This window comes from Natronospira proteinivora, from assembly GCF_024170465.1.
Classification (GTDB): domain Bacteria; phylum Pseudomonadota; class Gammaproteobacteria; order Natronospirales; family Natronospiraceae; genus Natronospira; species Natronospira proteinivora.
Map to the genome: position 1 here is coordinate 1,315,676 of NZ_JALJYF010000001.1, position 230,686 is coordinate 1,546,361.

Genomic DNA, 230,686 nt, shown 5'->3' on the forward strand with positions numbered 1-230,686 from the left:
GTTGACGGGATCGGCTTCCAGCGCTGAACGGTAGCCCACCACATAGCCCGGGTACTTGTGGGCCAGCACCCGCCAAAGCCTGGGAGAACGCAGGATATCGGCCGGTGGTTGATCGAGGATGGGCGTATAGATCCCGGGCGCGATACGTTGCAGTTCTCCAGCCTGAGCGGCCCGGCGCAGCCGCTTGTCCTGCGTCGCATCGCCGGTCGCGAAGAGCAGATCACCGTCTGATGTGTCCATCTTCGTCATTCTTGTGCCCTAAGTGATTGCCAATCTGTCCGGTATTATCCTTTTTCTAGCTAATTAAGTCCACAAACCTCTAATTAGAAGCCTACCCGCTCAAGCAACACGCTAGAACGGCAGCCGATCTCTGAATTTTCGGTGCCAGACCGGATGCGCTATGCTCGGTACCTTTCGTGAATTGCTGGAGGGCGCCTCAATGAGCGCATTGCGTTGGATGTTTGCTGTGACCTGGCTGGTCGCGATGATCTTCTCGGCCCCGGTATTGGCGGGCGATGCGGACGATGCCATGCTGCCGGTGCATTACCAGCCCGACAGCGGCCAAGTGCTGCTGGAAGTACGGGACCTGGATGAGCCGCTGATCTATTCGGTCAATCTCGCCGCCGGCCTGGGGACCTCCGCCCCCCTGCTCGACCGGGGCCAGATGGGCAACGAGACCCTGGTGCGCTTCAAGCGTCGGGGGGATCGGGTGCTGCTGGTGGACGAGAATACCGGCCACCGGGCCCTGGGCGACAACGAACACCTACAGCGCTCTGTTGAGCAATCCTTCCCGCGCTCGGTACTGGCCGCCTTCCCGATCGAAGAGGAACGCGACGGCGCCCTGCTCGTCGATGCCACGGAATTCTTCCTCTCGGATATGTTCGGGATTGCCCAGCGCATCAAGGGCGCCGAGCTCGGCCAACCGAGCCTGGATTCGGACCGCAGCTACATCGAGCCCGACCACACCGACGCCTTCCCGAAAAACAGCGAGATCCGCTCGGTGCTGACCTTCGCCGTGGATGAGCCGTCTTCCGAACTGGCTCAGCACGCCCCCGACCCGCGCTCGCTCACCTTCGAGCAGCAGCACAGCTTCCTGCGCCTGCCGGATGACGACTACCAGCCCCGGGAGTTTCACCCGCGGGCCGGCATCTTCCCGCACGTCTTCTTCGACTTCGCCCAGGGCCATGACAGCGACTACCGCCAGCGCTGGCTGTGGCGCTGGCGCCTGGTGCCCTCCGACAAGGACGCCTATCTGGCCGGCGAGCTGGTAGAACCGGAAGAGCCCATCGTCTTCTACATGGACCCGGCCATCCCCGAGCCCTACCGCAGCACCTTCATCGAGGGCAGCCTCTGGTTCAATGAAATGTTCGAGGCGGCCGGCTTCAAGAATGCCCTCCAGATCAAGGACCTGCCCGAGGGCGCCGACCCCATGGACATCCGCTACAACATGATCCACTGGGTGCACCGGCGCGAGCGCGGGCCTTCCGTCGGCCCCTCCCACAAGGACCCGCGCACCGGCGAAATCATCCACGCCATCGTGCGCATGGACTCCTTCCGCTCGCTGGTCAATCACGACATATGGATGGGCTTCCGTCCGGCCGCCGGCCCCGATGGCCTGGCACAGTCCAGTGAGGAAATGGCCATGGCCCGGCGCCTGCAGCACACCGCCCACGAACTGGGCCACGCCCTGGGTCTCGCCCACAACTTCATCGCCGCCACCCACGACCGGGCCTCGGTGATGGACTACCCCGTGCCCCTGGTGCATCTGGACGAGGACGGCCACCTGGACATCGCCGAGGCCTACGCCCCCGGCCCGGGCCCCCACGACAAGCTGGCCATCCGCTACGCCTATACCTGGTTCCCGGACGAAGAAGCCGAGCGCGAGGGCCTGGCCGAAATCATGCGCGAAGCCCAGGAGGACGGGCTGCGCTTCATCACCGGCGGCGCCGCCCAACCCCACGGTAGTTTCCCCGACGCCAGCGTCTGGGTTGAGGGCAATGACATGCTCACCGCCCTGGACCGCACCCTGGGCGTGCGCCAGGCCCTGATCAACGCCTTCGACGAGCGCGCCCTGGACGATGGCGAGCCCTACGCCTTGCTGGACAAGCGCTTTGCCCACGTCTATCTCCATCACCGCACCGCACTACAGGGCGCGATCAAGTATCTGGGCGGGATGGAGTTTGCCTATGCACTGAAAGGCGAGGAAGTGGAACCCACCCGGCGCATTCCGCCGGAGGAACAAAGCCAGGCCCTCAGTCGCGTCCTCGACACCCTGCAAACCGAGCACCTGCGGGTCCCGGACAACATCGCCGAGCAGATCGCCCCCACCCCCTTCGGCTGGGACTGGAACGGTGAAGACCGCCTGTTCACACCCAACACCGGCCCGGCCTTCGACCCGCTCTACGCGGCCCACAGCCTGGCCCAGGAAACCGTGGACGGCCTCCTGCACCCAGAGCGCTTCAATCGCGTGGTCTCCTTCCACGCCCGCAACAACGACTTCCCGGAACCCGGCGCGGTACTGGACCGCCTGGTGGACACCGCTTTCACGCACAATCCAAATGCCGCCGACAACGATCCCCAAGACCCCCAGGACCCCTACCTGGTCCGCATCGTCCAGCGCGCCGTGGTGGACGGCCTCCTGGACCTGGCCGGCCACGAGCAGACCGGCAGCGAAGCCCGGGCCCTGACCGAAGCGCGCCTGAAACAACTCAAAGGGGAACTCAAGGACGGCTGGCTAAGCCTCGGCCGCGACCGCGACCCGGCAACCACCGCCCACCGGGCCACCCTGCGCCGCGACATTCAGCGCTATTTCGAGGGCGACGACGACCCGCAGAAGCGACCGCGCCCCGAGCCGATTCCCCTGCCCTGGCCGTAACGCAGCGCACCGCGCCGGCGGGCATCAGCCCGTCGGCGCGGCTTTACTTTCAGAAGGCCCCAAACCAGCCGGCCCAAGCCATCTCATACCCGAAAAGGACCGATTTGGAGCCAGGTAGGGAGGTGGGTGTCCTTGAGGCTCGTGTTCCTGGGTTCCGTGATTGGTGTCCTGGTGATTGGTGGTGGGATTAATTAAATTGGACCTCTAAAGCCCTTAGCATGGTGAAAACATTCTCGTATGGCACCCCGAACTGAATACAGACATCAGGCAGCTTAATCTGATTTCGCGACTCGGGCCGCGATTCTTCCAGTGTGACAACAACGCAACCGTACACATATGCGTAGGCCACAAGCCAGCCATCAGCACCGGTGGCAAATTTAGCCTTGGCAGCATCAAAATACTGCGCATTCCGTTGGGCCCACATCATCACATCTGTATAGGCTGTCGCCACATCGCCTTGGCGGGTGCTCAAGAAAAAACTGTCGGGCACTAGATTATTAATCCAGCTGACCAAATCATCATCCTCTCGTCCTTGAAGCAACTCCATTCGATTCCGATCCAGGCTATAAACCCGTTCCGCCTGATGTCTCTCCAACAAGCTCGCCCAGAACCCCGGGCAAAGATCAAATGCGTAGTAACTGTTTTTAGCGGTGATCAAAACATCGGAATCAATAATATACATATTCAGGGGAGCTCCATCCCTAGACGGCGTGCATACTCTTGAAATGCACCGCCATTTAATCCCGTCAGATCATAAGCCTGCTTGAATCCGATCCGCCCCTCTTTAGCGGCACGAACCACCTGAGTAGCAAACATCTTGCCAACACGCGTGTTCTGATTATTATAGAAATCGCCTCCACCACCAGTCGCCTGTTTTTGTCTGCGCTCCTGCCGGATATACTCTTCATAAAAAGTGAAGAAATACTTGCGATCGACCAAACGCAAATCCATGGCCCGCCGACCAACCACGATGGGACTAACCTTGAACTGGCGTGCCAACAGCTCAAATGGGGTTTCATCACGGCGTACATCAGGCCAAGTAGCGCGAAGCTCTGCTTCGGGTACTAGGAACTCGGCAGCCGCGCGATCACAAAAGGTTTCAACTGCGCCACCGTCGGGGAAAATCCCTGGAAAACCAGACAATCCGGACCCCTCTGAACCCAGCCAGAGGTGGGCTAACTCATGCACTAGAGTAAACATCTGTGCGGACTTGGCATCCGCACCGTTGACAAAGATCAACGGCGCATAATCATCGCTAAGGGCAAAACCTCGAAATTCCTCCACATTTAGTACACGACGAGTATTATTGCCCACCACACCATTGACCACGGCCATCACACCCACCGCCTCAATTGCATTGCGCAAGGCGCTAACAGCGTCCTGCCAGGTGCGTACGGTCGCCGCCCAACCATCTTCCAAATTGAGGAACCGGCGAATTTCACGGCCAATGGCTGCTGGATCGTCACCCAGGTTGGCACTACCGATGAACTGAAGCGGATCTGTCTCACACTCTAAACGGCTTTCCCGCAACCAAGCCTGACGCCGCTGCATCGCATAAATTGTATCAACCAGATCTGGGCTGGCAGCGTGCAACTGCTGATTCTGCAGCGTGCGGAAATCCGGGATAGGCATGGGAATCTGTGGCGGCTTGGGGAGAAACAAGTAGCCGAAAGGTACGCGGGTCGCGTTGGCAAACGCTTCTAGTTGCTTAAATGTGGGGTACACCTCGCCCCGCTCCCATTCGGGGAGCTTGGGAAATCGGTCCGCAAGCGCAGCCACATCCAGATGGGCGCGCTCGCGCGCCCATTGGACCACTTCTGGGCTCACAGCGATGCGGGTCATGGTTTTACCTCTGTCGGCATTATAGCTGCTGAAGCGCCTAGAAATCTCCTCCTATCATAGGATTCTGACACACCGATCCGGGTCATTCCTACACCGGTCGGAATCACCGCTGTCATTCAGGTCACCTGAAGTCATTTCAAGTGCCAGGTATCCCCGTCGCGCCAGGCCTGGCCGAGGACTTCCAGGGCGCCGAGGACCTGGTTGATGGATTTGCTGGGTTTGCGTTTGAACTGGCCGGCCAGCGTGTCGGCGGTCTGGGGGCCGATGGCCAGGAGGCGGCGCACTGCTTCGACCTGGTCGGCCATGGCTTTGGGCCAGGTGGGCTTTTTCGCGGGTTCGGCGGGCGCTTTGCTCGGAGCACCGACGCCGGGCTCTAGGGCCGTGGTGGTCTGGGTGGCTTCGGGGGCCTGGTACTCGGGCCGTAACCAGCGGACATGGCCTTGAGCTTCTTCGGCGGCTCGTTCGGCGTTTAGATCGACGAGGCGGCTGAGCAGCTCTTCCTCGGCTTCGGCCTGGTCGGCGGGCTTACCCGGCAACGGAGTAGTGGCGCCAGGGTGGCCGACGAGAGCATCAGCAAGGTCGCTCCAACCATAAGCCTCGAAGACCGCTCGGTCGAGGTCGTCGTGCAGTTCGCGCAGCAGGGAGATGAGGCCCTGCTCGTGGATGGTGCGTTCCTTGTCGGTCAGTGGTTCTTCGGCGCGCAGCTTTTCCAGTACATTGTACATGCCGGTAAGGGTGAGATCCGGGTGTTCGGCCTGGCGCCCCTTGCGGTGGGCGTCGATGCGTTCGGCGAGGTCGCCGATGATGGCGGCCTGCTGGTCGTCGAGCTCGGGGAAAGGGAAAGTGTCGAAGCTGCGCCCTTTTGCATAAACAGGGTCATTACCGACGCCAAGACTGCCTCCTGTCGCTAATGCCCACCGTGTATGTAGGCGTGAGGAGAGAACAGCCAGGATGTCAGCCTGTGAAGTGCCGACCGTAACGAGTTTCTGGTCAGGAATAACACCGCTTTCAACAAAAACAAAGACGCGGTGTTTTGCGGTCATTGTGGTAGCGATGTATCTAGTTAGCCCATCGATAGAGCGCCGTGTTGCTGGCACTGGCTCGCCGAAGACCCACCAGTTCTTCCGGTAGGTGGCACGCTTGTTTTGGTCGCGTTCGGGTTTTACTCGATCCTTTACCCACTGGTAGAGCTGTGGGAACTGCTCTCGGACTTCACTCAGACTGAGTCCAAACAGATCGATGATGAATACATCTCGAGGCTTGTGCATGATATCGCGGCCATTCAGGTAAGGTTGAATGGGAACATCATTGCCTGCCACATGATTAAGGCCCAAGGAGACCGCTTCAGCCCTACTAACAACAAACCCCATGCCGATTGGTTGCACCCCACGGAAACAAAGTTCTGAGTTGGAGAGTAATGGTTTAGCGCCAGCGATGTTGGCACCGACGCCCAGATCCGAAAATAACTTGCCCGCCTTGCGGCTTAGTTCCACAGTGCGGGCATCGTCGCCAGTATCGCGTTCGGCAAGGACATGCTGCAGGGTGCCGGGCTGGTCTCCGGCCACGCCGACGGTCATTGCGATGCGCACGGCGGCGCCGTCGGCGCTGTCTACCCAGGGGTGGTCGGGAATCGCGAAGACCAGCGACAGAGGTTTCTTGCTGTCGTTCAGGTGTGGTTCGAGTACGCGGCGGTTGAAGGTCTGGCGCAGGCTATTGGTGGTGATAAAGCCGAAGCGCTGGGCCTCTCCCTTGCGGACTTTTCCGGCAGCGATGTGCCACCAGTACATGACGAAGTCGGCAGAGTCCGGAACGATACCTTTGAATACCTTGCGCACGGCGTCCACATAGCCGTCGCCCAGTGCGCGGCGCATTGTCGCGGCGCCAATGAACGGCGGGTTACCGACGATGAAATCGGCTTCAGGCCATTCGGTGCGGCGCGGGTTGCTGTAGTGGTGGACGAGGGTGCGGGCGCTCTCGTCGGGGATGAGTTCGCCAGTAGCGGGGCTCTTCTTGTAGCTGATGCCGTCCCAGATGGTCACGGGCTCGCCGTGGTCGTCGGTCATGGGTTCGCGGCTGCCGTACTCGATCAACGCGTCACGGCATTCGATGTTGTGAAAGTCGCGGAGGATCGGTTCGGGCAGGTTGAGATTGCCATGCAGACGGTAGTGCCATTGGAGGTAGCCAATCCACAGGACGATTTCGGCGATGGCGGCGGCGCGTGGGTTGATCTCCAGGCCCAGGAACTGGTGGGGGTCCACGGTAAGACCTTCGGTGTCGAACGTGGACTGGCCGGCGCTCAAATCTCGGATCAGGTTAAGGACTTCGCCTTCCAGACGCTTTAGGTGCTCCAGCGCCACATACAGAAAGTTCCCGGAGCCGCAGGCTGGGTCGAGCACGCGGATCTCCCGCAGCCGCTCGTGGAAGCCCCGCAGTTCTTTCAAAGCCTTGTCACGCTTACCCTGTTGCAACCAGGCTTCGGCGGCCACCTGTGCGGTGCTCCATTCGGCGCGTAGGGGCTCGATGATCGTGGGCATGACCAGGCGCTCGACATAGGCGCGCGGGGTGTAGTGGGCGCCGAGCTTGTGCCGTTCGCGGGGATCCAGCGCACGCTCAAGCAGAGTGCCGAAAATGGCTGGCTCGACAAAGCGCCAGTCCGCCTTGCCGGCACGGACCAGCAGGCCGATCTGTTCGGCGTTGAGCGGTATCGGATCGATATTCTCGAACAAGCCACCGTTGAAGCACTGCACCTTGTGCATCAGCTGGCCTTCGTAGCCACCCGTCTTCATGGTCTCCCAGAGCGAACGCATCGCGTCCGGGAAATGCTCCGGGTTCTCCTGCAACCGCTCCAGCAGGCCGGTGAAGCTGCCACGCGGCAGAAGCTCCACATCCTCGGAGAACATGGTGAACAGACAACGCTTGAGGAAGTGGGCGACGCGCTCGACTTCGTAGCCGCCCTGCTCCAGGGATTTCGCCAACTCAGCGAGCTGCGCGCTGACTTCGCGGGTAACCCGGGCGGCGTGCTTGCTGGCGTCAAGCTGGTCAGGCTGGGTCCAGAGCAGGTACAGACGCTGCTGGATCTCGGGCTCGCGGAGGTCTTCCAGCCGGATGCGGTGTCGGCTCGGGTCCGGATACGGGACATAAGTCCCACCTGATCGGGAAAACTCGGAGTAGAGCTCCAGACTGCGGCCGACATCGGTGACGACGATGAACGGCGGGCGCCCTTCATCGCGGGGCAGCGCGCGCACGTAATGGTCGGCCTGATTCTGGGCGGCCAGCATGGCCTTGTCCCAGCCCTGGGTATCCAGGCCCTTGCCAGTCTGCTTGGCCTCCAGCACAAAACAACCACGCCGATAGAGATCGATATAACCCCGGTTCTCGCTACCATCCGGATTACGGATCGTGACGCGCCGCTCGAAAACATAGGCGTTCTCGCGGGTCTGATCACTGGCCGGCTCAGGCTGCGGCAGCCCCAGCAGGGCGCAAAGCTCGGTGAGGAAAAGCTGATAGTTCGCCCGCTCGGTGCCGCCGGTGTCACGCCAGCGCTCGATAAACGCCTCTACCGCCTCGGCGGTGGCAATGGCGACTGGCTCAGATTCCGGGGAGACAGGCAAACTGACGGGGTTCATATCCATGATTATCGGGACGCTTCCGTTTTTCTAGCTACTGTACAGGGAGTGGAAAGAATTGTCTTTTCCGGCCGAACTCAGGGACATACATCCAGAGCCCGGCTAGCCAAACAAGACCACCCACACTCAATCGGCCCAAGCTGCCGCCAAAGGCGGTTCTCCCCTGCCTGGAGCAGGCGAAATACTGCCCTCGCCTCCCCGAAATGCGGCAAGAACCGGCCATATTGCTTCCGGAGCTCCCCGAACCAGGCTTCTCAAGTCACATCACCAGCGAAAACGACCGATTTGGCGCCATCAGGGAGGTGGGTGTCCTCGTGTGTTGCGTCTCAAGTCACATCACCAGCGAAACGACCGATATGGAGCCTGCCGGGAGGTGGGTGTCCTCGTCGGTTTTCGTCCTTGTGTTTCTCACCTACATTTTGCATGCTAAGCGTTTTGGCCTATTCTGACATGTATCCGTTGGCATCCCTCTTCACGTTCTGAATACACGATCATACCCTTCAGTTTGGCCAAGCCCTCAAGGAGCTGAGCAATGGACGAAGCCAATCCCAACAACAGCCATTTCTACCGAAAAACCATCCGAATCGCTGACTTGGAGCTTGACCCGGAAAATCCGCGAATAAGCTTACGCCCAGGAGAGGACGAACGCCGCTGTATAGAACGATTAGCACACACTGAAGGTCCTGCGCTATTAGCACTTTGTCGAGATATCGCTGAAAATGGCCTAGGGATTGACCCTATAGTAGTAAGTCGCGACAACGATCAGTGGCTCGTACGAGATGGGAACCGGCGCGTAACTGCATTGAAGTTACTTAACAACCCAGATCAATCACCACCTGAGCTAGCGACACAAGTTCGCCGGGCCAGAGATTCAATCACGGAGATACCAAAAGAGATTCAGTGCGATATAAGCGAAAATGAAGATGCCATTATTGAACATATAAGCAGACAACATCGTGGTGCTGGGAGCGGTGAAGGACTCCGCCAATGGGAAGCCGTCGAACGCGCACTCTTCGAGCTCAGATATGACTTACGAAGCCAAGACGCCCTTTCAGCAAAAGTCCTGCGCTATGCGAGCGAGCACGAACTTACCGCAATCCCCTCTAATTTCCCCATCACAACATTAACGCGATTCCTGACGAGAGAACGATTGGCGAAAATCGGTTTCAAGAATATCGACAGCCACCCTCCCGTACTTAATCAGTCACGCGATACCGTTCATCAACGCATTAGAAAGATTATTTCTGATCTTTCAACTGGGCGAGTAAACGTTACAAGAAACACAGATAGTGATAGCGACTCATTTTCAATGATGCACACGCAAGACCAGACTAAGTATCTCGAAGAATTACTTAGCATTGGATCTCCGGAACTCTCTGGCCAGACTGAAGACCCTGAAACATTAGACAACCCCCAACAACGCACAGATAAAACCGGTGCTGAAGACTCGTCAAACTCCCATTCCAATACTGATACCGGATCCAACAAGCCGCCCACCGGAACAAGAAAGTCAAGCTGGGAGCGCAATCACATCACCAAACCGATAAGACACTACGGACTCCCCGAGATACCTAGAGAGCACCAGAAAGCACGAGACGTGCAAGCTGAACTAACCAAGATTAATTTAAAACACACGCCTATGGCGGCCGCAGTGTTAGTTCGATTGCTAATTGAACTTACTGTTGAGCACTATGTACAAACTAACAACCTTGGTGGTGCCGCAAAAAAGGAAGCTGGGAATGGAAAAGTTGGCCTGGGGCATCGACTAATCGCATCGGCTAAGCATATGAATAAAAACAACATTCTCGACCGGGAAAAAACGGATCTCACCATCCAGCAAGCCAACAAAGAACAAATGTCGCTGCATACCCTGAACAAAGTTGTTCATAGCGAATATTTCTTTGAGGGTAAGGAGTCTCTCAATAAGTTCTGGGATAACCTTAGGCCTTTCTTGCGGGAATGCTGGAAGGCTAGCGCTTAGAATAAGGTGGTGGATCAAGGTCTAGGCCTTTTGTATAAATTAATTCTGTTGCATGACGTCTAGAACTATTATTAGCGGTGTAATATATACTAAAACGACCGCCCTTGGCCCAATGATACAGATCTTCAATCTCTGGAGTGTCATCATATGTCACTACCCACGGATACTCTATATGCTTAACAAATTCCGCTATTGATTCGTGATCACCGTGCTGATAGGCATTACGATACAGACCCCCACCTTTCGAAAAATACGGCGGGTCTAGGTATACGAGTCCAGGGTCGCTATTCGCGGCCGGCAACTGAGTAAGGAAATCAAGAGCATCTAAATTAAAGAGGCATATCCTATTGCTATATCGGCTCACAAGTTCAATTCGCTCAGAAATCGTCTTTTTGTTGAAACGTGCATCTATCTTCCACATCCCCGCTTGAGATCGGCCACCAACGACCCCTCCCGACAGTATCCCGGATCTACTTGTTCGGTTTACATACAAAGCGGCAAATCCGACATCAACCGTGGAATGCCTTTCTATCGAGTTAAGCACACCAACTTGCTTGTCGCGCTCCTCAACAGTTATAGGCGCCTGCCACAATAGACTAATCAACTCATCAGGAAAATTAAGAACCGATTCCCAGAATGCGTATACTGCCGGATCGATATCATTTATGTACACCTTCCTCACATATCCACCAAGCAAAAGATGCAAGGCTACTCCAGCACCACCAACATAAGGCTCTGCGTACCATCCACCGGAAAGGTCATTTGCACGCATGATTTCTGCCATCCATGCGCCAAGGCGACCCTTCCCCCCTGGATATCGGAGCGGACTATAGAATGGCATAAACTCTCATCATCCTATGATTTTAGGGACACCGAACGGCGTTAGGCCGCCGTACAATTTCTAAGACAATATTACCAGAAGCGATCAATACATATCAGGTGCCGTAACGTCGAGAACAAATAGGACGAAGCAGAAAGTTTAGCGGGTTATAACAACTCGGAGCGGCAGGTGTACTTGTACGTTAATCGCTAGCAATTGATGTTCTAATGCAACATTTTCGATTTTTCTTCTTTCATTTCTTCCCAAGGGATATTATGTAACTCTTCAGAATCATCAGCCACGATGTCCTCCACACACAGAGCCGCAAACCAATGAGGCAAAACTCTGCCTTTCGCGTAATCCCGTCTTAACTTCTTCGTTACTCGGAAATGCTCAATTGTATGCAATTTCTGCTTCCCACCCCACTTGGCGACATGCCCAAGCTCATTTAACATTACTGGGTCAGATATCGATTCAAGATAATCGGCTAGAATCTCCCCATAGCTGCCTCCACCATGTAGACGCGGTTGGATCAGCGCAGTAAGCACATCGCCCTTAACTACTCCAGCCCTATCTCGAATAGGATTTGGTATCTGGTCAACTCTCGTATGCAACTCATCCAGCATAGCACTCTGTTGTTCGAGCAAGGCCATCAAACTATCGACCTGCTTTTGACGGTTGTCACGAACGAGCCACCAAAGGATCATTATCCCTGGCGCCAATATCAGAATCACAAGTGTTGCCACAGTGGTGTACATAGTCACTACTACTCAATTTTGTCCAATATCTTCTTCAAAAGATCCGTATTGCTTTTGTTAACCTCTACAAGCTGATTTTTTACAAGCAACAACTCCGGGGAGCCACCTCGAAAGTCTCTAATAAGATCCCTTAATAGGCCTACAAAAGTGTTAACAACCACCGTAAGAGAGACAGTAACCCCACCAAGTTGTATCAAGCTCGCCGTTTCCACAGAAAACACCTCTCTCGGTTACTTAGATGGTGAACCTAGATGCAAGAGTTGCGTTTCGGCACGGGCGATCTTATCCTTCAGCTGCTTGAGCTCTTTCCTCGTCAACGCGAACGTGACCGATGATTTCTCGCGCTCTGACGTGATGTACTCTAGACTCATCAAAAAACCCGCAACCATACGATTATCGTTTTCTGAAACCGGAACAAACATTGGTCGTAAATCAGAAGAGAGATATGCGGCGCCAAAATCGAGCGCGCGCACATCGAGAGCATCTTGTTTTTCTTCTTCCGAAAGACAGAAGAATTTCCGGAGCTCGTCATGATCCTCGATATCTTCTTCGAGCAAAGCCCCTATTTCACTCACGACCTCACTTGGATCATGCTCTTCCTTCGTCAGGCGAGATAAAATCAAATTCGCGATCATATAAATGCTGAACACTTCAGCATCATCCATTTGATACTTGCTAGCTAACTCTTCCAACCGCGTCCCAGAAGGCTTACGCGGCTGCGCAATATCATTGCCCCGTAGCTCCCAAAGAAGCTCAACTGGTGCTTCCTTGAAGCGCTGGAGATCTTTCAGAAACGACTCATCCGACCTTAATGGCTCAGGAATCAAATGATCTTCTCGCGTTGTCAACAGCTTCGCTCCTTCTAACCTCTATTGCGTAATCTACGCGGATATCGACAGAACTTTTCCGTGCACAGCCCAAGGTGGCCCACCTGACTCCGGAGATTACCCAAATTCAGGTCGGCGACCTAGTCAGGTTCTTGCAGTAGGCAAATAATACTCCAAGACTATCGCCAAGCACTGCAAGCTTACAATACTTATACATTCTATATTAGACACCCCAAATAACCAACCTCTATAGAAAGCGCTTTTTCCTGTTAGAACAGATAGTTATACGAGCTTAGTCGCTTCCAATATGTATTCTCTGCTTTATCAGTCATTGCCCCACTCCCTCGGAATTCGACCGCCCAGCCGCAGTAATATCGAACTAAGCAAAACCGCCTCACAGACCATTGCCATAGTCTAGTGCCCAACTTCCATTGCAACTCCCAACCCGGACCTGCACGAGAGCTGGATCTCTTCCTCTAGACCGCAAGTTCCTCCGCGGCTATCTGGCTATCAAGGTGCATGTCCTCATTCGTTTAGTGTGGTGACTCTCCGTACCCACAGTCACTCTAAGGACCAAACTCATTGGCGGAGTGAGCCGTCCCCCTTATCCCACGCGCAAAAGCTTCCGCTGCTCCCACTGTTGGCTGCAAAGCCTCGCTAGGCAATAGCAATACGGCTATCAAGGAAGCCTCTTGAGATCGTAAAGCAGAGCCACCTCTGGGTGCACCTGCCGTGTTGTCTCTCCTAACTCGATTCGCCGCTCAACAGCATACGCGGTAACACTTGCGGTAACAGCCAACCCACCCGCTAGGACGGATCCGACTGGCCCAGCAACTAACGCACCCACCGTAGCTGCCGATGAAACTGCCGCCAACTGTTTCGGTTGAATGAATAACTTCGCTGTACCGACCATCGTCTGTAGCCCGTGCTTCTCAATAGCCCATTCATAATCCGCCAACATCCTCGCAATCGAATCGCTAGCTTCTAGCTTCGATGTTGCAGCCAATCCGCTATGCAGCCATTGCCTGAAAGCTGCATACTTCCAACGTGCTTGTTCATCGCTGCGAAACTCCATAACCTGCTCCCACTCCAGTCCTTCTTCTACAACCACTGGAAGCCCCTCCAACGCAGCCTGGAGTACGTAGTGTTTACCTCTGTCAAGGTGAGGCTCGATCCGCTCGCTCGAGTCGAGAACAGGAACGCAGGTAACACCCTTTTCCCTCCATACAGCCTCCACCGCCCTCAAATAATGAGCAAAATTTTCGAGCTCCGCATTGAGCACGACCGGACAGATAGTCCGAATGCTAGCCGGCGTCTCGTACTGTCTAATATTAGGTACGCAAAGCATCACTTCATCGAAAAGAAGCGCAGCCCGCTTCGCGGTATCAAGATGCGTTATCCCGCAGGTCTTGTTATAAGTTTTCCGCATACGTTTCGGCTCTCAAATGCCACCAGTCGCCATAAGTCGCCGCGTGAATTGAGGGTCCACGTGCCAAGCGCGCAAACTTGGTGGCCTTTCTAGGCCCATCACCACCCTTCTTCGACGTAATGGCGTGGCCATGTTGGACCGCTCACACTGCCTCGTCGAGGATCACGCCCGCAGCGATTTTTTTGGCGATGTCCTCGACCGAATCCTGCACCGTTGTAAAGCCTGCAAGGTCTGGCAAGATCCCACTGTACTTTTTCACATCGTCGAACGTAACATTATGTAGGACAGGGATCAGAATACTCTTGCCCAGCAATGTACCGAGCTCCCTTTCTATCCAAAACCGCCCCGTGAGGTAGGCTGGCGTGAGCAGGAAAACTCCTGATCGGGCCTTCTGTAGGCCCGCGCCCATCTGCATACTGGCATCATATGTCCAATGTGATACCGAGCGTTGCTGATTGCTGGCATGGCTCGTTAAATCACCGACACCCCCCCTGAAAAGCCTCCAAAACCCCAACCGGATCCCCAACCCCATCCACCCCAGTTAAACTCCTAGCAGGCAACTTCCTGCCACCCTCCTCATGCTCCTCCGAATTCACATACAACAACCCAGTAACAATCTCTTGCGCCTCCCGATGCCGCTCCAGATACCCAATAGCCGCCGCCCGATTGGTCGGCTCATGATCCACATCAATCTTCCTCAGCACGATGGTCGAGCCATCATGCAATTCAATCGGCATGGCCCTGCCCTTCTCGTATTCCACCTTGATCTCCTCCCGGGGCGGGATGAAATCGGTATGAATGGCCGGATGGAAGAACTCCCGGGTATGGGCGTAGCTCTTGGAGCTGCCCTGGTGGTCATTAAAGGCCACACAGGGGCTGATCACATCGATTAGGGCGAAGCCGTTGTGTTTTAGGCCGGCCTGGATGAGGGGGATGAGTTGTTCTTTGTCGCCGGAGAAGCCTCGGGCGACGAAGCCGCAGCCGAGTGTTATGGCGGTTAGGACCGGGTCGATGGGTGGGTTTTCGTTGACCTGGCCGTATTTGGCTTTACTGCCCACATCGGCGCTGGCGGAGAACTGGCCTTTGGTGAGGCCGTACACGCCGTTGTTTTCGATGATGTAGAGCATGTTTACATCACGGCGGATGGCGTGGGCGAATTGGCCGAAGCCGATGTTGAGGGAGTCGCCGTCGCCGGAGACGCCGATGAAGTGGAGTTCGGGGTTGGCGGCCTGGGCGCCGGTGGCGATGGAGGGCATGCGGCCGTGGACGGCGTTGATGCCATGGGCTTCGCGCAGGAAGTAGGCCGGGGTCTTGGAGGAGCAGCCGATGCCGCTCATCTTGGCGACCCGGAAAGGCTCGATGTCCAGGGCCCAGACGGCCTCGATCAGGCCGGCGGTGATGGAATCATGGCCGCAGCCGGCGCAGAGGGTGGACATGCCGCCTTCGTAGTCTCGGGTGGTTAGGCCGAGTTTGTTTTTGGGGAGGTTGGGGTGGTGGATTTTTGGTTTGGTCATGAAGCTCATGGGGTGGCTCCTGGAAATTCTGGCTCACGCGAAGGCGCTAAGACGCTAAGGGTTAAGGAAATCCCCCTCTGTCTCCCCCTTCCGAGCAGAGCTCGCAAGGGGGAGGACCCTGTAGCTGTGTTTGGGTCGCGGATGAATCCGCTCCTACGGGGGGTGTGTTGGGCTTTTATTCTTGGCGCCTTTGCGTCTTGGCGTGAGGAATCATTGGCTTTTAGCATGCCTCGGCCTCCTGGCAATAATCCGTGATGGTGGATTCTATGTGCATGGAGGCGATGGGGAGGCCGTTGTAGTGGAGGATGGAGACGAGTTTTTTGGCGTCGGCGTCGAGTTCGGCTTGGAGCATGCACTTTAGTTGGGCATCGCGGTTTTGTTCGATGACGAAGATGGTGTCGTGTTCGTCGATGAAGCGGCGGATGTGGTCGGTGAAGGGGAAGGCGCGGATGCGGCAGTAGTCGAATTCGGTGCCCTTCCCTTTCAGATTGTGCCGGGCTTCTTTGACGGCCAGATCGCAGGAGCCGAGGCTGATGATGCCGGCCTTGACGGGTTTGGATCGGGCGTAGTCGATGTAGGGGGCCGGGATGTGGTCCTTGGCGGTATCGAACTTGCGGCGCAGGCGGTCCAGGACGCGCTGGTATTCGGCGGCGTCTTCGGTGTAGGTGGCGTGTTCGGAGTGGCCGGAGCCGCGGGTGAAGTAGGCCCCCTTGGGGTGGACGCCGGGGAGTGTGCGCTGGGGGATGCCGTCGCGGTCCGGGTCCTGGTAGCGGCCGTAGCGGCCTTCCAGTTTGTCCAGGTCTTCGGCGGAGAGCACCTTGCCCCGGTCGGGTTGGTAGCTCTCATCCCATTTCAGTTCCGGGACCATCCATTCGTTCATGCCGATGTCGAGATCGGAGACCATGAAGACCGGGGTCTGGAAGCGCTCGGCCAAGTCGAAGCTCTTGATGGAGAAGTCGAAGGCTTCCCGGGGGTCTGCCGGGTAGAGACAGATGTGGCGGGTGTCGCCGTGGCCGGCGTAGGCGCATTCATTGATGTCCGACTGCTGGGTGCGGGTGGGCATGCCGGTGGAGGGCCCCACCCGCTGGATGTCGAAGATCACCGCCGGGATTTCGGTGTAGTAGCCGAAGCTGACGAATTCATTCATTAGGCTGATGCCGGGCCCGGAGGTGGCGGTGAAGGCGCGGGCGCCCATCCAGCCGGCGCCGAGCACCATGCCGCAGGCGGCCAGTTCGTCTTCGGCCTGGATGATCTTGTATTGAGGGGTGCCGTCTTCATCGTGGCGGTGCTTGGCGCAGAAGCTGGTGAAGGCATCCATCACGCTGGTAGAGGGGGTGATGGGGTACCAGGCGGCCACATTGGCGCCGGCGAGCATGGCGCCCAGGGCGGCGGTGGTGTTGCCGTCGACAATGACATGGCCTTTGGTCATGTCGGCTTTTTTGACGTGCAGGGGTAGCGGGCAGTCGTAGTGTTTTTTGGCGTAGTCGTAGCCGATGTGGACGGCTTCCATATTGGGTTCGACCAGCTTGGCTTTCTTCTCGCCGAAGGTTTCCTTGAGCAGTTGTTCGATGATGTCGAGATCCAGGTCCAGCAGGGCGGCCAGGGCACCCACATAGGCGACGTTTTTCATCAGGATGCGGGTGCGGGGCTCGACGAAATGATGGTTGATCATCTCGGCCAGGGGCACGCCGATGACGGTGATGTCGTCGCGGGTGATCTCGCGGTGGCGGGGCCAGGTGCTGTCGTAGAAGAGATAGCCGCCGGGGGCCAGTTCGGCCTGGTCCTTGGCGAAGGTTTCGGCGTTCATGGCCACCATGAAGTGGACCTGGCCGGCGCGGGTGAGGTGGCCGGGGTCGGTGACGCGGATTTCATACCAGGTGGGCAGGCCCTGGATGTTGGAGGGGAAGTAGTTTTTGCCCATCACCGGGACGCCCATGCGGAAGATGGATTTCATGAGCAGGGCGTTGGCGCTGGCGGAGCCGGTGCCGTTGACGGTGGCGATTTTTAGGGTGAAGTCGTTGACCTTAGGCATTAAGAACCCTCAATTACAATCGGGGCACGTAGGAGCGAATTTATTCGCGATTGGGTCAGAAACCGCCATCGTGCCCTCCGAGAGCCGGTCGCGGATGAATCCGCTCCTACGGGGGTTCGTTTGCATTTGGCTTCTATGGTCATCAGGCGCGTTTTTTGTCGGGGGTGCGGGCGGCGACTTCGTCGCTGACTTTGGGGATGAAGACTTCGCCGTGTTTCATGTCCCAGGCGGCGGTGGGGCAGCGTTCGGCGCAGAGGCCGCAGTGCACGCATTGGTCTTCGTCTTTGATCATGTGGCGTTTGGTCTGGGGTAGCTTGGCGGAGACGTAGATGTCCTGGTCCGGGTTGTTGGCCGGGACCTTGAGGCGGCTGCGGACGGATTCTTCTGATTCTTCTTCATCGATGTGCAGCATGGTGAGGCATTGGGTGGGGCAGATGTCGATGCAGGCGTCGCACTCGATGCACTTTTCGTTGAAGAAGATGGTCTGGATGTCGCAGTTGAGGCAGCGCTCCACTTCCACTGCCCACTCTTCCTGGCCGAAGCCCAGTTCCACTTCGATGTTCACATTCTTGAAACGTTTTTTCATGTCCACGTGAGGAACCAGGCGGCGTTCCTCGGGGGCGTACTGGTTGGAGTAGGCCCATTCGTGCTGGCCCATTTTGACGGTGTGCACATCCACGGCATTGGGCAGGCGTTGGGTGATGTCTTCGCCGTTGACGTATTTGTGGATGGAGATGGCCGCCTCGTGGCCGTGGCGCACAGCCCAGATGATGTTCTCCGGGCCGAAGGCGGCATCGCCGCCGAAGAAGACGCCCGGGCGGGTGGACTGGTAGGTGATCTTGTCCACCAGGGGCACGTCCCATTCATTGAATTCAATGCCGATGTCCCGCTCGATCCAGGGGAAGGCGTTTTCCTGGCCGATGGCGAGGATGACGTCATCGCAGGGCAGGAAGATTTCATTGATGACCTTGCTCTTCTGGCGGCCGTCTTTTTCGAAGTACTCCAGCACCTCGAAGGTCATGCCCTTGAGTTGGCCGTCTTCCATGACGAAGGCCTTGGGGGAATGACAGGTCATCAATTCCACGCCTTCGTCCAGGGCGTCTTCCAGTTCCCATTCCGAGGCCTTGAGCTGGTCGCTGGGTTTGCGGGCCATGACACGGACATCATGGGCGCCCAGGCGCAGGGAGGTGCGGCAGCAGTCCATGGCGGTGTTGCCGGCGCCGATGATCAGCACCTTCTTGCCGATGGATTCGATGTGCTCAAAGGCCACCGATTCCAGCCAGTTGATGCCGATATGCACCCGGCCCGTGTCTTGGGCCTCGTCGCGGCCTTCCAGCTTGAGGTCCTTGCCGCGGGGGGCGCCGGCGCCGACGAAGACGGCGTCATAGCCCTCTTCCAATAAGGCCTTCATGGATTGGATGGGGCTGTTCAAGCGCAGGTCCACATCCATGTCCAGGATGTTGTCGATCTCTTCATCCAGGACATTGGGGGGCAGACGGAAACGCGGGATGTTGGAGCGCATCAGGCCGCCGGTGACATCCAGCTTTTCGAAGATGGTGACTTCATAGCCCAGCGGCGCCAGGTCATTGGCAACAGTCAGCGAGGCACAGCCGGCGCCGATGCAGGCGATCTTTTTGCCGTTTTTCTTTTTCGGGGCCTGGGGCAGGCGCTCGGCAATGTCGTCTTTGAGGTCGTAGGTGACCCGTTTGAGGCGGCAGATAGCCACTGGCTTTTCATCGTCCACCCGGCCCCGGCGGCAGGCCGGCTCGCAGGGGCGGTCACAGACCCGGCCCAGAATGCCCGGGAAGACATTGGAGTCCCGGTTGAGCATATAGGCGTCGGTGTAACGGCCCTGGGCGATGAGGCGGATATAGCCGGGGACATCGGTGTGTGCGGGACAGGCCCACTGACAATCCACGACCTTGTGGAAATAGTCAGGGTGGTAGGTATCAGTCGGTTTCATGCCGCGCTCCGGCAGTGGCGGGCAAACGTCAATGTGCCCCTTCTCTCTAAAGCTAGCCCCGCCGGGGGCGGCGGTCAAGCACGCCCCGCCGTGACGGGGCATCCATTTAGCGGGGCATTACGGCCGATGCGTGATGATCAAACCTCCCTGGCGCGGTACTCAGCCCTGCCTGGATATAGCCGGTTCCGCCTGCGCCAGCATCCACAGGTCATCCCGGTCCACGGCACGATCAAGGAGTTGCTTGTATTGAATCAATTCCCGGCGGGGCATCACTTTCATGCGCAGGTCGAAGGGCTCTCGCAATTCATATTGGGCGAGATCTACTTCCAGGGGGTGCCATTGGCCTGTGTCAGCACGCTGGATGTATGTATCACTGGCGCTGCCAATCTCAATCACTATTCCCTCTATTACGAACTGGGCATAGACCACATCCCACTGCCCGCCCACATGACGATCAAGGGGCTTGCTTTGATACGCCTGCCATTCCCGGGCGATCTCATGTAAATCGCTTTCCGGCACCAGCAGGTCGATGTCATTCAAGGGGCGCCAGGCGCCGTGGGCGATGGCCGCCAGGCCGCCCACGATCAGATAGTCTACCTCCCGGTCCCAAAGCATGGATAGCAGCTGGACAAGCGCCTCCCGGATGCCGGCTTCCCGCTGTTTCGACGTACTCAAATCGTCCATATCACTCTCCGTCTTCCTGGCCCTCCTCGGCCAGCAAAATCACTGATGCCCGGAACCAACACAGGCAACAAGAAACAGCAACCAGCCCGGCGACAGCTGATGGTGACTCCCCGTTTCAGCATTCGCCTTTCGCCCGATATAGCGTAATAGCTCGGTAGAACAGCGATGTTATCTCATGGCCAGCGCTTGTCAAGCGCCGATCTTCCCAATAAGCGAAGGACACATGGCCAAACCGCTCCCGAATACCTAGGATGGTGGCTCACCGACATTGGAGACTGCCCATGGGATTGCCAAAGCGCTTGCTCACCCCCGTCCTTCTGACCACCCTGCTCATGACGGGCCCGTCGCTGGCCGGCCCGGAGACACTACCCGAGGAGCAGCAGGCCTTCTGGGAACGATTCCAGGATTTATGCGGCAAGGCCTTTGCGGGCGAGATTTCGGATGTGACGCCCTATTACGAGGACGGCGTGGTGGACCGGGAGCTGCGCATGCAGGTGATGGAGTGCGAGGAAGATCGCATCCACGCCCCCTTCCATGTGGATGACAACCATTCCCGTAACTGGATCCTGACCATCGTGGACGGGACCATCCGCCTCAAGCACGATCACCGCTATGAGGACGGCACGGAAGAGGACATCAGCCAATACGGTGGCGATGCTCCCACCCCGGGCCTACCCACCCGCCAGATCTTCCCGGCCGATGAACACACCGCCGAGATTCTGCCCAAGCGGGCGGACAACTTCTGGTTCTTCGATTTCGTGGACGAGGACACCCTGCAATACGGGGTCCACTGGCCCAAGTACGGCCATTCCATCCGGGTGGAGTTTGACCTGTCGGAAACCATCCCCGCCCCGCCCCGGCCGTGGGGGTATGAAAATGACTCGCCAGACCGCTAGCAGACGACAAGCCCTCTGCTTGATTGGCCCGCCCTGGCAGACCGTCAGGCGGGCCGGAATTCCTCAAGCAACTGGGCCAGCGGCTCAAGCTGCTCCGGTTTGAGTTCGGCTGCCTGCTGAAATGCCGTCAGGAAGGCCTGGCGCATTGCCGGGTTGTCCTCGCCCAGGAGATGTGCGGGCAGCTTTTTCATGCTGTGCTCGATATGGCGGCGCAGGCGGTTGAGCAAGGCCGATCGGGGAATAATAGGCACGGGATAGAGCCCTTCCAGATCGATCAAGGCGGCTTCGGGCGTATCGCTATCCGACCATTGCAGGATGAAGTTGTGGCTCGCCGGGTCCTGGTGGTGGACCCGATGCTTGTACAGTTGCCCGAACAATCGGCCCATGGCGCCGGCGACCCGGGCGATTTCTTCATGGCTGCGTTTTGGATCGGCCAGCCAGAGATCCAGGCGATCTCCCTGCACTTCCCGGGTGGCGACGAAACTGGCCGAGGGCTGGGAATCGGTGGATGACAAGCGCCCCCAGGCCACCGGCTCGGAATGGGGAATACTCGCTTCACTGAGAATGCGAGAGACCCGCTCCACGTGGCGGGCGGGCCGCAGGCGGTTGCGAACGCGGGTACGCAGGGTGTGGCCGGGCATGACCTTGATGAAATAGTGGGCACCGGAGGGGCAGCGAACCCGCTCCACCAGGCCTCGGCCCTTCGCCTTCTGGCGCAGACGCAAGGCCTTTTGGCGGAATCCGCCGGGGTCACAACGATCAAGCACACCCTGGGAAAAGCGTTTCAGACAGCCGGCATTCTCCAACATGGTAGTCTCCTCGGTGCCGAGCCCGGCGATTCGGTCCGGCGCCGGGCTCGAAGCGCCTGTTGACAGGCTTTCGGGGAGAAGCAATTATACGGACTGACGAGTCCGTCCGCAAATATTGACAGGATGAACGGTTTCGCCATGCATGAAAAAAAGCCACGGGTGAGAAAAAGCAGCGAGGAAAGAAAGCGGGAGATCCTGGCCGCCGCCCAGTCAGAATTTGCCAGGGTCGGTTACCGCTGTACCGATGTTCAGAACATCGCCGATGCCGTGGGTGTTGGCAAGGGCACCATTTACCGCCATTTTCCCTCCAAGGAGGGGCTGTTCCAGGCCGCTGTTACCCAGGCCCTGGATGAGCTCAAGTCTGCGGTGGAAAGCTCGGTTGCCGATCTGAGCGATCCGCTGGAGATTCTCCGAACGGCCTTGTGCCACTACCTGACCTACTTCGCCGCCAACCCGGATCTGGTGGAGCTGTTCATCCACGAGCGGGCGGAATGCGGGCAGGCGGTCAAACCGCTCTACTTTGTCCGAACGGACCGGGAGCAAGCGGACTGGTCGGCCCTGTTACAGCAGCTACAGGCACAAGGGCGGGTGCGCCAGGATCACGATTGTGAACAGCTGAGCCGGATTCTGGGGGAAATGCTCTATGGCGCCGTACTCAGCCACCGCCTTTCCGGCTCGCAAACCTCACTGACGGAGAAAGGCCCGGTCATTCTGGACATCTTCCTCAACGGCATCATGGAACCCGACTGCCAATAGATTTCTTCCCGACTAAATACGGATTAAACAAAAGGGAGCAAACATGAAAGGGAGTGCTCGTTATTCCCCGGCCGGCCGGGGTCTTCTGCTGGGGTTCATTTTTGCAATCTTGGTGTCCCATGGCACGGCTGCGTCCGCCCAAGGCATGCTCGGCCCCATGCCGGGTCAGGAAACAGATGGCATGAAACCCACCCGGGTCAGTGTGGGGGCTGGCGCCATGATCTTCCCCGAATACCAAGGCAGTAGTGATTATCGTGCCCTGCCCCTACCGATGGTACAGGCCAACTGGGGAAATCGAGCCAGCCTCGGGATGGCCCAGGGCTTTCAGTACAACTTTTTCAACCATGAACGCTGGCAGGCCAGTACCTTTCTCCGCTACATGGGAGGGCGCAATAACAGCGGCGCTCTGTCAGACATAGAACGCAAGGATGGTGGTCTGGCGAGCGGCGGGCGGCTTCGCTTGCGTCTTGGCCCGGTCAGCGTCAGCAGTACGGTTCAAACACCGCTGAGCGGCGACATATCCGGGAGCCAGGCCAATCTGGCGGCCACGTTCATGGGTATGTCCCCCGGCTCCCGGTGGATATACACCGTCGGCCCTTCCATTACCTGGACCAGCGATAATCGCAGCAATGGACTCTACGGCCTGAATGAGAGTGATGCACAAACCCTGGGTGTCTCACCCTATGAGGCCGAATCGGGCATCAGCGCTAGCCGCTTGACCATGACACTGACCCGGGTTATTTCCAAGCAGCAAACGGCCACTGCCATTATCAGCATGAATTATCTGCAGGGGGATGCGGCCAACAGCCCGCTCATTCAAGACCTGGGAGAACGCCGACAAGCCATGGGCGGTGTCATTCTCAGTTGGCACTTCTAGGGCTCCCGGACCATGATCCAAGCGTCATCCCGGCGGGTTTTATTTTTTTCACTCCCGCTTTTACTCGCAATCTTGTAACAGCTCCCCGGCCAGGTCCATGGCCCGGGATTCCTGGGCAGGCGTCAACGGGTGATCGGGGTTGCGGGACTGTCGGGCCGGGTCACTTTCTCCCTGGAGCCGGCCAGCGGTGTAACGGTGAGCAAAGCCTTCCAGCTGCCAGGCGATGGCCTCATCCGCATCGGTATGGTCCCCCACATGCAGGCCTTCGGTCACCGGTGACTGACGAGAAAAGTGGGCCCCCATGGAATACAGGGCCCGATGGTCGCAGGCCTCGCGTAGTTGTCGGGCGTAATCCTGCCGGTAGGCCAGGCGCTCATCGGTACTCTCAATGTCCATGTCTTCTGGCGGGGGGACCGGTGTAGAGCGGCCGAAGACCACGTCATACATCGCCTCCGCATGCCCGGCTTCGGCCGAACGCCAAAGCCAGCGAGACTGGGCTTGCATGGCAACATTGGCGTTCCAGAGTTCACTTTCCCGGCAAGGACCCTCAATGGCCTGATACTTATCCCTGGTCTCCTGCAATCCCTGGATAGTTTCCGGGTCATTGGCCTCTGCCAACTGATTCTCCAAGTCCTCCATCACCATGGGGCTGTGCATGCAGTGCTCGGCTAACTCAAACAGTTGATACCCCGCATGCACATCGCCCGCCTCGAAACGATCCACCAGCTCGACGTAGAGGGCATCCACATCACTGATGGCATGCCAGTCCAGGGCATCGCCCCCCCTGGTGAGACCCGTATCCGATATTGCATCCTCTTCAAAGGTCTCGCGCGGAGAAGAACTTTGGTCTGTTCCCCTTGCTTCCTCGTGCACCTGACCCTGCTGATCGTCCTCGGATTGCGCCAACGGCTCGGCCATCTCGATCCCCGAATCCGGGGCAGACAGATCGCCCCCATTACGCAAAAAAACAATCACGGTCACCAGCACGGCCACAATGACGATAATGGCAGACAAACGAAAGAACATGCCCCCCCTTTCAGATAATTCAGTGACAGGCCGGTCGGCCTAATCACATTCCTGGACAATTTGCTCAGCCAGCAGCTGGGCATCCATTTCTTCAGCCGATGTCAGCGCATGATCCGCACGCCTTGCGGCGTGGGCGGGCCGGGGCTCATTCTGGACCAGGGCCGCTGCATAGCGGTGGGCGAAGCCTTCCATCTGCTGGGCCGTATCCCCGTCCACGTCCGTGAACTGCCCCATCTCCAGCCCCTCGGTGACTCCGGAATCACGGGACAGATGAACCCCCATGGAATAGAGGCCGTCCGCGTGGCAGGCATCCCGAAGCTGCTGGGCGTATTCCTGCCGCCGGGCTTGACGCGTCTCTTCATCGCCGTGGTCCAGATCATCCATCGACGGACCTGAGCCCCATGTCCCGAAAACCACGTCATACATGGCATCGGGATGCCCACGCTCCGCCGAATGCCAGACCCAGTTCACTGCTTCCTGCGTGGCGGTATGGGGCGTTTCAAAACGGCTGTTGCGACAGGGCTCCTGCATGGCGGATAACTTCTCCAACCGCTCCTGGATGTTCTGACGCTCTCCGGGAGAATCGGCCTCTTCCAAATCGCTTTCAAGCCGATCAAGATGGTAGACAGCATGCTGGCAATCCATGGCCAATTCATGCAGGTAATAGGCGGCGTTTGGGTTGCCGTCTTCATGAGCCGCTTCCAAGCGCCCGGCCAATGTATCCACGTCACCCAGGTTATGCCAATCCGGCTCCTCAATCAGCACCTCTTCCCGATCATTCCCAGGCGTTTGTTCATCGTCCGGCTCGGGCGTCGGCGTATCCTCATCGGAAGCCAGGGCCTGTTCCTGCCCTTGATCATCCGTTTCAGGCACCTGGTCTGGTGCTTCTTCCGCCTCGGTGATCACGGAATCATCCGGGGCCTCTTCTTCATTCTCGTTCAGCAACCAGACCAGACCGAGCAGAATTGCGAGAGAGATAATCATCAAAATCAGCATCTGACGAGACATAAGCAAGCCTCAACACACTTCAATTTCAACTGACTGAACATCATTATCGATTGCTAACGCGTGCCAGATAGCGATCCAGATGATTGGCAAAAGTCTGGCGATCGGCCTTGGACAGCGGGGGTGGCCCACCGGATTGAATGCCGCTGCTGCGCATTGTCTCCATGAAATCCCGCATGTTCAAACGCCCCCGGATGTTTTCCGGGGTAAAGCATTCACCGCGCGGGCTGATGGCCTCGCCGCCCTTCTCGATCACCTCCGCCGCCAAGGGGATATCACTGGTGATGACCAGATCGCCCACCGAAACCAACCGCACAATCTCATCGTCCGCCACATCAAAACCACTGCCCACCTGCTGTTGCCGAATATAGGGCGAACGTGGAACCTGGATGGCTCGATTGGCCACCAGCGTCAGCAGTATGCGGGTGCGCTCCGCCGCCTTGAACAGGATTTCCCGGATCACCACCGGGCAGGCATCGGCATCCACCCAGATACGGGGTCCGTCTTTGTCGTCTCTGTCTATAGCCATGGTGGCAGCGGCAATCCCTTCTCGGTCAAAAAGCTTGGGTTGAACAATTTCTTCTCATAGCGGCTGGCCGAATCACACAAGATGGTGACGATGGTATGGCCCGGGCCCAACTGCCTGGCCAGGCGGATGGCGCCGGCCACGTTGATACCACTTGAGGCGCCGAGATAAAGCCCTTCCTTGCCGATCAGATCCCACAGCACGGGAAGCAGCTCGGTATCCGGAATATTGAAGGCCTCGTCGATGGGCGCGCCTTCCAGGTTGCCGGTTACCCGGTTCTGGCCGATGCCCTCGGTAATGGAGCTGCCGCTGGACTTGATCTCGCCGTGTTTGATCCAGTGGTAGATGCCTGCCCCGTCCGGATCCGCCGCCGCAGTAACGACCGGGCGATCCTGTTCCTTGAGCCAGGCAGAGACCCCGGCCAAGGTGCCCCCGGTACCCACCGCACAGATAAAGCCATCCAGCTTGCCATCCAATTGCGCCCAGATTTCAGGGGCGGTGGACTGGTAATGGCCGTCCCGGTTGGCGGTGTTATCCCATTGGTTGGCGTAATAGACCCCGTGGGGATTGTCCAGAGACTCAGCCAGGCGGCGGGCTTGGTGAACATAGTTGTCCGGGTTCTTGTAGGGCACCGCCGGGACCGTGCGAAGATCGGCCCCCATGCCGCGCAGGGCGGATTGCTTCTCCTCGGACTGGGTCTCGGGCATCACGATAATGGTCTTGAGCCCTTGGCTATTGCCCACCAGGGTCAGGCCGATACCGGTATTGCCGGCCGTGCCTTCCACCACCGTGCCGCCGGGCTCGATCAAGCGGCGCTCCAGGGCATCCTGGATCAGGTATTTAGCCGCCCGGTCTTTCACCGAACCGCCGGGGTTCATGAACTCGGCTTTGCCGTAGATCTCGCAGCCGGTCAGCTCGGAAGCCAGGCGCAAACGGATGAGTGGCGTGTTGCCCACCGCCTCGGCAAACTGTCGGGGGTTGTTCATCGACAAATTTCCTCGTAACAATGGAACAGGACTACCCTATCACCACGACCTCGCCGGAGCAGCGAAACGAAGCAAACTATTGGCAGGAGCATCGAAACATGCAGGAAGCGTATTTCACCCGTGAAGGAACGCGGCTATTTTATCGTCATTGGGAGGTGGGCGATCATGCTCCGGCCCTGGTGATGTGTCATGGCCTGGCCAGCAACGGCACCCGCTGGCGGGAATTCGCTGAAGCCATGGCGGGCTCCGGCTGGCAGATTCTCTGCCCGGACCTCAGGGGCAGCGGAGGTTCCCTCTATCGCGGCCGCATCAATGCTGACATCTGGGCCGATGACCTGGCGGCCCTGCTGGACCATCAGGGCATCAGTCGAGCGGTGGTGGGTGGTCACTGCCTGGGTGCCAACCTGGCCCTGCGCTTCGCCCAACGCCATCCAGACCGTTGCCGGGGACTGGTACTGGTGGAGCCCATGTTTCCCACCGCCCTATACGGCCGTCTCAAACGGCTGGCCCGGATGCGTTACATCCTGCCGCTGCTGGCCTGGCCAATTCTGGGATTCAACAAGCTGGGCATCTATCGCCGGAATCTGCCCCGGCTGGATCTCACTGAACTGGATCACAACACCCGCCAAGCCATGGAAGCCCTGGGGGGCCACGAGGCCATCCGGAAACGCTATGCCAAACCCAGCCGAGACACCCTCTACCTGCCGGCCGCCGCCTATCTTCAATCGCTCAATCAGGTCTTGCGGCCCATGCCGCCCCTCCACAACATCAGGCAACCTGCCCTGGCCCTGCTCTCCAGCGGCGCCCTGTTCGGCGACCTGGCCCTGACCCGGGAAAAGCTGAACGAGATGCCCCATATCCGGATCAAGGAGCTAAGCGCCATGCACTGGATTCCCACCGAACAACCCGAAGCCATGGTGGAACATATTCGGGCATGGCTGGAAACACTGGCCCGGCAGGATAGAGACTAAGCCCGGACCTCAGGGCCGCTCGGGATCTACAGGATATGCTGAAGGCCATCGACAGCACCGCTTATGTCCGGCGGGGTCATCATCCAGACAATTTGATGTAAATCAAGCCCGATCCGAAATTGACCTGTGTCAATGCTGGCCCTCGGCACCCCCGGCACACTCCTTTTCAGGCTGACAAAAAACAGCCTGACTCCGAGCATTCGTAGCCTGTAGCCAGCAGCTGGTATGGCGCGGATGCCGCCGGCCGACGGGGATCCTCCCGGCGGTAGCGGCCAGGGCAGTGTGGGGAAACCCGACTGCCTCCCGGCTTTGGAAAGGAGTGTGTATGAACACCCGGCACCCAGACCATCCGTCCCGTACGGATGCTGTTCCGCTACGCCACATCAGTCAGCTGGCAGGCAGCAACCCGGCCGATGACCGCACCGATCTGGAAGACCGCTTTGGGCGTCGTTTTGCCTACCTGCGTCTGTCCATCACCGATGTCTGCAACTTCCGCTGCGAGTACTGCCTGCCTAATGGCTATCAAGGCAAGCCCACCGGCTTTCTGCATCAATCGGAGATCGAACGGCTGGTCAGTACCTTTGCCGAACTGGGCATCCGCAAGATCCGGATTACCGGTGGTGAGCCCCTGGTCCGCAAGGACGCCCTGGAGATCATCGCCCATGCCGCCGCCACCCCCGGGATCGAGAAGGTCGCCTTGACCACCAATGCCTTTAACCTGGCGGATCAGGCGGAAAAGCTGAAACAAGCGGGGCTGTCTGCGGTGAATGTCAGCCTGGACAGCCTGGATCCGGCTGGTTTTGAGCGCATCACCGGCGACAAGCGCCACGCCAAGGTCATGGCCGGGATCGATGCGGCCCTGACGGCCGGCATCGACACCGTCAAGATCAACACGGTGCTGCTGGCCGGGCTCAATGACCATGAATTACCCGATTTCATGGAATTCGTACGCAGCCGCCCGATATCGGTGCGCTTCATTGAGCTCATGCAAACCGCCGATAACGGGGATTATTTCCGAAAGCGGCATGTAAGCGGTGGCGAAGTGGCGGAACAGCTGCTGGCCGCCGGCTGGTCACCGATCAAGCGCGGCGAGACCGATGGCCCGGCGGTGGAATACGCCCACCCCGACTATGCCGGTCGCATCGGCCTGATCACCCCCTACGCGGCGGGCTTCTGCGACGGCTGCAATCGGCTGCGGGTGACCGCCCGAGGGGGGCTGCGTTTGTGCTTGTTCGGCAACGGCACCCATGACCTGCGCCCCCTGCTGCAGGATGATGCCGACCGCCCTGCCCTGAAACAAAGCATCTTCGATGCCCTGTTCCAGAAGGATGTGTCGCATTTCCTGCACAAGGGGGATTACGGCGATACTCCCAACCTGGCCAGCACCGGCGGGTAAAAACCCAAGCACCGTAGGAGCGGATTTATCCGCGATCCTGTATCGAGCCATGATCGCGAATGAATTCGCTCCTGCGGGGGCGGCACAAATACAAGATAAAGGCAGACCGACAATGAACGAATCGAATTACCGGATGGTGGATGTAGGCGGAAAACAGGTCACCCGTCGGCGGGCAATTGCCACCGGGCGGATTGTGGTGGGCCCGGAAGTGATGGCCTATCTCAAGCAGGGAGAACTGCCCAAGGGCGATCCTCTGCGTCTGGCCGAAGTGGCCGCCATTCTGGCCGCCAAGAAAACCCCCGACCTGCTTCCTCTCTGCCATCCCCTGATGCTGGATCACGTGGGTCTGTTGTGTCAGTTGAATGAATCGGTTGAGGCCGTGGATGTCTATGCCACGGTGGTCACCAGCGCCCGTACGGGGGTGGAGATGGAGGCCCTGGCTGCGGTCAATGCCGCCCTGCTGACCATCTGGGACCTTTCCAAGCCCATTGAGGCGGCCTTGACCATCACCAACGTCAAGCTGCTGCTCAAGGAAGGTGGCAAGTCCGGGCGCTGGGAGCATCCCGAGGGCCTGGACGGACTGCCCGACAGCCTGGCCCGGGAGCTGGCCGCATAATGTCTGTGCTTGATCGCATAAGCCCCGACTGGCCCCCCCGTTTCCGCCGCAGGCTCGGGGACGTGGGCGGCGCCTTTGCGGATGGCGCGATGCTCTTTCCCCTGCTGTTGGCCCTGGCCTGGCAGACCGGGGGCTCGGTGGTGGTCATGCTGGCCACCACGGGGGTGGCCTATATTGTCACCGGCTGGCTGTTTCGCCTACCCATTCCCGTCCAGCCGTTGAAGTCCCTGTCCATCATGGCCATTGCCGCCGGGGCCAGCGCCCAGGAATTACAGGCGGCGGGACTGCTGCTGGGGGCGATTTATTTCACCATCAGTTTCATGAATGTGAATCGCCTGGCCGGCCGCATCCCGGATGTACTGGTGCACGGTTTTCAGCTGGGGCTGGGCATCATGCTGTTGCTCACCGCCGTCAAGCTCATGGGCGGCAACTGGCATGAAATGGCCCTGGTGGCGTTCGCGGGGGCGCTGGTGATTGGCTTGAGCCGCCTCAGCGGCCTGCCCTTTCTGGGTGTGATCGCCATCTGCGGTCTGCTGTGGGGCATCTGGCATGCCGATGTACCCATCGTCGGGGATCACGCCAGTACCCTGCGACCCAGTGTGGTGGCCTTGATGGTGTTGCCACAGATTGCCTTGACGCTGACCAACTCGGTGCTGGGCACCCAGCGGGCCGCCAACAGCTACTACGGCGAGGCGGCCTGGCGGGTGACCCCCCGCCGCCTGCTGACTTCCCTGGGGCTGGGCAATCTGGTGGTGGGGGCCCTGGGAGGCATGCCCTACTGCCACGGCTCCGGGGGGGTTACCGCCCATTACCGGGGCGGAGCCCGTAGCTGGCTGTCCAATGTGGTCATCGGCAATGCCCTGCTGTTACTGGCCGCCGCCCTGCTGATTGGCGGCGGGGGCCTGCCGGAGTATCCACCGGCACTCCAGGCCCTGCTGTTGGGGGTGATCGGTGTCTTTCATATTCAGCTGACCTACGCCAGCTGGCGCCGTTGGGATACGGCATTGATTCTGGTGGTTATGGGTAGCACCGCCCTGTTGGCCCAGAGCATGCTCTGGGTGCTGGTGGCGGGCGTGGCCGCACTGACCGCCCGCTGGATTGTTCAAACCCTGGCCGGTCGACACTCTATCGAGGGTCCATCGGTGGGCAAACCATCAAGTTGAGGTAAGACCATGACTCGCAAGATCGACGTCAAACTCTATGGCGCCTTTCGCCAGTACAGCCCGAACAAATCGGTGACCGTAAGTCTGCCGGCAGAGGCCACGGTATCGTCCCTGCGCCAGGCATTCGCTGAACAATTCGATGACGACAATGCCCGGGCCCTGCTCAAGGCCTCGGCCTTTGCCACGGATGAGGCGGTGCTCGACGAACAGGAACCGGTGCCGAGTGACAAGCCGCTGTCTATCCTGCCTCCTGTATGTGGGGGGTAGCGGCGAGCGAAGCAAGGCTGAATCATTGGGTGCACTAAATAGTGCATTTTGGAATACAGGAACTGAATGATGACAATTCATGTAGATACGAAAAACGAAGCGCTGTCCACCGAGGCTGCCCTGGCGCATTGCTCGGCGCCGGGCCACGGCGCGGCGGATCTTTTCATCGGCCGCGTCCGGGACCTGAACCAGGGACGCGCGGTGAATGCGGTGAGCTATGACCTGCACCCCCTCTTGTGCTGCAATGTCTTTCGCGAAATCTGCGAGGAAGCCCGGGCCGAGTGGGGCGAGGCCCTGCATTTCTGGCTGGAACACCGCCAGGGCCGCCTGGCCGTGGGTGACGACAGTGTGGTGGTGGCGGTGAGCTCCCCCCACCGGGATGAGTCTTTCAAGGCCTGTCGTTATCTGGTGGAGCAAATGAAGCACCGGGCCCCCATCTGGAAGCAGGAGCATTATGTGGATGGCGACAGTGCATGGGTCCAGGGCCATGCCCTCTGCAGCCACGGTTAATCCCATGCCGGACTTTGCCGGACTGGTACTGGCCGGCGGGGCCTCTTCCCGCATGGGCCGGGACAAGGCAGCGCTGCCCTGGCGAGGCCGCACCCTGCTGGACCATGCGGTGCAAACCCTGGATGCCGCCGGGGCCGCCCCGGTGCTCGTCTCCGGTGAGCGGCCGGCTTATGACTACGTGCCGGATCAGTATCCCGCCTGCGGCCCCCTGGGGGGGCTGGCCTCGGTTCTATCTCAGCGACCCGGACTTCAGGGCCGGATACTGGTGGTGATTCCGGTGGACACCCCGGGGCTGGACCGGGATGCCATCCATGCCTTGGTCGAGACCATCCACGGGGGCGCAGCCGCCGCCTGCTTCACCCATCATCCCCTGCCCCTGGCCGTTCGGGTCGATGACACCCTCCAGCATCATCTGGAGACCATTCTGAACGGCGAAGGAAAAAAGGCAGTCCACGGGCTCCAGGATATGATCCGTTTCCGGGTGCTGCCGGACGGCGGCTGGGACCTGAGCAATGTGAATACCCCGGAAGAATGGCAACGCTTTACCGAGGTGGCCGGTTGAGTGGCAAAGGTCTATGGCCCATTGGACTGGCCATCTATCTCTTGATGCTGCCGGTCACCGGCGTGGTCCCGGTGCTGGAGGAATTGACCGGCGGGCGGCATCCACAGCTGTCGGATTTCGACAAGCATCTGTTCATGGTGGCCAATATGGCTGCCGCCGTGGTTCTGGCCCCCCTGGCGGGCCGCCTGTCCGACCACCTGGGCCGCCGCCAGCCGATTATCGTCGGCGTGATGCTGGCCAATGCCCTGGTGCTGGTATTGCTGGCCAATGACGCCTCCTATTGGACCCATCTCCTGCTGCGTTTTTTTGATGGCGCCCTGCATATCACGGCCCTGACCCTGCTCATGACCATGGCCATGGACCGGGCCCGGCTGGCCAGTACGGGTCGAGCCATGGGTGTTGCCGGTGCCAGTTTGACCCTGGGAGTGGCCACCGGGGCCCCACTGGGCGGTTTGATCGGCCAGGGCGAGGCCATCCATGTCCTTTACGCCGGTGCGGGGCTGTCCCTGGTGCTGGCCCTGTGGGTGTCCGGTCTTGAAGAGGCCCCCCACCGGCCGCTGCGGAGTAATGATGAGCGCGCCCCGGTCAGAAAACTGCCCTGGCGGGCGCTGCTGCTGCCCTATGTCTTCACCTTCGCCGACCGGCTGTCGGTGGGCTTCATCATCTCCACCATGGTGCTGTACATGCGCACGGTTTTGGCGGCCGAACCCAACCAGATCGGAGCCCTGATGGGCAGCTTCATGCTGCCCTTCGCCCTGCTGACCTATGTCTTCGGGCGCCTGGCCAAACGCTTTCGACCCCTGCCCATGATGATGAGCGGCAGCGCTTTGTATGGCCTGGCATTGCTGGCCCTGGCTCTGGCACCCCTGCCCCTGTGGTGGCTGCTCATGCCCCTGGGCGGTGTGGCGGCAGCGCTGATGTTCGCCCCTTCCCTGGTGCTGACCGCCCAGGCCGCGGGCGAAGACAACCGGGCCATGGCCATGGGCGGCTTTCATGCCGCCGGCTCACTGGGCTTTCTGCTGGGGCCCCTGGTGGGTGGCGGCACCCTGGCGCTGGCCGGCTGGCTGGGCTACTCGGGCTGGCTGGCTGCCTTTCTGCTGATGAGTGCCCTGCAATGGCTGTGCGTCTTGCTCTTCCTGCCCCGGCTCCTGAGGGAGCGGGGAATTGACCCACATCAACCGTCATCCGCCTCGCCAATGCCATGATGGATCCCATGAAACATTCTCTGGAACGCTACGCTCGCCAAAGCCGCCTGCCGGAAGTGGGCGATGCCGGCCAACGCCGACTGGCCGCCAGCCGAGTGCTGTGTATCGGGGCCGGCGGCCTGGGCTGCGGGGCCTTGCCCTATCTGGCCGGTGCCGGGATTGGGCGCATCACCATCATTGACGATGACCAGGTGGAAATCAGCAATCTCCAGCGCCAGGTATTGTTCAGCGAGGCCGATGAAGGCCGCCCCAAGGCCGAGGCGGCAGCAGAGCGGCTCCGCGCCCTCAATGGGGATATCGAGATAGAGGCCGTGACCCAACGCCTGGACAGCGGCAATATCCAGGCCCTGTTCGAGGGTCACGATGTGGTCATCGATGGCAGCGATAATTTTGATACCAAGTTCCTGGCCGGTGATGCGGCGGTGAAATTCGGCGTGCCCCTGGTCTATGGCTCGGTGGTTGGATTCGAGGCCCAGGTCACCGTGTTCGACCCGGATCAGGGCCCTTGCCTGCGCTGCCTTTTCCCCTCGCCACCCGACACCTGGGTGCCCAATTGCGCGGAGAACGGAGTCCTCGGCCCTTTGGTGGGGATGGCCGCCTCGCTTCAGGCCACCCAGGCCATCGAAATACTGCTGGGTGAAACCGGCAATCAGGCTTTGTCACCGCTCATTGGTCGGCTCTGGATGCTGGACGCCCGGGACATGGACAGTCGGACCCTGGCCATCCACAAGCAACCAGCCTGCCCCTGTTGCAGTCGTCCACCGGAATCCATTGCATTACCCAGGGCGGAAAGCTCAGCCGGGCTCAATATCCCGGCCACCGAAGCGGCCCAGCTGGAAACCGTCCAGTTTATTGATATTCGCGAACCGGATGAGTGGGCTCGGGAACATATTCCCGGCGCCCGTAACCTGCCGCTGTCGCAGCTGCTGGCCGGGGAAACCCCAACCATCAAGAAGGATGAGGTTTGCGTGGTTTACTGCGCCCAGGGTGTGCGGGGTGAGACCGCCGCCCGCCTGCTGGCCGAACAGGGCCTGGACTCGGTGAAAAACCTCAGTGGCGGCCTAGCCGCCTGGCCCGGGCCCCGCGAACAGGCTTAGGCGAAATCGGCCTGCCATAAGGCGAAGGGATCTGTGATCTGCTAGGCTTCGGGGTTAGTCAGGGAAAGCCCAGCAAGTTCATGAGGAGCAAGCCATGAGTGACATTGGCGGCATTGTTTCAACCAGTTCGGCCATGAGCCAAGCCCAGTTGCGGGCGGAAGTGGATGTGTCCGTTCTGCGCAAGGCCATGGACATTCAATCTTCCACCGCCGCCCAGCTGCTGGATGCCCTGCCGGAGGTAGAGGCTTCCGCCGCCAGCACCCACCGGAGCGACGCCACGTCCAACCTTGGCAGCCTGCTGAACGTACGCGCCTGATCACCCAGGCCGCTACCAGCCGGCGGCCATCGTCCACCACAGCTTGCGGCTATCCACCGGTCCTTGCTCGCCGTCGAACCAGGCCAGTTTCACCTCCGTGGACCAGGGCCCGCGGACATCACGACCCAGGGAGAGATTCAGCTCCTGGCCCAGGTCCCGTCCGCCGCTATCGGCCCTGAAATCATGCAGCTTGCCCACAAGGCGCCACGGTCCTAACGAGGTGGCGGCCCCCAGCCAGGTATCCCGCAGGCCGTCCGGCGGCGTGGTCAGGAACTGGTCGGCCCAGCCATTGTGGGCATGCAGGGTTGCCAGGGGCGTCTGAAAACTGGCGTCACCATCGCCACCCAGGCGTTCATGGCCTACAAACCAACGCCAGCTGCCCCGCTGCTGCTGCAGCTCAGCCCGCCAGTAGTTCTGACTCTGCTCCAACGGCCCGTCCTCAATGCCGGATTGGCGGGCGAATTCCAGGCGATAGCTCAGGTCCGCGGCCAATGGCCCACGGAGACGAAAGCCCCGATTTTCATGGGAGGCGGGCCGATCGTCGAATTTAAAGCGGTGGACATAGAACTCGATTCGGGTCTCACCAAAGTGACGCCCGGCCAGCACCACCCAGCTGTCCAGGTCCGCCTCGGCCTGCAGGGGATCGGGGTGGTTTGGCCCGAAGACCCGGTGGGCCCGGTCCAGGTACTGCACATCCAACTGCCAATCCGGATTGGGTATCAGGCTCAGGCTCGCGGCATCAAAGGTCTGCTCCAGCTGACGAAAGCCCACGTTGCCGATGAAACGGGCATTGTCATCCACCAGGCGCTGCCGGCCGACCCGGGCTTGCAGTTGATCGCCTTGCTGATAGCGCAGCCAGGCCTGGGAGATACCGGTATCCGCTGGGTCCGCCACCACCGGCCGCGCTTGTGGCGTGACCGTGTCATGGTAACGGCGCTCGCCAATGACCCGGTTGCCATGGAACATGAGCCCGGCATCAAAGCCTTGGTACTCAGCCGTGTTCAGGCCTACTCGAAGGCGAGCCGTGGACGCCAGAGCATCATCCTCGATGCCATCCTGATCCACCCACTCCATGCGGTAACGAAGATCCACCTCACCGAGACTGACCGCCGCCTGCACAGGTGCCGTGACCAGGGCGAGTACCAGGCCGGCCAGTCCAGCCCTCATGAGTAGCCCTTGCTGACTTTGCATGCCGAACGTCCTTCGCGATTATCTGGTCTGATTCTCCTTCCCCAGATTGGCTGTCGCCTTGATCTGGGTCATGAATCCGCCCAATGCCCCTGAATTCGGCATATTGAAAGGATAGAATGGGCCCATGAACAAGAAACCCGACTCCAAGAATGTGGATGAACACCCGGTGTTCTCCGCCCTGCCCCAGGCCCAGCGTGAACGCATCCTGTCCCGTTCGGAGGTGATCTCCATTGGCCGGGGCGAAACCCTGTTCCATGAAGGGGATCCGGCGCGGCGCATCTATCGTTGCGAGAGCGGCCAGCTCAAGCTTTACCGCCTGGCACCCAACGGTAATGAAAAGATCATCGCCCTGATCCAGCCCGGGAGTACTTTCGCGGAAGCCACCATGTTCATGGAGGAACGCAACTACCCGGTCAACTGCGAAGCGCTCAAAGCCAGTCGCCTGGTGAGCTACGATGCTGATGACTGTGTGGAAATGCTGCGGCAGGATACCGACAGCTGCTTTCAGCTGATGGCCATGTTCAGCCGCCGCCTGCGCCAACGGCTGTCCGATATCGAGGCCCTTTCCCTGCAGAATGCCACCCTGCGGGTCGCCAACTACCTGCTCCAGCTCCGCCAGCAGCAGGACGGGGCCGACACCCTGGACCTGCCCACCTCCAAGAAACACATAGCCGGGTTGCTGGCCCTGCAGCCGGAAACCCTGTCACGGGTATTTGCCCAGCTACAGGAGTCGGGAGTCATTCAAGTGGAGGCCCGGCGGGTCACCATCCTGGACCCCGACCGCTTCCAGAATATCGCCTACGGCCTGGACTAGCCGCAAGAAACCTCCAAAACACAGGCAATCGAAGAACCATCACCCAATAAGCCTGATATTGACTTAAATCAATGTTCACTCCTTTCCATTCGCGTAAAAAGATGCATGTGGATTGCACATTAATCCACCTCTGACATCAGCGCTCAAGAGAGGAGCCGATACCATGCAAGCCCGACAGCTATTGCTCACCGCTGCCAGCATGACGCTGGCATTAAGCCTCGCACCGTTGACCCTCACTGCTGACGAACGCCTCAAACATGACGGCGAATTCATGGTGGACGGAATGATCTTTGGTATGCCGGAAGCACGGGTGTTCGAGGAAGACTACGATGGCCCGCCGGTGGTAGGCGAAACCATGACTGCCCTCCCCCACCTGGCACCCTTGACCCATGAAGGCAACAAAACCCATGAGGTCCGGCTGGACACCTTCGCCCAGAAAATCGAAGTGGCGAATGGCAAGACATTCAATGCCTGGACGTTCGGCGGCACGGTCCCTGGGCCGACCCTCCATGTGCGCGAAGGAGATCGTGTGGTCTTCACCATGAAGAACCGCTCCGACGAAATGGTCAGCGTCACCGAGCCGGTGCCGGGGGGAAGCCCCTTTTTCAGCCAGCTTAATGAGAACAACTATCTCAAGACGGAGCCGGCGGTGAGCCCCATGCCACACTCCATGGATTTCCACAGCGGAACCGTGGCCGCCGATGACAAATGGCGCACCATCCCGCCCGGCCAAAGTATCGAATTCGAGTGGGTGGCCAACTATCCCGGCGTCTTCATGTACCACTGCGGCACGCCCAGTGTCTTGATGCACACCGCCATGGGCCAGTACGGGGCCGTGGTGGTTTCCCCCAAGGAAGGCTATGACACCGATGATCAGGTGGACCGGGAGTACGTGATTGTTCAGTCGGAGTACTACCTGCGCAAACACGGTGATGAATACCGCTATGACCATACGGCGGCCATGAACCGCAATCCCAGCCAGGTGGTATTCAACGGCCATGTGAACGCCCTGAATAGTGAGCCCCTGCGGGCCAATGCCGGCGAGCGGGTTCGGCTCTATCTCATGAACGCCGGTCCCAATGACACCTCCAGCTTCCATGTCATTGGCGCCATCTTCGACCGGGTCTGGTACGAGGGCAACCGCGAAAACGAATGGCGCGGCATGCAAACCGTCCTGCTGGGTGCAAGCAACAGTGCCGTGGTGGAATTCATCGTGCCCGAGGAAGGCAGTTACAAGCTGGTGGACCACGAGTTTGCCGACGCTGAACGCGGCGCTGCGGGCACTCTCATTGCCGGCCCACGCCGCCAGTAAGACCCAGAAAAGGAGCACCGTCATGCGCACCACCCGACTGGCAAGCCTCAGCACCGCCCTGATTGTTTGCATAAGTAGCCAGGCGGGTATCTCGAGTGATCGAGCGGTGCGCATTGACGGCGGCACCTTCATCCAGCCGGTATTGCTGGATGAGAACCAACGGACGCTGGAAATGGAAAGCTTCTACCTCGACCGTGCCCAGGTCAGCAACAGTGATTTCCTGGACTTCATTCAGCAATACCCAAACTGGCGGCGGGACCAGGCTCCAGGATTATTCCGGGATGCGGACTACCTGAAACACTGGCCCGAACCCGATGCCCTGGGAGACGGGGTAGCGGGTGCTGACCGTCCCCTGACCCGGGTGTCCTGGTACGCGGCAAGGGCCTATTGCCAGGCCCAGGGAGGACGACTCCCCAGCATGGATGAATGGGAATACGCCTCCGCCAGACAGCGAACCCTGACGGGGCAAAGTGATGATGACTACGCCGATGCCCTGTTCGCCTGGTACAGCAATCCGGGCGCCGAGACCCTGGCTGCGGTCGGCCAGGGAGAGGCCGGACCTCTGGGCGTCCATGATCTCCACGGGCTGGTGCTGGAATGGGTGGAGGATTTTGAACTGCTGCTCACCATGGGTGACCAGACCGACCTGCTGAATGGGTCCTGCGGCGACACCGCCCGAATGATGCCGGAGTTTGATGCCGCCCATTACGCCACTTTTCTGCGCTATCAGTCACGCAGCAACTACAGCCCCCGCACCACCACCACAACCCTGGGCTTTCGTTGTGCCTACGACCCGGAGGATATGAAATGAATACTTACAAAGCAGTGCTGCTCTCGATTCTCCTTGCTCTACTGCTGATGAGTAGCGGCAAGGTATTCAGCGAGTGTGACCATGAACATCACCAAGAGCATACACCCCTGGAAGCTACCGAGCTGACCCATGACGACTCTCTGTTCCACCTGTCGGCAGAATGGACCAACCACCGGGGTGAGACACTGACGCTGGCTGATTTCAGCGGCCACCCCATGATCATCACCATGATATACGGTAACTGCGAGACCGCCTGCCCCATTCTGGTCCACGATGCCCACCGCACCGAGCGTGCCCTGCCCGAGCATCTGCAAGCGCAGGTCAAGGTGCTGGTGGTGAGCTTCGATGAGCAGCGCGACACCCCCGACGCACTGGCCAGCTACGCCGACCAGCGAGACCTGGACCAGGATCACTGGCATTTCCTGCATGGCGAGGCCGCGGATATCCGTACCCTGGCCAGCCTGCTGGGCATCCGCTACCGGGCCAACCAGGATGGCAGCTTCGATCACAGCAATGTGGTCGCCGTGCTGGATGGTAACGGACAGATTGCCCACCGTACCGAGGGTTTGGTTCGCCCGGTGGACGCCGCAGTGGCCGCCCTTAGACAGCAGACCCAAAAACCCTGATGACGACCCCTTAAAACTTGATCACCATCAAGGTTCAGGGGCCCTTTGACACCTCAAAATATGCATTCTTTTTACCTGTTAATAAAAACCATTCATCCACATGCCCCCTTCCCGACCACGCCGGCCGCCGGATGGGGCAACACACAGCTCATGTAGGAGAAAGTAATTATGAGCTCCATCAAGAAGCTCTGGTGGTTCCTCGGCATCCTCTTTGTCGCGTCTTTCGGGACGCTGCTCCTGATCGGGGGTGAAATCTATCGAGAAGCCCCGCCCATGCCGGATCAAGTGGTGGCCGAAGATGGCCGCGTGGTATTTGATCGGGATCATATCCAGCAGGGTCGCCAGGTCTGGCAGACCATGGGGGGCCAGCAGCTAGGCTCCATTTGGGGCCACGGTGCCTATTTGGCACCGGACTGGACCGCCGACTGGCTGCACCGGGAAATCACTGTGCTGTTGGACACATGGGCGGAGCGGGATCACCGCCAGGACTTCAGCGCGCTCTCCTCGGAGCAGCAGGCAGCCTTGAAGGCCCGTCTCAAGGACACCCTTAGAACCAATACCTGGGACGAAGCGAGCGGGACCATCACGGTCTCCAATGACCGGGCCGATGCCATCGCCCACGTCTCACAGCATTATGTGGATCTGTTCGGTGATGCCGAAGCCCTCTCGGAACTGCGGGAGAAGCAGGCCATTCCGGAAAACCCAGTGCCGGACCTGGAGCGCCGGGAACTGGTTCCGGGATTTTTCTTCTGGACGGCCTGGGCCGCTGCGGCTGAACGCCCCGGCAAGGACATTACCTATACCAACAACTGGCCCCATGAACCCCGCATCGACAATCGGCCCAGTACCGCCAATGCCATGTGGTCGATTGCCAGTGTGATTCTGCTGCTGGCTGCCATCGGGGCCATGGTCTGGTACTACGCCGCCTCCCGCAAGGAAGAAGAGCTGCCCACGCCGCCTGAAAAGGACCCCTTGCGCAAGATGCAGAAGACGCCTTCCATGAAGGCCACCCACAAGTTCTTCTATACGGTCATTGCTCTGTTCATGGCTCAGATCGGCCTGGGTATTCTCACCGCTCACTATGCCGTGGAAGGCCAGGGTTTGTTCGGCTTCCCGCTGGCTGATTATCTCCCCTATGCGGTGACCCGGACCTGGCACACCCAGATTGCCATCTTCTGGATTGCCACCGCCTGGCTGGCCACGGGACTCTATATTGCACCGGCCATTTCCGGTCATGAACCCCGCTTCCAGAAGCTGGGTGTCAATGTGCTCTACTTCGCCTTGCTCTTCGTGGTGGTGGGTTCATTGATGGGCGAATGGTTCGGTGTCCAACAAAAGCTGGGCCTGGACGCCAACTTCTGGTTCGGTCACCAGGGCTGGGAATACGTGGACCTGGGCCGCTTCTGGCAGATCCTGCTGTTTATTGGACTGGTGTTCTGGCTGGTGCTGGTGGCCCGTGCCCTGTGGCCGGCCCTGAAGGAAAAAAGCCAACGCCAGCCGCTGGTGATGCTGCTGTTCCTGTCCACGGTGGCCATCGGCCTGCTGTATGGTGCCGCCTTCTTCTGGGGCAAGCACACCCACCTGTCCATGATCACCTACTGGCGCTGGTGGATCGTCCATCTGTGGGTGGAAGGCTTCTTCGAGGTCTTTGCCACCGCCGTGATCGCCCTGATCTTCACCAAGCTGGGACTGATCCGAGCCAAGCTGGCGGCGGCCGCTGTCCTGCTGGCCACGGTGGTTTTCCTCTTCGGGGGCATTCTCGGGACCCTGCACCACCTCTACTTCTCGGGAACCCCCACGGCGGTTTTGGCCATCGGGGCCATGTTCTCGGCACTGGAAGTGGTGCCGCTGGTGCTCATCGGCTACGAGGCCTATGAGAACTATCACATGAGCAAACGGACCGACTGGATGGAACGTTACAAGTGGCCGGTCTATTGCTTCGTGGCGGTCGCGTTCTGGAACATGGTGGGCGCTGGTCTGCTGGGCTTTCTCATCAATCCGCCCCTGTCGCTCTACTTCCTGCAGGCACTTAACACCACCGCCGCCCACGCTCACGGTGCCCTGTTCGGTGTCTACGGCATGCTCGGGATCGGTCTGATGCTGTTCTGCCTGCAAAGCGCCAATCAGCGGCTGCGCTGGAACAACCGCATCATGGCGCCGGCTTTCTGGACGCTCAATATCGGCCTGGCCATGATGGTGTTCATGTCGCTACTGCCGGCCGGTGTCTATCAGGCCTACCACAGCATTACCACTGGCTTCTGGTATGCCCGCTCCGAGGAAATCGTGCGCGGGCCCATCATGGAAGCCCTGGTCTGGCTGCGGGTGCCCGGTGATATCGTTTTCGCCATCGGTGCCTTCCTGCTGGCCTGGGCGGTCTACCAGGCCTGGAAGACCAGCCGTGGCCCGGAACCGGTAGGCGTTCCCCTCGAAACCAGTGAAACCGCGGAGGCTGATACACGCTTTTGAGGCATCACTGAACCAGCAACAAAAGGGCCCCTCTCCGGGGCCCTTTTCTTATGCCAGCCATTTCACGGCAGCCCGTCGAGGTAAGCTCAGTAATCGGAAACGGAAGCTGGCCAGCGATCAACTGAGATCCAAGAGGCGGGCCACCTGGGCTCGATTGCCCATGAGATCCGCCAGGGTGTAGCCGTCCAGGACATTGAGAAAGGCCTGTAGGGCCTCGTTAAGCACGCCGGCCAGGCGGCAGCCTGGTGCAATACGACACCGCCCGGTCCCACCGGGAAAGCACTCGGCAATAGCGAAGTCTTCCTCGGTGGCCCTGGCCACGGCCCCGAGATTGATTTCCGATTCCGGGCAAGCCAGTCGAATACCCCCGCCCTTGCCCCGCAGGGAATGAAGAAAACCCGCCCGGGTCAGCCCCTGAACCACCTTCATCAAATGATTTCGGGAAATATCGTAGCGTTCGGCGATCTCGCCGATGGTGGCCAGGCGGTTATCCTGGGCGGCCAGATAGATCAGTACCCGGTAAGCGTAATCCGTATGGCGCGTGAGATGCATGCCCGGCTCCTTAAGCGGTAATCCATAGGCATTTTACCCCTTGAACCAAAGCAAGCCCATTGTTTTCAGCCCCTGGCTGCCTCCCTTTCCAGAGAAGCCTGATCGAGAATGGTGACTTCGCGCCGATGCAGATAGATAATCCGACTCTGGATCATTCCTCGTAACATGCGACTGACCGTCTCGGGCGCCATGCGCAGGTAATTGGCCATGTCCCGACGGGGCATGGGCAGATTGAAATGGTCTTTATCCGCACCCCGCTGGGCCAACCGTTTACTCATGCGAAGCAGAAAAGCCGATATCCTGGCACCCGCCGGACGCTCCAGATCTCGATCCCATTGCAGGGCCAACTCGCGACTCATGATGCGGAGCAGCTGGTGATGAATGTGCGGCACCCGTTCGGCCAGGCGTTCCAATTCCATCAAATCGAAACGACAAACCAGAGAAGTCCCAAGGGACATGACACTGACCCCATGAACCCCCGGATCGATGGCTTCCAGACCAATCAGGTCGCCGGGCAGATGGAAACCGAAAACCTGCTCATGCCCACCCCGGGAGGCCCGGAAACTCTTGAGGCAACCAGCACGGATGGCATAAATACCCGAAAGGACATCGCTCTGGTGGAACAGAGCCTGCCCATCTTTCAGGGAACGACTGCCCCGCATAGCCAGTTCCAGATCATCCAGTCCCTGGCCGGCCTCTGCCCCGGGCAGGCAGTGTTCTCGCTGATGGCAGACCTTGCAGGCGCAGGCACCGGGGTCAAGCGGAAAATGCGTTACCCCCTGGCGCTTCGATCTAGGTTGCGCTTCCATGGCGTCAACTCCTAGTGGGGGAAATGAATTGGCACCTACTCAAGCTAGCTTTTATCTCCCAAATAGCAAGGTGGCGGCTCACGATGGATTCACCTGGCCATCTCCTTGGGGTATGGTTCAGCGCTGAATCAAATAAGAGGTTTCCGCCGCCATGCTGTCCATCCTGTCCAAGCTACTCATCGCCCTCCTGCTGGTCCTGGCCGTAAGTGGCGCCCTGGCCGACGACAAGCCCGACGGCCTTACCCCCGAGGATTATTACGATTTTCAGTTCATCAGTGATCCGCAAATGGCCCCGGATGGCGGAAAAGTGGCCTTTGTGCGAGCCACGGTGAGCGATGACCGCGAGTCCCGGGAATCGGCCATCTGGCTGGTGGGCACGGATGGCGAGACCGAACCCCGCCGTTTTACCCGGGGCGATTCCGACAGCCAGCCCCGCTGGTCGCCGGATGGCCAATCCCTGGCCTTTGTTTCCGGCCGGGATGATTCCACCCAGCTATACGTGATGCCGGTGGATGGCGGCGAGGCCCAGGCGGTCACCGAGATTGAGCAGGGCAGCATTGCCGGCTTCGAATGGCTGCCCGGGGGCGAGGGCTTTCTGCTCACCCTGAACCTGGACCCGGCGGTGGACGACCCCACTCAGGAGAAGGAAGAGGACGAGACCCCGGAAGCGGATGTCACCCTTATTGATCGGGCCGTCTACAAAACCGAATCCGCCGGTCTTTTGGACGACAGCCGCCTTGGGCTTTGGCGCCTGGACCGGGAGAGTGGTGAGCTGGACGCACTGCTGCAGCCCAGCGACTGGCAGGTACACAATGCTCGGGTTTCCCCCGATGGCGAGGTGGTGGCCTTTAATGCCGACCGGGACGGCGGGGAGTTTGACGGCGACTTCAACCAGGACCTCTACCTGCTGACCCTGGAGGACGGGGATGTCCGCCGCCTGGACACCCCTGAGGGGCGTTCCGAGATGGCTGCCTTCTCACCGGATGGTCGCGATCTGATCTTCCACCATCACAATGACCGCTATGAACCCACCCAGATTCATCGCCTGGATATTGCCAGCGGGGATCGGGCGCAATGGCATGACGGGATGGATTTAAGCGTCGGCAATCTGCTCTGGGCCGGGGATCAGCCCCATTTTCAAGCCGACTACCGGGGCAGCCGCCCGATCTTCCATCTGTCTGATGAGGGCAATGACTGGCGCATGCTGCTGGGCGAGGCGGCCAGCATCAGCGGCCTGAGCCTGAGCGAAGACGGCCGACGCATGGCCTACACCCTGGAAGACGAGGTCAGCCTGGCCGAGGTCTATGTGGCCGATGGCGACGGCGATAACCCGCGGCGCCTGACCCGTTTCAACGATGAACTGCTGGCCGAGCGGAGCCTGTTGCCCCTGGAGCGCTTCGAGTTCAGCACCGATGGCGATTTCAAGCTGGATGGCTTCCTGCTCCGGCCGGTGGGTTTTGAAGCAGGTCAGCGCTACCCGGTGATCCTCAACATCAAAGGGGGCCCGGGCGGCATGTGGGGCCACCAGTGGTTCCATGAAAAGCAGATGATGGCCGCGAAGGGGTATGCGGTGATCTTCACCAATTACCGGGGCAGCAGCGGTTACGGCCATGCCTTCTCAGACGCGGTGCGCCTGGACTACGGCGGGGTGGATTTCCGGGACAATATGCAGCTCGTGGACGAAGCCCTGGCCCGCCATGACTGGATGGACGAGGACCGTCTGTATGTCACCGGCGGCAGTCACGGCGGCTTTCTCACCAACTGGATCACCACCCAGACGGATCGCTTCCGGGCGGCGGTGACCCAGCGCAGCGTGGCCAGCTGGCTCTCGGAAGCCGGCACCCAGGCCTTCCCGCCCAAGTTCATGGCCGCCGAATTCGGCGGCAACCTGTGGGAGAACTTCGATTACTACTGGAGCCGCTCTCCGCTCAGATACGCCGATCAGGTCACCACCCCCACCTACATCATTCACAGCGACCAGGACCAGATCACACCCATCGGCCAGGGGCAGGAGTGGTATTACGCCCTGCTGAACAATGAGGTGGAAACCGGCATGGCCATTTTCCACGGCGAGGGCCATGGCCTGTCCCGAGCCGGCAAGCCGGTGAATCTGGTCAAGCGGCTGCAACTGATTCTGGACTGGTTTGAGCGCTACGAATAAACCACAGCCAAGCCTGCCCATCGACCACTGCCTGCCGCGCCTGCAGACCCTGCTGGCGGAAGGGACTGCGGCGGTCCTGCAGGCGGCCCCCGGGGCGGGCAAGACCACCCGGGTGCCGCCGGCCCTGCTGGCAGCCGACTGGCTGGGCGGACGGCGGATTCTGATGCTGGAACCCCGCCGCCTGGCCGCCCGGGCGGCGGCCCGCTTCATGGCCCGGGAGATGGGCGAAGCGGTGGGCGAGACCGTGGGCTATCGCACCCGCCTGGATACCCAGGTCTCGGCGCGCACCCGCATCGAGGTGGTCACCGAAGGCATCCTCACCCGAATGATCCAGGCCGATCCGGAGCTGGCCGACTACGGCCTGGTAATCTTCGATGAGTTCCACGAGCGTTCCTTGCAGGCCGACCTGGGCCTGGCCCTGGTACGCGAGTCCCAGCAGGCCTTGCGGGAAGACCTGCGCGTTCTGGTGATGTCCGCGACCCTGGACTGCGGGCCGGTGGCCGAGCTGTTGAACCAGGCCCCGGTCATCGACAGCCCCGGGCGCAGCTTTCCGGTCAGCAGCCATTATCTGGGCAGCGACCGCCAGACCCCGCTGCCGGTTCAGACTGCCCGGGCCGTTCAGCGGGCCCTGTCTGAGGAAAGCGGTTCCATTCTGGTCTTTCTGCCCGGCACCGGCGAGATCCGTCGTACCGCTTCCCAACTGAAAGACAGCCTGCCTGCGGACGTGGAACTGGCGCCCCTGTACGGGAACCTGCCGCCCGCCGAGCAGGACCGGGCCATCGAGGCGCCACCGCCGGGGCGTCGCAAGGTGGTGCTGGCCACCAATATCGCCCAGACCAGTCTCACCATCGAGGGCATCCGGGTGGTCATCGACAGCGGCCTGGAACGGCGCTCGGCTTTCGATCCCAACAGTGGCATGAGCCGCTTGATCACCACACGGGTCTCCCAGGCGGCGGCCGAGCAGAGACAGGGGCGGGCCGGACGGCTTGAGCCGGGGGTCTGCTTTCGCCTGTGGTCGGAATCGGAGCAATCAACCCTGGCCGCACACAGTCCGCCCGAGATCCTGTCCGCCGATCTGGCCCCCGTGGTATTGGAACTGGCCCAGTGGGGCTGCCGGGACCCGAAGGAACTGGAATGGCTGACACCGCCGCCACTGGCCCACTGGCGCCAGGCGGTGAGCCTGCTGCAATGGCTGGATGCCCTGGATGAGACGGGGCAGATCACCGCCCATGGGCGATCCATGCTCAAGCTGGGCCTGAGTCCCCGGCTGGCCCATCTGGTGGTGCGGGGGCGTGAATTAGGCCTGGGCAATATGGCCGCCGAATTGGCCGCATTGCTGAGCGAACGGGATCCCCTGGGCCGGGAACAGGGCGCTGACCTGGAGCACCGCCTGCGCGCCCTGCGGGAGGGGCAGCTGCCCAAAGCCCGCCTGAAGCCGCTGCAGCAAACGATTCGCAAGCTGGGGCACAAAGCCGACTCGGCCGAGCCGGGCCTGGAGGCCATCGGCCGCCTGCTGGCCCTGGCCTTTCCGGACCGCATCGCCCGGCGTCGACCCGGCCGCCTGCCCCGCTACCAGTTGAGCAATGGACGTGGGGCCTTCCTGGCGGAGAACGACCCCCTGGGCCAGGCTGAATGGCTGGTGGCCGCCGAGCTGGACGGCCAGGCCCGGGAAGCCCGGATCCATCTGGCGGCGCAACTGGATCCGGCGGTAATCGAGGGGGATTTGGCCGCCCATATTCAGGAGGGCGACACAGCGGATTGGGATGAGCAGCGCGGACAGCTGATTGCCCAGCGGGAAAGACGGCTGGGCCAGCTTGTTCTGGCCCAGGAGCGCCTGCCGGATCCGGACCCGGAAATCATCCAGGCCGGCTTGTTGAGTGCCGTGCGACGCAAGGGCCTGGATGCCCTGCCGTGGACTGATGCGGCACGCCAGTACCGGGCACGGCTGGCCTGGATGCATTATCTGGAGCCGGAACATTGGCCGAAGATGGACGAGCCATCCCTACTGGACTCGCTGGAGGAATGGCTGGCGCCCTTCCTTGCCGGCTACCGCCGCTGGTCGGAGCTCAAAACCGTTCCGCTGCTGGAGGCCTTAAAGCAGCAACTGAGCTATCCCCGGCAACAAGCACTGGAAAAGGCTCTGCCGGGACGGCTCACTATTCCCACCGGCGAATCAGTGCGTCTGGGTTATGAACGCGACCCGGCGCAGGACCAGGGCCCGGTGCTGGCCGTGAAGTTGCAGGCCGCGTTCGGTCTGGCCGAGACCCCTCGCTTGGCAGACGGGCGCCTGCCGGTGGTTTTCCACCTGCTCTCCCCGGCGGGTCGCCCCCTGGCCGTCACCGCTGATCTGGCCAGTTTCTGGCGGCAAGCCTACCCGGAGGTGCGCAAGGACATGCGGGGCCGCTACCCCAAGCATCCCTGGCCAGAAGACCCCTTGAGCGCTACTCCGACCCGGCGAACCAAGGGCCGGCCCCGCTAGCAGGGCTCTATACCAGCCCTTAGAAGCTGCCCAGAAGCCGTGAGACGGAACGACGCCCCATGAAACGATCCACCTGAACACCCTCGGCATCAAAAAGCAGCGTGGTGGGAACCCCATAGGCCCGCCAGTCCCGCATCAATTGCTGCTTGGGATCCAGAACCACGGTAACGTTGGACGGCCAATCGTTTTCATGTTCCGCCAGATAGGCATGCACTTCTTCCGGCTGCTCGCCCACGTTCACCAGCAGCCATTGGGATTCCGGCTGCTCCCTGGCGGCATCAATCAGATCCGGCATCATCTGCCGACAGACGCCGCACCAGCTTGCCCACAGAAAAACCCCACTGGCTTGGCCGGCGGATTCCGCCTGCAGCGACGTCGCTTCCCCCTCCAGAGTAAAGACCGTTTCCGCCTCCGCCAGCTCAAGCGGCTCGGGCTGAAGATTGTGGACCACCACCCAGCCCACCAGCGCCACCACCAGCGCGGGCGCCACAGCGGCTGAAAGCCAGCGAAGCGCCAGACCCCGGAACAGTACAAAGCCTGCCGTGATCAGGCCCATGGCCACCACTGCGCCCCAAAGGGTGTAACCGTCCTGCCAGATATAAAGCGCCTGCCAGGGGGCATCGGCGTACAGGGCCGGGTATTGGATGACATGGCCCAGACGTCCGCCCAGAACTGCGGCAATCAATACGCCGGTCACCCAGCCGTTGATGCCCGGTTCCCGACGCTGGAGGAGCTGGGCAGCCAGCAGCAGGGCAGCCGCCGTCAACAGGAGGACCAGGCGGTCCAGGGGCAATACCAGGGGGCCGAGACTGACACTATCCACGGGGAGAACACCAATATGGTTTAAGGTAGAACTCAGATGATAACAAAGGACAATGCCATGAAGGCCACACTGCTCTCCCTGACCATCATGTTCCTTGCCAGTGCTTGCAGCTTGTTTACCCCCCGCCCCGAAACCCCCATGCCGATGGACCGGGCTCAGGCCGAGCCGGAATCCGATACCCTATTGGTCCTGCTGCCCGGACGCCAGTCACGCGGCCCGGACTTTCGCAAGCAGGGCTTTCTGGCACCGGCCAAATCAGCCGGGCTGGATGTGATCGCCGCTGATGCCCACTTTGGCTATTACTTGGAAGAAAGCGTGACCCGCCGCCTGCACGAAGACATCGTCCAGCCGGCCCGTGAACAGGGTTATGAGGAAATCTGGCTGATGGGGATCTCCCTGGGGGGACTGGGTGCGGCCTTGTACCTTTCCGATTATCCCGGTGAGGTGGACGGCCTGATCCTGCTGGCCCCTTACACGGGCGCTGATGCACTGCGCGACGAGATTGCCGATGCCGGCGGTCTCATGGCCTGGAACGGCCAGTCCGATGCCGGTAAGACCCATGAGCGTGAGGCCTGGCGGGCCCTACAACACTGGATCGGACAGAATCAGCCTCCGCGCCTGATTATCGGTTACGGGGAAGAGGACAGTTTTGCCAAGGCCAACCAGCTGATTGCCGACCCGCTGCCAGCAGAACAGGTCTATACCCGGGCAGGCCGCCACAACTGGTCAGTCTGGACCCCCCTCTGGGAGGCTATTCTGGATGATCATCACTTGCCCCGAGAGGCGTCGAATTGAATGGCGATGTAACGTTGCCTGATGTGTCATGTTCCAGAATGTGACGCTCAAAGCGGTGACATCGAATACCGTGTACCACCTCCCTGAATGCTGCTGCTGCCACCTCAATCCGCTCATGACGGCCTCTCCCGCGATTTCTGCCAGCCATTCTCAATACCTGGCACGCCATATGCACCTAGGAATGGCGAGTAAGTAATTTATCTCGAAACTCAGGAGGAAGTATGAAGATTCGTACCGCACTGATCACGTTTGCCACTGCCGGTTTCCTGGCTAGCCCCCTGGCTATCGCTCAGGGTCAGCCCCAGCCTCAGGAACAGCAGCAGCAACAGCAGCAGCAAGAAGCTCAGCCGATGCCGCAGGAGCAGGAAGCCCCGGAAGTGAGCGATTCTCAGGTGGAAGCATTTGTTGATGCCTATGTGGCGGTCAACGATGTGCGCGAAGACTACACCGAGCGCCTGCAGAATGCCGAGGACCAGGAAGAAGCTCAGCAGCTGCAGCAGGAAGCCAACGATGCCATGAGCGATGCCATTGCCGAAAGTGGCATGGACGTTGAGGAATATCAGGAAGTCGCCATGGCGGTGAATGCTGATCCGGAAGTGCGTGAACAGGTCACCGAAATGCTGGAAGAGCGTGGTGCCTTGTAAGCACTGATTGGTGAAGAACGATGAGGAACGGCCGGGTCCCCCTCCCCGGCCTCATCGGGAGGCCCCGCTAGCGCGGGGCCTTTTTTGTGGGTCATCGTGGAATTCCGGGGAGCATATCGAAGCCGAGGCCAGCTCATCCCACCACTGCTTAAATTCGGGAGGATCGAGTGCAGGGTGGGACTGGCCAGGGCTGTGCGCGACAGGGATGTCGCGCCCAGAGCCCCAGGGATGGGTCCATGCGGCCCTGGACAGTTCCACCCTGTACTCGAGCCGTGAAGTTTAAACAGAAACCAATACTCTCCGCTGGCTGTAGCTTGAACGGCCTCGAAAGTCGCTAATGAATATCGCTCCGAGCAGGCGGAGTTCGAACATAGTTCAGCGTTTCAATGGCTCGATGCCAAAGCACAGTCGTGTCAAAATCCTACGAAAAGATTCAAGCTGGGTCAGCCGGAAGTCGTGGTCTACTTTCAGGACTTCACGGCTCGATCACATGGTGGGATGTTCCAGGGACGCTGTGAATCCATCCCTGAGACGCTCGGCAGGGAAGGCGGTCTACAAGCGAACCGCCAGCCGAGTGCCCTCATCGATGGCTCGCTTGGCATCCAGTTCGGCGGCCAGGTTGGCGCCCCCGATGAGATGGGTATTGATATCGTCGGTCTCCAGTGGCTCCTGCAATTCGCGCAGACTCAGCTGACCGGCACAGAGAATCACGTTGTCCACTTCCAAACAACGCGCTTCACCATCCACGGTAATGTGCAGCCCCTGATCATCAATGCGTTCATACTGAACACCGGGGATCATCTTCACGCCGTAATGGCGCAGGGAAAGGCGATGGATCCAACCCGTGGTCTTACCGAGACTTTTTCCGGGCTTGGTGGTCTTGCGCTGTAGCATCCAAATCTGACGGGCCGGCTCGTCAAAATTGGGCCTCAGCCCCTTGACCCCACCACGGCGGGAGACCGTCATATCCACGCCCCATTGGCGGAAGAACTGGTCTCGATCCGTCTCCTGCGCTTCATGGGGGTGGACCAGGAATTCCGATACGTCAAAGCCGATGCCGCCCGCACCGATCACGGCCACCTTCTGGCCCACCGCTTTGCCGTGAAGCAAGACATCGATATAGCTCAACACTTTGGGATGATCCTGGCCGGGAATCCCCGGGTCTCGGGGCTTGACCCCGGTGGCCAGAATCACCTCGTCAAATCCACGGCTAAGCTGATCTGCTGTTACCCGGGTATTGAGACGCAGGTCCACGCCAGTGAGTTCGATCTGTCGCTTGAAGTAGCGCAAGGTCTCGTGGAACTCTTCCTTGCCGGGAATCCGTTTGGCCATATTGAACTGGCCTCCGATTTCAGCCGCTGACTCGTACAACACCACCGAATGGCCCCGTTGGGCGGCGGTGGTGGCTGCGGCCAGACCGGCCGGACCGGCCCCTACCACCGCGATGGACTTGGGCTGAGCAGCCGGCTCGATTTGAACCTCGGTTTCATGACCGGCGCGGGGATTCACCAGACAGGAAGCCACCTTCTGCTCGAAGACGTGGTCCAGGCAGGCCTGATTGCAGGCAATACAGGTATTGATTTCGTCCGAACGGGCCTCGGCCGCCTTATTGACCCATTCCGGATCAGCCAGGAAAGGCCGGGCCATAGAGACCATATCCGCATCGCCATCCGCCAGCACTTTCTCGGCCGTTTCGGGCATGTTGATGCGATTGGTGGTCACCAGGGGCAGGGAAACCGCATCCCGCAATTTTCGGGTCACCCAGGTATAGGCGGCCCGAGGCACCATGGTGGCGATGGTGGGGATACGGGTTTCATGCCAGCCGATGCCGGTATTGATGATGGTGGCGCCAGCATTCTCAATGGCCTTGCCCAGCTGCACCACCTCTTCCCAGCTATTGCCATCGGCGAGCATGTCCAACATGGACAAGCGATAGATAATAATGAAATTCTCACCCACCGCTTCCCGGGTCCGTTTCACGATTTCCACCGGAACCCGCATGCGGTTCTCGAACGAGCCGCCCCACTCGTCTTCCCGGTGATTGGTACGGGGCACCAGGAATTGATTGATGAAGTAGCCTTCCGAACCCATGATCTCCACGCCATCATAGCCACCCGATTTGGCCAGGCGGGCGCAACGCACGAAATCCCGGATCTGCTTTTCCACACCCCGGCTGCTCAGGGCCTTGGGGGTAAACGGGGTGATGGGCGAGCGTATGGCGGATGGTGCCACGGAAAAGGGGTGATAGGCGTAGCGCCCGGCATGCAGGATCTGCATGCAGATCTTGCCCCCGGCTTCATGAACGCCTCGGGTCAGCTTGCGGTGACGGGGGAGCTCGAGCGGATTGGTGAGCTTGGAGGCAAAGGGGCTCAAACACCCCCGCCGATTGGGCGCGATACCGCCGGTGACCATCAGCCCCGCACCGCCGCGGGCCCGTTCAATGAAATAGGCGGTAAGGCGATCCCAATGCCAGACCCGGTCTTCCAGGCCGGTGTGCATGGAACCCATAAGAACGCGATTGGGCAATTGCGTAAACCCCAGGTCCAGGGGTTCCAACAACTTTGGATAGGACACGGACAAGGCTCAACCTCTGATTTTCATAATGGCGGTAAAAGGGGTTAGTCCTGCTCTGAAAGGCTGTCCTTGGCCAATTCACCGAGCGCCTGCTGATCCAGGATGCGCAAGTGCCGACGATCCACGGCGATCCAGCCCTTATTCTGAAATTTTTTCAGCACCCGGCTGACGGTCTCGGTAGCCAGACGCAGATAATTGGCAATATCCCGGCGGGACATGGCCAAATGGATATCGGTGGCGGAATAGCCCCGCTCTCCCAGGCGTTTGGCCAGATCCTGAAGGAAGGTGGCCATCCGTTCCTCGGCGGAATGATCTCCCGCCAGGGGCACCATGGCACTGATTTCCTTGCTCAACAAACGCATGATCTGGCGTTGCAGACCAGGAATATTACTTGCCAGTTCGGATAACTGCTGAAAGGGCAAAACACAGGCACTGGCGGTATCCAGGGCCACCACACTGCACTGGTGATAATCCGGATGAATGGCGTCCAGTCCCACCAGTTCGCCCGGCAAATGGAAACCGATGACCTGTTCTTCACCCTCCCGGTTCACCGCGTAACTCTTGAAGGTACCCGAGCGGACCGCGTAGATGCTGCGCATGGCATCCCCTTTCCGGAACAGGTGATCCCCACCGTGCAGGGTTTTGGACTTCTCCACCACCTTGTCCAACCGTTCCACCTCGGCACGGGCAAGGCCCATGGGGACACAGAGTTCCTTCAGGGAACAATTGCTGCAGACACGCTTGAGTTCACGCAGGTCCAGGGGCTGGGCCTGGCTCGAAGCCATTGACATAACGCTTCCCATATCCGCTCAAATCAGACAACACCGAACGGCGCCCGGCGAAGTCCTACTTTAAGCCATCCGACAGCGCAGGCATAGCCCGCCACTTTGCCGGCACAGGGCGGCCTAAAGGGCTTCGAGCTCCTTGAGTACCAGGGCTTCCAAGTGACGACAATAGCGATCCAGATAGTTGAGCCCTTCGGAGGCACTGAACAACCAGGGGTTCATCAGGGTATGACGCAGCAGGAAGATAAAATTGCTGCTATTTTCACCATCCCCCTCCGACTGGAAGCTATCTGGATCCAACCCCAGCTTCTCGGTAAGTACCTGGCGGGCCTCCGGACTCAAACTGTCATGGAATACGTTGGTCCGGGAACCAAAGAATTCCCGCATCTGGGGTGGCTGATCCGGCACCACCCGCAACTGCTCGTAAATCCGCTTGCCAAAACGGTTCAATGCCGGCGCGCTGTGATTACCCTCCGGGTTCAGGGCAATGCAGATCAGGTTGGTGTCCGGTTCGAAGGGCACCACCAGGCGCACCTTGCTCGCCAGTCGCTCGGCGGTTTCCTGCAATCGGTCATAAAGGTACTCGGTGCTGTGCACGGTGACCTCGGTGAGCTTGCCGAAACGCTTGTAGTCCAGGGGGAAGACCCGGTGGGTCACATAGGTAGCGGCCGCCATGGAGCCGGGCTTGGAGCCTTCCAGAATATAGCGACCCAGATTGCGCAGCAGGGTATCGGTGTCGGCTCCCTCCCCCGCCTCATCAAAGACATAGGCCGCATCCTCGCCCAGCAGTGTGGTGATCTCGCGGTTACGGGCAATGAAGGCCCCCACCCCGAAAGGCAAATACCCCAGCTTGTGGGGGTCCACGGTGACTGTGTCGGCATGCCGGATGGCGGCAAAGGCCTGATGGACCTCCAGGGAAGGGAAGTACTTGAAACCCCGGGCCACATCCTCGCGACGACGCAATCCACCGCCGGGCTCACGGAACAGGGCCGCCATATAACCCCCCCAGGCGGCATCCACATGGATGCCGAAGTCCAGGGCCGGCGCCTTGCGGCGCAAACGTTGGCGAATAGCGACGATGTCATCAATAGGGTCGATGGTGCCGTATTCGGTGGAGCCAAGAATCCCCACCACCGCCAGCACCGGCCGGCCCTCCTCCGCCAGCCGCGCCAGCTCGGCCTCCAGGGCCTTCGGGTCCAGGCGCATATGATCGGTCACCGGTACCGAAATCAGCTGGGCGGAACCAAAGCCCATCATCTTCATGGCCTTTTTCCAGCTGTAGTGAGCGGTGAGCGGGACCAGCACCACCGGCGGCTTGAGATCCGGATGGGCCGCATGAAAATCCGCCTGGCCCAAATGCTCCACCCTTGCCGATTCCAATTTTCGGGTAACACGCTGACGTGTCTGCTTGGGCAGGCCCTGCAAGGCTTCGGCCACCGCCTTTTGCAGGCGGACTACTGTATCCACATCCAGGTTGAACCAGGGCCATGGATCGGGGTCCTCCAGTGACAGCGGCTTGCGGATAATGGCCGCAGGGTCCAGACCCAGCTCCGCCATCACGGTTCGCGCCGCCAGAGGATAGTACTTGGCCGACCGCAGGTTCCAGAGCCCCTCATAGTTGGCCACCGTCCCTCCGGACGTCAGGTGTCCCCAGGCACAGGGACGCTGGGCGGGGTCCGTGTTGAAACCCATCATGTCGGCCAACTGACGTCCCGCTGCCAGCTCCAGGCGAACCGTCACCGGGGCCGCCTCTTCGGTGACGTTATTGGGGTTGTAGAGCGTGGTCACCAGATGAGCAATCAGGCCCGGCAGCAGCAGATCCGAGGCCATATGGCCGATGTAACGGGGGTTAAAGAAGGGGGCTGAATTCTTGAGATCCGCCGTCAAGCGGTGGAGCTCAGTCTTCATCCGGTCCACGAATTCCAGATAGCCTTCCGAGTGCAGCGCCCGGATGGGGATGGGGGGCGTATCCTGGGGATGCAGATTCCGGCGCCAATAGACATGATCCCGAAAGAACTCGAGGATCAGTTTTTCAAATAGTTCGTCATTCTCACCGTAAGCCCCGAGAAAAAAGGGGCTAAACAGGGCATCCACTTCCGGGATCTGGTCCTGGCTCATAGGGTTCACACCACTTTATTCTGCTTGAGACGTTTCAAATGACGCGTGAAAAACGCTGCTGATTCTGCTCGGGACCATTATAGGCATCGAAAAGCATGGCCACATTGCGAAGCAGGTATCGGCCCTTGCGGCTCACCGTAAACCCATCATTATGAAATTCCAGCAAACCATCGTCTGCCATGCGGCGCAGGCCGGGAGCAGCCGCGGCAAAATAGCTCCAGAAATCCAGATGGTGATGGCGGGTCACGGCATCCACATTCACCGTACCATTGCACATGATGGACTGAATGACCTGCTGGCGAATCCGATCGTCTGCCGACAACGCCAGACCTCGGGCAATGGGCAGCTGTCCGGCCGCCACTTCGGCTTGCCAATCCCGAATATTGGCGATGTTCTGGCTGAAGCTGTCACCCACCTTGCCGATGGCGCTGGCGCCGAGGCCAATGAGATCACATTCGGCATGGGTGGAATAGCCCTGGAAGTTCCGCTGCAGCTGCCCCCGGTCCCGGGCTGCGACGAGGGGGTCGCCCGGACGCGCGAAGTGATCCATGCCGATATGCTCGTAACCGGCCCGCTCCAGTTCCTCCACCGCAGTGGACAGCAGCTCCAGCCTCAGGGCACTGTCCGGCAGAGCGTCGGCATTCATCAAGCCCTGAATGGGGAATCGCTCAGGGAGATGGGCATAGGCATAGATGGACAGACGATCTGGTCCCAATTCCACTACCTGCTCCAGGGTTCGGCGAAAACCCGCCACCGTCTGATAAGGCAAACCATAGATCAGATCGAAACTGAGGCTTTCCACCCCGGCACGGCGGGCGGCTTCCACCTGTTCGGCCACCATGGGCACCGGCTGAATGCGATTCACCGCCTCCTGGACCTTTGGGTCGAAATCCTGAATGCCCATGGACATGCGATCAAAGCCGATGTCGGCCAGGCCCGCCACATCCTGTGCACTGACCGAGCGGGGATCGATTTCAACGGAAAATTCGCGTTCGCCCCGCTCGGCAAAACGAAAGCCTGCAGACAGGGCATCCAGCATGCCGGCCAGGGCATCCACATCGTGGAAAGTTGGGGTCCCACCACCGAGATGCAATTGCCTCAGCGTCCGGTCCCGGTCAAACAGGGCCGATTGCAGTTCAATCTCGCGGGCCAGGTGGTCCAGGTAGGCTTCCCCCCGATCCGGTCGCCGGGTGATACTGCGATGACAGGCGCAATACCAGCAAGCCTGCTCACAGAAAGGCAGATGCACATACACGGAAAGATCTCTCGGAATGGGCTCCTCGTTGGAAGCCCGCACCATCTCCCGGTAAGCTGTGGCATCAAAGGTATTACTGAATTGCAGTGCCGTGGGGTAGGAAGTGTAACGTGGGCCACGTCCCTCATAGCGCTGCATCAGGTCCGGATCGAATGACATGGGTTTAACACTCCGCTGTCGTTCCTGGTTTGGATGCGACCAGCTTAAACAGCTGGGTGCTCACGCCCATTGACCTGTGTCAAGCCGGAATCAATATTGCCCCCGAAAAGACCCATAGCCCAAAAAAGGCGCCCGAATCACCATGAATGCACAGCACCCCCCGTCAATCCGGCATATCGCCGTCATGCTCTCAGATGAGCTGGACGCTCCTCGGGCCCTGGAAGAAGCCCTGGGCATTGCCCGGGCCCATGAGGCCAAACTCACCGTACTGGCACCCGCCGGGGATCTATCCGGCGGATTGAACAGTGATGAACTCAGTGAGGATGTCCGCCGGCGCCTGAAAGCGGAGGTGGAAAAGCGTCGGGATCAACACCTGCAAGGGCTGATGGAAAAGGTCCGCAGCCAGCATGCCGATGTGGATTGCCAGTTGCTGGCAGGCCGCCATTGGCATCAGGCGGTTCTGAACTGGCAGGAGCAACACCCGGTGGACCTGATGATCAAGGACCTGTCAGTGGACAGCCATCGCCGCAGTCATCTGTTTACACCGCTGGATTGGCATTTGCTTCGCGGGACCCGGAGTGCATTACTCATTGTCGGGGCCCAGACACAATCAGGGCCGGTGGTCGCGGCCGTGGACCTGGTGGCCGCCAGGGATAAACCCCTTAGCCTGGATGGGCAGGTGCTCCGGTGGAGCCGCTGGCTCAGCGACCTGCGGCAACGCCCTCTGCACGTAGCGCACGCTTTTGAGACGGTGGAAAACCTGCGTCTGCCCTTTGGCTTCGACCGCCTGATGCCGGAATCCGACCTAAAAGCTGTGCGGGCTGAACACCAGGCCCTGCTCGACCGGGTCTCGGAATCCATTGAAGTACCACCGTCGCGACGCCACCTGCTGGAATCCCCGCCCGGGCGGGCCATTCCCGAGCTCTGCCGAGAGCAGGCGGCGGATACACTGGTGCTGGGTACCGTTCGGCGAGGCCGCCTGGAACGCATGGTTCTTGGCAGTACCGCCGAATCGATCATCCATGCCCTGGACGGAGACCTGCTGGCCATTCCACCCAGCGAGACCGACGCCGGCCAGGAACGATAAGAGCTCCATGTTTCGAGATTACCTGAGTCTGCTCAAACAGCAGCCGGCCTTTCTGCTGTTCGGCCTGCTGGCCGCCTGCCTGTCCAGTTTTGGCCAGACCTTCTATATCGGCCTGTTCAGCGGGGAGATCCGTGGAGAATTCCAGCTGAGCCACGGGGAATTCGGGCTCCTTTATTCCCTGGCCACTCTGGGCAGTGGGGTAATTCTGCTCTGGCTGGGCCGCCTGGTGGATCATTTCGACCTGAGATGGATGACGGGCATGACCCTGGCCGGCTTGGCCATGGCCTGCTTGGCCATGGCCATTGTCACCCACCCCTGGCTGCTGGTCCTGGTGTTTTTCCTGCTGCGGCTGCTGGGACAAGGCATGATGGGGCATATTGCCATTACCGCAATGGGGCGCTACTTTTCGGCAGCCCGGGGCCGGGCGGTGAGCATTGCCGCCAGTGGCTTTCCACTGGGGGAAGCGGTTTTCCCAATTCTGGCGGTGGCCCTGATCGCTACCGTGGGCTGGCGGATGAGCTGGGCCATTGCCGGTATCGCATTGCTCATTCTGGGCATTCCCCTGCTGCTTGCCCTACTCCGGGGTCAGGATCGTCGCCATCGCCTTTGGCAGCTCCGTCAAAGACGCCAACACCAGGCCGATCGTTTTCGGACCAATCAGGATTGGGCCCTCTCGGATGTGCTCAAAGATCCACGCTTCTGGCTTCTGATGCCGGCCATACTCAGTCCCGCCTTCCTGGTGACCGGTTTCTTCTTTCACCAGGTAGCACTGGCTGAAAGCAAGGATTGGGCGCTAAGCCTGCTCGCCGGCAGCTTTGTGGCCTTTGCCGCCTGTCAGCTGGGCGGACTTGCCCTGGCCGGATTCCTTAGTGACCGCCATAATGCGGCCAGCCTGCTCCCCTACTATCTGCTTCCCCTGGCACTGGCAATGGGCATCATCTGGCAGGTACAGGCTCCGGTCTGGATACCGGTCTACATGGGCCTGATGGGGCTCGCGGCCGGCGCAAGTGGTACCATCGTGGGGGTATTGTGGGCGGAACTATATGGCACCTTGCACCTTGGAAGCATCCGCTCGGTCTACACTGCATTGATGGTGTTTTCCACAGCAGTGTCTCCCTGGCTTCTGGGCCAGCTAATGGATCTCAATGTCAGCCTGGAAGACATTGCCCTCACAAGTCTTGCCTGGATCATCATAATTTCCATAATGATGGCATTACTCCGCCCCAGTCTGAAAGGCGTCAACCATGAACAGAACTCATGAATGGTATTAATCGCTGGCAAAAACTTCGCCTGATTCTGGAGCTGGTGATCACCCCCTGGCTACCAGGCCCCAGGCCGCAGCTTGAAACAGAGAATCTCCCGGCCAACTGGTCTGGTGGTCACACCCTGTCCCCGTGGCATGCGGGCATTCGCCAGCAGGTGGTCAAGGCATTGCGAGATCAAGCCATCACCGGGCATTTTCCGGTGGAGTCATTGCCCATTGACCGCCTCTTGATACGTCAAGAGCTTGAAGACCAGTGGCCCATTTTTCGTCTCATGGCAAGGGATTGGCCAGGCCTGCGACGGGGACATCCCCAGCTACCCTGGTATCGTAAATGGATAAAGAAACGTACCCGCCTGAACGCCAAACGCAAGCTGGCGAAAAGCCGCCAAATCATGATTTCCCTTCAAAAAGATGGCTTTCAAGCTATAACAAGTGACCCGGTAATGGTTTACCGCTCCCCCAATGGCTGGGTCAGAAATGGGGGCTCCCACCGACTTGCCATCCTAGCGGCCACCGGCCAGACCCATGCCCCGGTGATTGTGCTGGACCGGGATGCCTGCCTGGCTGACCCCAAGGTGCCCGATGCTGTAAAAGATCACATTCTGGAACTAGACCCCCTGGAACAACGCTGAGAGGAAAGCGGCTAAAACCCCCACCAAAAACCATCGAAGAAATCCCCTAAACGAAGCCCCCAAGGAATCGGTGAATTACTTTTAATAAACACCGGACTCACGTTTTCTCCCTTAGCAAATAGATTCGGTGATTCAGAGCTTATAACAGCAACCTATGCTTTCAGTTTATTCCAAAAGGCGATAAGCATTGAACATATCTGCTTAACGACTCAGAAGAGCAACACTACGTTGACTCAACTCTCTCTAAGAGAGAAAACCGCTCAAAAACAAGAACCAGTTCACACTTTCGACATTCATTCGATGCTGAAATTAACATAACAACCATCCCCTCTTGTATTCGATAAAATCCCTGCCATCTTGTTCCGCTGTTGCCAACACACAAAAAACAGGCACATCAAAAAAATGGGCAACTTCCGGGGGCCGGCATAAAATCCGGCAAACATTATCCATTGATGAGAATCTGTTACGGGAGTAATGAGTTATGTACTCGCAACTCGTAAGAACAATTCTGCCTGTCACATTGACAGCAACATTCATCGGGACAGGAGGAACAGCCACACCCATTCATGCCCAAGATGAGGAAGCGCGGGATCTCGGTCGTGTCATGGTTACTGGCTCTCGTCTCACCCGACTCGAGATGGAAGAGATTAGCCCAATTACGGTCATTGATCGTGAGCAAATGGAAAACGAAGGAATCCAGACCACTCAGGATCTTTTTGACCGCATCCCTTCCCTGGGAGCTGGGAGTTTCACTGAGGCCGGAGATTCCAACGATGACACTGGCCCGGATACATCAGCTGCAGCCCTGCGTGGTCTTGAGGCCAATGCGACCCTGATTCTGATCAACGGCCGCAGAACTGCCAACTCACCATTTGCCAAAGGAATCACAACTTCAGCAGTTGACCTAAACACAATCCCTTTTTCTGCGATTGAAAGAATTGAAGTGATGCGTGACGGGGCATCGGCTATCTATGGAACTGATGCCATTGCGGGGGTCATCAACATCATTTTGCGCAACAATTTACAGGGTGGTGAGATACACGCCAGCGCTGGTGTATCCGGCGATGGTGATGCCAATGAAGAGCGAGTCAGTCTGATGTGGGGATCCATGGAAGGCAGCAGCCGACACATCACCACTCTGGATTGGTATAACCGTGATTCGGTCTGGATGAAGGATCGTCAATACTCACAGAGTGCCAACAAGATCGGCTTGCACCCCGATGCAATCCAGACGCAACCCGACGGAAGCAGCCTTCCGATTGATTTCCGGTCCAGCCTGGGCTCCAATCCTGGTGCATATTTCTTATTAGATGACGAAGAGTGGCAGCCGGATCCCGCATGCCCATCGGACCGACTCAACGAAAGCGGAGAATTCTGCCTGTTTGATTTCACGCCTAGCATGCAGCTAAGGCCCGACTCAGAGCGCACCAGCCTAATTCATCTCACTGAATATGACATCAGCAATACTATGCAACTCTACGGTGAGTTCTGGGCGCACCACCGAAACAGCGAGATCCAGGGTGCCGCCACGCCTTCCGTGGATGAACTTTTCATCTCGGAAGATCATTCCGGTAATCCCTTCAATCAGGACGTCCGTGCACGATACCGTTTCACCGATGCCGGCCCCCGTGTCCAGCGGCAAAATCACACTAGCTTGCGGGCGGTAGTTGGCCTCACTGGCCTTTTCTCCAATCCAGACTGGGACTATGACGTCGCAGCTGGTTACACGCGCCATGCCGCACAACAGCATGGCATAGGTGGCTTCATCAACATCAATCAGGCCCAGGACGCGCTAGACGAAGACATCTATAACCCCTTCGGCTCCGAGCCGAACAGCAGTGATGCAATCGACCACATCGACACCAGAACCACCCGTACCGGTGTATCTCGTCAAGCCTTCCTGGATGCCGGCATAAGTGGACACTTGGGTAAACTGCCTGGTGGACCAATTGGCCTTGCCGGGGGTGTCCAGTATCGGGATGAATTTATTCGCGACACGCCCGACTACCAATTCCGCACTGGACAGCTCATCGGAACCGAGGCTACCCAAGCCGAAGGCGGGCGGGATATAACGTCCCTCTATGTGGAAACAGCGCTTCCAGTAAACGATATGCTGGACATCCAGCTAGCGCTGCGTCATGACGATTACTCAGACTTCGGGACGACCACAAACCCTCGTATCGGCTTACATTTTCAACCTATGCAACGACTTGCTTTCCGGGCCAGTTACTCGGAAGGTTTTCGCGCCCCAAGCATACCGGAGATTGGTCTTGGTGCCACGGAAGAATCACCAATTCTGGTTGACACCACCCGGTGCGGGCTGACCCAGGACGACCAGGACTGTGGTCCTACTGAATACATCGTCCAATTCGAGGGCAACCCGAACCTGGATCCTGAAACCAGCGAGAGCTTTAACATCGGCATAATTGCTGAGCCACTGGATTGGATGTCCGTGACAATCGATTACTGGCAGATCAAGCATAAAAATCTAATTGCCAGCGACACCCAATTCATCTTGAACAACGAGGACCAGTTCCCAGATCGTGTTGTTCGTCTGGAGCCAACCTCTGACGAGCAAGCCCAAGGGATACCCGGCCGCATCGATTTTATCAACGACAGCTTCCTCAATTTCGGCCAACAGGAAACCGATGGTATTGATCTAGACGTGCGTATGGAATGGGATCAATTTGGTGGAAGGCTCCGCTTAGATAACTCCGCCACTTACGTCCTGAACTTCGATCGACAATTGCGAGACGAAGGCCCTGTTTCCGAACTTGCCGGCACGTTTCAGCGCCCCCAGCTCCGTATGATGTCGCGGGTCAACTGGGATGCCTCGACCTGGGGCTGGACGATTGGCGTTCGACATGTAGGGTCCTATACCGAGGAAAATAATTCCGTCGGCCTCCCAATTGACCGGCGAGTCAATTCCTGGACGGTCATGGATGCAAGTGTACGGTGGCAAGCCACCGAATCAATGAATGTATATGCTCGTGCTCACAACTTACTGGACAAGGAAGCGCCCTTTGTAGCAGGCGATATATCGGGCTATGACCTGAGAAATCATGACCCCAGGGGTCGCTTCATGAGTGTTGGCGCGAGCTACGCTTTCTAAATCGCACTCTTTTGGAAAGTGGGAATCTGAGTAAACCACAAGAAAGGGCGCATCGGTAGGATGCGCCCTTTCTCCATTCAAAGCTGCAAAGCAATTTAGTTTGCAGGCTCGATACGATAAAGGCTCGCATCACTGCGATCATTGAGGATATAGATATCCCCATTCGGGGCCTGGCGAACCTCACGAATCCGTCCCAAGCGTTCCAGCAATAACTCTTCCGCATGGACCACGGTCTTGTCCTCCAGTACCAGGCGCAAAATGCGCTCGGCACGAAGACCGCCGGCCAGGAGATTGCCTTCCCAGTTCTCGAAGCGGTCACCGTCAATTACAGCCAATCCGGATGGCGCCAGAGTGGGCAAAAATTCAAAGACCGGATCCACCATGTCTTCCCGGTGACGCGCTTCGGCATCCGGGAATGGCTCTTCCGTGCGGTAATCACGCCCCAAGGTCGTAGTGGGCCAACCGTAGTTCTTCCCGGCTTCCACCAAATTCAACTCATCGCCACCCCGGGGACCGTGCTCAGTGGCCCAGATTTCGCCGGTCTGCGGGTGCTGGATGATCCCCTGAATGTTCCGATGGCCGTAGGAATAGATTTCCGGGGCGTAATCATCATTATCCAGGAAAGGATTATCACTGGGTACGGATCCATCATGATTGAGGCGAACCACGGTACCTGAGTGATCCTCTGTGTCTTGGGCCCGTGGTGGCTCCGCTCCCCGGTCACCAATGGTCATAAGCAGCGTCCCGTCATCCAGGAATAGAATGCGGGAACCATAATGCCGGCCCGGGGAGGTATAGGTGTTGGATTCAAACAATTCCTCCATATCCACCAGGCGATCGCCATCCAGACGCGCTCGGGCCAGTGCGGGGACCGTCGCATCGCTGTCCCCCTTGGAGTAGGTCATATAGATCCAGCCATTGTCCTCGTAGTCAGGATGAACCACGATATCCAGCATCCCCCCCTGGTTGGTGGCATAGACGTCGGGCGCCCCTTCCAGTTCGGTTTTTTCATCGCCGTCCACCAGGAAAACACCGCCTGGGCGCTCAGTGACCAGCTTTCGGCCATCGGGCAGAAAACCCACGGCCCAGGGGTGGGAAAATCCATCTGCAACCTCTACCAGGCGCAACTGTTCATATTCAGTGCCCATGCTACTCTCGAGTACCTCCTGGGCAGAGGCCGCGCCAAACGGCAATACGGCCGCGGACATGAGTAGGGGAACTGCCGTAAACCACTGTTTATTCATTCTTTTCCCTCCATATTGCCAGGCAATGGATAATTCTCGGCTATCGTCAACGTCTGACACCAAGCATAGCTGCTAGTTCGCTTTCGTACAGCCTTGCCAACGGACGCCAGCCTTGAGACTCTCCCTCTCCGCCATACATAAAAAAACCGCCCAACCGGGCGGTTTTTTTATGTATGGCGGAGAGGGAGGGATTCGAACCCTCGGATCTCGCGAGAGATCAACGGTTTTCGAGACCGCCCCGTTCGACCACTCCGGCACCTCTCCTGGAGTCTATCGTGTTCGCGCAGCAGTGCTCGCTGCTCTTCCTCGTTCGTGGTCACAATCGACCAGAAACGACGAACATCTGCTACTTGCCCTGGTCTAGATTGAAAAAGGGCCCAAACCCGCCGGATGGGGGGTTGTTCTTGCTACCAGAAGCCGTAGATTCTATCAGAGGCGACGGGCCTCCGCGAACCATGTCGGCGTTTTGGACGTGACGCGGTAGAATAATATGACATATGACACCGCTAGGAGAAGCGCTTGGTGCGGACACTGTTCACCATTGGTCTAGCCCTGCTATTGGGCACCTGCTCGTTGCCTCCATCGCTCTTGGAGCAGGTGCAGACTCGTGGGGAATTGCATGTACTCACCCGGAACAGCCCCACCACCTATTACATCGGGGCGGAAGGACCCACGGGGCTGGAATATGACCTGGCACAGCGCTTCGCGGATCACCTTGGCGTTGAATTGAGAATCGAAACGCCTGAAGGACTTGCTGCGCTGTTTGATGCGCTGGAAGACGACCAGGCCCATCTGGCCGCAGCCGGCCTTTCCCGAACTTCAGACCGGGAAAGCCGGGTCCGCTTCTCCAGGCCCTATCACGAAGTCACCCAGCAATTGGTCTATCGCTTTGGTGAGGAAGAGCCCCGGGACCTGAGCGACCTGGATGGTCGTTTGGCCGTAGTGGCAGGCAGCAGTCATGAGGCCACTCTGAAACATCTCTCAGAAGATTACCCCGGGCTGGACTGGGAATCGGTGGAGGGGGTGGAAAGCGAGGACCTGCTGATCCAGGTTGCCGAGCGGGAGCTTCGTTATACAGTGGCCGATTCCGTGGACTTGAAAATCAACCGCCGCTACCACCCGGAACTAAGATCTGCTTTCGATCTGGCGGAACCCGACGCCATCGCCTGGGCCTTTCCACCAAACCAGGATCGTTCCCTGCTCAATGCCGCCAATGCCTTTCTTGAGCGTCTGGAACAACGGGGCACACTGGCCCAGGTTCGGGACCGGCATTTCGGGCATACGGAACGATTCGACTATGTGGGCACGCGCATCTTCATGCGCCACATCAATAACCGCCTGCCCTCCTACCGCCATTTATTCGAGGAAGCGGCCCAGCGCAACGAGTTGGACTGGCGGCTACTGGCCGCTATCGGCTACCAGGAGTCTCACTGGAACCCTCAGGCCATCTCACCCACAGGGGTTCGGGGCATTATGATGCTGACCCAACGCACCGCCAGCGATCTTGGCGTGGAGAACCGAATTGACCCGGAGCAAAGCATCATGGGTGGTGCCCGCTATTTCCGTCAGGTCCGGGAACGCATCCCCGAACACATCCAGGAGCCGGACCGGACCTGGATGGCCTTGGCAGCCTATAACGTAGGTTTCTATCACGTCATGGATGCGCGCATTCTCACTGAACGCAAGGGCGGAAACCCGGACCGTTGGATGGATGTTCGTGAACATCTGCCCCTGCTCAGTCAACGTCAGTATTACACCCAGACCCGCTATGGCTATGCCCGAGGCCGGGAGCCGGTGATCTATGTGGGAAATATTCGCCGGTACTACGACATCCTGGAATGGATGATGCCGTTGGAGGACGACATGGAAAGCTTGGTGGAGACGAGACAGGGCGAGGAAGCTCAAGCGTCTGACGGGGCCGAGGACTAATCCGGTAAGCCCCCAGGAAAACCGGCTAGCTAAGAACCCCGGCGGCTTCGAAAGAAGGTGCGGAGCCGTTCTCCACACTCTTCGGCCAACACCCCACCGGTGACCTCGACCCGATGGTTGAGGCGGTCGGTTCCAAGGATATCGAACACACTGCCCGCTGCCCCCGTCTTGGGATCGGCAGCGCCGAATACCACGCGACCGATACGGGCATGAATGATGGCCCCGGCACACATGCCGCAAGGCTCCAGGGTTACATACAGAGTGGCGTCGGTCAGGCGATAGTTCTGCGCTCGAGCAGCTGCGGCCCTGAGAGCGGCAATCTCGGCATGGGCAGTGGGATCATGCAGGCTGATGGGGGCATTCCAGCCCTCCCCCAGCACTTCTCCCGATTTGACGATCACCGAACCCACTGGCACCTCCCCCGCCGCTTCAGCCTGATTGGCCAGCGACAGGGCATGTTGCATCCAGTGAACATCTTCTTCCCGTGCCTTGGTCAATGCGCTACCTCATTCCTTCAGCTCGCGCGCTTATTCCCACTCAATGGTGGCCGGTGGCTTGCCGGAGATATCGTAGGTCACCCGTGAGATGCCGCGAACTTCATTGATGATGCGGCGGGATACGTGGTCCAGGAAGTCATAGGGCAAATGGGCCCAGCGAGCGGTCATGAAATCAATGGTCTCAACTGCACGCAAGGCCACCACCCAGTCGTAGCGGCGGCCATCCCCCATCACTCCCACCGATCGAACCGGCAGGAAAACAGCGAAGGCCTGGCTGGTTTTGCCATAGAGCTCGTGATCCCAAAGCTCCTGAATGAAGATGGCATCGGCCTTGCGGAGGATATCCGCGTATTCCTTTTTCACTTCGCCCAGAATACGGACCCCAAGCCCCGGCCCGGGGAAGGGATGGCGATAGAGCATATCGTGAGGCAGTCCCAGCTCCACCCCCAGGCGGCGCACTTCGTCCTTGAACAATTCCCGCAGGGGCTCAATCAAACTGAGCTTCATGTGTTCCGGCAAGCCCCCAACATTGTGATGGGATTTAATCACCTGGGCCTTGCCCGTCTTGGAGCCGGCGGATTCGATCACATCCGGGTAGATAGTGCCTTGAGCCAGCCATTTGACGTTGTCGATCTTGCCGGCTTCCTCATCAAAGACCTCGATAAAGGTCCGGCCGATGAGCTTGCGCTTCTCCTCCGGGTCCTCAACGCCCTTGAGGGCGAAAAGGAAGCGATCTTCCGCATCCACACGAATCACATGCACGCCCATGTGTTCGGCAAAGGTGGCCATCACCTGATCGCCCTCGCCTTCCCTCAGCAATCCGGTATCCACGAAGACGCAGGTGAGTTGCTTACCGATAGCCTTGTGCAGCAAAGCCGCCACCACGGAGCTGTCCACCCCGCCGGACAGGCCCAGCAGCACATGATCGCTACCTACCTGCTCGCGGATCTGGCTCACTTGGGTCTCTACGATGTTATCGGGGCGCCAGTCAGCGGCACAGCCGGCAATATCGTGTAGGAAGCGTTCCAGAATCCGCCCTCCCTGGGGGGTATGAGTGACTTCCGGATGGAACTGGATGCCGTAGAAGCGTCTGGATTCATCGGCAATCACGGCGATGGGTGCATTGGCAGAGCTGCCCACCACGTCAAAACCCTCGGGCAGTTCGGCTACCCGGTCCCCATGGCTCATCCAGACATCCAGACTGGCAATGCCGCCCGATTCAACATGATCCTCAATGCCATCCAACAAACGGCTCTCACCGGTCAATCGAACCCGGGCATAGCCGAATTCCTGTTCATCGGAGGATTCCACCTGCCCGCCCAGCTGGGCGGCCATGGTCTGCATGCCGTAACAGATACCCAATACGGGCACGCCCAGCTCAAACACCACCTTGGGCGCCCGGACGGTATCCTGCTCGGTCACAGAGGCCGGCCCGCCGGACAGAATCACCGCGCTGGCACCAAAGTCCCGAATCGCCTCATCGCCCATCTCCGGATCATGAATCTCGCAATACACCCCCAATTCCCGGACGCGGCGACCGATCAACTGAGTGTACTGGGATCCGAAATCGAGGATCAGGACTCGATGGGCGTAGATATTGGTCATGCGCTTGGTTCCGTGCTTGGGAGAGAACAAACTGCCATTCAGCCACCGCAGGGACCGATCACTCGTGGATCAGTCCGTGCGGTAGTTGGGTGCTTCCTTGGTGATGGTCACATCATGGACATGGGATTCCTTGACCCCGGCCCCGGTGATCTTCACAAAGCGGGGCTTGGTGCGCATTTCTTCAATATTGGCGCAGCCGGTATAGCCCATGCTGGCACGAACCCCGCCCATGAGCTGATGGACGATGGCGGCCAGGGGGCCCTTGTAGGGCACGCGGCCTTCAATCCCTTCCGGTACCAGCTTTTCCACCTCGTCGGTCTTGTCCTGGAAATAGCGGTCGGAGGAACCGTGTCGGGCGGACATGGCTCCCATGGAACCCATGCCCCGATAGGCCTTGTAGGAACGGCCGTGGTACAGCTCCACTTCGCCGGGGGATTCCTCGGTGCCGGCAAACAGGCCGCCGATCATAATGCTGTGGGCACCGGCCACCAGGGCCTTGGACAGATCACCGGAGAAACGAACCCCGCCATCGGCAATCAGGGGCACCCCCGTACCTTCCAGGGCCTCGGCCACATTGGCCACGGCGGTGACCTGGGGCACGCCAACGCCGGCCACCACGCGGGTGGTGCAAATGGAGCCGGGACCGATCCCCACCTTGACTGCGTCGGCACCGGCATCCACCAATGCCCTGGCCGCCTCGCCGGTAACGATGTTGCCACCGATCACCTGAACCTCGGGGTGGGCCTTTTTGATGCTGGCCACCCGATCCAGAACGCCCTTGCTATGACCATGGGAGGTGTCCACCACGATCACGTCCACGCCAGCGACCACCAGGCGCTCTACCCGCTCATCGGTATCGCCGCCGGTACCGACAGCGGCCGCCACTCGGAGACGACCCTGATCGTCCTTGCAGGCGTAGGGATAATCGGTGGCCTTCTGGATGTCCTTGACCGTGATCATGCCCCGCAACGCGAAGTCATCATTGACCACCAGCACCTTTTCGATGCGGAAGGAATGGAGTTTCTCCAGGATCTCTTCCCGTTCCGCGCCCTCGGGCACGGTCACCAGCTTATTCTTGCCGGTCATGATGGAAGAAACCGGGGCATCGTAATGGGTCTCAAAACGCAGATCCCGGCTGGTGACAATCCCCACCAACTCTTCGCCATCCACCACCGGCACACCGGAAATCCCGTGTCGGCGGGTCAGCTCCATCACATCCCGGATACTACGATCCGGGGTCACAGTAATGGGATCCTTGATGACACCGCTTTCGTATTTCTTGACGAAACGGACTTCCGCCGCCTGGGCCTCGGGCGGCATGCTTTTGTGCACCACGCCGATGCCACCCTCCTGGGCCAGGGCGATGGCCAGACGGCCTTCGGTGACCGTATCCATGGCCGCCGATACCACCGGAATATTGAGGGTGATATCCCGGGTGAAACGGGTGCTGAGATCCACTTGATGGGGCAGCACTTCTGAATGCGCAGGCAGCAGGAGAACGTCGTCGTAGGTAAGGGCTTCTTCGGCAATGCGAATCGACATGGGTATCTGTCCCGGACCGTGTGTCGATGGCGCCGACGGATGAACCGTCAGCGAGGGAGTTAATCGAGTAATTATACGGGGCCAGCGTATTCGCGTAAAGCTGGCCGCCAAGCCGCGCGACTCGTCGACACGCCGGCGCCCGTGTAGAATTGATCGGATGACTCAAACACCCGTCACGACCCCGGATTCCGCTGATATCTGGACCGTTTCCCGCCTGAACCGGGAGGCGCGCTTTGCCCTGGAGCAGGGTTTTCCGGCCCTCTGGATCGAGGGGGAAATCTCCAATCTGGCCCGGCCCGCTTCGGGGCATATGTATTTCTCCCTCAAGGACGACAAGGCCCAGGTTCGTTGCGCCATGTTCCGCCCCCAGCAGCGTAGCGTGCGTTTTCGCCCAGAAAACGGCGAAAAGGTGTTGGTTCGGGCCCGGGTGGGACTGTATGAAGTGCGCGGGGAGTTCCAGCTCAAGGTCGAGCATATGGAGCCCGCCGGCGAAGGGGAGCTGCAGCGGGCTTTCGAAGCCCTCAAGCAGAAACTGGCCGCCGAAGGGCTGTTCGATGAGACCATCAAGCGCCCCCTCCCGGCCATGCCACGCACCATCGGTGTCATCACCTCCCCCACCGGCGCCGCCATCCGGGATATTCTCACCACCCTGAAACGGCGTTTCCCACTGGCCCGGGTGATCATCTATCCCGTTCCCGTGCAGGGGGAAGGGGCTGCTGCACGGATTGCCGATATGCTGACCCTGGCCGGGGCCCGGGCCGAAAGCGATGTACTGATTCTTGCCCGCGGCGGGGGCTCACTGGAGGATCTTTGGTCCTTCAATGAGGAGATCGTTGCCCGGGCAGTGCGGGCCTGTCCGATCCCCGTGGTCTGCGGCGTGGGGCACGAAGTGGATTTCACCATCGCGGATTTTGCCGCCGATTACCGGGCCCCGACCCCCACCGGAGCAGCCGAAGCGGTCACACCGGACAGCCGCGAGTGGCTTAGCGCGCTTCGGCAGCGCCAACAGCGCCTGACGCGGGCCATACAACTTCACCTCCGCCAGGGCGGCGAACGCCATCGGGACCTGGACCGGCGCCTGCAGTTGCGCCACCCGGGACAACAACTCCAGCAGCAGAGCCAGCGCCTGGATGAACTGGCCTTGCGAGCCGGTAGAGTCCTGCAGCAGACCCTGAAACGCTCGGAACAGCGCCTCGGACACCTTCGCACCCGGCTACACGCGGCCAGCCCGGCCTTGCGGCTTGGCCGCGCCGCGCAAAGCCTGCTGGACCTGGACCGTCGCCTCAGGCGAGCGGTGTCCGAGACCATGCAGCGCCGCCGGGAAAGACTCTCAGCCACGGTTCGGGCGCTGAATACCGTCAGCCCGCTGGCGACGCTGGAGCGAGGCTATGCCATTGTGGAACGCCCCGAGGGCGGTATTATTAGACGGGCCGATGAATTGATGGCCGGCGATGAAATCCAGGCACGACTCGGCTCAGGCCGAATCAGTGCCCATGTCATCGAAGTGGACACCGACACCAACCCCGAACAAGGGAAGGATCAATAATGCGCAGCGCCCCCGTTCTGTTTGTCGTTTCACTCTTATTCCTGTTTACCCTGCCGACCCTGGCACTGGCGGACGATCAGGCACTCCCGCGACATAACCCGGTGCCGGGCGGTGTGGCAGTGATCGAGCTGCCGGAAAGTGATCAACGTCCTGCTGTCCGCTACCGGGAGCGGTCTGCATTGGTGGTACCCAGCGGGGGGCGTTACCAAGCGGTACTGGGCATTCCCTTGAGCGCCTCCACTGGCCAGCATGAGTACCAATTCAGCCTGGGTGACGATGACTGGCAGACTGACACGTTTCATGTTTCGGACAAGGAATACGCTGAATCCCGCATCACCATCGAAGATGAAAGCATGGTGACGCCGGATGAAGAAGCGATGAAACGGATCAACCAGGAACGGCCCCGAATTCGCCAAGCCCTGTCCCAGCACACGGACAAGGACGATGTTCCCTTGAGTTTCATCCTGCCCGTGGAGGACGTGGAAACCAGTCCCTTTGGGCGCAAGCGCTTCATCAACGACCAGCCCCGTAACCCCCATGGCGGCATCGATATCCGGGGGGCTACGGGTACCCCTATCGTGGCCCCCGGACCGGGCACGGTCATCGAGACGGGTGACTATTACTTCAACGGAAAAACCGTGTTTCTGGATCACGGCCAGGGGCTGGTCTCCATGTTCTGTCACATGGATGAGATCGAAGTCTCGGTAGGAGATGAATTAGAGCCAGGCGATCGAGTGGGCACGGTGGGCATGACGGGCCGAGTCACCGGCCCCCATCTGCACTGGTCGGTCTCCCTGGGCAACACCATGGTCAACCCGCGCTACTTCCTGGAAGACGAATCCCCGCTGGATGCCAGCGGGGATGATGAATAAGGCGGTCGGTCAGTCCTCGCTGTCGGTGGCGAGAAACAGGGCGAACCAGCCAGCATCAAGGTTGATGATGGCATAGGCGATATCGTATTCGCCGTCGCAGAACCAGCAGGAAAAGCCCGGGTCCAGACCGAAGAGGAACAGGTCCTCCTTCGGGGTGTCATCAAGCAGGGCTTCAAGATACTGCTCGGTGAGCTGCTGGGCCTGTCCCGCATCCAGCCCATCCCCCAGAACACCGCCATCCCGCAAGGCGCGGAATAGGGCGTCGCCGAATTGCTGAGTGGTCTCCGGCCAGATACGGGCATCCGCCAGCCAGGCAATGGAACAGCCGGCCACATCCGGGGGCAAATCCTGGGTATCGGCCAGGCTCCAGAGCAGGCTCACTACCGTCTCCGGGCCCGGGTCCTCGCTGTCATCGTCTTCCTCTGAATCGTCCAGCTCCCAGGCCTGGAAGACAACTCCGCCAGTCACCCAGCTGCGACGCAACTGTCGGTGAACATTTTCCAGTGTCTGACGTGCCGGGGAGGGCATGGCCATGGGATCTCCGGCGGCCAGATCCACTTCGTCGATGGCATCATCCTCAACGATCAGGGTATCGCTGGGTTCGGAATGAAAACGTTCGCTGAACTGTTCTACGGACCAGTAGGCCATCTTGCCGCTCCTTCGCCGATCAAGGCCGGCTTGCGAGGAAAACTCCAGTGCCCATCATGGCCAAAGCTGGAAGGATCGTCCATAAGGGTAGGACTTCGGGAAATCCCAGTATATCCATCAGCATGGCACTGCCGTTGTATGCGGCATGAAGCACAATGGCGGGCCAGATGCTACCCAGGCGCAATACCGTCAAGGCACAAATCAAACCGAGCACGGCGGTAATGCTGAAATGGGCTGGATGCAGATGCAGGATAGCAAACATTGCCGTGGAAAGGGCGACAGCCAGCCATTGAGGGTAGCTGGCCAACAGCCCACTGAGTACGGCCCCCCGAAACAGCAATTCCTCCGCCACCGGCGCCAGGACAACAATCACCAGCAGCAGGGTCAAGGCCCCCAGGCGCACCTCGGCTTCACCCAGCACCTGCTGAACCTCACGGGCATAGTCGGCAGCCTCCCCTAAACTGTAGAGATGGGCCAGGGTGGCAGCGATGAATCCGCTCAGGCCAATTCCGAGAAAAAGTCCGGCAGCCATGGCCCGGGGACCGGGCCAATTGAGTCTCAAGGTGGTGCGAAAAGACAGGGCCGCCAGACTCAGCACCGCGAGAATGGCCAGCAGGCTGGCCCACTGCATGGCACTGATCCGCAGCAGGGCCGACAACCAGCCATCCGTCCAGTCGCTGAAGAGAAAGAACAGCACGGCCAGCAGCAGCATCAGAAAATAACTGGCCGCGGCATGAAGAGGCTGTGGCCCGCGGGGATCCAGCATCAGCCGTCGTAATGCAGGCTGCGCACTTCCGGGCGATACCAGTCGCCGTTCTCAGGATGGAAAATGGTGCAGCGGGTCATCTCCCCGCCATAGATATGCAGGGTCACCGCCACATCATCTTCGCTGTCATTGAGGATGCGGTGATGCTCATGAGGTGGAATCAGGCATCCGGCACCCCCCACCTCGGAGGTCATCACCTCTTCCAGACGGAATCGCTCCAGACCGGCGCGGGACTCCCGATGGGCGAACTGTTCAATACGAATCCGGCCATGGCACACCCCTTCCACACACCACAGACCGGAGTGATCGTGAAGCGGTGTCCCCTGCCCCACACCCCAGGTCATGGCCACAATGCTGAAAGCATCCTCCGGGTCACGATAGACCAGACGGCGGGCATAGTGATCTTCCTCGGCATGCAGAAAGGCATCGGGCAGCTGAAATTGGCGGCTGGAAATGAGTTTACAAAGGCCTTGCTTGACCCCTTCGGCAATATCATCCGGCGATGGCCGCTTGGCAGCAGCCTCCACCGTCTCAATCAAACGCCGGGCACCGGGAAAATCGAACTCGCTCTGGATGGTCTTGCCATCAAAGGCATATTCAGTGGACATGATCACTCCCCATCAGAGGGTTTGCAGATACTCGGCAATCACCGGCCCGAATCGTTCCCCATCCACCAAAAAGGCATCGTGACCCTGGATGGAAGGCAGATCAAAATAAGCAGTACTGATTCCCGATCCTTCCAGGCGTTGAGCCAGCTCCTTTTGCTGGTGCTGGGGAAAGAGAATATCACTATCAACCCCCACCACCGCCGCGGAGTCCAGATAGGACAAGGCGGCGAAGGGGTCTGCTCCCGATCCTGCATGATCGTCCACGTCAAACAGATCCATGGCTCGAGAGAGATAAATGTAGCAGTTGGGATCAAACCCGCCCACAAAGCGATCCGCCTGGGCCTCCAGATAAGACTCGATCTGAAAACGGGGCCCGAAGCCAGGGTCCGGTTCGGCCAGCTGCTCACGGCCAAAGCGCTCCGCCCATTCTTCCGGGGAGCGGTAGGAAATCATGCCCAGCTTGCGAGCCTGTCGCATACCGGTGACCGGCGGGGCATCCACCGGATATTCACCCCCCTGCCAGGCAGGATCGTTGCGAATCATCTCCCGCTGCAGGGAGCGCACGGCAATGGCAAAGGGCAAGGCCCGGGGCGCGGACGAGATACTCAGCAAATGCCGGGCCCTGCCGGGATAGCGGAGCAGGAAGGCCAGCGCCGTCATCCCTCCCAGGGAAGGACCGATCACGCCATGGATCCGGGAAAAGCCCAGATCATCCAGGGCCTGAGCGGCGGCCCCGGCGATGTCCTCCACCCGCAGTTCCGGAAAGTCCAGGCGCCAGCGGTGGCCCGTGACCGGGTTCTCGCTGGCCGGGCCAGTTGAGCCGAAACAACTGCCCAGGGAGTTGAAACAGATCACATGGAAACGGCGGGTATCAATGGGGCGACCGGGCCCGATCATGGCTTCCCACCAGCCCGGCTCCGGATCAGCCGCCGAAGAAGCCGCATGGGCGCTGGGAGACAGGCCGGTAAACAGCAACAAGGTATTCTCGCCGTTATTGCGGGGCTCACCCCAGCTTTCATAGACCAGCCGCACGCCTGTCAGGCGGTCTCCGCACCAAGTGGTCAATGGTTGGGAAAGATCAATAATCTTGGAGGCTGGCAGCTTGTTCACGGGCTATGGCTCAGTCCTGAACAGAATGACAAATGGCATATGGGCCGGTGATGACAGCCGCCGTCACCTGGCCAACAAGCTGGCGCCGACACCGCAATCACCCCCATTTCGATCACCACATTGTCCGTGAACCCCGCTCATATTGCCAGCCCGGCACCGTCTTCCAATCACATTGACCCCGACATCTTACCGCCAATAGACGACGTGCCCCATAAGCCACGGAAGACGACTACTCTAAAGGTAGTGGCCCGGCGATACGCCCCTTGAATCAGCACGATATCGTCCCGAGGGTCACAGTAGACCGCGCCATAGGGCCCGTTTCCTGCGGTGACCTGACAGGAGGTGTCACCATGACCATTGAATTCAAAAAAGGCGATGCGCTGCTCATTGTGGATGTTCAGAATGACTTTTGCCCGGGTGGTGCCCTGGAAGTGCCCGATGGCGACACGGTTATTGCGCCCCTGAATCAAGCCATCGAGGCAGCCAGGCAGACGGACACCCCGGTGATCGCCTCGCGGGACTGGCATCCCGAGGGGCATTGCAGCTTCGAGGCCCAGGGCGGTCCGTGGCCGGAGCATTGTGTTCAGGACAGCTTCGGTGCCGCCTTTCATCCGGATCTGCGCCTGCCCGCCGATGTGGAAATCATCTCCAAGGGCCAGTCCCTGGATCGGGATCAGTATTCAGCCCTGGACGACACCGGCCTGGGGCAACAGCTCCGGAATCGCGGGATCAAGCGCTTGTGGATTGGCGGGCTGGCGCAAGACGTCTGCGTCCACGCCACGGTTCTGGATGCTCTGTCCCAGGGTTTCGAGGTGAAATTGCTGGCCTCGGCGACCCGTCCCGTCGACCCCGACAAAGGGGACGCCGTTATGGACGAGATGCGGGAGAAGGGCGCAGAAACAGTCTAAACAAACGCCGAGGAGCAGAAAATGGCATCCACCGGAGTGATTCCGGGCAGGCAGCCATCGTGGCTGTTAACCGACCTTTATCAGCTGAGCATGAGCTCGGTTTACCATGCCGAAGACATGGACCGGGAAGCCGTGTTTGAGCTCTTCTTTCGGGCCCTGCCCTCATCACGGAACTTCGTCCTCGCGGTAGGTCAACAGGACTGCCTGGAAGCCATGAGCCGGTTTCAGTTCGGCGCGGACGAGATTGACTGGCTTCGGAGTCTGGAGCGTTTCCCGGAGGACTTCCTTCAGATGCTCTCCCGGCTTCGTTTCACCGGGGATGTTTATGCTGTGCCCGAGGGCAGTGTGGTCTTTCCATTTGAGCCGGTCATCCAGATTCGAGCCCCCTTGATCCAGGCCCAGCTGATGGAAACCCTGTTGCTGAATCGGATCCATGCCCAGAGCGTGATCGCCAGCAAGGCCGCCCGCATCATCCTGTCCGCCGGCGACCGCCCGGTGATGGATTTCGGCGCCCGCAAGGCCCAGGGCGGAGAAGCGGCTCTGAATCTGGCCAAATGCAGCTGGATTGCGGGTGCATCAGGCACCTCCAACATGGAGGCCGGCCACTACCTGGACATCCCGGTGGTGGGCACCATGGCCCACAGTTTCATCCAGACCTTCGAGGACGAAAGCGAGGCATTCCGCCGCTTTTCCAAACATTGGCCGGAAACCACCCTGCTGGTGGATACCTGGGATACGCTGCGCGGCGTTGACCGGGTCATTGATCTTATCCGCGAGAGTGATGGCACATCCGCCCCGGTCTCGGCCATACGCCTGGATTCCGGTGATTTGCTGACACTCTCCATACAGGCGCGTCAAAAACTGGATGAAGCCGGACTTGATCACATCAAGATCGTGGTCTCCTCTTCCATCAATGAATACCGGATTCGTGCCTTGCTTGAGCAGGGCGCGCCCATCGACGCCTTCGGCGTGGGAACGGAATGGGCCACCGTACCCGATGCACCAACCCTGGATTTCGCCTACAAGCTGTCGGAATTCGATGGCCTGCCCCGCATGAAGGCCTCCACCGACAAGGTCACCTGGCCCGGCGCCAAACAAGTCTGGCGCCACTGGCGTGGACGCCGTATGACCCGGGATCTGATTGGGGGTCACGACGAAACGGTCCCAGAGGGGGCAACGGCCTTGCTCAGGCCCGTCATGGAAAGCGGGGACCTACTGCCCGGCGCCGTAAACAGCCTCAATCAGGTCCGGGAACACGCCCGCCAGGAGCTGGCCGCCTTGCCCGAGACCCTGCAAAACATTGAACCAGCCGAACCCTACCCCGTCTCAGTGAGTCCAGCCCTGGAAGAGGCCCGGCGCCAGATTCAGGCCCGCTTTATGGACGAACGGTAGCAGCAGCGCTTTACGTGGGCTGGCCCGGGATGTCACGCTTACGCCCCTTTTTTCGCGGAAAAGTCCAAGAGGTTTTAATGGAAGTCGCCAACAAGCGTGTGGTCGAGATCGATTACACCCTGAAAGACAATGAAGGCAATGTACTGGACAGCTCCGAAGGTCGTGAGCCCTTGGCCTTCATTCAGGGTACCCAGTCCATCATTCCCGGCCTGGAGCAAGGCATTGAAGGCTGGGAAGAAGGCCAGAGCGGTGCGGTGGAAGTCGCACCGGAAGATGGCTACGGTGAGCACAATGACGAGCTCAAGCAGGAAGTGCCGAAAGACGTGTTCCAGGCCGATTCTGAAATCGAGCCGGGCATGCGCTTCCAGGCGGTTGGCGAAGGCGGTCAGACCCAGATCATCACGGTGGTCAAGGTCGAGGACGACAAGGTCCTGATCGATGCCAACCATCCCCTGGCCGGCCAAACCCTGCACTTTGACGTGAAGATCGCCGGTGTGCGTGATGCCACCGACGATGAGCTGGAAGCTGGTCAGCCAGCGGGTGCCGACGAAGAGCAGTAAGTCGCGCAGCCTGTCAGGCTTTACCAAGCCCCCGTTGGCCACAAGGCCTCCGGGGGCTTTTTTGTGGTGTTTACAGGCTATAGTGGATCGCTGCCCGAGGCTTTCGACCTGAGCGACTCGAACGAAGGTAAAGCCAGCTCACACCTCCACTGTTTTCAGCCTGGAGGATCGAGTGCGGGCTGGGCTTCGGCCAGTCTGTCCAGAAGGTCCTGGTCGCTGAGGCCGTCGATTTCGGCGTCCGCGTCCATGGCGTTGTCGGCGTAGATGTAGGATTTCATCACCCGGCTGCCGCGGCATTCGCAGAACAGGATGACCATCGCCCCGTAGGATTCATGACCCCGGGCAATGTCCCAGCGGACCCCTGATTCATCGGTAATCCGGCGTAGCATAATACCCTCTCCCTACGTCTGGACGATGCGCCCGCATTCAGTGACGGCGCCAGAAGCGCCGATGATCGCGAATGATCTCCCGGGCCGCATTATGCCCCGGCGCGCCGGTCACACCCCCGCCGGGGTGGGCACCGGAACCACAATGATACAGCCCCGCCACCGGACCTCGATAATCGCCATGGCCCAGTACGGGCCGGGCGGAATACAACTGATCCAGCTGTAGGGCACCGTGGAAGATGTCTCCGCCCACCAGGCCGAAACGCTGTTCCAGATCGGCGGGTGACAGGGCCAACTGGCCCAGGATGCTGTCACGGAAATTGGGTGCGAAATAATTCACCGTATCAATAACCGCATCGGCGGCCCGCTGGCGGGTTGCGTCATTCCAGCCCTCCCCCGGCGGCCCCTCGGGGGCAAAATGCTGGCAGAAGAGACTGGCCACATGCCGGCCCGCCGGGGCCAGACTGTCGTCCAGGGTGCTGGGAATCAGCATCTCCACCACCGGCCTGCGGGCAATCCCTTCTCGCCGGGCATCCAGCCAGGCCTGGTCCATATAGGCCAGCGAGGGGGCCATTACGATGCCGGCGCTCAGATGCGGGCCCGGATCCGGCCTTGCCTCGAAACGCGGCAGCTCGGACAGGGCCACATTCATGCGGAAGGTACCCGAGGCGCAGCGAAAGCCCTCGATACGGTGACGAAAATCTTCGGGCAGATCGGAGGGCGCCATCATCTCCAGGTACAGCAGCTTGGGCCCTACATTGGCCGCCACCCGCCGGGCCGGGAAGAAGCGCCCGTCCTCAAGGGCAACGCCCTTCACACGGCCCTGTTCCACCGCCACCTGCTTTACCGGAGCCTGGGTTTCGATACGAACCCCCAATGCCTCCGCCTCCCGGGCCATGGCCTGGGTAATCGCCCCCATCCCGCCAATGGCATGACCCCAGGCACCAGGCTTGCCGTTCACTTCCCCAAAAACATGATGCAACAGAACATAGGCCGAGCCGGGCGTATCGGGACTGGCGTAATTGCCCACGATGCTGTCGAAGCCCAGCAAGGCCTTGATGGGCTCGGATTCAAACCATTGATCCAGAATGTCCCGGGCACTGCGGGTAAAGAGTGAAAGCAGGTCCCGCCGGGCGGCTTCCGGCATCTTTGCCAACATGCGCCCATCCCGGATGGCGGCCAGCAAATCGGCCATCCCGCCGCCCACATTCGGCGGCGTTTTGAGCACCATTTCTTTAAGGGCACCGGCGGCCTGATCCAGCATGGCTTCGAAGGCCGGCAGTTGCTCGGCATCCCTGGCTGAAAAACGCGCCACTTCCCGTCGAGTGTCATCCGCCCCGGGACCGGCTGTCAGGCTATCGCCGTTTTCCAGGGGCAAAAAATTGTTCACCGGCCGCTCCACGATCTTAAGACCGTGTTCATGCAAGTGCAGATCGCGAATAACCTTGGGGTTGAGCAGGCTGACGGTATAGCTGGCGGTGGAATTGCGAAAGCCGGGATGGAATTCCTCGGTCACCGCCGCCCCGCCCACAAGCGAACGACGCTCCAGGACACGGACCTTGAGTCCGGCCCGGGCCAGATAGCAGGCGCAGGCAAGACCATTGTGACCGGCACCGATGATCACCACATCGTCGATGTTTACCTTGGGCATAGCCGCCTCTGACCGCAAATGAGGATTTGCATGGTATCAAGCACCATTCCCTGGCGGGGCCAATCACCGCCAGGCGGGAAAGTCACTTGCCCTTGCTATGGCGTTTCAGGCGCTTGCGTTTCTGGAGCTGGCGATCCGTAAGCTGGTTGCGCTTGCCCTTGAAGGGGTTATCCGTGGTCCGGAACTCGATTTCCACCGGCGTGCCCTGGAGGTCAAAGGTCTGGCGGAAATAGTTTTCCAGGTAGCGGCGATAGGCCCGGGGGGTGCGTTCGGTCTGATTGCCGTGGATCACAATCCGGGGCGGGTTTTTGCCACCCTGGTGGGCATAACGCAGTTTGATTCGGTGGCTGCGGGTCACGGGGGGCGCATGGCGGCTAATGGCATCTTCCAGGGCGCGGGTGAGCACCGGGGTGGGCATATCCCGGTTGGCCGCTTCCCAGGCTTCGTCCACCGACCCCAGCAACTCTCCCACGCCGGTGCCATGCACCGCCGAGATGAAATGCTGTTTGGCAAATCCGAGGAAGGGCAGTTTTAGATCAATCTCGGCCTTGGTGCGCTGGCGACGTTCCGGACTCAGACCATCCCACTTGTTAACAGCCACCACCATGGCCCGTCCGGCCTGCAGGGCCAGCCCCATGATGGAAGCATCCTGGTCGGTCACCCCTTCCGAACCATCCACCAGGGCCACCACCACATTGGCGTCCTCAATGGCCTGCAAGGTTTTGACCACACTGAGCTTTTCAATGTGTTCGCTGACCTTGGCGCGGCGCCGGACACCGGCGGTATCCACCAGCACATAATCCCGGCCTTCCCGGGAAAAGGGGACTCGCACCGAGTCCCGGGTGGTTCCCGGCTCGTCGGAGGCCACCATGCGCTCATCCCCAAGCCAGCGGTTGATGAGCGTGGATTTGCCCACATTGGGTCGACCAATGACCGCGACCCGGACACCCGCCTCACTGTAATCCGACGCCGCATCATGGGCTTCGGCATGGGGCACATGGGACAGGGCCTGCTCGATCAGGGGAATAATGCCACGCCCCTTGTAGGCGGAGATGGCCTGGGGTTCGCCCAGGGCCAGGGCATGAAATTCCGCCGTCACCGATTCCCGAGCCTGGCCTTCGGATTTATTGACCGCGAGAATGATCGGCTTTTTCTGGCGGCGAAAGGCGTGGGCCAGGGTTTCGTCGGCCGGGGTCATTCCCTGCTGCCCATCCACCACGAAAATAGCCACATCGGCCTCTTCCAGGGCCCGCAGGCTTTGCTGCTCCATGAGGGTTTCCACCGGCCGCTCGGATTCCCCGATGCCTCCGGTATCGATAACCACATAAGGGCCGGGGCCCGCCCGGCCGATGCCGTATTGTCGATCCCGGGTCAGACCCGGGGTATCGGCCACCAGGGCATCCCGGCTACGGGTCAACTGATTGAACAGGGTCGACTTGCCGACATTGGGCCGCCCGAGCAGGGCAATGACTGGCAACATGGGCAAGATTCTCTTTATTCAGGGCGCTGAAACTTAGCGCTCGGAGAGACGATAGGCCCTGACACGGCCATCGCCGTCCTGGACCAGAAGCTTGTCTCCGGCAACCACGGGGGCGGTATTGATGCGCTTGCGGGATACACGCTCTCGAGCCACTAAATCTCCGCTATCGGCATCCAGAAAATGCAAATAGCCGTCCAGATCCCCCACCACGATGGTATCGCCAAACACCACGGGCGCGGTCATCTGACGGGCCCGCAGGGCATCCTGAACCCAAACACTGGCGCCACCGTTACGGTTGAGGGCATGGACTTCGGAATGGCGATCGGTGAGATAGATCATCTCCTCATCCATGGCCAGTCCGGACAAGCTCCCCAGATCCCGTTGCCAGCGCTGACCACCCGACAGGGAAATCGCCGCCATTCGATCCGAAGCCGATGCGGCATACACCACCGAATCGCTTGCACCCATGACCGGGGCAATATCCGCAATCTGCTCCAGTTCATTACGACCAGCAGCAATACCCACAGACTGAGCCCACTGACTTTCCCCGTCCCGAACACCGAATGCACGCACCTGACCATTGGCAAAACCAACGATCACCCGGCTACCCCGGATAATGGGATCGACTCCCCCCCGCATCTGCAGGGACGGCACATCTTCTGAACGAGACCAGACCTCGCCACCATCATCGGCGGACAAACCGCGAACATGGCCATCGGAGGTTTTCACCACAATATAGCCACGGCTAATGGCCGGCGCGGTGAGAATCTCCCCACCGACCTGGGTCGACCACAGCAATTCACCGTCATCGGCGTCCAGGGCAAACAAGCGCCCATCCAGAGCGCCGACCAACACCATGCCCTGCCCCACCGCAGGCCCACCGGCCAATGGTGCGTCCAGGTCCATACGCCAGATGCGACGGCCATTTTCCGGGTTTCGGGCCGTCAGGCGACCGGCATGGCCCGCCGTATAAACCCGCTCGCCATCAAAAGTCGGTCGAAGCCCCAGATAGAGACGCTCGGCACGCCCCCGAGCCCGGGTGCTCCAGGCTGTATCCACATCGTAACGGGCTTCGAAACGCTCCAGTTCCCTGGGATCTTCAATGGCATCCGGTTGCGCACAAGCTGCGAGCAGAAACGCTGCCAAGAGCAGGAGATGGGCAAAACCCATCTTTGGGGCACGGTATTGGAACATCAGTCTTCGTATCCAGCCAGGTCGTGATATTTCATTTCCAGCTCGGGTCGAGCTGCAAATTGCTCATCGTCCGATTCCAGAGCCCGTCGATAGGCCTCCCGCGCGGCGGCGGGGTCGCCGGCAGCCACCAGAGCATCGCCCCGGGCCTCCTGATAAAGGGGCTCAAAGCGTCCCGGATCATCCACATCCAGGACCGCCAGCGCGGCATCGCTATCACCACGGGCGACATGGACTCTGGCAAGACGGACCCGGGCCAGCTTCACAAGTTCCGCATCCCGCGCATTGTCCACGGTCCACTGCAATAGCTCCGCCGCCTCATCCAACTCCTCAATCTCCACGGCCAGAGCAGCCAGTCTCAGGCTCGCGTGGGCGGCATAGGCGGTGCGCCCATAATCCGAACGCAGCTCATCCACCAGGGCGGCGGTCTGCTGATAGTCCTGACCTTCGGCGGCCACGGCCACCTGCTGATAAAGATTGGCGGCACTGGCGGCCTCGCTTTCCTGGGAAGCCTGCCAAAATCGCCAACCGGCAATCAGGGCAACACCAATCACCAAACCGGCCACCACAAAGGTCCCGTTGTCCTTCCACCATTGCTTGATTGCTTCAAGTGCTTCTTCGTCTGAGCTGAACACCGTTATTCCCCGTTGTGTTGAATTCGATCATGCAGAAGCCCCGGGAGCGCGCTCCAATCGGCCTCGAACTGTTCCTCACCCGATCGCAGCGGCTTGACACCGATTCGCCGGGCCCCGACTTCCGATTCGCCCAGAATCAAGGCGATGGCCGCGCCGCTGCGATCGGCCTTCTTGAGTTGTGACTTGAAGCTGCCGCCGCCGCAATGAGCAGTGAGCCGAAGGTCGGCCACCTGATCCCGCAGGGATTCGGCCAGCTTCCACCCTTCCCGTTCGGCAGCCTCGCCCATCATGGCCAGATAGACATGAGGCTCCACATCCCGGCGCGGCGGCGCTTCGGCCAGCGACAGCAGCGCGATCAATCGCTCCATCCCCAGGGCCCAACCCACTGCGGGCACATGCTTACCACCCAGCTGGGACACCAGGAAATCATACCGGCCACCGCTGCAAACCGCATCCTGAGCCCCAAGCCGGTCGGTTGTCCACTCGAACACCGTGCGAGAATAGTAATCCAGGCCGCGAACCAGGCGGGGGTCCACCTCATAAGCCAAGCCTTGATCATCCAGGCGGGCTTTCAGGGTGTCAAAATGAGCCGCCGACGCTTCGTCCAGATGATCCAGAATGCTGGGGGCCTGCTTAATAATGTCAGCCAAATCCGGGTTTTTGCTGTCGAGAATCCGCAGGGGATTGGTCTCCAGCCGACGAAGGCTGTCCTCATCCAGGCGATCTCGATACTGGCCGAAATAGTCGACCAGTTTTTTCCGATAGGCCTGACGGGCCTCCGGGTTCCCAAGCGAATTGAGCTTCAGTCGCAGATGCCCCAGACCCAGGCGTTTGAACAGGCGGGCGGTGAGCAGCAACATCTCGGCATCAATATCCGGCCCCTCAAGGCCATAGGCTTCCACGCCCATTTGATGGAACTGTCGATAGCGCCCCTTCTGCGGCCGCTCGTGGCGAAACATGGGGCCCTGATACCACAGCCGCTGAACCTGGTTGTGAAACAGACCATGACTCATGCCCGCCCGTACACAACCGGCCGTACCCTCAGGACGCAGCGTGAGACTGTCACCGCTGCGGTCCTCAAAGGTATACATTTCCTTTTCCACCACATCGGTCACCTCCCCGATGGAGCGAACAAACAACTCGGTCTTCTCCACGATGGGCATCCGAATTTCCCGATAGCCGTATTCTTCGAACACAGCCCGGGCGGTTGCCTCCACCTGGGCCCAGACGGGGCTTTCCTCCGGCAGGATGTCATTCATCCCCCGTACGGCTTGAACTCCCTTGGACACAACCACTCCTCTACCGGCCGTCAACCAGTCGGATCTACAAAAATTGGGAATCAGAGGCGGTCCCGCTGACCTATTCTGGCGGGTTCACCACTACCCGGGCCGTATTATCATTACGAATCCGCCCGGAAAACTCCATGGACTCGCCGTCCACTTGCAATTCGATAGCCGGCGCGTTTCCCATAAACAGCTCAATGGGGGCCAGGCCATCCAGCTCCAGGTGTTGCCCCTCCTGGGCCAGCCCATAAAACAGCTGTTCGCCATCCGCTGCTCGAACTTCAAGCCAGGAATCCCCAGTCATTTCCAGTACCAGGGCACGCTCCACCGCATTTTCAGGTACTACGGTTTCCGGCTCAGTCTGCCCGGCATCCTCCTCCGCGACAGGCTCCGTTGATCCAGTCTCCATCTCGGGCAGACGGTCATCCAGAGCCTGGCCAATTTCTTCTTCAAGGCCACTGAATTCGGGGGCGCCGTCTTCCTCTCCAGCAGATGCCAAAGCCGGTGTCATTTCAGTGTCGCCTTCAGTCCCGATCACCGACAGGTCCGTACGTGTATCCAGATGAAGTCCATCCGCCTCTTCCTGCCCACTGGCAGAGGCCAGGTTTTCAGGGGAACCCTGATCAGGAGCCTCGGCTTCCATATTGTTTTCCAGCGAACCGATCCCGGCCACGGGATCCCGATGGGGACCGGCATACCACCACAGTGCCCCCATCAGCAGCATGGCAATCACCACCAGCCAAGCCACCGGGAATATCCAACGGGGTGTACCGCCGCCAACCACCGGCTCCTGGCGGTGATGGTTCACCTTGGGATCGAAGTGCACTTCCTCGGGCAAGGTCGCTTCGTATTCCTGGAGGACTTCCGTTTCCGGCAACTCCAGTAAACGGGCATAATTCCTCAGGTGCCCGCGAACAAAAATGGGCGCTTCCAGTACTTCGAAACGATTTTCCTCCAAGGCTTGCAGGATACTGGAAAGGACCCGCAGTTCCTGCGCCGCCTGTCCCAGGCTGAGGCCCCGGTCCTCTCGCTGCTGCCTGAGTCGCTCACCCGGTCCGGCAGAGGATTGCTTGTCCGCCAAATCATCCTGTTTTGTGTCGTGGGGATCCTTTCCCTGATCCGAATCCATCAGAGAGGGATCATCAGTCATAACCCAGCTCCGCCAGTCGATGCTTCTCGTCTGAATCAGGGTATTTCGACTTCAGCCGATTCGCATAACGTTCAGCCTGTTCACGGTCATCCAGGGCTTCTTCAATACGGACTCCCAGCAACAATGCCGAGGCCTCCAACTCACCTTGGTCCGCCAGACGCTGGAAAAAGGCCCGGGCGCTGAGAAACTCTTCTCGCTCATACTGCATGGATGCCATCTGTCGCAGGGCCTCCTGGTAGTCGGAACGGAGCCTGAGAGCATTACGGAAATATTCCTCGGCTGCCTCATAATCGGGAATACGACGAACACAAGATCCGGCATTGGCCCAAGCCACCTCGGGTGTCTGGTAGAGCCGATTCTGGGCTGCCTGGACCAGCTGCTCCTCGGCTTCCCGATATTCTCCCTGGCGACACAGGAAAGTGCCATAGTTGTTGCTAACGGAGGGGTTGTCTCCATCCAGTCTCAGGGCACGACGATAATGCCGTTGTGCCAAACGGCTTTCGTTGATCTGTTCATACAGCAATGCAATGGTGGAATGGGCCATGGCATTGCGGTCGTCAAACTCCAGGGACTTTTCCAGGTTGTCCTTGGCCGCACTCAGATTCCCCTGGCGCATGTAATGCACCCCGAGCTGCAAATGACTGCTTGCCGCTTCCTCGCGCTCCGTATCCCTTTCAGGGGTACCCGTGCAGGCGGTTAAAAACAACAGCAAGAAAACCAGAATTGCCCAATTCCGATACACCATCATGAAGCCACTCCCTCACTGGCAGCCGCTCGACGCTCCTGTCGTCGACTGCGATCTTTGACCTCACCGGCCAGCTGACCGCAGGCCGCATCAATATCATCACCGCGGGTCTTGCGGGTAATGACGTTAAATCCCTTGTCCAGCAGGATCTTTCGAAAACGCTGAATCCGGGCGTCGCTGGAACGACTGTAGCGCGCCCCAGGGTAAGGATTGAAGGGTATCAGATTGATTTTCGAGGGTATCCCCGCCAATAGCTTGGCCACCCCGCGGGCATGCTCCTCACCGTCATTGACCCCATCCAGCATGACGTATTCCCAAGTGATATGCCGCCCGGGGTGCTGCTCGATGTAATAACGGCAAGCCGCCATGAGGTCCTTGAGCGGCCATTTCTGATTAATGGGCACGATCTCGTTTCGCAATTCATCGAAGGGCGCATGCAGGGAAACCGCCAGCGCCGCCTCGGATTGCTCGGCGAAACGATAGAGATTGGAAACCACACCGGAAGTACTGAGCGTCACCCGACGCTTGGAAAGGCCCAGGGCCAAGTCATCCAGCATGACATTGATGGCCGGCATGACATTGCGAAAATTGGCCAGGGGCTCGCCCATGCCCATCAAGACCACATTGGTCAGGCGCTTGGCATTGTGTTCATCTCGCCCCAGAAGGCGGTTCACATGCCACACTTGGCCCAGTATTTCGGCAGTGGTGAGATTGCGATTGAACCCCTGTTCGGCGGTGGCGCAAAACTGGCAGTCCAGCGCACAACCTACTTGGGAGGAAATACAGAGTGTGCCCCGGCCTTCCTCCGGAATGAAGACCGTTTCCACCGCGTTACCGGAATCCACCCGCATCAACCACTTGCGGGTGCCATCCTGGGAAAGATGATCCGAGACCACCTCCGGAGCCCGCACTTCGGCGGTTTCCATGAGATGCTCGCGGAGTTTCACGCTGAGGTCGGTCATGCGGGAGAAATCCGTTTCTCCCTGCTGGTAGACCCATTTCATGATCTGGCGGGCACGAAAAGGTTTCTCGCCAATACGCTGGAAGTAAGCTTCCAGCCCGGCGCGATCCATACCCAGCAGATTGTTCTTCAGAACCTCAACCACCAGTCTGTCTCTCCACCCCCGGCCAGCGGAGGTCTGCTGCGATTAACGCGGGCAGATGTCATCGTTCTTGAAGAAGAACTCGATCTCGCTGCGCGCGGTGTCCTCACCGTCGGAACCATGGACCACATTGGCATCAATGGTCTTGGCGAAATCGGCACGGATAGTGCCGGGCTCAGCCTCGGCCGGGTTGGTAGCACCCATCAACTCACGATTACGGCTGATGGCGTTCTCGCCTTCCAGCACCTGGACCATCACCGGACCGGAGGTCATGAACTTGACCAGGTCCGCGAAAAACGGCCGTTCCTTGTGAACCGCATAGAACCCTTCGGCCTGATCCTGGCTGAGGTGCATCATGCGAGCGGCGATGATCTTGAGGCCTGCTTTTTCAAAGCGGCTGTAGACTTCACCGATGATGTTTTTTTCCACGCCATCCGGCTTGATGATCGACAGGGTGCGTTCCACAGCCATTCTACTTCTCCCAAATATACGGTTAAGGACACTAAAAAAAGGAATTCATTCAAACTGTTCCGCCGCCGCCCGACCCCCATCAGGGGCCGAGAGACGGCGGCGGAAGCAAACGCGTCATTCTACCGGGCGAGGGCTCCGGACGGCAACGTAAATGCGGGGCCTCAGACGGTGAAACTCTCCCCGCATCCGCATTCGTCCTTCACATTGGGATTATTGAACTTGAAGGCCTCGTTGATACCTTCCCGAACATAGTCCAACTCCGTCCCATCCAGGAATGAAAGGTGCTCCCGATTCACCAGCACCTTCACCCCATGATCCTCGAAGATCACGTCGTTTTCGCTCTGATTGTCGGCATAATCGATCACGTAGGCCCAGCCCGAGCAGCCGGTTTTCTTGATGCCCAGACGCAGCCCCAGACCATGCCCGCGCTTCTCCAGATGGGAAGTCACGCGATTGGCCGCAGATTCAGTCAAGCTGATCGCCATTGATATCACCTCTTTTCACTCGTTTCGGCTGTCGGATTCCAAGTTTCGCGCAGCGTTTCTGGCCGCGTCCTCCACCGTCAGACAGTCATCCATCGCTTCGGCAGGGGCCGCCAGGGCTTTTGCCAGCTCTCCGGCATCGGGCAGAACCTGCCCCTGACACCAGCGCTCCACGGCATAGTCCGCAGCGGCAATGCCCCAGGGCCCGGCGTGGGCCAGAAAACCGCCTCGCCGGGGGCTCGCCTGCAGCCAGATCAGCACCTCGCTGTCTCCGGCCCGGCCCCGGGCCCGACCCACGGCCGCACCTTCCGGCGGTGGCCCGGCATGGCCGGCTTCATTGAAGCGCTGCCAACATGCCTGACTGTAAGGTCCCGGCTCCACCGAAGCTGCCATGGGCGATCCCGTCTCGTCTCAGTTGCAGCCGCTGCCAGCTGACTATTTGGGCCATTCTAACCTGAAAGCGCGGTCGGACCCGAATCCGATTGCCCCCGTGGAGACAGGGAATGGAGTCGGCGAACCACCTGCTCGATCCGGTCAGCGGCAGCGGAGAGCTCATCCCAGTTGCTGAAACGCCCAAAACTGATCCGCAGAGAGGCTTCCGCCTGGGCCTCCGACAAGCCCAGGGCCCGCAATACATAAGACGGCTCCACGACAGCCGAGGTGCAGGCCGAGCCGCTGGAAACCGCGACATACGGATCCAGTGCGGCCACCAGAGCCTCACCATGAATCCCCTCGAATCGAAGGTTCACAATGCCCGGCACCCCCTGCGCCGAGGTGCTGTTAAGAGCCGCCCCCGGCAGCGTCAGCAAGTGCGACAGCAGCTGCTCACGCCAGACCTTGAGACGCCCCATCTCTTCATCGAGTTCCGCAGCCGCCAGGTGGGCGGCCTCCCCCAGGCCCACCAGCTGATGGGTGGCCAGGGTTCCCGAGCGCAGCCCCCGCTCCTGACCGCCCCCCAGCATCAGCGGTGATACCCGGGCTCGCGGGCGTCGGCGCAGATACAGTGCGCCCACCCCCTTGGGCCCATAGAACTTGTGGCCGGAGAGAGACAGCAGATCCACCGGTACCTGGCTGAGATTGATAGGCCGCTTGCCTACCGCCTGGGCCGCATCCACGTGAAAGAGTATGCCCCGCCGACGGGTCTCGGCGGCCATCGCTTCAATCTCCTGTTCCACCCCGATTTCATTATTCACCCACATCAGGCTCACCAGGATGGTGTCTTCCCTAAGGGCCTGAACCAGCTGGTCCCGACTAATATGCCCCTGGGCATCCGGCGCCAGCCAGGTGACCTCAAAACCCTCTTCCTCCAGGCGCTTGAATACATCCACCACCGCCTTGTGCTCGCTGCGACTGGTAATCAGGTGCCGCCCCCGATGCTGATGGAAGTGGGCCGCGCCGGCGATGGCAAGATTATTGGACTCGGTGGCGCCCGAGGTGAAGATCAGCTCTCTCGGCTCGGCACCGATCAGGGCGGCGAGCTGGGCCCGGGCATGTTCCACCCGGGCCCGGGCCTCCCGCCCGGGTCGATGGCTGGAGGCCGGATTGGCAAAACAGCCGTCCTGGGTGAGGCACGCCGACATTTTCTCGGCAACCCGGGGATCCACGGGTGTGGTGGCGGCATAGTCCAGATAGATGATGCGGTCGTTTGGCAGGGACATGGTCTCCCCCATTCCGATGAACTCTCCCCATGATAACGCGGCCAGACGGCAACAGGCTTGATTGGACGCAAGTATCGGCGAAAAGACTTGACGCCGGGAAGCTGAATTGCGTACTGATGAAATGGCACTGATGCAAGCGGGAGTGGGTCGAATGCGGGATCACGAGGGCCTGAGTTTTTCCATCACTGAGTACCAGCGCCGCCTGAGTGAGCTGCGGGCCCGCATGGAACGCCGCTGCATGGATGTGGCCGTGATCACGGATCCGGGCAACCTGCTTTACCTCACCGGCTACCAGACCACCGGTTACTCCTATTTCCAGGCCCTGGTGGTACCCCTGGAAGATGAGCCATTCATGGTGACCCGGCGGCTGGAAGAAACCAATATCTGGCCACGGACCTGGGTGGAACACTCCCGCCCCTATAGCGATACCGGTGATGCCATCGAAACCCTGCTTCAGGCCCTTAAGGAGTTCGGCCTGGACAAGGGCTGGGTGGGCTATGAACGCAATAGTTACTTTTTCCCGGCCTACCAACAGGAAAGAATGCTGGCCAGCTTTGATACCAGCAACTTCGTTGACTGCTACGGCATCGTGGAAGCCAGCCGCATTCTCAAGTCGGAAGAAGAACTCCAGATGATGGAGAAAGCTGCCCGGGCCACGGAAGTGGGCATGCAGGCCGGGATAGAGGCCGCCGTCCCGGGGGCCAGCGAAAATGATGTGGCGGCAGCGGTCCATGACGCCATGTTCCGGGCGGGTGGCGAATACCCGGCGGTTTCCCCCTACATCACCTCCGGGCCCCGCTGCATGATTGGCCACGCCACCTGGGAAGGACGAATCATTCAAGAAAATGAGGGGGTCTTTCTGGAGATCGGCGGCTGCATGCGCCGCTACCACACCGCCATGATGCGCACGGTATGGACCGGCAAACCGCCAAAGGCGATGCGGGAAGCGGAAGCCGTTGCCAATGAAGCCCTGCAGGAAATGCTCTCCACCATCCGCCCCGGCGTCACTTCAGCGGAGGTGGATCACGCCGCCCGTCACATCATTGCAGCCAATCGCCTGGATGCCGAGCTGATCACCCGTGCCGGCTACAGCATCGGGATCGCCTTCCCCCCCAGCTGGGACGAGGGTTATATGCTCAGTCTTAAACCCGGAGATCGGCGCCCCCTGGAGCCCGGAATGACCATACACCTCATCCCCTGGCTTTACGGGGTGGAAGGCGACAAGGTCATGGGCACTTCGGAAACCGTGGTGGTGACCCGGGATGGCTGCCGCTCTTTCTTCAAGGGGCCGGAACGCAAGCTGTTCCTTCAGCACTGAGCAGCAGGCCCTCCCCGCCATGACTGGTCAAGCCGGCCCGGCTTCCCTATCCTATTCCACCTTGAGCCAATCACATCGATGGAGCCTGTAGCAATGACGGCAAAATATTTTTTCACCGGCCTGACCCTGGCCACCCTCGCCTTGGGCGGGCCCCAGGCCATGGCCGATGGCATGGAAATGGACGACCTGTACAAGATCAAACAGGTCGGCCAAGTGAGCATTTCACCCGACGGGGAGCATGTGGCCTATACCCGCAGCGTCCAGCGGGACCCCTATAACGATGACAACGGCCCGACCTGGAGCGAATTGCATATGGCCACCGACGAGGGTGAAAGCCGCACCTTCATCGGCGGCAAGGTCAACATCGGCGCCATTGATTGGCGACCGGACGGCAAGGCCATTTCCTTCCTGGCAAAGCGTGAAGGCGATGATCAGCGATCCCTGTACGTGATCCCGGTGGATGGCGGGGAAGCCGAGCGGGTGCTCAGCCACGAGACGGCCATCCGCAGCTACAGCTGGCATCCGGACGGGGAACGGGTTGCTTTTTTGGCCACCGAAGCCAAGGATGAAGACCGCACGAAACTGGAAGACAAGGGATTTAATGCCCGCGTCATCGAGGAGCGACTGCGCCCAGTGGCTGTCTGGACTGCCACGGCCGGAGACAAGGACAGCATTGAGCAAGTTGAGCTTGAGGGGTCGGCCTCCGAGCTGCACTGGAGCCCCGCAGGTGACAAGCTGGCCATGATGATCGCCCCCACGCCCTTGGTGGATGACGATCTCATGTTCCGCAAACCCCAGGTGGTAGACGCCGATAATGGTGACGTTGTGGCCACCTTTGATGTGGAAGGCAAGCTGGGCCCCATGGCCTGGTCCCCCGATGGAGAATACCTGGCCTGGGTGGGCGCCGATGACATCCATGATCCCCGGGAAGGCCGACTGGTGGTAGGTGATGTCCAAAGCGGCTCGGTCGAAACCATCAAGGGCCGGGAATACCTGGGCCATGTGCAGACGCTGGACTGGGACTCTGATGACAGCATCATCTGGATGGGGCACCGAGGGACCTACAGCGAACTGGGGCGCATCCACCGCGACGGCAACGAGGAGGAAATCCTCATCGACCAGGGACAGCCCATCCTGCGCAGCCTGAGCCTGGCCGATGACGGCAGCCTGGCCTTTGCCGCCGACAGTCCGGACCATCCCCGTGAACTCTATGTGCACCAGGATGGCGAGCTGGACCGCTGGACCGACAACAACCCCTGGCTGGCCGACCGGGAGCTGGCGGAACAGGAAGTGGTCACCCATGAAGCCCGGGACGGCCTGGAACTGGAAGGCGTTCTGATCCGGCCCCTGAACGAGCGGCGCCGGGGCGGACATCCCATGATCATGGCGGTCCACGGCGGCCCGGAAGCCCATATTTCCAACGGCTGGAACACAAACTATTCCGACCCGGGACAAGTGGCCGCAGCTCAGGGCTATGCGGTTTTCTATCCCAACTACCGGGGCAGCACCGCCCGTGGAGTGGAGTTCACCAAACTGGGCCAGGCCGATGCGGCCGGCGCCGAGTTCGACGATCTGGTGGACGCCAAGGATCATTTGGTTGAAACCGGCCTGGTGGATGAAGACCAGGTGGGTATCACCGGGGGTTCCTACGGCGGCTATGCCTCAGCCTGGGGGGCGACGGCGCTCACCGAGCACTTCGCCGCCAGTGTGATGTTTGTGGGCATCAGCAACACCATTTCCAAGTTCGGCACCTCCGACATCCCCCAGGAATTGATGTTGGTACACGCCCGCAAGTGGCCCTGGGATGACTGGGAATTCGCCCTGGAACGCAGTCCCATCTACCATGCGGAAAATGCCGAGACGCCCATTCTCATCATGCATGGTGAAGCCGACACCCGGGTCCATGTGAGTCAGTCCATGGAGCTTTACCGGACCCTGAAGGTGCAGGACAATGTGCCGGTCCGCATGGTGACTTTCCCGGGGGAAGGTCACGGCAACCGTAATGCCACCAGCCAACGGGAGTACACCATGCGTCTGATGCGCTGGATGGACCATTTCGTCCGCGATGGTAGTGAGACACTGCCGGAGGCGGATCTGGACCACGGTGACAAACTCTGACACCCGATCAACCGGGCCCCGGCTATGCCGGGGCCCGGTCTGGAACAGGATCAACAATGACGGACAAGAACAAGCGCTACGGCATTCGCATCACCATGCCGGGCAATGACCCCCTGGCCATGCCCCATTTGCTGGGCGAGGATTGGGAAAGCTTTCGCTGGTATGAAACCGAGGAGGAGAGAAACCGTGCTTTGGAGGACATCCCCCGGGAGCACCAATTCTCCCGCTCCGGCGATCGGCCCAGCATTCACTGCGAACCCGTGGATCGCTAGCAGAAAGCCGCTAGTGAGATTTGACGGGCAAAGCCTGATTGGCTTCCAACAATCGTGTCAGTTCTGACGCCCGGCGGGGTCGGCTGAAAAAGTAGCCCTGGGCTTCATCACAGCCCAACTCCGCCAAGATGTCCCGCTGGGCTGCTGTTTCCACCCCTTCCGCAATCACCTTCAGATTCAGGTTGTGGGCCATGGCCAGAATAGCCTTGACGATAGCGAGTGCACCCTGGTCCTCCGGCAGGCCCATCACGAAGCTGCGATCGATCTTGAGATAGTGGATGGGAAAATCTTTGAGATAACTCAGGGAGCTGTGACCGGTACCAAAATCATCTACCGCGATATCCATGCCCATCTCCGCCACAGATCGCAATACCTCCTGGGCCCGCTCCGGATTTTCCATCATCATGCTCTCGGTGATTTCCATGTGGAGATCCCGGGGTGTCAGCCCATTGTCAGCAATCAATTTGGCGATTTCCTGAATCAAGCCACGGCGGTTGAACTGCCGGGCCGAGACATTGATTGCCACCCGAACGGGAGGCAATCCCGCCATACGCCATCGTGCGGTCTGCTCACAGGCCTCCCGAAACACCCAATGACCCAACTGGCCAATGAGGCCATTGCGTTCCGCCAGGGGGATGAAGGTGCTGGGGGGAATCACCCCCTGCTCGGGATGATGCCAGCGAACCAATGCCTCGACCCCCGTCATGCGATTATCTACCAGGCTGACACAGGGCTGATAGTGAAGGATGAACTGATCCCGTTCCAAGGCGTCCCGCAGAGCCTTGGACATAAGCAGATCTTCGTAGGCACGGGCATTCATTTCGGCCGAGAAAAACTGGGTGGCATTACGCCCCTTGGCCTTGGCCCTGTACATGGCCGTATCGGCATTTCTCAGCAGGGTATCGGCATCATCCCCATCATTGGGAAAGGCAGAGATGCCGATGCTGCATGAGCTAACCAGTTCATGACCCTCCACCCACACCGGCTCGGACAATTCGGACAACAAACGGCCGGACAGCTCTGCCAGAGCCTCCATATCAGGTCGACCTTCGGTCAGGATGGCAAACTCGTCGCCACCCAGCCGGGCCAGCATGTCATTGTCTTTGAGCTGTTCCTCCAGTCGGCGGGCAATCGCGATCAGGAACTGATCACCAATGGGATGCCCGAGGGAATCGTTGACCATCTTGAAATGATCCAGATCCAGGAAGATAAGACCCACCAATGTGCCCCGGCGTTTTGCCCTTTCCAGGGCATGGGTGCACTCCTGTTGGAACAGGGAGCGGTTGGGTAGCCCCGTCAAGGGGTCATAATGGGCGAGCCGCTCCAGCTGGCTTTCGTACTCCTTCTTCTGGGATATATCGTTGAATACGCATACGAAGTGCCCTGCCTCACCCTCGCTGTCTTTCACCGCACTGACACTCAGCAGAGCCGGATAGACATCGCCTGACTGTCGTCGATTCCATATCTCGCCCTCCCAGTAACCACCAACCGACAAGGCTTCCCATATAGGTGCTTCCGTCATTGCCTGGCCTTTGTGATCGGAGCATAGGTGAATACGTTCTCCCATCACTGCATCACGACCCTGCCCGGTAATTCTCGCAAAGGCCTCATTGACAAAGACCACCCGACGATCCTTATCAAGAATAATGACGCCTTCCACCGTGTTCTGAAGTGCCTGATAAGCCAAGCGATAACTTTCTTCCGCCTGGCGTTGGCGGGTAACATCCCGATAGATACCAAAAACACCAATCTGGTTCTCGTCGATCATGACGGGTGCGCCCAGGATGGACATATCCAGCAAGGTACCGTCACGACGAAGGCGCCGGCTTTCTGCATTAACCGGCTGCCCGGACAGCACCTGATCGGAAAGGGAGCTGCCTTGCTCATGCATGGATTCAGGGACGATCAGATCATTAATGGTTTCTCCGATGACCTGATCATTTTCGTAGTCGAACATGTCCAGCCAGGCCTGGTTGGCTTGCAGGATATGATCCTGGGAATCCAGCAGAACAATCCCTTCGGGAGAGGCATGAAACAGTTGGCTGAAAAAGGCCTGTTGATCCGAGAGGGCCTTTTCCATTTCCTTGAGCGTTGAGATTTCCCGGGTCAGGTCCCGATTGGCCGCCTCCAGCTTCTGATTCTGCTTCGCCAGCTGTGCCTCCAGCTCGGTGGCCTGACGGCGCAAATGGCTTTCCCGTTCTCGCTCCTGCGTGATATCACGGACATTGGCACGCAGCAGTGGGCCATGCTCAAAATCCAGGCGGCTAAGGGTCACGTCACATAAGATTCCCCGTCCATCCGCATGCTGATGCAGCCATTCGAATTGATGCTGTCCGTAACGAAGCGCCTGGCGGATATGCAGCGCGGCCTGGGAACGGGAATCACTGCCATCGGGTTGTTTTGACGGTGACAACTCGCTGGGATGGCAGCCCACCAACTCTTCCGGCCGTCGGTATCCGAACAAGGACAGGGCGGCAGGACTGCTGGCGACGACCTGATTGGCAGCCAGCACCAGAACGGCATAACTGGAGGCGTCAAACAAGGCCCGATAGAGCTCGGCATCATCAGGCATGATGGCGGCTGGACGATTCCGTCGTTGACCCATCAATCCCTCTCCTTGCCACTACTTCGCTTATGCAACATGGTACGGTACCGGAAAACCGGCTCAAACCAGAGCGCCTCATCATCCAGCGGCGTTTGCTCCGGCAAAAACGGGTTATCCAGCCAAATAATAGGGCGGTCACCAGAAAGGTATTGTTCTATTGCCATGCTGTGGGCAGGATAGGTTTCAAACAGGGACTGGAAAGCATTTGTTTCAATCGCCCGCTGCAGGCCCAATTCGAGTCTTTCCGCCAAGGCTCGGTTGTCCGGCGCCACAAAAAAATAAATGGGGGCGGGATAGGCAATCAATGGTCCTGTCCCGGGCACCAGATTGAACCGTTCATAAAGGTCTTGCTCGGCACCGATTTCCACCACGGCCCGGGGAATGTAATCCACCCGCCCCTTTTCCAGCATCCGGAAAAGCCCCTCATAACTGGCGCTGGTTTCCACGGCGATGTCATTGCCTTGTAATATTCGGGTATCCGGCCAATCATGCCCCTGTCCAGGCGAAAAACCCTTCAAATCAGAAAGTCTGGAGACAGAGGCCATCATATCCACCTCCTTCTGACGCACCAGTGGCAGACGAATCCCCAGCAGACCCTTGAGTAATGGAACCCGGATCGGGCGCAGCCTGGATTCGCGATCCGGGTCGGTCATGGACCAGAGCACATCGATATGGCGGCCAGCCAGCATTTCCCGCATGGCGCGGCTCTGATTCATTCGCAAAGGCGCCTCTTGCAACTGGTATTCACCAAAATCCTCTTCGGTCTTTTCCAGGGCCAGTTCCAGAACATCCAGGAAATAGGCATCCCGCTCATCGCCCGCCGCGTCCGGCTTAATATATCCGATGGTCGTGGGCTCGGCTTCGCTCCTGCCTCCAACAAGCAAGGCGAGCCCCATCACAATCGAACCAAGAAGCTTGCCATCAAGCATTTTCCAGGGCCTCCAGCAGGAAGCGCTCGACCTGTTCTAAGGGCATTGGTCGGGCGAAGTAGTAACCTTGAACCCGTTCACAACCACAGTTTCGGAGAAAGTCCAGCTGAGCCTCTGTCTCCACCCCTTCCGCCACCACCTCGATCTCCAGATCATGGGCCAGGGAAATAATTGCACGCGTCAACAGCGCATCATCCTCATCCTCGCTGATATCTCGGACAAAATCCCGGTCGACTTTCAATGTATCGACCTTCATGCGACGCAAGTAGCCCAGAGCGGAATAGCCGGTCCCGAAATCGTCGATTACAAGCGATATCCCCATATTCTCAAGCCGTGCGAGCAGTTGACGGGTATAACGCAACTCGTCCACAAAAAGCCGTTCGGTCAATTCCAGTTGCAAGGCCTCACCCGACAGATGGCTTTGCTGCAGGGCCTGGGAGACCGTGGCCAGAAGGTCACCTTCCACCAGCTGGCGGGAGGAGACATTTACCGCCACCGTCATATCCTGCAATACCGGGTGGCGTCGCAGGGAAGCCAGGTCCAGCAGGCCTCTCCGAAGCACCCACTCACCGATGGGAATAATCAGGCCATTTTCCTCGGCCAGGGGAATGAACTCATCCGGCGGCACCAGTCCACGCTCCGGGTGCCGCCACCGAATCAAGGCTTCCAGGCTTACCGCCTTCCCGGATGACAAACTGATCACGGGCTGGTAATGCAACTCGAACTGCCCTTCGGCCAGAGCATGACGAAGATCTCCTTCCAGGGTCAGGCGATGCTGGCTCTCGCGCCCCAGTTCAGACTCGTAAAAACGCAGGGAATTTTTCCGGTCTCCCTTCGCCGCATACAGGGCCGTATCCGCCGCCTGCAGCAGTTCCCGGGCCGTCTGACCGGATTGCGGGGCCATGGCCACGCCGGCCGTTATGGCGACAAAGAAGGTTTCATCGCCCAGGGGAATCGGTTCACGCAGTGCGGCCATCAGGGCTTCAATACGTTTTGCCAAACCGTCCGGGTGCTGAATATTCGGCATGATGACCAGAAACTCGTCACTGCCGAATCGAGCCACAATCCAGTCTTCTTCGCTATAGCGAGTAAGCCGATCTCCCACCACCACCAGGATTTCGTCACCCACTTCATGACCCAGACTTTCATTGACGTACTTGAAGTTATCCAGGTCCAAAAACAACAGAGCCGTGCTTTGCCCCTCTCCGGCCCGGTGTATGGCCCGGGTCAGGTGCTCATAGGCCAACACACGATTGGGCAATTCAGTAAGGGCATCAAAATGGGTATGGAAATCCAGGCGCTCCTGCACGGTTCTCAGCTGCGTCGTATCCTCAATAAGGGCGATATAGTAGCTTGACTCCCCTTCACCCACGGCCTTCAGGGAAATCCAGGCCCATCGATAATGCTCATCTTCCCGCCTGAAACGGATTTCACCCTGCCATGTCTCACCGGCCATCACCGCTTCCCAGGGGTCGCCGGCCCCCTCTGCAACGCTCACCCGCTGATGCAACCATCCCCCTTGTTGGAAGGCAGGCTCACCAAGAACATCGTTGGCCTCACAACCACTGAACTCCACGAACCGTGGGTTCACATACTCCACACAACCATCATGATCCATGATGACGACACCGGCCGGTGACTGTTCCAGAGCCTTGGCTAGCAGATTCCGCTCCTTTTCCACCACTTCCCGAGCACCGATGTCAGAACGGATGCGCGTGACGGCATGATCAAAGGCCTGACTGACATCATCCAGCTCATCCGGTCGAAGTAAGCCTCCTTCACTGCGATTCAAACGCAAGTGCTCACCCAGTTGATCCAGACGCAAGCCATGGGCAAAGCGGCCCAGGGCCTGGAGGTGCCGGGTAACCAGATAATAGAAGGCGGCGAGTATCAAGAGGGAGACTGAAAAAGTCTTGACTCCCTGGGTGACCAGGATGAACAACCCCATGTTCCACAAGCGACCATGAATGGCTTCAAGGTCGGCTGCCACGGTGACTGTCCCCAAGGTCTGGGGATCACCTTGCTGACCCTGATAGACAACCGGGATCTGGTGACGCAGCTGATGGGGATAGTCACTGCTCTCCCCCACCGTCATTTCCAGATCCCCTTCAATACGGACCTGGCGAACATGGGGCAGCTGCAATATGCCCCGCAACTGCAGCCCCACCTGGGTCTCATCCAGGGCCCAGACGCTACGCCCCAGGCTCTCGGCGAAACTGGTATCAGCCTGTTCCAGTCGCTGCTCCAGGCCGCCCAGATCTCGCTGATACTCCCCGTAAAGCTGGTAAACCGTGATGGCCAGCGTAAACACGGAGCTGATGAGCAGGATCACCAGTACGACCCGCAAACTCAAGCGTCGATGACGCAGCCACTGAGGCAAGGAAATGGGCTTCACCGAAATGCTCCCCCGGTTTCGGCATCCTTGGAGGCCATTGTTCCGGCCATGCTCGGACGGGAATGCCACCCCCCGATTCTCCAAGCGTAGCAGGGCCCAAGAGCCCGCGGGAGCAATTTGCTACTGGCGATCCTCCACCTGGGGGAGGCTGAGGGTATCCCCGGGCCGCAAGCGCGCCATATCCATATCCGGATTGTATTGCTGCAGCAACCATTCCGGCAGATTGCCAAAACGCCGGGTGATCACCCACAAGGAGTCGCCACTGCGCACGCTGTAATCTTCGACGCCGGCAATTCGGTGATCCTGGAAGAACTGGGCCTGAATCTGCTGATGGAAAGCATGGCGGCGGGTCTCGTATTCCGACGGGGAAACCTGCGCGAAATCCAGCCTCAGCCGATCACCGGCGGATACCGACTGCCCAAAGCGCAACTCATTGAGCTGACGCAGACGCTGGGTGGGAATCTCGAGCCAATCGGCATGGTGACCCAGTGTCTCGCCCCATTGCAGCTCCACCCGGCCATCCGAGCCCACGGCGTAATCGGCCGGGTCGGCCGCCAGCTCCGGCTGGGTTTCGGCCAGCATGGCATCCGCCATTTCCGTGGCAACGACACCGGGCTCAGCGTCCTCATCGATGACGGCCTCGGGGGACTCCTCCAGCGCCGGAACGTCATCCACAGTCGGATCCGCGGCAGCCACTTCCGTTTCCGCCTGGCTGTCTTCCTCGGCCGGGGCCTCGGGTTCTTCCGTTTCCACCACCTCCTCAGCCCGGGGCTGGCCAACCTGAATGGTCTGTCCCGGAAAGATCCGGTCGCCATTATCAAAGTCATTGAGGGCGTTCAGCTCAGACACCGAGGTAGCAAACCGCTGGGCGATCAGGGAAAGATTGTCACCGGGCCGAACCCGGTACTGACCATCCGCAGGCACGCGCTCTTGCCGCAAGCTCGCACCACCCCCTCGTCCGGGGAGGGTCAATCGCTGCCCCTGGCGTACCCGATGCGGGTTAGCCAAATCATTGGCCGCTATCAACTCGCTTAAACTAATATCATAACGGTCCGCCACCAAAGACAGACTCTCTCCACGACGCAGAACATGGACACCATCCCTGGCTCCGGCACCCCTTGCCGTGGCCGCTGCGGCCTGCCCCGGCAAGGTAAGCCGTTGCCCCACTCTGACGCGATGGGGGTTTTGCAGATTATTGGCCGAAACCAACTCGCTCAAACCGACCCCGTATCGGTCCGCCACATGGGACAGCGTCTCCCCCCGGCGAAGAACGTGGTAACGATCCGGCTCCTGACGGGCAAAGTGTTGATCCTCGGGCACCGCGGCCAGAAGCTCGCTTCCATTGATCCCCGAATGGTCCTGCGGCAGCCTCAGGACGTAGCCGCGAGGAATATGCTTGCGTCCGTCCCACACCGGGTCCCGCAGGGCCGGATTCAATCGCCGCAGGGTTTCTTCGGCCAAGTCCAGTGCCTCGACCACCGCCGAGAGCGGCAGATAGGCCTCCATCTTCACGCTATTCGGCGCCTCCGCCGAACGGATATTCAGATCGTTAAAATATCGATGGGGCTCGGCATGCAGGTCAAGCGCCGCCAGAAAGGAAGGATAGAAATTGCGGGAAGCGAAACCGAAGCGGCGACCTTCATACTGGCGATTGAGGGTGACGATGTCATCGCTGCCCATCACCGAGACCGCCCGCCGAACCCCGGCTGCACCATGGTTGTATGCAGTTAGTGCCAGCGGCCAGCTGCCGGTGGTTTCATAATTGTGCCTGAGTAATTGGGCCGCGGCCACGGAGGAAAGCCAGGGATCCAGCCGCTCGTCCACCACATGGTCCACCTGCATGAAACGCTGGCCCGTGCCCTGGGTAAACTGCCACATGCCCGAGGCCCCCACCCGGGAGCGGGCATAGGGGGTAAAGGAGGACTCCACATGCGGCAAGGCCACCATCCCTTCCGGCACGCCGTGCTCGCGCATCACTTCCCGAATATAGGCATCCCATAGCCCGGACCGCTCCAGCCCGGCCCTGAAGCGGTCCGACTGGCCCAACTGAAAACGGATCCGGTCCGCCGCGGCGCGGTAATCCGCGGCGCCAAACTCCTCCCCCCATTTCTCCCGCAGTGAACGGGCCGAGGCCGTGTCCGCATCGGGGTTCTGGGCCATGTCCAGCAGCCGGTCACGATGATATTCCCGGCGCTCCGTCAGGATCCGCCGCCGCTCGCTGCGACTGGCACCCTCGGGAAAGCGCACCACTTCATAGACCACATCCAGATAACGATGATCGTGGAGCAGCCCCCCATCGGTGTCCACTTCGCTGTATACCCGCTTCCAGAAGTTGACGTCCGCCTCAAACTCGTCCGGCTTGGGAAAGGGATCACGGATATCGGCCTGAGCCTCCAGGCTCATTAGCAGTAACAGCGCCAGCAGGGAGGTTCGAATCACAAGTGGTATTCCTCCGAAAAATCATCCATTAAGCGGGTATCGGCCGCACCGGCCCCGCATCACCCCTGGGTGTCAGCCGTGGGATCTACCTTGCCAAAACCATGGGACAAGCATTTGCTCACAAGGTTCGTATGACTGGCCGTCATTCTGACACTGACTGGGTAACTTGTCAGCGCAGCACGAGACTCTGTCAGTCCCACCTGCGCGAAGGCCACCCAGTGCGTTATGCTGTAGGACTTTCACGTCAAAAAACGGATCGAGTCATGCAGCAAGCTCCAACCCGCGATGCCGACCATCTGGCCCATATTGATACCGTCCGCCGTCGTTTCGACGACGCCATGGCGGCCCATGAGGTGCCCTGTGTCGTGATCGCCAGCGGCGGCGTCGCCCAGCGTTTTCTGGACGACATCGCCTACCCCTTCAAGGTCAATCCCCTGTTCAACTACTGGGTGCCGCTGACCCAGCACCCGGACAGCTACCTGATTTATCGGCGGGGGGAGACGCCCCGGCTGTTGCTCCACGCCCCGGAGGATTTCTGGCACAAGACCCCGGAAGCCCCCCAGGGCGCCTGGACCGAGGCCTTCGAGATCGAAAGTCATGGCGAGGCTGATGCCATGGAAAAGGCCCTCTCCGATCTCGAGGATGCGGTTTTCCTGGGGGAGCAGCCCCCCGAGGCGCTGCAGTCCCGGCCCCGGAACCCGGAAGGCCTGCTCAACCACCTGCATTACTATCGGGCCTGGAAGACCACCTATGAGCTGGACTGCCAGCGGGAGGCCAACCGCCTGGGGGCCCTGGGCCATCGGGCCGCAGAGGCCGGCTTCCGGGATGGGGCCAGCGAGTTCGAGCTGCACCAAGCCTTTTGCACCGCCTGTGGGCACACCCAGAACGATCTGCCCTACCCCGGCATCATCGCCCTCAACGCCAATGGCTCCACCCTGCACTATGATCGCCTGGAACGTGAAACCCCTGAAACCCATCGCGCCTTCCTGATCGATGCCGGGGCCGGCTATGCCGGCTACGCCTCGGACATCACCCGCACCTATAGCGGAGGCGACAAGGGCTTTGCCGACTTGATCGACGCAGTGGACGCCATGCAGCGGGAACTCTGCGATCTGGTCCGGCCCGGCGTCTCCTTCGGCGAGCTGCACGATCAGACCCATCGCCGGGTGGCCCGCCTGCTGGCGGATTGGGCCTTCATTACCGTCTCCGCCGACGAGGCCTTCGATTCCGGCCTGACCCGCCGCTTCTTCCCCCACGGCCTGGGCCATTTCATCGGTCTGCAGGTCCATGATGTGGGCGGGCACATGGGCGGGCCGGACGGACGGCGGGCACCGCCACCGGAGGCCCACCCCCATTTGCGCACCACCCGAGAACTGGATACCGATCAAACCCTGACCATTGAACCCGGGGTCTACTTCATCGATAACCTGCTTGATCCCATTCGGGATACCGATGAAGGCAAGGCCGTCAACTGGGAACAGGTGGATGAATTCCGGCCCTTCGGGGGTGTTCGCATTGAAGACGATATCCGGGTCACGGCCGACGGCCACGAGAACATGACCCGGAATGCCTTTAATAAAGTCCAAGCAGGAGGATAACAATGCGTCACCATCAATCCATTCAGGCAGCCAGTCTGCTACTGGCCTGTGGCCTGTTAGTAGGCTGCAACACCCCGGCTCATGGGGATGTCCGTCCACTGGAAATCAACGAAAATGAGCTGGTGGAGCAATCGGTCATCGGTGAGATCACCCAGCCCCATCAGGCGGACCCGCCCCTGCGGGTATCACCGGAAGGGGATGTAAAAACCTTGCCGGGTACCGGCGGCATCACCTACAACTTCCGAGCCGGTGATTCGGCCGTCCACATGGCCGGTGACCACGTGGAGCCGGCCGTAAGTATCCGCAATGGCGATCCCGGGGATACGGCCAACCATGCCCTCAATGTGATGGCCCAGATCGGCAACCGGGTCCGTATCATTGACGGCGCCGCGGAAGGCGCCGAGGGCCGGGTGATCGGCAAGCATGGCGGCATCAACAACGTGATGGTGGATTTCCCCGACCAGGTCTATGACGATTTGGTAATCGGCGATCGCATGCAGATTCGCACCATCGGACTGGGCATGGAAGCCGAGAATGTGGACGACGTTTATATTCGCAACGTCAGCCCCGCCCTGCTGGAAGCCATGGAAGAACGCGGCATGGGTGTGAATGAACAGGGCCAGCTTCGCATCCCGGTGACCCACCGCATTCCGGCCAAGATCATGGGCTCCGGCCTGGGCCGCAACCACGTGGCATCGGGGGATTATGACATCCAGTTCTTTGATGAAGAGGTGGTGGAGCGGTATGGTCTGGACAGCCTCCGCTTTGGAGACATCGTCGCCATCACCGATGCCGACCACAAATACGGTCGCATCTATCGCGGCGGAGCCATCAGCGTGGGTGTGGTGGTGCACGGCATCAGCCGGGTCGCCGGGCATGGCCCGGGTGTCACCTCCCTGTTCACCTCGCCCTCGGGGAATATCGAGCTGCAGGATGACGAGGAGATGAACCTGATCAACCTGCTGTCGATTCACTAGGCTGCACCCCGTGGGTCGTATTGAATCAGTTTGATTGCTGCGGACGCCCGGCCCCACAGGGTCGGGCGTTTTTCTTGAAAACCGCCTAGGGGAAGACCGAGATGGAATGGCTGTCCCTGCTGCCGCCCCTGGTGGCCATTGCCGTGGCCGTCTGGAAGCGCGAGGTCATCATCGCCCTGCTGGCCGCCCTGTTCGTCTCCGAGACCCTGCTGGCGGGTTTCAATCCCGGCGGCGGTTTCACGGGCATGCTGGATCGGGCCACCGATGTCTTCTCCAGCCCCAACAGCACCCGCATCCTCCTGTTCAGCCTGCTGGTGGGGGCATTGCTGTACTACATCCAGTACTCCGGCGGGGTGGCCGCCGTGGTTCGCTGGCTAACCCGGGGCGGCTACACCACCAATGCCCGCCGGGCAGGACTGCTGCCCACCTTCACCGGCTTTGCCATTTTCATCGAAACCAATATGAGCATCCTGACCTCGGGGATCGTGGCCCGGGGTCTGTTTGATCGCTTCAAGATGAGCCGCGCCCGGCTGGCCTATATCATCGATTCCACCTGCGCCCCGGTGGCGATCCTGATCCTGCTCAACGGCTGGGGGGCCTATATCCTGGGCCTGCTGGACGAGTTCGACTATGAGAGCCCGGTGGCCATCCTGGCGGCCACCATCCCGCTCAACTTCTACGCCCTGATCACCCTGGCCCTGGTGCTTTACACGGTGATCACCACCCGCGTCCACGGCCCCATGAAGACAGCCGAGTCACGCATGGAAGAGATTACCGAGGATGAGTCCATCGAACCCACCCGGGCCCGCTACATGCTGCTGCCTGTGGGGACCATGATCGGGGGGATTCTCTTCTTCCTCTGGCTCACCGGCGATGGCAGCCTGCTGGCCGGCGCCGGTGCCCAGTCGGTTCTCTGGGCCACCGCCCTGGCGGTGCTGGTGGCCTATGTCCTGCTGCGCTGGGACGGGGTCTTTGAACACAAGCGGCTGGTGGACCTGGGTTTCCAGGGCATGGGCAAATTGCTGCCAGTGGTGGCCACCGTGCTGCTCGCCCTGGCCCTGGGCGCCAGCATGCAGGGCCTGGGCACCGGGGAATTCGTGGCCGCCATGCTGGGCCCGGCCCTGCCGGTCTTCCTGCTGGCACCCCTGGCCTTCATCGCCGGCGGCATCATCTCCTTTACCACAGGCACCTCCTGGGGCACCTACGGCATCCTGATTCCCATCGCCCTGCCCCTGGCCGCAGCCATGGATGTGCCCCCGGCCCTGGTGCTCGCGGCGGTCATGGGCGGCGGCGTCTTCGGCGACCACTGCTCCCCCATCTCCGACACCACCATCATCTCTTCCCTGGGCGCCGGCTGCGACCACCTGGAACACGTCCGCACCCAACTTCCCTATGCCCTGGTCGCCGGCCTCGCCGCCGTCCTGGCCTACACAGCCAGTGGCCTGCTGATGATGTCCTGAGGTACGAGAATCCGAAGAGCCCGCCGAGCGTTCCTGGAACTACTCATCCAACGATCTATATGAAAAACAACTAAGCTAGTGAACCCCACAAAGTACCATTTGAGGAATCCCCAAAATAAATATTGAGCAAGACACTTTCCCCAAAATACAAGCACTAAAAACTCTGAAATAATAGCCAATAAAACAAGAAACAGAATATCTGGAATTAATCCCGAAACATGGTGGCGAATCTTGCTCATTGGGAATAACGTTCCTGGTAAAAAGCACAATTGACGACGTCAATCAGATCCAGTTGGACATAATATTGAGAGTTTGTCGAATACAAAATGACTTACCAAACCTGTCGAAATAACACTATAAAGGCATGCAGCCACAAGCATCAGTAACACATAAATCGCAACAACGACGATAACCTTAATCCAGCCCGTCCTGAAATATTTCCTAATATTCAAAGCAGCCTCACTTTCATAAAGAAAGACAATCCAAAGCGCATTTCGAAGTTCCACCTACTGTCGCTGCAGATGAAAAAATACCGCCACCTCTTATTATGCCCTTAGCAACAGCCCTCCCCTCCCTACTTAAACACGCCCTAGCAATTCTATTACTACCAAGCTCTGCAGTGGAGGAGAGGACTTCGGCAGCCCCACCCTCGCCAACACAGATCATCATGCACTGAACAAGGTCGAATCCAGTCTCAAGTTCTTCACCAACGGTGCCATAGCGTGTTTCATTTGGATGAGATGGAACAGACCCATGCCCAGGGCCTTGCTGTTGAGAGATTGGAACGAAGCCAGTTCCTGTAGGAACTCCAACCAAGCCCGTCCAATCAACCCAATTTACTGGATCATTCAACACATACCCATAAAGATTCGGCCCATCCCCATCAAAACGAATCGGATCCTTAGCCGTCCACCGGCCGGTTTTTGGGTCATAATCCCGCGCCCCGAAGCGCACCAGCCCTGTGTGCTGATCATAAACCCCACCGGCGAAGCCAAACGGTTGGAATCCCGGGTTCGTATCCTCTAATACCCGCCCAAATTCATCATAGTCCAGCCGCTGGACGATTTCTCCGGTGTCGGCGTGGATGACCAGGCGGACGGAGCCCAGGTGGTCGGCGATGAGGCGGTAGCGTTCACCGTTCCGGATCATATAGTCGGGGACATTGGGGCGGGTGCCGTAGATAAACCGCGCAATGACATTGCCATCACCATCCAACTCGGCGACCGGGTTGAGTTGGTCCTGGTAGAGGAAACCCTGTACCAGCTCGCCGTTGACCTGTTTACCGACCCTGCGGTTGCGACCATCGATCAGATATTCGATTTCTACATCCCCGGCAGGCTGACGTGGCGCAGGTTGCCGAAGGCGTCGTCGTTAGAATCGGTTCTGGGCCGGCTTCGGACCACACCAAGGATAGAAGAAAATGCCCCTATAGCTCTAATAATGTGTGGCGCGTCGCACACTAAGATTGATTTCAATGGAACCATAATCACTACCATTCTGCTGATCTTTTAATTCAGCCACCAATAGGCAGTCGGATTTGATGCCTCGGGGAACATCCCTTGGTACACGCAACAAAACCTCCGAATGCTGCTGCCACGATGGGACCTCTTGCTTATACACAAGAATTTTCTGTACAGGATCGGTCCCACCGCAAGACAACCTCACCAGCAAAGGAAAGGACCGACTATCAATATTCCGATAGCCACTGCTAACCTGAGCTCGAACATTATAGTTCCCGTTATATGGGAACTCGATAGTCCTCTGCACCCCCACAAGAAGTTCATCGACGGTTGATACTTCATGGAGAACAACCGGATAAGGGTCCAATTCCCTTGCTAGAACGTATTCGGCAACACCAAGTGACTTGTCTCCCTTAGCCCAAATGAGCATAAATTGAGCCAAATGGTCGCTTCCTCGTAGAATAGAAAGGACGATAAGAGATACCGCAACCACTAGAACCAATAAGACTCTAAACACAATCCTGACCTGGTCTGTCAATTTCGAACCCTCTCTAAGCGACGGTAGACATTCAGGACTGTAGACACAAAGTCCTGACAGTTATACCCATAAAGGTCATACTCACTTTCACTCCACCAGCTAGAAACCTCACTTACGGCATCACGCATGAGATCGTCGTCATACTTTGGACTATCGCATGTATAGTCATCATATCGATCGAAGGTGTCTGCTCTTATTTGACTGTCTGCAAACCAACCAACATCTTCCCAGACACGATCATCAAAAAATATATGCTCATGGTACAAGGGTCCCACAATGAAACCAGGCACCTCTAATGGCCTTCTGCAAACACGCGCTTCACCCGCCGGATCCCACCAATTAACCGGATCATTCAACACATACCCATAAAGATTCGGCCCATCCCCATCAAAACGAATCGGATCCTTAGCCGTCCACCGGCCGGTTTTTGGGTCATAATCCCGCACCCCGAAGCGCACCAGCTCGGTATGCTGATCATAGATACCACCGGCAAAGCCAAACGGCTGAAAGCCCGGGTTCGTATCCTCTAATACCCGCCCAAATGCATCATAGTCCAGGCGCTGGGCGATTTCGCCGGTGTCGGCATGGATGACCAGTCGGACGGAGCCCAGGTGGTCGGCGATGAGGCGGTAGCGTTCGCCGTCTCGGATCATATAGTCCGGGACATTGGGGCGAGTGGCGTAGATGAAGCGGCTGACGACATTGCCATCACCATCGAGCTCGGCTACCGGGTTAAGCTGATCCTGGTAGAGGAAACCCTGTACCAGCTCACCGTTGACCTGTTTGCCGACTCTGCGGTTACGGCCATCGATCAGGTAGTCGATCTCCACATCCCCCGGCATGAAGTAGTTTAGTATTTACCCGACAGTCGCCCCTGAAAGGGGCGGCCACCGGGGTCTCCGGTAGACTCTTAGTTGCGACACTGAGAACTACCAGGAGAAATCCCGATGACCGCCATCGCACAGAGTACCAAGCGCAAGCTTTCCCTGCTGCAACTGGCCGAAGAACTCGGCAATGTGTCCAAGGCCTGCAAGATCATGGGCTACCACCGGGACACCTTCTACGAAGTCAAAAAAGCCTTTAAAGTCGGGGGCGTAGCTGCCCTCGTCGAAGAACGGTGGGGGCCCAAGAATCCCCATCCCAACCGGGTCTCCGAGGAAATCGAGAACGAGATCCTCGACTTCTGCCTCAAACAACCCACTTACGGGTCCCAGCGCGTTGCCAACGAACTCCGCCTCCGAGGCATTGAGGTCAGCCCGTCCGGGGTCCGAGGCGTCTGGCTTCGCCACGAGCTGGAGACCCGCTACAAGCGGCTCCTGCGGCTAGAACAGAAGGCCCAGGAAACCACCCATGTTCTGTCAGACGAGCAAATCCGACTGCTGGACCGCCACTCCCCGGAATTCCGGATGCGCCATGTCGAAACCAGTGCGCCGGGCGAGTTTCTGAACCAGGACACCTTCTACTGGGGCCAACTCAAAGGTGTCGGCAAGATCTACGTCCAGGTCGTTGTCGACGCTTTCTGCTCGCTAGCTTTTGCGAAAATGTACACCTCCAAGATGCCCGTCACCGCGGCCGATACACTGTACGACCGCGTCCTGCCGTTCTATGAGGCCCTCGGCGTGGCCGTGAAAACCATCCTCACCGACAACGGCCGAGAGTTCTCCGGTCGTCCCGAGCAGCACCCTTATCAGCTCCTGCTCGCTCTCCACGACATCGAGCACCGGACCACCAAGGTTCGCTGTCCTCGTACCAACGGTTTCGTCGAACGGATGAATCGAACTCTGCTAGACGAGCACTTCCGCACCAAGGACGCGAGAAGTGGTATGAAACCGTTGAGGAAATGCAGGCTGATCTCGACAAGTTCCTGCATTTCTACAATCACAAACGCAGCCACCAAGGCTATCGTCTGAAGGGCCGCACGCCGATTCAGGCTCTCAAGGAGGCCCTAGGCCGAAAACGGCTGCCACCGATCATCCCAAAAGAGGATGAAAACGCTGCCGATCAGGCAGCATAATGTGAGCTGCCGGAGACCCTGAGTGTCGGGTAATAACTAAACTAGTACACCCGGGGGAAGTCTATCGTCGTTCTTTAGCACATCAAGGCCTTCGATCTCTAGAAACATACACCATCACCTTATGCTTCCGAAGATCGATATTGATATTATTAGCATCAACTACTATCTTTTGTTTACCACAAAAAAAACGCCCCAAAGGCGAAAAACGATATATAGTCTTAGACCACACCCCACCTTGATCCCAGGCCCAACCAGATTCCTGAAGATCTACCAACCTCTCAAAACCCAAACCATTCTGAGATACATTCACCTTCACGTGCCCTGAAACTGAACCGCGCGCGTTTCGCATGCTTTCAACCTGAACTGGAGGGTCAATCCTAAAACCGATTTCTCTGGCATAAAATCGATTACAAGGCACCTCAAGCTCTATACGAAATGAATCCGCGCCATACCAATCTGGTTCTTGATAAGCAACCATTGGCACACCAAAAAACCCATCTTTCATAGGAATAAACAATAAGACTGCTAACACCAACGCAACCAAGGAAAATAAAATAGCAAAGGCACTCATAAATGGACGTCCCTTCATTTTTTTTGAGAATAACCCAATCATAAGCCGCCCCTAACAGTACTGACAAAATCTTGGCAATTATTCCCACCGAGACTACTTGGTCTCAACCTATAGTCTTCCGCCTGAAAATCACCTCGAATCTCATCAATAACACTCATAATCTCATCTTTACTGGCATCAATATCTTCACATCTTGAGTACTCGCTTATATCTTCCCCTTGATATATCCATCCGTACCAAAGCCTATATCATCGCCATCATCGAAAATAATATGCTCGTGACCTATCACTGTATTAAAATTTCTATCCACTTGATTCCCAATCACGCCAACCCGGACTGCCCTGAGCGGACGGAAACATGCTTGCGCTGACAACCCCCACATATCAATCCAATTAACCGGATCATTGAGCACATACCCATAAAGATTCGGCCCATCCCCATCGAAGCGAATCGGATCCTTGGCGGTCCACCGCCCGGTTTGGGGGTCATAATCTCGCGCCCCAAACCGAACCAAGCCGGTATGCTGGTCATAGATGCCGCCGGCAAAGCCGAATGGTTGAAACCCGGGATTGCTGTCTTCCAGCACCCGCCCAAATTCATCATAGTCCAAACGCTGGACGATTTCGCCAGAGTCGGCGTGGACGACCAGACGGACGGAGCCCAGGTGGTCGGCGATGAGGCGGTAGCGTTCACCGTCCTGGATCATATAGTCCGGGACGTTGGGGCGGGTGCCGTAGATAAACCGGGCAATGACATTGCCATCACCATCCAACTCGGATACGGGGTTAAGCTGATCCTGGTAGAGAAAGCCCTGTACCAGCTCACCGTTGATCTGTTTGCCGACTCTGCGGTTGCGGCCGTCGATCAGGTAGTCGATTTCCACATCCCCCGGCAGATGGAGAATACTTATCAAGGTAGCCCAGTCAAAAGCATCTTATTTGTTATGCCAGGACTTGAACGCAAAAATCTTAAACTTACTTAACCTCTTATGTACGCTTCTTTAGAGAAGAATACTCCGAAAAACACTCTGTAAACATCCCATATCGAATCATGCGATCATAAGTCGCCCGGCAGCACCACGATTGCTCAGACTCCAGCCCCCTCCTAATTTTTATGCGAATAGCGCCTTCATCAAGCCAAACAGGAAGCCGCCAAAACGAATCAGTCCACCCGAGGGTTCTACGAGGACCAATAACCAAACGGAACAAAAGAGCAACTTTTCTGCTAGCAACACGCACAATACGGGAGTATCCTACGATATTCGGATATCCAAGCCTATTTAGAATAAACTCGGCAGTTACCAAGCCTTCCTGAGACGACTTCTCTAGTGCGTCAACAATATCTATCTTACTCGGGTATCGCTCATACACCATCAGGCAATACGCTCTCATATAAAACATGAATGCCTGATTAACACTCGACAGACGCCCCTCAACACGGGAAACATCAGGAATTACCGCATCCTCCCGGCCCAGAGCATAAGCTAACTCCAAAAGGCCTGCCAATAGATCCGGATCATGGCTATCCAACAACCTCTCAACTAACCCATCTGCCCGGAACTCAGAGCGATCATCGTTAAATGCACCCCCAACAATACAAACAAGCAAGGCTAACGCGGCACAGTCGCAATCGATGCTATCATCGATCATTTTTTCAAAATACTGCTCACCACCTAATAATAACTTAATTAGCTCTAAGTTAATCATGGTGCATTCCTAAATATCTCATAGATAGCTTGTGCCCTTGATCTTGGCACCCGCACACTTCGTTCTATTCTTTCACGCCTAGACAATTCGTCATACCGAACCAAATCATCTATGCTAACTCCTTTCGGCGGACCAAGGATAGATGCCGCTTCCAATGTAATCTGCGTTCCTGCGACAATCTTGGAAGTACCAGCAACTGCGCAAGCTCCGCCAGCGCCAACTGCGCCTACAGCCCCCGCACTACTAACTGCTGCCATAACGCCAGCGCCGCCCTGCACCGCTCTCATTTGTTCCATATCACGCACAGGCACATGATGCTCCTCTCGCTTGAATAGGTTAAGCGTATAACTAAAAAGCCCTTCTGGATCTAAAGCATTTACAGAATCATTCAACACATACCCATAAAGATTCGGCCCATCCCCATAAAATCGAATCGGATCCTTGGCCGTCCACCGGCCGGTTTTTGGGTCATAATCCCGCGCCCCGAAGCGCACCATCCCTGTATGCTGATCATAAATCCCACCTGCGAAGCCAAACGGTTGGAAGCCCGGGTTCGTATCCTCTAATACCCGTCCAAATGCATCATAGTCCAGTCGCTGGACGATTTCTCCGGTGTCGGCATGGATGACCAGGCGGACGGAGCCCAGATGGTCGGCGATAATGCGATAGCGTTCACCGTCCCGGATCATATAGTCGGGGACATTAGGGCGAGTGGCGTAGATGAAGTAGCTGACTACATTGCCATCACCATCCAACTCGGCTACGGGGTTGAGGTGGTCCTGGTAGAGAAACCCCTGTACCAGCTCACCGTTGACCTGTTTGCCGACTCTGCGGTTGCGACCGTCGATCAGGTAGTCGATCTCCACGTCCCCTGGCAGGTTGACGTGGCGCAGGTTGCCGAAGGCGTCGTAGTCGAATTCAGTTCGGGTGCCGGCTTCAATCCAGGCCTGGAGTTCACCATTGCGGCTGTATTCGTAGCTGCGGGCTCCATAGGTGAGCAGGCGATCCTGGTCATCGTAGCTACCGGTTTCGGTGCCATTGGGGCCGGTGCGGCTCAGACGGTTGCCGTTGGCATCATATTGGTAGCTGGCATAGACGCTCCCATCGCGGTAGACCGTCTCCAGCCGGCCCGCCTCGTCATAGTGGTAGGTCCAGCTACGGGTAGCTTCCGCGGTGGTTTCGGTCTTGGAAGTGATGCGACCCATGGCGTCGCGTTCGTAGTCAACCTGAAAAATCGACTCGCCAAGTGCTTCGGTGGTCAAGCCGGACAGGGCCTGGAAGGGGCCATAGTTCCAGTATTCAACTGTCTCTCCAAGGGCAATCTCATCTACCATGCCTGTCTCCAACTCCCGGGCAATGCTCATATCAGCTGCCCGGGTCATCAGGCCATCATCATCGTATCCGAAATCGACAGTCTGGCCGTCGATGGTAAGTGCCTGCATCCAGAGATTCTCGTCCCAACTTCGAGAAACGGTTCCGCTAACAGGGCCGTCCCAGCTTTCGGATACCGGTAAAAAGCCATCGTACTCCAGGCCCAGGTCGATGCCGGCGGGTGCGTCGACTCGGCTGAGCTGCTCGGTACCGGCGTGGTAGTGGTAGTCATAACGCCCGACAGGGGCCTGGATCGCGGAGAGGCGGCCGCCGTCATCGTATTCCAAGTCGATGATCTTCCCATCCGGGCGGGTGATGCGGGTAAGATCCCGGTCCAGATTGTAACGGTAGTAGGTGGCCCACTCACCTCCATCGAGATCGGGTGGCAGATAGCCGGTTTCCAGGTCGCCGGCGTCATACTCGAATCGGTGAACCGAACCGTGCGGTGCCTCCAGGCGGGCAAGGTTACCGGCCATATCGTAGTCGTAATGGATACGGTTGCCATCACCTCGATCTTCCCAAAGCACACGCCCGAATTCATCGAGCCGTGACTCCATCGGGTTACCGATCGGTCGCTGCACGGTGACATGGTCTCCGCCGTCTTCCATGGCCTGATACTCGAGGGTGATTGCCCTCTCCTCTTCGCCGGAACGGGTGCGCGCGGACACGATCCGTCCGTGATCGTCCCACTCCAGCTCCGTGGTGAGACCGGCAAACGCTGTGGCAACGGGCCGGCCGCTGGCATCACTCGTTACCACGGTTTCCCGCCCAGCCGGTGTGCGATGCTCGTGGCGGCGCTGCTCCGGATAGAAGGAAGACTCAAACAGCCGGCCATTCACCTGGTATCGGTCCCGGAGTTCATCATAGTCGAACCAATCCTCGCCCGGTCCAATCGACTCCCGTTCCACTTCAGTTTGGTATTCCAGGCCGGAAGGCAAAGTGAGCGAGAAACGGCTTATACGTTCCACGCCACTCCCGAGCCGTTGGTCCATGTCCATAGTGGTTTCCACGACGGTGCCATCCGGATGATGCCGGGTACGGCTTCGGTCTTCGCGGACGACTTCCAGGGATTCGCCACCCCAAGGCAGTATACGGCGGAGTTCTTTATCACCGCCTCGGCTTTCGGCACTCGCCACTGTCCGTCGATCTTCAGCGCTTACCAGGCTCACCTGGAGCCGATCATCGCTCGCTATGGGGTTTTCCAGAGACCAACCACCCTCTCGGGCATCGCTTGTCTCAAGCAACAGACCCTCGCTGTCGTAGCTGCGGGAATAATGCAATTGGTCATTGCGATCAGCCGCCAGAATCAGTCCGCCAGGGCTATAGGAAAAATCCCAATCGCCTTCCGCTGTATTCTCCAAGCGGGTGATATGGCCCTCCTCATCGAGCTGGAAGGGGTGGGCCACTGAACCGACTCGTATGACCCCATCAGTGTCCGTCAACCAATCGATGACAATATCGTCGGCCCGATGACGATTGACACGGATCAGCCGCCCATCGTCGTCATACTCGAAGGCCGTCGTTTGCTCCCCCGTTAGTCCATCGAGGGTGGAGAGGTGGCGGCCCCGGGTGTCGAACTCATAGATTTCGCGACCATCGGGATCCGGCACCATCAGGACTCCCTCGTCCGCGGATGGGACATTGGATCGAAGGCGCCAAAGGGCCCGAGGATGGGACGTACTGGAGAAGTAGACATTGCCATCCGGCCCCAACCGGATGGCATCAGGGCTCAGTCTGACGCTATGCGCGGGCTGTTCCCCCACGCTGGGATCCAGTGAGCCCTCTTCGCTACCCGCGACATACTGAAGAATCCCGTCCCCATCCACATAGTAGATGTAGGCACCGCCTCCCAGATAGAAACCACCGTGCTCATCCGGCGCGATACCACTAACCCCGAATCCAAGTCGAACGTCAGTAGCCGGCAGGCCCGACTCCCGCTCTTCGGAACCGCCACCGGCCACAATCTCTGACTCACCGTTGTCCGTTCTACGGCTTACCCGGCCAAAGTGATTCCCAGTATAAAGACGATCATCTGGGCCCACGGCCCGCATGCCGAAACCACCACCGATCCGGGTCAACCGACCGTCCGGGAACCAGCGGAAAGTGTAACTGGGCGATCTGAAGATCAACCCGCCATCGCTGAGGGCATACAGGTCTTGCGTTGTCCCGAACCGGGCTTCCAGCGCATCGACTTCCTCGTCCCGGAGATTTCCACCCCCGGCGATCCGCTCCACATCACCGTCAGGCGAAATACGGTACACCCTGGCCGATTCTGAGCTGCCAGCCCCTGAAAGGCGGCTTGTGCTGATGTAATACTCACCGTTCTCACCGATGGCCACGCCTCGAATCCTTGATGGAAAGCGATACTCGGACACGCGATCAAGATGCCCTTCCGGACTGAGGCGAACCAAGTAGCGCCGACTGCCGAATAATATCGATCCATCGTCGGCAAAGGTGAACTCCTCTTCATCGCCGAGGGGATCCCCCGCTTCATAGCGACGGATGTCCTCGCCAACCGAGTTCACCATCACCGGCTCCACGACCAGGTGACTGGCCGACTGCTCAAACCGTCGGCCATCACCTGTCTCGATCACCCCGTCGACCATGCCGAGTCGATGGTGGCCGTCAAGCGTCCACTGGCCAATGGAGCCCAACGGTTGATAGGGGGATTGGAGGATAAGGTCCTCGGTCTTGCTGATCTCTCCGGTATTCGCGGAACGGTCCCGCCCGCCCATTGAGGCACCCGCTTCGCGAACCGCTCCAAACACGCGGCGCCGATCTTGACGGGCGATGACATATTTCAATCGATAAACATACACCACGCCCACTTCCGCTGGCGCCTCACCGACGACGGGCCGGCCATAGGCATCAAGGCCGTCCCATGTGAACGATACCTGTTGGTCCGTTCTCAGGGACACGTTTTGAGTAAACACCTGCCCGGCAACTCTCAGGTAGGCATAACTGGACACAAGATCGTCATGATCCACTGAGTTTCCGGTCACTGTGAGATTTACCGTGCGGGGCGTACGATAGTCCCCAGTGGCACGTCGGCTGGTGTAATTCAGCCTCACCCCTTCCTTGCCCAGAGAAACCTGGTCGATCACGGCCTGGTTCTCGGCCTCAATGATAGAACCGCATTTGCGTGTACAGTCATCTTCGTAGCGCCGAATCACATCCTCCAGTTCAGGCGGGAACAACAATGGCTCGGGGAAAATCCAGTTCCAATTGATATCCCATGCGGTGAAATGGTCGATGGGGGTACGCCAAAGGCTGTCACCAGGGGCGTAACGGGCGGCCAGCACACCAAGCTCCTTGGCATCAATACCAAGTTCGGCCAATTCTTCCTCCGTGGCGGCTTCACCATCACCGCTGACATCCAGCACGGCCTGATCACCCTCCGTCGCAAGCAATTCAATGACGCGTCCATTATCCGAAGGAATCCAGGCGGCCTTCTCCCGGTCATACCAGCCGGCCGGGGCATACCCGCCGGTAGGGAAATCCAGAAAGTTGTCTACATAGAAGGCAAGCGGTTGCGAAAAACGCACATGCTCCGCGCCTGCTTCGATGGCCTGATCCACGCTCAACTCAACCGCATAGGTATAGGCGGTCTGGCGGGGCAACTCACCGGGCATGGCCGCCGGACCATTCTCGCCGACGGTGTATTCCGTCGCCCGGAAATCCAGGCTATCGAGAGGCTGCGTGGTCCCATCCGGCAATTCCATTTCCGCCGTCACACCCTCGGGGAATACCACCGTCGCCTGGCGACTGCCGTCGGCATCCTCAACCACTTGTCCGGCAGCCACTTGTTGAGGGGCATTCGGGCCCATATCTATGGTCGTCACTTTGGGGTCCAGCGGCGTGAGAACGATATCGTCCGCATGGGCCCAGTCCTCCCAGCCGGGCGTTAACCGCCGTTGCAGGGGCAGATAACCTTCCTTGAGGTACTCAACCACGACGGGACCCCCGCCATTGACCGCCAAGTCGAAGCGACCATCACTGCGACTCAGCGTATGCCCGAAATGGGCCTTTCCGAGAATTTGAATCTTCGCGCCCGCCAGGGGTTCGCCGTCCCAATCCAGCACACGACCGCGGAGAACGGCGATGCGGTGGGGTTCAAAAACGGCGGGATCCACATCCCGTTGGATCGGGTTAGCACCTTCCCAGAGAAAGGAAACCGCATTGTGCATCGGGGTCGGGACCGTCTTGTCCAGTTCGGGGGCCACGAGGGACGGGTCGGGGGGTAAATCACCGCCGTCATCCACCTCAATGGTCTCGCTTTCATTGCCGGCCCGATCCCGGACAGTGATCTCATAACGGTCACCAGCTTGGCCAGGGATATCGGCACTGAAGCTACCATCATCATGAACATGTGCCTCTACGGACTCCCCCGTTCGACTATTGGTAATCAAGACGGTACTGCCCGGCTCCGCACTGCCCGGCTCTCCTTCTATATGCACGTTGCCATCGCCGTCAGGGGCAACTATATGAATCAGGCCGGGATTCACCGGTCCAGGTGGTGTTGTATCGAGATTAACCACGACGGTCTTTTCAGTGACATTGCTGGCGAGGTCCTCTGCTCGTAGCTGGATCTCGTTCTCGCCTTCCGCCAACTGAATTTCCGTCTCAAATGAGAAGGCCTCATCGAGTTCAAGCAACTGGCCATTGATCAAGACATCAGAGAGTTTATCTGTTGAGCCCGCAATGGTTATCACTGGCTCATTGGTCCAGCTGTTGTGCCCAGGCTGGGTCAGCGAGATAGCAGGAGGAACAGTATCAATTGTGAAAGCAACGGGCACGGCCTCTGAACGCGCACCGGCGGCATTGGCCACACTGATCTCAATCTCATATGTACCGTCATCGAAGGGCTCTATCGGGACACACTGGGCTGCCACGCTATCGGCATCGCAATCCATCTCGAGGGGCTGACCGTCCATGACGAAGCGAAGGCTGTCGGGGTCAACATCGTTGGCATGATTTTCGTATGTGAGTTCAAAAACCGGCAAAGGGGTATTGGTGAAGGCCCCGTCTTCGGGGCGGATCACCGTGAGCTCGGGGGGATGCTCGTCCCAATACGCCACAAGGTCACGCAAGCGGGCGGCACCGAAGCGCCCCTGCTCCACCGTAACGGAGTGCACACGGTCTCCCTGTTCATTAAAGGCGCGGAGCTGGTTTCGGTTGGAAAGCCAAATCAGGCCATGCAGGCGGTCCACCGTCAAGTTGTCAATCCTGGCGCCGAACCATTGGGAGAAGGGTTCCTCTTCAAGGAGGCGTTCGCGGCCCTCGACATCATAGAGCCGCAAACGACGATGGTCGGCTACCCAGATCCGGCCGTCATCAGCCGCCGCAAGGAAATTGGCCTGCCGGAACCAATTGTCACCCGCACTTGCCAGAAGATTGCCCTGGACGTCATAGCGGCGCAGCTGGTCCCCGGCAACTACCCGCAAGCGATCCTGCCCCGGCTCATAAGCCACCAGCCGGGCCTGGTTAGCCGAGTCCAGGGAGACCGATAGCGTCTTTTCGGCAGCGTCATCGAATGCGGCCAGTTCCCGCCCCATGGCCAGCCAAAGTCGACCGCGTTCGCGATCGAGGGCTGAATCCCGGATAAGACGGCCGGTAGGTACGGTGCGGACATGGTCGCCATCCAGTGTGTAGCGATACACATGCAGCAATCCAACGAGCCAGAGGGCCTCATGATCACGATCCACATACATTGCCTGGACCCCGGGGGCCCAGGCGCCCTCAAGTCGGAAACGGTCAATAGATTCGCCGTTTACGTGGCGGATATCCATCCAGACATCCGGGACGATGGCCATGTCTTGTTCGGCGTCCGCAGATAGGGCCTGGTGCTCCGAACGCAACAAGACCGCCAGTTCGGACGACTCGGGATCAGCCGTGTTTACTGGCGCCATCGCCTCATTGGATCCAAGCGTGGTGCGATTAAGCAGCCACAGCTGCCTTCGGTCGGGATCGAGGGTAAGGCGATAAATGAAACCAACATCTTGATCGGTATTGCGAACCTCCCCCAGTACCGGAGACACCTCAACCAGCATTCGGGGGAAGCCACCCCATATCCCCCCCAGCTCGGATGGAGGATCCTCCGGGTCAGCGGAGGAGACGGTAATCTGGGTTAAAACAATCAGGCACAGGAGTACGACGACGAAGGCCATAACGACCCAACGAGAGACAGATGACATTTGATTCCCCCTTTCTGGCTGGCTTGCATTCCTTTGCGCCCGCTCCCCAGCGGACATAAAATCCCTTTTTTAAAGGCTCTCAAATACCAGAAATTAGTCAACACTGAAAAGTAACTTTTCTCTCAAATCCCGACGAACGGCAACATCAACCACACTCGGCGCTTGGAACGATCCAGGCCTAAAACCAAACATGCTTTCTTGTGACACAAACGTCATTTACCGCGGGATCCATGAAAAAGGGGCCGCGTCAGCGGCCCCTTTCGTTTCCCACGACATGATCGAATGGATCAATCTTCAGTGAGCGGTACCAGGGTGAGTTCCACGCGTCGGTTTTGCTGGCGGCCCTCTTCGCTGTCGTTGCTGGCCACCGGCTGGTCTTCGCCGTAGCCCACTACCAGCATGCGTTCTTCGGTCACGCCCTGGGAGAGCAGATAGCGGGAAACGGACTGGGCGCGGCGTTCGGAAAGGCGCTGGTTGTAACTGGCCGCGCCAGTGCTGTCGGTATGGCCGGAGACTTCGACGATGGTCTGGTCGAACTCTTCCAGGACGATGGACACCGAATCCAGCACTTCATAGAAATCCGCCCGCACGTCAGCACTGTCAAAGCCGAAGGTAATGTCTCCCGGCATGTTCAGGTGGATATGATCCCCGTCCCGGGTGACGGAAACATCGGTGCCTTCCAGCTGCTCGCGCAAGGCATCTTCCTGGCGGTCCATATAGGCGCCCACGGCACCGCCGCTCAGGGCGCCCACGCCAGCACCGATCAACATGCGTTTTTTCCGGTCGCGGCGATCACTTGCCGTAGCTGCACCCAAAACGGCGCCACTGATCGCACCGATCACCGTGCCCGTGGTGGCCCGGGCGGTACGCTCCTCGCCGGTGTATGGATCCAAGGTGGTGCAGGCACTCAGAGCGAGCGCGGCCACCAGACCCAAAAGCAAACCGAAGACAGGGGATGAGAAAGTTCCTTGATGAGACATGAGTCGACTCCTGATGATCCGATTTTCCCTGCGTGATTGTAAGCCAGAAACAGCCTCAAATGAGAAACAAAAAAAGGCGGAGGGCTCGCAAGCCCTCCGCCTTTCATGATTGGTGGCTATGGGTGGACTTGAACCACCGACCCCAGCATTATGAATGCTGTGCTCTAACCAACTGAGCTACATAGCCATAAACCGAACTGTTGCCGATCTATACCGATAATCGACAGGCCGCGAATTTTCCCTTCACCGCCGGTTTTTGTCAAGTCCGCGGCCCACTTACCAGGCCCCCGGGAGGGCCCCGATGCGCGGCGAGGCGAAGGCTTCAGACATTGAAGCGGAAATGCATGATGTCGCCTTCCTGGACAATATAGTCCTTGCCCTCCAGGCGCCATTTGCCCGCATCCTTGGCCCCGTTCTCTCCGCCGCAATCCATGAAATCCTGGTAGCTGACGACTTCGGCCCGGATGAAGCCCTTTTCGAAGTCGGTGTGAATCACGGCAGCGGCCTTGGGCGCGGTGGAACCGGCCTTGACCGTCCAGGCCCGCACTTCCTTTTCCCCGGCGGTGAAGTAGGTCTCAAGCCCCAGCAGACGGTAGCCGGCCCGGATCACCCGGTTCAGGCCCGGCTCTTCCATGCCGGCATCTTCCAGAAACTCCTGCTGCTCATCCTCGGCCAACTGGGCAATCTCGGCCTCCAGGGCGGCACACACCGGCACCACCTCGGCGCCCTCTTCCTCGGCCCGGGCCACCACTTTATCCAGATGGGGATTATTCTCGAAACCGGACTCATCCACATTGGCGATGTACATCAAGGGCTTGGCCGTAATCAGATGAAGATCACGAATCGCCAGCACCGAGTCCTCGTCCAGCTCCAGGCTACGCACCGGCAGGCCCTCGTCCAGATGGGCCTTGACCTTCTCCAGCACGGTCAGCCGGGCCCGGGCGTCCTTGTCCCCGGACTTGGCCACCTTCTGGGTGCGTTGAAGATTTTTCTCCACAGTATCCATGTCGGCCAGGGCCAGCTCGGTACCGATGGTTTCGATATCGGCCAGGGGATCAATGCGCCCGGCAACATGGGTCACATCCTCATCCTCGAAGCAGCGCACCACCATGGCGGTGGCATCCGTCTCCCGGATATGGGCCAGGAACTGGTTGCCCAAGCCTTCCCCCTTGGAGGCCCCGGCCACCAGTCCGGCAATATCCACGAACTCCATGGTGGTGGGAATGACCTTCTGGGGTTTGACGATCTCGGCGATGCGCTCCAGGCGAGGATCCGGCACCTGAACCACCCCCACATTGGGATCGATGGTGCAGAAGGGATAGTTCTCGGCCGGGATCTCGGCCGCGGTGAGGGCATTGAACAGCGTAGATTTACCCACGTTAGGCAGGCCCACGATGCCGCATTTGATTCCCATAATTGACTCTCTTGTTATTCAGTCCGGGTGTGCAGGCGGTTCATACCGGCCTCGAGCCCGTCATCGAGTATGGCCGGCAAGGCCTCGGCGGCGGCGATAATGCCCTCCCGAATCCGGGCTTCATCCTCGCTGGAGGGTCGCTTGAGAACATAGCCCACCACGCCACTGGCATGGCCCGGGTGGCCGATACCAATACGCAGTCGACGGTAATCCTTGCCCACATGGGCATGCAGATCCCGCAGGCCATTATGCCCACCATGACCGCCACTCCATTTGAGCCGGATCACCCCGGGGGGCAGGTCCAGCTCATCGTGTGCCACCAGGATCTCTTCCGGGCGCAACTTGAAGAAGTCCATCACCGCACGAACGGACTGGCCGCTGCGGTTCATGAAAGTCATGGGCTTGAGCAGCCGGACCTCATGAGCACCGACAAAGACCTTGCAGATCTCGCCGTGGAATTTACGTTCGCCGGTAAAGCGCCCGCCATGACGGTCCGCTAGCTCATCCACCAGCCAAAAGCCGGCATTATGCCGGGTGGAAACGTAATCGGCCCCGGGGTTCCCGAGGCCGACCACGAGCTTGATGCGCTCTGACATTCCTGCTGTCTCCAGAGAAGCGGGCAGCCACGCCCCATCGGCCTTGATGACCGACGGAACATGGCCGCCATCGCGGCCTTATTCGCCGCCCTCTTCCTTCTTGGATTCTTCTTCCTCGCCTTCGCCGCCTTCCTCGTCTTCTTCCAGGTCTTCCTTGGCAGCGCGCGGCTGATGAATCGAGACCACTTGCTGGTCGTGATCATCGCCGTGCATCAGCTCCACCAGCTCCACACCGGAGGGCAGCTTGATGTCGGAAAGGTGCAGGGAATCGCCGATATCCAAGGTGCTCACGTCCACCTCGATGTACTCGGGCAGGTCCTTGGGCAGGCAGCTCACTTCCACGTTCACCATATCGTGGGTCACCACACCGCCATTGAGCTTGACGCCGGGGCATTCCTTCTCGCCCTCGAAATGCAGGGGCACCTGCATGCGTAGCTTTTCCTTGGCGCTGATCCGCTGCAGGTCCAGATGCTCCACCACAGTGGGCTTGTAGACGTGACGCTGCAGATCCTTCAGCACGGCCTTTTCTGTCTTGCTGCCCACTTTGATATCAAGAATGTGGGAGAAGAAGGCCTCATTTTTGAGATGGTTAACCAGTTCATCGTGGTCCACGGAAATCACTACCGGCTCTTTGCTGCCGCCATAGATAATCCCGGGGACACGGCCCTGACGACGCAGGCGGCGGCTCGCACCTTTCCCCTTGTCGTCACGGACTTCGGCATTCAGGGTAAATTGATCACTCATGATGTTCTCCGTATCGGACTTGGCCGATCGTTTTCGATTAGGAAGGAGGTCTCCCGCGACCAGGATTGCCCCTTCACCTCAGTCTCCGCCCAAATGGACGGACTATCGGTCTCACTCCGCGTAGAGCGAGATCACCGATTCTTCTTCGCTGATCCGCCGCATGGTCTCGGCCATGAGATCAGCGATGCCCAGTTGACGAATCTTGTCACAGGCCGCGGCATTCTCCCGCAGCGGTATGGTGTCGGTCACCACCAATTCATCCAGCACTGAACCACTGATATTGTCGATGGCCTTGCCGGACAAGACCGGGTGGGCAATATAAGCTTTCACCTCGGCCGCACCCTTTTCCTTCAGCGCCGCTGCCGCCTTGCAGAGTGTGCCGGCGGTATCCACCAGGTCGTCGACGATCACGCAGATCTTGTTGTCCACATCACCGATGATGTTCATCACCTGGGACTCATTGGCCTTGGGACGCCGCTTATCGATAATGGCCAGATCGGAATCGTTCAGCCGCGTGGCAAAAGCCCGGGCACGATCCGCCCCGCCCACATCAGGGGACACCATAATCAGTTCCCGGTTCTCCCGTTCCGCCCGCTCTTTCAGAGTCCGCATATCATCCAGCAGCACCGGCGAGGCATAGACGTTATCCACGGGGATATCGAAAAAGCCCTGGATCTGGTCGGCATGCAAATCCATGGTCAACACCCGGTCCACCCCGGACGAGGTAAGCAGATTGGCCACCAGCTTGGCGGTGATGGGCACCCGGGCTGCCCGGGGACGACGATCCTGGCGCGCATAGCCGAAATAGGGAATCACCGTAGTGATACGCCCTGCCGAGGCCCGATAGAGGGCATCCACCATGACCAGCAGCTCCATGAGGTTCTCATTGGAGGGCGGGCAGGTGGACTGGACAATGAAGACATCCCGGCCACGGACATTTTCCTGAATCTCGACTGCCACTTCACCATCGCTGAAGCGGTCCACCTTGGCTTTTCCCAGGGACAGCCCCAGACGTTCGGCGATACCGGCGGCAAGGTCCGGGGTGGCGTTCCCGGCGAAAACCATCATGTTTGTTGCGGACACCTGGAGCCCCCTTGCGTGCTGACTGAATCGATAGAACGAAACGAATGGCGACTGGATGGGTTCGCCCGTGTCCATTCGCCTAGGGAGACGGGCCGGCCGGCCTTCACACCGGCCGCAAACAAATGCCCGGCCGCACCTGGGCAGATGCGGCCGGGCCGATAAAATGGCTGGGGCGGCAGGATTCGAACCTGCGCGTGACGGGATCAAAACCCGCTGCCTTACCGCTTGGCTACGCCCCATTTGTAATCACGCCCTGGCCCCACCGGGCCCCGGGCTCAGCGTTCTGCCGCTTGCCCTCCAGCAAGCTGGATCCCAGCAACGCTGCAACGGCGCGAGATTATATCAGCTGAAATGGCTGCCGTGTACCCCCGGGTTGTCAACGCCCAATCAACCCAACGCGTCCAGATACAAGCGCAAACTGGAACGGTTCATCCCGCGACACAAAAAGCCCTGCCAGGCGTCCGGCAGCAGGGACAGCGCCTGACGTCCCAGGGAGACGTCAGACAGTGCGGCAAACACGCAAGCCCCGGTTCCCGTCAGGCGGGCATCACCGTAGCAGGCCAGCCAGCGCAGAGCTTCCGCCACGGCCGGGTATTGGGCCGCCGCAATGGGCTGAAAATCATTGCGCCCCCCGTGGCTCAGATAGTCATCCAGAGTGATGGTTTCCGAGGATCGGCTCAGTGCCTCGGAATGAAACAGGGTCTTGGTGGAGACCGCGCAATCCGGATAAATCACCAGGAAAACGGGTTCGGGCAGATCGGAGATCACTTGAAAACGATTCCCTCGCCCCTCAGCCCAGGCGGCTTGCCCATGCACAAAAACCGGTACATCCGCCCCCAGCTCGCCACCGATATCGGCCAGTTGCTCATCGGAGTACGACAATCTCCAGAGCCGGTTCAGGGCATGCAGCGTCGTCGCGGCATCGGAACTGCCACCACCCAGGCCCGCTTCGGCTGGAATCTGCTTGTCGAGACGGATATCCACGCCGGGCAGGTCCCGACCCGAGACTTCTCTCAGGTATTTGGCCGCGCGGACCACCAGATCCTGGTCCTCATCGAGACCGGGCAAGCCCCCCGAACGATGGATGGCCTTGTCATGGCGCAGGGTAAAACCCAGGCGATCGCCCAGATCCAAAAACTGAAAGAGGGTCTGCAGATCATGATAGCCGTCGTCACGACGACCCAGAACATGCAGGAACAGGTTCAATTTAGCCGGGGCGGGCCAATCCAGGGCGTGTCTCTCCTTCCCCTCAGACATGTGCGGTGCTTCCCCATGAAGTGGAGGGGGAGCTTATCGTTCCTGCGCTTCCGCCGACAAGGGTGATAGACGGGACTGCAGGGGCTGAGAATCCCCCACGGTCCAGTCACGCACCCGGATCCGCAAACGAACGGACTCGTTCTCCACGGTAATACGATGGGGCAACATCAACTCGCCCACATCGCCGTAATCTTCATAATGGATTTCCCAGCCAAGCTGCTCCAGCTGAACCAGGCGGCCCAGGGCATCGATTTCCTTGTCCGCCGTCGGCCCCTGGGGGGCCGGCATCCCCACCATCCACCAGCGCAGCATGCCCAGTGGTACCCGCCAGCCGGTCTGACGTTCCAGCTCCACCTCGGGGTGTGCCGTCTCCCAGACATCTCCGCGGCTATTCTCGATGATCATGCCTTCCTCGCTGCCGCGGATTCGGGTGGTGCCGATCCCGAAGGTGCCCCGCAAACGGAAGTCCATGTAATCGGTCCACTGGGACCAGCGAAGTGAGGCCGTCCAGCCATCATCCTCACTGCGCAGTGCCACCCGCCCATCCAGCGACCAGGCCTGGAGCGCCAGCAGGGCCCGCTGGTGCTCCTGCCAGGCGGCTTCGTCCGGCGGCCCCTCGGGCACGGGCGCCATGCGGGCACAGCCCGCCAATAACAACAGCACGAACAATCCACTCAGGACTCTTGTAGTCGTTCCCATGTCTCTCTCAGCAGCATGTTTTCGGGCCAACGTTCAATCGCCGCCTCTTGTAGTTTGCGGGCCCGGGTACGCTCACCCTGGACCCAGCGGATTTCCATCAGATGAGCGGCGATTTCCGGCGATTGCGTCCGTTCCCAGGCCCGCTCCAGCCAACGGCGGGCCTGGGCCATGTCCCCCTGGCGATAGGCCACCCAGCCCATGCTGTCCATAATGGGGCCATTGTCGGGCCGCTTTCTCAAGGCCTGGCGAATCAGTCGCCGTGCTTCGCGCAAATCCCGGTCCTGGTCCGCGAGACTGTAGCCCAGAGCATTGAGCACATTTGCCTCCTCGGGCCACAGGGAATAAGCCCGTCTCAGCCAGTCCACCGCCTGCTCATTATGGCGATCCCCGGCCAATACCCCCAGGGCGCATTGGTAATGGGCCTCGGCATCCCAGGGGCGTTTATCCAGGGCCCGGCGACACAGTGATTGCCCCACCTCACTTGGACCACGCTGGGCCAGAATAGCGCCTGTGGTTACGCGAAAACCGTGGCGCTCCTCCAGCATGCGGCTCTCGAGGACTTCCAGGCGTTCCCGGGCTTGTTCCGTCTGCCCCGATTCAAACAGTAGCGCAATAACCCGGGCCCGGGCCTCAATATGATCCTCGCCAGACTGAATCCGATCATACCAACGGATGGCCTCACGATAGTGACCCTGTTCCTCGGCAACGATCCCCATCTGCAGCCAGACTTGCCGAACCCGAAAGCCCTGATTGAGCAATTGCTGCAACCGGGCCTGGGCAGCATCCAGTTCACCGGAATGGATTTCCACCAGAGCCAAGGCATATTGCAGCGACAATGCCCCCGGATCCTTACTCAGTCCCCAGCTCAAGAGCTCTGCCGCCTCACCCACTCTGTCTTGCTCCCAGAGCAAGGTCACCAGCTCCAGTGCTTCACTGGTTCTGTCACGACCGGCACCGTAGATATCCTGGGTCTTGAATGAGGACACCCGAATGCCCAAGGCCCGTTTGGCCTCGGATCTCCCCTGAGCCAAGCGAATCCGCAGATTCAGCCATTCCAGGGCCGGATCCTGTCCGTCCAGGCGCAGGCCACGGCGGGCATGACGTGCGGCATCATCCAGACGATCCAGATCCATGGCCATGCGGGCCAGAGCCCATTGCGCAGGCATGGAATCCCGGTCCTTCGCCAGCTCCCGGACCACCTCCCAGGCACGCCAGCGACGGGGCAATCCCTGTAACTCATGGACGAGTGTTTGCCAGTCACTGGCCACAGCTTGCTCACCCAGCCAATGGGACAATGCCTCCACGGCGGCCTGCTGGTCCCCGGCCATCAATTCACTGATCCCGAGATACCAGTTGGCCTCGGTGCTGTCCTCGTCCAGCTCGGCCCATCGACGGGCGGCAGACAGGGTATGGGGCCAGTGTTCAGTCCGTACCCCGTAGTGGGTGGCTTCCCGGGCCAGGCGCAAGGAAGCCCCCTGGGCCATGGCAGCCGCATACTGCTTGCCGGCCTGTTCGGGCTCACCCCGGGCCCGGGCAATCTCCGCCAGAAGGATATGCTCACTCAGGCTAACCCGGTCCGGTGGGGGCGCATACGAGGATGGCGGGGTGGCGCAAGCAGCAAGAAAACAAGCCAGGCACACAAGTAATGTATAATGCGCGCGAGTCGCCAAGTGCCGAGGCCCATTGAAAGACCGGGCCCAATGGCTTGGTTTGAGATGCACCACCCGAATACCTTCCTTCATGTCGCTGATTGCTCTAGGAATCAACCATAACACGGCCCCCGTGGAGATCCGGGAGCAGCTCAGTTTCTCTGAACAGGAGCTGGGACGGGTGCTACGTGAACTGTCCGCCTTGCCGGGTGTGCAGGAAGTGGCTGTGCTTTCCACCTGCAACCGGACCGAAATCTACGGCAGCCTGGACGAGCAAGGGGGGCAGGCCCTGGTGGACTGGCTAACCCAGCGTCAGCAGCACAACGACCAGGACAATGATCTTCACCAGGCCCTCTACCAGTTCAGTGACGCGGATGCGGTACGACACGCCATGTCGGTGGCTTGCGGCCTGGATTCCATGGTTCTGGGTGAACCGCAGATCCTAGGCCAGATGAAACAGGCCTATGAGGCCGCCCTGGAGGCCGGCACGGCCCAGCGCACCCTGCACCAGCTTTTTCAGGGCAGTTTCTCGGTAGCCAAGCAGGTCCGTACCGACACCGGCATCGGCCAGAACCCGGTATCGGTGGCCTATGCCGCCGTGGATCTGGCCCGTCAGATCTTTGCCGACTTCGAAAAGCACACCGCCCTTTTGATCGGCGCCGGCGACACCATTGAACTGGCCGCCCAGCACCTGGCGCGCCGGGGAATCGGTCGCATGATCATCGCCAACCGGAACCCCGAACGGGCCCGGCTGCTGGCAGCGGGCTTCAAGGGTTACGGCATCGGACTGGAGGAAATCCCGGCCCATCTGGCGGAAGCGGACATCATCATCGCCTCTACCGCCAGTCGGGAGCCCATCCTCACCCGCCCCATGGTCAAGGAAGGCTTTCGCAAGCGCCGCCACAAACCGGTCCTAATGGTGGATATTGCCGTGCCCCGGGATATTGAAGCCGACGTGGCCGAGTTGCCGGATGTTTTCCTCTACACCATCGACGATCTCCAGGAGACCATCCGGGAGAACCTGGCCAGCCGGGAACAGGCCGCGGCCCGAGGGCTGGAGATTATCGAAGCCCGGGCCCATCATCTGGCAGCCGCCCTCAACAGCATGGATGCGGTGCCGGCGATCCGCACCCTCAGAGACGAGGCCACTGCCCAGCGGGATCGAACTCTGGCCCAGGCCAAGCGCATGCTGGCGGCCGGCCGCGCCAGCGAAGATGTGCTGGACTACATGGCTCATACCCTGACCAACCGCCTACTCCATCAACCCACGGTACAACTGCGGGAGGCCGCCGAACGGGGTGAGCGGGAGACCCTGGCCGTGGCCCGGGAATTATTCGGTCTCGACAATGACGGCAAGGACGAGGAATGAAGGACAGCATTCATCGGAAACTGGAACAACTTGAGGAGCGTTTCGAAGAACTCTCCGGCCTCTTGGCTGAGCCGGATGCGGCCAATGATCAGTCCCGCTTCCGGGACCTCTCCAAGGAATATGCCCGCCTGGAACCAGTGATAGCCGCCTTCCGTGAGTATCAACAGCAAAAGACCGACCGGGCGGCCGCCGAAGAAATGAGCCGGGATTCCGATCCGGCCGTTCGCGAGATGGCCGAGGACGAACTGGGCGCGGCCGACGACAGGCTGGGCGAGCTGGAAGAACAATTGCTGCACCTCATGGTGCCACGGGACCCCCACGACGACAGCAATCTCTATCTGGAAATTCGGGCAGGCACCGGGGGCGACGAAGCCGCCTTGTTTGCCGGGGATCTATTTCGCATGTATTGCCGTTATGCCGAAACCCGAGGCTGGCAGGTGGAAGTACTGAACGAGAGTCCGGGTGAAGTGGGCGGCTATCGGGAGATCATCAGCCGGGTGGTGGGCGATGATGCCTACGCCCATCTGAAATTCGAATCCGGCGCCCATCGGGTGCAACGGGTGCCCCAGACGGAATCCCAGGGCCGGATCCATACCTCCGCCTGCACGGTGGCGGTGTTACCCGAAATCGAGAGCGCCGTGAACATCGAGATCAACCCCAATGACCTGCGGGTGGATACCTTCCGAGCCGCGGGCGCCGGTGGCCAGCATGTGAACAAGACCGATTCGGCCATCCGCCTGACCCACCTGCCCACCGGGGTGGTAGTGGAATGCCAGGAAGAGCGCTCCCAGCACAAGAACCGGGCCCGAGCCATGAGTCTGCTGCAGTCCAAGCTGGAAGCGGCCGAGCAAGCCAAGCGCCAAGCCAGCGAGACCGAAACCCGCCGCAAGCTGGTGGGCAGCGGCGACCGCTCGGAACGGATCCGAACCTACAACTTTCCCCAGGGCCGAGTCACGGACCACCGAATCAATCTGACCGTGCATCAGCTGGAGAGCATTCTGGCGGGACAACTGGAAATGGTGATTGATCCGCTCATGCAGGAAGACCACGCAGAGCGCCTGGCGAGCATGGGCGGCTAACTTAGTCCCGGCGGAACCAGCCCACAATGGAAAGCCGTTCGTGATGAGTGGTCAGCACTTCGTGGGGCAGATTGGCACTCATGAAACAAACGAAACGACCCACAGCCGGCTCCACATCCTGGACCGCCTGCCCTTCCGGGTAGAGCCTTAGCTGTCCGCCCCATTCCGCCCGCCAGCTCGGGTTCAGATACAACACCGTGGAGACCACCCGGGCATCGTCATCCCGGAAACGGTCCACATGGCGCTCGTAATGAGCCCCGGGCGGGTATACCGCGTAATGACCTTCCCAGTGACGCAGGCCAAGGAAAAGGGATTGATTCAGAGCCAGGCGCAGCTGTTCAAGCTGATCCAGCCACAACCGCTCCGTACCCCGGGCGGCGGTGTCGTTCAACCAGCAAAGCCGGTCACCGCGAACCGCCCTCACCCGGGCCCGGGTAGCAGCGCGACCCACTGCCGCATCCCGGAAACTGCCGGATTTAAGGCGATAACGAAGCCGCCGACGCAGGCGCGCCGACTGCTCCCCGTCCACCAGGGAATCGGTGACGCCCCAACCCTGCCGGGCTAGGGCGTCCACCAAACCGTCCAGATTGGGCTGCAACCTACTGGATCTGTTGCTGTTCATCACCCTCGGGGGCTTCGGGAATATTCTCCAGCCATCCCCGGCCCACTTCCCGCTTCAAAGTCTTCACTCCCTCAGCCGAGATCTGGATCCCCACGGGCAAGCCTGGATTGATAACCAGACCCATGTTCTCTCCCATATTATCCAGCAGCATGGGAGCGGGGAAGGGGGTAGGGTACTCATAGCCCTCACGCTTACCGAGGAAACCTTCACAACGTTCTTTGCCAGTAAACAAGGTCAGCAGTTGTTCGCCTTCCTCATTTGTGGCCATCAGACTTTGCACCTTGGACAGAGAATCGCCCGGCTCCAACTTGCGGTTGAGAACCATCCAAAGATTGGCGCGCAAACTAGCTTGAAAAATGGTTCTCAAGGAGACCATACCGTCACGCCCGGACTGGATCAGAAACTCCAGTTCGTTGCGGATTTCAAAATCATCTTCCTTCGGAATGGGGTTTTCTTCAGCCATGCTTGTCTCCTAAACGATAAAGTAGGGTGAATCAGCGGATGGCACGCAGGGCGTGATCCAGATCCGCTTTCAGGTCATCCAGGTCTTCAATACCCACCGAGAGGCGCACCAGGGTGTCGCTGATCCCCAGCTTCTCCCGGTTGGCCTTGGGCACCGAGGCGTGGGTCATGATGGCCGGATGCTCGATCAGGCTCTCCACGCCACCCAGGCTTTCAGCCAGGGCAAACAACTCGGTGTTCTCCAGAAAATCACGCGCCTGGTCCAGGCCGCCCTTGAGCCAGATGGTAATCATTCCACCAAAGGCCTTCATCTGGCGCTTGGCCAAATCATGCTGGGGATGGCTCTCCAGCCCGGGATAGGCCACCTTCTCGACCTCCGGGCGGGCCTCCAACCATTGGGCCAGTTCCAGGGCACTCTCACAATGCCGCTCCATACGCAGGGACAGGGTCTTGAGACCGCGCAACGCCAGGAAGCTGTCAAAGGGGCCGCTGATGGCACCGGCCGAATTCTGCAGAAAGCCCACATCATCCGCCAGTTTCTCATCCTCGCCGATCACCACCACGCCACCGACCATATCGGAATGACCATTGAGATACTTGGTGGCCGAGTGCATCACCATGTCGATGCCATGGGTGATGGGCTGCTGCACATAGGGGGTGGCAAAGGTGTTGTCCGCCACGGTCAGAATGCCGTGCTTCTTGCCGATGGCGGCAATGGCGTCCAGATCCACCAGTTTCAGCACGGGGTTGGTGGGGGTCTCCACCCAGATCATCCGGGTTTCCGGACGGATAGCCGCTTCCACGGCCGCCGGATCGCGCATGTCCACGAAGCTGAAATCCAGACCGGCGGAGCGCTTGCGGACATTCTCGAACAGGCGATAAGTGCCACCGTAGAGATCATCCATGCAGATTACATGGCTACCGGAATCCAGCAGTTCCAGAATCGTGGCGGTGGCCGCCATGCCGGAGGCAAAGGCGTAGCCGCGGATCCCTTCCTCCAGGTCCGCGACGCAAGCCTCGTAGGCGGCGCGGGTCGGGTTCTGGGTACGGGAATACTCATAGCCCTGGTGCTCGCCGGGACTGGACTGCACATAAGTGGAGCTTGCGTAGATGGGGGTCATGATGGCGCCGGTACTCGGATCCGGTTTCTGGCCCGCATGAATGCCCCGCGTGGCCAGGCCATGGCGCTTTTTCTCAGACATAAACCTTCCTTAATCCTTGATGGTATTGCCCCGGCGCAGATAACCCAGCAGATCACTGCGGGTCACCATGCCGAGAAACTGTGATTCGTGAACCACCGCCAGGGCGGTGTCGATTTCCAGCCGTTCAGCCAGGTGGGGAATGGGCAAATCCACTTCCACGGAGGGAAAACCGGGATTCATCACTTCACCCACCGGGCGATCAAAGCCCTGCCCGGATTCCCGGATTCCCCGGATCAGGTCGCCTTCATTGAGCCCGCCCAGCATGCGATCCCCTTCCACCACCGGCAGCTGGGAAAAGCCGTTATCCCGCATGCGCTTGTGGGCGGTGGCCACGGTATCCTGACGGGAGACGGCCACGGTGGCCCTATCCTCGTGGGGCCGGCTGATGAGATCCCGCAGATCCCCGTAACGTTCCCGCTCGATAAAGCCCTGTTCCCACATCCAGTAATCGTTGTACAGGCGGGAGATGTAACGATTGCCGGTGTCACAGGCCAAGGTCACCACATTCTTGGGCTCGCTCTGATCCCGGCAGTAGCGCAGGGCCGCCGCCAGCAAGGTACCGGAAGATGAACCGGCCATGATGCCTTCCTCGGACAAGAGCTGGCGGGCAGTGAGAAAGGCCTCCTTGTCGGGCACCGAATAGGCCTTTTTGACAAAGCTCAGGTCCGCCACATCGGGGATGAAATCCTCACCGATGCCTTCCACCTGCCAGGAGCCGGCCTCCCCCATTTCCCCTTCATTGATATAGCGGGTCAGGACCGAACCTTCCGGGTCGGCCACGATCAGCTCCACATGGGGGGCATGTTCACGAAACCAGCGCCCCAGGCCGGTCACGGTGCCGCTGCTACCCACACCGATGACCACTGCATCCACCTTGCCGTCCAGCTGTTCATAGATTTCCGGTGCGGTGGTCCGCTCGTGGGCCAGGGCATTGTCCGGATTGCCGAACTGATTGATGAAATAGGCATTGCGCTCTTCGGCAATGCGCAGGGCCATATCCTGGTAGTACTCGGGGTGGCCCTTGGCCACGTCCGAGCGGGTCAGAATCACTTCCGCCCCCATGGCCCGGCAACTGGCGATCTTTTCCGGGCTCATTTTGTCGGGAATGATCAGCACCAGGGGATAGCCCTTCTGACGGGCCACCAGGGCCAGGGCCAGGCCGGTATTACCGGCGGTGCCTTCCACGATGGTCTCGCCGGGCTTGAGGTCGCCTCGTTTCTCGGCCTCCTCGATCATGGTCCGGGCAATCCGGTCCTTGACCGAGTGGGCGGGATTATTCAGTTCCAGCTTGGCAAAAAGGCGACATGAACCCGTGTCCAGTCGCTTCAGTTCCAGCATGGGAGTGCGCCCGATCATTTCCAGCGCATTTTGATAAATCTGCATGCTTCCTCCACCGGCGCACGACAAAGCCGCTTATTGTACGCCAAGCGGCCCTGAGACGGTAAACTGTGCCCATGAATAACTCCTCATCCAAGCGCCTGGACCAGTTGCAGCAGTGGGCTGTACGGGAACTGAGCGGAGTCAGCGACGAACCCCGGCTGGAGGCCCGTATCCTGCTTGCTCACGCCAGCGGCCTGGGCAACACCACCCTGATTGCCTTCCCCGAGCGGGAGGTGAGCGAAACGCAAGCGCGGTCCTTTCAGGCCCTGGTCAGACGACGTGCCCAGGGGGAGCCGGTGGCCTACCTGACTGAAGGGCGAGCATTTTGGACCCTGAACTTGAAAGTCGGGCCCGCCACGCTCATCCCCCGGCCGGAAACCGAACGCCTGGTGGAGCTGGCCGTTGAGAAACTGCCCCGGGAAGGCGTACGGGCCCTGGACATGGGCACCGGCAGCGGCGCCATCGCGCTTGCCCTGGCCAGCGAACGCCCTGCCTGGACGGTACTGGCCAGTGAAATTAACCCCGACACCTTGGCAATGGCCCGGGAGAACGCCCGAAACCTGGGGCTGACCATCGAGCTTATCCAGTCGGACTGGTTCGAGGCCATCCAGGAAAGGGAGCTGGACCTGATCGTCTCCAACCCCCCTTATATCCCCGACAACGACCCGCATCTGGGCCAAGGCGATCTTCGCTTCGAGCCCAGTGGCGCCCTGGCGGCCGGGGCCGATGGCCTGCGAGACATCCGTCGCCTGGTCGAGGACAGCCCCCACCATCTTCGCTCGGGAGGCTTTCTGATGCTGGAACACGGCTTTGACCAGGACCAGGCCGTTCGCGAGCTGTTGGAAGGGGCAGGCTTTTGCCGGATCGAGACCCACAAGGATCTGGCCGGGCACCCGCGGATCACTACTGCCTGCTTGTACAAGTAATAGTTGTACAAGCAGGCAAATTAAGGCAACTTTCTGCTCAACCAAGGGTTTCCCCCTTGAATGGGCAAAATTTTCACCGAAAAAACGACACAATTCACTTGTAATCGTACAAGTATAGTATAGGCTTTGAACTGTGCTCCACAGCCATGTGGGCACCGCCGGATCCGGGTAGCTCCCCCCTGCCCCATCCGGTGGCCGACGGCAAGAAGCACACAAAACGTCGGCGATTAGAAGAAGCCGGGACAACCGGCCACCCTTCCGACAGGCGAACGCTGCAAGGATGCAGATGATGCAAGCAACTCCCCACCGGGACCCTTACCCCAGGGTCCCGTTTTTTTTGGCGTTACAATGGGGGGATGGATACCATTCGCTATGCACGCCATCACGCCCTGCCGGGCTTCGGAGAGGCGGCCCAGGACCGGCTTGGACAAGCCCGCGTCCTATTGCTGGGCGCCGGGGGGCTGGGATGCGCCACCGCCGCCTATCTCACCGCCAGCGGCGTGGGTGAACTTCGAATCGCCGACTTCGACACCGTCGATCTGGCCAATCTTCAACGCCAGATTCTCTACCGCAGCGAGCAAACGGGCCAGGATAAAGTCGATGCGGCCATGACCCACCTCTCGGCCCTGAACCCTGAGATCCGGCTCATCGCCCTGCGCGAAAGAATGGACGAGGATTCCCTGCGCGCGCAGGCCGCCGAGGTGGACCTGATCGTGGATGGCTGCGATAACTTTCCCACCCGCTTTGCGGCCAATCGGGCCGCCGTGGCCACGGGCACGCCCCTGGTCTCGGGCGCAGCCATCCGCTGGCAGGGCCAGCTGGCCGTTTTCACCCCGGACACCGGCTGCTACGCCTGCCTATTCGAGGAAACCGCCGTGGAGGAGGACATGGGCAACTGTGCGCAGAATGGAGTGTTATCGCCTCTGGTGGGGGTAGTGGGCAGCTTGCAGGCAGTGGAAGCCATCAAGCTGTTGACCGGCCAGGGCCGGCACACGGCCGGCCGACTTCTGCGCTATGATGCCTTTTCCGGTGAGTGGCGCCAGAGCAGATTCGCCAAAGACCCCAATTGTCCCGTGTGTGGAGACCCGGCATGAGTGAAGGCCTTGTTGAAGAACAGGACCCCTTGAGCCGCCTGGATGTGGCGGACAATCAAAAGGCCCTGCAGCATTACCTGCTGGACTGCATTCCCCTCTTGCAGCATATGGCCGTGCAGGTGGATTCGGTGGATCGCGAGGCCGTGCGCATCAGCGCCCCACTGGCCCCCAACAGCAACCATATTGGTACGGCCTTTGGTGGCAGTCTGCACGGACTCGGAACTCTAGCCGCCTGGGGTTTTCTCTGGGTCATGCTGCGGGATCAGCCCGATGTGAGCCTGGTTATCCGGGACAGTCACATGCGCTATCAGAATCCGGCCACCGACCGGCTTTCCGCCATCTGCGAGCCCCCCAATGTGGGTCTGCTCAACCAGTTCCTGCGCGCCATCCAGCGCCGCAACAAGGCAGCCATTGATCTCACCGCCCGGGTGGAAAGCCAGGGGCAGAGCTGCGCCGAGTTTCAGGGCACATTCGTGGCCATTCGCAAACGAAGCAAGTAATCAGTGGCGGGTAGTGGAACCCTGGCTATCGCCGGCCGCATCCGGGGCGATGAACAGATTCTCCGCATCCACCGCATCAAACTCGTACTGGCGGCCACAGAACTGGCAGGCCACGCTTACCTGCCCCTGTTCGGCGACAATATCCCGGACTTCTTCCTGACCGATCCGGCGCAGCACATCGGCGATCTTGTCCCGGGAACAGGTACAACGGAAGGCCACCGGATGAGCTTCAAAGAGGCGGACATCATCTTCATGGTAAAGCCGGTGGAGCAGCTGCTCCACCGGCAGATGGCATAACTCGCCCTCGCTGACCGTCTCGGCCAGTGTCACGGTATGCCCCCAGCCGGCATCGTCCTCATCCTCGCCGGGCATCACCTGCAGCAACATGCCGGAAGCCGCATCATTATCGGCCGCCAGCCACATGCGCGTGGGCAGTTGCTCGGAGCGGGCGAAATACCCTTCCAGGCAAGCACCCAGGCTGTCGCCCTCCATGGGCACGATGCCCTGGTAGCGTTCAGACCGGCCTTCCTGCTCAATGGTGATGGCCATGGTGCCCTCGCCCACCAGATCCCGGAATCCGGCCTCATCGGGCAGCACTTCCTCGAACTGGGCCGTGCCCCGAATCACCAACTCGCTGGTGCATTGAACCACCAACAGACTGATGGGTCCCTGTCCCTGAACCTGCAGGGTCATGGCCCCGTCAAACTTCAAGGTGGAGGCCAACAGACTGGACGCCGCCATGGCCTGACCCAGCAGTTGGCGGACCGGCTCTGGATAATCCTGATGCTCCAGTGCTGCCTGCCAGCTGGCATCCAGGCGCACCACCTCCCCGCGAACGGGATACGCTTCAAACAGGAAGCGGTGCAGGCTGTCTGTCTGTTTGCCTGCCTGAGCCATGAATCAGCCTTCCAATTTCTTCTTGAGCAGTTCGTTGACCTGCTGGGGATTGGCCTTGCCCTTGGTGGCCTTCATCACCTGACCGACAAAGAAACCAAAGAGCTTGTCCTTGCCGCCGCGGTACTGTTCCAGTTGCTGGGGATTGCTCTCCATCACCTCATCGATAATGGGTTCGATGGCCGAGGCATCGGTAATCTGCTTGAGCCCCTTCTTGTCGATGATGGCATCGGCATCCCCTTCTCCGGCCCACATGGCCTCGAAGACTTCCTTGGCGATCTTGCCGGAGATGGTCTTGTCCTCGATCCGCTTGAGCAGACCGGCCAGACCCTCGGCATTGACGGGGGCCTCATTGATTTCCACGCCATCCTTGTTCAGGAAACCGGAGAAATCGCCCATCACCCAGTTAGCCGCCAGCTTGGCATCGCCGCCTGAAGCCTTGACCACCGACTCATAGAAATCCGCCATCTCCCGGGTAGCGGTGAGCACAGCGGCATCATAGGCCTTGAGCCCGTAATCCTTCATGAAGCGATCCCGCTTCTCGTCGGGTAACTCGGGCAGATCCGCCTTCACCCCATCAATAAAGCTCTGCTCGATTTCCAGGGGCAGCAAATCCGGGTCCGGGAAATAACGATAGTCATTGGCCTCTTCCTTGGTCCGCATGGAGCGGGTTTCGCCCTTGCTGGGATCAAAGAGACGGGTTTCCTGGATTATCTTGCCGCCGGATTCCAGCACATCAATCTGGCGCTCTACTTCGTAATCAATGGCCTTTTCCACGAAGCGGAAGGAGTTTACGTTCTTGATTTCTGTGCGGGTGCCGAATTCTTCCTGACCCTTGGGGCGAACCGAGACATTGGCATCACAACGGAAGGAGCCTTCCTGCATATTGCCGTCACAAATCTCCAAATAGCGCACCAGGGAGTGCAGCTTCTTCATGTAGGCAACCGCCTCCGAGGAGGAGCGCAGGTCCGGCTCGGAGACGATTTCCAGCAGCGGCGTCCCGGCCCGGTTGAGATCGATACCGGTCATGGTCTCGAAACCCTCGTGAAGGGACTTGCCGGCATCCTCTTCCAGATGGGCCCGGGTCACACCGACGGTCTTGATCGTGCCGTCGTCCAACTCAATATCCATGCTGCCTTCGTAGACCACCGGCAGCTCGTATTGGCTGATCTGATAACCCTTGGGCAGATCAGGGTAGAAGTAGTTCTTGCGGGCGAAAACAGAGCGCTCGGCAATCTTGGCGCCAACGGCCAAACCCAGCTTCACCGCCATACCCACCGCTTCCTTGTTGAGCACCGGCAGCATGCCCGGATAGCCCAGATCAATCAGGGAAGCCTGGGTATTGGGTTCAGACCCGTAGGTGGTGGAACTGCCGGAGAAGATCTTGCTCCGGGTACGCAGCTGAGCATGAATCTCAAGCCCGATGACGGTTTCCCATTCCATAATCACATTCCAGTTCTAACCGTAGGAGACCCTTTAAGCGGGTCAATGAGGGTTCACTCGATGCCGGTCGGCATCTGCCGATGCCAGTCCGTCTGCTGCTGGTACTGATGCGCCACATTCAGCAGACGACCTTCATCGAAGAAATTACCAATGATCTGCAAGCCCACCGGCAGCTTGTTGACGAAACCCGCCGGTACGGAAACCGCAGGCAGACCCGCCAAATTCACTGCAATGGTGTAGATGTCATTGAGATACATGGTGATGGGATCATCGGTCTTCTCGCCGATCCCGAAAGCGGGGGTGGGCGTGGTGGGCCCCATCAGCACATCCACCTCCTCAAAGGCACGAATAAAATCATCCCGGATCAGCTTGCGGGTTTTCTGGGCCTGCAAGTAGTAGGCATCGTAATAACCGGCGGACAAGACATAGGTGCCGGTCATCACCCGGCGCTTGACCTCGGGCCCGAAACCTTCACCCCGGGAGCGCTCGTAAAGATCCAGCAGATCCTTGGGGTCCTCGCAACGATAGCCGAAACGAACCCCGTCAAATCGGGACAGGTTGGAGGAACACTCGGCCGGCGCCACCACATAATAGGTGGGCACGGAAAGATTCAGATTGGGCAGATGCACTTCCCGGATCTCGGCGCCCATCTGGCGATAGACATCCAGGGCCGTTTCCACAGCCTTGCCGGTTTCGGCATCCAGTCCTTCATCAAAGAACTCACTGGGCACGCCAATCTTCAGGCCCTTGAGGTCATCCCCCAGGCTGGCGCAGTAGTCCGGCACGTCCTTCTCGGCGGAGGTGGAATCCCGCTCGTCGAATCCGGCCATAACCTGGGTCAACAGCGCCGCGTCTTCGGCGCTCTGGGTCAGGGTGCCGGCCTGATCCAGGCTGGAGGCAAAGGCGATCATGCCGTAACGGGAAACCCGCCCATAAGTGGGCTTGAAGCCGGTTAGTCCGGCCAGGGCCGCGGGCTGGCGAATGGAACCGCCGGTATCGGTACCGGTGGCCGCCGGCGCCATGCGGGCCGCCACAGCGGCCGCGGATCCCCCGGAAGAGCCGCCCGGCACCCGGGTCTCATCCCAGGGGTTCTTCACCGGGCCGTAATAACTGGTCTCATTGGAGGAGCCCATGGCGAACTCGTCCATATTGGTCTTGCCCAAGGTCACCACCCCGGCCTGGGCCAGGCGCTCCACCACCGTGGCGTCATAGGGGGAGACAAAATTGTCCAACATCCTGGACCCGCAACTGGTCTTGATGCCGCGGGTACAGAAAATATCCTTATGCGCCAGCGGCAAGCCGGTGAGCGGCCCGCCTTCACCGGCGGCAAGACGCTTGTCAGCTTCCCGGGCCTGGGCCAGGGCTTGGTCCGGCGTGGGCGTAATAAAGGCGTTGTAGCGCTCATCCAGCTTTTCGATCCGGTCCAGATAATGGCGGGTCAATTCTTCACTGGAGACATCACCCTTTTTCAGGGCGGCGGCAAGTTCGGCCAAAGTCTTGTCGTACATGCTCGGTGATCCTGTTGATGAACGGCTGGGCGTCGAGGCGACGTTATTCGAGGACGCGGGGCACCAGATACAGACCGGCTTCGGTGGCTGGCGCGTTCTGCTGGTACTCGTCGCGATGGTTTTCCTCGGTGACCCGGTCCTCCCGCAGGCGCTGGGCCATGTCCACGGGATGGGCCATGGGCGTCACATCAGCGGTATCGGCCTGGCCGAGCTGATCCACGAAATCCACGATGCGAGAGAGGTTTTGGGCGTAATCATCCACATCCCGCTCGTCGATACGCAGACGGGCGAGATGGGCAATATGGCGGACTTCGTCCGGACTGAGCGACATGGGCTAAAGCCTCCGATCTTCCCCTGAAACAAGCGGGGAAATTTATCACATGGGGCCCTGCGCCGTCATGGCCCGGTTTTCTCGGCGTCCGCCAAGCCCCCGTCAGACCGGCCGGAAAGACCCGCCGGGGCATGAAATTCACCCTGCGGGGCCCAAAATCACCCATAATGGGACGGAACAGCCTATTTTCGTTGCCCAATCAAGGGCCTGTTGATAAAGTACGCGCGGTGCGCAATCCCGTCCCGAGACGGACCATTTGCGCCGCGAATTCTCGATCACCGGCCACGGGTCCGCCATAATGCGGCTCCGGCCCACAGACCAAAGAAGAATACCCCCGATGTTTAACAGTATTCGCGGTTTTTTCTCCAGTGACCTCTCCATTGACCTGGGCACAGCCAACACGCTGATTTATGTTCGGGGCAAGGGGATCATTCTTGATGAACCTTCGGTCGTGGCCATCCGGGACGATCCGGCCCGGGGCACCAAGACCATTGAAGCAGTAGGTACCGAGGCCAAGCGCATGCTGGGCCGGACCCCCGGCAACATTGTGGCCATCCGGCCGCTGAAGGACGGTGTCATCGCCGACTTCAACGTGACCGAGAAGATGCTGCAGTTCTTCATCCGCAAGGCCCACGGCTCCCGTCACTTCCGCCCCAGCCCCCGGGTCGTGGTCTGTGTCCCTTATGGCTCCACCCAGGTAGAGCAGCGGGCGATCAAGGAATCGGCGGCTGGCGCCGGGGCACGGCGCGTGATTCTGGTGTATGAACCGATGGCCGCGGCCATCGGGGCGGGCATGCCGGTCCACGAGGCCAAGGGCTCCATGGTGCTGGACATCGGTGGCGGGACCTCCGAAGTGGCGGTCATCTCTCTGGATGGCATCGTTTACGCCAATTCCGTGCGCATTGGCGGCGACCGCTTCGACGAATCCATCGTCAACTATGTCCGCCGCAACTACGGCACCCTGATCGGCGAAGCCACCGCCGAGCGCATCAAGCAGGAAATCGGCTCGGCCTTCCCCGGCGAGGAAATCCGGGAAATCGAGGTCAAGGGCCGTCACTTGTCCGAGGGGGTTCCCCGGGCCTTTACTCTTAATTCCAACGAGATTCTGGAAGCCCTGCAGGAGCCCCTGGCAGGCATCGTGGGTGCGGTGAAGACCGCCCTGGAGCAGACCCCCCCGGAACTGGGTTCCGATGTGGCCGATCGGGGCATCGTTCTGACCGGCGGTGGCGCTCTGCTGCGCGACCTGGATCGACTGCTGATGGAAGAAACCGGCATCCCGGTATTGGTGGCGGACGATCCACTCACCAGCGTAGCCCGTGGCGGTGGTCGGATACTCGACATCCTGGATGAACAGGGCAGTGAAATCTTCTCGGTGGAATGAGGCAACCATTCAGCGGCATACTGGCAAGACCACCTCGTTACGCGGGGCATGCAAACCTGACCTTCAGACGGCGGCCCGCAGGGGCCGCCGCCTCTGATTGAGGTGCCTGATGGCCTCCGCATTTAGCAATACGCGCAATCCCAAGCTATTCGGGACCGGCCCATCCCCTTTGATCAGAGCCGGCATGCTGGCGCTATTGTCCATTGTCATTATTGCCCTGGACCACCGGGAAGGCCATCTTGACCGGGCCCGACAGGCCCTGTCGGTGCTGACCTATCCCATTCAATTGATGGTGGACCTCCCGCATAGCGCCCTGGAACGTGCCTCGGAAAGCCTGGCCACACGAGAGTACCTGCTGAGGGAAAACCGGGTCTTGCAGGAGCGCCAGCTCGAACTGAGTGCTCGAACTCAGCGTCTGGAAAGTCTGGAAGCGGAAAATGAAAGGCTAAGGGAACTGTTGCAGTCCGGCGCTCGGGTGGGAGAGCGGATTCTGGCCGCCGAGCTGCTGCAGGTGGATTTGGATCCCTTCCGGCATCGCGTTGTGGTGGACAAGGGCAGTCGGGATGCGGTCTACCCGGGTCAGCCCCTGCTGGACGCGGACGGGGTGATGGGGCAGGTTACCCATACCGGCCTGTTCGGCGCGGAAGCTATCCTGATCACCGATCCCAGTCATGCCATTCCGGTGGAAGTGAACCGCAACGGCTTGCGGACCATTGCCCTGGGGACCGGCGACATCACCCGCCTGGACCTGCCCTATCTACCCAATAGTGCCGATATCCGTCCCGGTGACCTGCTGGTCACCTCGGGACTGGGCATGCGGTTCCCGCGTGGCTACCCCGTGGGCACCGTGACCGATGTCCGCCGACGGCCCGGTGAAACCTTTGCCGCCATCCATGCCGAACCCACTGCGGCCCTTAATCGCAGCCGGGAAGTCCTGCTGGTCTGGCGGGCGGACGGCACGCCCTTTGAGCGGGACCCGCTGGGCGAACCCCCGCTGCAGCGGGACATGAGGGACGAGGAAAGCCTGCCGGGTGATGACAGCCCGCCACCCGTGCCGCCAGAGGAGCCTGTGGATGAGTGATCAGCCCGCCCAAGGGCGCTGGGCCATCATGCTGTCACTGCTGGCCGCCCTGATGCTGAATATCTGGCCATTGCCCGAGATGGCTCAGCTGCTTCGTCCTGACTGGGTTGCCCTGGTTCTGATCTACTGGATCCTGGCCATTCCCCATCGGGTCAATGTGGGCACCGCCTGGCTGGCCGGACTGGTGCTGGATGCCCTCACCGGCAGTGTCCTGGGTCAGCATGCCCTGGCACTCGCCGTACTGGCTCTGCTGGTGTCAGGGATTCACCTGCGCGTCCGGGTCTTTCCAGTCTGGCAACAAGCGATCACTGTCATGGCACTTTTGACCGTTTACGAGGTCATTCTCTTGATGGTTGAGGGTGCCACCGGGCAACTTCACAACCTGGAATGGCGCTGGGCCCCGGTACTCACAGGGACGCTTTTCTGGCCCTGGGTCCTGTTTCTGCTGCGTTTTTTGCGGCGCCGATTCAACGTCGCATAGGCCATGTCGGACCTGCACATTCGCAATCAGAATAAGGATCGCCGCCTGTATTTCAATCGGGCGGTCCTGGCAGCGGTGGTCGCAACCGGGCTGTTGCTGCTGCTTGTGACGCGAATGTTCATCCTTCAGGTAGTGGATTATCAGCATTACTCGACCCTGGCCGACGGTAACCGGGTTCGCGTGGAACCCATTCCACCGACCCGGGGCCTGATTTATGACCGGGAAGGCCGGGTGCTGGCCGAGAACCTGCCCACCTATCAGCTGGAGCTGATTCCCGAGCAAGTAGAGGATGTCCATCAGACCATCCAGGCCCTGGGTGAAATCATCGACATCCAAGAGCAGGATCAGGAGCGCTTCTTCCGCCTTCTGGACAGCCAGCGCCGTTTTCAGCCCGTCCCCATCCGCCAAAACCTCAGCGATGAAGAAGTCGCCCGTTTCTCCGTGGAGCGACAACGCTTTCCAGGCGTGGATATCCGGGCCCGGCTGGCCCGGCATTATCCCTACGGGGAGAAGATGTCCCATATCGTGGGCTATCTGGGTGCCATCAGCCGGCAAGACCTGCAGCGCATCGATCGCAGCCGTTACAGCGGCACCACCCGGATCGGCAAGGCCGGCATCGAATTTTCCTATGAACCGATTCTCCACGGTGGTGCGGGCAGTCGCCGGGTGGAAACCAATGCCCAGGGCCGGGTCATTCGTACCCTGGACGTGCGCGAACCCGCCGTGCCGGGGGATGACCTCTATCTAAGCGTGGACGCGGAACTGCAGCGAGTGGCCTGGAATGCTCTGGAAGGTCACTCCGGCGCCGTGGTGGCACTGGACCCCCGGGACGGGAGCGTGCTGGCCAAGGTCAGTCGTCCCGCCTTCGACCCCAATCGCCTGGTAGCCGGCTTGCAGAGCGAGGCCTTCCGCGACATGCAGAATGACCCGGAACGCCCCCTGTTTAATCGGGCCACCCGGGGTCGCTATCCTCCGGGCTCCACCATCAAGCCTTTCCTGGCCCTGGCCGGCATGGATGCCACGGACGTGGACCCGGATGACACCATCAATTGCACCGGGGAGTTCCATCTGGAAGGCCGGGATCGCCCCTTCCGGGACTGGCTGAGGCGAGGCCACGGCCCCACTGACCTGCACAAGGCGGTGGTGGAGTCCTGCGACATCTACTTCTATAAGCTGGCCATGGAACTGGGGATAAATAATATCCACCGCTATCTGACCCAGTTTGGTCTGGGGGCCCAGGCCAGCATCGACATCCCGGGGGAAAGCGCCGGCGTCATCCCTTCCCGGGAATGGAAACGCCGAACCATGGGGGAAGGCTGGTACCACGGGGAAACGGTCATCGCCGGTATCGGTCAAGGTTACATGCTGTCCACCCCCCTGCAGCTGGCAAAAGCCACCGCCGGCATGGCCAATCATGGCTACCTGCACAATCCACGAATTCTGATGGGCACGCGCAATGCCTTTACCCGGGAATATGAAACCATGTCACCGCCGGAGGCCTATCGATCCGAACTGCTGGCGGCCATTTCCGATACCCGCTGGGAGCGAGCCATCGATGCCATGGTGGATTCGGTCCATGGCGAACGGGGAACGGCCCGATCCATAGGATTCAGCTCCCCTTACTCCATTGCCGGCAAGACCGGAACCGCCCAGGTCTTCGGGTTGGAAGAAGATGAAGAATACGATCACGAGGGGCTTGCCCGTCACCTGAGGGATCACGCCCTGTTCATTGCCTTCGCCCCGGCGGAGAACCCGACCATTGCAATCTCGGTGCTGGTGGAACATGGCGGTGGCGGGGGCTCGGTGGCGGCACCAGTAGCCCAAAAGGTGATGGATTACTACCTGCTGAAACGAAACAACGACGATCAGGCGGGGAACGACGATGCCGATTGACACCCTGCACAATGGGCAGAATCCAAGCTATGGCAGCCTCGCCGTCCTGCGGCTGGATGGCTTGCTGATTGGGGGACTGCTGGCCCTGTGCGGATTCGGCCTGGTAGTACTTTACAGCGCCGGGGGAGAAAGCAGCAGTCTCTTGCTCCGCCAAATGACCCACATGGGCCTGGGCCTGGCCATCATGGTGGTCCTGGCCCAACTGCCCCCCGTTCTATTTCTTCGCTGGGCGCCCTGGCTTTTTCTGCTCGGCCTGGGCTTGCTGGTGGCGGTATTACTGGTCGGGGAGATGGGCAAGGGAGCTCAGCGCTGGCTGGATCTGGGCATTGTCCGTTTCCAGCCAAGCGAGATGATGAAGCTGGTGGTTCCCCTGGCCATCGCGTGGTACCTGCATGAACGGCCCATGCCGCCCCGTTGGTGGCAAGTGCTTTTGGTCCTGGCCTGCATCATGCTGCCGGTTGGCCTGATCGCCCTACAACCCGATCTGGGTACATCCCTGCTGGTGGCCACCGCCGGCTTCTTCGTGCTCTTCCTGGCGGGCCTGCGCTGGCGCTACATGGTTGCCGGACTGCTGATCCTGGCCGCCGCCCTGCCCTTGCTATGGGCCAATCTGCACGAATACCAGCGCCAGCGGATTTTAACCTTCCTTAATCCCGAGTCCGACCCCCTGGGTACCGGTTATCACATCATCCAGTCCAAGATCGCCATCGGTTCCGGCGGGTTCTTCGGCAAGGGCTGGACGGAAGGGACCCAATCCCAGCTCCAATTCCTGCCCGAGCGGTCCACCGACTTCATCTTTGCGGTCATGGGAGAAGAGTTCGGCCTGATGGGGGTTATCATTCTGGTACTCATCTATCTCTTCATCTTCTGGCGAGGCATGGTGCTGGCATTGCGGGCCCAGGACAACTTCGGCCGACTGGTGGGGGGCAGTCTCATGCTCACCTTCTTCGTTTATATCTTTGTCAATACCGGCATGGTCACCGGCCTGATGCCCGTGGTGGGGGTCCCCCTCCCCATGGTCAGTTATGGCGGTACTTCCATGGTGACCCTTATGGCCAGTTTCGGTATTCTCATGAGCATTAACGGCCATCGTCGCTTCATGTCATAGGAGCCCACCCAGGGAATGAAAAGCGTCCTGTTCTCAACATTACTGTTCTGCCTTTCCACATCCATGCCCCTTGCGGCCCAAACCGCTTACCATGAGCGGCAGGACGTACAAGCCTTCGTCAACGAGATGGTGGTAGAACACGGCCTTGACCGGGAATGGCTGCTTTCGGTTCTGGCCGATGTGGAGCAACGCGAATCAGTACTGGAAGCCATTGCCAGCCCGGCCGAGGCCATGCCTTGGTATCGCTACCGTCCCATCTTCATGACCGATGCCCGAATCCAGGGGGGCGTGGATTTCTGGGAGGAACACGAGCATACCCTGCGGCGGGCCGAAGAGACCTTCGGGGTGGACGCCGCCATGATTGTGGCCATCATTGGCATCGAAACCTATTACGGCCGTCACCAGGGTACCCACCCGGTATTGGACTCTCTGGTTACCCTGGGCTTCGACTATCCTCCGCGGGCCGCTTTCTTTCGCAGCGAGCTGGGCCAGCTGTTCCTGCTCGCCGACGAGGAAGACCTGGACATTCATACACTCAAGGGCTCCTACGCCGGCGCCATGGGGGCCGGTCAGTTCATTTCATCCAGCTACCGGACCTACGCCGTGGATTTCAGCAACAGCGGCCAACGGGACCTGTTCAATGACTGGGAAGATGCCATCGGCAGCGTTGCCAACTATTTCTCCGAACACGGCTGGCAACGGGGAGAAGCGGTGGTAGTCCCGGCCATCCTGCCCGATGACCTGGAGATGGAGAAACCGGCCCCGCTGACACGAAAAAAAGCCGGCAGCTTGAGAGAAGCCGGGCTCGTCTTCACTCAGGGCGTGGATAACGACAAGCAGGTCCTGCCGGTTCGCCTGGAGCTGGAGGATGAAAATGCCTGGTGGGTCGGACTCAATAACTTCTGGGTGATCACCCGCTACAACCATAGCCCGCTGTACGCCATGGCCGCCTGGGAACTGAGTCGGGCCATTGAGCAGGAGAAACGTGACCGTGGTTGAACAGCATCCTTCACGAAACATTGTGCTGCTGGGTAGCCTGTTGCTACTGGCTGCCTGCGCCCCACTGGAAGTCCAGGACAGTGGCCCCTCCAGTCCGCCGGAGGGTCTGGACCAAGTTCAGGAGCCCATTCCGAAGGAGGAGCCTCGCAGTCCCTACGGCAACCCGGACCGCTATGAAGTCTTTGGTCAGACCTACCATGTGCTGGATTCCGCCCAGGGCTATTCCGAGGAGGGCATTGCCTCCTGGTACGGCAAGAAATTTCACGGCGAGCGAACCAGCAGCGGCGAGACCTATGACATGTACGCCCTCACCGCGGCCCATACCAGCCTGCCCCTGCCCACTTATGTGCGGGTCACGCATCTGGAAAACGACCGCAGCATCGTGGTGCGGGTCAATGACCGGGGTCCTTTCGCCCACAACCGCATCATCGACCTGTCCTATGCCGCCGCCCACCGCCTGGACATGGCCGATGCGGGAACTGCGCCGGTGCGGGTAGAAGCCCTCACCGGCCAGTCCGGCCAGGCTCAGGTAGGCGACGAACCGGTCCATATCCAGGTGGGCGCCTTCCGGGATGGTGATAATGCCCAGGATCTGAAGCGGCAACTGGAGTCCCGTGACATTACCCCCATCCGGATCCAGCAGGAGGGCAATGGCCGGCGGGCCGTACACCGGGTGCAAGTCGGACCGATTTCCGGGGAACAGAACGTGGAAAATCTGCTCCAACGTCTGCGTGAAGCGGGAATCCACGAAACCCGCCTGATTCGTTCCTGACAATCGCCAGCACAATGAATCCTATTTCCCGCGATTGCCTGCTAAAATAGCAGGCTTCGCTTGTACCAACACCATGGACCCAATCAGGTAGACCCAACGATGACCTTCTCTGCTCGCAACCTGAGATACCTCGCCGCCGCCACTTTCATGCTGGTGAGCGGCTCACTCCTGGCCAGCCCCATTCCTTCCGCCCCCTCGGTGGACGCCAACAGCTATGTGCTGATGGACTTTCACAGCGGTGGGCTCCTGGCGGATATGGAGCCGGATAAATCCGTGGAACCGGCCAGCATTACCAAGGTCATGACCGGCTATGTGGTATTCAGTGCCCTGGAAAGCGGCAGTATCAGCCTGGATGACCAGGTCATTGTCAGCGAGCGGGCCTGGCGCATGCCCGGATCACGGATGTTCGTTGAAGTCGGGCGGGAAGTCACCGTCGAGGACCTGCTCCAGGGCATGATCATTCAGTCCGGCAACGATGCCAGTGTCGCCCTCGCCGAGCACGTGGCCGGCTCCGAGGCCGCCTTCGTGGACATGATGAACCAGTATACCCAGCAGCTTGGCATGGAAAACACCAGCTATGCCAACAGCACCGGGCTGCCGGATGAGAACCAGTACACCACGGCCTACGACACGGCTCTGCTGGCCCGGGCCCTGATAAAGGACTTCCCCGATTACTACGACTGGTACTCAGAGCGGGAATTTACCTACAACGGCATCCGGCAGAACAACCGCAATACCCTGTTGTGGCGGGATGATTCCGTGGACGGCATCAAGACCGGCCATACCCGCTCGGCCGGTTACTGCCTGGTCACCTCGGCACAACGCGACGATGCCCGCCTGGTATCCGTGGTGATGGGCTCCAGCAGCGAGCGCTCCCGGGCCGATGCGAGTCAGACCCTGCTCAACTACGGTTTTCGATTCTTTGAAACCCACAGGCTTTATGCCGCCGGCGAAAGCCTCGCCGAAGAACGGGTCTGGGGTGGCGCTGCGGACTCGGTGCCGCTGGGCCTGGAGGAAGCCCTTTATGTCACCGTCCCACGGGGCCGCTACAACGACCTTGAGCCGATCATGAACATCAGCGGGCGCCTGGATGCCCCAATACGCGAAGGGGATGAGCTGGGCACCGTCCGGGTCAGTCTGGATGGCGAGACCGTCGCGGAACGTCCGGTCTTTGCAAAGAATGACGTGGCTTCCGGCAGCCTGTGGCGCCGCCTGGTGGATCGCGTCAAACTCTTCTTCGAATAAACCCGGACGAGACCATGGCCCAACCATTCCCCATCGCCTGGTTCAACGGCCGATTCCAGCCGCTGGAGGAGATCCGGCTGTCGCCCCTGGATCGGGGATTTCTATTCGCCGACGGCGTCTATGAAGTTATCCCGGTCTATCAGGGGCACCCCTTCCAGCTGGAAGCCCATCTAGACCGGCTGGATTACAGCCTGGACGGGATCCGTCTGCCGAATCCCATGAGCCGGCAGGACTGGCGGGAGATGGTGGAAACCCTTATCCAGGGAAATGGGGGGGGTGACATGACCATCTACTTCCAGGTGACTCGTGGTGCTGACCATCAGCGGGATCACGGTTTCCCCGGCGATGACGTGGAAGCCACCCGCTTCGCCATGGCCAGCCCCCTGCCAGTGCTACCCGAACGGATTCGCCGGGAAGGGGCCCGGGCCTGCCTGGTGGCGGACACGCGCTGGGCCCGTTGTGATATCAAGAGCATTGCCCTGCTGCCCAATGTCCTGGCCAAGCAACAAGCCCGCGAGCAGGGCGCCGATGAAGCCCTTTTTCACCGGGATGGTGAGCTTGTGGAAGGCAGCTCCACCACCCTGTTCCTGGTGGTGGATGGTGTCATCCTCACACCGCCCAAGAGCCACGCCATCCTGCCCGGCATTACCCGGGACGTGATCATCGAACTGGCCAAGGAGGCCGGTTTGTCTGTACGGCAGGAAGCCATTCCGCTAAGCCGTCTGTCGCAGGCCAGCGAAGCCTGGATCTCCAGCTCCAGCCGGGAAATGGTGCCCCTGACCCGAGTGGGAGAGCAGCCCATCGGCCAAGGTGATCCCGGTCCGGTATGGAAACGCCTGCAGGATGCCTTGGTGAAAACCTCCAGACAGAACCGCAGTGAACCGGCATGAGCAAGCAGATCGACGAACACAATACACCGCTGGAATTCCCCTGCGACTTTCCCTTGAAGATCATGGGTCGGGATGAAGCCGGGTTCCGTGAACATGTCATTGAGATCGTCAGCCGTCAGGCCGGCGCGGACTCGGTGGTGGCTATTCGTGACCGGGAAAGCCGCGGTGGCCGTTTCATTTCCCTGACCGTGACCGTGCGGGCCCAAAGCCGGCCTCAGCTGGATGATATCTACCGGGCACTGCACGCCTCCGACCGCGTGCTCATGACCCTCTGATCACATGGCCACTCCTTCTCACCAACTGCCCCTCCCCCCCCCGGAATTCAGCGACCTGGGTCGTCGCGATTTCGACCCGGTCTGGGCGGAAATGAAGACCTGGACGCTGTCTCGGGACGGCAGCGAACCGGACCGGATCTGGCGTGTGGAACATCCGCCGGTCTTCACCCTGGGACTGGCCGGCAAACATGAACATGTCCTGGCCCCGGGTGACATCCCGGTGATTGACATCGACCGTGGCGGACAGGTGACCTATCACGGCCCGGGTCAGCTGATAGTCTATCCACTGATCAATCTACGCCGCCTCAAGTTGGGAATCCGGGCCTTGGTGGAAGCCCTGGAGCATGCCGTGGTCGATACCCTGGCCGACTACGGCATCCCCGCTGCCAACCGACCCGACGCCCCCGGAGTGTATGTGGAAGGCCGCAAGATTGCGGCCCTGGGCTTACGAGTCCGAAACGGCTGCACTTACCATGGTCTGGCCTTCAACGTGAATATGGACCTATCCCCATTCAACCGCATCAATCCCTGCGGCTATGCCGGTATGGAAGTCACCCAGGTTTCCGAGCAGGGCGGTCCGTCGGATCCGGACGTGGTCTGGCAGGATCTTCAACCCCATCTAATCCATCGCCTGGGTTATCCATCCCCGAAGTAAGCAACACCTGATCTCCCACCAGTAGCGACTACCGTTTCTCCTGTACCACGTCTTGCGCTGCGGGCCGAGCCGAACATGCGTCTTTAAACCAGCGATGAGACCATCCCTCAGAAGAAACCGGAGCCATATAGGCTCCGGTTTCTTACGCGCTATGAATCGGTTTCTTCAGCGGGACGCCGGGTCCAGATCCACCCTTCCACCGCCAGATCCTCATCCAGCTGCGGTGGCGCCATGGCCCGACCCTCAATGAAATCCAGGCCGGCCAGGCAGCAATGGGCCGCATCCAGCACATCAGCCTGGGCCAGCATGGCCTGAGCCGCCGTGGAACGGGCGGCAGGCGGTTTCAGCTGTTCGGACCAGCCATTCATGATTTCATCCCGCAAAGCCTGCTGTGCGGCGGGCTTGTAGCGCTTCCACGGCAGGCCATGCACTCTCAGGGTGGCGGCCGGGTAAACCTCGATTACACCGCCTTCCTCACCGGCACCCGGATGCCAGAGCAGGGGCAGACGACGACCACTTTCCTGTCGCAATGCCGCAAGCAAAGAAAGCGCCGCCCGGGCAGTGCGGGCAATGAAATTGGCGCCCACTTCCATGGGGCGACAGCCCGTCTGTGCCTGGATGAAGCGGTCACAACGGCGATGGAAAAGAGCATCGGCGGACGCTGTCATGGCTTCTCCCGCCCGATGGTCGGCCAAGGCCCGTCCCAGGTCCCGCGGCCAGCCCAGGGGAGCATCCAGACAGATCAGGGGCCGCTCAAAGAGGGCCAGCCATTGGCTAAGTCGCGCCACGGGCGACAAGTGAGCCCCATTACAGGCTTCGATCAGCTGCCAACGCTCCTGCCCCGGACACGCCAGGGCCAGACCGGTCTTTTCAGGGGCCGTGGCACAATCCACCCCGATAATGGCATCCCAAGTCATTGGGCCTCCTCGCCACTCATCCCTCTCAGAAGACGATGCTCCAGCTCCGATAGCCGCTCCGGCGTACCCACATCCAGCCAAAGGCCTGCATGATGGACGCCGCCCACCCGGCCGGCACGAGCCGCCTCTCGCAGCCTCGGGGCCAGGGGCCACGCCCCGCCGGGGGCATCGGCAAACAGGCGAGGATCATAGACCCCCACGCCGGAGAAGGTCAGGCGCTGCCCGCCCTGCTCACTGACCCGGCCCGCCCGGAGACCAAAATCACCATCCGGGTTGTGCGAGGGGTTATCCACCAAGAGCAATGTGGCCAGATCGCCGGGCGCCAGGGCAATACCATCTAGGGGGGCATCACAGAACACATCGCCATTGACCACCATGAAGGGCTCGCTGCCCAAAAGCGGCAACGCCCGCTGAATACCGCCCCCGGTTTCCAGTGCTGGCCAGCCCTCTTCAGAATATCGGATGGTCACCCCCAACCGACTGCCATCCCCCAGGGCAGTCCGGATCTGATCCCCCAACCAGCCCAGATTGATCACAATCTCTCGCCAGCCGAAATACGCCAGGCGTTCAATCTGATGCTCGATCAACGGCCGTCCGGCCACACTGAGCAAAGGCTTGGGGCATTGGTCTGTCAGCGGTCGCATCCGCTGTCCGCGACCTGCTGCCAGCACCATGGCCCGCCGGCTCATACCGCTGCTCCCCGGGCTTCACCAGGGGCAAAGTGAAGCAGCGGTGCCAAACATTCGGCCAGCTCCGTGTTCCCCCGGGCCCTTTCATCCGCTGCCGAGGCCCGCAGGTACTGGAAGAAACGGGGCACATCCTTGAGGTAATGGGGTTTTCCATCCCGACGTGCAATCCGGGCAAAGATGCCAATCACCTTGATATGACGATGAGCCGCCATCCAACAACAATCCGATAGAAACGCATCCTCGGATTCAGGCAGTGGCAGGCCCTGGGCCCAGGCCTGGCGATAATAGGCCAGCAAGCCCTCGGTGACCTTGCCCGGCTCAAAACTGTAGAAGGCATCCATGAACAGGCAAACCGGGTCATAGCTAATGGGCCCCTGTACCGCATCCTGAAAATCAATCACCCCTGGCAAAGGCGGAGAGGCCATCAGGTTGCGGGGCATAAAATCCCGGTGCACAAAAACCCGAGCCTGGGCCAAAGCGCGGCGACAAAGGGCCTCGAAGCTTTCGGCGAATCGCTGCTGCTCGGTCTCACATAGGCGCAGACCTAAAACCTCGGCCAAATACCAGTCGGGAAACAGCCGCAATTCCCGCATTAGCAGGTCCTGGTCATAGACGGGCAACCCATCGCTGGCCGTATGCGACTGCATGCGGACCAGGGCGGGGATTGCCGCTGCCATCAATGGGGCGGGGTCGCTGTGGGCAAAGGCTTGCAGATAGGTCTCACGGCCCAGATCCTCCAGCAGTAAAAAACCCTGCCGGCGATCCTGGGCCAGCACCGCCGGAACACGGATCCCGGCAGCCATCAAACGGGCGCCCACGTTCAAAAACGGACCCAGATCTTCCTGGCCAGGCGGGGCATCCATGGCCACCCGGGGGACATCGGCCACGCCCTCGATTCGAAAATAACGTCGAAAGGAGGCATCCACCGAAGCGGGCACCATACGAATATCCGCCTCTGGATACAGGGCAGACAGCCACTCTCGCAGTGCCCTGGCTCGGGCGTCTTCGCTCATGGGAGATATCCTTCCTGCTCATTCCGCAAGGGATACAGATTACACAGACTGGGCTTGGAGGCACAGGGGGCCACGGCGGGGCTTGCAGGGGAAGTCAGCTTATGCGAGTTTACCGCGCGCCCATATCCGGCCATTATGATGGTCATCCTGCCCACCCAGGGAAGTAAACAGCGGTGTCCTTGCAGCAAAGGCTGAAAAAAATCAGTGGCCCCCAAGGGCTGACCACTTCCGGCACCCTGGCCGGAAGTGGTGCACCAACGACGGTAGCACTACTGCTCATGCCGCTGCTGCTGTTGCTGCTGCCCCCCACCGCAATGGCCCAGCTGGAGCCAGAGGAGCCCCAGCCATGGCGGCTATGCCCGGCCTGGCCCCCGGAACGCCCCTCGGAAACCGTGGGACCGCCACCCGATCCGGACACTCCGATTGAAGTACTGGCCGACTACCAGGAATCCATTGTCGACGACTTCTCGCTGTTCCGGGGTGATGTCCATCTGAGTCAGGGCACCCGCCATCTCAAGGCGGACGAAATGCTGTATCGCTCGCGCGACAACCAAGTCAGCCTGTTTGGTGATGTTTCTTTCATGCAGAATGACCTGGCCTTCACGGGGACGGAAGCCAGCTTTGACCTGACCGAGGACCGGGGGGAATTTCAGCAGGCCGGCTTCCGTCTGCTGGATCGCCATGCACGAGGAGAGGCGCAAACCCTGAACCGACCGGACGGGGAAACCACCCTGCTGGAAGACCTGATGTACACCACCTGCCCGGAGGACAATCGGGACTGGGAAATGCATGCCCGGGAACTGCGATTGCATCATGATCAGGGGCGCGGCGTTGCCCGACACATGCGGCTGGATTTCAAGCGCGTGCCCTTTTTCTATACCCCCTGGCTGAGCTTTCCCATCGATGATCGCCGCAAGACCGGCTTTCTATTCCCGGATTTCGGCCGCTCCAGCCGTCACGGCACCGAGTTTGCCCTGCCCTGGTACTGGAACATCGCACCCAATTTCGACACGCTACTGACTCCCCATTACCGCAGCGAACGGGGCACTCAGCTCTACACCGAAACCCGCTATCTGACCCAGCGCAATGAGGGCCAGTTGAACCTGGATTACCATCCGAATGACCGAATATATGGGGACGACCGCTACTACTACAACTACCGCCACGAAACCCAATTTCCCCGCAGTTGGCAACTGAATGCCAATATCCAGCGTGCATCAGACCCAGATTACTTTCTGGATCTGGACAGTGGCCCGGGGGCCCGTTCGCGAACCTATCTACCCCAAACGGTCACATTGAGTCAGAACACCGACTGGTACCGTTTCAGCAGTCGTTTTCGCATGTTCCAGACCATCGACGATGAGATAGAGCAAGCCGACCTGCCCTATCGGGAAATGCCGGATCTGCAGCTGAATTCGGATTTACCCATCGGACAGAGTCCCTTCCATGCGGAGCTGCGCAACCGTTTTACCCGTTTCGAACGGGCCGACGCCATTGAAGCGGACCGCCTGCATCTTCATCCCCGGGTCAGCGCCCGCTTTGGCCCCCCCGGCTGGTTTGTCCAGCCTTCTTTGGGTGCCCAGTACACTCAGCATGATCTGAAGCACGCGGCACTCAATGAGGATGAAGACAGCGTGGTATTCACCCCGGGCGAGTCCCTCAGCCTTAGCCGCAGTACACCCGTATTCAGTCTGGATTCGGGACTGGTAATGGAACGCCCCTTCGCCGGCAGTGACCGCCTGGTCCAGACGCTGGAGCCCCGGCTGTTCTACCTCAACGTCCCGGCGGATGCCGAACAGAACCTGCTGCCGCGGTTCGATACCCGGGAAATGGACTTCACCTTCGCCAGCCTGTTCATGGAGGACCGTTTCGTGGGACCGGACCGGCTGGGAGACGCTAACCAACTGGGGGTAGCCGTAACCTCCCGGATCCTGGACCGGGCCTCGGGGCGCAACCTCTTGAGCGGCAGCCTGGGCCAGATTCGCTACTTTGATGACCGGGAAGTACAGCTTGGCAACGATCAGGTGGTGGACCAGCCACGCTCCGAGCTGGCGGGTGAACTGCAATTATCGCCCACCGAGAGCCTGAGCGCCCGAACCACCGTGCTGTGGGACCCGGAAGATCGACAAACCACCCGCAGCGCGATACAGTTCCAATATCGTCCCGAGCCCCGGCAGGTGGTCAATATCGGCTACAGGAATCGCCGGGACCGTCTTGACCAGGTTGACGTCTCATTCGCCTGGCCCGTGACAGATCGCATCCGCTTCTTTGGCCGCTGGAATCATTCCCTCCAGGATGATGAAACCCTGGACCGTTTCGCTGGTCTGGAATATGAGAGTTGCTGCTGGGCGTTGAGATTCACCTCTCGACGCCATATCTACAATCGGGACGGGGATGTGGACCGTTCCTTCATGATCCAGCTGGAACTCAAGGGAATGGGCGGCGTGGGTCAGACGGTGGACTCCTTCCTGGAGGAAGAAGTCATGGGCTACGGCTATCGCGAATACGACTAAATCAAGAGTTGACCATGAAACATCAGATTATTATCGGCACCGCATTGCTACTGGCCCTGGCGGTAACCTCCCTGGCCGCCAATACCCCACTGGACCGCATCGTGGCCGTGGTGGATGATGAGGTCATCCTGGATTCCGAGCTGCAGGAACGCATTGAGTCCCTGCGCGTGCGCATGGGGGATCAGGGCACCCAATTACCCCCCGAACAGGACTTGCGGCAGCAGATGCTGGAGCAAATGATCAATGAGGAAGTTCAACTGCAGCGGGCCCGGCGAGCAGGCCTTCGGGTCAGTGACGACGAGGTAAACCAGGCCCTGGCACGCATAGCATCCCAGAACGATGTCACCCTGGCCCAGCTGCCGGACATGCTGGCATCGGAAGGCATTGAATACGGCAGCTTTCGCGAAGAAATCCGGCGGGAACTGATCCAGCAGCAGGTACAACAACGAATGCTGTTTCGCGAGGTCACCGTTTCCGAACGGGAAGTTCAGGAATTCCTGGCCGAAGCAGAGGCCCAAGGTGACCTGGACGCCGAATACCAGGTGTTCCATATCATGATCGCCGCGGATTCCGAAGGTGATGCCGAAGAAACCCGGCAGGCCCGGGAAAGGGCCCAGGACATCCGCCGCCAGCTGGATGACGGTGCTGACTTTGCGGAGCTCGCCATCGCCCATTCCGACAGCCGAACAGCGCTGGAGGGTGGCGACATGGGCTGGCGCTCCGGCCCTGAACTGCCCAGCGTGTTCGCCGAACAGGTTGTCGACATGGGAGAAGGTGATATTGCCGGACCCCTCCGCACCTCCAGTGGCTACCACCTTATCAAGCTCAACGAAGCCCGCCGTGGCGATGCCGTCATGGTGCCCGAACGTCGGGCCCGCCATATCCTGCTCTCCCCTTCCGAGGTGCGGCTCCCTGAAGCCGCCCGGCTCAAACTGGTGGAGCTCCGTCAGCGCATTGAAGACGGTGAGGATTTTGCCGATCTGGCCCGGGAATATTCCGAAGATCCCGGCTCCAGCGCTCGAGGCGGAAACCTGGGCTGGCAAAGCCGGGGCTCCTTTGCCCCGACTTTCGAGCAGGCCCTGGACGGCCTGCAACCTGGGGAGATCAGCGAACCGATCGAAACCCGCTTTGGCTGGCATATCGTCGAATTGATGGAAACCCGTGAACAGGACCGCACCCTGGACGCCCGCCGCAATCAGGCCCAGCAAATGATTCGTGCCCGCAAGGCCGAAGAGCGCATGGACACCTGGCTGCAGCAGCTGCGGGACGAAAGCTATATTGAAATCCGGCTGGATGGCTAGGCGCCATCCTGACCCCGGCATCTCATGGCTTCTGACATCCATCAAGCGGCGCCGCTGGTCCTAAGTTGCGGGGAGCCAGCCGGTATCGGACCGGATCTGGTGCTGGAGCTGGGCCGGCAGTCGCGACCTTACCCGCTGGTGATTCTGGGCGATATCGACTGCCTGGCACAGCGGGCCAATGCCTTGGGGCTGGAAATCGCACTGCGCCCCTGGTCCGGTGGAAGCACCGCTGACCGCGCCGGGGAGCTGTCCGTATTGCCCATTCCCACAGCGCAACCGGTCACACCCGGCCGGCTCGATCCCCAAAACGGCCCGCATGTCATGCACCTGCTGGAAGCCGGGGTGGATGGCTGCCTGGATGGCCGCTTTTCGGCACTGGTGACCGCCCCGGTTCACAAGGGCAATATCAACCAGGCCGGCATTCCTTTCTCCGGTCACACGGAATTCCTGGCCGAGCGCTGCAAAGCTGGTCAGCCGGTGATGATGCTGGCCTGTCCCGGCTTGCGCGTAGCCCTGGTCACCACCCATCTACCCCTGAGGGCGGTTGCCGACGCCATTACCCCGGATCGACTCAAACGGGTAATCCGGGTACTGGATGGGGGCCTGAGAAAGGATTTCGGTATTAACCGCCCGCGCATCTTGGTCTGCGGTCTCAATCCCCATGCGGGAGAAGACGGCCATCTGGGCCAAGAAGAAATCGAGGTTATCGAACCGACCCTGGGATCCCTGCGGGAAGAAGGGATCCATCTGGTCGGGCCCCTGCCGGCCGATACCCTGTTCAACCCGGACAAGTTGCTTGAGGCCGATGCGGTATTGGCCATGTATCACGACCAGGGTTTGCCGGTGCTCAAGCACAAAGGCTTTGGACGCGCAGTGAATATCACCCTGGGTCTCCCCATGATTCGGACATCGGTGGACCACGGCACCGCCCTGGACCTGGCCGGCAGCGGCCGGGCCGATTCCGGCAGCTTGCGGGAAGCCGTGGCACTTGCCTGGCAGCTGGCCACCCGTTCAACCGCGGCACAGGCGAGTGCATCATGACTGAACACCGGGCCCGAAAACGTTTCGGGCAGCACTTCCTCCACGATCCGCGGGTCATTCAGCGAATCGTCAGCGATATCAGGCCCAGGCCCGAAGATCGACTGGTGGAAATCGGCCCCGGGCTGGGAGCACTGACCCTGCCCTTGCTCCAGGCCCATGGTGAGCTGGATGCCATCGAAATCGACCGGGATGTAATCGAGCACCTTCGAGAGCGATGCCGACAAGCCGGGACATTGCGTATTCATTCCGTGGACGCCCTGAAATTTCGCCTGAGCGAGATCGGCGAAGGGCCATTCCGGGTGGTAGGTAATCTGCCCTACAACATTTCCACGCCTTTGATGTTCCATCTCTTCGCCCAGAAACATCAGATCGTGGACATGCACTTCATGCTGCAGAAGGAAGTAGTGGATCGCATGGTGGCCGAGCCCGGGGGCGCGGATTACGGTCGCCTGGGCATTATGACCTCCCTTTACTGTCATGCCGAACACCGCTTCGACGTGCCGCCCGGCGCCTTCCAACCCCGGCCCCGGGTGTACTCCAGCATCGTGCGGCTGGTTCCCCGTGAACAACCGCTGTGTGTGCCTGAGGCAGAGACGGCCCTGGCCGATATTGTCCGCCTGGCCTTCTCCAAGCGCCGCAAGACCCTGCGCAACGGGCTCAAGGGCCATGTGAGCCCGGAAACCATGACCTCCGTGGGCGTGGACCCCTCGGCTCGCCCGGAAACCCTGCCGCCCCAGGCCTTCGCCCGACTGGCTGAGGCGGCTTTGTCACACGCTTAGGCCACCACGTATCCAGCGGCCTCGCCATTCCCCTATACTGAGGACCAGCTTCATGATCCGGGGGAAAAAATGAGCCTTTACCAGCATATTCTGGTTGCCACCGACCTCACCGAGGAGAGCGATCAAGTCCTCTCCAGGGCCATGGCCCTGGCAGATACGGCCGGGTCGGCGATTTCCCTGTTGCACGTGGTGGAATATGTGCCCGTGGACCCGGCTGGCGAAGCCCTGCTGCCGCCGCCGGTGGATATGGAAGAAGAACTCTTGGCCAGTGCTCGGGAGAAACTCTCGGAGTTGGTCCAGCGCGCAGGCGCCCACCCCCGGCAATCACTGGTGGAAATCGGCCAGACCAAGGCGGAGATCAAGCGTATCGCGGGGGAGATCGAGGCGGATCTGATCGTGCTGGGCAGCCGGGAACGCCACGGCCTGGCCCTTCTCATGGGCAGCACGGAACGGTCCGTGGTCCACAATGCTCCCTGTGATGTGCTGGCCGTGCGACTTCGGTAGAATGCCCGGCTCTTCTTCAGAGCCTGCACAGGACGTTCATGAGCAACAGCAACATCCACGATATCCGCGTCGAAGTGGACACCCGTTTTCTCCAGGGCCAATCCAACCCCGGCAAGGCCCGCTATGTGTTTGCCTACACTGTCACCATTCACAACCAAGGTGAAGTGGCAGCCAAACTGCTCAAGCGCCACTGGCTGATTACCGATTCCAATGGCAAGGTTCAGGAGGTGCGCGGCGACGGTGTGGTGGGTGAATACCCCTATCTACAGCCAGGCCAGAATTACGAATACACCAGCGGCACTATCCTGGAAACGCCGGTGGGTTCCATGGAAGGTAGTTATCTGATGGAAAGTGATGATGGCGACACCTTTGATGCCATCATCCCCCCCTTCCGCCTGGCCGTGCCGGGCGTGGTCAACTGAAATCCATTAGAGGAACCGTCATGGCAATATTTGCCATTGGTGACATACAGGGCTGTCATTCCGACCTGGCTCGCCTTCTGGACCGGATCAACTTCGACCCGGCCGAAGACCGGGTCTGGTTCGCCGGTGACATTGTCAACCGGGGCCCCGCCTCACTGGAAGCGCTGCGATTTGTGCGCAAACTTGGTAAACAAGCCATTACCGTTCTTGGCAATCACGATATGCACCTGCTGGCCATTGCCCATCAGGATCAACCCAATCTGAAATCCAAGGACACTCTGGCCGAGATTCTGTCGGCACCAGACGCCGGCGAGTTGCTGGACTGGCTGCGTCACCGCCCCTTCCTCCACCACGATCCAGAGCTGGGCTACGCCATGGTCCATGCCGGCCTGCCCCCTCAATGGAACATGCAACAGGCCGAGGCCCAGGCCCGGGAACTGGAACAGGTCATGCAGGGCGAGCATTACCGGGATTTTCTGGCTGTGATGTATGGCAATGAACCGGACTACTGGGATCCGAGCCTCAGTGGCATGGACCGTCATCGTTTCCAGATCAACTGTTTTACCCGGATGCGCTTTGTGGACGCCCATGGACGTCTGGACCTGAAAACCAAATGCGCCCCGGGCGAACAAGCCGACGGCTTGTATCCCTGGTACGCAGCTCCCGGTCGAGCCACGGCTGATCACCATATTCTTTTTGGACACTGGTCCACCGCCGGCCAGGCCAAGGGCCTGAATTACAGCCGCTACAATGTTTACCCTCTGGATACCGGCTGTGTCTGGGGCGGCAAGCTCACCGCCTTCCGCCTGGATGAAGACGGCGGCTGGGCCAGCATTGACTGCAGCGGACAACTGACGCCTGGCGAGGCCTGAGCGGCAATTCGCCCAGAAATTTCATGCATGAGCAAGGGAGCTGGATGATGGATATGAACCTCAAAGGCAAGCATGCCCTGGTCTGTGGCAGCAGCCAGGGGATTGGCCAGGCCGCCGCCATGGCCCTGGCTGAACTGGGGGCCACGGTAACCCTCACAGCCCGCAGCGAAGCCACCCTTAAGAAAGTCCATAAGGCCCTGCCCCGTCCCGCCGATCAAGACCATGGCTGGTTCACTTCCGACTTTGACCGCCCGGAAGCCTTGGAGACTCTGGTCAAGGCCCGGGTTGAAGAAGGCCGGCGTTTTCACATCCTGATCAACAATTCCGGCGGTCCGGGCGGCGGGCCAGCCCATACGGCCATGAAAGATGAATTCAACAATGCCTTCCAGCGCCACCTGATCTGTAACCAGATTCTGGTCCAGGCCCTGCTGCCGGGCATGCGGGAAGATGGCTATGGGCGGATTATCAATATCATCTCCACCTCGGTGAAAGAACCCATTCCCGGATTAGGTGTCTCCAATACTGTACGGGGCGCCGTAGCCAGTTGGGCCAAGACCATTGCCACCGAGCTGGCCCCCGATGGCATCACGGTGAACAACATCCTGCCCGGCTTCACCCAGACCGGACGCCTGAAAAGCCTGTTTGAAGGCAAGGCCGAGAAAACCGGCAAATCCTTCGACGAAGTGGAACAAGGCGCCTTGGCCCAGGTACCCATGGGCCGCTTTGGCCGGCCCGAGGAAACCGCGGCCGCCATCGCCTTTCTGGCCTCCCCGGCCGCCAGCTACATCACCGGTGTGAGCATCCCGGTGGACGGCGGCCGCACCAAGGGCATTTAATACAAAGATCGTAGGAGCGGATTTATCCGCGATCCTGCCTGCTGCGAACCCAAATCGCGGCTAAAGCCGCTCCTACGGCGGGCATCCATCCAAGAGGCGAAACATGGACCAGATCGAGCATTACATTGGCGGTGAGCTGAAAGGCTCGGATAACTGGCTGGATAATGTCGAGCCGGCAAGCGGTCAGCGCTCCGGGCAGATTGCGGACGCTGGCAGTGCTGAACTGGATGCGGCCGTTGCAGCCGCCAAAGCCGCCTTCCCCACTTGGCGCCGCACACCGGGGGCGGAACGGGCCCGCTGGCTGAACCGCCTGGCCGATCTGATCGAGCGGGACCTGGACGCCCTGGCCCGGGCCGAATCCGAAGACACGGGCAAGCCCATCACATTGGCCCGCAGTGTGGACATCCCAAGGGCAGCGGCCAATCTGCGCTTTTTCGCCGGAGCGGCCAGCCAGTTCGCCAGTGAATCCCATCTCATGGAAGACGGGGCCATCAACTGGACCCTGCGCGAACCCCACGGTGTGGTGGCCTGTATCTCGCCCTGGAATCTACCCCTGTATCTTTTTACCTGGAAGATTGCCCCTGCTCTGGCGGCCGGCAACTGCGTCATCGGCAAGCCTTCCGAAGTTACGCCCAAAACGGCCTGGCTGTTCTCCATGCTTTGCATCGAGGCCGGCCTGCCGGCGGGCGTGCTCAACATCCTGCATGGCCGGGGCCCAGGCATCGGTGCGAAGTTGATCGAGCATCCCGCGGTCAAGGCCATCTCATTCACCGGGGGCACCGCCACCGGCCGCGAAATCGCCCGCGTGGCCGCCCCCCAGTTCAAGAAACTCTCCCTGGAGCTGGGCGGTAAGAACCCTACCCTGGTGTTCGACGACTGCGACTGGGAAAAGACCCTGGATGAGACCCTGCGGGCCAGCTTCGCCAACCAGGGCCAGATCTGCCTCTGCGGCTCCCGACTGCTGATCCAAAAAAGCATTTATGACGATTTCCGGGATGTCTTCGTGGAACGGGCAAAGACACTGACCCCGGCCGATCCGTCGGACCCCGAGACCCGTCAGGGCGCAGTGGTCTCAAAAGCCCACTACGACAAGGTGCTTGGCTGCATCGATACCGCCCGTGAGGAAGGGGCCCACATCCTCACCGGCGGCGAGGCGATCAAGGTACCAGGCCGCTGCCAGGACGGCTGGTTCATCCAGCCTACCGTGATCGAAGGGCTGGATGCTCACTGCAAGACCAACCAGCAGGAAATCTTCGGCCCAGTGGTGACGCTGATGCCCTTCGAGGACGAGCAGGAAGCCCTGGCCATCGCCAATGGCGTGGACTACGGCCTGGCTTCCAGCATCTGGACCCAGGACATCCACCGCGCCCACCGACTGGCCCGGAATATCGAATCCGGCCTGGTCTGGATCAACTGCTGGATGCGCCGGGATCTCAGGGTCCCCATGGGCGGCATGAAACAATCCGGCGTCGGCCGGGAAGGCGGCATGGAAGCCATGCGCTTTTTCACCGAGGCCAAGAATGTGACCGTGGCGTTTGATGAATAACAAACAATCCCGCGAGCACCCCCGTAGGGGCGAATTTATTCGCGATTTGAGCCGGAACCCGACAACCGAGCAGACCGAGGTCAATCGCGAATGAATTCGCTCCTACGGCAAGGGGGCGATAAAAACAGGAGCAAGCAATGAGCGACCAAGACAGCATCGTCAACAGCGGCAAGGCACCCAAACCGGTGGGCCTTTACCCCCATGCCCGGCGGGTGGGCAATCTGCTGTTTCTTTCTGGCGTGGGGCCCCGCTCGGCCACCAGCAAGGAAATCCCGGGGGTGACCCTGGACGATGCCGGCAATGTCGTGGATTACGACATCGAGGCCCAGTGCCATTCGGTCTTCCAGAATGTCCGCCACATCCTGGAAGAAGCCGGCTCCAGCTGGGAAAAGCTGGTGGATGTGACGGTCTTTCTGACCAACATCCCCGACGACTTCAAGGCCTACAACAAGGTCTATGCCGAGTATTTCGCCGACAACCAACCGGCCCGGACCACGGTGGAGATCAACCGCCTGCCCACCCCCATTGCCATCGAGCTGAAATGCATTGCTACAATTGAGTAAACAGGCCAACCGTAGGAGCGGATTTATCCGCGATTGGAGCCGGAACCCGACAACCGAGCAGACCGAGGTCAATCGCGAATGAATTCGCTCCTACGGTGCCGCTAATCACATCCGGGGATACCCCCAGGAGGCTGACAATGCCCTTACCCAGCGCCTTCAACTTCCAGAAATGGATTGACGAACACCGGGACGAGCTCAAGCCGCCGGTGGCCAACAAGCGGGTCTTCAAGGATTCCGAATTCATCGTCATGGTGGTGGGCGGGCCAAACACCCGCAAGGACTACCACTACGATGAAGGGGAGGAGTTCTTCTACCAGCTCGAGGGCGAGATGGTGCTGAAGATTCAGGAAGACGGCAAGGTCCGTGACATCCCCATCCGGGAAGGGGAGATTTTTCTGCTGCCGCCCAAGGTTCCCCACTCCCCCCAGCGCTTCGAAAACAGCATCGGTCTGGTGATTGAGCGGGAACGGCGCCCGGATGAGCAGGACGGACTCATGTGGTTCTGCGATAACTGCAACCACAAGCTCTATGAAGAATACTTCCATTTGGAAAACATCGAGACCCAGTTCCCACCGGTGTTCGATCATTTCTTCAAAAGTGAAGAGAACCGCACCTGCGATAACTGCGGCGCCGTGATGCCGGAAAAACCCTGAAGAGCGAAACCGCCGTAGGAGCGGATTTATCCGCGAAGAATCCGAGATTCAGTCGCGAATGAATTCGCTCCTACGCAGAAGAAAGGTAAAGAGCCCGGACAATGACAAAAAGCCTGAAGATCGACATCCACACCCACATCCTTCCTCCGGATTGGCCCAATCTAAAAGAACGCTATGGCTATGGCGGTTTTATCCAGTTGGAGAACTGTGGGCCCGGCTGCAAGCAGATGGTCAAGGATGGGGAGAAGTTCCGGAAGATCGGGGCCAATTGCTGGGACCCGGATGCACGCCTCCATGATTGTGCCGAGCATGAGGTGGATGTTCAGGTGCTTTCCACCGTGCCGGTCATGTTCAGCTACTGGGCCAAACCGGAACACACCCTGGATCTGTCCCGACTGCTCAATGACCACATTGCCGGTGTAGTGGCCGAGCAGCCCAAGCGTTTCATCGGCCTGGGCACGATACCCATGCAGTCACCGGATCTGGCGGTGAAGGAACTGGAACGCTGCATGAAGGAGCTGGGTCTGGCAGGTATCCAGATCGGCTCCCATATCAATGACTGGAACCTCAATGAACCGGCCCTGGATGAAATCTGGGCGGCCTGTGAGGAATTGGGTGCGGCCGTCTTCGTCCATCCCTGGGACATGATGGGTTCGGACACCATGAAGCAATACTGGCTGCCCTGGCTGGTAGGCATGCCGGCGGAAACTACCCGGGCCATTTGCTCCATGATCTTTGGCGGGGTCTTTGAACGCTTTCCCAAGCTGCGGGTAGCGTTTGCCCATGGGGGCGGCTCCTTCCTCCCTTCCATTGGCCGTATCGAGCATGGCTTTAATGTCCGCCCGGATCTCTGCGCCGTGGACAATGAGGTTAATCCCAGGGATTATCTGGAGCGGCTGTACTTCGACTCCCTGGTACATGATCCCAAAGTCCTGCAATTGATGCTGGACATGGTGGGGCCGAAAAAGATCGCCCTGGGCACGGACTATCCCTTCCCCCTGGGTGAGCTGGAACCAGGCAAGCTGATCGATTCCATGGGCTTCCCCCTGGAGACCCGGGATCGCCTGCTGCACGGCACAGCACTGGAATGGCTGAACCTGGACAAGGACCGCTTCTTGTGAGTACCCCCGTTCTCGACTGGCAAGGCGCTCGCTTCGACATGAACCCGGCCCGGGCCGTGAGCCTGGCGATTCCCCTGGATTTCGAAGGCCCGCAGCCCGGTTTCTTTGGCGCCCCCCCGGCCCGTCGAAAGGCCTTGGAATCCGGCGGCTTTACCGGCGACACCCGCGCCGGCGGCACCTGCAATTGCGAAGTGTTGGAGATTACACCTCATTGCAACGGCACCCATAGCGAATGCGTGGGCCATATCACCGAAGACCGGGCCACCGTCGCGCAACAAGTTGGCACGGTGCTCTGCCCCGCACTGCTTGTGAGCATTCACCCCGCGCGCCTGGATAGCAGCGAAGAAACCGGCCCGGCCAAGGCCAAGGGAGGGGACGCGGTCATCACGCGTACCGCCCTGCAAAGCGCCTGGGAGACCCTGACCCCGGCAACACCCCCCCAAGGCCTGGTGATTCGCACCCTGCCCAATGATCCCGGCAAACAAAGCCGTGACTGGATGGATGATCCCGCCCCCGCCTGGCTCAGTCGGGAGGCAGCAAAATGGTTGGTGGACCAGGGCGTCGACCATCTACTCGTGGACATGCCCTCCGTGGACCGAGCCGATGATGACGGTGAGCTGCTTGCCCATCGCATCTTCTGGGGCCTTCCCCCGCTCTCTCGCAAGCTCATGGAATCCACGCGGCCCTACGCCAGCATCACCGAGATGATCTTCGCCCCGGACTCAGTTAGCGATGGGCTATACCTGCTGGATCTCCAGTTTCCGAGCTTCACCACCGATGCCGTCCCCAGCCGTCCCCTTCTGTATCCAACCGCCTAAAGTCCACATTCCTACCAGACTCGTCAGTCCGCCGCTTTACGCTCACTCCCGGACGTGTCGAGCAAGACTCGGAGGCGATCAGCATTCGTCATTTCACCATTCAGTCCCAGCCACGTGGCCCGCTCTCCATCCTTACCGCGCCAGTACAAGCGGTAATTCGCCCCCGCAATGGGCGTCAGAACCCGCTCCCACCACTTGGCCGGGCGAAAGCCCGTGATCGCATTCAGCGGAATATGGCACTCGGTACCCAGTCCTCGGAAATGCAGCTGTTCTTGGTCCGCCTGGATGCGGATGAAAGCCACCCGCATGCTCAGCACCACATGCAGAGCAATAAGGGTCAGGAAAGCATTACCAACCACCCCTGCATTGGCCATAAAGCCCAGGCCCAGGGTGCCGGCCACGGTGGCAACCGCCATGCCTGTCATCACCACCATCATTAGAACCGCCAGCCAACGACTGCTCCGCGGCGAGTAAACCAGAAAGCCGGATTCAGAATCACCGTCCTCAAACGACGGTCTCGGATCAGTGGGGGCGAACATGAAGGAATACCACAGCCCCATCAACAGGCCGAAAAACAGACCATGGAAAACAAACATGCCAGCCAGCAACACAGGGCCCATGGTGGCCAGGGAACCGGACAGCAGGTGGAAGATCAGCATCAGCACCGCAAAGGCCAGCCCCATGATGAGACCGCCACGGCGGAAATCCCGCCAACGGCCCTGGCGCTGAACCCGGGCCAGCTCCTTGGCCGGGCCGAAATCCGCCACCACACGTTTTGCCGCGACCTCCCGGGAAAGGCCCTCCGCCACGGCCTGGTCTCGAGCCTCCAGCAAATTGTCCCGGATTTCGCTCAGGTACAGGCGGCGTACGGAGGCACTACCCAAGCAATATCCGTCCAACTCTTCCAGGTAGGAATCCATAACGGCATCCCCGGTTGCTAGGTCATTGGGGAAGCGGGGACTGGGCAATCGCAACACACTGAACCAATTCATTTTTCATCCTCCCTTGACGGCTCTGACCCAGACCGCAGTACGGTCCGTTCAAGCAGGGCGGCGATCCGTCGCCATTCGACAATACGCCCTGCCAGAAAGGCCTCACCATCGGTCGTCAAACGATAGTACTTGCGTGGACTGCCCCGACTGCCGGGTTCCCGATAGGAATCCAACAGTCCGCGGGCCTCCAGGCGGTGAAGCAGGGGATAAAGCGTGGCCTCCTTGACCAGGCCAGCATCTTCCCCCAATCGCAGCTGCAACTGCTGGCGGATTCCAAAGCCGTAGTCGGGCTCATTACTAAGGACGTCCAGGACCAGGGTGTCCAGCAAGCCCTTGAGAATCTGTCCATCCGATGCGTTTTGTTTTTTCATCATGGAATATACTTTACATTGCAAAGCTTATTATCACAAGGTTAATTATGGGATACCGCCCGTCCGGGCGCGGGAACCGGCAGTCTGGCGCCATCTGTTTGCAAGCCCCTGATACCTCTAAGGTAGTGCATTCTTATTTCTCGCCGAGCTGCCGACGAATCACCATGATAAAAACCATACCCGTCCGCGAGCTGCGCCCCGGGATGTATTTGCAGCAGCTGGGTGAATCCTGGCTCAAGCACCCCTTTTGGCGGAACAGCTTCCTGATCGAAAGCGAGGAGCAAATTCGCCAGATTCGCGAAGCCGGGATTCAGCAAGTCACCATTGACACCAGCCGTGGCCAGGTCGCCGAGGCCGCCAACGACGGCGGCAGTGAACAAACGCCAAGCGAGGCAGCCAAACCAACCGCCAAGAGATCCCGGCAACGCCCTCGCCGCGTTGCCTTTGAGGATGAGCTGGAAGAAGCCCGCCGCCTGCGCCGCCAGTCGGCCAAAGCCGTGAAGACGATGCTGACCCAGGCCCGCATGGGGGAAATGGTCCACACCGAAGACATGATGCCCTACGTGGAGCAAATCTCTGATTCGATCATGCGCCAGCCCTCTGCCATGCTGGGCCTCGTTCGAATCAAGAATTCCGATGAATACACCTATATGCATTCGGTTGCGGTCTGCGCGCTAATGGTTGCCCTGGCCCGACAAATGGGCTTCAAGGAAAGCGAGGTCCAACAGGCGGGCATGGCCGGACTTATGCACGACATGGGCAAAGCCTATGTACCCAACGACATTCTCAACAAGCCCGACCGCTTGACCGAGGAAGAATTCCGCATTATCCAAACCCACCCGGAAAAGGGCTACCAGGCACTTCTGCAAGGCGGAAAGGCATCGGAGATAGTGCTGGACGTAGTACGTCATCACCATGAAAAGATGGATGGCCAGGGCTACCCACGCGGATTGGATAAGAGCTCCATCAGCCTGTTCGCCCGGATGGGTGCAGTATGCGACGTGTATGACGCGGTCACATCGGACCGTCCCTATAAACCGGGCTGGGCCCCGGCCGAAGCCCTAAGCCGGATGGCGCGATGGACGGGAAGTCAGTTTGATGAGCGGGTATTCCAGGCGTTCGTGAAAACCATCGGCATTTATCCGACGGGCTCATTGGTTCGGCTCAGCTCCGGTCGCTTGGCGGTAGTACTGGACCAGGGCACAAAAGACCTGCTAAAACCTCGGGTCAAGGCTTTTTACTCAAGCAATGCCGGCACTCACATCCCCCCCACCGTCATTGATCTGGGACGCCCAGGCGTCAGCGAACGCATTGAAAGCCGGGAAGATCCCAAGCAGTGGGGCTTCGACAAGCTGGAAGCGCTTTGGGCATGAGCTTTAGCTGACACAACGATAAGGCAGGTGTGACCGCTCGCTCCACTCAGCACCCACCACCACCGCCACCACCATCGCCGCCAAAGCCACCACCAGTACCGGGCCCCTGCGTGCTTCGACCCAGCTCCGGGAATATCACCACCAAGCGAATCACGAGATAGAGAGCCGCCAATAGCACATAGGCCGGGAGGTAGGCGCCTTCCAGCATTTCGTCACCGTGGAGATCAACCTTCGGGATGGCGAGCATAATCGTGACCAGGGCAAAGCCGATTTGATTCCCCATCGCCCACCAGGAGGTTATCGCCAAAAACAGCAAGGCTCCCACCAACCAAACCGCTTCAGGCAGCCCCGAAAACAGCCATCCGCTCACGGCCAGGAAAACCAACCATCGAAAGGCGGTAAGGGGCCAGTTATCGACTGCAAAGTCCATGACCATGGAACCTCAATGGCTTCATCGGGGCTGTGATTCCCCCACTTCACGTGGATGCGGGTCGTGTTCGCGGCGCTCTTCCACTTCGGCCGGTGTAATCGCCTCATGGTGTTCCGGCAAGGCTTGCTCGTTATCCCAGGCATGGGCGAGATAATTAAGAAGCTCAGCCAATTGCTCGTCGGAGAGCTGGTCAAAACCCGGCATAAAGCCGTTGTAGCTCACACCCTGGATCACCGTCTCCCCTGCCACGCCATGCACGAGAACGTCGATCAGGTAAGTCCGACCACCGTCACGATCCAGCATTTCGGGGACATGACCAGCAAGTGGTGGAAAATCGCCCTCCCGGCCCTGCCCGTCCCCACCATGACAGGCCATGCAATTGGCTTCGTAGAGGGTATAACCGAGCTCATGCCCTTCCAGGCCTTCCTCCACAGCGTGTTCACCCCGCTCTCCATCCGCAATGAAAAGGGCGTAACCCACAATCCCGGCCACCACACTCACTGCCAGAACCACGATACTGAGCAACGTACTGTTTCCCTTCACTCTATGCCTTGGGTACTGCATGGTCGAAAAAAACCTCTTGCCGTCAATCAAGCCTCATCCAGCCCGGCCTCAGCGTCACTACCCACCTGTTCACCCAGACTGGCGGACTCCGAATAGCCCTGCCGTTTCAAGCTGTTCAAGGCCTGGATGATCTCATTGAGACTGACCACTACGCCCAGGCGGCCCGCCTGCCTATAATGGTCCCGGCTGTCCGAAAAACGCTCACCTTTCTGGTATTGGCGAATATGGGAACACACATCCTTGAGCCGGGTATGCAGCTGGATCAAGGCAGAGACCAGATCGGGGTCCATGTACTCGGAGTACTTCATATTAATGATTTCCCAGAGATCATTGGCCTTATCATTGAACCAGCTATAGGCATTGTCCGTGAACAGGGAGTTCTCCTGTAGCTCAGCCAGCAAATCATCACCTTCCAACGTGGCCATGCGATCGAGAAAACGGCCTCTTTCGCTGCGCGCGCGCTCAACTCGCTCATGGGTGGATGCACCCGCTGCCGGGTCGGGATTGAAATGAAATACACGGGTGGTGACACCATCCCTTAGGCGGTTCACGTTTCGCCGGATCAGATAATCCACATGCGCTCGAACCACCCGCCAGCGCTTGTCCTTGGCTCGAACCAGCAAGGTGTCGATAATAAACAGTGTAAATGCCGCCCCCAGCAACTCGGTAAACAGCCCCAGGGTCAATTCCTCATGCACTTCCTGGATAAACCAGAGCAATGTCATGGTGAAAAAGATGGCAAGATAAACCGCCAGGGGGATTTCAGAACGGCTGAAGAAGGAGAATCGCCCTCTATCGGGTTTACCCTGCTCTGTCTCAATGGACTCATCGCTCATGAGCGACTCCTTAAAAAGGGGACATCAGGTTGGGAATCATTGGGGTCGACCATCCAACTCATAGGGCCCCTGACTGAATGCCAACCCGGTAATACGGCCTTCCTCGTTCCGAAGGAATCGAATCTCAAGATCGATATCCTCCCGGACAAAGCGTTCATCGCCTACATAATCCATCTCCACAGCCGGCTGTTCCTGCTGCGGGGTAGACGCTTGCAAGTAGAGGGTCCCATCCTCCCCGAACAGACGCAAAACCATATCCATAAAGGGGCCATCGTCATCATAAAGGGCGTATTCACCCTCGAAGTCGGACAAGGGCGGCCGATCCTCGGATGCCGTTGGGCGTGGGCTGGGGGTGCGCATCTCGACCTCCGGATCCAGAAGGTGGAGTGCCAGATCGGTCAGCCCGCCCTGCGTGGCAAGCCCGGTATCGGCCAGAACGACTACCCCTACGCCCCGCTCCCGGTCAATGGCCAGTTCTGCTGTCATGCCGGCAGTGCCCCCATTGTGAAAGAGGATGCTGCGATCGTTGAACGGTAACAACAACCATCCCCAGGCCATATCCTGATCACTGGGCGAGGCAAGCTGCTCATGGCTTGTGCGAATGGCCTTTCCGAGAGATCCATCCGGGGCATGGAGATTGGCCTGAGTAAAACGAATCATATCTTCCAGGCTGGCGCGCACCCCGCCCACGCCGGCAAGATTGTCGGAAAATCCCCAGGGAGTGACCGAATTGCCTAACTGATCGTGGCCTTGCACCACCGGGCCATCCAGGCTGGTGGCGGCCATTTCCAATGGTGAAAAAATATGCTCATCCAGCAGCGTCTGGAAACCCTCGCCACTGCGGTGGGTGATGGCCAGGGTCAGCAGCATGGCGCCAAAGTTGGAATACTCGAATGCTTCCCCGGGTGGCCGCGTGAGCTCCGTATCCGCCAACAGGGACAAGAGGGTATCGGCGTCCATATCCGCATAGGGATCATGGGGATCACTCATGAGCATATCGGAGGGCAGGCGGGGCAAACCCGATTCATGGGTCAGCAGGTGGCGGATGCGGATAGGCTCATCATCGTAACGAGGCACCGAGGCCCCGTCCGGCAGCAAATCCTCGACGGGCTCATCAATAGCCAGCGCCCCTTCTTCGGCCAAGGCAGCCACCACAACACCCTGCATGGCCTTGCTCACCGAACCGATTTCAAAGCGGGATTCAAGGTCCAGCGTCCGCCCGGCTTCATCGTCGGCGCAGGCGGTGGCCCATTCCACCGTCTCCGACACCCGCGCCGCCACCAGGCAAGCACCGGAGCGGTCGCCACCAATCCGCTCTTCCAGCACCGACTGCAAGTCCGAATCGGCCTTGCCCGAAACGGGTAGTAACAATGTGCTCATCAACAATACCTTCCATCCCAGACTGGATTTCATTTTCACTCCCCCGATATCAACCCACTCTAACAAGGCCCCAATCTTAGCGCCGTCGTTAAAGCAATGCAGCGCGATGTGACAAAGCCCCGATGCTATCGCACGAAGCAGCCCAAACTTGACATGAAATGGCCCAACGGCTGGCCTTGTTCGAGCTGACGAGCGGGCCACAGCGACACATACGAAAACCGCCCCGATGCCAGAAAGCACCGGAGCGGTTTCAGGACAGTGCCCGCCGCAGCCGGGCAAAGTGAACCGTCCACTTCAGTGTTACCACATGCGGGACAGTACATCCTGTTTTTCGGGATCCCGGCGACGCCAAATGGCCATGGCCGCATGACCGATGATCAGGGAAAACAGGAGATAGCCCGCCCAGCTGTGGAACAGGGTTGCCGGTGCCATCATCCAATCAATTGAATCGCCCTCGAAGCCCGGAAACAGCGGAATACCGAAGGGCTCAAAGGCACGGCCTGAACCATACTGCCGGAGCAGAGCCAGGAAGGGGATGACAATCATGAGCAGGTAAAGGGTGATATGTCCCAGCTTGGCCGGCAAACTTACCGACGGTGGGCGACGGGAGAGATTGGCCAACGCCCAGACACCGCGCAGCAGCACCAACAGGAAGATCAGCAAACCGGTCTCCCGATGCGTGCCCCAGAAAAAACCGTACAGGGCGGACTCGTCATCGAAAAATACTCGAGCCAGCACCGTGAGCAGCTGCCAGAGAATCACCAGCCCCATCCCCCAATGGAGGACACGGCTGACGGTTCCATATCGTTCCGTATTATCCCAAGTCTGCATTGACCGCCTCCTTAGCAAGAGAACACGGATAACAGCATAGTTGATGGGCCCATGATTATCATAATCTTTAACGCAGGGCCGCATCGATGCGACGGCGACTGTCCTCCAGATGAATCCGGGTCATTCGGTCGGCCGCACCCACCTCCAGGGTCTGGTCGATCTTTTCGCCGAGCTGCTGTAGCTGTTCGCGAACCAGTGGCCGGATATCGGACTGGCTGATATGCAGGTCGGCATTGAGGGGCGGATCGTCATTGCTGCTCACCCGCAGGTTGCCGGAGGCCGGCGGCTGCCAGTGCTCGGACTCGGCCTGATGCATCAGATAATGGGCCTGTTCCAGCCAGGCTCGCTGCATATTGCGCCGCCAGGTATCGATTTCCTGATTCTCATAAACCTCCCGCCAGACCATCTCCCGGGCGTCATCCAGCATCTCGGCCGGGTGATACGTCTCATCCCCCAGAAAGGCCTCGTGCTCGATCATTCGGGCCAGACGGGCATGATTCAGCAAACGTTGCACGGCCAGCTCCTGGTAAGCCCGGATCCGTTCCACCGCGCCGGCATGTTCCAGGCGTCTCAGCATGTCCATGTCCAGCGCCCACTCTGGGGTCTGCAGGACGTGCTCGTCGATAAAGGCCATGGCCTTGCGCTGGTAATCGGCATCGATAGGCGTATAGACCGGGCCTTCTTCACCAAAACGCTTGTGGTGGGTCCAGGAACCGCCCACGGCGGCCGCAGCGTGCTCGGCATAGCGATTCCACTGGGTCAGATTCTGCAGGTAATGGGTTTCCAGTTCGTAGTAATCATCACCTTCGCTCAGGACCCAGTCCATCAGTTCCTCGGTGGCGGTACGCAGATTCCGCATGCCGTATTCGGCCGCTTTCACCGGGTCATCGGAAATCCCCTCGGTCATGCGGTAGGGATCCCATTCCACATCCATGCCGAACTGCGGATGGGCGGAACGGAACCAGGGCTTGTCTGCCCGTTCCACGATCCAGCGGTTCAGGGTCTCGAACTCGTCTTGGGCGGTCTCGGCCTCGGGGATGGGGCGATAGCCCCACATAATGGCGAACTTGTCCCAGAGTCCGACGCGACGTTCCGGTGGCACCCCATCGCCGGGCTGGGCCACGTAATTGTAGCGGGTTCGGCCCACTGAGGAGGCCGAGTGCCCCATTTCCTCCACGAAGTCCGGCGAGCGCAGCTTGTCCACGGGATAAACAAAATTCGCCCGCTGGTTATGGGGCAGGCCCATGGCATGGGCCATCTCATGGGAGACCACATACCGCAGAGCCTCGCCCATGTCCTCCTCGGACAGCTCCGTGGTACGAAAGCGCGGGTTGGCCGTGGCCACCTGGGAAACCAGCCACCAGCGCAGCCGTTCTTCCAGGCCGTGATACATATTCATGTGACCACGCAGCACTTCACCGGAACGCGGGTCCACCACATCGCCACCGGCATTGGCCGAGCGCACCGGTGTGGCCACATAGCGGATCACGTTATAGCGGGCATCCAGGAGGCTGAATTCAGGATCCTCTTCCTCTGTGGGGGCCACTTTCACATCCACCGCATTCTTGAAGCCGGCCTTCTCGAAAGCATCCTCCCACTCCATGATTCCGGCCTTGAAATAGGGAATCCATTTCTCCGGGGTGGCCGGGTCGATGTACCAGACAATGGGCTCTTTGGGTTCCACCAGCTCACCCCGCTCAAACGCTTCCCTATCCTTGGGCTCCATGCGGTAGCGGCGCAGGTACTGATGGGGGCGTACGCCCTGGAAGTCCCGGGAGTAGTCCGTCTGAGTCACTGTAATGTAGGTTACCCGCTCGTCGGCCAGACGCGGCATCATGGGCTCTTCGGGCAACAGGATCATGGAATGGTTGATCTCGAAAGAGACCGTCCCGCCCCGTTCATTGGAGGGCGGATTTTCCGCGTCATAGCTGCGCACCGCCCGTATCTCGATATTCTCCGGAAAGGCCCGGGCAAACTCCAACCAGCTCCGATCCCCATCAAAGGCCTGGACGCCGAGATCGGCCCGCCGCTCACGCGGGAAGGAAAAGGCGGGGTGATCGTCGAGATAGAGTTCACTCACATCGACAACCGTGCTGCCATCACGGTCCATTTCCACCGGAAAGCTGGCAATCACCGGAGCGAAATTGGAGTTTTGAACCGCCAGATCCAGTGGCGTGCCCTCATCCGCCGTATTGCTGTAGGACTGGGTCCGCAAATAGACCCGGTCACCCCGCCGCTCCCACTGCACCACCATATTGGCGGTCATGCGGTCGCCGCCCCCACGGGCCGCCAGCCCCTCCTGGGCCTTGGCATAACGGCTCATCACCGCCATGTCGCGCCCCAGCATCTCATCGGGAATTTCGAACAACACCCGCTCATCCAGGGTGTAGACATTGAACAGGCCTTCATCCAACTCAGCCGACTGCAGGTCTTGGGAAGTAAGCCTGTCATCAGAAACACAAGCAGTCAGAATCAATACTAGAAGAAGAGAAAAACAACGAGCGAAAACAGGCATGAAGTCACCTCTGGCAAGGCAGTTGGCATTGTCCTACAGCAGAGCGACTCATCCTGCAGCAAGGAATCGTACAGTGCAATCGAGGACAACCCCTCCGGACACATCATCAGAATACCTGCGCCCTTTTTCCTCCAATATCCAATGACATGCAGAGAAGCCACGGCCTCCCTTTCTAAGGATTTTTAACCCAATAACAATAATGTTATATTGTTTCATGGGAGGGGGCATAAAAAATGGGGACACTAGAGAACGAAGTAATCACTGAATTCCTGCCTTCCTCCTATGGACAGCTCAAGGTCGCCGTCCATCTAAAACTTTCATCTTCAAACAAATCACTTCTAAGGCAAGGAAGCATTTTATGACTTCATTCGATTACACAGGAATAAAGACCTGGCTGTGCGCGCCATTTGCCATTGCCTTCGTACTTGGTTTCACAGCACCCGCATTCGCTACCACCGTACCCAACGAATTCCAGGCAGGGGAGGCCGCCAGCGCTGAAGAGGTGAATGCCAATTTCGAGGCGCTCGCTCAGGCTATCGGGAACCTCCAAAATGAACTGGATGCCGTCACCAGTGAGAACGAGACACTGACAGAGAAGGTTGAGGCCCTGGAGCAAGAGGTCGACCGCCTGGAGAGCTCCGTCAGCACGGTTGGGAACGAAGTAACAGTCCTGTCCGCCAACACAACGGACCAGGAGAACCGCCTCGCAGAGATCGAAAGCAGCGATCTATTCGCCATCGAAAACTTCCTGGTGGACCTGGAAAGCTTTTTGGATATCCATTTCGTGTCGCCAAGCGATACTGCGGTTGAGGGCCCGATCATTCGATTGACTGGCGCCAACTTACAGATCGTCAATCAGAGCCAAGAACAACGCACACCCGACGGTACCGGCAACCTGGTGGTTGGCTTCTCCGAGGCGCGGGAGTTCAACAATGCTCAACCGTTCTGCTCCCACGGAGACTATGACAACCAGGGCGACTGTGAAAACGAGGGTTATACCTGGGCTATTACCCACAACTCTGGCTCACACAACATCATTGGCGGCAACAAGGCTGCCTATTCAAGAACGGGTGGCCTTGTCGTCGGCTTAAACAATTCGGTGCACAGAGCCTATGCCAGCGTCACCGGCGGACAAGAGAACCGGGCCGGCGGCTATACCGCCACCGTCGCCACGGGGCGCCGAAACAAAGCCACCGGTGGTGGGGCCAGCGTCCTGTCCGGCTATTTCAACGAGGCAACCGGCCTTTACGCCACAGTCAACGGTGGTCGGGAAAACGTGGCCAATGGCCCGCATTCCACCGTCACCAGTGGTATGAGAAATCAAGCCAATGAGAGTTACTCCAGCGTTACCGGTGGCCATGAGAATCAAGCCGATGGGAGTCGTTCCACCATCACTGGCGGCCGGGACAATAGAACGACGGCTAGTTACAGCGTCATTAGCGGTGGCGAAGGGTGCGGCATGTATATTCAAGGAACATGGGGTGCAATCGATGACGATGGCGTGGCCTTGGGGGATTGCTAATGAAACCGTCAAGCACAGAAGGCCCGAGAATAAGGCTGCTGGCCCTACTTTTCGTCCTAACACTGTTGCTGGGCGGCTGTTCCAGCGGCAGCGATGGTGGTAGTGACGGCCCGGATTCCGAAGCATCCACGGAATGTAGCTGGAATGAGTCGGACTGGGATGAATGCGACTGGGGCTAGAAACACCGCTTTCCTACTCGTTAGGGGCGGCTTCCGCCGCCCCTTTTTGCGAAGCCTCAGGGCATACAGGTATTCAGTCTTAGGGAACACCATCGATGGCCTGAGCAATCCAGTTTCTGGCCAATTGATTCACTTCTTCCGAATGGCGGCCACGGCTATCCACCGGCGGGCCGATACGGACCGTGATGGTGCCAGCCTGCTTGCGCCAGCCTTTGACCGGCCAGAAACGCCCGGAATCCACTGCGACAGGAACCACCGGGGCATCGGCCGCGCAAGCCAGGCGCGCACCCCCGCCCGCAAACCGACCCAGCTCGCCAACGGGATTACGAACGCCTTCGGGGAAGAGGACAAGAGAGCGGCCCTGAGCCAGATGCGCCTTGCCCTGCTTTTCCACCATCTTCAAGGCACGACGGTTGGCCTTGCGGTCAATACCGATTTCCTCCAGTGCCCGCAGCGCCCAACCATAGAAAGGAATCCGGAACAGGGATCGCTTGATAACCCAGGACAGGCGCTGAGGGAAAATCGTTCGAAAGGCAACGGTTTCCCAGGCGGACTGGTGGTTGGAGAGGATCACGGCCGGTGTTTTCGGGAGATTCTCAAGACCGATGACCCGGTGGCGGATACCCAAAGTCAACCATAGCCAGAATAAAACACAACAACACCAGAGGCGGGCCACATCCTCCCGCAGGCCATATGGCATGAACCACAAGGCCAGCACCAACAGTGCAAAAAAGGGCGTCATCAGCGCCACCCCGATGTGGAACAGCACAAAACGCAGCCCATCGAACATCATTTCTCCCTCGTCATGGAAGCCGAGACCGGGCAAGCGTCAGGCATCGCCCTGAGACTCGCTTAAGTATCGGCCCCATTGTACATCTGGAGGAATGTGGATTTGTGGGCTTTTCCTGCCTCTGAAAGGCGAATAGCCCGAACTATTCGCGACGGATATGATAGAATTCGCGGCTTACTTTTGTCGCCCACCCTATTTCAGCGGGAAGTCCCTCCAGTGTAGACCCTGAAAATCTCACCTTTGTGATCGCCCCAGGTCACGGTTCTGGCCCTCAGCCCCAAGCTCGACCCCCAGGGCCAATCCAGTCCAATCAACCTCATGGGCCGCCCAAGCACTACGCCCGACATACAAACAGGGCGAACGGTCCAACAATTCCATATGCAACGGCCAGCCTCTGGTGTGTCTGCCTCACCAGGCCCCGTGATTTATAACCTCAGAACCCAAGAGATGTTCAATGATCCAGTCCATCAGGCAGAACTGGTTTTCCAATATCCGTGGCGATTTCCTCGCCGGTACCGTCGTTGCCCTGGCCTTGATTCCCGAAGCCATTGCCTTCTCTATCATTGCTGGTGTAGATCCCAAAGTCGGGCTTTATGCCTCATTCTGTATCGCCGCCGTTATTGCTTTCACCGGCGGCCGGTCCGGCATGATTTCAGCAGCCACCGGGGCCATGGCCCTGTTGATGGTGACTCTTGTTCGTGACCACGGCCTGGAATACCTGCTGGCAGCCACGGTCTTAACAGGCCTGATGCAGATTACGGCCGGGTACCTGAAACTGGGCAGTCTGATGCGATTTGTGTCCCGCTCGGTGGTGACTGGATTTGTGAATGCGCTGGCAATCCTGATTTTCATGGCCCAACTGCCAGAGCTAACCAATGTGACCTGGCCTGTTTATGCCCTGACACTGGCTGGCCTCGGCATCATCTACCTCTTCCCCTATATACCGTACATCGGGAAACTTCTGCCCTCACCATTGATCTGCATTGTTGCCATTACCGCCATAGCTATGTACTGGGGCGTGGATATCCGCACCGTCGGTGACATGGGAGACCTGCCGGATACCTTGCCCGTTTTTCTCTGGCCGGATGTTCCCCTGAACCTGGAAACCCTGATGATCATCCTGCCCTATGCCATCATGCTGACAGTAGTGGGCCTGCTGGAGTCCATGATGACCGCAACCATTGTGGATGATCTAACCGATACCAAGAGCGACAAGAACCGGGAATGCAAGGGTCAGGGCGTGGCCAATACGGTCTCCGGTTTCTTCGGTGGCATGGCCGGCTGTGGCATGATTGGTCAGTCCATTATCAATATCAAATCAGGTGGTCGGACCCGGCTGTCCTCTCTATTCGCTGCCGTTATTCTATTGTTACTTGTAGTCTTTCTCAGCGACTGGCTATCCATCATCCCCATGGCCGCTCTGGTGGCGGTGATGATCATGGTCGCCATCGGCACCTTCAGTTGGGGCTCGATCATCCATCTGAAAAAGCACCCCATGTCCAGCAATATTGTCATGGTCACCACCGTGGTTGTGGTGGTCGCCACCCACAATCTGGCCTACGGGGTCTTTGTCGGGGTATTGCTGGCAGCCATGTTCTTTGCCAACAAGGTCGGGCACTATATGCATGTCCGCAGCTCCATGAATGAAGACGGCAGCCAGCGTATCTACAAAGTTGTGGGCCAGGTATTTTTCGCCTCATCAGCCCAATTCACGGAATCCTTCGACTTCAAGGAGGCCGTGGAAAAGGTAGTCATCGACCTCACTTCCGCCCATTTCTGGGACATTACGGCGGTGGAGTCCCTGGACCGAGTCATTATCAAACTGCGTCGTGATGGCGCAGAAGTGGAAGTGGTGGGCATGAACGAAGCAAGCAGAACACTCGTCGATCGCTTTGGGGTGCACGATGATCCCAAGGAAGTGGAAAAACTCATGGGAGGCCACTGATCATGAAACATATCTTTGCCTGTATCGATGGCTCACCGTCATCCGAAGCGGTCTGTGATGCCGGCGCCTGGGTCAGCCAGCGTGTTGGTCGTAAACTGATCTTGCTGCATGTACTGGATAAAAAGGTCTTCCCCACCCGGACGGATTTGAGCGGCAACCTAGGCGTGGACACTCGTGACCATCTTCTTGACGAGCTGGCCGAATTGGATGCCCGACGCAGCAAGTTGGCCCTGGAAGCGGGGAAAAGGCAGTTACAGGTGGCCGTGGCTCGCGTCAAAACAAAGGGCGTGGACTCCCCGGAAACCCTCCAGCGCCATGGTCACTTCGTGGAATCCCTGGCTGAGCTCCAGGAAGATACCCGCCTGCTGGTACTTGGTCGCCAGGGCGAAGCGCATGACAGTGGTGAGGGAATCGGCAGCAATCTGGAAAACGTGATCCGCACCCTGAGTTGCCGGATACTGATCACCCCACCCGATTTCATACCGCCCAAAAAAGTACTGCTGGCCTATGACGCCAGCCCCACCGCCAAGAAGGTACTTTACATCGTCTCTCGCAGCCCACTGTTCAAGGGCATCCCCATCCACTTGCTGATAGTGGGTGAGAGTAGCGAAGAGAAACAGCGCCTGCTGGACGAGGCCAGGGAACAGCTGGAAAAAGAAGGCCACGCCGGTGTGATAACTGCTTTAAAGCCCGGTGAAGTAGAGGAAACCATGCTGGGCTATCTGGCTGATGAAGAGTTGGACATGATCATCATGGGTGCCTATGGCCACTCGCGCATTCGCCAGTTCCTGGTGGGCAGTACGACGACAAATCTCCTGCGCAAGAGTCCAGTACCGATCCTGTTGATGCGGCAATAATTAGGAGAGGCAGCGCATGCCACTGATTACTGAAATGCTCCATCCCGAATTGAGCTGCCTCGATGGTCGCTGCCTCCGGCGGCAGTATAGATGTGGGTGAAGCCCTGGCCCACAACCAGGCAGTGATGGCACGACGGGAAAAAACCATGGGCCTGTCCATCCAGCGGGAGACCTTCATGCTGGGGCAGCTGTCAGAAAAGTTAGGGGGGAATAACCAGTCTGCCGTAGCCTGATTCAGGCTGTGCAGGGAAGGCAGATCAGGCCGATTGGCCGAGCTGCGCCTCGGCGAGCTGAAAGCGAGCCATCTGGGTGGAACTCCCAAGCCCGGGATAGACGGGCCCAATGTCAAAAAAACGCACCTGATAGCCCTGGCGCTCGGCCACACCATACGCCCAGTGCCGAAACTTCGCCCGATCCCATTCAAAATAATGACCGGGGTGGCGTTTCTCGCCGGGAGCCATGCCATGGACGGGGTTGTACTCGGCATTGGGCGTGGTCACCAACACCAGATGCGGTCGCGCATGGCCGAAAACTGCCCCCTCCACGCGGGACAGACGGCCAGGTTCGATGTGCTCGATGGTCTCGAGCATGACCGCGGCGTCAAACCCCTTCAGCCGCCGGTCAGTCTCCTCAAAGGACGCCCGATGAACCCGGACGCGAGCACTCTGGTCCAGCGGATCCAACCCCAAGGTCCGGCGCGCGGCCTGCAACGCCTTTTCATCGATATCGATGCCCACCACCTTTTCAAAGCGGGGCTCTTCCCGCAGCCGCATCAGCAACTCCCCCGTGCCACAGCCCAGGTCCTGGACCGAGCGCACACCGTCGCAGCGCAGTTGGGAGAGGATGGTTTGCAGGCGTTCTTCGTGCAGGGGAGAGGGCATGAGCGTTGAAAATCTACGGCATGAAAAGCGCGGAGAGTAGCATATCCGGGCTCTGAAGGCTCACCAGAGGTCATGCCGGGCGCTGGATCCGAGTCTGGCGTAATCACTATTGCATCCCGTTCCCGGACAAATGGGCCGCAAAGCCCTCCCGTGCTTCACGCGTGATCTCGGCCAGGTCAGATGACGCTGTTCTTAGCGCGCTAATATATGAACTTCACCCCTAAGCTCAGAGCAGATAGATCATAGCCGCTCTCATCTAAATACTGTGTGTACTCAATATTCAAACCAAATTGGTCTGATGAATAAATATCCACACCGAAGCCGTAGGAAAACCCGCTGTCAGTATCAGAATCCGAAAAGCCATTGGTCGAAAATGTCGCTTTGGCGTCTGTGAAACCGAATAAGCCATAAATGGATGCGGATTGTCCTAACGGAAAATGCCCGACAGCATAGACACCAAACAGGCGATCAAGCTCCATATCAACGTCCACGGCAAGGCCAAAATCATCAATACGAACCGTGTCATCAGAAAGTCCTAAGCCGAGCCGCCCTTCAATAGCAACCTGATTTGCAAAAAAGTGCCCGAGACGTCCTGTAAGCAACGTAGGATTAGCATCGTTCGAGACACCATCCTCATCGTAAGCCAGCTGGGAAAAGTGCACTCCTCCATACGACGTCCCATGGTCTATGGAGCTACCCATAGCAATAGATGGCGAAGCAATAGCTAGCGAAACCAACAGCGCAAAACATACTATCCGAGAAGAGACAACATTCTTCATTTCACCCCCCCATTGGTGGTTGAATTCACTTGGCACTTCAACGTTTAGTTTAAGTTGCAAGAATAATAATGCAACACAAACTATCGAATAATAAAGCGTAGATCATTAACCTTCAGTCACCCTGGCTGGGAATCTGAGCGTGCGATCATAGGCTTCCATTGACTCCATAGTAGAGAAGTCGAACTGATATTCGTAGCCGATAATTCCGTGCCCGGTGGGTTAGTAGAACTAATCGACATAGACATTATTGTCCTTCATTCGGCCTTCGAGTGCTCTGGCACTGGATTCGAAAGAGCTGTCATTGCCATCCGTGATGAAAACCGGAGGTTAGTCGGGTGTCATATTCTGCTTAGCGGGAGCGAGTTCATAATTGATCGAGACAATGGTATAGCCATGGGCGGCCTGGGAGGCTTCAGGGCATTGCAATACGTGCACCGGAAATCTATAATCGTTATTCGACGATAATCGAAATGGAGTATTCCCGTAATGCCCGAGACCTGTTGCCATCCAGCCAATCTGGATCTGACCCCCGAGGCCCGCGACGAGCAACTCGCCGCCATGGCCCGTGCGCTGGGCAATCCGGCCCGGGTGCGCCTGTTGCGGTATATCGCGAGCCAGGACGAATGCATCAGCGGGGAACTGGTGGATTACATCGGCCTGGCCCAGTCCACCGTCTCCGAGCATTTGCGCATCCTCAAGGAAGCCGGGCTTGTAGTGGCCGAGCCCCGCCCGCCCCGGACCTGCTTCAAGGCCAACCGGGACGCCCTGGATCGCTTCCGGGATTTGCTGAACGCCCTGTAAGGCATTTTTTTAACACATTTATCGTTTTTCGACGAAAAACGAAAGGTAGACCATGAGCCAGCCTGAGCAGACAGCCAGCCAACCCACCCGAAAACGGCTCGGCCTGCTGGATCGTTTTCTGACCCTGTGGATTTTTCTCGCCATGGGCGTTGGCGTTGTCCTGAGCACGATCTTCCCGGGGCTGCCGGACGGCCTGGAATCCATGAACATTGGCGAGACCAACATCCCCATCGCCATTGGCCTTATCCTGATGATGTATCCACCCCTGGCCCGGGTCCGCTACCACGAACTGCCCCAGGTGTTTCGGGACTGGCGGGTGCTGAGCCTGTCGCTGGTGCAAAACTGGTTGATTGGCCCGGTGCTGATGTTTGCCCTGGCGGTCATCTTCCTGCGAGATCACCCCGAGTACATGACCGGCCTGATTCTCATCGGCCTGGCTCGCTGCATTGCCATGGTCATCGTCTGGAATCAGCTTGCCGGTGGCAACAATCAATATGTCGCGGGCCTGGTGGCTTTCAACAGCCTCTTTCAGCTGGCCTTTTTCAGTGTCTATGCCTGGTTCTTTCTGAGTGTGCTGCCCGGCTGGATCGGGCTCGGCGGCCAGGTCATTGATGTGGGCTTCATGACCATTGCCCAGGCCGTGCTCATCTATCTCGGCATTCCCTTCCTGGCGGGTTTTCTGACCCGGCTGTGGCTAACCCGTCGCAAGGGCGAGGACTGGTATGAGAAGCGCTTTATCCCCACCATCAGTCCCCTGACCCTGGTGGCTCTGTTGTTCACTATCATTGCCATGTTCAGCCTCAAGGGTGCCGCCATACTGGAGCTGCCCCTGGATGCGCTTCGTATTGCCGTGCCGCTGGCTATCTACTTTGTAACCATGTTTGTGGTGAGCTTTTTCATGGGCCGGCTCATCCAGGCCGATTACCCGCGAACCACGGCCGTGGCCTTTACCGCAGCCTCCAACAACTTCGAGCTCGCCATTGCGGTGGCCATCGCCACCTTCGGCCTGGGCTCTGCCGTGGCCTTCGCCACCATCATCGGCCCCTTGGTGGAAGTACCGGTACTCATTGCTCTGGTGAATGTGGCCCTCTGGCTAAAACGCCGTTATTTCAATGGCGCTGACTGGCGCCCCATGGGCCAATCAGCCCAAACGAAGAGGGAGGCTCAAAGCCATGACTGACAGCGCGCACGAAAAAAGCATCCTGTTCCTCTGCGTGGCCAATGCGGCCCGCAGCCAGATGGCCGAAGGCCTGGCCCGAACCCTGCTCCCGGACGATTGGCGCATTGCCTCGGCCGGCTCCGAGCCCGGCACACTGGACCCGCGCGCAGTCACTGTCATGCAGGAAATCGGCATCGACATCAGCGACCAGTATTCCAAGTCCATCGACAGCCTGGATCTCACGAGCTACCACTGGATCATCACCCTCTGCCAAGAGGAAGTGTGCCCCATCGTTTCTGGTCAGTTCGAGCGTAAACACTGGCCGAGCCCCGACCCGGCCAGGCACGAGTCTGACGATCTCGACGGCTTCCGAGAAACCCGAGAGGCGATAAAAACAATGCTGAAAACCCAGTTCAGGGAACATCTCGAAGGGACTTGAGTAAAACGTTACTCAGATTGATCGAAATCAAGCGTTGGGCGCGTGGAAGATTTATGATGAACCCTGGGGTGAATGGAGGGGCGCTTGCACAGCCAGGAGGCGCCCGCCTCCCAGATGATGCCCACAAGATCGCCAAGGGCAATTTCCGGTCTGTACACGGGCTAACAGGCTATGGCGCAGGATTCGAGTCATCACCAGGCCAACTGCCAACGCTGGCATACGCTATCCGCGGAGGAAGTGCGTGAGGCCCAGGGTGTAGGACGGGAGGGGCTGAGCAGCGATGAAGCCCAAGCGCGGCTAGAGGAACACGGCCGGAACGAGCTCAAGCGCCCGGAGGGCAGCAGCACCCTGAAACGCTTTCTGCGCCATTTCCACAACATCCTGATCTACATTCTCATTGCCGCCGCGATCGGCACCGCCCTGCTGGGCCATTGGGTAGACACCGCCGTAATTGCGACAGTGGTATTGATCAATACCCTGATTGGCTTTGTCCAGGAGGGCAAAGCGGAAAAGGCGCTGGATGCCATTCGTAAGCTGCTCTCACCCGTAGCGTTGGTGGTGCGGGATGGCAAGCGCCGCGAGATCCCCGCCGACGAGATCGTCCCCGGTGATCTGGTTCATCTGCAAGCCGGTGACAAGATCCCGGCGGACCTGCGCCTGGTGGACACCAAGAACCTGCGCATCGAAGAAGCCGCCCTGACCGGGGAATCGGTACCGGTGGAGAAGGACCTGGCCCCGGTGACAGACGATGCCCCGCTGGGTGACCGGGCCTGCATAGCCTACTCCGGCACGCTGGTCACCTTTGGCCGCGGCGTGGGCGTGGTGGTGGCCACCGGTGACGGCACGGAGATTGGCCGCATTTCCAGCATGCTGGGCGAGGTGGAGAGCCTCCAGACCCCGCTGGTGCGCCAGGTGGAACAGTTTGGCCGCTGGCTCGCCGCCATTATTATTGCCATCTCCGTGGCCACCTTCGCCTTTGGCTACTGGGTGCGCAGCTACCCCCTGGACGAAATGTTCCTGGCTGCCGCCAGCCTGGCGGTATCCACCATCCCCGAAGGCCTGCCCGCCATCATGACCATCGCCCTGGCCATTGGCGTGCAGAAGATGGCTAGGCGCAATGCCATCATTCGCAAGCTGCCCGCCGTGGAGACCCTGGGTTCGGTATCCGCGATTTGCTCCGACAAGACCGGTACCCTCACCCGCAATGAAATGACCGTGCAGGTGCTCGCCTTTGCCGACCGGCAGGTGGAAGTGGACGGCGTGGGTTATGCCCCCCATGGAGAATTCTCCGCCGAAGGCCGTGACATCAACCCGGAGGATGAGCCGTCGCTCTGGGAGACCTTGCAGGCCGGCCTGCTCTGCAATGATGCGCAGCTCTACCAGCAAAATGGCGACTGGGTCATGGAAGGCGACCCCACCGAAGGGGCCCTGCTCACTGTGGCCTGCAAGGCAGGCTTCGACCCACAGCAGCATCATGAACACCATCCCCGCATCGATGGCCTGCCCTTCGATTCCGATACCAAGTACATGGCCACCCTGCACCACGATCATCGTGGCCATGAAGTGATCTACCTCAAGGGCGCCCCGGAACGCCTGCTGTCCTTATGTGACCGACAGATGGGACGACAGGGGCCCGAGCCACTGGATACCACCCATTGGGACAGGATCATGGATGCCATTGCCGGCCGCGGACAGCGACTACTGGCAATCGCCGCCCGTGATGCCGACTCCGGGCAAAGCACCCTGGACTATGAGCATGTGGAACAAGGGCATTTCACCCTGATGGCTGTAGTCGGCATCATGGACCCGCCCCGGGATGAGGCCATCCGAGCCGTCGAGGAATGCATCACCGCCGGTATCCGCGTAAAAATGATCACCGGCGACCATCTCATCACCGCCAGCGCCGTGGGCGAGATGCTCGGTATTCATCGTCAGGGCCAATATCAGGAAGGCGATCAGGATGGAGGCCAGGAGGAGTGTCGGGCCATCAGCGGGCAGCAGCTGGATGACATGGACGATCAGGCCCTGCGGGTGGTGGTGGCAAACACGGACGTCTTCGCCCGCACCACCCCGGAACACAAGCTGCGCCTGGTCGAGGCCCTGCAGGCGGGTGGACGCATCGTGGCCATGACCGGCGATGGCGTGAACGATGCCCCCGCTCTCAAGCGTTCGGATGTGGGCGTGGCCATGGGCCGCAAGGGCACCGAGGCCGCCAAGGAAGCCTCCGAGATGGTGCTGGCCGATGACAACTTCGCCTCCATCGCCCACGCCGTGGAGGAAGGCCGCACGGTCTACGACAATATCCGCAAGGCCATCCTGCACATGCTGCCCTGTAATGCCGGGCAGTCACTGACCATCATGATGGCCATCCTCATGGGCCTGGCCCTGCCCCTGACCCCGGTCCAGGTACTGTGGGTGAACATGGTCACCTCCGTGACCCTGGCCATGTCCCTGGCCTTCCAACCCAGCGAACCCGGCGTCATGTCCCGACCACCCCGCGAAGCAGATGCCCCCCTGTTGAGCGGCTTTCTGCTCTGGCGCATTCCCTTCGTGGCCATCTTGCTCTGGATCGGCACCTTCGGTCACTTCGTCTACATGGAGCAGCTGACCGATGCCTCCGAGGAATTGGCCCGCACCGTCGCCATCAACACCCTGGTGGCCGGCCAGGCCTTCTACCTTCTGAACCTTCGGCTAATCTTCCAGCCGGTACTCACGGGCTGGGAACTCTTCCGCTCCAAGGCCATATGGTCTGCCCTGGGCATTCTGGTGATCCTGCAACTGAGCTTCACCTACCTCCCCTTCATGAATACCCTCTTCGGCCTGGAACCCATCGGCCTGTCCGACTGGACCCGCATAATGGCCTTCGGCCTGGCAGTATTCATCATCGTGGAACTGGAGAAGTGGGTATTGCGGAGGACTTCCTGGGTGGAGACTGGAGATGGCGAGACCAACCCGCCTTCAAATCAACCAAGGCGCGCCTGATCAAGCGATTACCGTTCAGGCGCGTTCATCACTAATATACCTTGTCATAAAAACACTATTTGGATCCTTAGCATAGCTGCCAAACGGCCCGCATGGTTTGAACCCGAAGGCTGAGTATAGCTTCCTTGCGGGTTCGAAGAACCCCATTGAACCAGTCTCAAGACTAAGTTGACTGTATCCACGTCTTTTAGCTTCAAGGATAATGTGGCTTAGCATTTTGGATGCCATACCTTTTCGCAAATAGGGCCGTGCGGTTTTCATCGACTTAATTTCTGCATGCTCCTCCGACAGATGCTTCAACGCCCCAACACCCACGAGCTCTTTACCGTCCCACATAGACCAAAACATGATGTCACGTCCACGCAGCCCATCCAGATCAAGCGCATGCCGACTCTCAGGTGGAGCAGTTGGCGCCATTGACTCAAGATGCTCGCGTATCAACGCGACGACTTGTGGACTATCCAAGTTATCAAGTCTTATTTCCACAGCTGCCTCCTGACGTCTGCATTATAACCCACGCGACGAAGTGGCATCGACTTGAATAAATCGTCAGACTTGTTGCTATGGGGTCGGAAGTGCATCAATGGATTGCAGGATCGCACGAGTTATCTGTTCTCGCTTGGCAAGGTCGCCAGTTCGATTGGGAGTATCGATGTTGAGTGCGAAGAAGACCGGCCCGGACGGCCACTCAACCCAGCCAACCCACCAGCCCATCTGGCCGTCCCAACCGGTCTTTGCACGTAGAATCCAGTCTGTTCCAGCTTCAACAATCATAACGTCCTTCACTAGGCGTTGATGCTCGGATTGGAAGGGAAGATCATTTTTGTAAAGCCACTTCAGGAATGAGACTTGCTCTTGGGCAGAGATACCGAGATTACCATAGATCCAGTAATCGCCTTCGTCAGTTGATGGGTCGGCGTTACCATAGTCGATCCTTCTTAGGTAGCGCCCCGCCCTCTCCTCACCAATATCTTTGGCGAACTGCTGAAACACCCAGACTGCCGAGCTCCGCATGGCCGAACGAAGATTCTGGTCATGATTGTGACCAGCAAAGCTTCGTTCAACTCCGTCCCACTCAAACACCTGAAACTCATCGCGAACAGCACCGGCATCCAGCGCGAACAGCGTATGCGGGATCTTGAATGTGGAGGCAGGGGAAAAGCGTTTGCTTGCTCGTTCCTGTCCATAGACCCACATAGCGCGGCTCTTTTCACGTTCGTCAGCCACCACGATCGTGCCTTTAGCATCAAACTCGTCGAAGAACCCGGCCCAATCAGAACGCTCCTGATCAGCACCGTAGATCGGGAAGGCGACAGCTAATAATAAAAACGAAAGGGATTGGACTCGCATTGTTTCTCCAAAGGTCTAACGCCCGCCATAAGCGGCCGAGTGAAACAAGGTCCGGCGCACGGAGTGCGCGAACTTGGTGGCTTGGTTAAGCCTCATCACGGAAAACTTTGCGCATGAGTGCGTTTGGAACGACTACTCCCCGCAACTCGGGCGCCCGTTGTTCAATTATGCAGAACCCGAATTTTTCAAAGAAAGGCTGAGCCGTCCGACTGACATCGGATGTCAGTTCTGTCAAACCAAGCGAGACTGCCTCACTGTGAAGAGTCGACATCAATAACCTTCCAATTCCCTGGCCTGGGTGATATCCAGAGACGAAAAAGTGGTCAATATAGCCAGAAGGCTGCAGATCAGCATAACCAACAATCTTTCCGTTAATCTCTGCGACAAATGGCTTAATATCACGAATCTTCCGTGCCCAAAGCTCCTGATCCAAGCGTACCGGCGCCCAAGCATTAATTTGCTCCGGTGTGTAGTCGCGACTTGCAACACGATGAATCGCCGAGTGAAAGACTCCGAAAAGCTCGCGCTCTTCACCAATACGAAAGCGACGGATATGCACAATTGCTCCTGTGAGGCTTACGCCGGATTAGGCATTATTGCACGAACTCGTCAGGCAGCTTGCAGGCAGCACAGACCCACAAGGCTTACAGCTCTCGCCTTCTGAATCCAAAGGTCCTGCAGTGATGCCCTGCCGAAAATTCCGGCAAACCCACTCCATAAATCGTTCCGGCAAGCCTGCCTGATGGTTTACCCTAGCACCTCGACCTCCGATCATAGCTAGAAACTCCTCAGGCACGTCTGAGCGAGCTTTTCCCAAATACCAGAACTCTTTACCAGCAAACACATACGGGACTCGGGTGTCTTTATCCAGCATTCCTTGATGAAATGGGTTGGGAATCTGAAACCATGAACCTTTCTCATCTTGCCAGTATAAGTTATCGCCGCATCGCTCTTTCCACCCACCAGTCATTAACGGCTTCTTATATTGAAATATAGGGTCGTAGAAATATTCGTTCATGTGGATTCGCTCATCCACCTTCATCGCATAGATGAATTGGTAGCCTTCACTTTTTGGAGAAAATCCAGCTATCCAATCACCCTTTCTGACCGCACTACCTTGGTGGTTCGGGGTACAAACCGCCAAAGTACACCAGCCATCAAATGGATTTGGGGCCAGCCCAGAGTCGACGTTGACGATGTACGTGTAGAGCCTGCTCAAAGGTCCCCCTAAATGCTTAACGCTTCAACTCCGCCGCGCCCTCGCCGAAGGCGAGGACGTCGGATGGAGTTGTTGGTTGGGTGACGATGCAGCCCAGGCCGTCACAAAGCTCATGAACACGAGTAATAAAAAGCCAGGCGCATATAGCCATGCAGCATTTAGCAGGATTGAGAACGGCTCCACCTTGGCGATAACAAGATACGCTGTCGCGTCCCAAGCTAGGATCGCGGCAACAGAAAAAAGACTACAAACGATCAACCGACCACGGGAATTCCCCATGTGGGCGGCCCAGATGGATGGGATTAAAAACGCTAACGCGAAAATGGCGAACGATAGCGCGTACATACGAAGGGACGCTCCACTCTGCGCGAGAAAAATGAGCGAGAGCCCTATGTATGCAATGACTGGAATGGCGGCTTTACGCATTTACTGACACACAACGCAAAGCTGAGCGGCGGGCTTGGAGCGCAGCGCAAAGCCCGTCCGGCGGAGGCCCGACTAGGGCCGGAGCGTACTCAAGCGCCTGGTTATGGGGATTAACCACCACAAGATAACCTACGACGCTCCGCATATTCCTCAGTCACCCCATTTCAATAAGCAGTAATATGAAAGATATCCATGCAATTATGACGAAAAACTGCGCGCCATTCCGCCATACATTGGGCCCTTGATATCTTTTCGTGCTTCGCCACAGTACAATCAATGAATAAACCGTATAGCCTCCGGATATTAAGACGAACCCACCAACCAAACCAGAGAGTTCAGCTATCGCAGCTCCCACAAACAATGCGACAAACCCACCAACCCAATATACGATCCAGAAAGCAATCGGCAATGGAACATCACCCTGCCAAAGTCGCGCGAAAACGTTCTCATCCGGATCAGTTCCGTAACCAGGGCGCGCAGCTATAAATTCTGCAGCATCTGACTTTTCTCTTTCAGACTGATAAACATCGTAATCGATACCCCTATCAGCCAATTCCTTATGCGCGAGCTCTTTAGCCTCAGGAGTTAATCCTCCCCCTGCGACAAGGTCAACTAAGTCGTCTGTGCCCGACTCTCGATAGCGACTTTCTAGCTCCTCTTTATTGGGCTTATCCATTCAAGACTCCCTAACTAACTTTATTCCTCGGGACTGATTGGGAGCCCTCTACCCTTCGAGCCTAAAAGATAGAGCCACCAAATATTTAGAGCAATCAACCCGATAGGAATAGTCCCGGCAACAGCATGGCCATTGACAAACAGAATAAATGACGCACCAATCAACGCGGTGTTATTGCAGTATCGTGACTGCTTCATAACTCCACCATTCCGGCAAAAACGAGCAAGCAAAAAAACTATATAGGTCAGCCCCTTAGGTCCTAAGCGGTCAATATCTCGCGTATTCGCTTGCCTTCCACATTCTGTGAATTCAATCATACTCCCCGGCCAGGCACGATCATTGCCCAGGCTGGTGAAGGTCGAAATAGTTTGGGAAGTCGAACGCATGGCGGGGCCTGCTCCTTGGCTTTGGTCTCAGCATAGCGCATTGAGGGGATTTTTCGAGGCGGGAACGTAAAAGGCCGGCATCACGGTGGGTGACGCCGGCCGTTTTTTTGGCTTTAGGCGGGCTTATCCGGCCTTTCGCAGCTCTTCCTTGTCGTCGAGCTGGGCGAAGGCCTGCTGCAGGTCGGCGATGATGTCTGCGGGGGTTTCCAGGCCGACGGAAAGGCGGACCAGATCATCGCTGATGCCGTGCTCGGCGCGTTCCTCGGGGCTGAGCACGGAGTGGGTCATGCTGGCCGGGTGCTGGATGAGGCTTTCGGCGTCACCCAGGGAGACGGCGCGGCGGATCATGGTGAGGCTGTTCATCAGGGTGCGGCCGGCTTCCACGCCGCCCTTGATGTCGAAGGCCATGATGGCGCTGAAGTCGGCCATCTGCTTTTTGGCCAGGGCGTGCTGGGGGAAGCTTTCCAGACCCGGGTAATAGACCCGCTGCACATGGGGCTGAGCCTCCAGCCATCGGGCGATATCCATGGCGGTTCTGGACTGACGCTCCATGCGCACTTCCAGGGTCTTCAAGCCCCGCATGAGCAGGAAGGCGGTGAAGGGGGACATGACCGCGCCGGTGAAGTCCTTGAGGCCGGTGAGGCGGATGTTGAACATGTCTTCTTCACTGCCCAGCAGGATGCCGGCGACCAGGTCGCCATGGCCGCCCAGGTATTTGGTGGCGGAATGGACCACGAAGTCCGCACCCAGTTCGATGGGGCGGGTGTTGACCGGGGTGGCGTAGGTGTTGTCCACAGCCACGCAGGCGCCGTGCCGCTTGGCGATCTTGGCCACGGCCTCGATGTCCACCAGGTCCATGGTGGGATTGGCCGGGGTTTCGAAATAGACCACTTTGGTCTTGTCGCTGATGGCGGCTTCGAGATTAGCGGGATCGGAGAGATCCACATGGGTTACTTTAATGCCGAACTCAGCCAGGCCGTGGTTGAAGAAGGCGTGGGTGCAGCCGTAGAGGGTGGTGTCGGTGATCAGCTCATCACCGGGGCGCAGGATGCTCCACATCAGGGCGGTGATCGCACCCATGCCGGAGGCAAAACCCAGCGCGGCCTCGGCCCCTTCCAGGGCGGCCATGCGCTTTTCCAGCAGTTCCACGGTGGGATTGGAGATACGGGAGTAGAAGTGCCCCGCCTCCTCACCCGCAAAGCGGGCAGCACCCTGCTCGGCACTGTCAAAGGCGAAGGTGGAGGTGATATGCATGGGCGGGGTCAGCGCGCCCTGCTCCTCGGAGGGCTCGTAGCCGTAATGGATGGCACGGGTGGCGAAACCTGAATGTTTATCGGCAGCCATGACTGTACTCCTGATCTTCCGAATCGTTGGCGAATGTCCAGCCTTGATCCTAGACCGGGAGACGGGGCAGGTGTTTCCAATTTGACCCCCTTGGTCGTAGTATTTTGGCAGATTCTGCTAATATGGGTTCGATATGGACAAGATTGATCGTAAAATCCTTCATGAGCTGCAACTCGACGGCCGCCTGAGCAATCAGGAGCTGGCCCAGCGGGTGAATCTCTCTCCTTCCCCCTGCCTGCGCCGGGTTCGGCGCCTGGAAGAAAAAGGGATCATCCGGGGTTATATGGCGGTGGTGGACCAGCAGGCCTATGGCTACCCCATCACGGTCTTCGTGCGGGTCGCCCTGGCCCGCCATGACACGGACACGGTGCGCGGCTTCGAGGAGCGGGTGAAGGAGATCGAGGAAATCATCGATTGTTTTCTGATGACCGGGCAGCGGGATTACCTGATGCGGGTGGTCACCGGCAGCCTGGAAGACTATGAGCACTTCGTGCGCGAGACCCTGCACACCATCCCGGGCATCGCCTCCATGGACACCAGCTTCGCCTACGGGGTGGTAAAACGCTCCCCCGTCCTGCCCTCCGGATAAGCAAAGAGCGGCCGATGTGGCCGCTCTTTGCCAACAGGTCGCACAAAAAACTCAGAGCGAGTCGATATAGCTGACCATGCGCTCCCGCATTTCCTCGTCCGGCAACTTGCCCAAGGCCGCGCCCATATTGTCTGCCATATGGCGGGGGCGACTGGTGGCCGGGGTGGCGGCAGTAACAACCGGATTAGACACCACCCACTTAAGGAAAAACTGGCCCCAGGTGTGGGCATCGAACTCGGCCGCCCAGCCCGGGACTTCCTTGCCATCCACCTTTTCCCAAAGACGGGTACGACCAAAGGGTGCATAGACTAAGACGCCAATGCCCTTGTCTCGGGCCATGGGGAAGATGCGTTCTTCCATGGTGTGATTGTCGATGGCGTAATCCACCCCGATGAAGTCCAGCTCATACTTCTCCATGACGTCTTCGAGCAGCTCGTACTGGCGGGGGAAGGTGGTGGTCACGCCGAGATAGCGAATACGCCCTTCTTCCTTCTGTTCCTTGAGAATCGGTACCTGGGTGTCCACATCGCCCAGGTTGTGGACCTGGATGAGATCAATGGGGTCTTTCTGCACATAGTCAAAGGAGCGTTCCAATTGCTGCTTGGCCTCTTCCCGATCCGCACTACCGCCGCCCCGGGGGGCGACATTCAGCTTGGTGGCCCAGAAGATCTTGTCCTTGACACCCAGTTCATTGACCAGACGCCCGGCCACTTCTTCAGAGGCGCCATAACCTGGCGCAGTGTCGAAGACACTGTTCTCATGTTCGGCCAGGCGAGAGAAGACTTCCTTCAAGCGCTCGTACTCGCCCTCTTCCGCCACGCTACGGAAGGTGGCAGAACTACCCAGGCCCACCACCGGCACTTTTTCATCCGTGCCGGGGATGGTGCGTGTGATCAATGGAAGATCCTTGTCATCGGCCCACATAATGCTGGGCTTGAGGGCCAGGGCCACACCGGCGGCCAGGGACAGCTTCAGGTATTCACGTCGTGTCATCATGTCATTCTCCTCATGCGGTACATCAAGAAAATAAAACCTCAAGAACGGGGCGGGTCAACAGCAGCCTGGGCCGAGTGCCCCTTGGCGGCAGAAGCATCACGGATCGGTGCCCGGGCCAACCTCTGCTGCGTGCGACCCAACCACAGGGCCAACCCCGCCCAGACCACAGCCAACGGGACAGCCACCGCTGCCACACCCGCCAAGCCCATGCCAAGACGCCCCAACAGACCCTCGGTCTGGGCCCCCACCACATCCCCACCACGATAGACGAAGGTGTCGATGAAGGCCTTGGATTTATACTTATCTTCACGGCTGGTCACCGTATAGAGCGTTTCCCGAGCCGGGCGCTGAATGGCCCTTTGCACGGACTTGAACACGGCCTCGAAGACGATCAAGGCCGCCAGGGAACCCACCGCCGCCAGCCCGATGAATCCGAGAGCTGCGGTCAGGGGCAACAGTGCCAGAGTGATATGCACCCCGAAACGACGCATGAGATGACCGGCAATAAAGGCCTGCATGACGAGCGTGGCAACCTGGGTAATCAGGTCGATCCGGGCAAAGATGGTGGTGCGATAATCCAGGTCGTCGCCAAGCTCCGCCACCATCTGCAATCGGGTGAAATAGAGGAAGGTGGCCATGATGGCCAGAATCACCGCGTAGGCCGCAATCCCCATCAAGTAGCGGGATCGAAAAACCGCCTTGAATCCCTCCCAGGCACTGCCCCCAATGATGGCGTGTTCATCCACCGCGGGCGGTGCATCCGGGTCGTCGGCGTCCTCCGGCCTCGGTTTCTCAGGCTGCTGCCAGGCCAGCAACCAGGCAATCCCCACAGCCAGGCCGAGAAAAACAGTCGAGACCAACAACAGCGCCGGCGTGCCCAAGGGGTCAGCCAGGATGGAGGCAAGCCAGGGACCGAAGATGGCCCCGCAGGTTCCCCCCACCGCGATCATGCCGAACAGGCGCTTGCCCTGCCCCAGGGAAAAACGATCCGCCATCAGTGCCCAAAACACCATGGTTACAAAGAGATTGAAGACACTGAACCAGACATAAAAGATTTGGCCTGTGACCACCCCGATGGCGTCCGGTGTCACCACCATCAGAAAGTAAAAACCCACCAGGCTCATGGCGAAAAAGGCATAGGTGGCGGTAATGAAGTAAAGCCGTGGCAAACGGCTGACCAAGAGGCCGAAGAAGGGATTCACCAACAGGGTGATGAAAGCGGTGCCCACGAACAACCAGCGGACCGACTCCACCCCGCCCTGCAGGCCCAAAGCTTCACGGGCCGGGCGCAACAGCATCAATGCCGTCAGGACACAGAAGAAGAACAAGCCGGCCAGAAAGACCGAGAGGACTTCGCCGCGGCGGATATTAAAAAACCCTTCCAGAAAACCGGGCATGCCACCCCCTTCACCAGAGAAACGTCAGCCATGGGTCAAGCGCAAGCGGCCCGAATTGGCGAATCTGGACAGATTACACCAAGAGGCAGATACCCAAGGTAGACCTTAGCCAAGCGCGAGAAGTTTCCGGGTATTCCGGGCAATCACGGATTCCTCATCCGTAGGCAGCACCAGTATCGGAAGCGTCTCTGGCCGAGACAGGTATTCCGCATTGCCTTGATTGGCTTCCTTATCCAGCTCAAAACCCAGCCATGAAAGCTGTTCAACAATGGCCCGACGTATCTCGGGACAGTGCTCGCCAATACCGGCCGTGAAGACCAGGCCATCAATCCCGCCGAGAGCCGTTACCAGTGAGCCAATCTCCCGGGCGGTGCGATAAGCAAATAAGGCCATGGCCTCCTTGGCTGCCGGAGATGCACTTTGAATCAGATCTCGCATGTCGTGGCTGATACCCGAGACACCGAGCAAACCGGAATGCTTGTAGAGCATTTCCTGGACCTCTTCCGCCGATAGCCCTTGTTGCTGAATCAACCACAGCACCACGCCTGGATCCAGGGCACCACAGCGTTGGCCCATGGGCAGGCCGTCAAGAGCCGTAAAGCCCATGCTGGTGGCCTGACTCTTGCCGTCCCTCATTCCACACAGACTGGCCCCATTTCCCAGGTGCGCCACAACGACCCTGCCAGCGGCCAGCGATGGATATGCCTGACGGAGTTGTCGGCTGATGCCGTCATAGGACAGCCCATGGAAGCCGTAACGCAGCACGCCCTTCTCGGTCCATTCCCTGGGCAAGGCAAACTGCTGGGCAATCCATGGTTGATCCCGATGGAAGGCCGTATCAAAGCAGGCCACCTGGGGCAGTTCGGGTCTGAGTCGCATCAACTGGCGGATGGGGGAGAGGTTGTGCGGTTGATGCAGGGGCGCCAGGTCCGAGAAGGTCTCAAGGGTGTCTAGCACCTTCTCATCGATCCGAACCGGTTCGGCATACTGCTGGCCACCATGCACAACGCGATGGCCCGCCGCCTTCAGAGCTGAATGGCCCACATTATCTTCCAGCCAACCCAGCAGGGCCTTAATCGCGGCCTCATGGTCAGCGTCAGCCAGTGAATGGGATGTTGGCTTATCAGATCCTCGGGCTTTGACTGTCAGCACGGGAGAGGAGCCACCCAGCCCCTCCACCTGACCCCGCCACTCGGCCTCTTCCTCGCGGCTATGGAACACCGCGAACTTGATACTGGAGGAGCCGGCATTCATTATCAGCAAGGCATTATCACTCACCCGCTTTCTCCCGGCGCTTTACTTCCTTGGCTTCCACCAACAATTGGGAAATGGCACAGGCCGCCATGCGCGAGAAGCGATCATCGGCCCGACTGGTCAGGACAATAGGCACCCGGGCACCCAGCACAATCCCGGCCGCTTCCGCCCCGGCCAGGTAATGCAGCTGTTTGCCAAGCATATTCGCCGATTCCACATCCGGGGCCAGCAGGATGTCAGCACGCCCCGCCACCGGTCCGCCGATGCCCTTGGATCGGGCTGCTTCTTCCGAGATGGCATTGTCGAATGCCAATGGCCCGTCCAGCCTGCCGGATTTGATCTGACCCCGCTCCCGCATCTTGCACAGGGCGGCCGCATCCAGTGTCGACTGGAGCTTGGGGTTAACCTCCTCGGTAGCCGAAATGACCGCCAAGCGGGCATCTTCAATCCCCATGGCCGCAGCCAGATCGATGGCATTCTGGGCAATATCGGCCTTCATCATCAGGTCAGGCCGGATATTCAGGGCAGAATCGGTAATCAACAGGGGGCGGGGGTAGCTGGGCACATCCATGACCCAGACATGGCTCATGACGCGTTCGGTTCGCAAGCCACCCTTGCGCGGCACAATCGGCCCCATGAACTCCCGGGTATGCAAGGCGCCTTTCATCAAGCCGCCTACCTCGCCATCGGCGGCCATGGCAACGGCGGTTTCGGCCGCCTCATGACTATGTTCGGTCTCCACCAGCCGCCAGTCCGAGAGATCCAGACCGGCTTTCTCCGCCGTGGCCTCGATTCGATGCCAGGGGCCAACCAGAACCGGCTCGATCAAGCCGCGCTTGCCGGCCTCCAGCGCCCCGGAAAGGCTCTGTTCATCCACTGGATGAACCACTGCCATGGAGAGCGGAGGGAGATGCTTGGCCATGCTCAGCAGCCGTGACAGCTGAACGCGATCCTTGTCGTTGTCAGGTCCTGCCATGATTCATTCCTCCCTGGTAGCTAGTTGGGACTCACTCATGTGTCGGGGAATGCAGCAAGGTATCATCCAGATAAATCACTAGTCCCACCCGTCGATTCTTGGCCCGCCCCGCCACGGTCTCATTGCTCGCGATGGGTTGGGTATCGGCGTAACCGATAGCACGCATTCTCTCCCGTGCCACCCCTTCGGTCTCCAACTGCCGAAGGACCGTGGCGGCCCGGGCTGCCGAGAGCTCCCAATTGGAGGGATAGGCCACCGTTTCAATAGGAACATTGTCGGTGTGGCCTTCAATGGACATGGGATAGTCAGTCTGGCGCAAGGTTTCGGCAATATCCGCCAGCACCTCCCGTCCCTCATCGGTGAGTCCGGCCGCCCCGGAAGGGAAGAGTAGCTGTTCACCGATGTGCAGAGTGACCTGACCGTCTTCTACCACCACATCTACCCCGGCGGTGGGATCATGCATCATCAACTCGGCAATGCCATGCACTGGAGGTGGATCCGAAACCACGGTTTCCGCCGTTGGTTCGGCCTCCACCTCGGCCGTTGTGAAATCCGAGAACGCCAACAACACGACAAAGAAGGTCAACACCAGGGTAATCACATCCAGATAGGTGATCAGCCAGCCTTCCGCCTCCTCGCCCCGCTCGGGCACTTCAATGCCCTGCAGTCCCTTGGGACGCCTTGCCGGCGAGGATGTCTGTGGTTGCGTACCGGCCATAATGACTTACCGCTCGCCCAGGGTGTAGGTGGGTTTCTGGCGTAGCTCGTCGTGGTAATGCGCCATAAAGGAACGCAGGGTTTCACGGATGAAGCTGGGGTTGCGCTTTTGAGACATCAGGGCGACCCCTTCCAGCACCATATTCATTAGCACCACCCGTTGCTCGGTGCGGCGTTCCAGCTTGACGGCAATAGGCTTGAAAATCAGGTTGGCCAGTAGAATGCCGTAGAAGGTGGTCAACAAGGCCACCCCCATGTGCTGACCAATCATGATCAGGTCGCCATCGCCGAGAATGAACATCATGTTGATCAGCCCAACCAAGGTGCCGATCATGCCGAACGCTGGTGCGAAGCTGGCCATGGCCCGAAAGACCTGGGCTTCAGCATGTTCCCGGGCCTTGAGCCGGATGATGCGCCACTGGAGCAGATCGAGAATATCCTGCTCCGGGGTGCCATCGATCACCAGTTGCACCCCGGTCCGCAGGAAAGGGTTATGGGTATCATCAAGTTGGGCTTCCACTTGGCGTATATCACCACGGGACCAAAGCCGGGCCAGGCGAACCAACTCTTCCATATCATCCCGGGAATACATGCGCTCATTGCGAAACACGATTCCCACCAGACGGGCGACCCGAAGTACCTCCCGCAAGGGGAAGCTGATAAAGGTGGCCGCCAGGGTCCCGCCCAGGACAATGGCCAGCCCCGGCAGGTTGATGAAAGCCGCCGGCTCCTCGGCCGCGAACCCCAGCACCAGAACCAGCATGAGAAGTCCGGCGAGAACACCGATCAAGGTGGAGGGATTGAACCCGAAGTAGGGAGAAAAGCGCAGAAACCGCATCGAGGGCCTTGTATCCTTTGCGTTAAGGGGATCGAAATAAGCTTCCCCGAGCTTAGCGGCTTAATGGCCTGGCTGCGAGGGTGACTCTTTAATAGGGGTTTTTTGTGGAATTAATCACATTCCATAAGGATCAGATCAGGCCGCATACTCTTGCAGACGTAAGCGACGAGGTCGCGGGCCGCGGGCATATCGCCTGGCAACTGTCGTACAATATACCGCCATGAATACGACAACCTTCTCTCTCGACAATGCCCGTGCCCTGGACCAGGCCGATCCTTTGAGCCAATGGCGGGATGAATTTCATATTCCGCCGGCACCCGATGGCGGGGACAGTCTCTACTTCACGGGTAACTCCCTGGGGCTGCAACCACGGCGAGTGGCCCGCTATCTCCAGGAGGAGCTGGACGACTGGGCACGGCTGGGGGTGCAGGGGCATACCGAGGCACGCCGGCCCTGGATGCCTTACCACGAGAACTTCACCGAGCTGAATGCGGCCTTGGTGGGGGCCAAGCCCCATGAAGTGGTGCAGATGAACAGCTTGACGGTGAACCTGCACCTGATGATGGTGAGCTTCTACCGGCCCACGGCCGAACGCCCCGCCATTCTGATTGAAAAGCCGGCCTTCCCCTCCGATCGCCATGCCGCGGCTTCCCAGATCCGCTTCCATGGTTTTGATCCGGACAGGGATCTGATCGAAATCACGCCCCGGGAAGGCGAGGCCCACATTCGTCCCGACGATCTGATGAATCTCATCAAGGCCGAGGGCCATCGCATTGCCCTGGTACTACTACCGGGGGTCCAGTACTACAGTGGCCAGGTCTTCGACATGGCCACCATCACGGAAGCCGCCCAGGCCAAAGGCGCCAAGGTGGGTTTCGATCTGGCCCATGCCGCCGGCAACATCCCCCTGCATTTGCACGATTGGGGCGTGGACTTCGCTGCCTGGTGCTCCTACAAGTATCTCAACGGCGGCCCCGGGGCCATTGCCGGCTGCTTCGTGCATGAACGCCATGCCCGCAACGAATCACTACCGCGCTTTGCCGGCTGGTGGGGGCATGACAAATCCAGCCGCTTCAAGATGGGCCCGGAATTTCACCCCATCCCCGGTGCCGAGGGCTGGCAGCTTTCCAATCCGCCTATCCTGTCCATGACACCGGTGCTGGCTTCCCTGGAAATCTTCCACGAAGTGGGCATGAATGCCCTGCGGGAGAAATCGCTGAAACTTAGCGACACCCTCTGGGCCTGGCTGGAAGAGCGCCTGCCCGAGCGGGTGGACGTGATCACACCCCGGGAAGATAAGCAGCGTGGTTGCCAACTGTCGCTGCGCCTGAAGCAAGGTAATGGTCGCGAAGTGTTCGAGGAACTGGAACGCAATGGGGTCATCTGTGATTGGCGCGAGCCGGATGTCATCCGTGTGGCCCCGGTGCCTTTATATAATCGATTCGAGGACCTGTATCACTTTGTGGAACGCCTTGAAGCGGCCATTAAGGGGTAACAGGACTTCCCGTAGGAGCGGCTTTAGCCGCGATTGGCTCAGCGGAGCGTTTAATCGCGGCTAAAGCCGCTCCTACGGGGATTGGGCACTCGGTGGCCCCTTCTTCTCTTTATTCTGGATTGTGTCTTATGAGTAATGAAAAGATCGTGATTGCCGGGGCTGGCCTGGCCGGATCCTTGCTGGCAATTTATCTGGCGCGGCGGGGTTATGCCGTGGACGTATTCGAGAAGCGTCCAGATATGCGCCTGGAGACGATTTCGGCAGGGCGGTCCATCAACCTGGCCCTGGCCAACCGGGGCATGGCCGGTCTGGAAGGCGCCGGCGTCATGGAACGGGTGGAGCCACTGTTGATCCCCATGGAAGGCCGCATGTTGCATGACGAGCAGGGGAAACTGGATTTTCAGGCCTACGGCAAACGTCCCGAGGAAGTGATCTATTCCATCTCACGGGGCGAGCTCAACAAGCGATTGATGGACGCCGCCGAAGAGACCGGCCGTGTGCGCTTTCATTTCCACCAGGCCTTGGAGTCAGTGGATTTCAACAAACGAGACGTTCACCTTCGGGATGAGGCGAAAAACCAGCAATGGACGCTGGGCTGCGATCGACTGATTGCCACCGATGGCGCCGGTTCACCCACGCGTCAGGCCATGAAGCAACAGCTGGATATCGACGTGAGCGAGGAGCTACTGGGTCACGCTTACAAGGAACTGAACATACCTGCGGGTAAAGACGGGCAATGGCAAATGGAGAAAGGGGCCTTGCATATTTGGCCTCGGGGCGGCTACATGCTGATTGCCCTGCCCAACCTGGATGGTAGTTTCACCGTCACCCTATTCCTGCCTTATGAAGGAAACCCCTCCTTTGACGCATTGGGTAATGACCCGACTCGGATCCAAGCGTTTTTCCATGACAACTTCGAGGATGCGACCCGGCTCATGCCGGCGCTGGTGGACACCTTCCTGGAAAATCCCCTGGGCAAGCTGGGTACTGTGCGCAGCCCGCAATGGCGGGTGGATGACTTTGCCCTGATGCTGGGGGATGCGGCCCATGCCATCGTGCCCTTCCATGGCCAGGGAATGAACTGCGCCTTCGAGGATTGCCTGGAGCTGGACCGTTGCCTGGATGAGGCCAAGGGCGACTGGGCGCAGGCCTTTGCCTTGACCGAGGAACGGCGCCGGCCCAATGCCAATGCCATTGCCGATATGGCGCTGGAAAACTATGTGGAGATGCGGGAGTCGGTACGGGACCCCAAGTTCAAGCTGCAAAAGGAGCTCGGCTGGGCCCTGGAGGAACGGTACCCGGAGCGTTTCATCCCCCGCTATTCCATGGTGATGTTCCACCACCTCCCCTATGCCGAGGCCCAGTCACGGGGATGCGTCCAGCAGGAGATTCTGGATGCCCTCACCAGTGGCGATGTGGGCAAGGTGGCGGATGTGGATTGGAATCAGGCAGATAAATTGATTCAAGAACGGCTGTCCGTCATTCGGGATCAACAAACCCCGTAGGAGCGGCTTTAGCCGCGATCTCGATCCTCTCCGCGGACCCAATCGCGGCTAAAGCCGCTCCTACGGGGATGATTAGCCAGCCTCGTCCATCACCCGCCATTCCGGGAAGGGATCAGGGAAGGATTGCCAGCCTTCCGGGCCCAGGGCCATTTCCTCACCCGTCAGCAAACAGGCTTCCAGGTGCCGACGCATGGCCTGTTCATCCATGTGAATACCGATCAGTACGATTTCCTGACGACGGTCGCCGAACTCACCCTGGAACTGGGATTCAATCAGGGAACGAACGTCCGGGTCGTCTGGAATGGTCTCCGGGGTGGCGGCCCACCAGAAACCGGCCGCTTGATGCATCAGTGCCGAGCCGGCCATGGAAAGCTCACCCACCAGCGCCATGCGGGTGGCCAACCAGAAATAACCCTTGCTGCGGACCACCCCTTCCCACTCACTGTGGAACAAGGCATTGAGCCGCTCCGGATGGAAAGGTCGGCGAGACCGGAAGACAAAACTACTGATGCCATACTCCTCGGTTTCCGGCGTATGCTCTCCCCGCATTTCCTTGGCCCAGCCAGGCTGGTTGGCCGCCCGCTGAAGATCGAAACGACCGGTGGCCATAATCTCGTCTAGGGGTACGCGCCCGTACTCACTATAAACGACCGCCGCATCGGGGTTCAGGGATTTGACCAGTGCCGTTACAAGGTTCTTGTCCGAATCACCCACGCAGTCAATCTTGTTAATGACGATGACATCGGCAAACTCAATCTGCTCCACCAGGAGATCCACCACGGAGCGTTCGTCTTCCTCTCCTGCCGACTCGCCCCGGTCCGCCAGGAACTCGGTGGTGCTGTAATCGGCCAGCAGATTGGCCGCATCCACCACCGTGACCATGGTATCCAGCTTGGCTACATCGGCCAGGGATTGGCCCTGCTCATCGCGAAATTCGAAGGTGGCCGCCACCGGCATGGGTTCGGAAATGCCGGTGGATTCGATTAGCAAGTAATCAAAACGGCCATCCTCGGAGAGTTTGCGCACTTCCTGCAGCAGATCATCACGCAGGGTGCAACAAATGCAGCCGTTGCTCATCTCCACCAGCTCTTCGTCGGTCCGGCTGAGGTTGGCACCGCCATCCCGGATCAGATCAGCATCGATATTGACCTCGCTCATATCATTCACGATGACCGCGACCCGTCGACCCTCCCGGTTGTTGAGGACATGGTTCAGCACCGTGGTCTTGCCGGCGCCCAGAAAGCCAGAAAGCACCGTCACAGGCAGGCGCTCACGATCGTCACGCATGATGTTCTCCACAAATTAAAATGGCAATGTGATAACGTTGCAAATCAGAAATGAAACTGTCCACACAAGTGATGGCTTGACGCTTAGCGAGTGATCGGCAACCGAATCCCTTCAAACCGGGTCAATGGCGGTTGATCAGCCTTTTTGGCCGGCACAATTCGGGCATTGACCGTGGACTTCGACCGTCTGACGATTGACCTGAAAGCCCTGCTTCTTGGCCTGCCGCTTGAGGGATTCAGACAGTCCAGCCACCGAAATTTCCTCCACATGACGGCAGTCATCACAGATCAGAAGCTGAAACTCGTGAGTGTGTTCAGGATGACGACACCCTACGTAGGCATTCTCACTCTCGATCCGGTGTACCAGCCCCTGGGTAAGCAGAAAATCCAGGGCGCGATACACGGTGGGCGGCTTGGCGCTGCCATCCGCATCGCCCAGCTTGTCCAGGAGATCGTAGGCCTTGATGGCCTCATGACTTTCCCAGACCAGCTCCAGCACCCGCTTGCGGATGGGTGTGAGCCTCACACCGCGCTCGGCGCAAACCCGCTCGGCACTCGCCATGGCCTCTCGGACGCATTGTTCGTGATCATGGGCGTGGGCAGCCATGCCATTTCCTCTCGATTTTCTATGGGCAGAAAGCTATTGTGCCTGAAGCCATTATCGTTACAATATAACACATGCACGGTCATTTGACCACCAAACACCAACAGGTAAGCGGCATCATGCCCGAAAACAGTGCCCTGGCGAATCCGCAACATCCGGCTGTCTCGCTGCTGAATCTACAGTGTCGGCGCGGCGGACGGACGCTCTTCCACATCCGGGAATGGACGCTACCCCGGGGAGAACACGGCTTGCTCAGGGGGCCGTCCGGATCCGGCAAGACCACCCTGCTCCACGCCATCGCGGGGCTGGACCAGGCAGAGGACGGCCTGCTTGCGACCCTGGGCGAGCCGCTTCCGCGCCGATCCGCCCGTTTCAGGGATCGTTTCCGTGCTCATCACCTGGGACTGATTTTTCAGGACTTCCATCTCCTGGAAGGCTTACGGGTGGAGGACAATCTTCAGCTGGCCGCCTGGCTCGGCGGCCAATCCAGAAAAGGCGAGGCCAGTCGGGCCATGCTGGAACGACTGGGTTTGGCCCATCTGGCTCGCTGCTACCCCCATACCCTAAGCCAGGGCGAAAAACAGCGCGTCGCTATCGGCCGGGCCTTGATCAATGAGCCGGACCTGATCCTGGCCGATGAGCCCACCTCCGCCCTGGACGATGCCAACAGTCACAATGTGATCGAGCTGTTGCTGAGCGAGGCCGCCCGCCTCGGTGCCAGCCTGCTGGTCGCCACCCACGACAATCGCATTGCGGCGGGATTTGAGCATGAATTGTCACTGAACGAACCATCATGAACAGTTTTTATCTCGCAGCCCGACAATTGGGACGACGCCCCTTCCAGACCTTGATCAATACCCTGGTCATGGGGCTGGGGATTGCCATGGTCGTGCTGCTGTTGCTGGGCCAATCACAGCTACGCGAGCGCATGAGCCGGGATGCCGCGGGTATCGACCTGGTGGTGGGGCCGGCCGGCAGCCCCATGCAGTTGATTCTTTCCTCGGTGTATCACGTGGATGTGCCCATCGGAAACATCCCCTGGCAGGCTCGCGACACCATCCACCGGGAACGGGCCGTGGCCGAAACCATTCCCCTGGCCCTGGGCGACAACTACCGGGGCTTTCGAATTGTCGGCACGGAACCGGCTTACGCCGATCTCTACGACGCCGAACTGAGGGAGGGGCGATTCTGGGACGACACTCTGGAAGCAGTCCTGGGCGCGGAAGTGGCCCGACAGAGCGGTCTCTCCGTGGGGGATCGTTTCGAAGGCCAGCATGGACTGGGTGAGGGTGGGCCCACCCATGGCGATCACCCCTACCGGGTTGTCGGCATCCTGGAATTCAGTGGCAGCGTGCTGGACCGCCTGGTGCTAACCCCGGTGGAGAGTGTTTGGGCCGTCCATAACCACGACCACGATCACGAAGATAATCACGATCATGCTCATGAGGATGATGCAGGGAATGAGCAACAACACGCGGACCGGACCCATGAGGAGAAAGGGGATCTCACCGCCCTGCTGGTGCGCTTTGCCTCCCCCATGGCGGCCACCCGCCTGCCCACCATGATCGAGGACGAGACCCCCTGGCAAGCGGCCCGGCCAGCCCATCAAAGTGCCCGCCTGTTTTCCATGATGGGCCCCGCCGTGGACGGCCTCAAACTATTCGCCGGCCTGCTGGTGCTTGCATCGTTATTGGGAGTATTCGCGCTGCTGTATCAAAACCTTCGGGACCGGCGTTATGATCTCGCGGTGATGCGGGCCATGGGTGGTGGCCCGAGTCTGATCTTCCGGCTGACGCTGCTGGAAGGACTGATAATGGTCCTCCTGGGGCTGGCCATGGGACTATTACTGGGCCACCTGGCCACCGGCCTGCTGGGCCAGCTCACGACGGAAGGGCGCGCCTTGATGCTGACTGGCTGGCACTGGGCGGAGGGAGAAACCCGGCTGCTGCTGGCGGTGCTGGGTGCCGGCCTGGTGGTAGCCCTGATTCCTGCGTGGCTGGCCGCCCGCACCCATGTGGCCAACACACTCCGACGAGGTTATTAATGCATACCAAGCCTGGCAAAAATCGTAAGACCATGCCTCTTGGAATCAGCGAAGCCATTCTCCTGATGCTGCTAATGCTCACCATCCCGCCTGTGTGGGCCCAGCTGAGTGATGAGGAAATCGCCACCGAACCACCGCCGGAGGACGCTACCCTGGATGACTATGCGCACCTGATTCCACCCACGCCCGAAGGGGCGGTGAGCTGGGATTTGCTGGGCAGCACGGAAGAAGAGATGGAGGTCATTGACGGAACCAGTTATATGCGCCCCGTCTATCCCCCGGCTGTAAAGGAACTGGATGGCGAAACCATTCGCATTAAAGGCTTCATCTACCCCATGCAGAATCAGGAGCACATGGAAGAGTTCCTGTTCACCGCCTTGCCACCCAGCTGCCCCTACTGTTTGCCGGCCGGAGCCGGCTACATCATCGAAACCCGGGCCGCCGATCCCATTCGCTTCACCTGGGATGCTGTGCTCCTGGAAGGGGAGCTGCAACTATTGGAGGACGACCCCTACGGGCTCTTCTATCGACTGAAAGATGCGCGGCCAGTGAGGGACTAGCCAAGTAGCTCACTGTGGGAGCGGCATTCCTGCCGCGATTGAAGCTTTCATGGCGTCCATGTCGCGGCAGGAATGCCGCTCCCACAGAGGAACCATTCAAGCAGTTGGACTAGGTAGTCTTTACCGTTCCCGCCTGACCAATCGAACAAAATTCATGTTGTGGGCGTTGCGCTCATCGGCTGGCCGGTGTTCTCGGCTCGTCTCCCGCCATTCCTCTGCAGACCATTCAGGAAAAGTGGTATCACCCTCCACCTCGGTATCGATAAAGGTGAGCTCCAGGACCGTGGCTCGCGGCAGGGCCTCACGATAAAGCTGACCACCACCAATCACCATCACCGTGTCTTCGTCAGCCAATCGTTCCAATGCTTCGTCCAGGGACCCGGCCGTTTCGGTCCCCTCGAAGCGGACATCGGACTGCCGGGTCACCACAACGTTGCGTCGCTTGGGTAGGGCAAAACCGATGGATTCAAAGGTCTTTCGCCCCATCACCACTGGGTGATTGAGCGTGACCCGCTTGAAGTGCGCCAGGTCCGCCGGCAGATGCCAGGGCATGCCCCCGTCACGTCCGATCACCCGATTTCGGGTCATGGCCGCCACCAATACCAATTCCATGCGCAGGTCTCCCGTGGTCAATGACTGGGACGGCGCAGTTTAACGCAGTTGACCATTGCCAGACAGACGCCCGTCCTCACTCGCCTTTTCTTTCACAAGCCGACACGGCAGGGCCTAGCGCCTGTAGTTGTTGGGCGTCACTTGAAGCAGTACCGGATTCCGCATAAAATGCGCTCAGCCATTGGGGAGTAGCCGCCCCGACCCCTCGGGGGCCCGTGTCAACAAACTTGGTCCACAGACCATGGCACGGGCAGCCTAACGGCCTGGCAAGACCTTTGGCACCTCACTATCCCTGCCGGGAGCCGGCGGATAGAGAGGTGTCATTGTGTTCTCTGCCGGCTCCCGCAAGGATCAGAATCATGGAAGCGTTTTTTCTCTCCCTCGCCGCTGTTTCCCTCGCCGAGCTCGGTGACCGCACCCAACTGCTGGCCTTGCTTCTGGCTGTGAAATTTCGCAAGCCCTGGGCGGTTCTGGCCGGACTGGGCGTGGCTTCACTGGCCATTCATGGTTTGTCGGCCGGTGTCGGCATGAGTCTCGGACAATTCGTTGATGACCGTATACTGGGCTGGATTGTGGGTGTGCTGTTTATCGGCATGGGCATTTGGGTTCTGATACCCGAGCCTGCCCATACCGATGACCGGCCAAGGGAAACCGGTCGGGGAGCCTTTCTCACCGCTCTGATTACGTTCTTCCTGATGGAGATCGGGGACAAGACTCAGCTCACCTCCATGGCCATGGCAGCCCATTTTGAAATGATCATTCCGGTGTTGCTGGGTGCCTCGCTGGCCATGCTGCTGGTGAACGCACCGGTTATCTGGCTGGGTCATAAATTTGCCGACCGGATCCCCATGCGAACGGTGCGGGTGCTGGCCGCTCTGCTGTTCATCGGGATCGGTGCCTGGGTGCTGGGTGATGCGGCTTTCAATAGCTAGGGAGTACTGAATCGTGGCATTGTGGATCGCCATCTTGTTGGGTGTTATTCAGGGCCTGTTCATGTTCATTCCGGTGAGCTCGACGGCCCATTTGGTGATCACCCAGCACTGGCTGATCGGCGCGGGCCACGAGCTGCCGCCTCCAGACAGTCCGGAGATGATCTTCTTCGATCTGATGGTCCATGTGGGCACCCTGGTATCCATTGTGGTGGTCTTTTACCGGCCGCTGAAGGATTTCATTGCCGGTGTGCTCCACAACACCTGGGCTTTAATCAGCCAGCACGGCCAGGCATCCAGGGAGATGCTATACCTGCGCCTGGCCCTGCTGCTGCTGTTCTCGGTATTGGTCACCGGCATCATTGGCCTGAGCTTCAAGTTCTTCTTCGAGCGTTTCTTCGCCAATCCGATTCTGGTGGCGGGCACCCTGACTATCACCGGCGTTTTACTCTGGTGGACGGATAAACTCAGCCGACGGACCGTGGGCCTTCGCCAGATCAATACCAAGACCGCCGCCTGGATCGGCCTGGCCCAGGGCCTTTCCCTGATCCCGGGCCTAAGCCGCAGCGGCATGACCATCACCTTTGCTCTGCTGGGCGGGGTCAAACGCCGCTGGGCGGCCCAGTACAGCTTCTTTCTGGCCATCCCCACCATTCTCGCCGCCACCCTGTTCCAGGGCATCGAAGTGGCCGGCGCTGAAGGTCTCAACGGCATCAGCTGGGCCGCATTGACCGTGGGCTTTGTCACCGCCGCCCTGGTGGGCATCGCCGCCCTGAAACTGGTCCTGGCCCTGCTCTACCGGGCCCGCCTGCGGGTCTTCTCCTACTATCTCTGGCTCCTGGCCGCCGCAGTCCTGTTCGGCTTTGTCGATGCTGGAACCTTTTAACTTAAAGGCATACACGAAGGACACGAAGAAAGGCAGAAGGTCACGAAGGAGAAATCCTGTTGGACTCTCAGGCTTATGATGAGTTTGGAGGCAATATTAGATTCGTGTTTTTTGACAGAGAGAAGACTTTATGCTCTGTGTATCTCTGCGGATTCTCTGTGCCCTCTGCGTCATAGAAACTGAGGCCGAATGAATCGAGAGAGCGTCTACACCCCCGAAGCCTCAACATTCAGCACCCTTCGTGTTCTTCTGCCTTTCTTCGTGTCCTTCGTGCCAGAATTGACCAAAAAAAACCCGGCACGATGGCCGGGCTTTTTCTGGTGATTCGGGGTAAGGGCTAGACCGTTAGACCCAGAATCGTTGCGGCGATGAAGAAATACATCGCAATACCCGCCAGATCCGCAATGGATGTAATCAGCGGGGCACTGGCCGTGGCCGGGTCCAGGTTAAAGCGGGTGAGCACGAAGGGCAGCAGCATGCCCACCAGGGAGCCCACCACCACGACACCCACCATACCCAGGGCGATCACGATGGACACGTCCATCACCTGATCGGCGCGCCAGAAGTAGGCCACCATGAACACGGCAATGGCCATGGCACTACCCAGGGCGGCGGCCACACCCAGCTCTTTACCGAACAGTTTCAACCAATCCTTCATCTTCACGTCGCCGGTGGCCAGGGCCCTCACCATGAGCGTGGCGGACTGGGTGCCGGCATTACCGCCACTATCCACCACCAGCGGCAGGAAGGTCATCAGCACGAAGAGGCCTTCAATGGCTTCCTCGTAGGCGCCGATAATTTCACCGGCAAACATGTTGACGAAAACCAGAATCAGCAGCCAGCCTATACGCTTGCGGAAAAGTAACCAGGGACTGGCCTCATTCAAATTGAGGTTCAACACCCCCACCGACCCCATCTTGTGGAAATCCTCGGTGCTCTCGGCTTCCGCCACATCCAACACATCATCCACCGTGACGATACCCACCAGGCGACCCTGGTCATCGGCCACCGGCAAAGCCTCGATGTCATAGTGCTGAATCTTGTGAACCGCTTCTTCCCGGTCCTCGGTCACGGTGACACTCACCACATCATCTTCCATGATGCGTTCCACCGTATCCCGTGGCTTGCCTAGGATGAAACGCTTGAGCTCAATCATATCCAGCAGCTGGCCACCGTCATCCGTGACATAGATCACGTTGACCGTTTCACCTTCCTCACTCTGGCCCCGGATATGCTCCATGGCCTCAGCAATGGTCCAGTCGGGCCGGACGGAGACGAAATGGGGCGTCATCAAACGGCCAACGGATTCTTCCGGATAACCCAGAAGACGAAGCGCTTGTTTCACATCCCTCGGCGGAAGCAAACGCAGCAGATTGCGCATCTCTTCTTCCGGTAAACGCTCCAGGAATGCGGTTCGGTCATCCGCCGCCATATTCGAGAGAATGTAGCGACCTTCTTCCTGGCTTAGCTCATCCAGAAGGCTGAGCTGCAACTTGTGCTCAAGATAGGCAAAAACCTCGCTCCACAGGGGGCGGTCCAGCATCTTAAAGGCTCGATGCTTCACATCATCATCCAGCTCACCAATGACATGACTGATGTCCTGGACATGTTGCTCTTCCAGCAGTTTCTTGGCCTCTGCCCACTGTTCCTGGGCAACCAGTTCCTGCACTTCAATAAGGAGATCTTTATTGTCCTGCATTATCATTCCTCCCGCGATATCGGGAAGAGAGCGGCATGGCCGCTCCCTGGTTAATTTTCAATCGCTTCGGCTCAAAATTCCCAAGCAAAACCCAGCGTCACCCAGTCGTCATCGCTATTGTCCAGATTCCAACCATAGCTGACATCGAGAACACCGTCAGTCTGGCCAAGAGCGAAGCGGAAGCCCGTCTGGGCAAAGGTATCATCCTCGGTACTCTCCAGCACCTCAGCAATCCATTCCACGCCCCCACCGATGGCAAGCTGGGAACCAACGCCGTAGAAGCCGCTGGTCTCGTCATCGTCACTGGCACGGTCCTGCATGACACCTACATTCACATGGACCAGCCAATCACCGTCTGCCAGGGGGAAAGTCACCGGCACATAGGCCATGATTTCATCCAGCGAGGCAGAATCATCAAAAGCGCTTGTAATCACCAGGCCCAGACCAAAATCATCACCGGCTTCAAAATCTCGCCAGAGGTACTTGCCTTCCAGGCCATAGCCCTCGTCCCGACCAGATCCCATGGAGACGGACTCAATCACGCCCGTCACTTCCAAACCATTGGCAAAAGCGTAGGCAGGTTGGACGGTGAAGGCGTCCGCCGAGGAGCCAAAGTCTTCATACCAGGCTTCCACACCGAATGTCTGGGGGGGTATCACGGCAGCATCATCCACCAACCAGTGACCACCGGAAGCGTTGACGCTGAAGGGGCTCAGGCAAACGGCTGTAGCCATCAGGGGAAAAAGTGTCTGCTTTTTCATGGTGTTCTCCAAATTTCAAGTATGCACGGGGCTTATGAATCCCGATGACATGCAGACTCAGTCACGCAGAACACGGATACATTGCCAAAGCTAGCAGGCCTGCCTGTCATTTTCATTACAGACGCAGACATAGCCTCGGCAAATACCGAGTTGTACTGGCACTTTGGAGAAACGGGCTGGCGATGAACTTGGGGCGAGTATCGGCATCTGACCGATCAGTTCACGCTGTGGAGTTCACGCAAGACCGCTTCACGAAGAAGCTCGCGAAGCGGTCAAAAGGAAGGATTTCCAGTGAGACGGCCTCGCGGCTTCAGCTTGTCCTACCCATCATCGGGCATCTACTGCTAACGTCCAACTGGGGGTTCCTCCTTTTCGCGTAAAGTGTGCTGGCGCATTATACGAATACCGCCCCCACTGTCAACCGAAAATAACCGCCCGTGATTAATACTTGGGGTGTCAGACAGCCACCGGCGCCTTGATATGGGGATGAGGCTCATAATCCACGACCTCGAAATCTTCGAAACGATAGTCGAAGAGGCTCCCGGGTTTACGATGAATCTTTAGCCGCGGCAGTTTCCGGGGTTCCCGCTGAAGCTGGGTATCAGCCTGATCCAGATGGTTGAGGTAGAGGTGGCAGTCACCACCGGTCCAGATGAAATCCCCCACCTCCAGGTCCAGTTGCTGGGCCATCATGTGGAGCAGAATGGAATAGGAGGCAATATTAAACGGCAGGCCCAGGAAGATATCGGCGCTGCGCTGATAGAGCTGACAGGACAGTCGGCCTTCGGCCACATAGAATTGGAAGAAGGCGTGACAGGGCGCCAGTGCCATATGATCCAACTGGCCCACATTCCAGGCGGAGACAATCATGCGCCGGGAGTCCGGGGTGTGGCGAATCTGATCCATCACTCGGGCGATCTGATCAATATACTGGCCATCGGGGCTGGGCCAGGAACGCCATTGATAGCCATACACCGGGCCCAGGTCGCCGCCCTCATCGGCCCAGGCATCCCAAATCTTGACCTTGTTCTCCTGCAAATAGCGGATATTGGTATCCCCACTCAGAAACCACAGTAATTCATGAATGATGGATCTGAAATGCAGCTTCTTGGTGGTCACGGCCGGAAAACCCTGGCTCAGGTCAAAGCGCATCTGATGACCAAACACACTCAGGGTGCCGGTACCGGTGCGATCGTCCTTCTCATGGCCCTGCTCCCGGACCAATCGCATAAGATCCAGATAGGCCTTCATGATGCTGCCCTCGCTTCTCGATCCGCTTTGCTGGGTGGATAAACGGAGTTACCCCGGGACAGCGCGATCAGCACCACGCCGACGGCAATCAAGGGCAGCGACAACAGCTGCCCCATGGTCAGCCAGTCCCAGGCCAAATAACCGATATGCTCGTCCGGCATCCGCACAAATTCCACCAGGAAGCGGAAGATACCGTACAACAGCGCGAACATGCCGGAGATGAACATGCGGGGACGCGGCTTGGCCGACAGCCAGAACAGCACAATAAACAACACCAGCCCTTCCAGCGCTGCCTGGTAGAGCTGGGACGGATGCCGGGCCACACCGTTAACAATCATGCCGAAGGGGCTGTCGGTAGGCTTGCCCCAGAGTTCACTGTTGATGAAATTGCCGATACGCCCCAGGCCCAGGCCAATGGGGACCACCGGGGCGATGAAATCGCTGATATCGAAGAAATTACGTCCGTCCCGGCGACCATACAACCAGATGGCCACCAAGACCCCCAGCAGGCCGCCGTGGAAGCTCATGCCCCCCTGCCAGATCCGCAGAATAAGCGTGGGGTCATCCATGTAGGCGCCGAAGTTGTAGAAGAGGATATAACCCAGGCGGCCGCCAAGGATAATGCCCAGTACCACATAGAAGGTCATGTCAGCCAGTGCCTGACTGTCCCAGCCCACATCCGGCCGCCGGGTTCGGCGTGCCAGCAGCCACCAGGCACCCAGCACGCCAAAGACGTACATCAAGCCATACCAGTGAATGGCCATCGGCCCCAGGGAAATGGCGACCGGGTCAATATCTGGGTAATGCATGGGCGTTCCCCTGTCGGGTGGCAACTGCCGGAGTGAATAATGTTTATCGGCTAAAGAGCGCTAGTTTACCGAATCGGCAAGGCGGGGAGAAACTCGGCTGAAGTCTTGGGCCGGATTGGGATAGAATGCGCCTCCCACAGCGCATTCCCAGTCCAGGAGTTTGATCAACATGGCGTATCCCGAATTGCAACTGAAGAAGAGCGAGGATCGTCGACTCCGGGCCGGCCATGCCTGGATATTCAGTAATGAAGTGGATTCCGGCAAAACCGCCCTGACCGATTTCGAGCCGGGCACCCTGGTGAATGTGCTCGGCCAGGGGGGCAAACCCCTGGGCACAGCCTATGTGAATCCCCATTCCCTGATTTGCGGCCGGGTCATCAGCCGCCGCTCGGATGTGGCCCTGGACAAGTCCCTGATCAAGCATCGTTTGAACATCGCGGCCGGTCTGCGAGAGCGCCTGTACGGCAAAGCCGCCTCTTGCCGCCTGGTGTTCGGCGAGTCCGACGGCCTGCCCGGCCTGATCGTGGACCGCTTCGATGACATCCTGGCGGTGCAGATCAGTACCGCCGGCATGGATCATCACGCCGATGCAGTCATTCAAGCTCTGGGAGAGACCTTTCGGCCGCGAGGCATCGTTTGGCGCAACGACAATCCGATCCGGGAATTGGAAGGACTCACCGTCAGCAAGCCGAGTATTGCCAGCGGCGAGGTGCCTGACACGGTGGAAATCGAGGAATCCGGCCTGCGTTTCCAAATCGCACCGCTGGCCGGGCAAAAAACCGGCTGGTTTTTCGATCAGCGCGCCATGCGCGAGCGCCTGGAGCACTATCTCAAACCCGGCCTGCGGGTGCTGGATGTCTACAGCTACCTGGGCGCCTGGGGCCTGCGGGCGGCCCGTCAGGCGGATGCCGAAGTCACCTGCGTGGATCGTTCCGCGGATGCCCTGTCCGGGCTGGAAGCCAATGCCGATCTCAATGAGCTGGAGGTGGCCACCATCGAAGGCGATGCCATGGCGGTGCTCAAGACCCTACGCCAGGAAGAAGAGAAATTCGATCTGGTGATCGTGGACCCGCCCGCCCTGATCAAGCGCAGAAAAGATGCCAAGCAAGGACGCCAGGCCTATCGCCAGCTGAACCAGGCCGCCCTCCAGGTATTGGAGAAAAACGGCATTCTGGTATCAGCCTCCTGCTCCTCCCATCTGGCGCAGGCGGATCTGATCCGTACCGTACAAGCCGCCAGCCGGCATCTGGATCGCTCGGCCCAGCTGCTGGAAGTGGGCGGTCAGGGGCCGGATCATCCCATTCATCCGGCGATTCCGGAAACCGCCTACCTCAAGACCGCCTTCTTCCGCATCCTACCCAGTTGGTAAGCAGGCATCAGCAGCCGCTGGCTCCGCCGACATCAATGGTGCCGGCGGAGCCAGCGGCCATCCTCGCGAAACACCTCGGTGGTGGGCCAGAAGTTGAGATCGGTCTTGAGCGTCACCACCTGCGTGGTCCCATCCCAGTCTTCCAGGCGCAGCCGCACGGGCTCACGATGCTGTCGCTCGGAAACCGCCTCCAGAAAGGCGTCCAGATCCCGCACTGTCTCGCCATCCACCTCGATGATGCGGCGGCCCGGGTTAAGGCCGAAGCGGCTGGCCGGTGAGCCGTAACTGAAGTTGGAAACAAACACACCCCGGCGCGGCACGCCGCGCTGGGCCGCCATGGCCCGGTGCGGCTCATGCAGAACGGCACCGGCCCAGTGCAGGACCCGCTCCACACCACGGCCTTCCATCCGCTCCGTGGGTACGTCGACGTCCATCATTTCGCCGTCCCGGAGGATGGTCAAAGCCACCGACTCAGCCTGGCTGGCTTCATTCAGGGTCTGGAAATCATTCACCGGTTGATCATTGACCGCCAATACCAGATCACCGGACTCCAGCACCTCCTCGGCGGGGGCGCCGGCCACAATCCGCTCCACGGACAACACCCCGCGCGGTTGATCGTCCAGGTCAGAGATCACCCGGACCCATTCTTCCGGCAGACCCAGCTTGCGGGCGCTGGACATGGGCATGAGCAGGAACTCCACTTCCAGGGAACGCAGGGCCTGTTCCTCTCGATACTGCCGCAGCGCAGTCTGGATGACATCGGCGGGAATACCCTTGAAGGCGCCGTCGCGGGCACCCTGCTTGCCGTAATCCGCCCACAGGGCCTGAATCCGGCCATGACGGTCCGCCAGCACACCGCCCACATCACTGGGCGGGTTGGCCACCGACAAAGTCTCCAGATTCACATCCCGGAAGCGAAAGCTGGAAGACAGGGACAATCGCAAGGGATCGAAACTGCCGGCTTCAGTCCGTCGTGACATCAGAGACTGATCCGGGCGGTGGCCCACCACCCAGATATCATCGCCACTGCGCGGCCGACGGGGATTGAAGCTGGCGGAACGCACCTCACTGCCCACCAGCAGGACCGGGTCATACTGGACCAGCGCCAGGTTGTTCAGTGGGTGCAAGAACACGACCTCCCCCGGCACTTCCATGGAACTGGCGAAGGTCAGGCGCAGGTCCCCCATGCGGCTGGGCACGGCGGAGCGGTCGGTGAGCACCAGCCCCTCGGCGGCATCCACCACCACGCCGGTACCGGTAAATCCGACCCCATCCATGCCCTCTACCCGATAGGGCATATCGAACTCCACCCAGACCAGGGAACGGGACAATCGCTGGGCTCGCTCGTCACGGTAATCGCCAAAGCGCACCGTGCCCGCCTGCAGATTTCGATTCTCCGGGGCCGAGGCAAATTCCTCACAGGGCCAGCGACCGGTATTCGCCTCCATTCGACATTGGCGGCCCGGGAACCAGGTGCGATCGATGCTCAGCGTGGCCAGAACTTCCCGGTGGGGCTCGTCCAGACGGGTGTAGCGCACAGGCACCCGGGCTCCATCGTTCAGGCCTTCAAAGACCTCTCTGAATGTCTCGATATCCGGCGTTTCCTGACCATCCAGGCTGCGGATGATGGAGCCTCGGGGAATCCCGGCCCGGCCCAGCATGAAGCCGGGGGCGGCCACATAAACCGATCCGGGCGGGCGATTAAAATGCCGGGCCTGTTGGTAGGACAGGGGATTGAGCGTGGCGCCACCGGCCTCCACATACTCGGTGGGCGTGATCGTCTTCAAATCACCTACGGTCAGCTCCACCCGTTGGGTTTCGCTGCCGCGACGGATATCCAGCTGCAGGGTTTCGCCCACCCGCTCATCCAGAATATCGGCCAGGGGCACAAACTGGGTAACCAGTTCCCCATTGATTCGCAGGAGGATGTCCCCGGGCCGTAATTTCTCATAGGCAGGCCCTTCGGGGACCACCCGGTCAACCACCAGCATGCCGGTCTGTTCCGGGTAAGCCAGGCGAGCGGCGGTCTCGGTATCCTCGTCCAGGCCCAGACGACGAAGTTCGTCATAGGATTCACGGATAAAGGTGGTCTGAAGCGTGCCCCGGGTAATAGGCTCGTCCGCCTGCAACTTTTCCAGCACGCGAATGGCACGGTCCAGGGGCAGAAAATAACTGGAGCTGGCATCCATGCGCCCGGCGGCATTCAGCGCCAGGGCCGCCCCGGCCCGATTGATAACCGGTGAGCCGGAAGAGCCGCCGCTGGTGCCGGACGCCGCCTGTAGATAAAAGGTATTGAAATCGTTGTAACGCCCCCGCCCGTAGTCAGGGGCATCCCGATCCAGACGGGCCAGGGTTCCGGTGAGAATGGACAAACGCTCACCGGCATCATTACCCACCACCCGAATATCCTCGCCCACCCGGGCGGCCTCCGGTGCCAGTTCGATGTTCACCGGGTCGATATGACGCAGGTCGTCGGGGTCGTAGCGGAAGAAACCGAAATCATGGACCGGGTCCCGGTAGACGGGGGTCAAATCCACTTCCTCGGAGTTCTGAAAGACCGCCTCGGCCACCACCGGCCCCGGAAAGACCACATGGCGATTGGTAAGAATCAGGCCCCGCTCGGCGTCCACCACAAAACCGGTGGCCTCGGTGGTGCTCTCCCATTCCGTATCAAAGGGGCGGGGGGCATCCACCCGGATCTTCACCACGCCCGGGGCAATCCGGTCCAGGGTCTCCGCCCAACTGGGCTCGGCAGCCACCGGCCGGACGAGGCTGAAAAGAATGAGCCCGGCGAACAGCAGCCAGAACAAATGGAAATGGATGGGCGCATGCTTCCTCGCCTGTCTCATTCTCGACACCATGCTCACCTCAGGTTGTGGGCCTCTCAGCCCAGGTCTACGCCAAAGATATTACGAAAACTGGACTCAAACTGGGCCCGATCAAAACGATGGTTCTGGGTTCCATGCTGAGCCACTTTCAGTGAACCCATCAAGGAAGCGATACGGCCGGTGGTCTGCCAGTCCCAATCATTCATCAGCCCGTAAAGCAGGCCGGCTCGATAGGCATCGCCACAGCCAGTGGGGTCATTCACTGCCGACGGCGTCACCGGCTCGATTTCATGGACTTGGTCACCGGCATAAATCACAGAACCGTGAGCCCCGCGAGTTACGATCATGGCCTCCACCCGACTGGCCAGCGCCTCCCGGGACAGGCCCGTACGTTCTTCGAGCATTCCCGCCTCATAATCGTTCACTGCCAGCCAACGGGCCTTGTCCACAAAATCCAGCAGTTCTTCGCCATTGAACATGGGCAAGCCCTGGCCGGGATCGAAGATGAAGGGAATACCGGCCTCGGCGAACTCCCGAGCGTGCTGAATCATGCCATCGCGACCATCCGGGGCCACAATGCCCAACTTGATGCCGGCATCGCTGGGCACGGATTGAATATGGGAGTGGTTCATGGCGCCGGGGTGGAAAGCGGTGATCTGGTTGTCATCCAGGTCGGTGGTAATAAAGGCCTGGGCGGTATATTCACTATTTACCTGGCGTACAAAGCGCTGATCAATACCGCAGTCGTCCAGCCAGGCCCGGTAGTCATCAAAATCACTGCCCACCGTGGCCATGGGCAGGCCTTCGCCGCCCAGCAGCTTGAGGTTATAGGCAATGTTGCCGGCCGTGCCACCAAACTCCCGGCGCAGTTCCGGCACCAGGAAAGCCACGTTCAGCATGTGAACCCGATCAGGCATGATCTGGTCCTTGAAGCGGCCATTGAAGACCATGATGCTGTCGAAGGCATAGGAACCGCAGATCAGTGCCGTCATTTGATGACTCCTTGTTTCATGAATGCTAGCCCGGGTAGAGCAAGGGGCTTAATCAGAAAATATCTCACGAAAAAACGCCAAGTGGCCAAGGAAATGGATGCGAACTCCCCGGCGACTTGGCGTCCTTGTGGGTCTTGATCTATAAGCAATCGTCACTAGGCGGCATTGGCCTTGCGCCAGGCCAGGTCCAGCTGCTTGGCCGCCTTGACGTCGTCCAAACGCTTGACCGGCAATGTATAGGGTGCCCCCTTGAGCTTGGCCGGGTCCGTCTCGCCTTCCCGCTTGATGGCGACCATTGCCTCCACGAAACCGTCCAGTTCTTCCTTGGCTTCGGTCTCGGTGGGCTCAATGAGCAAACACTCCGGAACCAGCAGGGGAAAGTACATGGTGGGCGCGTGATAGCCATAATCCAGTAGACGCTTGGCGTAATCGGTGGCGATAACACCGTCTTCCTTGGCTTGGCGCTTCAGTGTAACAATGAACTCGTGACTGGCGCGGCGATCCGGATAGGCCAGGTCGAATCCGGCCTCCCGCAGCTTCACCATCAGATAGTTGGCATTGAGGGTGGCGTATTCGCCCACCCGCTGCATGCCTTCCCGGCCCAGCATGCGGGCATAGATATAGGCCCGCAGGAGAACCCCGGCATTGCCCATGAAGGCGGAGAGCCGGCCAATGCTGTTGGGCAGCTCCTCGTCCTTGCTCCAGCGGAAGCCCTCGCCTTCCTTGACCACCACCGGACCCGGCATGAAGGGCTTGAGCCGTTCACTGACACCAATGGCGCCGGAGCCCGGCCCACCACCACCATGGGGCGTGGAGAAGGTCTTATGGAGATTCATGTGAATCACATCGAAACCCATGTCCCCCGGGCGCACCTTGCCCAGAATGGCATTGAGGTTGGCACCATCGTAATAGAGCAGGCCGCCGGCCTCATGGATGATCTTTGCCATGTCCTCGATCTTGCGGTCGAAGACCCCCACCGTGGAGGGGTTGGTGAGCATGATGCCGGCGGTCTTCGGCCCCACCACTTCCCGCAGGGCATCCAGATCCACATCGCCGTCCTTGCCGGTGGGGATTTCCCGCACCTTGCAGCCACACATGGTAGCGGTGGCCGGATTGGTGCCGTGAGCGGCATCGGGGACGATGATCTCATCGCGCTCATGGTCGCCACGGCTCTCGTGGTAGGCCCGGATCATCGCCACACCGGAGAATTCCCCCTGGGCACCGGCCATGGGGGTCAGGGAGACGCCGGCCATGCCGGTGACTTCCTGAAGAATATCCTGAAGGTCATGCATGCAGGCGAGAAAACCCTGGCCATGGCTTTCCGGCCCCAGCGGATGGCGGGACAGGAAACCCGGCAACATGGCCAAGGTATTACAGGCCCGCGGGTTGTATTTCATGGTGCAGGAACCCAGGGGATAGAAATGGGTATCAATGGAGAAATTTTTCTGGGACAGACGGGTGTAGTGGCGAACCACCTGCAACTCCGACACCGCCGGCAATTCCGGCGCCTCTCGGCGACGGAAGGCTTCTGGAATATCATCCATGGCCGGGTATTCCTGGGGTGCCTGGGCGTAAGCGCGGCGCCCCTGACGGGCATGTTCAAAGATCATCATGGTCGTCTGTTCCCAGTCGTATTCGTGTTCCGCTCAATGAGGTCCAGGCCGGTGAGTCCAGCCTGATCATTTCAAGCAAGTGCCATAATTCAGCCAAGGGCCTTGATAGCCGCTTCGTAATCCGGTTCCTCGGCGATCTCCGGAACCAGTTCCCGATACACCACCTTGTCGTTCTCATCCAAGACCACCACCGCACGGGCAGTGATGCCGGCCATGGGGCCGTCTTCGATCAACACCCCGTAATCCCGGGCGAAATCACGGCTGCGCATCAGCGACAGGTTCACCACATTGTCCAGAGATTCATCCGAGCAGAAACGTTCCATGGCAAAGGGCAGATCCGCCGAGATCATCAGCATCACGGTGTCGGAATGCTGGCTGGCATGCTGGTTGAACTTGCGCGTGGAATTGGCGCAAACCGGCGTATCCATGCTGGGGAAGATGTTGAGCAGTTTCTTCTTGCCGGCAAAATCCGACAGGCTCTTGTCGGACAGGTCCTTGGCGGTCAGGCGAAAATCCGGGGCCTTGTCGCCCACTGCCGGCATGTCTCCATTGGTGTGGATCTCATTGCCTTTCAGGGTAATCGTCGCCATTGATGCAAACTCCTTTAACGGGCTGGTTTCAGCCACAAATGCGGCTTATCAGGCGGCCTTGACCGAGGCGAGCACCTCGCCCAATACATCCCGATAAGCACGAATATCGTCTTCGGTCTTGGTCTCGGTGGCGCAGACCAGAATCGCCTCGCCCAGCTCCGGGTACCAGTCCTTGAGCGACAAGCCGCCCAGGACGCCACGCTCGGCCATGGCATCCAGTACCTTGTCCGCGGGCCGGTCCAGACGGATCACCGTCTCATGGAAATAAGGGCTATCAAAAGCCCCATTGACACCATTCAGCTCGCTCACTGCATCCCGCAACTGGCGGGTGCGCTGGTGGGAGACCGCCGCCACCCGGGCCAGGCCTTCAGCGCCCAGCAGCGCCATGTAAATGGTGGCCGCCGTGACCATCAGGCCCTGGTTGGTGCAGATATTGGAGGTGGCCTTGGAACGGCGGATATGCTGTTCCCGTGGCTGCAGGGTCAGGGTAAAGCCCTCCTTGCCGTCTTCATCGACTGTGCGGCCCACCAATCGCCCGGGCATCTGGCGCACCAGCTTCTGACTGCAGCAGAGTATCCCGAAATAGGGCCCACCGGAGGACAGGGGAACACCCAGGGGCTGGCCTTCACCCACCATGATATCGGCGCCCTTCTCACCCCAGTTCCCCGGCGGCTCAATCACCGCCAGACTGGTGGGGTTCACCACGGCAATCACCAAAGCGCCGTTCTCATGGGCCCAATCCGTAATGGCATCAACTTCCTCCAGGGAGCCGAAGAAGTTGGGCTGGGGAATCACCACGGCGGTGATGTCTTCTCCCTCATGGGCCTTAAAGGCACTCAACGGCGTGCTGCCCTTCTCCCGTTCGAAGTCCACGCTCTGGAAATCCAGCTCCTGGGCCCCGGCGATGGCCTGGGTCACCTGGCGGTACAAGGGATGCACGCTCCGGGGCACGAGGATCTTCCGGGACTTGGATTTGCGATTGGCCCGCACGGCCATGAGGCTGGCTTCCGCCAGGGCCGTGGCACCGTCATACAGGGAGGCGTTGGAAACGTCCATGGCCGTAAGCTCGGTCATCATGGACTGATATTCGTAGATCAGCTGCAGGGTGCCCTGACTGGCCTCGGCCTGATAGGGCGTGTAGGCACTGTAGTACTCACCCCGGGTGGTGATCTCCCATACCGCAGCCGGAATATGATGCTCATAAGCGCCAGCGCCGATGAAACAGCTGGCATGACCGTCCTGGGCTGCGCGCTCATGCATGAGGCGGGAGATGGCCATCTCGCTCAGTGAGTCCGGCACCCCGGGCAGGTCGTGAATACGCAAGCTGTCCGGGATCTCGTCAAACAACTGCTCGATGCTTTCCACGCCGATGGCGTCCAGCATCTCCCGAACTTCGTTTTCGGTATGGGGAATAAAAGGCATCGCCGTTATCCAATTCTCGTCATGAATACGATGTAATGACACCCGGCAAGCTCAAGGGCTGCCGGGTGTCAAACTGGCATTACTCGTCTTCCAGGAGCTTCTGGTAGGCCGCGGCATCCATCAGGCCATCCACGTCTTCCGGCTTTTCCGGGCGCAGGCGGAAGATCCAGCCCTCGCCGTAGGGGTCTTCATTCACATGCTCGGGCTCATCGGCCAGGGATTCATGGGATTCCACCACTTCGCCCGCCACGGGGCAGTAGATATCGGAGGCCGCCTTGACCGACTCCACCACGGCAGCCGCATCACCGGCACCATAGCTTTCACCCACTTCCGGGGCTTCCACATAGACCAGATCCCCCAGGGCACCCTGGGCATGGTCGGAAATACCCACGGTAATGGTGCCGTCGTCTTCCACCCGTACCCATTCGTGGCTTTTTGCGTATTTAAGTTCAGCCGGGACCTTGCTCATGGATTGATCTCCCTTGTTCAGTTTGGAATCGATGCCGCCGCCTTCAGACGGTGACCTTGATTTCACCCTGCCGGACGAAGGGTGGCTTGACCACTTTGGCCGGCACACGTCGTTTGCGAATTTCCACTTCCACCGTCTCACCGCAATTTTTGGGGACCCGCGCCAGCCCGATGGAACGCTCCAGGGTGGGAGAATAGCTGCCACTGGTCACTTCCCCTTCCCCGCCATCACAGACGACGGCCTGATGAGAGCGTAGTACACCCCGGCCCTCCAGAATCAGGCCGACAAATTTCCATGCCACGCCCCCAGCCTTTTTGGCCGCCAGGGCCTTGCGCCCGATAAAGTCCCGGTCCTCGGGCTCCCAGGCCACGGTCCAGCCCAGACCGGACTCCAGCGGTGTCACGGATTCGTCCATATCGGTGCCGTAAAGATTCAGCCCCGCCTCCAAGCGCAAGGTATCCCGGGCACCCAGACCGATGGGCGCCACATCCGCTTCCATCAGGCCCTGCCAGAAGGACACCACGTCATCGGCCGGCAGTACCATCTCGAAACCGTCTTCACCGGTATAACCCGTCCGGGCCAGGAAGATATCGTCAAAATCGCCACAGCCGAAGGGCTTTATCGCCAGCGCCGCCTCGCGATGCGCCTCCGGCAGCAAGCCGGCCACACGCTCACGGGCCTTGGGGCCCTGCACCGCCAACATGGTGGTATCCGCCTGTTCGCTGACGGTCACCCCTTCGGCTTCATCGGCCCGGGCGCGAATCCAGGCCAGATCCTTATCGCGGGTGGCGGCATTCACCACCAGGCGATAACGGTCCTCGGCCCGCCAATAGGTAATCAGATCGTCGATGACACCGCCCTGCTCATCCAGCATGCAACCATACAGGGCACGGCCCGGCTGCTTCATTTTGGCGATATCATTGGATAGCAGGCGGCGCAGGAAGGTCTTGACCCCCGGCCCCTCCACATCCACCACCGTCATGTGGGAAACATCGAAAACACCGGCCGCTTGGCGTACCTTATGATGTTCTTCGATCTGGGAGCCGTAATTGACCGGCATGTCCCAGCCGCCGAAATCCACCATGCGGGCACCGAGGGCCACATGCTGATCGTAGAGAGGAGTTCTGTTGCCCATACGGGTCCTTGGTTATCCTTGTTGACTCGTGTGCATCGAAGGCCCGACATGATACCGGAAGCGTCCGGTGCGCACCAACGAGCAAAGCCCTTTCCCCGCCCCTGACGGGCCCGGGATTCATGCCTTTTTGGAATGTAAGGAGAGAACCATGCCTCAAATCCCACACCGGCTGAGAATCACAGCCCTGCTGGCGCTGCTGCTGTTCGCTTCCGCCTGCGCCACCACTGATGACAATGGGGCGGCCGGGGAGGCCGTCTCCGAGCTTCACACCTTCTTTGATGACGAGTGGGACCGTCGTCTGCGGGAAAACCCCACCTACGCCTCCGCCCAGGGAGATCGACGCTGGAATGATCAATGGCCGGATCTCTCGGACGAGGCCCGGGCCGACCGCCAGGCAGCCGACCAGGAGGCCCTGAACCGGCTGGATGCCATTGACCGGAGCGCGCTGCCGGAGGAAGAGCAGCTCAACTACGATCTATTTCGCACCGAACTGGAGCGTCGGATCGAGGGCCACGATTTCGATCACCACCTGATCACCCTCAATCAACGCGGCGGCATCCAGAGCGCGGACGATACCGCCGGGCGGGTGCCACTGGATGATGTCTCGGATTACGAAGACTGGATCGCTCGCCTGGAAGGCTTCGGCGACTACATGGACCAGACCATCGACCTGATGTACGAGGGCATCGAGACCGGCTGGACCCTGCCCCAGGTGATTGCCGAACGGATTCCGCCCCAGATCGAAAGCCAGCTGGTGGAGCATCCGGATGAGAGCGGCTTCTACGAACCCTTCAAGGACATGCCGGACCGGATCAGCGAATCGGAGCAGGAACGCCTGCGCGAAGCCGGTGCGGCTGCCATCAAGGATGTGGTGCTGCCGGCCTATCAACGCTTCCATGCCTTTTTCACCGAGGAATATATCCCCGGCGCCCGGGAGACCCTGGGGGCACGTCATTTCCCGGATGGGGAAGCCTATTACGCCTGGCGGGCCCGGGATTTCACCACCACCGAGCTGACGCCGGAGGAGATCCACGAGATCGGCCTGGATGAAGTCGCCCGCATCCGCGAGGAAATGCTGGAGATTATCGATGAGCTGGAGTTCGACGGAGACTTCGACGACTTCCTGCACTATTTGCGCACGGACGAAAAATTCTACTACGAGGACCCGGACGATCTGCTGCAGCATTACAAGGCTGAATCCAAGCGGATCGACGGCCTGCTGCCGCCCTTTTTCAAGACCATGCCGCGCATGCCTTATGGGGTCCGCCCGATTCCGGATTCCATCGCACCGGATACCACCACGGCCTACTATTCCCGGCCGGCGGCGGACGGCACCCGGGCCGGCTTCTATTACGTGAACCTCTATCGCCCGGATACCCGGCCGAAATGGGAAATCCCGGCCTTGAGCGTGCATGAGGCCGTGCCGGGCCACCATTTCCAGATCGCCCTGGCCCAGGAACTGGAGGGCATCCCCAACTTCCGTCGCTATGGCGGTCCCACCGCCTTCGTGGAAGGCTGGGCCCTGTACACCGAATGGCTGGCCCATGAAATGGGCGTCTACGAGACCCTCTATGACGAATTCGGCCAGCTGACCTACGAAATGTGGCGGGCGGTGCGCCTGGTGGTGGATACCGGTATTCACACCATGGACTGGACCCGGGACGAGGCCATTGATTTCTTCATGTCCAACGCCGCCCGGGCCGAGCACGACATCATCAATGAAATCGACCGCTACATCGCCTGGCCCGGTCAGGCCCTGGCCTACAAGATCGGCGAACTACGCATTCGTGAACTGCGCGCTCGTGCCGAAGAGGCCCTGGGCGATGACTTCGACATCCGCGAATTCCACGACGTGGTCCTGCTCAACGGCGCCATCCCCCTGGATGTACTCGAGCAGGTCGTCGACGACTGGATTGACGAGGCGCGTCAATAAGAAAGCACCCCGGCCACATCCACGGCCGGGGATTTTTTCCGAGAGCTCCAAGCTTCAAGCTACAAGCTCCAAGCCGTCCGGTCCGCGCGGCTGGCTTGCAGCTTGTAGCTTGGAGCTTGGAGCTGAATTCCCGTGCAACCCCGCGACGAAAGCCAAGCCCTGACCGCCCCCGCCGTCATCGCCCTGGTCATAGCCATGGGCCTGGTGGGGGTAAGTTTCGGGGCCAGTGCGCCCCTGGTGGCCTCGATTCTGGAAGAGCGGGGCTTTTCCGAGTATTACACCGGGGCGGTGTCGGCCACCCTGTCGCTGGCCATTGCCCTGTTAAGCCCCTTTGCCGGCAATCTGGTGGTGCGCCTGGGCCCCCGCTGGATCACCCTGGCCGGCATTCTGCTACAGGGCCTGTGCTTTTCCGCCCTGGGCCTGGCCCTGTTCTGGGCCGAATATTTGCTGTTCCCGGTCCGCTTTCTGCTGGGTCTGGCTGCGGCCCTGACTTTCGTCGCAGCCGAAACCGCCCTGCTGCGCGGCGTTCGGCCCCATCTGCGCGGGCGGGCCATGGCCGCCTACGGCACCATCATGGGCCTGGGCTATGGCGGCGGGGTACTCCTCTCGGCACCCGCCTATGCCTGGCTGGGGCTCTGGTGTTTCGGGCTCGTGGGTCTCCTGGCGGTGGTGGTGGCCCCCATTTGCCGCTGGGGCCTGAGAAGCCTGCCCCGCCCGCAACCGGCCACCGATTCCAGCCGCCGGCGCGGCCGCTTCATGCGCTGGCGGCTGGTAATCATCGGTCTCTACGGGGCCATCATCTTCGGCGTTCTGGATAACGGCATGACCGGCATTTACCCGGTGGAAGGCCTGCGTCTGGGCTTTGACCGCAGCCAGACTCTCAACATCGTCGGGGTGATGCTGATCGCCTCGGTGCTGGCCCAGCCCCTGTGCGGGGTGCTCGCCGACCGCATTGGCGCCCGGCGGGTGCTGGCCGCCCTGGCCCTGACCGGCCTGGCCGGGGCCGGGTTGACCGGCTGGATCGCCTGGCAGGGCCTGGGATACGTGCCCACTCTGCTGGGCTTTGCCGTGATCGGCCTGGCCGGCGGCGGCACCTACCCGGTCTGTCTCAAGATGATCGGCGACCGGGTCCGCTCCGAGGCCCTGCCCAAGGCCAATGCCGCCTTTTCCGCCGCCTATGGCTGGGCCTCCCTGCTGGGCCCCCTGGCCGGGGCCGTCATGATCGATGGCGCCATCCGCGCCGGCCTGCTGGGCTGGGCCCTGCCCGGC

At 59.4% G+C, this 230,686-nt stretch carries 202 protein-coding genes, 3 tRNA genes, 1 pseudogene and 2 riboswitches (2 of these 208 cut by a window edge); of the genes and pseudogenes, 90 read left to right on the plus strand and 116 right to left on the minus strand.

Annotated elements, in window-relative coordinates; all coding sequences use genetic code 11:
- Window positions 1-249: the beginning of a Fic family protein gene (locus J2T60_RS06190; RefSeq protein WP_253446875.1), read on the minus strand. It extends 1,206 nt beyond the left edge of the window; only the first 249 of its 1,455 coding nucleotides appear in the window; its start codon is at window positions 247-249; the stop codon falls past the left edge of the window.
- Between the two features lie 190 nt (window positions 250-439).
- On the opposite strand from J2T60_RS06190, the gene J2T60_RS06195 reads away from it, so the two are divergent.
- A complete protein-coding gene (locus tag J2T60_RS06195) occupies window positions 440-2,875 on the plus strand; it encodes a zinc-dependent metalloprotease (protein ID WP_253446877.1) in 2,436 nt (811 codons plus the stop codon).
- Window positions 2,876-3,062: 187 nt separating this feature from the next.
- On the opposite strand, the gene J2T60_RS06200 is transcribed toward J2T60_RS06195, so the two are convergent.
- The 3 genes from J2T60_RS06200 to J2T60_RS06210 all read right to left on the minus strand — a co-directional run bounded on the left by J2T60_RS06200 (window position 3,063) and on the right by J2T60_RS06210 (window position 8,343).
- Window positions 3,063-3,557, minus strand: a complete 495-nt coding sequence (locus J2T60_RS06200) for a DUF4411 family protein (RefSeq protein WP_253446880.1) — start codon at window positions 3,555-3,557, stop codon at window positions 3,063-3,065.
- A gap of 2 nt (window positions 3,558-3,559) precedes the next feature.
- The gene (locus tag J2T60_RS06205; protein ID WP_253446882.1) at window positions 3,560-4,717 is read right to left on the minus strand and encodes a helix-turn-helix domain-containing protein; all 1,158 of its coding nucleotides are present in this window, start codon (window positions 4,715-4,717) and stop codon (window positions 3,560-3,562) included.
- A gap of 131 nt (window positions 4,718-4,848) precedes the next feature.
- A complete protein-coding gene (locus J2T60_RS06210) occupies window positions 4,849-8,343 on the minus strand; it encodes a class I SAM-dependent DNA methyltransferase (protein WP_374728484.1) in 3,495 nt (1,164 codons plus the stop codon).
- Window positions 8,344-8,875: 532 nt separating this feature from the next.
- Here J2T60_RS06210 and J2T60_RS06215 point away from each other — a divergent pair.
- Entirely contained in the window at window positions 8,876-10,324 is a 1,449-nt protein-coding gene (locus J2T60_RS06215) for a ParB/RepB/Spo0J family partition protein (RefSeq protein ID WP_253446888.1), read from the plus strand.
- On the opposite strand, the gene J2T60_RS06220 is transcribed toward J2T60_RS06215, so the two are convergent.
- The 9 genes from J2T60_RS06220 to J2T60_RS06260 all read right to left on the minus strand — a co-directional run bounded on the left by J2T60_RS06220 (window position 10,314) and on the right by J2T60_RS06260 (window position 20,351).
- Window positions 10,314-11,165, minus strand: a complete 852-nt coding sequence (locus tag J2T60_RS06220) for a DNA adenine methylase (protein ID WP_301288314.1) — start codon at window positions 11,163-11,165, stop codon at window positions 10,314-10,316. The two genes, J2T60_RS06215 and J2T60_RS06220, sit on opposite strands and share 11 nt — an antisense overlap.
- A 203-nt stretch (window positions 11,166-11,368) precedes the next feature.
- Window positions 11,369-11,908: a hypothetical protein gene (locus J2T60_RS06225; protein WP_253446891.1), complete on the minus strand. Its 540-nt coding sequence runs from the start codon at window positions 11,906-11,908 to the stop codon at window positions 11,369-11,371.
- A 224-nt stretch (window positions 11,909-12,132) separates the two neighbouring features.
- Window positions 12,133-12,750 (minus strand): hypothetical protein, encoded by a 618-nt coding sequence (locus J2T60_RS06230; protein ID WP_253446893.1) that lies wholly within the window; start codon window positions 12,748-12,750, stop codon window positions 12,133-12,135.
- A gap of 658 nt (window positions 12,751-13,408) precedes the next feature.
- Window positions 13,409-14,158 carry a hypothetical protein gene (locus J2T60_RS06235; RefSeq protein WP_253446895.1) on the minus strand — a complete coding sequence of 250 codons (750 nt, stop codon included), beginning with the start codon at window positions 14,156-14,158 and terminating at the stop codon, window positions 13,409-13,411.
- 142 nt (window positions 14,159-14,300) lie between these two features.
- Window positions 14,301-14,573 carry a hypothetical protein gene (locus J2T60_RS06240; RefSeq protein ID WP_253446898.1) on the minus strand — a complete coding sequence of 91 codons (273 nt, stop codon included), beginning with the start codon at window positions 14,571-14,573 and terminating at the stop codon, window positions 14,301-14,303.
- Between the two features lie 61 nt (window positions 14,574-14,634).
- Window positions 14,635-15,681 carry a 2-oxoacid:ferredoxin oxidoreductase subunit beta gene (locus J2T60_RS06245; protein WP_253446900.1) on the minus strand — a complete coding sequence of 349 codons (1,047 nt, stop codon included), beginning with the start codon at window positions 15,679-15,681 and terminating at the stop codon, window positions 14,635-14,637.
- 211 nt (window positions 15,682-15,892) lie between these two features.
- On the minus strand, window positions 15,893-17,704 hold the full coding sequence (locus tag J2T60_RS06250) for a 2-oxoacid:acceptor oxidoreductase subunit alpha (protein WP_253446902.1): 1,812 nt from the start codon (window positions 17,702-17,704) through the stop codon (window positions 15,893-15,895).
- Window positions 17,705-17,846: 142 nt separating this feature from the next.
- A complete protein-coding gene (locus J2T60_RS06255; protein ID WP_253446904.1) occupies window positions 17,847-19,667 on the minus strand; it encodes an FAD-dependent oxidoreductase in 1,821 nt (606 codons plus the stop codon).
- 159 nt (window positions 19,668-19,826) lie between these two features.
- The gene (locus tag J2T60_RS06260; RefSeq protein WP_253446907.1) at window positions 19,827-20,351 is read right to left on the minus strand and encodes a hypothetical protein; all 525 of its coding nucleotides are present in this window, start codon (window positions 20,349-20,351) and stop codon (window positions 19,827-19,829) included.
- A 281-nt stretch (window positions 20,352-20,632) separates the two neighbouring features.
- On the opposite strand from J2T60_RS06260, the gene J2T60_RS06265 reads away from it, so the two are divergent.
- Window positions 20,633-21,247 (plus strand): hypothetical protein, encoded by a 615-nt coding sequence (locus J2T60_RS06265; RefSeq protein WP_253446910.1) that lies wholly within the window; start codon window positions 20,633-20,635, stop codon window positions 21,245-21,247.
- A 44-nt stretch (window positions 21,248-21,291) separates the two neighbouring features.
- On the opposite strand, the gene J2T60_RS06270 is transcribed toward J2T60_RS06265, so the two are convergent.
- Window positions 21,292-22,056 carry a lipopolysaccharide kinase InaA family protein gene (locus J2T60_RS06270; RefSeq protein WP_253446912.1) on the minus strand — a complete coding sequence of 255 codons (765 nt, stop codon included), beginning with the start codon at window positions 22,054-22,056 and terminating at the stop codon, window positions 21,292-21,294.
- 138 nt (window positions 22,057-22,194) lie between these two features.
- Between J2T60_RS06270 and J2T60_RS06275 the strand changes: the two genes are divergently transcribed.
- Together J2T60_RS06275 and J2T60_RS06280 are read left to right on the plus strand one after the other, a co-directional pair.
- Window positions 22,195-22,812 (plus strand): TetR/AcrR family transcriptional regulator, encoded by a 618-nt coding sequence (locus tag J2T60_RS06275; RefSeq protein WP_253446915.1) that lies wholly within the window; start codon window positions 22,195-22,197, stop codon window positions 22,810-22,812.
- A gap of 43 nt (window positions 22,813-22,855) precedes the next feature.
- Window positions 22,856-23,689, plus strand: a complete 834-nt coding sequence (locus J2T60_RS06280) for a MipA/OmpV family protein (protein ID WP_253446916.1) — start codon at window positions 22,856-22,858, stop codon at window positions 23,687-23,689.
- Between the two features lie 60 nt (window positions 23,690-23,749).
- Here J2T60_RS06280 and J2T60_RS06285 read toward each other — a convergent pair whose 3' ends face one another.
- The 4 genes from J2T60_RS06285 to J2T60_RS06300 are packed head-to-tail and all read right to left on the minus strand — an operon-like array spanning window position 23,750 to window position 27,232.
- A complete protein-coding gene (locus tag J2T60_RS06285) occupies window positions 23,750-24,715 on the minus strand; it encodes a hypothetical protein (RefSeq protein ID WP_253446919.1) in 966 nt (321 codons plus the stop codon).
- Window positions 24,716-24,754: 39 nt separating this feature from the next.
- Window positions 24,755-25,723, minus strand: a complete 969-nt coding sequence (locus J2T60_RS06290; protein ID WP_253446921.1) for a hypothetical protein — start codon at window positions 25,721-25,723, stop codon at window positions 24,755-24,757.
- A 43-nt stretch (window positions 25,724-25,766) separates the two neighbouring features.
- Entirely contained in the window at window positions 25,767-26,249 is a 483-nt protein-coding gene (locus J2T60_RS06295; protein WP_253446924.1) for a YaiI/YqxD family protein, read from the minus strand.
- Window positions 26,240-27,232 (minus strand): cysteine synthase A, encoded by a 993-nt coding sequence (locus tag J2T60_RS06300; protein ID WP_253446926.1) that lies wholly within the window; start codon window positions 27,230-27,232, stop codon window positions 26,240-26,242. Before J2T60_RS06300 ends, J2T60_RS06295 begins: the two co-directional genes overlap by 10 nt.
- A gap of 98 nt (window positions 27,233-27,330) precedes the next feature.
- Here J2T60_RS06300 and J2T60_RS06305 point away from each other — a divergent pair, with 98 nt between their 5' ends.
- From J2T60_RS06305 to J2T60_RS06350, 10 genes are all read left to right on the plus strand, one after another.
- A complete protein-coding gene (locus J2T60_RS06305) occupies window positions 27,331-28,203 on the plus strand; it encodes an alpha/beta fold hydrolase (RefSeq protein ID WP_253446929.1) in 873 nt (290 codons plus the stop codon).
- 178 nt (window positions 28,204-28,381) lie between these two features.
- Window positions 28,382-28,539: riboswitch (molybdenum cofactor riboswitch) on the plus strand.
- A complete protein-coding gene (gene moaA, locus J2T60_RS06310; RefSeq protein WP_253446931.1) occupies window positions 28,529-29,599 on the plus strand; it encodes a GTP 3',8-cyclase MoaA in 1,071 nt (356 codons plus the stop codon). It overlaps the preceding riboswitch by 11 nt.
- Window positions 29,600-29,711: 112 nt before the next feature.
- Window positions 29,712-30,215, plus strand: a complete 504-nt coding sequence (gene moaC, locus J2T60_RS06315) for a cyclic pyranopterin monophosphate synthase MoaC (protein WP_253446934.1) — start codon at window positions 29,712-29,714, stop codon at window positions 30,213-30,215.
- Window positions 30,215-31,378: a putative sulfate/molybdate transporter gene (locus J2T60_RS06320; protein WP_253446937.1), complete on the plus strand. Its 1,164-nt coding sequence runs from the start codon at window positions 30,215-30,217 to the stop codon at window positions 31,376-31,378. Before moaC ends, J2T60_RS06320 begins: the two co-directional genes overlap by 1 nt.
- Before the next feature lie 9 nt (window positions 31,379-31,387).
- Window positions 31,388-31,645 carry a MoaD/ThiS family protein gene (locus J2T60_RS06325; protein ID WP_253446939.1) on the plus strand — a complete coding sequence of 86 codons (258 nt, stop codon included), beginning with the start codon at window positions 31,388-31,390 and terminating at the stop codon, window positions 31,643-31,645.
- A 66-nt stretch (window positions 31,646-31,711) separates the two neighbouring features.
- Entirely contained in the window at window positions 31,712-32,155 is a 444-nt protein-coding gene (locus tag J2T60_RS06330; RefSeq protein ID WP_253446942.1) for a molybdenum cofactor biosynthesis protein MoaE, read from the plus strand.
- On the plus strand, window positions 32,106-32,717 hold the full coding sequence (gene mobA, locus J2T60_RS06335; protein WP_253446945.1) for a molybdenum cofactor guanylyltransferase: 612 nt from the start codon (window positions 32,106-32,108) through the stop codon (window positions 32,715-32,717). The genes J2T60_RS06330 and mobA overlap by 50 nt, the downstream gene beginning before the upstream one ends.
- The gene (locus J2T60_RS06340) at window positions 32,714-33,922 is read left to right on the plus strand and encodes an MFS transporter (RefSeq protein ID WP_253446948.1); all 1,209 of its coding nucleotides are present in this window, start codon (window positions 32,714-32,716) and stop codon (window positions 33,920-33,922) included. The genes mobA and J2T60_RS06340 overlap by 4 nt, the downstream gene beginning before the upstream one ends.
- Before the next feature lie 8 nt (window positions 33,923-33,930).
- A complete protein-coding gene (locus J2T60_RS06345; RefSeq protein ID WP_253446951.1) occupies window positions 33,931-35,019 on the plus strand; it encodes a HesA/MoeB/ThiF family protein in 1,089 nt (362 codons plus the stop codon).
- Window positions 35,020-35,113: 94 nt separating this feature from the next.
- The gene (locus tag J2T60_RS06350; RefSeq protein WP_253446953.1) at window positions 35,114-35,335 is read left to right on the plus strand and encodes a YjfB family protein; all 222 of its coding nucleotides are present in this window, start codon (window positions 35,114-35,116) and stop codon (window positions 35,333-35,335) included.
- A gap of 12 nt (window positions 35,336-35,347) precedes the next feature.
- On the opposite strand, the gene J2T60_RS06355 is transcribed toward J2T60_RS06350, so the two are convergent.
- Window positions 35,348-36,526, minus strand: coding sequence for an alginate export family protein (locus tag J2T60_RS06355; protein ID WP_253446956.1), 1,179 nt, complete (start codon window positions 36,524-36,526; stop codon window positions 35,348-35,350).
- A 124-nt stretch (window positions 36,527-36,650) separates the two neighbouring features.
- On the opposite strand from J2T60_RS06355, the gene J2T60_RS06360 reads away from it, so the two are divergent.
- The 5 genes from J2T60_RS06360 to J2T60_RS06380 all read left to right on the plus strand — a co-directional run bounded on the left by J2T60_RS06360 (window position 36,651) and on the right by J2T60_RS06380 (window position 42,555).
- Window positions 36,651-37,340 (plus strand): Crp/Fnr family transcriptional regulator, encoded by a 690-nt coding sequence (locus J2T60_RS06360; RefSeq protein WP_253446959.1) that lies wholly within the window; start codon window positions 36,651-36,653, stop codon window positions 37,338-37,340.
- Between the two features lie 163 nt (window positions 37,341-37,503).
- Window positions 37,504-38,652 (plus strand): multicopper oxidase domain-containing protein, encoded by a 1,149-nt coding sequence (locus J2T60_RS06365; protein ID WP_253446962.1) that lies wholly within the window; start codon window positions 37,504-37,506, stop codon window positions 38,650-38,652.
- Window positions 38,653-38,674: 22 nt separating this feature from the next.
- The gene (locus J2T60_RS06370; RefSeq protein WP_253446965.1) at window positions 38,675-39,463 is read left to right on the plus strand and encodes a formylglycine-generating enzyme family protein; all 789 of its coding nucleotides are present in this window, start codon (window positions 38,675-38,677) and stop codon (window positions 39,461-39,463) included.
- Complete coding sequence (locus J2T60_RS06375; protein ID WP_253446968.1) at window positions 39,460-40,089, plus strand: SCO family protein; 630 nt, start codon at window positions 39,460-39,462, stop codon at window positions 40,087-40,089. The genes J2T60_RS06370 and J2T60_RS06375 overlap by 4 nt, the downstream gene beginning before the upstream one ends.
- Before the next feature lie 168 nt (window positions 40,090-40,257).
- Window positions 40,258-42,555, plus strand: coding sequence for a nitric-oxide reductase large subunit (locus J2T60_RS06380; RefSeq protein ID WP_253446971.1), 2,298 nt, complete (start codon window positions 40,258-40,260; stop codon window positions 42,553-42,555).
- 117 nt (window positions 42,556-42,672) lie between these two features.
- Here the strand turns inward: J2T60_RS06380 and J2T60_RS06385 are convergent, their stop codons facing one another.
- Together J2T60_RS06385 and J2T60_RS06390 are read right to left on the minus strand one after the other, a co-directional pair.
- On the minus strand, window positions 42,673-43,107 hold the full coding sequence (locus J2T60_RS06385; RefSeq protein WP_253446974.1) for an RrF2 family transcriptional regulator: 435 nt from the start codon (window positions 43,105-43,107) through the stop codon (window positions 42,673-42,675).
- 65 nt (window positions 43,108-43,172) lie between these two features.
- The gene (locus J2T60_RS06390; protein ID WP_253446977.1) at window positions 43,173-43,916 is read right to left on the minus strand and encodes a helix-turn-helix domain-containing protein; all 744 of its coding nucleotides are present in this window, start codon (window positions 43,914-43,916) and stop codon (window positions 43,173-43,175) included.
- A gap of 151 nt (window positions 43,917-44,067) precedes the next feature.
- Between J2T60_RS06390 and J2T60_RS06395 the strand changes: the two genes are divergently transcribed.
- Both J2T60_RS06395 and hrpB read left to right on the plus strand, forming a co-directional pair.
- On the plus strand, window positions 44,068-46,077 hold the full coding sequence (locus tag J2T60_RS06395; protein WP_253446980.1) for a S9 family peptidase: 2,010 nt from the start codon (window positions 44,068-44,070) through the stop codon (window positions 46,075-46,077).
- Window positions 46,061-48,556, plus strand: a complete 2,496-nt coding sequence (gene hrpB / locus J2T60_RS06400; protein ID WP_253446983.1) for an ATP-dependent helicase HrpB — start codon at window positions 46,061-46,063, stop codon at window positions 48,554-48,556. The genes J2T60_RS06395 and hrpB overlap by 17 nt, the downstream gene beginning before the upstream one ends.
- 19 nt (window positions 48,557-48,575) lie before the next feature.
- Here hrpB and J2T60_RS06405 read toward each other — a convergent pair whose 3' ends face one another.
- Window positions 48,576-49,379, minus strand: a complete 804-nt coding sequence (locus tag J2T60_RS06405) for a prolipoprotein diacylglyceryl transferase family protein (protein WP_253446986.1) — start codon at window positions 49,377-49,379, stop codon at window positions 48,576-48,578.
- A gap of 57 nt (window positions 49,380-49,436) precedes the next feature.
- On the opposite strand from J2T60_RS06405, the gene J2T60_RS06410 reads away from it, so the two are divergent.
- Both J2T60_RS06410 and J2T60_RS06415 read left to right on the plus strand, forming a co-directional pair.
- A complete protein-coding gene (locus J2T60_RS06410) occupies window positions 49,437-50,174 on the plus strand; it encodes an alpha/beta hydrolase (protein ID WP_253446989.1) in 738 nt (245 codons plus the stop codon).
- A 221-nt stretch (window positions 50,175-50,395) separates the two neighbouring features.
- Window positions 50,396-50,818, plus strand: a complete 423-nt coding sequence (locus J2T60_RS06415; protein ID WP_253446992.1) for a DUF4168 domain-containing protein — start codon at window positions 50,396-50,398, stop codon at window positions 50,816-50,818.
- A gap of 552 nt (window positions 50,819-51,370) precedes the next feature.
- Here J2T60_RS06415 and J2T60_RS06420 read toward each other — a convergent pair.
- The 4 genes from J2T60_RS06420 to hemN form a co-directional block, all read right to left on the minus strand.
- The gene (locus tag J2T60_RS06420) at window positions 51,371-53,398 is read right to left on the minus strand and encodes an oxidoreductase (protein WP_445376043.1); all 2,028 of its coding nucleotides are present in this window, start codon (window positions 53,396-53,398) and stop codon (window positions 51,371-51,373) included.
- Between the two features lie 38 nt (window positions 53,399-53,436).
- Complete coding sequence (fnr, locus tag J2T60_RS06425; protein ID WP_253446998.1) at window positions 53,437-54,177, minus strand: fumarate/nitrate reduction transcriptional regulator Fnr; 741 nt, start codon at window positions 54,175-54,177, stop codon at window positions 53,437-53,439.
- A gap of 120 nt (window positions 54,178-54,297) precedes the next feature.
- On the minus strand, window positions 54,298-56,295 hold the full coding sequence (locus tag J2T60_RS06430) for a pyridoxal phosphate-dependent decarboxylase family protein (RefSeq protein WP_253447001.1): 1,998 nt from the start codon (window positions 56,293-56,295) through the stop codon (window positions 54,298-54,300).
- A 34-nt stretch (window positions 56,296-56,329) separates the two neighbouring features.
- Window positions 56,330-57,709 carry an oxygen-independent coproporphyrinogen III oxidase gene (gene hemN / locus J2T60_RS06435; RefSeq protein ID WP_253447004.1) on the minus strand — a complete coding sequence of 460 codons (1,380 nt, stop codon included), beginning with the start codon at window positions 57,707-57,709 and terminating at the stop codon, window positions 56,330-56,332.
- A 142-nt stretch (window positions 57,710-57,851) separates the two neighbouring features.
- Between hemN and J2T60_RS06440 the strand changes: the two genes are divergently transcribed.
- The 4 genes from J2T60_RS06440 (at window position 57,852) to J2T60_RS06455 (ending at window position 63,804) form a co-directional block, all read left to right on the plus strand.
- Window positions 57,852-58,796, plus strand: a complete 945-nt coding sequence (locus tag J2T60_RS06440) for a universal stress protein (protein WP_253447007.1) — start codon at window positions 57,852-57,854, stop codon at window positions 58,794-58,796.
- A 7-nt stretch (window positions 58,797-58,803) separates the two neighbouring features.
- Window positions 58,804-60,057: an MFS transporter gene (locus tag J2T60_RS06445; protein ID WP_253447010.1), complete on the plus strand. Its 1,254-nt coding sequence runs from the start codon at window positions 58,804-58,806 to the stop codon at window positions 60,055-60,057.
- On the plus strand, window positions 60,054-60,692 hold the full coding sequence (locus tag J2T60_RS06450) for a hypothetical protein (RefSeq protein WP_253447013.1): 639 nt from the start codon (window positions 60,054-60,056) through the stop codon (window positions 60,690-60,692). Before J2T60_RS06445 ends, J2T60_RS06450 begins: the two co-directional genes overlap by 4 nt.
- 481 nt (window positions 60,693-61,173) lie before the next feature.
- Window positions 61,174-63,804 (plus strand): TonB-dependent receptor, encoded by a 2,631-nt coding sequence (locus J2T60_RS06455; RefSeq protein ID WP_253447016.1) that lies wholly within the window; start codon window positions 61,174-61,176, stop codon window positions 63,802-63,804.
- 95 nt (window positions 63,805-63,899) lie between these two features.
- On the opposite strand, the gene J2T60_RS06460 is transcribed toward J2T60_RS06455, so the two are convergent.
- Complete coding sequence (locus J2T60_RS06460; RefSeq protein WP_253447019.1) at window positions 63,900-65,048, minus strand: PQQ-dependent sugar dehydrogenase; 1,149 nt, start codon at window positions 65,046-65,048, stop codon at window positions 63,900-63,902.
- A 174-nt stretch (window positions 65,049-65,222) separates the two neighbouring features.
- Window positions 65,223-65,312, minus strand: a tRNA-Ser gene (locus J2T60_RS06465).
- 258 nt (window positions 65,313-65,570) lie between these two features.
- On the opposite strand from J2T60_RS06465, the gene mltF reads away from it, so the two are divergent.
- Complete coding sequence (mltF, locus tag J2T60_RS06470) at window positions 65,571-66,977, plus strand: membrane-bound lytic murein transglycosylase MltF (protein ID WP_253447021.1); 1,407 nt, start codon at window positions 65,571-65,573, stop codon at window positions 66,975-66,977.
- Between the two features lie 29 nt (window positions 66,978-67,006).
- Here the strand turns inward: mltF and tadA are convergent, their stop codons facing one another.
- From tadA to guaB, 3 genes are all read right to left on the minus strand, one after another.
- The gene (tadA, locus tag J2T60_RS06475) at window positions 67,007-67,474 is read right to left on the minus strand and encodes a tRNA adenosine(34) deaminase TadA (protein WP_301288315.1); all 468 of its coding nucleotides are present in this window, start codon (window positions 67,472-67,474) and stop codon (window positions 67,007-67,009) included.
- A gap of 30 nt (window positions 67,475-67,504) precedes the next feature.
- On the minus strand, window positions 67,505-69,079 hold the full coding sequence (guaA, locus tag J2T60_RS06480; RefSeq protein WP_253447024.1) for a glutamine-hydrolyzing GMP synthase: 1,575 nt from the start codon (window positions 69,077-69,079) through the stop codon (window positions 67,505-67,507).
- 69 nt (window positions 69,080-69,148) lie between these two features.
- Window positions 69,149-70,615: an IMP dehydrogenase gene (gene guaB / locus J2T60_RS06485; protein WP_253447670.1), complete on the minus strand. Its 1,467-nt coding sequence runs from the start codon at window positions 70,613-70,615 to the stop codon at window positions 69,149-69,151.
- Window positions 70,616-70,778: 163 nt separating this feature from the next.
- On the opposite strand from guaB, the gene xseA reads away from it, so the two are divergent.
- Both xseA and J2T60_RS06495 read left to right on the plus strand, forming a co-directional pair.
- Window positions 70,779-72,167 (plus strand): exodeoxyribonuclease VII large subunit, encoded by a 1,389-nt coding sequence (gene xseA, locus J2T60_RS06490; RefSeq protein ID WP_253447028.1) that lies wholly within the window; start codon window positions 70,779-70,781, stop codon window positions 72,165-72,167.
- Window positions 72,167-73,039, plus strand: a complete 873-nt coding sequence (locus J2T60_RS06495) for a peptidoglycan DD-metalloendopeptidase family protein (RefSeq protein ID WP_253447031.1) — start codon at window positions 72,167-72,169, stop codon at window positions 73,037-73,039. The genes xseA and J2T60_RS06495 overlap by 1 nt, the downstream gene beginning before the upstream one ends.
- Before the next feature lie 9 nt (window positions 73,040-73,048).
- On the opposite strand, the gene J2T60_RS06500 is transcribed toward J2T60_RS06495, so the two are convergent.
- Genes J2T60_RS06500 through metX form a run of 4 tightly spaced genes read right to left on the minus strand, consistent with a single transcriptional unit; the run spans window position 73,049 to window position 76,171 of the window.
- On the minus strand, window positions 73,049-73,687 hold the full coding sequence (locus J2T60_RS06500; protein ID WP_253447034.1) for a hypothetical protein: 639 nt from the start codon (window positions 73,685-73,687) through the stop codon (window positions 73,049-73,051).
- 19 nt (window positions 73,688-73,706) lie between these two features.
- Complete coding sequence (locus J2T60_RS06505; protein ID WP_253447037.1) at window positions 73,707-74,453, minus strand: CPBP family intramembrane glutamic endopeptidase; 747 nt, start codon at window positions 74,451-74,453, stop codon at window positions 73,707-73,709.
- Window positions 74,453-75,061 carry a cysteine dioxygenase family protein gene (locus J2T60_RS06510; RefSeq protein ID WP_253447040.1) on the minus strand — a complete coding sequence of 203 codons (609 nt, stop codon included), beginning with the start codon at window positions 75,059-75,061 and terminating at the stop codon, window positions 74,453-74,455. Before J2T60_RS06510 ends, J2T60_RS06505 begins: the two co-directional genes overlap by 1 nt.
- Before the next feature lie 12 nt (window positions 75,062-75,073).
- Window positions 75,074-76,171, minus strand: a complete 1,098-nt coding sequence (gene metX / locus J2T60_RS06515) for a homoserine O-acetyltransferase MetX (protein ID WP_253447043.1) — start codon at window positions 76,169-76,171, stop codon at window positions 75,074-75,076.
- A 350-nt stretch (window positions 76,172-76,521) separates the two neighbouring features.
- Between metX and J2T60_RS06520 the strand changes: the two genes are divergently transcribed.
- From J2T60_RS06520 to J2T60_RS06530, 3 genes are all read left to right on the plus strand, one after another.
- Complete coding sequence (locus J2T60_RS06520) at window positions 76,522-77,079, plus strand: nicotinamidase (protein WP_253447046.1); 558 nt, start codon at window positions 76,522-76,524, stop codon at window positions 77,077-77,079.
- A 21-nt stretch (window positions 77,080-77,100) separates the two neighbouring features.
- Window positions 77,101-78,471: a nicotinate phosphoribosyltransferase gene (locus J2T60_RS06525; protein WP_253447048.1), complete on the plus strand. Its 1,371-nt coding sequence runs from the start codon at window positions 77,101-77,103 to the stop codon at window positions 78,469-78,471.
- A gap of 77 nt (window positions 78,472-78,548) precedes the next feature.
- Window positions 78,549-79,031, plus strand: a complete 483-nt coding sequence (locus J2T60_RS06530; protein WP_253447051.1) for an FKBP-type peptidyl-prolyl cis-trans isomerase — start codon at window positions 78,549-78,551, stop codon at window positions 79,029-79,031.
- Window positions 79,032-79,186: 155 nt separating this feature from the next.
- Here J2T60_RS06530 and J2T60_RS06535 read toward each other — a convergent pair whose 3' ends face one another.
- The 13 genes from J2T60_RS06535 to J2T60_RS06595 form a co-directional block, all read right to left on the minus strand.
- The gene (locus J2T60_RS06535; RefSeq protein ID WP_253447053.1) at window positions 79,187-79,420 is read right to left on the minus strand and encodes a hypothetical protein; all 234 of its coding nucleotides are present in this window, start codon (window positions 79,418-79,420) and stop codon (window positions 79,187-79,189) included.
- Between the two features lie 37 nt (window positions 79,421-79,457).
- Entirely contained in the window at window positions 79,458-81,068 is a 1,611-nt protein-coding gene (locus J2T60_RS06540; protein WP_253447056.1) for a phytoene desaturase family protein, read from the minus strand.
- Window positions 81,069-81,150: 82 nt separating this feature from the next.
- Window positions 81,151-82,548 carry a ribosome biogenesis GTPase Der gene (gene der, locus J2T60_RS06545; protein WP_253447059.1) on the minus strand — a complete coding sequence of 466 codons (1,398 nt, stop codon included), beginning with the start codon at window positions 82,546-82,548 and terminating at the stop codon, window positions 81,151-81,153.
- Between the two features lie 33 nt (window positions 82,549-82,581).
- A complete protein-coding gene (gene bamB / locus J2T60_RS06550) occupies window positions 82,582-83,742 on the minus strand; it encodes an outer membrane protein assembly factor BamB (protein ID WP_253447062.1) in 1,161 nt (386 codons plus the stop codon).
- Window positions 83,742-84,374 carry a YfgM family protein gene (locus tag J2T60_RS06555; protein WP_253447065.1) on the minus strand — a complete coding sequence of 211 codons (633 nt, stop codon included), beginning with the start codon at window positions 84,372-84,374 and terminating at the stop codon, window positions 83,742-83,744. The genes bamB and J2T60_RS06555 overlap by 1 nt, the downstream gene beginning before the upstream one ends.
- A 2-nt stretch (window positions 84,375-84,376) precedes the next feature.
- Window positions 84,377-85,663 carry a histidine--tRNA ligase gene (hisS, locus tag J2T60_RS06560; protein WP_253447068.1) on the minus strand — a complete coding sequence of 429 codons (1,287 nt, stop codon included), beginning with the start codon at window positions 85,661-85,663 and terminating at the stop codon, window positions 84,377-84,379.
- 70 nt (window positions 85,664-85,733) lie between these two features.
- Window positions 85,734-86,807: a RodZ domain-containing protein gene (locus tag J2T60_RS06565; protein WP_253447071.1), complete on the minus strand. Its 1,074-nt coding sequence runs from the start codon at window positions 86,805-86,807 to the stop codon at window positions 85,734-85,736.
- On the minus strand, window positions 86,800-87,555 hold the full coding sequence (gene pilW / locus J2T60_RS06570; RefSeq protein ID WP_253447074.1) for a type IV pilus biogenesis/stability protein PilW: 756 nt from the start codon (window positions 87,553-87,555) through the stop codon (window positions 86,800-86,802). Before pilW ends, J2T60_RS06565 begins: the two co-directional genes overlap by 8 nt.
- Window positions 87,552-88,658: a dual-specificity RNA methyltransferase RlmN gene (rlmN, locus tag J2T60_RS06575; protein WP_366518285.1), complete on the minus strand. Its 1,107-nt coding sequence runs from the start codon at window positions 88,656-88,658 to the stop codon at window positions 87,552-87,554. Before rlmN ends, pilW begins: the two co-directional genes overlap by 4 nt.
- 42 nt (window positions 88,659-88,700) lie before the next feature.
- The gene (gene ndk, locus J2T60_RS06580; protein WP_253447077.1) at window positions 88,701-89,126 is read right to left on the minus strand and encodes a nucleoside-diphosphate kinase; all 426 of its coding nucleotides are present in this window, start codon (window positions 89,124-89,126) and stop codon (window positions 88,701-88,703) included.
- A gap of 161 nt (window positions 89,127-89,287) precedes the next feature.
- Entirely contained in the window at window positions 89,288-89,611 is a 324-nt protein-coding gene (gene iscA, locus J2T60_RS06585) for an iron-sulfur cluster assembly protein IscA (RefSeq protein ID WP_253447080.1), read from the minus strand.
- Between the two features lie 15 nt (window positions 89,612-89,626).
- Window positions 89,627-90,001, minus strand: a complete 375-nt coding sequence (locus J2T60_RS06590; protein ID WP_253447083.1) for a hypothetical protein — start codon at window positions 89,999-90,001, stop codon at window positions 89,627-89,629.
- A gap of 56 nt (window positions 90,002-90,057) precedes the next feature.
- Window positions 90,058-91,266 carry a cysteine desulfurase family protein gene (locus J2T60_RS06595; RefSeq protein WP_253447086.1) on the minus strand — a complete coding sequence of 403 codons (1,209 nt, stop codon included), beginning with the start codon at window positions 91,264-91,266 and terminating at the stop codon, window positions 90,058-90,060.
- Between the two features lie 106 nt (window positions 91,267-91,372).
- On the opposite strand from J2T60_RS06595, the gene doeA reads away from it, so the two are divergent.
- From doeA to J2T60_RS06610, 3 genes are all read left to right on the plus strand, one after another.
- Window positions 91,373-92,584: an ectoine hydrolase gene (gene doeA, locus J2T60_RS06600; RefSeq protein ID WP_253447089.1), complete on the plus strand. Its 1,212-nt coding sequence runs from the start codon at window positions 91,373-91,375 to the stop codon at window positions 92,582-92,584.
- Window positions 92,585-92,677: 93 nt separating this feature from the next.
- Window positions 92,678-94,702 carry a S9 family peptidase gene (locus tag J2T60_RS06605; protein ID WP_253447092.1) on the plus strand — a complete coding sequence of 675 codons (2,025 nt, stop codon included), beginning with the start codon at window positions 92,678-92,680 and terminating at the stop codon, window positions 94,700-94,702.
- A 56-nt stretch (window positions 94,703-94,758) separates the two neighbouring features.
- Entirely contained in the window at window positions 94,759-94,974 is a 216-nt protein-coding gene (locus J2T60_RS06610) for a hypothetical protein (protein WP_253447095.1), read from the plus strand.
- Between the two features lie 10 nt (window positions 94,975-94,984).
- Here J2T60_RS06610 and J2T60_RS06615 read toward each other — a convergent pair whose 3' ends face one another.
- The 4 genes from J2T60_RS06615 to J2T60_RS06630 form a co-directional block, all read right to left on the minus strand.
- On the minus strand, window positions 94,985-97,579 hold the full coding sequence (locus J2T60_RS06615) for a sensor domain-containing protein (protein WP_253447097.1): 2,595 nt from the start codon (window positions 97,577-97,579) through the stop codon (window positions 94,985-94,987).
- Entirely contained in the window at window positions 97,579-98,508 is a 930-nt protein-coding gene (locus J2T60_RS06620) for a transporter substrate-binding domain-containing protein (protein WP_253447100.1), read from the minus strand. Before J2T60_RS06620 ends, J2T60_RS06615 begins: the two co-directional genes overlap by 1 nt.
- Entirely contained in the window at window positions 98,501-100,903 is a 2,403-nt protein-coding gene (locus J2T60_RS06625; protein ID WP_253447103.1) for a bifunctional diguanylate cyclase/phosphodiesterase, read from the minus strand. Before J2T60_RS06625 ends, J2T60_RS06620 begins: the two co-directional genes overlap by 8 nt.
- A 120-nt stretch (window positions 100,904-101,023) precedes the next feature.
- A complete protein-coding gene (locus J2T60_RS06630) occupies window positions 101,024-103,342 on the minus strand; it encodes a LysM peptidoglycan-binding domain-containing protein (RefSeq protein ID WP_253447106.1) in 2,319 nt (772 codons plus the stop codon).
- A gap of 263 nt (window positions 103,343-103,605) precedes the next feature.
- On the opposite strand from J2T60_RS06630, the gene pepQ reads away from it, so the two are divergent.
- From pepQ to J2T60_RS06645, 3 genes are all read left to right on the plus strand, one after another.
- The gene (pepQ, locus tag J2T60_RS06635) at window positions 103,606-104,940 is read left to right on the plus strand and encodes a Xaa-Pro dipeptidase (RefSeq protein ID WP_253447109.1); all 1,335 of its coding nucleotides are present in this window, start codon (window positions 103,606-103,608) and stop codon (window positions 104,938-104,940) included.
- Window positions 104,941-104,942: 2 nt separating this feature from the next.
- Entirely contained in the window at window positions 104,943-105,917 is a 975-nt protein-coding gene (locus J2T60_RS06640) for a DUF4438 domain-containing protein (RefSeq protein WP_253447112.1), read from the plus strand.
- 101 nt (window positions 105,918-106,018) lie between these two features.
- The gene (locus J2T60_RS06645; RefSeq protein ID WP_253447114.1) at window positions 106,019-107,377 is read left to right on the plus strand and encodes a Na+/H+ antiporter NhaC family protein; all 1,359 of its coding nucleotides are present in this window, start codon (window positions 106,019-106,021) and stop codon (window positions 107,375-107,377) included.
- Between the two features lie 465 nt (window positions 107,378-107,842).
- Here the strand turns inward: J2T60_RS06645 and J2T60_RS06650 are convergent, their stop codons facing one another.
- Window positions 107,843-108,697, minus strand: coding sequence for an RHS repeat-associated core domain-containing protein (locus tag J2T60_RS06650; protein ID WP_510184475.1), 855 nt, complete (start codon window positions 108,695-108,697; stop codon window positions 107,843-107,845).
- Window positions 108,698-109,371: 674 nt separating this feature from the next.
- Window positions 109,372-110,217: an RHS repeat-associated core domain-containing protein gene (locus J2T60_RS06655; protein ID WP_510184473.1), complete on the minus strand. Its 846-nt coding sequence runs from the start codon at window positions 110,215-110,217 to the stop codon at window positions 109,372-109,374.
- Window positions 110,218-110,322: 105 nt separating this feature from the next.
- Between J2T60_RS06655 and J2T60_RS06660 the strand changes: the two are divergent.
- Window positions 110,323-111,389: pseudogene (locus J2T60_RS06660) on the plus strand (IS481 family transposase).
- Between the two features lie 82 nt (window positions 111,390-111,471).
- Here the strand turns inward: J2T60_RS06660 and J2T60_RS06665 are convergent.
- The 14 genes from J2T60_RS06665 to J2T60_RS06730 form a co-directional block, all read right to left on the minus strand.
- Window positions 111,472-112,002 (minus strand): hypothetical protein, encoded by a 531-nt coding sequence (locus J2T60_RS06665; RefSeq protein WP_253447123.1) that lies wholly within the window; start codon window positions 112,000-112,002, stop codon window positions 111,472-111,474.
- A gap of 163 nt (window positions 112,003-112,165) precedes the next feature.
- On the minus strand, window positions 112,166-112,843 hold the full coding sequence (locus J2T60_RS06670; protein ID WP_253447126.1) for an RHS repeat-associated core domain-containing protein: 678 nt from the start codon (window positions 112,841-112,843) through the stop codon (window positions 112,166-112,168).
- 103 nt (window positions 112,844-112,946) lie between these two features.
- On the minus strand, window positions 112,947-113,666 hold the full coding sequence (locus J2T60_RS06675; RefSeq protein WP_253447139.1) for a hypothetical protein: 720 nt from the start codon (window positions 113,664-113,666) through the stop codon (window positions 112,947-112,949).
- Entirely contained in the window at window positions 113,663-121,231 is a 7,569-nt protein-coding gene (locus J2T60_RS06680) for an RHS repeat-associated core domain-containing protein (protein WP_253447141.1), read from the minus strand. Before J2T60_RS06680 ends, J2T60_RS06675 begins: the two co-directional genes overlap by 4 nt.
- A 287-nt stretch (window positions 121,232-121,518) precedes the next feature.
- Window positions 121,519-122,211, minus strand: coding sequence for a YiaD family glycine zipper/OmpA-like lipoprotein (locus J2T60_RS06685; protein ID WP_253447143.1), 693 nt, complete (start codon window positions 122,209-122,211; stop codon window positions 121,519-121,521).
- Window positions 122,212-122,321: 110 nt separating this feature from the next.
- Window positions 122,322-122,398 (minus strand) — tRNA-Met (locus J2T60_RS06690).
- Between the two features lie 135 nt (window positions 122,399-122,533).
- Window positions 122,534-123,625, minus strand: a complete 1,092-nt coding sequence (gene ychF / locus J2T60_RS06695; RefSeq protein WP_253447145.1) for a redox-regulated ATPase YchF — start codon at window positions 123,623-123,625, stop codon at window positions 122,534-122,536.
- Between the two features lie 14 nt (window positions 123,626-123,639).
- Window positions 123,640-124,221, minus strand: a complete 582-nt coding sequence (gene pth, locus J2T60_RS06700; protein ID WP_253447147.1) for an aminoacyl-tRNA hydrolase — start codon at window positions 124,219-124,221, stop codon at window positions 123,640-123,642.
- Between the two features lie 78 nt (window positions 124,222-124,299).
- Window positions 124,300-124,965 carry a 50S ribosomal protein L25/general stress protein Ctc gene (locus J2T60_RS06705; RefSeq protein WP_253447149.1) on the minus strand — a complete coding sequence of 222 codons (666 nt, stop codon included), beginning with the start codon at window positions 124,963-124,965 and terminating at the stop codon, window positions 124,300-124,302.
- Window positions 124,966-125,076: 111 nt separating this feature from the next.
- Window positions 125,077-126,033 carry a ribose-phosphate pyrophosphokinase gene (locus J2T60_RS06710; RefSeq protein WP_253447676.1) on the minus strand — a complete coding sequence of 319 codons (957 nt, stop codon included), beginning with the start codon at window positions 126,031-126,033 and terminating at the stop codon, window positions 125,077-125,079.
- Window positions 126,034-126,212: 179 nt separating this feature from the next.
- A tRNA-Gln gene (locus J2T60_RS06715) sits at window positions 126,213-126,287 on the minus strand.
- Between the two features lie 148 nt (window positions 126,288-126,435).
- On the minus strand, window positions 126,436-127,305 hold the full coding sequence (gene ispE, locus J2T60_RS06720; protein WP_253447151.1) for a 4-(cytidine 5'-diphospho)-2-C-methyl-D-erythritol kinase: 870 nt from the start codon (window positions 127,303-127,305) through the stop codon (window positions 126,436-126,438).
- A 33-nt stretch (window positions 127,306-127,338) separates the two neighbouring features.
- Window positions 127,339-128,004, minus strand: a complete 666-nt coding sequence (gene lolB / locus J2T60_RS06725) for a lipoprotein insertase outer membrane protein LolB (RefSeq protein ID WP_253447153.1) — start codon at window positions 128,002-128,004, stop codon at window positions 127,339-127,341.
- Window positions 127,980-129,746: a tetratricopeptide repeat protein gene (locus tag J2T60_RS06730; protein WP_253447156.1), complete on the minus strand. Its 1,767-nt coding sequence runs from the start codon at window positions 129,744-129,746 to the stop codon at window positions 127,980-127,982. Before J2T60_RS06730 ends, lolB begins: the two co-directional genes overlap by 25 nt.
- Here J2T60_RS06730 and hemA point away from each other — a divergent pair.
- A complete protein-coding gene (gene hemA, locus J2T60_RS06735; RefSeq protein ID WP_253447158.1) occupies window positions 129,745-131,022 on the plus strand; it encodes a glutamyl-tRNA reductase in 1,278 nt (425 codons plus the stop codon). The genes J2T60_RS06730 and hemA overlap by 2 nt on opposite strands.
- Window positions 131,019-132,101, plus strand: a complete 1,083-nt coding sequence (gene prfA / locus J2T60_RS06740) for a peptide chain release factor 1 (protein ID WP_253447161.1) — start codon at window positions 131,019-131,021, stop codon at window positions 132,099-132,101. Before hemA ends, prfA begins: the two co-directional genes overlap by 4 nt.
- A gap of 1 nt (window position 132,102) precedes the next feature.
- Here the strand turns inward: prfA and J2T60_RS06745 are convergent, their stop codons facing one another.
- From J2T60_RS06745 to J2T60_RS06760, 4 genes are read right to left on the minus strand one after another with little or no spacing between them, the layout of a single operon-like run.
- A complete protein-coding gene (locus J2T60_RS06745) occupies window positions 132,103-132,723 on the minus strand; it encodes a 2OG-Fe(II) oxygenase (RefSeq protein ID WP_253447164.1) in 621 nt (206 codons plus the stop codon).
- A complete protein-coding gene (locus tag J2T60_RS06750; protein WP_253447167.1) occupies window positions 132,701-133,186 on the minus strand; it encodes an SseB family protein in 486 nt (161 codons plus the stop codon). Before J2T60_RS06750 ends, J2T60_RS06745 begins: the two co-directional genes overlap by 23 nt.
- Window positions 133,187-133,217: 31 nt before the next feature.
- Window positions 133,218-134,387, minus strand: coding sequence for a cystathionine gamma-synthase (locus tag J2T60_RS06755; protein ID WP_253447170.1), 1,170 nt, complete (start codon window positions 134,385-134,387; stop codon window positions 133,218-133,220).
- A gap of 9 nt (window positions 134,388-134,396) precedes the next feature.
- Entirely contained in the window at window positions 134,397-135,770 is a 1,374-nt protein-coding gene (locus J2T60_RS06760) for a pyridoxal-phosphate dependent enzyme (RefSeq protein ID WP_253447173.1), read from the minus strand.
- A gap of 71 nt (window positions 135,771-135,841) precedes the next feature.
- Between J2T60_RS06760 and prmC the strand changes: the two genes are divergently transcribed.
- From prmC to J2T60_RS06775, 3 genes are all read left to right on the plus strand, one after another.
- Window positions 135,842-136,693 (plus strand): peptide chain release factor N(5)-glutamine methyltransferase, encoded by an 852-nt coding sequence (gene prmC, locus J2T60_RS06765; protein ID WP_253447176.1) that lies wholly within the window; start codon window positions 135,842-135,844, stop codon window positions 136,691-136,693.
- 356 nt (window positions 136,694-137,049) lie between these two features.
- Window positions 137,050-137,787 carry a HesA/MoeB/ThiF family protein gene (locus tag J2T60_RS06770; protein ID WP_253447179.1) on the plus strand — a complete coding sequence of 246 codons (738 nt, stop codon included), beginning with the start codon at window positions 137,050-137,052 and terminating at the stop codon, window positions 137,785-137,787.
- The gene (locus J2T60_RS06775) at window positions 137,784-138,287 is read left to right on the plus strand and encodes a YiiD C-terminal domain-containing protein (protein ID WP_253447182.1); all 504 of its coding nucleotides are present in this window, start codon (window positions 137,784-137,786) and stop codon (window positions 138,285-138,287) included. Before J2T60_RS06770 ends, J2T60_RS06775 begins: the two co-directional genes overlap by 4 nt.
- On the opposite strand, the gene hslO is transcribed toward J2T60_RS06775, so the two are convergent.
- Genes hslO through gatC form a run of 4 tightly spaced genes read right to left on the minus strand, consistent with a single transcriptional unit; the run spans window position 138,288 to window position 142,463 of the window.
- On the minus strand, window positions 138,288-139,184 hold the full coding sequence (hslO, locus tag J2T60_RS06780) for an Hsp33 family molecular chaperone HslO (protein ID WP_253447186.1): 897 nt from the start codon (window positions 139,182-139,184) through the stop codon (window positions 138,288-138,290). It lies immediately after the preceding gene.
- A gap of 3 nt (window positions 139,185-139,187) precedes the next feature.
- Window positions 139,188-140,624, minus strand: a complete 1,437-nt coding sequence (gatB, locus tag J2T60_RS06785; protein ID WP_253447189.1) for an Asp-tRNA(Asn)/Glu-tRNA(Gln) amidotransferase subunit GatB — start codon at window positions 140,622-140,624, stop codon at window positions 139,188-139,190.
- Between the two features lie 53 nt (window positions 140,625-140,677).
- Entirely contained in the window at window positions 140,678-142,132 is a 1,455-nt protein-coding gene (gene gatA / locus J2T60_RS06790) for an Asp-tRNA(Asn)/Glu-tRNA(Gln) amidotransferase subunit GatA (protein WP_253447191.1), read from the minus strand.
- Window positions 142,133-142,175: 43 nt separating this feature from the next.
- Window positions 142,176-142,463: an Asp-tRNA(Asn)/Glu-tRNA(Gln) amidotransferase subunit GatC gene (gene gatC / locus J2T60_RS06795; RefSeq protein ID WP_253447194.1), complete on the minus strand. Its 288-nt coding sequence runs from the start codon at window positions 142,461-142,463 to the stop codon at window positions 142,176-142,178.
- 337 nt (window positions 142,464-142,800) lie between these two features.
- Here gatC and J2T60_RS06800 point away from each other — a divergent pair, with 337 nt between their 5' ends.
- The 11 genes from J2T60_RS06800 to lipB all read left to right on the plus strand — a co-directional run bounded on the left by J2T60_RS06800 (window position 142,801) and on the right by lipB (window position 153,243).
- Window positions 142,801-143,844 carry a rod shape-determining protein gene (locus tag J2T60_RS06800; RefSeq protein WP_253447196.1) on the plus strand — a complete coding sequence of 348 codons (1,044 nt, stop codon included), beginning with the start codon at window positions 142,801-142,803 and terminating at the stop codon, window positions 143,842-143,844.
- Between the two features lie 109 nt (window positions 143,845-143,953).
- Window positions 143,954-144,925, plus strand: coding sequence for a rod shape-determining protein MreC (gene mreC, locus J2T60_RS06805; RefSeq protein WP_301288318.1), 972 nt, complete (start codon window positions 143,954-143,956; stop codon window positions 144,923-144,925).
- Entirely contained in the window at window positions 144,918-145,406 is a 489-nt protein-coding gene (gene mreD, locus J2T60_RS06810; protein WP_253447202.1) for a rod shape-determining protein MreD, read from the plus strand. The genes mreC and mreD overlap by 8 nt, the downstream gene beginning before the upstream one ends.
- A gap of 3 nt (window positions 145,407-145,409) precedes the next feature.
- A complete protein-coding gene (mrdA, locus tag J2T60_RS06815; RefSeq protein WP_253447205.1) occupies window positions 145,410-147,299 on the plus strand; it encodes a penicillin-binding protein 2 in 1,890 nt (629 codons plus the stop codon).
- The gene (gene rodA / locus J2T60_RS06820) at window positions 147,289-148,407 is read left to right on the plus strand and encodes a rod shape-determining protein RodA (RefSeq protein WP_253447208.1); all 1,119 of its coding nucleotides are present in this window, start codon (window positions 147,289-147,291) and stop codon (window positions 148,405-148,407) included. Before mrdA ends, rodA begins: the two co-directional genes overlap by 11 nt.
- A gap of 15 nt (window positions 148,408-148,422) precedes the next feature.
- A complete protein-coding gene (mltB, locus tag J2T60_RS06825; RefSeq protein ID WP_253447211.1) occupies window positions 148,423-149,406 on the plus strand; it encodes a lytic murein transglycosylase B in 984 nt (327 codons plus the stop codon).
- Complete coding sequence (locus J2T60_RS06830; protein ID WP_253447214.1) at window positions 149,399-150,178, plus strand: septal ring lytic transglycosylase RlpA family protein; 780 nt, start codon at window positions 149,399-149,401, stop codon at window positions 150,176-150,178. The genes mltB and J2T60_RS06830 overlap by 8 nt, the downstream gene beginning before the upstream one ends.
- 99 nt (window positions 150,179-150,277) lie before the next feature.
- Window positions 150,278-151,423: a D-alanyl-D-alanine carboxypeptidase family protein gene (locus J2T60_RS06835; protein WP_253447217.1), complete on the plus strand. Its 1,146-nt coding sequence runs from the start codon at window positions 150,278-150,280 to the stop codon at window positions 151,421-151,423.
- Window positions 151,424-151,437: 14 nt separating this feature from the next.
- Window positions 151,438-152,313, plus strand: coding sequence for a D-amino acid aminotransferase (locus tag J2T60_RS06840; protein WP_253447220.1), 876 nt, complete (start codon window positions 151,438-151,440; stop codon window positions 152,311-152,313).
- Window positions 152,310-152,588: a YbeD family protein gene (locus J2T60_RS06845; RefSeq protein WP_253447223.1), complete on the plus strand. Its 279-nt coding sequence runs from the start codon at window positions 152,310-152,312 to the stop codon at window positions 152,586-152,588. Before J2T60_RS06840 ends, J2T60_RS06845 begins: the two co-directional genes overlap by 4 nt.
- Window positions 152,589-152,592: 4 nt before the next feature.
- Window positions 152,593-153,243, plus strand: coding sequence for a lipoyl(octanoyl) transferase LipB (lipB, locus tag J2T60_RS06850; protein WP_253447226.1), 651 nt, complete (start codon window positions 152,593-152,595; stop codon window positions 153,241-153,243).
- A 149-nt stretch (window positions 153,244-153,392) separates the two neighbouring features.
- On the opposite strand, the gene J2T60_RS06855 is transcribed toward lipB, so the two are convergent.
- From J2T60_RS06855 to J2T60_RS06865, 3 genes are read right to left on the minus strand one after another with little or no spacing between them, the layout of a single operon-like run.
- On the minus strand, window positions 153,393-154,160 hold the full coding sequence (locus J2T60_RS06855; protein ID WP_253447229.1) for a DUF429 domain-containing protein: 768 nt from the start codon (window positions 154,158-154,160) through the stop codon (window positions 153,393-153,395).
- Window positions 154,157-154,849 carry an N-acetylmuramate alpha-1-phosphate uridylyltransferase MurU gene (gene murU, locus J2T60_RS06860; protein ID WP_253447232.1) on the minus strand — a complete coding sequence of 231 codons (693 nt, stop codon included), beginning with the start codon at window positions 154,847-154,849 and terminating at the stop codon, window positions 154,157-154,159. The genes J2T60_RS06855 and murU overlap by 4 nt, the downstream gene beginning before the upstream one ends.
- The gene (locus J2T60_RS06865; RefSeq protein ID WP_253447235.1) at window positions 154,846-155,862 is read right to left on the minus strand and encodes an aminoglycoside phosphotransferase family protein; all 1,017 of its coding nucleotides are present in this window, start codon (window positions 155,860-155,862) and stop codon (window positions 154,846-154,848) included. The genes murU and J2T60_RS06865 overlap by 4 nt, the downstream gene beginning before the upstream one ends.
- A 173-nt stretch (window positions 155,863-156,035) precedes the next feature.
- On the opposite strand from J2T60_RS06865, the gene J2T60_RS06870 reads away from it, so the two are divergent.
- From J2T60_RS06870 to J2T60_RS06930, 13 genes are all read left to right on the plus strand, one after another.
- Window positions 156,036-158,375: an LPS-assembly protein LptD gene (locus J2T60_RS06870; protein WP_253447238.1), complete on the plus strand. Its 2,340-nt coding sequence runs from the start codon at window positions 156,036-156,038 to the stop codon at window positions 158,373-158,375.
- A 14-nt stretch (window positions 158,376-158,389) separates the two neighbouring features.
- Entirely contained in the window at window positions 158,390-159,676 is a 1,287-nt protein-coding gene (locus J2T60_RS06875; protein WP_253447241.1) for a peptidylprolyl isomerase, read from the plus strand.
- Window positions 159,677-159,700: 24 nt separating this feature from the next.
- Entirely contained in the window at window positions 159,701-160,717 is a 1,017-nt protein-coding gene (gene pdxA, locus J2T60_RS06880) for a 4-hydroxythreonine-4-phosphate dehydrogenase PdxA (RefSeq protein WP_253447244.1), read from the plus strand.
- Window positions 160,714-161,496, plus strand: coding sequence for a 16S rRNA (adenine(1518)-N(6)/adenine(1519)-N(6))-dimethyltransferase RsmA (gene rsmA, locus J2T60_RS06885; protein ID WP_253447247.1), 783 nt, complete (start codon window positions 160,714-160,716; stop codon window positions 161,494-161,496). The genes pdxA and rsmA overlap by 4 nt, the downstream gene beginning before the upstream one ends.
- A 69-nt stretch (window positions 161,497-161,565) precedes the next feature.
- Window positions 161,566-162,000, plus strand: coding sequence for a universal stress protein (locus tag J2T60_RS06890; protein WP_253447250.1), 435 nt, complete (start codon window positions 161,566-161,568; stop codon window positions 161,998-162,000).
- 38 nt (window positions 162,001-162,038) lie between these two features.
- Window positions 162,039-162,422 carry a Co2+/Mg2+ efflux facilitator ApaG/CorD gene (gene apaG, locus J2T60_RS06895; protein WP_253447253.1) on the plus strand — a complete coding sequence of 128 codons (384 nt, stop codon included), beginning with the start codon at window positions 162,039-162,041 and terminating at the stop codon, window positions 162,420-162,422.
- A 20-nt stretch (window positions 162,423-162,442) separates the two neighbouring features.
- Window positions 162,443-163,294, plus strand: a complete 852-nt coding sequence (locus J2T60_RS06900; protein ID WP_253447258.1) for a symmetrical bis(5'-nucleosyl)-tetraphosphatase — start codon at window positions 162,443-162,445, stop codon at window positions 163,292-163,294.
- A 47-nt stretch (window positions 163,295-163,341) separates the two neighbouring features.
- Complete coding sequence (locus J2T60_RS06905) at window positions 163,342-164,130, plus strand: SDR family oxidoreductase (RefSeq protein ID WP_445376051.1); 789 nt, start codon at window positions 163,342-163,344, stop codon at window positions 164,128-164,130.
- A gap of 103 nt (window positions 164,131-164,233) precedes the next feature.
- On the plus strand, window positions 164,234-165,676 hold the full coding sequence (locus J2T60_RS06910; RefSeq protein WP_253447264.1) for an aldehyde dehydrogenase: 1,443 nt from the start codon (window positions 164,234-164,236) through the stop codon (window positions 165,674-165,676).
- 137 nt (window positions 165,677-165,813) lie between these two features.
- Entirely contained in the window at window positions 165,814-166,239 is a 426-nt protein-coding gene (locus J2T60_RS06915; protein ID WP_253447267.1) for a RidA family protein, read from the plus strand.
- Between the two features lie 137 nt (window positions 166,240-166,376).
- The gene (locus J2T60_RS06920; RefSeq protein ID WP_253447270.1) at window positions 166,377-166,892 is read left to right on the plus strand and encodes a 3-hydroxyanthranilate 3,4-dioxygenase; all 516 of its coding nucleotides are present in this window, start codon (window positions 166,377-166,379) and stop codon (window positions 166,890-166,892) included.
- 101 nt (window positions 166,893-166,993) lie between these two features.
- The gene (locus tag J2T60_RS06925) at window positions 166,994-168,013 is read left to right on the plus strand and encodes an amidohydrolase family protein (protein WP_253447273.1); all 1,020 of its coding nucleotides are present in this window, start codon (window positions 166,994-166,996) and stop codon (window positions 168,011-168,013) included.
- Window positions 168,010-168,831, plus strand: a complete 822-nt coding sequence (locus tag J2T60_RS06930) for a cyclase family protein (RefSeq protein WP_253447276.1) — start codon at window positions 168,010-168,012, stop codon at window positions 168,829-168,831. The genes J2T60_RS06925 and J2T60_RS06930 overlap by 4 nt, the downstream gene beginning before the upstream one ends.
- 23 nt (window positions 168,832-168,854) lie before the next feature.
- Here J2T60_RS06930 and J2T60_RS13310 read toward each other — a convergent pair whose 3' ends face one another.
- Complete coding sequence (locus tag J2T60_RS13310) at window positions 168,855-169,823, minus strand: permease prefix domain 1-containing protein (RefSeq protein WP_301288319.1); 969 nt, start codon at window positions 169,821-169,823, stop codon at window positions 168,855-168,857.
- Window positions 169,820-170,197, minus strand: coding sequence for a PadR family transcriptional regulator (locus tag J2T60_RS06940; RefSeq protein ID WP_253447279.1), 378 nt, complete (start codon window positions 170,195-170,197; stop codon window positions 169,820-169,822). The genes J2T60_RS13310 and J2T60_RS06940 overlap by 4 nt, the downstream gene beginning before the upstream one ends.
- On the opposite strand from J2T60_RS06940, the gene J2T60_RS06945 reads away from it, so the two are divergent.
- Window positions 170,176-171,567, plus strand: coding sequence for a cyclic di-GMP phosphodiesterase (locus tag J2T60_RS06945; protein ID WP_253447282.1), 1,392 nt, complete (start codon window positions 170,176-170,178; stop codon window positions 171,565-171,567). The genes J2T60_RS06940 and J2T60_RS06945 overlap by 22 nt on opposite strands.
- Before the next feature lie 46 nt (window positions 171,568-171,613).
- On the opposite strand, the gene J2T60_RS06950 is transcribed toward J2T60_RS06945, so the two are convergent.
- The 6 genes from J2T60_RS06950 to J2T60_RS06975 form a co-directional block, all read right to left on the minus strand.
- On the minus strand, window positions 171,614-171,997 hold the full coding sequence (locus tag J2T60_RS06950) for a hypothetical protein (RefSeq protein WP_253447285.1): 384 nt from the start codon (window positions 171,995-171,997) through the stop codon (window positions 171,614-171,616).
- A gap of 21 nt (window positions 171,998-172,018) precedes the next feature.
- On the minus strand, window positions 172,019-172,522 hold the full coding sequence (locus J2T60_RS06955) for a c-type cytochrome (RefSeq protein WP_253447288.1): 504 nt from the start codon (window positions 172,520-172,522) through the stop codon (window positions 172,019-172,021).
- A gap of 65 nt (window positions 172,523-172,587) precedes the next feature.
- A complete protein-coding gene (locus J2T60_RS06960; RefSeq protein ID WP_253447291.1) occupies window positions 172,588-173,397 on the minus strand; it encodes a hypothetical protein in 810 nt (269 codons plus the stop codon).
- 36 nt (window positions 173,398-173,433) lie between these two features.
- Window positions 173,434-174,810, minus strand: a complete 1,377-nt coding sequence (locus tag J2T60_RS06965; RefSeq protein WP_253447294.1) for a serine hydrolase — start codon at window positions 174,808-174,810, stop codon at window positions 173,434-173,436.
- A gap of 267 nt (window positions 174,811-175,077) precedes the next feature.
- A complete protein-coding gene (locus J2T60_RS06970; protein WP_253447297.1) occupies window positions 175,078-175,608 on the minus strand; it encodes a cytochrome b in 531 nt (176 codons plus the stop codon).
- Window positions 175,609-175,675: 67 nt separating this feature from the next.
- Window positions 175,676-178,123 carry a zinc-dependent metalloprotease gene (locus tag J2T60_RS06975; protein ID WP_253447300.1) on the minus strand — a complete coding sequence of 816 codons (2,448 nt, stop codon included), beginning with the start codon at window positions 178,121-178,123 and terminating at the stop codon, window positions 175,676-175,678.
- Window positions 178,124-178,481: 358 nt separating this feature from the next.
- On the opposite strand from J2T60_RS06975, the gene J2T60_RS06980 reads away from it, so the two are divergent.
- Entirely contained in the window at window positions 178,482-179,645 is a 1,164-nt protein-coding gene (locus J2T60_RS06980; RefSeq protein WP_253447303.1) for a hypothetical protein, read from the plus strand.
- Window positions 179,646-179,903: 258 nt separating this feature from the next.
- Here J2T60_RS06980 and J2T60_RS06985 read toward each other — a convergent pair whose 3' ends face one another.
- Window positions 179,904-180,614: a lysophospholipid acyltransferase family protein gene (locus J2T60_RS06985; RefSeq protein ID WP_253447306.1), complete on the minus strand. Its 711-nt coding sequence runs from the start codon at window positions 180,612-180,614 to the stop codon at window positions 179,904-179,906.
- Between the two features lie 454 nt (window positions 180,615-181,068).
- Between J2T60_RS06985 and J2T60_RS06990 the strand changes: the two genes are divergently transcribed.
- From J2T60_RS06990 to J2T60_RS07000, 3 genes are all read left to right on the plus strand, one after another.
- Window positions 181,069-182,559 carry a SulP family inorganic anion transporter gene (locus tag J2T60_RS06990; protein ID WP_253447309.1) on the plus strand — a complete coding sequence of 497 codons (1,491 nt, stop codon included), beginning with the start codon at window positions 181,069-181,071 and terminating at the stop codon, window positions 182,557-182,559.
- A gap of 2 nt (window positions 182,560-182,561) precedes the next feature.
- On the plus strand, window positions 182,562-183,416 hold the full coding sequence (locus tag J2T60_RS06995; RefSeq protein ID WP_253447312.1) for a universal stress protein: 855 nt from the start codon (window positions 182,562-182,564) through the stop codon (window positions 183,414-183,416).
- Between the two features lie 62 nt (window positions 183,417-183,478).
- Window positions 183,479-183,649, plus strand: coding sequence for a hypothetical protein (locus tag J2T60_RS07000; protein WP_253447315.1), 171 nt, complete (start codon window positions 183,479-183,481; stop codon window positions 183,647-183,649).
- A 24-nt stretch (window positions 183,650-183,673) separates the two neighbouring features.
- Here J2T60_RS07000 and J2T60_RS07005 read toward each other — a convergent pair whose 3' ends face one another.
- Together J2T60_RS07005 and J2T60_RS07010 are read right to left on the minus strand one after the other, a co-directional pair.
- The gene (locus tag J2T60_RS07005) at window positions 183,674-184,297 is read right to left on the minus strand and encodes a methyltransferase (protein WP_253447318.1); all 624 of its coding nucleotides are present in this window, start codon (window positions 184,295-184,297) and stop codon (window positions 183,674-183,676) included.
- 200 nt (window positions 184,298-184,497) lie between these two features.
- A complete protein-coding gene (locus tag J2T60_RS07010; RefSeq protein ID WP_253447321.1) occupies window positions 184,498-185,076 on the minus strand; it encodes a porin family protein in 579 nt (192 codons plus the stop codon).
- 486 nt (window positions 185,077-185,562) lie between these two features.
- Between J2T60_RS07010 and J2T60_RS07015 the strand changes: the two genes are divergently transcribed.
- From J2T60_RS07015 to J2T60_RS07030, 4 genes are all read left to right on the plus strand, one after another.
- Window positions 185,563-185,877 carry an ArsR/SmtB family transcription factor gene (locus tag J2T60_RS07015; protein ID WP_253447324.1) on the plus strand — a complete coding sequence of 105 codons (315 nt, stop codon included), beginning with the start codon at window positions 185,563-185,565 and terminating at the stop codon, window positions 185,875-185,877.
- 52 nt (window positions 185,878-185,929) lie between these two features.
- On the plus strand, window positions 185,930-187,057 hold the full coding sequence (gene arsB / locus J2T60_RS07020) for an ACR3 family arsenite efflux transporter (protein ID WP_253447328.1): 1,128 nt from the start codon (window positions 185,930-185,932) through the stop codon (window positions 187,055-187,057).
- On the plus strand, window positions 187,050-187,475 hold the full coding sequence (locus J2T60_RS07025; protein WP_253447331.1) for an arsenate reductase ArsC: 426 nt from the start codon (window positions 187,050-187,052) through the stop codon (window positions 187,473-187,475). Before arsB ends, J2T60_RS07025 begins: the two co-directional genes overlap by 8 nt.
- Window positions 187,476-187,646: 171 nt before the next feature.
- Window positions 187,647-190,457, plus strand: a complete 2,811-nt coding sequence (locus J2T60_RS07030) for a cation-transporting P-type ATPase (RefSeq protein ID WP_253447334.1) — start codon at window positions 187,647-187,649, stop codon at window positions 190,455-190,457.
- 15 nt (window positions 190,458-190,472) lie between these two features.
- Here the strand turns inward: J2T60_RS07030 and J2T60_RS07035 are convergent, their stop codons facing one another.
- From J2T60_RS07035 to J2T60_RS07060, 6 genes are all read right to left on the minus strand, one after another.
- Window positions 190,473-190,943: a GNAT family N-acetyltransferase gene (locus J2T60_RS07035; protein WP_253447336.1), complete on the minus strand. Its 471-nt coding sequence runs from the start codon at window positions 190,941-190,943 to the stop codon at window positions 190,473-190,475.
- Between the two features lie 75 nt (window positions 190,944-191,018).
- Window positions 191,019-191,807 (minus strand): class D beta-lactamase, encoded by a 789-nt coding sequence (blaOXA, locus tag J2T60_RS07040; RefSeq protein WP_253447338.1) that lies wholly within the window; start codon window positions 191,805-191,807, stop codon window positions 191,019-191,021.
- Window positions 191,808-191,892: 85 nt separating this feature from the next.
- Window positions 191,893-192,366: a GNAT family N-acetyltransferase gene (locus J2T60_RS07045; protein WP_253447340.1), complete on the minus strand. Its 474-nt coding sequence runs from the start codon at window positions 192,364-192,366 to the stop codon at window positions 191,893-191,895.
- 27 nt (window positions 192,367-192,393) lie between these two features.
- A complete protein-coding gene (locus J2T60_RS07050; protein ID WP_253447342.1) occupies window positions 192,394-193,026 on the minus strand; it encodes an Nmad2 family putative nucleotide modification protein in 633 nt (210 codons plus the stop codon).
- A gap of 580 nt (window positions 193,027-193,606) precedes the next feature.
- Complete coding sequence (locus tag J2T60_RS07055; protein ID WP_253447344.1) at window positions 193,607-194,128, minus strand: hypothetical protein; 522 nt, start codon at window positions 194,126-194,128, stop codon at window positions 193,607-193,609.
- A gap of 509 nt (window positions 194,129-194,637) precedes the next feature.
- Window positions 194,638-195,858: a methionine gamma-lyase gene (locus J2T60_RS07060; protein WP_253447347.1), complete on the minus strand. Its 1,221-nt coding sequence runs from the start codon at window positions 195,856-195,858 to the stop codon at window positions 194,638-194,640.
- Window positions 195,859-195,991: 133 nt separating this feature from the next.
- On the opposite strand from J2T60_RS07060, the gene J2T60_RS07065 reads away from it, so the two are divergent.
- Window positions 195,992-196,447, plus strand: coding sequence for an Lrp/AsnC family transcriptional regulator (locus J2T60_RS07065; protein ID WP_253447350.1), 456 nt, complete (start codon window positions 195,992-195,994; stop codon window positions 196,445-196,447).
- A 51-nt stretch (window positions 196,448-196,498) separates the two neighbouring features.
- Here the strand turns inward: J2T60_RS07065 and J2T60_RS07070 are convergent, their stop codons facing one another.
- From J2T60_RS07070 to J2T60_RS07095, 6 genes are all read right to left on the minus strand, one after another.
- Window positions 196,499-197,443, minus strand: a complete 945-nt coding sequence (locus J2T60_RS07070) for an aldo/keto reductase (RefSeq protein ID WP_253447353.1) — start codon at window positions 197,441-197,443, stop codon at window positions 196,499-196,501.
- A gap of 38 nt (window positions 197,444-197,481) precedes the next feature.
- Complete coding sequence (locus J2T60_RS07075) at window positions 197,482-198,840, minus strand: NTP/NDP exchange transporter (protein ID WP_253447356.1); 1,359 nt, start codon at window positions 198,838-198,840, stop codon at window positions 197,482-197,484.
- 105 nt (window positions 198,841-198,945) lie between these two features.
- Window positions 198,946-200,118, minus strand: a complete 1,173-nt coding sequence (locus tag J2T60_RS07080; protein WP_253447359.1) for an acetate/propionate family kinase — start codon at window positions 200,116-200,118, stop codon at window positions 198,946-198,948.
- Window positions 200,111-201,070: a bifunctional enoyl-CoA hydratase/phosphate acetyltransferase gene (locus J2T60_RS07085; RefSeq protein ID WP_253447362.1), complete on the minus strand. Its 960-nt coding sequence runs from the start codon at window positions 201,068-201,070 to the stop codon at window positions 200,111-200,113. Before J2T60_RS07085 ends, J2T60_RS07080 begins: the two co-directional genes overlap by 8 nt.
- 31 nt (window positions 201,071-201,101) lie before the next feature.
- Window positions 201,102-201,788, minus strand: a complete 687-nt coding sequence (locus tag J2T60_RS07090) for an OmpA/MotB family protein (protein ID WP_253447365.1) — start codon at window positions 201,786-201,788, stop codon at window positions 201,102-201,104.
- A gap of 6 nt (window positions 201,789-201,794) precedes the next feature.
- The gene (locus tag J2T60_RS07095) at window positions 201,795-202,625 is read right to left on the minus strand and encodes a motility protein A (protein ID WP_253447368.1); all 831 of its coding nucleotides are present in this window, start codon (window positions 202,623-202,625) and stop codon (window positions 201,795-201,797) included.
- Window positions 202,626-202,845: 220 nt separating this feature from the next.
- On the opposite strand from J2T60_RS07095, the gene kynU reads away from it, so the two are divergent.
- A complete protein-coding gene (gene kynU, locus J2T60_RS07100) occupies window positions 202,846-204,120 on the plus strand; it encodes a kynureninase (RefSeq protein ID WP_253447371.1) in 1,275 nt (424 codons plus the stop codon).
- A gap of 128 nt (window positions 204,121-204,248) precedes the next feature.
- Complete coding sequence (locus J2T60_RS07105) at window positions 204,249-205,625, plus strand: FAD-dependent oxidoreductase (RefSeq protein WP_253447374.1); 1,377 nt, start codon at window positions 204,249-204,251, stop codon at window positions 205,623-205,625.
- Window positions 205,626-205,697: 72 nt separating this feature from the next.
- On the opposite strand, the gene zigA is transcribed toward J2T60_RS07105, so the two are convergent.
- Together zigA and J2T60_RS07115 are read right to left on the minus strand one after the other, a co-directional pair.
- Window positions 205,698-206,912 (minus strand): zinc metallochaperone GTPase ZigA, encoded by a 1,215-nt coding sequence (gene zigA / locus J2T60_RS07110; RefSeq protein WP_253447377.1) that lies wholly within the window; start codon window positions 206,910-206,912, stop codon window positions 205,698-205,700.
- 135 nt (window positions 206,913-207,047) lie between these two features.
- Window positions 207,048-207,518, minus strand: a complete 471-nt coding sequence (locus tag J2T60_RS07115) for a transcriptional repressor (protein ID WP_253447380.1) — start codon at window positions 207,516-207,518, stop codon at window positions 207,048-207,050.
- 116 nt (window positions 207,519-207,634) lie between these two features.
- Here J2T60_RS07115 and J2T60_RS07120 point away from each other — a divergent pair, with 116 nt between their 5' ends.
- From J2T60_RS07120 to J2T60_RS07130, 3 genes are read left to right on the plus strand one after another with little or no spacing between them, the layout of a single operon-like run.
- Window positions 207,635-208,312: an ABC transporter ATP-binding protein gene (locus J2T60_RS07120; protein WP_253447383.1), complete on the plus strand. Its 678-nt coding sequence runs from the start codon at window positions 207,635-207,637 to the stop codon at window positions 208,310-208,312.
- Window positions 208,309-209,559 carry an ABC transporter permease gene (locus J2T60_RS07125; RefSeq protein ID WP_253447386.1) on the plus strand — a complete coding sequence of 417 codons (1,251 nt, stop codon included), beginning with the start codon at window positions 208,309-208,311 and terminating at the stop codon, window positions 209,557-209,559. The genes J2T60_RS07120 and J2T60_RS07125 overlap by 4 nt, the downstream gene beginning before the upstream one ends.
- Entirely contained in the window at window positions 209,559-210,119 is a 561-nt protein-coding gene (locus J2T60_RS07130) for a DUF3299 domain-containing protein (RefSeq protein WP_253447389.1), read from the plus strand. Before J2T60_RS07125 ends, J2T60_RS07130 begins: the two co-directional genes overlap by 1 nt.
- A gap of 120 nt (window positions 210,120-210,239) precedes the next feature.
- Here J2T60_RS07130 and folA read toward each other — a convergent pair whose 3' ends face one another.
- Complete coding sequence (gene folA / locus J2T60_RS07135; RefSeq protein ID WP_253447392.1) at window positions 210,240-210,731, minus strand: type 3 dihydrofolate reductase; 492 nt, start codon at window positions 210,729-210,731, stop codon at window positions 210,240-210,242.
- A gap of 171 nt (window positions 210,732-210,902) precedes the next feature.
- A riboswitch (yybP-ykoY riboswitch) is annotated at window positions 210,903-211,084 on the plus strand.
- Between the two features lie 6 nt (window positions 211,085-211,090).
- On the opposite strand from folA, the gene J2T60_RS07140 reads away from it, so the two are divergent.
- Together J2T60_RS07140 and J2T60_RS07145 are read left to right on the plus strand one after the other, a co-directional pair.
- Window positions 211,091-211,663, plus strand: coding sequence for a TMEM165/GDT1 family protein (locus tag J2T60_RS07140; protein ID WP_253447394.1), 573 nt, complete (start codon window positions 211,091-211,093; stop codon window positions 211,661-211,663).
- Window positions 211,664-211,676: 13 nt separating this feature from the next.
- Entirely contained in the window at window positions 211,677-212,546 is an 870-nt protein-coding gene (locus tag J2T60_RS07145; RefSeq protein WP_253447397.1) for an undecaprenyl-diphosphate phosphatase, read from the plus strand.
- A 337-nt stretch (window positions 212,547-212,883) separates the two neighbouring features.
- Here J2T60_RS07145 and mgtE read toward each other — a convergent pair whose 3' ends face one another.
- From mgtE to lgt, 4 genes are all read right to left on the minus strand, one after another.
- The gene (gene mgtE / locus J2T60_RS07150; RefSeq protein ID WP_253447400.1) at window positions 212,884-214,245 is read right to left on the minus strand and encodes a magnesium transporter; all 1,362 of its coding nucleotides are present in this window, start codon (window positions 214,243-214,245) and stop codon (window positions 212,884-212,886) included.
- 71 nt (window positions 214,246-214,316) lie between these two features.
- Window positions 214,317-215,006, minus strand: coding sequence for a PA4824 family protein (locus J2T60_RS07155; RefSeq protein ID WP_253447403.1), 690 nt, complete (start codon window positions 215,004-215,006; stop codon window positions 214,317-214,319).
- A 456-nt stretch (window positions 215,007-215,462) separates the two neighbouring features.
- Entirely contained in the window at window positions 215,463-216,257 is a 795-nt protein-coding gene (gene thyA, locus J2T60_RS07160; RefSeq protein WP_253447406.1) for a thymidylate synthase, read from the minus strand.
- On the minus strand, window positions 216,254-217,066 hold the full coding sequence (lgt, locus tag J2T60_RS07165) for a prolipoprotein diacylglyceryl transferase (RefSeq protein ID WP_253447409.1): 813 nt from the start codon (window positions 217,064-217,066) through the stop codon (window positions 216,254-216,256). Before lgt ends, thyA begins: the two co-directional genes overlap by 4 nt.
- Window positions 217,067-217,235: 169 nt before the next feature.
- Between lgt and J2T60_RS07170 the strand changes: the two genes are divergently transcribed.
- Window positions 217,236-218,435: a class I SAM-dependent rRNA methyltransferase gene (locus J2T60_RS07170; RefSeq protein ID WP_253447412.1), complete on the plus strand. Its 1,200-nt coding sequence runs from the start codon at window positions 217,236-217,238 to the stop codon at window positions 218,433-218,435.
- A 32-nt stretch (window positions 218,436-218,467) separates the two neighbouring features.
- Here the strand turns inward: J2T60_RS07170 and J2T60_RS07175 are convergent, their stop codons facing one another.
- From J2T60_RS07175 to gcvT, 7 genes are all read right to left on the minus strand, one after another.
- Window positions 218,468-221,284 carry a trypsin-like peptidase domain-containing protein gene (locus tag J2T60_RS07175; RefSeq protein WP_253447415.1) on the minus strand — a complete coding sequence of 939 codons (2,817 nt, stop codon included), beginning with the start codon at window positions 221,282-221,284 and terminating at the stop codon, window positions 218,468-218,470.
- 35 nt (window positions 221,285-221,319) lie between these two features.
- Window positions 221,320-222,255, minus strand: coding sequence for a carbohydrate kinase family protein (locus tag J2T60_RS07180; RefSeq protein WP_253447418.1), 936 nt, complete (start codon window positions 222,253-222,255; stop codon window positions 221,320-221,322).
- A gap of 155 nt (window positions 222,256-222,410) precedes the next feature.
- Window positions 222,411-223,868, minus strand: coding sequence for an aminomethyl-transferring glycine dehydrogenase subunit GcvPB (gene gcvPB, locus J2T60_RS07185; RefSeq protein ID WP_253447421.1), 1,458 nt, complete (start codon window positions 223,866-223,868; stop codon window positions 222,411-222,413).
- 89 nt (window positions 223,869-223,957) lie between these two features.
- Window positions 223,958-224,458 carry a thiol peroxidase gene (gene tpx / locus J2T60_RS07190; RefSeq protein WP_253447424.1) on the minus strand — a complete coding sequence of 167 codons (501 nt, stop codon included), beginning with the start codon at window positions 224,456-224,458 and terminating at the stop codon, window positions 223,958-223,960.
- 48 nt (window positions 224,459-224,506) lie between these two features.
- Complete coding sequence (gene gcvPA, locus J2T60_RS07195) at window positions 224,507-225,880, minus strand: aminomethyl-transferring glycine dehydrogenase subunit GcvPA (RefSeq protein ID WP_253447428.1); 1,374 nt, start codon at window positions 225,878-225,880, stop codon at window positions 224,507-224,509.
- Between the two features lie 79 nt (window positions 225,881-225,959).
- On the minus strand, window positions 225,960-226,349 hold the full coding sequence (gcvH, locus tag J2T60_RS07200) for a glycine cleavage system protein GcvH (RefSeq protein ID WP_253447431.1): 390 nt from the start codon (window positions 226,347-226,349) through the stop codon (window positions 225,960-225,962).
- A gap of 43 nt (window positions 226,350-226,392) precedes the next feature.
- Window positions 226,393-227,484 (minus strand): glycine cleavage system aminomethyltransferase GcvT, encoded by a 1,092-nt coding sequence (gcvT, locus tag J2T60_RS07205; protein ID WP_253447434.1) that lies wholly within the window; start codon window positions 227,482-227,484, stop codon window positions 226,393-226,395.
- 148 nt (window positions 227,485-227,632) lie between these two features.
- Between gcvT and J2T60_RS07210 the strand changes: the two genes are divergently transcribed.
- Window positions 227,633-229,417, plus strand: a complete 1,785-nt coding sequence (locus J2T60_RS07210; RefSeq protein ID WP_253447437.1) for a DUF885 domain-containing protein — start codon at window positions 227,633-227,635, stop codon at window positions 229,415-229,417.
- Between the two features lie 132 nt (window positions 229,418-229,549).
- A protein-coding gene (locus tag J2T60_RS07215; protein ID WP_253447440.1) for an MFS transporter crosses the window boundary here: on the plus strand, window positions 229,550-230,686 show its 5' portion. 66 nt of this gene lie beyond the right edge of the window; the window shows 1,137 of its 1,203 coding nt (coding positions 1-1,137); its start codon is at window positions 229,550-229,552; the stop codon falls past the right edge of the window.

Excerpts from the sequence above, each read along its gene's own strand:
- pilW (WP_253447074.1), bottom strand. The coding sequence starts at position 87,555 with ATGATGGTGTATCGGAATTGGGCAATTCTGGTTTTCTTGCTGTTGTTT.
- J2T60_RS06980 (WP_253447303.1), top strand. The coding sequence starts at position 178,482 with ATGACTTCATTCGATTACACAGGAATAAAGACCTGGCTGTGCGCGCCA.
- J2T60_RS06245 (WP_253446900.1), bottom strand. The coding sequence starts at position 15,681 with ATGAGCTTCATGACCAAACCAAAAATCCACCACCCCAACCTCCCCAAA.
- J2T60_RS06430 (WP_253447001.1), bottom strand. The coding sequence starts at position 56,295 with ATGAGCCAGGACCAGATCCCGGAAGTGGATGCCCTGTTTAGCCCCTTT.
- J2T60_RS06235 (WP_253446895.1), bottom strand. The coding sequence starts at position 14,158 with ATGCGGAAAACTTATAACAAGACCTGCGGGATAACGCATCTTGATACC.
- J2T60_RS13310 (WP_301288319.1), bottom strand. The coding sequence starts at position 169,823 with ATGAATTGGTTCAGTGTGTTGCGATTGCCCAGTCCCCGCTTCCCCAAT.
- J2T60_RS06890 (WP_253447250.1), top strand. The coding sequence starts at position 161,566 with ATGAGCCTTTACCAGCATATTCTGGTTGCCACCGACCTCACCGAGGAG.
- J2T60_RS06910 (WP_253447264.1), top strand. The coding sequence starts at position 164,234 with ATGGACCAGATCGAGCATTACATTGGCGGTGAGCTGAAAGGCTCGGAT.
- J2T60_RS06840 (WP_253447220.1), top strand. The coding sequence starts at position 151,438 with ATGGCCCAACCATTCCCCATCGCCTGGTTCAACGGCCGATTCCAGCCG.
- J2T60_RS06960 (WP_253447291.1), bottom strand. The coding sequence starts at position 173,397 with ATGAGCGATGAGTCCATTGAGACAGAGCAGGGTAAACCCGATAGAGGG.
- lolB (WP_253447153.1), bottom strand. The coding sequence starts at position 128,004 with ATGGGAACGACTACAAGAGTCCTGAGTGGATTGTTCGTGCTGTTGTTA.
- J2T60_RS06370 (WP_253446965.1), top strand. The coding sequence starts at position 38,675 with ATGCGCACCACCCGACTGGCAAGCCTCAGCACCGCCCTGATTGTTTGC.
- J2T60_RS07130 (WP_253447389.1), top strand. The coding sequence starts at position 209,559 with ATGCATACCAAGCCTGGCAAAAATCGTAAGACCATGCCTCTTGGAATC.
- J2T60_RS07125 (WP_253447386.1), top strand. The coding sequence starts at position 208,309 with ATGAACAGTTTTTATCTCGCAGCCCGACAATTGGGACGACGCCCCTTC.
- pepQ (WP_253447109.1), top strand. The coding sequence starts at position 103,606 with ATGCAGCAAGCTCCAACCCGCGATGCCGACCATCTGGCCCATATTGAT.
- J2T60_RS06645 (WP_253447114.1), top strand. The coding sequence starts at position 106,019 with ATGGAATGGCTGTCCCTGCTGCCGCCCCTGGTGGCCATTGCCGTGGCC.
- gcvPA (WP_253447428.1), bottom strand. The coding sequence starts at position 225,880 with ATGCCTTTTATTCCCCATACCGAAAACGAAGTTCGGGAGATGCTGGAC.
- ispE (WP_253447151.1), bottom strand. The coding sequence starts at position 127,305 with ATGTCTGAGGGGAAGGAGAGACACGCCCTGGATTGGCCCGCCCCGGCT.
- kynU (WP_253447371.1), top strand. The coding sequence starts at position 202,846 with ATGAATACGACAACCTTCTCTCTCGACAATGCCCGTGCCCTGGACCAG.
- J2T60_RS07055 (WP_253447344.1), bottom strand. The coding sequence starts at position 194,128 with ATGGATAAGCCCAATAAAGAGGAGCTAGAAAGTCGCTATCGAGAGTCG.
- thyA (WP_253447406.1), bottom strand. The coding sequence starts at position 216,257 with ATGAAGGCCTATCTGGATCTTATGCGATTGGTCCGGGAGCAGGGCCAT.
- J2T60_RS06990 (WP_253447309.1), top strand. The coding sequence starts at position 181,069 with ATGATCCAGTCCATCAGGCAGAACTGGTTTTCCAATATCCGTGGCGAT.
- J2T60_RS06220 (WP_301288314.1), bottom strand. The coding sequence starts at position 11,165 with ATGCCATTCTATAGTCCGCTCCGATATCCAGGGGGGAAGGGTCGCCTT.
- J2T60_RS06275 (WP_253446915.1), top strand. The coding sequence starts at position 22,195 with ATGCATGAAAAAAAGCCACGGGTGAGAAAAAGCAGCGAGGAAAGAAAG.
- J2T60_RS06505 (WP_253447037.1), bottom strand. The coding sequence starts at position 74,453 with ATGCTGGATCCCCGCGGGCCACAGCCTCTTCATGCCGCGGCCAGTTAT.
- J2T60_RS06195 (WP_253446877.1), top strand. The coding sequence starts at position 440 with ATGAGCGCATTGCGTTGGATGTTTGCTGTGACCTGGCTGGTCGCGATG.
- J2T60_RS06905 (WP_445376051.1), top strand. The coding sequence starts at position 163,342 with ATGGATATGAACCTCAAAGGCAAGCATGCCCTGGTCTGTGGCAGCAGC.
- pdxA (WP_253447244.1), top strand. The coding sequence starts at position 159,701 with ATGGCTTCTGACATCCATCAAGCGGCGCCGCTGGTCCTAAGTTGCGGG.
- J2T60_RS06975 (WP_253447300.1), bottom strand. The coding sequence starts at position 178,123 with ATGCCTGTTTTCGCTCGTTGTTTTTCTCTTCTTCTAGTATTGATTCTG.
- der (WP_253447059.1), bottom strand. The coding sequence starts at position 82,548 with ATGTTGCCAGTCATTGCCCTGCTCGGGCGGCCCAATGTCGGCAAGTCG.
- J2T60_RS07005 (WP_253447318.1), bottom strand. The coding sequence starts at position 184,297 with ATGCCCTCTCCCCTGCACGAAGAACGCCTGCAAACCATCCTCTCCCAA.
- J2T60_RS06565 (WP_253447071.1), bottom strand. The coding sequence starts at position 86,807 with ATGACTGATGATCCCTCTCTGATGGATTCGGATCAGGGAAAGGATCCC.
- J2T60_RS07025 (WP_253447331.1), top strand. The coding sequence starts at position 187,050 with ATGACTGACAGCGCGCACGAAAAAAGCATCCTGTTCCTCTGCGTGGCC.
- gatC (WP_253447194.1), bottom strand. The coding sequence starts at position 142,463 with ATGTCGCTCAGTCCGGACGAAGTCCGCCATATTGCCCATCTCGCCCGT.
- J2T60_RS06775 (WP_253447182.1), top strand. The coding sequence starts at position 137,784 with ATGAGTGAAGGCCTTGTTGAAGAACAGGACCCCTTGAGCCGCCTGGAT.
- J2T60_RS07085 (WP_253447362.1), bottom strand. The coding sequence starts at position 201,070 with ATGGCAGGACCTGACAACGACAAGGATCGCGTTCAGCTGTCACGGCTG.
- J2T60_RS07120 (WP_253447383.1), top strand. The coding sequence starts at position 207,635 with ATGCCCGAAAACAGTGCCCTGGCGAATCCGCAACATCCGGCTGTCTCG.
- gcvPB (WP_253447421.1), bottom strand. The coding sequence starts at position 223,868 with ATGATGATCTTTGAACATGCCCGTCAGGGGCGCCGCGCTTACGCCCAG.
- J2T60_RS06875 (WP_253447241.1), top strand. The coding sequence starts at position 158,390 with ATGAAACATCAGATTATTATCGGCACCGCATTGCTACTGGCCCTGGCG.
- J2T60_RS06540 (WP_253447056.1), bottom strand. The coding sequence starts at position 81,068 with ATGCCCAAGGTAAACATCGACGATGTGGTGATCATCGGTGCCGGTCAC.
- J2T60_RS06940 (WP_253447279.1), bottom strand. The coding sequence starts at position 170,197 with ATGATGAAAAAACAAAACGCATCGGATGGACAGATTCTCAAGGGCTTG.
- J2T60_RS07115 (WP_253447380.1), bottom strand. The coding sequence starts at position 207,518 with ATGGCTGCCCACGCCCATGATCACGAACAATGCGTCCGAGAGGCCATG.
- J2T60_RS06440 (WP_253447007.1), top strand. The coding sequence starts at position 57,852 with ATGAATGCACAGCACCCCCCGTCAATCCGGCATATCGCCGTCATGCTC.
- lgt (WP_253447409.1), bottom strand. The coding sequence starts at position 217,066 with ATGCATTACCCAGATATTGACCCGGTCGCCATTTCCCTGGGGCCGATG.
- J2T60_RS06345 (WP_253446951.1), top strand. The coding sequence starts at position 33,931 with ATGAAACATTCTCTGGAACGCTACGCTCGCCAAAGCCGCCTGCCGGAA.
- J2T60_RS06705 (WP_253447149.1), bottom strand. The coding sequence starts at position 124,965 with ATGAGTGATCAATTTACCCTGAATGCCGAAGTCCGTGACGACAAGGGG.
- J2T60_RS06800 (WP_253447196.1), top strand. The coding sequence starts at position 142,801 with ATGTTTAACAGTATTCGCGGTTTTTTCTCCAGTGACCTCTCCATTGAC.
- J2T60_RS07210 (WP_253447437.1), top strand. The coding sequence starts at position 227,633 with ATGCCTCAAATCCCACACCGGCTGAGAATCACAGCCCTGCTGGCGCTG.
- folA (WP_253447392.1), bottom strand. The coding sequence starts at position 210,731 with ATGGAATTGGTATTGGTGGCGGCCATGACCCGAAATCGGGTGATCGGA.
- J2T60_RS06745 (WP_253447164.1), bottom strand. The coding sequence starts at position 132,723 with ATGAACAGCAACAGATCCAGTAGGTTGCAGCCCAATCTGGACGGTTTG.
- J2T60_RS06950 (WP_253447285.1), bottom strand. The coding sequence starts at position 171,997 with ATGGACTTTGCAGTCGATAACTGGCCCCTTACCGCCTTTCGATGGTTG.
- J2T60_RS06305 (WP_253446929.1), top strand. The coding sequence starts at position 27,331 with ATGCAGGAAGCGTATTTCACCCGTGAAGGAACGCGGCTATTTTATCGT.
- xseA (WP_253447028.1), top strand. The coding sequence starts at position 70,779 with ATGACTCAAACACCCGTCACGACCCCGGATTCCGCTGATATCTGGACC.
- J2T60_RS07075 (WP_253447356.1), bottom strand. The coding sequence starts at position 198,840 with ATGCCCGGTTTTCTGGAAGGGTTTTTTAATATCCGCCGCGGCGAAGTC.
- rsmA (WP_253447247.1), top strand. The coding sequence starts at position 160,714 with ATGACTGAACACCGGGCCCGAAAACGTTTCGGGCAGCACTTCCTCCAC.
- J2T60_RS06300 (WP_253446926.1), bottom strand. The coding sequence starts at position 27,232 with ATGAACAACCCCCGACAGTTTGCCGAGGCGGTGGGCAACACGCCACTC.
- mobA (WP_253446945.1), top strand. The coding sequence starts at position 32,106 with ATGGCGACAGTGCATGGGTCCAGGGCCATGCCCTCTGCAGCCACGGTT.
- J2T60_RS07170 (WP_253447412.1), top strand. The coding sequence starts at position 217,236 with ATGGCGTATCCCGAATTGCAACTGAAGAAGAGCGAGGATCGTCGACTC.
- J2T60_RS07180 (WP_253447418.1), bottom strand. The coding sequence starts at position 222,255 with ATGACGGCACTGATCTGCGGTTCCTATGCCTTCGACAGCATCATGGTC.
- J2T60_RS06685 (WP_253447143.1), bottom strand. The coding sequence starts at position 122,211 with ATGTCTCATCAAGGAACTTTCTCATCCCCTGTCTTCGGTTTGCTTTTG.
- J2T60_RS06330 (WP_253446942.1), top strand. The coding sequence starts at position 31,712 with ATGATGACAATTCATGTAGATACGAAAAACGAAGCGCTGTCCACCGAG.
- J2T60_RS07140 (WP_253447394.1), top strand. The coding sequence starts at position 211,091 with ATGGAAGCGTTTTTTCTCTCCCTCGCCGCTGTTTCCCTCGCCGAGCTC.
- mreD (WP_253447202.1), top strand. The coding sequence starts at position 144,918 with ATGAGTGATCAGCCCGCCCAAGGGCGCTGGGCCATCATGCTGTCACTG.
- J2T60_RS06855 (WP_253447229.1), bottom strand. The coding sequence starts at position 154,160 with ATGACTTGGGATGCCATTATCGGGGTGGATTGTGCCACGGCCCCTGAA.
- gcvH (WP_253447431.1), bottom strand. The coding sequence starts at position 226,349 with ATGAGCAAGGTCCCGGCTGAACTTAAATACGCAAAAAGCCACGAATGG.
- apaG (WP_253447253.1), top strand. The coding sequence starts at position 162,039 with ATGAGCAACAGCAACATCCACGATATCCGCGTCGAAGTGGACACCCGT.
- prfA (WP_253447161.1), top strand. The coding sequence starts at position 131,019 with ATGAAGGACAGCATTCATCGGAAACTGGAACAACTTGAGGAGCGTTTC.
- J2T60_RS07030 (WP_253447334.1), top strand. The coding sequence starts at position 187,647 with ATGGCGCAGGATTCGAGTCATCACCAGGCCAACTGCCAACGCTGGCAT.
- J2T60_RS06265 (WP_253446910.1), top strand. The coding sequence starts at position 20,633 with ATGGGATTGCCAAAGCGCTTGCTCACCCCCGTCCTTCTGACCACCCTG.
- fnr (WP_253446998.1), bottom strand. The coding sequence starts at position 54,177 with ATGGCTTCGAGCCAGGCCCAGCCCCTGGACCTGCGTGAACTCAAGCGT.
- J2T60_RS07090 (WP_253447365.1), bottom strand. The coding sequence starts at position 201,788 with ATGGCCGGTACGCAACCACAGACATCCTCGCCGGCAAGGCGTCCCAAG.
- J2T60_RS07065 (WP_253447350.1), top strand. The coding sequence starts at position 195,992 with ATGGACAAGATTGATCGTAAAATCCTTCATGAGCTGCAACTCGACGGC.
- J2T60_RS06770 (WP_253447179.1), top strand. The coding sequence starts at position 137,050 with ATGGATACCATTCGCTATGCACGCCATCACGCCCTGCCGGGCTTCGGA.
- J2T60_RS06680 (WP_253447141.1), bottom strand. The coding sequence starts at position 121,231 with ATGTCATCTGTCTCTCGTTGGGTCGTTATGGCCTTCGTCGTCGTACTC.
- J2T60_RS06360 (WP_253446959.1), top strand. The coding sequence starts at position 36,651 with ATGAACAAGAAACCCGACTCCAAGAATGTGGATGAACACCCGGTGTTC.
- J2T60_RS07175 (WP_253447415.1), bottom strand. The coding sequence starts at position 221,284 with ATGAGACAGGCGAGGAAGCATGCGCCCATCCATTTCCATTTGTTCTGG.
- J2T60_RS06535 (WP_253447053.1), bottom strand. The coding sequence starts at position 79,420 with ATGCTACGCCGGATTACCGATGAATCAGGGGTCCGCTGGGACATTGCC.
- ychF (WP_253447145.1), bottom strand. The coding sequence starts at position 123,625 with ATGGGAATCAAATGCGGCATCGTGGGCCTGCCTAACGTGGGTAAATCT.
- J2T60_RS06640 (WP_253447112.1), top strand. The coding sequence starts at position 104,943 with ATGCGTCACCATCAATCCATTCAGGCAGCCAGTCTGCTACTGGCCTGT.
- J2T60_RS06845 (WP_253447223.1), top strand. The coding sequence starts at position 152,310 with ATGAGCAAGCAGATCGACGAACACAATACACCGCTGGAATTCCCCTGC.
- J2T60_RS06760 (WP_253447173.1), bottom strand. The coding sequence starts at position 135,770 with ATGCAGATTTATCAAAATGCGCTGGAAATGATCGGGCGCACTCCCATG.
- J2T60_RS06900 (WP_253447258.1), top strand. The coding sequence starts at position 162,443 with ATGGCAATATTTGCCATTGGTGACATACAGGGCTGTCATTCCGACCTG.
- J2T60_RS06520 (WP_253447046.1), top strand. The coding sequence starts at position 76,522 with ATGACCATTGAATTCAAAAAAGGCGATGCGCTGCTCATTGTGGATGTT.
- iscA (WP_253447080.1), bottom strand. The coding sequence starts at position 89,611 with ATGGCGATCAGCTTGACTGAATCTGCGGCCAATCGCGTGACTTCCCAT.
- J2T60_RS06985 (WP_253447306.1), bottom strand. The coding sequence starts at position 180,614 with ATGTTCGATGGGCTGCGTTTTGTGCTGTTCCACATCGGGGTGGCGCTG.
- J2T60_RS06835 (WP_253447217.1), top strand. The coding sequence starts at position 150,278 with ATGACCTTCTCTGCTCGCAACCTGAGATACCTCGCCGCCGCCACTTTC.
- J2T60_RS06610 (WP_253447095.1), top strand. The coding sequence starts at position 94,759 with ATGACGGACAAGAACAAGCGCTACGGCATTCGCATCACCATGCCGGGC.
- moaA (WP_253446931.1), top strand. The coding sequence starts at position 28,529 with ATGAACACCCGGCACCCAGACCATCCGTCCCGTACGGATGCTGTTCCG.
- mltB (WP_253447211.1), top strand. The coding sequence starts at position 148,423 with ATGAAAAGCGTCCTGTTCTCAACATTACTGTTCTGCCTTTCCACATCC.
- J2T60_RS06590 (WP_253447083.1), bottom strand. The coding sequence starts at position 90,001 with ATGGCAGCTTCGGTGGAGCCGGGACCTTACAGTCAGGCATGTTGGCAG.
- J2T60_RS06460 (WP_253447019.1), bottom strand. The coding sequence starts at position 65,048 with ATGAATAAACAGTGGTTTACGGCAGTTCCCCTACTCATGTCCGCGGCC.
- J2T60_RS06295 (WP_253446924.1), bottom strand. The coding sequence starts at position 26,249 with ATGGCTATAGACAGAGACGACAAAGACGGACCCCGTATCTGGGTGGAT.
- J2T60_RS07015 (WP_253447324.1), top strand. The coding sequence starts at position 185,563 with ATGCCCGAGACCTGTTGCCATCCAGCCAATCTGGATCTGACCCCCGAG.
- J2T60_RS06380 (WP_253446971.1), top strand. The coding sequence starts at position 40,258 with ATGAGCTCCATCAAGAAGCTCTGGTGGTTCCTCGGCATCCTCTTTGTC.
- hslO (WP_253447186.1), bottom strand. The coding sequence starts at position 139,184 with ATGGCTCAGGCAGGCAAACAGACAGACAGCCTGCACCGCTTCCTGTTT.
- gatA (WP_253447191.1), bottom strand. The coding sequence starts at position 142,132 with ATGTACGACAAGACTTTGGCCGAACTTGCCGCCGCCCTGAAAAAGGGT.
- J2T60_RS06620 (WP_253447100.1), bottom strand. The coding sequence starts at position 98,508 with ATGCTTGATGGCAAGCTTCTTGGTTCGATTGTGATGGGGCTCGCCTTG.
- hemA (WP_253447158.1), top strand. The coding sequence starts at position 129,745 with ATGTCGCTGATTGCTCTAGGAATCAACCATAACACGGCCCCCGTGGAG.
- bamB (WP_253447062.1), bottom strand. The coding sequence starts at position 83,742 with ATGTTCCAATACCGTGCCCCAAAGATGGGTTTTGCCCATCTCCTGCTC.
- pth (WP_253447147.1), bottom strand. The coding sequence starts at position 124,221 with ATGTCAGAGCGCATCAAGCTCGTGGTCGGCCTCGGGAACCCCGGGGCC.
- J2T60_RS06945 (WP_253447282.1), top strand. The coding sequence starts at position 170,176 with ATGCGTTTTGTTTTTTCATCATGGAATATACTTTACATTGCAAAGCTT.
- lipB (WP_253447226.1), top strand. The coding sequence starts at position 152,593 with ATGGCCACTCCTTCTCACCAACTGCCCCTCCCCCCCCCGGAATTCAGC.
- J2T60_RS06510 (WP_253447040.1), bottom strand. The coding sequence starts at position 75,061 with ATGTCCACTGAATATGCCTTTGATGGCAAGACCATCCAGAGCGAGTTC.
- J2T60_RS06240 (WP_253446898.1), bottom strand. The coding sequence starts at position 14,573 with ATGCAGATGGGCGCGGGCCTACAGAAGGCCCGATCAGGAGTTTTCCTG.
- J2T60_RS07070 (WP_253447353.1), bottom strand. The coding sequence starts at position 197,443 with ATGATGACACGACGTGAATACCTGAAGCTGTCCCTGGCCGCCGGTGTG.
- J2T60_RS07155 (WP_253447403.1), bottom strand. The coding sequence starts at position 215,006 with ATGAAAAAGCAGACACTTTTTCCCCTGATGGCTACAGCCGTTTGCCTG.
- J2T60_RS06615 (WP_253447097.1), bottom strand. The coding sequence starts at position 97,579 with ATGGGTCAACGACGGAATCGTCCAGCCGCCATCATGCCTGATGATGCC.
- J2T60_RS06200 (WP_253446880.1), bottom strand. The coding sequence starts at position 3,557 with ATGTATATTATTGATTCCGATGTTTTGATCACCGCTAAAAACAGTTAC.
- J2T60_RS06365 (WP_253446962.1), top strand. The coding sequence starts at position 37,504 with ATGCAAGCCCGACAGCTATTGCTCACCGCTGCCAGCATGACGCTGGCA.
- J2T60_RS06215 (WP_253446888.1), top strand. The coding sequence starts at position 8,876 with ATGGACGAAGCCAATCCCAACAACAGCCATTTCTACCGAAAAACCATC.
- hemN (WP_253447004.1), bottom strand. The coding sequence starts at position 57,709 with ATGTCATTCGATCCGGACCTGATGCAGCGCTATGAGGGACGTGGCCCA.
- J2T60_RS06710 (WP_253447676.1), bottom strand. The coding sequence starts at position 126,033 with ATGATGGTTTTCGCCGGGAACGCCACCCCGGACCTTGCCGCCGGTATC.
- J2T60_RS06915 (WP_253447267.1), top strand. The coding sequence starts at position 165,814 with ATGAGCGACCAAGACAGCATCGTCAACAGCGGCAAGGCACCCAAACCG.
- J2T60_RS06605 (WP_253447092.1), top strand. The coding sequence starts at position 92,678 with ATGACGGCAAAATATTTTTTCACCGGCCTGACCCTGGCCACCCTCGCC.
- arsB (WP_253447328.1), top strand. The coding sequence starts at position 185,930 with ATGAGCCAGCCTGAGCAGACAGCCAGCCAACCCACCCGAAAACGGCTC.
- mgtE (WP_253447400.1), bottom strand. The coding sequence starts at position 214,245 with ATGCAGGACAATAAAGATCTCCTTATTGAAGTGCAGGAACTGGTTGCC.
- J2T60_RS07105 (WP_253447374.1), top strand. The coding sequence starts at position 204,249 with ATGAGTAATGAAAAGATCGTGATTGCCGGGGCTGGCCTGGCCGGATCC.
- zigA (WP_253447377.1), bottom strand. The coding sequence starts at position 206,912 with ATGCGTGACGATCGTGAGCGCCTGCCTGTGACGGTGCTTTCTGGCTTT.
- J2T60_RS06655 (WP_510184473.1), bottom strand. The coding sequence starts at position 110,217 with ATGCCGGGGGATGTGGAGATCGACTACCTGATCGATGGCCGTAACCGC.
- J2T60_RS06750 (WP_253447167.1), bottom strand. The coding sequence starts at position 133,186 with ATGGCTGAAGAAAACCCCATTCCGAAGGAAGATGATTTTGAAATCCGC.
- mreC (WP_301288318.1), top strand. The coding sequence starts at position 143,954 with ATGGCCTCCGCATTTAGCAATACGCGCAATCCCAAGCTATTCGGGACC.
- J2T60_RS06325 (WP_253446939.1), top strand. The coding sequence starts at position 31,388 with ATGACTCGCAAGATCGACGTCAAACTCTATGGCGCCTTTCGCCAGTAC.
- J2T60_RS07010 (WP_253447321.1), bottom strand. The coding sequence starts at position 185,076 with ATGAAGAATGTTGTCTCTTCTCGGATAGTATGTTTTGCGCTGTTGGTT.
- J2T60_RS06445 (WP_253447010.1), top strand. The coding sequence starts at position 58,804 with ATGTTTCGAGATTACCTGAGTCTGCTCAAACAGCAGCCGGCCTTTCTG.
- J2T60_RS06320 (WP_253446937.1), top strand. The coding sequence starts at position 30,215 with ATGTCTGTGCTTGATCGCATAAGCCCCGACTGGCCCCCCCGTTTCCGC.
- J2T60_RS06525 (WP_253447048.1), top strand. The coding sequence starts at position 77,101 with ATGGCATCCACCGGAGTGATTCCGGGCAGGCAGCCATCGTGGCTGTTA.
- J2T60_RS06415 (WP_253446992.1), top strand. The coding sequence starts at position 50,396 with ATGAAGATTCGTACCGCACTGATCACGTTTGCCACTGCCGGTTTCCTG.
- J2T60_RS06755 (WP_253447170.1), bottom strand. The coding sequence starts at position 134,387 with ATGTCTGAGAAAAAGCGCCATGGCCTGGCCACGCGGGGCATTCATGCG.
- J2T60_RS06390 (WP_253446977.1), bottom strand. The coding sequence starts at position 43,916 with ATGGAAGCGCAACCTAGATCGAAGCGCCAGGGGGTAACGCATTTTCCG.
- J2T60_RS06865 (WP_253447235.1), bottom strand. The coding sequence starts at position 155,862 with ATGAGCGAAGACGCCCGAGCCAGGGCACTGCGAGAGTGGCTGTCTGCC.
- J2T60_RS06495 (WP_253447031.1), top strand. The coding sequence starts at position 72,167 with ATGCGCAGCGCCCCCGTTCTGTTTGTCGTTTCACTCTTATTCCTGTTT.
- blaOXA (WP_253447338.1), bottom strand. The coding sequence starts at position 191,807 with ATGCGAGTCCAATCCCTTTCGTTTTTATTATTAGCTGTCGCCTTCCCG.
- J2T60_RS06290 (WP_253446921.1), bottom strand. The coding sequence starts at position 25,723 with ATGTCTCGTCAGATGCTGATTTTGATGATTATCTCTCTCGCAATTCTG.
- gcvT (WP_253447434.1), bottom strand. The coding sequence starts at position 227,484 with ATGGGCAACAGAACTCCTCTCTACGATCAGCATGTGGCCCTCGGTGCC.
- J2T60_RS06255 (WP_253446904.1), bottom strand. The coding sequence starts at position 19,667 with ATGAAACCGACTGATACCTACCACCCTGACTATTTCCACAAGGTCGTG.
- J2T60_RS06385 (WP_253446974.1), bottom strand. The coding sequence starts at position 43,107 with ATGCATCTCACGCGCCATACGGATTACGCTTACCGGGTACTGATCTAT.
- J2T60_RS06920 (WP_253447270.1), top strand. The coding sequence starts at position 166,377 with ATGCCCTTACCCAGCGCCTTCAACTTCCAGAAATGGATTGACGAACAC.
- J2T60_RS07060 (WP_253447347.1), bottom strand. The coding sequence starts at position 195,858 with ATGGCTGCCGATAAACATTCAGGTTTCGCCACCCGTGCCATCCATTAC.
- prmC (WP_253447176.1), top strand. The coding sequence starts at position 135,842 with ATGAATAACTCCTCATCCAAGCGCCTGGACCAGTTGCAGCAGTGGGCT.
- J2T60_RS06410 (WP_253446989.1), top strand. The coding sequence starts at position 49,437 with ATGAAGGCCACACTGCTCTCCCTGACCATCATGTTCCTTGCCAGTGCT.
- J2T60_RS06205 (WP_253446882.1), bottom strand. The coding sequence starts at position 4,717 with ATGACCCGCATCGCTGTGAGCCCAGAAGTGGTCCAATGGGCGCGCGAG.
- J2T60_RS06280 (WP_253446916.1), top strand. The coding sequence starts at position 22,856 with ATGAAAGGGAGTGCTCGTTATTCCCCGGCCGGCCGGGGTCTTCTGCTG.
- J2T60_RS06665 (WP_253447123.1), bottom strand. The coding sequence starts at position 112,002 with ATGATTGGGTTATTCTCAAAAAAAATGAAGGGACGTCCATTTATGAGT.
- J2T60_RS06285 (WP_253446919.1), bottom strand. The coding sequence starts at position 24,715 with ATGTTCTTTCGTTTGTCTGCCATTATCGTCATTGTGGCCGTGCTGGTG.
- mrdA (WP_253447205.1), top strand. The coding sequence starts at position 145,410 with ATGTCGGACCTGCACATTCGCAATCAGAATAAGGATCGCCGCCTGTAT.
- J2T60_RS06270 (WP_253446912.1), bottom strand. The coding sequence starts at position 22,056 with ATGTTGGAGAATGCCGGCTGTCTGAAACGCTTTTCCCAGGGTGTGCTT.
- J2T60_RS06210 (WP_374728484.1), bottom strand. The coding sequence starts at position 8,343 with ATGAACCCCGTCAGTTTGCCTGTCTCCCCGGAATCTGAGCCAGTCGCC.
- J2T60_RS07095 (WP_253447368.1), bottom strand. The coding sequence starts at position 202,625 with ATGCGGTTTCTGCGCTTTTCTCCCTACTTCGGGTTCAATCCCTCCACC.
- J2T60_RS06500 (WP_253447034.1), bottom strand. The coding sequence starts at position 73,687 with ATGGCCTACTGGTCCGTAGAACAGTTCAGCGAACGTTTTCATTCCGAA.
- J2T60_RS06350 (WP_253446953.1), top strand. The coding sequence starts at position 35,114 with ATGAGTGACATTGGCGGCATTGTTTCAACCAGTTCGGCCATGAGCCAA.
- J2T60_RS06675 (WP_253447139.1), bottom strand. The coding sequence starts at position 113,666 with ATGATTAACTTAGAGCTAATTAAGTTATTATTAGGTGGTGAGCAGTAT.
- J2T60_RS06965 (WP_253447294.1), bottom strand. The coding sequence starts at position 174,810 with ATGAAATCCAGTCTGGGATGGAAGGTATTGTTGATGAGCACATTGTTA.
- J2T60_RS06970 (WP_253447297.1), bottom strand. The coding sequence starts at position 175,608 with ATGCAGACTTGGGATAATACGGAACGATATGGAACCGTCAGCCGTGTC.
- J2T60_RS07000 (WP_253447315.1), top strand. The coding sequence starts at position 183,479 with ATGGTCGCTGCCTCCGGCGGCAGTATAGATGTGGGTGAAGCCCTGGCC.
- moaC (WP_253446934.1), top strand. The coding sequence starts at position 29,712 with ATGAACGAATCGAATTACCGGATGGTGGATGTAGGCGGAAAACAGGTC.
- J2T60_RS06595 (WP_253447086.1), bottom strand. The coding sequence starts at position 91,266 with ATGTCCCTGCCAAACGACCGCATCATCTATCTGGACTATGCCGCCACC.
- guaA (WP_253447024.1), bottom strand. The coding sequence starts at position 69,079 with ATGACCAATATCTACGCCCATCGAGTCCTGATCCTCGATTTCGGATCC.
- J2T60_RS06455 (WP_253447016.1), top strand. The coding sequence starts at position 61,174 with ATGTACTCGCAACTCGTAAGAACAATTCTGCCTGTCACATTGACAGCA.
- J2T60_RS06355 (WP_253446956.1), bottom strand. The coding sequence starts at position 36,526 with ATGCAAAGTCAGCAAGGGCTACTCATGAGGGCTGGACTGGCCGGCCTG.
- J2T60_RS06925 (WP_253447273.1), top strand. The coding sequence starts at position 166,994 with ATGACAAAAAGCCTGAAGATCGACATCCACACCCACATCCTTCCTCCG.
- rodA (WP_253447208.1), top strand. The coding sequence starts at position 147,289 with ATGCCGATTGACACCCTGCACAATGGGCAGAATCCAAGCTATGGCAGC.
- J2T60_RS06530 (WP_253447051.1), top strand. The coding sequence starts at position 78,549 with ATGGAAGTCGCCAACAAGCGTGTGGTCGAGATCGATTACACCCTGAAA.
- ndk (WP_253447077.1), bottom strand. The coding sequence starts at position 89,126 with ATGGCTGTGGAACGCACCCTGTCGATCATCAAGCCGGATGGCGTGGAA.
- J2T60_RS06395 (WP_253446980.1), top strand. The coding sequence starts at position 44,068 with ATGCTGTCCATCCTGTCCAAGCTACTCATCGCCCTCCTGCTGGTCCTG.
- gatB (WP_253447189.1), bottom strand. The coding sequence starts at position 140,624 with ATGGAATGGGAAACCGTCATCGGGCTTGAGATTCATGCTCAGCTGCGT.
- J2T60_RS06730 (WP_253447156.1), bottom strand. The coding sequence starts at position 129,746 with ATGAAGGAAGGTATTCGGGTGGTGCATCTCAAACCAAGCCATTGGGCC.
- J2T60_RS06450 (WP_253447013.1), top strand. The coding sequence starts at position 60,054 with ATGAATGGTATTAATCGCTGGCAAAAACTTCGCCTGATTCTGGAGCTG.
- murU (WP_253447232.1), bottom strand. The coding sequence starts at position 154,849 with ATGAGCCGGCGGGCCATGGTGCTGGCAGCAGGTCGCGGACAGCGGATG.
- J2T60_RS06375 (WP_253446968.1), top strand. The coding sequence starts at position 39,460 with ATGAATACTTACAAAGCAGTGCTGCTCTCGATTCTCCTTGCTCTACTG.
- J2T60_RS06995 (WP_253447312.1), top strand. The coding sequence starts at position 182,562 with ATGAAACATATCTTTGCCTGTATCGATGGCTCACCGTCATCCGAAGCG.
- tpx (WP_253447424.1), bottom strand. The coding sequence starts at position 224,458 with ATGGCGACGATTACCCTGAAAGGCAATGAGATCCACACCAATGGAGAC.
- J2T60_RS06250 (WP_253446902.1), bottom strand. The coding sequence starts at position 17,704 with ATGCCTAAGGTCAACGACTTCACCCTAAAAATCGCCACCGTCAACGGC.
- J2T60_RS06260 (WP_253446907.1), bottom strand. The coding sequence starts at position 20,351 with ATGGACGATTTGAGTACGTCGAAACAGCGGGAAGCCGGCATCCGGGAG.